Below are 226,213 nucleotides of genomic sequence, written 5' to 3' on the forward strand. Positions count from 1 at the left end.
CGCGGGGTGGAGCAGCCCGGTAGCTCGTCAGGCTCATAACCTGAAGGCCGCAGGTTCAAATCCTGCCCCCGCAACCAAACAATCTTCAATACACTCCCAATTGCACGACACACTTCGAAGCTCCTCCGCGTAAGCCGCCAGGAGCTCTTTGCGTTTCTCCCGCGAGAGAAACAAAGTCCATCGAATACACCTCACCTCCTCTTGCGCTGCTCATCTGAGCGCAAAGACTTTCATGGGCTCATCCACTCCCCGCAGTTCGTATGCCCCAAGGTTCTCCACGAACTGTTCGATATGCGCCATAGAAACGAAGTCTTCCGAGAAAAGAACCGGATGGTGAACGGTCTTTGTCAGGGATTCGAGCCGGGACGCGATGTTGACGGCCGGGCCGATGACGGTGAAATCGAGGCGGCGCTTCGAGCCGATGTTTCCGTACATCACGTCACCGACATGAACGCCCACGCCGCATTCGACCGAAGGTCGTCCGAGGGCGGTATTGCGATCGTTGAGCGAAGAGAGGGCGAAGCGCGCCTCCAACACCGCCTGAAAAGTGTTTGCAAGAGCATCCTTTTTCTCCAGCGGAAAAACGGCAAGCAGCCCGTCTCCCATGAACTTGAGGATCTCGCCACCATTACGGTCGATCGGCTCGGCAATCGCGTCGAAATAGGCATTCAGCAACTCGATCACGTCGTCGCGTGGCCAGGCGTTGGTGATCGCGGTAAAGCCCCGGATGTCGAAGATCAGCACGGCGGCCGACAGCGTCACGCCACTCCCGCGGGTGGTCGCCCCGGCCAGAATTTCTTCACTAGCATGCGGTCCGACATAGGTCTGAAGCAGTGTGCGTGCCAAAGCATTCTTGATACGGACTTCGCTGACGAGGGCGAGGATTGGAACCAGCCCCCGAAGGACTGCGATATCGTGATCGCTAAAGCCGTCCGACTCGGCGGTCGCGAAAGTCACCACATGCCGTTTCTGCAGCGTGTGCTGCAGCGGCCAGGCGACGTAATCGGTCAATCCCTCGTTTCGCAGCTCTTCAAAAAGAGGATAAGGTCGCGCTGGATTGTCCACGAGCAGGTTCTGGCGCACCTCTTCGGCCCCCGCGGTCAGTTCGAACATCGGGCTCGACAGAAAAACGGGAGACTGCTCGGTGCCGTATTCGAATGTCGTGATGCGGGCTTCCCGCAGCCCGGGCAGCCATTCGATCCGGGCGCCGAGCCATTGCGGGTTGTTGATGCGAAAGTGCAAAGTGGCGCGCGCGACTGGCACAGCCGCAAGGTTCAAGCGCTCGCACAGCTCGACGAAAATGTTATCGATGAACCTCTCTTGATAGGTTTCATTGAGCATCCATTCCCGCAATGCCCTTGCCAGGGCCGGCTCGCCGATCGGCGCTTGTTGATCTAACATGACGTAACCATTTACTGAGCGTTTCTAGAAACACGACTCGCCATAGGCGCCGCCATGCAATAGCGTTCACCGGCGATAAGTTGCCGGAACGCCCATGTAGAGTGAGTGACTGTGTCGTCTTCACGGCCTTCACTCAAGCCCCAACCACGCCGAAGTTCCTCGACGCAGTCCTGCCCAGCGTCTTTTGACAATGCACGGTGCCACCTTTAAAATCGAGGTCGCGTTCCTCTCAGGTACAGCTTCTTTATGGAAAAAAGTCTCCCCCGCTACATCTGGAAGCATACCTGGCGCCAGCAAGTCGTTATCCTCGTGATCGTCGCTCTGTCGATGATCCCCTACTTCTTCTCCCTGGATCTGCCAAAACAAATCATCAACGGCCCCATTCAGGGCGATGGCTTCGCCGCGCCGGATGCGGTGCAACCCTTCTTCGAAGTGGGCTTCGATATGCCTCTCGTGGGACGGGTTGAGCTTTACGCTGGTTACCCGCTAAATCGGCTGTCGATGCTGATGGCGCTCAGTCTCGAATTTCTCGCCCTCGTGATCATTAACAATGGCTTCAAATACGTCATCAACACCTACAAGGGGAGGTTGGGAGAGCGCCTGCTGCGCCGTATTCGATTCCAGCTGATTGACCGGGTGCTACGCTTCCCGCCCAATTATTTCAAGCGGACGAAAAGCAGCGAAGTCGCCACGATGATCAAGGACGAGGTGGAGCCGCTCGGGGGCTATGCCGGCGATGCATTCGTCGCGCCTGCCATGCTGGGCGGGCAGATCGTGGCCGCTCTCGGCTTCATTCTCGCCCAAAGTCTTTGGCTCGGCATGATAGCGGTCTTCATGGCGATGCTCCAGCTCGGGATCATTCCGCGTATGCGCCGCCGGCTGATCCGCCTCGGGCGCGAGCGGCAGCTTACGGCACGCCGGCTCGCGGGGCGCGTCGGGGAAATGGTTGAAGGCATCTCCACCATCCACGCCTATGACACCTCGAACTACGAGCGGGCGGACATGGCGCATCGGCTGGGCGAGATCTTCGCCATCCGCTACGATCTCTACCAGTGGAAGTTCATGGTGAAGTTCATCAACAACTTCCTCGCCCAGGTGACACCCTTCCTGTTTTATTCGATCGGCGGTTACCTGACGCTCAAGGGCACGTTGGACGTAGGCCAGCTTGTGGCTGTCATCAACGCCTACAAGGACCTGCCCGGTCCGTTGAAGGACCTGATCGACTGGGATCAGGGGCGCCAAGACGTGCAGGTGAAATTCGAACAGGTTGTCGAGCAGTTCCAGTCCGATGCCATTCTGCCCGAAGAGGTTCAGGCAGTCTATGAAGGTCACCCTCCTGCCCTTCCCGGAACCATTGCCATTACCAATCTCGCGGTGCACGACGACAGTGGCGGACGCCTTGTGCATGACGTTTCGCTGGAGCTCGGTGCCGGTGAGGTGGTGGCCTTTCTCGACGTTAATGGTACGGCGGCAGTCGCCGTCGCCGAGGCACTCGGGCGCGCCGTGCGTCCCGCAGCCGGACGCATATCGGTCGGGGATACTAATCTCCTCGATCTGCCGGAATCGGTCAGCGGCCGGCGCATCAGCTATGTCTCCGCAGAAACCTACTTCTTCCACGGCAGCCTGAGGGACAATCTGCTCTATGGCCTCAAGCACGCACCCCTGCGCCCGTTCGAGCGCGGCGGGAAGGCTGCCACGGTCCGCCGCTGGGAAATCAAGGAAGCGCGACTGGCAGGCAATGTCGACTTCGACATTCACGGAGAATGGATCGGCGGCACTTCGAACGCGGTTGCCGACCGGGAGACTCAAAACGCGTGGATGCTGGAAGCGCTGGATACGGTGCTGCTCACGGATGACGTGTTCGATCTCGGCCTGCGCAGCGTCATCGACCCGCAATGGAACGAGAAGCTTGCGCGCTTCGCCGTCGAAGCCCGACAGACATTGCGGGACCGATTGGACGAGCTGAAACTGCCGCAGCTGGTCGAGCCCTTCGACTTTGACAGCTACAACAGCGAAGCGACGATAGCGGAAAACCTTCTCTTCGGCACCGTGATTGGTGGCGACGATGCCGCGCGCAGGATCGTTTCCAGCGGTTATTTCCGATCGGTCCTCATCGAAAACGGGCTCTCCGAACAGCTGTTCGACGCGGGCCGGAAGATCGTGTCCACCATGGTCGAGTTGTTCGGAGAAGACCAGCAGAGCAATTCGTTGATGCCTGAGCTTCCCTTCATGGAGGGTCGGGAAATCCCGGATCTTAGCCGCGTATCGAAGGAGGTCGAGGGGAAACGCCTGGATCAGACCAACGAGGAACTTCGGCGCATCCTTTTCCTGACGGCATTCGCCTATGTCGAGAGCCGCTACCGCTTCGGCATCCTGAACGACGAGATCAGAGCGAAGATCGTCAAGGCGCGCCATGCCTTCTATGCCAATCTGCCAAGGGAACTGCAGTCGCTCATCGCCCGCTTCAACAGGGATGAGTATCAATCATCCGCTACGCTCCTGGACAACATCGTCTTCGGCAAGATCAGCAGAACCTATGCAGACTCCCACGAGCGGATTAAATCGCAGCTGGTCACTCTGGCAAAGGAACACGGGGCCTATCCGGATGTTCTGGAAGCAGGCTTGAGCTTCGATTTGGGCCCCGGTGGAAAGAGACTGACGATGTTGCAGCGTCAAAAGCTGAATGTCGCCAGAGCAGTTATTCGTCATGCCGATTACTGCATCCTCAATCAGCCGCTACCGGGGCTAAATCCGCGCTTGCAAGCCCAGTTGGTACAAAATGTTATCTCTTTCTTGCGAAAGAATACCGACGGGTGCACAATCGTTTGGGTTCTATCGAACCCGACATTATGTTCTTATTTCGAACGTGTCGTAATATTCGACAATGGCGATGTTATAGCGAACGGAAGCTATGAAGAGATCATTGACGAAGACAGTGTGGTGAAAGAGTTGATCGCTCGGTGAAGTCGAGGCCAGGTGCCTCTATGGAGATGTGAAATGGTCCTTGATGACGAGGTAAGGTGCTTAAGCTCACTGCCTTTCTTTGCATCCGCCAGTCCTTCCAAGTTGAAGCTCTTGGCTTTCAACTCGGATCGAGTGCGCTTCACGCCCGGCCAGGAACTCTTTCATGAGGGTGATCCTGGAGATGCGGCTTATGTGATTTTAAGCGGCTCTGTTGACATAACTGTCGAAACCCCCAGAGGTCTGGTCAGCGTGGCTAAAGCCGAGAAAAATTCGATCGTCGGCGAAATCGCCCTCCTGAGCGACGGATATCGAACGGCAACCGTAAGCGCACTGACGCCCCTTGAGACGCTGCGGATCGACAAGCAGACCTTTCTGAAAATGATGGCGGATTGCCCGAGCTTGATGTTCTCCGTCTTGAAGGTATTGGCGACCCGCCTCACGACAACCACCTCGGAATTGGCAAAGCACAAGGGACGCGCCGAATTTGCCTGATTGCATCAGGTGGTCGAAGCGACTCCAGGGGACGATATGAACGCAGTCGTATCTGGGGGATCGAGCGAGAGGCCGACACCGATCAGTGTCACTGTGTGGGGATCACGTGGATCCACTCCCATGGCCGGCGAGGCATATAATCTCTACGGCGGCAACACAATCTGTATCGAAGTTTGCTGCGGGAGTGACGTGCTTCTGTTTGACGCCGGGACCGGGATAATTCCAGCCGGCGTAGACCTTTTGTCCCGAGCCGTGAAGACTATCAGCCTCTTTCTCACACACAGTCATTACGATCACATTCAGGGGTTGCCCTTCTTCGCTCCTCTGCATAAGCCAGATACGACAGTTGCAATCGCTTCAGCCCATCTAGAGGGAGTGATGACGACGCACGACGTCATCAAAGGTGTCATGCGTCCCCCGTATTTTCCGGTCGGCCCGGATATCTTCAAGGCGAAGGTGCATTACCGCGACTTCCTGCCTGGCGATGTGCTCGAACCCGGAGCCGGAATTACAATGCGAACCGGTCGATTGCAGCATCCGGGTGGATCGACCGGTTACCGGATCGAATATGCCGGCCGAGTCGTGGCGATCGTCACGGACACGGAACACACACCTGGTGAGCTGGACGAGAAGGTTCTCAAGCTGATCGAGGGTGCCGATCTCTTCCTATACGACAGCGCCTACTGTGACGAGGAAATGGCGAAATATCAGGGCTTTGGCCACTCGTCATGGCAACATGCGATCCGGCTCGCGGAGGCGGCCAATGTGAAGGCTATCGGCTTGATGCATCATTCCCCCTTCCATACCGATCAGGATCTTGCACGGATCGCAAGGCTTGCGGCGGAACGATTTTCCGGGGCGCAGGTGGTCAAAGACGGGCAAGTTTTCGGCGTCTGAGACCAGCAGACATTTCTTTGACTTTGGGCGTAGGCTACGACGTGCCCGTCCCTCCAGAAGGTACTTTTAGTGAATCCGAAGCCGCATGGGCGTCCGTTCCTGAGTGAAAAAGCGGCAGTGCGGCTGAGGATCGTGACCGGCCTGATCATGTTCACTTTCGTGACCATGCATTTTCTCAACCACGCTTTGCTGCTGATCTCCGAGGAACTCGCGGAAAAGGCCTTGGTCTATTTCAGAGCAATTTGGCGCAATCCTGCATGTGCAATACTGCTTTACGGGTCGCTTACCCTCCATTTCCTCCTTGCACTTCGAACACTTTACCTCCGCCGATTGATAGGACTGCGGCAAGCCACGATCGTACAGGTCGTTTTCGGTTTGTCTCTGCCGCTTCTGATTGCCCAACACGTGATATGGGCGCGTCTCCCCGTTGTGTTCAACGGAGTTGATCCCGACTATATCGGCGTGGTCAGAGCCATGTGGCAGAATGGCTTGCTTGGCCTGAAAATGGCGGCGGCCGCTATCATGGCTTGGGTGCACGGATGCCTGGGTCTCTACGCGGCGCTCAGCTATCGGGATTGGTTCCGGCGCTACGCCCAGATCCTCTTTGCAGTTGCGATCATTGTCCCGACGCTAGCCTTGGGTGGCGTTCTCGTTACGGGACAAAGGCTTCCACCAGCGAATGCCGTCGGCGTTGAGGAACTGGCGCTTCCTCCAAGTGAGTATCATGGTACCTGGCTTGCGGCTGCGCCAAATGCCGATATCGCAGCCATCGAACGACAGTTCTATCTTGCCTTGGCGGGGGCAGCCGGGTTGGTCCTGCTGCTTCGCGCCGTTCGATATTTCCGGCACCGAGAGTCGCATATCCTGATTACCTATTCGCATGGTGCACTCGTGCATGTTCCCAAAGGAACCAGCGTTCTGGAGGCAAGCCGGATTGGCCATATCGACCATTACTCAGTATGCGGCGGAAAAGGCCGTTGCTCCACATGCCGCGTCAGGGTTCTGGAAAGCCAAGGTCCATTGCCCGCGCCACACGCTCTGGAACTGGCCACGCTGGCGCGGATCAAGGCCTCGCCCGATACCCGGCTGAGCTGCCAGTTGCGGCCGAATTTCGATCTGCATGTGGCGCTGCAACTTGAGCCCCCTGAAGGTGGGGACCAGTTCTCCAGCCTGACCAACCTTGAGGTCGGTCGCGAGAAAGATGTCCTCGTGATGTTTGCAGATCTCCGGAATTTCACCACCATTGCCGAAGGGCGCCTGCCCTACGACATCGTTTTCCTGCTCAATTCCTATTTTTCAATCCTTGTGCCCGCTATTGAGGCCGCCGGCGGGCGAGTCGACAAGTATATAGGGGATGGGGTCATGGCCATCTTCGAAATCGGTGAGAACGGCCTAAGGGATGCGTGCCGCCGGGCTCTGGGTGCTGCAGCCAATATCATCGCAGAGACGCAGAAGCTGAACAGCCAGCTGGTGCAGGAATTTGGCATCGATCTGGAGGTCGCAATCGGCATCCATTACGGTCCCGCAATCCTCGGCATGGTCGGTTATGGCAAGGGTGCCTCGCTCACGGCGATCGGCGACACGGTCAATGTGGCGAGCCGGCTTGAGACAGCCGCCAAGCAATTCAACGTCGCCCTTGCGGTGTCGGAGACTGTAATGCTGTTGGCAGAACTTCCCCGCGAAGGTGTGACGACCCGGCGTTTGCCCTTGAGAGGGCGGCGTCTCGAAATGACCGTGCTTCTCTTCTCCCCGGAACAGGCGCAGCGGTATCTTTGAGAGTGCCGGTGTCCCGTATTTCGGCGGACGGATCATCTGTGAGGCGTTACCGCAGAAGCTCAAGGACGATCTTGGCGCTTATCCAGGCACGCCCGAACGAAGCGGGCTGTATCCGCCGCTCCATCGAGCGAGATCGGCAGATGTTCGGGAACCACAAGTTCCTTGGCTGCAAGGATAGCTTCTGCCATGGCTTTTCCGGTGAGCCCCTCTTCCGATACGACACGTGCGAGACCAAGGGTCTGAAGCTTCTCGGCCCGAACGCCCTGCTCGGTCTCTCCGCCGGCTGCGAACGGCACGAGCAAGGCGCGGCACCGGGCGACGAGCAGGTCGCATACTGTGTTATATCCCGCCTGCGAAATCGAAAGCTTGGCCCCTGGCAGAAGGTTCGGGAAGTCCGGCCGGAAGCGGAAGAGGGAGACGTTTTCTCCCGCGCATGCTTCAAAACGATCATAGTCGGCCTGAGGAAGGTTCGGCCCTGTGATAACGCACCAGGAGGATCCGTCGTCGAGCAGCTTACGGGCCTCAAGCGCTGCACCGATGAGAAGTGAGCCCACGGCGCCGCCGCCTGCCGATATAACGGTGTCGAACCGGTCATGAGAGGGTTCCGGCGCGGGGGGGGCCACGAGACCAGTATAGTGCACCCGATCGGCGATTTCCGGCGTGAGAGCGAAGGTCTCTTCCAGTCGCACGAACTCCGGCGCACCGTGCACTAAGACACCATTGAAGTGCGCCCTGATCAGATCGACAGTCTCGCGGTCACGGCCCGGCTTGCGGTTTTCCTGCAGGATGTCCCTGATGGAGCTGAAGAGCAGCGGACGCGGTTTGGCTGCCTCGATCGCCTCAATGAGGGGTAGAAGTTCGAACCGGACCTGCCGGCGCCCGAATGGAAACGCTTCCAGGATGACCACATCCGGGCGGGCCGCATGAAATGCTTCCAGCAATCTTGCTGTCCGTGCCTGTTCGAACGCGGCATCCACCGGGTAGCCATCGAGATCGGAGAGCGCCGAGAATCCGTTGTTGGAGGCAACTACCGCAGGCAGCTGCACATGCCGGATGCCCTCTCCCGGGAAACCTGCGACAGGTGCACCGCCGGTAGCCAGCGTGACGTCAAAGCCGGCCTCCACAAGGGCGCGGGATATGCGGCTGGCACGGGCGAGGTGACCTATGCCCAGCAGGTGCTGCACGTAGAAAAAGACCTTTCCAGCCGCGCTGCGGTCTGCGTTATGCGATCCAGTCATTCGTCGTTTCTCTGGGCCCAGGATGCTCGGAACAGTCGGCTGAGATCTCGGATGCTGTCATGATAGTCGAAATCGCGCCGGACCCGGTCCTCTGCCGCAGCCCCCAGCCGGTGTCGGAGTGCTGGATCCGTGATCGCCCTATGGAATGAGACCGACAGCGCCTCTGCATTGTCGGGGCCCACAAGCAGCGCATTCTCGTCATCGCGAAACAGTTCTGAAATACCGGATACAGTGGTCGACACCGCCATCAGTCGTTGGCTTGCCGCCTCCACCAGCACATTCGGCAGACCATCTCGGTCACCATCCGCCGTGATGCGGCAGGCCAGTGTGAAGAGATCCGCCTGCCGGTATTGCGTTAGCACGTCGCGCTGATCCATCGAGCCCATCCAAACGATCCTGTCGGCGATGTGAAGTTCTTCTGCGAGTGTCTTTAGGCCGGGCAGTTCCTCGCCGCCCCCGATATGCGTGAAGCGCCAGTTGAGCTCAGACGGCAGCTTGGCGAGCGCTTTGAGGACGGTGTCGTATCCCTTCTTCTTCACCGCCCGTCCTACGCTGAGGATGCGGACAGGATCCGCCGGGTCTTTGCCGTCACGCAGTGATCGCTCACCGTCAAAATGCGGGAAACGCTCCAGATCAAGCCCGTGATAGCTCAGGTTCACGTTCCCGCGTCCACCGGCGAGGCTATTGAGCTTGTCGTAGCCCACCGCCGTGCAGGTGACCGCCCAATCCGCCCGCTCCAGTTTCTCCGCGAGGTCCCAATCTTTCGAGGTCCAGATATCCTTGGCGTGTGCCGAGACCGTCCAGGGAATGCCGCTGATCTGGCTGGCATAGCTCGCTACGGAAGCAGGCGTGTGGATGAAGTGGACGTGAAGCCACTGCGCATCCTGCGGCCACTCGGCCACGAGAACCGCGGCCTGCCCAAAACGACGGACACGGTTACGGGACATGTCCCGCCGGAAGTCCCGCCAGAATTGCTTCAGGGCGGCGCCGAAGCCGGGGAACGTTCGGATTTGCCAGATCGCCTTCAGAACGCGAATTGGCTCCTCGTGCAGATATTCCGGCAGATAGTCGACGCTCGCGCGGATCTCATCATGAACCGGATGGCGCTTCTTGTCGGTCGGCCTGCGCATCGCAACAAGGGCGAGCTCGAACCCTGCTTTCTCAAGTCCGAGAAGTTCCTGGGCGATGAAGGTCTCCGAAAGACGCGGATACCCTTTGAGAAGCACCAGGATTTTTCTGTTCGCGATCATCGATCATCCCTGCGCGGAGAGAAGCGACAGGTTCTTCTTGTCGGTCAGATGCTGGTCCACGATCTTGGAGATCGTCGGCAAACCTTCGAGGTGCAAAGCTGCTGGGCTCGCGGACGGAGGATCGCGCAGCAGCAGTTCCTTGAGCGCATTGGCAAATCGCTGGCTGTCCGCCGCCTCCTGGGGTGGCAGCATGCTGACGAGGCCGAGCTCCGCTGCGCGACGCGCCCGGATCAACTGCTCCAGGCGTGGCTGGGTGCGAGGCACAATCAGGGCCGGCTTGTCGAATGACAAGATCTCGCAATAGGTATTGTAGCCGCCCATCGCAACGACGGCGCGCGCGCCGGCGATCCTGTCTTCCATCCGATTGTCGAACTCGATGATCTCGATGCGCGGATCGTCCGCTGCATGATCCATGAACTGCTGACGCTGCTCGTTGGGCATATAAGGCCCCAGCACGATCATCGCCTTGATCGTCAGCGTCGGATCCGCCTTGTAAGCAGCAATCACGTCTCGAACCAGATCGGAGCCGTCTCCACCGCCACCCGTGGTCACAATAAGGTATTCGCCAGCCTCCGACGAACGTGTGACAGATGCCTTGCGTTGCAGGAAGCCGACAAAATTCATTTTCTCGCGTACACTGTCGGGCACGTCGAGCCCGGTCAGTGGATCATAGAAGTCTGGAGGACCGTAGACCCAGATATCATCATAGAGCATGCCGATCTTGTGCATGGTGTCATTGCGCTTCCACTCGACGTCGAGCAGGTGGGGCGCGTCCATGACTTCTCTCAGACCGAGAACGAGCGTGGTGCCGCGTCCCTTCAGAAAGTGAAGGGTATCTTCCACCTCGCCGCGCAAGCCGAGCGGTTCCTTGTCGATAATGAAAATGTCCGGCTCGAACGTTTCCGCCGTATTGCGAATGATCGATCGGCGCATGGCGATGGTTTCCGCCACGTTGATATGCTGGTCCATAGACGTGTATTCGCCGTTGCGCAGCTTGATGACGCTGGGGATTTTGACGAAATCGACACGCGCGCGGTATTCGAACGCCCCGGCAATCGTTGCGCCGGAGATGATCAGAACCTGCAGGCTGCTATAATCTTCGACCAGAGAATGCGCGATCGTCCGGCATCGACGCAGGTGTCCCAGGCCGAACGTATCGTGGCTGTACATAAGGATGCGAGCTTTACGCGAACGTCCCGTCGTCATCAGATAACCTCACTGCGAAATCGCGGACGTCTTTCGGCGCTGTCGTGCCTCATCCAGGGTGTATTTGGGTCAATTATATGGATCGGCGGCATCTCTCAGGCCATCTCCCAGAAAGTTGAAAGCCAGGATGACAACGATGACCGGGATTACCGGGAAAAGCAGCCACGGGTAAAGGGCAACAACGTTCACAGTTCGTGCTTCCGTCAGCAAAACCCCCCAGCTCGTGATCGGGGGCCTGAGACCGAGACCGAGAAAGCTTAGTGTGGTTTCGCCGAGGATCATGCCCGGAATGGTCAGCGTCGCACTGGCAATCAGGTGCGACATGAAGCCCGGTACCAGGTGGCGTGCAATAATGCGCGGGCTTTTTGCCCCCATCAACTGAGCTGCCAGAACATAGTCTTCTTCCCGCAGAGCGAGCAACTTGGAGCGGACGGCACGGGCAAGGCCGGTCCAATCGAGCAGCCCGAGAATGAAGGTTATTCCCAGATAGACAACAAGCGGAGACCAGTCCGCCGGCATGATCGCCGCCATGGCAAGCCAGAGCGGAATGCTGGGTATCGACTGCAGAACTTCCGTCACGCGTTGGACTGCGAGATCGAACCAGCCTCCCCAATAACCCGCCAATCCGCCGATCACGATGCCGAGAGCAAAACTCGTCATGACCCCTAGCAGACCGATGGTCAGCGAGATCCGGGCGCCATAGAGAATGCGTGAAAGAACGTCCCGTCCAAGCCGGTCTGTTCCGAGCAGGAAGAACTCACCCTTCTCCGCCGGGCAGACAAGATGTACGTTGCCCTCGATCATCCCCCAGAAGCGATAGGCATCGCCGCGGCAGAAAAAGCGCAGCTTCTGCACGTCCGTAACGTCGTCGGTATAAATCCGTCGCAGCGTGTTCATGTCGAGGGTCATGTCGCGTCCATAGACGAAAGGACCAATGAATGCCCCGTCGTGAAAGAAGCGGACCTCTTGAGGAGGCGCATAGATGTTGTCCACGTTTCGGGTGTGGACATTGTAGGGCGCCAGGAACTCCACGATCACGATCATCAGATAGGATGAAAGCAGAAGGATGCCTGAAATCAGAGCAAGTTTGTGTCTGCGGAAGCGCCACCAGGTCAGTCTGAGCTGCGAGGCATGTCCGCTCGCCTGATCGTTGTCCACCTCGACGAGATAGGGATCGAAGGGGGCGCTGGAGACGAAATGCTGCGCGATATTGTCCGATGCCGTCCGCTCGCTCATTTGGTTCGTCCCCCCTGAAGGCGAATGCGCGGATCGAGGATCGCCAGGGCGATGTCGGATACCAGGACGCCGATGACGGTCAGGATGGCGAGGAACATCAGGAAAGAGCCGGCAAGATACATGTCCTGATTCTGCAGGGCGCGAATGAGCATCGGCCCTGTTGTCTCCAGCGACAATACGACCGCGGTAATTTCGGCACCCGAAATAATCGAAGGCAGGATAGAGCCGATGTCGGAGATGAAGAAGTTCAGCGACATGCGGAACGGATATTTCATCAGCGTACGAAACGGATGGAGGCCTTTGGCCCGGGCCGTCATGACATATTGCTTGTGCAGTTCATCCATCAGGTTCGCTCGAACCCGGCGAACCATGCCGGCGGTTCCGGCCGTGCTGATGATGAGCACCGGGATCCAGAGATGCTCAAGGATCGACTTGAACTTCGCAAGGCTCATCGGTTCGTTGATGTAGCTCGGATCCATCAGATGGCCGATGGAAGTCCCGAACCAGATATTGGCGAAATACATCATCACCAGAGCGAGGATAAAATTGGGCACCGCGATGCCCAACAAGCCAAGAAGGGTGAAGCCGTAGTCGCCCCAACTGTATTTATGTGTCGCGGAATAGATCCCGATGGGAAAAGCGATCAGCCAGGTCAGGGTGATGGTGACGGTCGAGACGAGAACTGTCAGCCACACGCGATCGCCGACCACATCGGCGACGGGCATGCGATATTCGAAAGAATACCCGAAGTCGCCCATCGCAAATTTGGTCACCCAGTCGATGTATCGGAGCGGCGCTGGTTTGTCGAAGCCGTAGCGCGCCTTGAGATCTTCGATCTCCTCCATGTCGGCTTTTTCGCCGATGGCGCGCATCTCTTCGATGTGGCTTTCGAAAAAGTCCCCGGGTGGCAATTCGATGATCGTAAAGACAAGGATCGAGATCATGATCAGGGTAGGCACCATCATGGCGATGCGCCAAAGGATGTAGCGCAACATCAGGTGTCTCCTTCGAACCAGAAGGTATCCGGCATGTAGACGCCCAGATAGGAGGTGGGGTCGAAGCCGAAAAGAGCTTGTTCTGGCACATTCCGCAATCGGCGGTTCTTCGCCACCGGCTGCAGAACGGAATTCACAATTCCAATCGTGAAGACCTGCTGCGTGAAGAGCTCAAGCATTTGGTGCCAGATCGCAGTTCGGCCTTCCAGTGTGTCGGCCAAACGCCAGCGGTGGAAGAGATCAAGCAACATCCGTGCCTCATCGGTTTCCGGCGGGCGTCCGTCACCCCCGCCGGAAAGCTCGTGCAAGCCCCAGAGCGGCCATTGGATCTGGTCATTCGAGGTGGGCGCCAATTCGCGCGGCGACATGTCGGCCGTCGGCACACCATTATCCAGTCCCCACCACAGCGCCATGATCGTCTCGCCGTTGACGATCCGCTGGCGGAACAGTTCGCGATGCGCGACATGGGTGAAGATGCGAAAGCCGATGCGCCAGAAGTAGTCCGTGACGAGCTCGAGCACGTCCGTCTCATAACTCGTTTCGGCCGTAGTTTCGATGATCAGGTTGCACAGACGACCGTCGGGCAGGAGGCGCTGCCCCCGTGGGCTTTCCCGCTTCAAACCAACCTCGTCCAGCAGGGCGTTGGCCTGGTCCGGGTCAAATGCCGCCCACGCATCCCGGTAACGTGTCTTGAATAAGGGACTATCGGGAAGCACGGTATTGGCGCTTGGTTGGCCGAGACCAAAGAAGACGGCTTTGTTGATCTCGTCGCGGTTGATCGCGAGCGACAAGGCTCGGCGAACCCGCACGTCGCGGAAAACGTTGCGCCAGACTAGGTCGGTGCAATTGAGATTGGGGATGAGGGCGGTCCGCGAGCCTTGTGTGCGCTTCCACAGGTCAACCTTGATGACCCCGCGCTCCTCCGCACCCTTGAGAAAGGTGTAATCGGAGAAATCGATATTGTTCAGCTGCAGATCGCTTTCCCCTGCGGCGGTCTTGGCCGAGATCAGGTCGCCGGACCCGACACTCAGGGTGACCGTGTCGGCATACGGTAACTGCTGACCATTCTGATCGACGCGGTGGAAATACGGATTTCGTTCAAAGACGAAGTAGCCGGAAGGGGGCGGAGTGGTATTGCGCCAGGGATCAAGCGTCGGCAGATCCGGATTTTCGGGTCGTGCCGAACGCGACATCTTCTGATGCAGCGCGACCCAGTCTTCCACACCCTGTTGCGCGACCAGCTCGGCAAGCTTCTCGGGCGTCTGGTAGCTGGGATGAAACTGCTTCAGATAGGCAGAGGGCTGCATCAGCCGAGTCGCCACGGGCGACGCCAGTTCCGCGAGGAAGTCGGGGTTTGGATCGTCCCAGCTGTAGCGCACTGTGACCGGGTCGAGCACTTCGAATACCGGTTCCTTGTCCGCGACACGCAGCACGTTCGGCATGCCACCTTTGTGGAGTTCCTTGTTGTGGAACATATCGTCCCAGACATAACGGAAATCCTCGGCCGTGAAGGGGCTGCCATCCGACCAACGATGGCCGGGGCGAAGATGCAGCGTGAAGATCCGGTCGCGCTCCACCTCGAAATCTCTAAGGATATCGGGCTGGAAGTTGAAATCCCGGTCGAAGCCAATCAGGCGACAATAGCTGTAGATCGGCATGTAACGGATGTCCCGCTGGTTGCCGACCAGAATGCGGATCTTGCCGCCCGTGCGTCCGGGCGCAAGGTCTGGCCCTTCCAGAGAGATGACGCGCGGGACCTGCGGCAGGCGCTCGCGCATCGGCGGCAGCTTACCCGCACGCACGGCATCGCGCAGTGCTTCGGGTTCATCATTGATCGCGGCTGCGAAAGCGGGGCGGGCGAGCGTCGAGGCCGCCATCAGAGCGAGGATCGAGCGACGGGTGATCATGCCTTGAGCTCCCGTGCATCGGCGGTGCTGCGGGCAAGGACAAAATGTTCGCCCCCAAGGTCTATGTGCGTGAGCACGTTCGGGTCGCCTTCGTCCAGGAACTGTCTGCCCCAGGCTCCCTTTGCTGAAATGGATGTCTCGCCTGCGCGCTCGAAGTCGATTGGCCTATCGAGATCCGGAGAGGGCACGGCTGCAATCAGCTTGCGTGTATAGGGATGGATGGGATTGCGCATGATGATGTCGCAAGGGGCAATCTCGACGATCCGGCCGGCATACATCACCGCCACGCGATCGGCCATGTAGTTCACAACTGCCAGATTGTGCGAGATGAAGATGTAGGTAAGCCCCAGTTCAGCGCGAAGATCCTTCAGGAGATTGAGAACCTGCGCCTGCACGGACACATCGAGAGCGGAAACCGGTTCGTCACAAATCAGCAGGTCGGGGCCAAGCGCAAGTGCCCGCGCAATTCCGATACGCTGCCTTTGCCCACCTGAGAAACTGTGCGGATACCGCCCGAGCGCCGACGTCGGCAGCCCGACAGATTCCACGAGTCGTTTTGACAGGGCGACTCGTTCACGGGAATCGCCATAGCCATGAATCTCCAGAGGTTCCCCGATAATGCTTCGCACCGTCATTCGCGGAGACAGCGACGAGACGGGATCCTGAAAGACCATCTGAATAGCCGACCGCAGATCCTGCAGGGCTTTGCCATCGGCTTTGAGAATGTCGACAGGACCGTCGGCGCTTTCAAAGATCGCCTGCCCATGGTCCGGGGTCACGCCCCGCATAAGAATTTTGCTGAGCGTGGTCTTGCCACACCCGCTTTCGCCGACCAGGCCCAGCGTTTCGCCACGCCGAACATCGAACGATACGTCATGCACCGCCCGTGTCGGCTTGGGCAACTTGCTGAAGAAACCGTTCGAGCCCTTGGGCTGGTAAGTCTTTGTGACGTTGCGCACGGAGAGTAGGATGTCGGACTTGCCTGCGGCGGGACGGGTGCGGGCTCCTAAAAGCCCGCCCGCGTTGACCTTGATCTCCCGCAAGGGCTTTAGTCGCTCGTCACGCGCCATGTCGAAATCGGGCACGGCCGCCATCAGCCCGCGCGTATAAGCATGCTGCGGATTGCGAAAGATCTGCTCGACGCTGCCCGATTCCATCACCTGGCCCCGATACATCACCACGACCTCGTCAGCCATGGACGCAACCACGCCAAGATCATGGGTAATGAGCAGGATCGCCATGCCGAGTTTCGATTGCAGATCCTTGAGCAGCTTGAGGATCTGCGCCTGTATCGTCACGTCCAGTGCCGTGGTTGGTTCGTCGGCGATCAGAAGAGCCGGTCGGCCGATCAGCGCCATGGCGATCATGGCGCGCTGGCGCATCCCCCCTGAGAGCTCGAAAGGATACATGTCGAAGATCCGCGTGGGGTCCTGAAAGCCCACCATCGCCAACATCTCTTCAGAGCGCTCGCGGCGCTCACGAGAGGAGAGCATAGAGTGGATCCGGAGCACTTCTTCGATCTGGTTGCCGATGGTGTGCAGCGGCGAAAACGAGGTCATCGGTTCCTGGAAGATCATGCCGATTCGATCACCGCGAATCTGTCTTATGCGGCGACCGTCGCGCGGCAGGCTGATAAGGTCGACCGGACCGTCGCCGGCGGGGTCGTTGAATACAGCCTTTCCAGAGATCCGTGCATAATCGGATTCGATGCCCAGGATCGCCCGGCCCAGCGCCGATTTGCCCGATCCCGATTCTCCCACGAGTGCGGTAACGCGCCCAGGCGCCACCCGCATGGAAAGCGAGCGTACGGCCTCGACGCTGCCGTTAATCAGTGGAAAGGAAACACTGAGCGTCTCCACGGAAAGCAAGTCAGTGCCGACGACCATGAACCAATTACGCCCCCGGGGATGCCAAAACCGTCCAAGTTTACGATCTTCTTCTCGGCTCGTTCTTGGACAAATCTACCGTATCGACCTCACCGCAGACTGTCCATCGCGAAGATGTGGCCATCAGCAGGCTTTGTAAGACTTGCGAGTGCATTGCTTTTTCCGATAGAAATCGGGCACTTGCCAAAGCGGGAGACAGGATTTGACCGGCACAGACAATCCGCGCGCCCGCGCCCGCGAAATCATCGCGCAGTCCATCGAACAAGCACGAGCCGGTGATCCCGATGGCGCCCGACATGCGCTGGATGCCCTGGCTGCTGACACTGAACTGGTATCTCAAGCGGAACTGGGTCCTCCGACCGTATTGGGACTGCCCCGCAAGTTACACTCTGCCTACCTGAAACTTGCCAAGATTTCAGGCGACCGGCTGCGGGTAACCGGGCTTCAATTTACCCTGGTGCCTGATCCCGCCACGATGGAAGCTGTCGGCACGTATACCGGCGAGCAACGCCGCCTCATTGCTCGTCTTGCTGCAGCGCCGGTGCCGCGCATACTGCACCAGGTGTGGATTGGCGATCTCCCACAGCCGCCGGCAGTCGCCGCATGGCGTGCCCATTGCGCAGCGCATGGCATGGAATATCGTCTCTGGGACACGATGGCGCTTCAACGGCAGGGCTTTGATACCCATCCAAGCTACGCAGACATGCTGGCGCGTCAAGACTATCCCGGAGCAGCCGATGTCGCGCGTTATCTGGTTCTTGAGCGCTTCGGCGGGATTTACATGGATGCTGACTGGTATCCGGCTCGGGACGATGCGGGTTTTGAAGACTTCGTTGCATTGGTAGGTTTCACGGCGCTGGCTTCGGAGATACCGCGGCTGACCAGTGCGGGCGGTCTGCTTCTTGCCAATGCCTTCATAGCGACGCCTGCGGCGCACCCAGTGATCCAGCGCATCATCGAGGCCATGCCGGGGATTATGGAGGCTTTGCCGGGGGCGCCGGCCTGGTGGTCGACCGGACCCCTCATCTTCACCTATGCCAGCCGCGGCGCAGGAGTGACACTCGCCACTGCAGACATGATGGCCGCCGTGCTGCCGCGGCGCGCACCCTTCTCCGACGTTCAGATGGCGCGCCAGACTGCGATGACGAACGATCGCGGTTTCATCATCGACTGGAAGTCCTGGTAGAACTGCGAACGTCGGGCGAGACCCATTCGCAGGCGGGATGCGTCGCAGTAATTGCCAGCAAGGTTTTCAGGAACGTCCATGCCGCCGCGTCGTGCACCAGATGGTGCGTGAGTATGCCGATCATCGGAGGCGCATCCTCACGTCCGATCCAACTCGCCAGTTCGGCAAAAAGCGCATCTGCCGGTCGCCCGCCGCCGGTGCCATGCCAGTCCATGATGTCGACATGAGTGTTGACGAGCGGGATCGGCGACGTGGGTTGCTCCTTCCCGAAAACCGACAACAGCTTGAGCCCCAATGATGGTAATCCCGGCAATAGAGCAGGTGCGATGCGGTTCCACGGCGGCACCAGCATGGGAATGAAACGCGCAGAATAAAGGGCAGCGAGTTTGTCGAATCCTTCCTTCAATTCTGCGAGAACAACGGGCGCCGTTCTGTGCAGGCCGAGTTCCTGCTTCTTTTCGGCAGCGGAAGCGTAATTATGATGCGACCAGCCATGCAGCGCCACGCTCGAATGAGGTGCTTTGTCCAGGCGCCGGATCAGCGGTGTCCCGGTGTCTTTCGGAATGACGGCCAAGGTCACCGGGACCATGTGCTCATGCGTCAATTCCAACAGCCGGTCGAGTGCCTCGGTTGGCTCGACAGCATCGTCGTCGCGCAGCCAGAGCCGGACTTTGCGACCCTGCGCCGCGACTGTGTCGATTGCATTTCTGAGGAGAGCGTCGCTCACAGTGGATACTCCAAAGCCGCCAGGAGAAGAGGAGCGATCTGAGCCGAGGCGATCGGCTCCGAGTGCTCCGTCAGAACGAAGTCCCGCGCCATCTGGCCGAGGGAGCGCCTCAGGTCAGAATCTTGCAACAGCCTGTCGATCGCTCCTGCCAAGGCGTCAGTGTCGCCGGGGGGCGTCAAGATTCCGGTCCGCCCGTCGGCGACGACTTCCGGCACGCCCGCAGTTTCAAACGCGATCACCGGCAGACCGGCAGCCTGGGCCTCCAGATACGCCAGACCATAGGCCTCCCCATGACCCGGCCAGACGAAGACACCGGCGCGGGCCAATTGCTCCATGACCCCCTCGCGCGGCAGCTCGCCAATCAATTCGATCCGCTCCGGAGGCAGCAAGGCAAACAACCGCTTCACCTCATCGCGCTCGGGGCCGTCGCCGATCACGACTAGCCGCCACGCATCCGAGCGAACTCTCTGCAGGGCCTCTGCAAGTGCTGCATAACTTTGCATCTTGTCGCCGGCGCGCATCATTGCCACCGTAACCAGCCGTCCAGCCTCGGGCGCTGCCTTGATATTGGCAAAGGGCTCGGCATCGATGAACGGGGCGATCCGGGCAAGCCTGGCTTGCGGTGCCGCTGCCGCAAGACCGGCTTCGTCGCGCGCGGTCAGACAGATATTCAACGCTGCGCGTTCCACCAGCGATTTCAGTGCCTCTTGATGCCGACCCCAACATCCGATGTTTCGGCGGGCGGAATAAGAAGCCTCTGCCGTCACATAGGGAAGCGAAAACCGTCGGGCGAGGACCGGGCCAATCAGGTCAGGCGCCTTGTAGTAAGGGTGGTAGCAGAACCACAGATCGGGCGGGCCGTCAGCCTCCCAGGCAAGCGTCAGCCGATCGATATCCGCTTTGGCCGCAGCCTCTAGGTCAGGCAACACAGTCTCGGGGGTCGCATGAAAGCTGCGCAGTTGGGAGGCGATCTCGACGGAATGCCCGGCTTCGCCCAGAATACGGACGAACTGACGCGCCATCAGCCGGTCGCCGGACGGCACGGGATGATCGGGCGATTTCAGCGGTGCATAGAACGCGATCTTCATGCTCGCTTTAGACCCTGCCGCCTTTTGCGAGACAAGAGGGAGGCTCTCACAATTACGCGGGGTGGCTCGGCCGCTCGGGGCCGGCCCTTGACATACAGGTTCTGCGCACGCAACTGACAGGGTCAATTGCATCTCTCGGAGCCTGTGCATCATGCCATCCTCTTCCGCAGCGATCGGCCTTGGTGCCGCCATTCAAGCCCGTACGGCAAAAGCTGGAGTGATCGGCCTCGGCTACGTCGGCCTGCCCTTGGCCATGAGCATCGCCCGCGCCGGCTTCACGGTCGTCGGCTTCGACATCGATCCGTCGAAGATCACGGCCGTTGAGGCTGGCGAAAGCTATATTGAGGCGGTACCAAGCGAAGTTCTGCAGGCCGAAACCTCCGCCGGCCGGTTCACGGCGACCTGTGACTTTTCGAGACTTGCCGAATGCGATGTCATCGCCATCTGCGTCCCAACGCCGCTTACGCGCCATCGGGATCCGGATCTGTCCTTTGTCGAGCGAACCTGTAGCAAGATCGCCGAGACACTGCGGCCCGGACAATTGGTCGTCTTGGAATCGACCACCTGGCCAGGAACCACCAACGAGGTGATGAAGCCAATCCTGGAAGCCAAGGGTCTGAGGTCTGGAACTGATTTCTTCCTTGGTTTCTCTCCTGAAAGAGAGGATCCGGGCAACCGCGACTTCTCGACATCGACCATTCCGAAGGTCGTCGCCGGCGACGGGCCGGACGCCAGTGCCCTGATGGAGGCCTTTTATAGCGCCGTCGTGAAAACCGTCGTGCCGGTTTCAACGACGGCGACCGCCGAGGCGGTGAAGCTCACGGAGAACATCTTCCGGGCGGTCAACATCGCGCTCGTCAACGAGTTGAAGCTCGTCTACGACGCGATGGGCATTGATGTCTGGGAAGTGATTGATGCGGCCAAAACCAAGCCGTTTGGCTATATGCCCTTTTATCCCGGCCCCGGCCTTGGCGGTCATTGCATTCCCATCGATCCGTTTTACTTGACCTGGAAGTCTCGCGAGTTCGATCGTCCGACGCGCTTTATCGAGCTTGCCGGCGAAATCAACACCGCCATGCCCCATTACGTGGTCGACAAGGTCGCCGAAGCTCTCGATCGCCATGCCGGCAAGGCCTTGAGCCGCTCGCGTGTTCTGGTCATGGGGCTGGCCTACAAGAAAAACGTGCCCGACATCCGTGAAAGCCCCTCCCTGCGCTTGATGGAGCTTCTCGTTGAGCGTGGCGCCGACGTCGCCTATCACGACCCCTATGTTTCGGAAGTGCCGCGAACGCGCGAATATGCCGATCTCATGGGGCGTCGCAGCGTGGCCTTGGATGAGGAGACCGTTGCCGGCTTCGATATTGTCCTCATCTCTACCGATCATGACGACGTCGATTACGCGGCAATCGCCGCCTGGGCACCGCTGATCGTTGATACGCGTAACGTATTTGCTCGGCACAACATCGCCGCCGGCAACATCTTCAAGGCCTGACCCATGAGCCGTCTCGACAGTTTCATCAATCGCATGACCGCCCAGCGCGATATGCTGAACCTCATTCGCGACCGCGTTGATCTGCCGGACGGACCCATCTTGGAGATCGGGCTCGGCAATGGTCGGACCTTCAGCCACCTGCGCGAGAATTTTCCCGACCGTCGAATCGTGGTCTTCGATCGCCAGCTTCTCGCGCACAAGAGCTCCATCCCCTCGTCGGAAGATCTCGTGCTGGGCGAGATCGCGGAGACGGGGAAGGCCTATATCGGTATCGGCGCAGCTTTCGTTCATGCGGATATCGGCACCGGCGATCCGGAAAAGGATGCCGTGACACTCACATGGCTCCCCACGATGGTGGAGGGCATGCTCGCCACAGGAGCCTATGCGCTGAGCGGACTGCCGCTCGAGAGGCAGGGCCTCGAGCGTCTTCCGGTCGCCGAGCACATCGATCCCGAGCGCTACTACTTCTACCGAAGGGCGTGACAATGCGGGAGGACGCCAGACCGCAATATGCGCTCGCCGTCATTTCCGACGCCCATTTCCACGAAATCGAAGGGGACTACGGGATCGCCGGCATAAAGGCCGGCAATCGCCGACTGACACTGCAAACCTGGGCGCACAGCCGGGAATCGACGCGTGTCTACAATGAAAGTGCGCCTGCCCTGATGGCGGCGCTGGATGAGGTGGCGGCGCGAGGGATCCGCCATGTCGTTCTGCTGGGGGACTATACCGATGACGGCCAGCGAGAGACCACGCATCGTCTCGCGCAGCGGCTCAGCGATTACGAAACCCGCTTCGGCACACGCTTCTACGCGCTGCCCGGCAATCACGACCTTTTCGGACCATCCGGCCGGCACCAGTCGCGCTACTTTCTCCGGCCCGACGGATCCTCTATTCGCGTCACCAGTGACGATCGCGATTCGGCTCCCGATAGCGTCGTCTCGGCGGCTATGTTCTGCGAGGGATATCCGGACGGACTGGCGCCGATGGCGCGGCATGGCTATTTCCGGCGGCCCGATGACCTCTTCTGGGAAACGCCGTTCGGAACAGATGATCGACCTGAGCGGCGAACCTATGAGGTTGTCTCGGAGGACGGGCTAAACCGCTACCGCCTCATGGATGCCTCCTATCTGGTGGAGCCTGAACCCGGCCTCTGGCTCCTGATGCTGGACGCAAACGTCTTCGAGCCGCGCAATGGCACCTTCCGTCCAGGCTCCAAACGCGCCTTCATCGACAGCACTGCTGCCGGCTGGAACGCAGTCTTGCGGTTGAAGCCCTTTCTGCTGGCTTGGATCAGCGATGTCACCGCGCGCGCAAAGGCGAGTGGTAAGACGCTCTTGGCATTCTCCCATTACCCTGCCATCGATCCCCTTGAAGATCAGGAAGGCTTCGAACAGGCCCTGTTTCCGTCCAGTCCTGTTAATGTGCGCCGACCGCGCACCGATGTGGCCGAGGCGCTAATGGCTGCGGGCCTTTCACTGCATTTCAGCGGCCACTGGCACGTCGACGGCATCAGCGAGCACCGGATTGGCGAGCACAGGTTGACCAACATAGCGTTGCCGTCCCCTGTTGCCTTTCCCCCGGCGTTCAAGTTGATCACGGCCGAAGCAGGGCGCGCGACGGTCGCGCCCGTCGAACTTTCTCAACTGCCGCTCGATCAGGAGATCATGGAATTATATCGCCTTGAGGTGCGGGCGAATGGCCTGTCATACGACGAGGCGCTCTCGGCCTCCGATTATGGATCTTTTCTGCACCACCATGTGCGGTCTCTGGTGGTGCATCGCTATTTGCCCCGAGAGTGGCCCAAGGATGTAGTGGAGACCATTTCGTCCATGTCACTTGCCGATCTCTGCAGCGACCCACGCACCGCGAGGCCGATGGAGGCGAAGGCAATTCCGGATGCGTGGCGGCATATTCCAGTCATCGACCTTATTGCCGACTGGTACTGCCTGCGTCAGGCAGGCACTTTAGGAAAACGGCTCATCGGTCCACAGGCACTGGATCGGATGAGAGCGATCGCCACTGTCTTCGTGGATGCGCAACACGGCGCCGAAAGAGGAGCGACCGCTGCGTATCTGAACGTTTTTTTCCGGTCGATGCTCTTCTATGTCAAACGGGCCGAGCGGTTGAGTGAAACAAATTTCTTCGAGTTCTAAATCGCGGACACCAAGCTCCCGAGCGTCTTTACAGAAACCGGTCCGGCTACCGCTTGAATGCAAAGAGCCGGCGCATGACAGCGCCGGCTCTAATTTTGGCCACCCTGCGGCGGTGTGGCACGCCCACCTAGTGGTGTGCGGTCTCTGCCGCCGGCTGTAAGTTCGATACTGGCTCATGCTGCACCAGCGGGCGGTTGCCCGCCAGCCTTCTCAGCAGCACGTAGAAGACCGGGGTCATGAAAATCCCGAAGAAGGTCACGCCGATCATGCCGGAGAACACGGCCAGGCCCATGGCGGCACGCATTTCCGATCCGGCCCCGGTCGAAAGCACCAGCGGGACAACCCCCATGATGAAGGCCATTGAGGTCATCAGAATCGGCCGCAGGCGCAGTCGGCTTGCTTCTATGGCCGCCTGAACCGGCTTTCGCCCCTCGAACTCCAACTCTCGCGCAAATTCGACGATCAAGATGGCATTTTTTGCCGAAAGTCCGACAAGGACAACAAGGCCTATCTGCGTGAAGATGTTGTTGTCCCCGCCCGTCCACCAGACCCCGGCGAGCGCCGCCAACACGCCCATCGGCACGATCATGATGATGGCGATCGGCAGTGTCAGGCTCTCATACTGGGCAGCGAGTACGAGATAGACGAGCAGCAGCGCGAGCGGGAAGACGACGATGCTCGAATTGCCGGCCAGAATCTGCTGATAGGTCAGATCGGTCCACTCGTAGGAAATTCCAGTCGGCAGTGTTTCGGACGCGATCCGATCGATCGCTGCCTGCGCCTGGCCCGATGAGAACCCGGGAGCGGGGCCGCCATTGATATCAGCCGCCAGGAAGCCGTTATAGCGCGTCGTCCGCTCCGGCCCCGTCGTTCCGTCCACCTTCAGCAGGGCGGAGAGCGGGATCATCTCGCCGGTCCGCGAGCGGACCTGCAATTGGCCGATATCCTCAGGCTTGGCGCGGAAGGCGGAATCCGCCTGCACCCGCACGCTGTAGGTCCGCCCGAACGAGTTGAAGTCGTTGACATAGAGCGAGCCCAGATAGATCTGCAACGTTTCGAAGACATCGGTGACGCTGACGCCCAGTTGCTGTGCGCGTGATCTGTCGAGATCGGCATAGAGTTGCGGAACGTTGACCTGGAAGCTCGAAAACAGGCCAGCCAGTTCAGGTGTCTGATATGCCTTGCCGAGGAACGCCTTGGTCGCCTCGTCGAGTGCGGCATAGCCGAGGCCGGCACGGTCCTCAAGCTGAAGCTTGAAACCGCCTGTGGATCCCAGACCGTTGACCGGCGGCGGCGGGAACATGGCGATGAACGCATCCTGGATGCCGGCAAACTTCTGGTTCAACTGCATGGCAATCGCACCGCCGGAAAGGTCCGGCGTCGTCCGCTCCTCGAAATCGTCGAGCACGGCAAAGACGATGCCGGAGTTGGAGCCGATGGTGAAGCCGTTGATGGACAACCCGGGAAAGGCGATGGCATGGGCAACACCGGGTTGCTCCATGGCGATCGCGCTCATCCGCTTGATGACGGATTCCGTGCGGTCGAGTGTGGCGCCATCCGGCAATTGGGCAAAGCCGATCAGATACTGCTTGTCCTGTGCCGGCACGAAGCCGCCGGGCACCGTATTGAAGACCGCATAGGTCGCGCCGACGAGCAGCAGGTACACGCCCATGACCAGTGATTTGCGCGACACGAGCCCACCGACGCTTCGCCCATAGCCGCGCGATGCGGCACCGAAGAAGCGGTTGAAGCCACGAAAGAACCAGCCCAACAGGCCGTCCATGAGACGCGTCAGCCAATCCTTCGGGGTGTCATGACCTTTCAGCAGCAGCGCTGCGAGTGCCGGTGAAAGTGTCAGTGAATTGATCGCCGAGATGACGGTCGAGATCGCAATCGTCAGGGCGAACTGCCGGTAGAACTGGCCGGACAATCCGCTGATGAAGGCGAGCGGCACGAAGACCGCGACAAGCACCAGAGCGATGGCGATGATCGGTCCGGAAACCTCCCGCATCGCCTGATAGGTCGCATCCCGCGGGCTCAGCCCCTTTTCGATGTTCCGTTCGACGTTCTCGACAACGACGATCGCATCATCGACGACAATACCGATTGCGAGAACGAGGCCGAACAGTGTGAGTGCGTTGATGGAAAAGCCGAAGGCGTACATGACCCCGAAGGTGCCGATAATCGAAACCGGCACGGCAAGCAGCGGAATGATCGATGCGCGCCAGGTCTGCAGGAAGATGATCACCACGAGGACGACCAGCGCGATTGCTTCAAGCAAGGTATCAACCACCTTGTCGATCGAGGCGCGCACGAACTTCGTCGTGTCGTAGACGATTTCGTATTTCACGCCTTCCGGCATGGCCAATTGCAACTGATCCATGGTGGCATGGACATTGTCGGCGATTTCGATCGCGTTTGAGCCAGGCGCCTGAAGCACGGCAATCGCGACCGCCGGCTGGCCGTCGAGCAACGAACGAAGCGTATAATCTGCCGCGCCCATCTCGATGCGTGCGACATCCCGAAGACGAGTGATTTCGCCCTGGTCGCCGGTTTTCACGATGATGTTGCCAAATTCCTCAGGCGTGCGAAGCCGGCCTTGAGCATTGACGTTCAACTGTAGGCTGACGTCGCCAGGCGTCGGCGAAGCCCCGATGATGCCGGCGGCGGCCTGCACGTTCTGTTCCCGGATAGCATTAGTGATGTCGCTCGCTGCAAGCGCATGTTGGGCTGCCTTTTGCGGATCGATCCACACCCGCATGGCATAGTCGCCCGCGCCGAAGACCTGAACCTGCCCCACGCCTTCGATCCGGGTCAGCCGATCCTTGATATTGAGCGTCGCGTAATTGCGCAGATAGGTCACATCATAGCGATCGGTGGTCGAGACCAGATTCACCACCATGATGAAGTCCGGTGAACTCTTGACCGTCGTGACCCCAATGGCACGCACTTCCGCTGGCAGGCGTGGCTCTGCCTGCGAGACGCGGTTCTGCACCAACTGCTGCGCCTTGTCCGGGTCTGTCCCCAGCTTGAAGGTTACAGTCAGCGTCAGCACACCGTCTGATGTCGCCTGGCTGTTCATGTAGAGCATGTCTTCGATGCCGTTGATCTGCTCCTCAAGGGGCGTCGCAACGGTCTCCGATATGACCACTGGATTGGCCCCGGGATAGACGGCGCGCACGACGATCGATGGCGGCACCACCTCGGGATATTCGGAAATCGGCAGTGCACGCATGCCGATGAGGCCAGCAACGACGATCAGGATCGACAGCACGGCGGCGAACACCGGACGGTCGACGAAAAAGCGGGAAATATTCATGTCAGCATCCTCTCCGGGATGAAAAACAGGACGAGTGGCTCCTGCGGCGGGCGCAGGCCACCGGGACAGTCGTGAAGGTGAAGGGAATGACGCGGTGCGCCGAAACGCACCGCGCAGGGATGGCTTACTTTGCAGCTGCCACAGTGTCCGCAGGCTTGGGATCGACCAAGGCGCCGGGCGCGATGCGTTGCAGCCCGCTGACGACGACGCGTTCGCCGGCGGCGAGACCGCTTTCGATAATCCGCGATCCGTCAGAGATGCTGCCGACGACAACCGGGCGATAGGCAACCTTGTTGTCGTCTCCGACCACAAAGACGAATTTCTTGTCCTGATCGGTCCCGATGGCGCGTTCGCTCACCAGAATCTTGTTCGCCGCATGCGGTTGACCCAACCGAACCCGAACAAACTGGCCCGGCATGAGGCGCCCGCCCGGATTATCGAATACAGCGCGCACGCCGACGGTGCCGCTGGAAAGTTCGACTTCATTCGAGATCAGCTGTAGCTTTCCTTTGATCGGCGTGCCCTGATCGGCAAGCGTGCCCATCTCGACCGGGATTTCCTCGATCGGCGGCAGGGCATCACCGGAGGTCGGCAATTGCGCCAAAGCCTTGGCTACGGTTTCTTCGCTGACATTGAATGCGGCATAGATGGGATCGACCGAGACCAGTGTCGTCAGCGCCGGCGATGCCGAGCCGGCGGCGACGAGATTGCCCACGGTCATCTCGACCTTGCCAACGCGTCCCGAAACGGGCGCTCTTACATTGGTATAGTCCAGTTCCAGCTCAGCCGCATGCAAGGCGGCTTCCGCCGTTGTGACGGCAGCCTGCGCTTCAGCCAGAGCATTGCCGCGCTGATCGAATTCGCTTTTGGATATGCTGTTGCCAGACGAAAGCTTTTGCCCACGCTCGAATTCCGTCTTTGCGAGCTGCAGGCGCGCCTCTGCCGACGCCAGTTGCCCCTCGGCCTGAGTGACGGCAGTCTTGAAGGGCTCCGGATCGATGGTGAACAGCAGGTCGCCAGCCTTGACCAGTGCACCCTCGCGGAAATGCACACCCTCTATGGCGCCGGAAACTCGTGAGCGAACCTGAACGCGTTCGATCGCTTCAAGCCTGCCGGAAAACTCTTCCCAGGAGCGGATTTCACGGTTTTCCAGGACGGAGACTGTCACCGGAATTGCCGGAGGAGGAGCCGCAGCAGTGTCCGTTTCAGCCGCCGCGATCGTACCGGGCAGTTGATAAACGAGCGCTGCGACGGAAATGGACGCAGCAAGACCTAGGCCAGTGCCCATCAGGGCCCAGCGTTTCCATGTCGATGTCATGGCTGTTCTCCTTGTAGCCCGCTCGGCGGGCTGACGATGTCTTCAAAAAATCATTGAACGCGTATGTCTCGGATGAACTCCGAAAAGTATCGGCAGACGCTGTCTCCGTAGGCGGGCGCTTGGGTCACCGCGCCTCCGTAGACAGATGGCCAGCCCGTCCCCGGATCCAGGACGTGTCTTCTGACCATCACACCCGACCGCTCTAGTCCATCGGCATAGGCCTGTGCCTCGTCGACGAGAGGATCGTCCTTCGACGAAATGATCAGCGCCGGTGCCATTCCAGACAGCCGCGAGCACAGTCGAGGGGCGGCATAAGGATGACACACGCCGCCGCTCAGGTAGTGGTTCCACCCCTCCGACCAGCGTTGACGCATGCCAACCGCATCCGCCATCTGGAAGGAGGCCGTCCCCATGAAGGGATCGAGCAAAGGCGAGAAGAGAACCTGTCCGTCTAGCGCCTCGGCAAAATTGTCACGCGCCTTCAGTGCCACGCCTGCCGCAACGTTCCCGCCCGACTCCTCGCCCCCGATGAGCAGCTGCGATTTCCGGTCTCCCAGCCCTGCGCGCTTCTTGGCAAGATAGGAAAAGATCGAAAATCCGACCTCCAGGGGCTGCGGAAAGACCCCGCCCAAGGGCCCATTGTAGTCCGGGACCACAACAATGGCCCCCGTCTCTGCAATGCACTTCGCCAGCTGGCAGTCTCGTGGGCCCGATTGGAGGAAGGCGCCACCATGGAAATAGAGCATGACGGGCGGCCCTTTGGCGTAGTCTTCACCCTGATAGATACGTGCCGAAACGGGGCCAATGGCCACCTTGTCCAGCGTCATATCTTTGATTTCGACCGCCATCTCACCACCTGAAGCCCTCGGAACAACCGAAGGCGAAGTATAGGTATCATTGATCGACATATCCTGAAAAGTGTGACAAAATGAGCTTCACTGTCCAGAAATTCGGATAATAGCCTTAAACAGGATAAATCGCTATGGACCAGCTGTCAGCCATGCGCGCTTTCGTGCGGGTGGTCGAAACCGGTAGTTTTACACGCGCCTCGGCCGCCCTCGGCACGCCGAAGGCCACCGTCAGTAACCTGATCCAAAATCTTGAAGCCCACCTCCAGACCAAACTGCTGAACCGTACGACGCGGCGTGTCGTGGTGACCACTGACGGCGCGCTCTATTATGAGAGAGCTGTCCAGTTGGTCGCCGAGATTGACGAACTGGATGGCAGCCTGTCGCGATCCCGGACCAATCCCGCTGGCCGGCTCCGTGTCGAAATGGCTGGCGCCTTCGCCGATCTCCTCGTGATTCCGGCTCTTGCGCAGTTTCACGCACAGTTTCCCGATATCCAGATCGATCTCGGGGTGGGAGATCGCACTGTTGACTATCTCGCCGAGAACGTCGACTGCGCCCTGAGGGCAGGAGCACTGCGGGATCAGTCACTGATTGCCCGCAAAGTGGGCGAAATGGCCCTCGTCCCTTGTGCAGCCCCTCGCTATCTGGAGGAGTTTGGTATGCCCGGTCATCCCAGCGACCTCGCCGATCGGCACCACTGCGTCAACTACTTTCTCGCCACAACCAACCGCACAATCCCCTTTGACTTTATCCGGCATGGGGAGAAAATCCAGGTTAATTCCCGCTATATCGTTTCCGTCAATGATGCCCGCACCTACCTCGCGGCAGCCTTGGCGGGCCTGGGTATAGCTCCGCTTGCCCACTTCATGGCGGCCGACGCGCTTCGTCAGGGGCATCTCGTGCGTGTGCTGCAGGAATGGCACATCGAGCCCATTCCCATGTACATCGTCTATCCGCCGAACAGGCATCTGAGCAACAAGGTGCGGATCTTTGTGGACTGGATCGTTCAGCTTTTGGCGAAATCACAGCTCAAGCTGGAGGGATAGGAACCCCCAGTTTGAGATCAGATGTGAGAGCTTCCGCGAAGAGTATCATGTTGTAGCGCGCAAAAATGGCCGGAAAGACCTGGTCTTCCGGCCATTGCTTAGCTGGCTACCATCTCTTATCGAGGCCCAGAAGAAGGACGGCTTTCTTCAGCAAGGGCGTCAGTTCAATGCGCGCCGGACATGTCGCCCAGCACTTCCTTCGAAGCGACGGTCGAATCCGCGTTCAGCTTGTAGACCATTGGAACACCCGTCGCGAGATTGACGCTGAGGATCTGCTCCTTGGTAAGCTTGTCGAGAACCATCACCAGCGAGCGCAGCGAATTGCCATGAGCCGCAACCAATACCTTCTCGCCACGCAGCACGCGCGGCAGGATTTCGGTCAAGTAATAGGGCCAGACGCGAGCGCCGGTGTCACGCAGGCTCTCGCCTCCCGGCGGCGGCACGTCGTAGGAGCGGCGCCAGATATGCACCTGCTCTTCGCCCCACTTGGCGCGGGCATCATCCTTGTTCAACCCAGAGAGATCCCCATAGTCGCGTTCGTTGAGTGCCTGGTCCTTAATCGTCTCAAGGCCAGTCTGGCCGACATTTTCGAGGATGATGTTGCAGGTTTTTTGCGCACGGGTGAGGACGGACGTGAAAGCGATGTCGAACTTGATGCCATAGTCGGCCAGCGCCTTGCCGCCTGCATTGGCTTCCTGGACGCCGAGTTCGGTCAGGTCCGGGTCACGCCAGCCGGTAAACAGGTTCTTCAGGTTCCAGTCGCTCTGGCCATGGCGCACGAGCACGAGGGTACCGGTCATCGACAATTCCTCTCTTGACGATCAGGGGGTGGAGTTGAGCCCGAGCACGTCGAGCATGGTATAACGACCGGGCTTCTTGCCGAAGGCCCAGACGGCAGCCCTTAGGGCGCCGCGTGCAAACAGCGAGCGGTCGGTCGCGCTGTGAGACAAGGTTACCGTTTCGCCTTCACTGGCAAAAAGGACGGTGTGTTCGCCGATCACGGAACCGCCGCGCAAGGTTGCAAAACCGATCGAGCCTTCTTCGCGCGGGCCGGTATGTCCATCGCGTACGCGTACGGAGTGGCTCGTGAGATCGATGCCACGGCCATCCGCTGCCGCCTGGCCCAGCAGAAGGGCTGTGCCGGACGGCGCATCGACCTTGTGCTTGTGGTGCATCTCCAGCACCTCGATGTCCCAGTCGGAAGCGCCCAGCGCTTTTGCAGCCTGCTTGATCAGTACAGACAGAAGATTGACGCCGAGGCTCATATTGCCGGATTTTACCACGCGCGCATGACGGGCTGCTGCATCGATCTTGTCTTCATGTTCGGGAAGGCAGCCTGTGGTGCCGATAATATGGACAATACGTGCCTGAGCCGCGAGTGCGGCAAACTCCACGGTCGAGGCAGGCGACGTGAAGTCGATGACCCCATCGGCATGCAGAAAAGCAGAAAGCGGGTCGTCGGTAACAGCAACGCCAAGTGTGCCGGCTCCCGCAAGCTCGCCGGCATCCCTGCCAAGCGCAGGCGAGCCTGGGCGTTCGACCGCGGCGTGAAGAACCACGCCATCGGTCTGGCAGATCAGGTTGATCAGTGTGCGTCCCATGCGCCCGGCGGCACCGACGACGACGAGCTTCATTGGTGGCATCATGATCAGATTTCCTGAAATACGTCTCGACCGTTGTGAGCAGCCTGGAGATTGTGAAGGCGAGCGTAAAGACCGCTCGGCCGCTGTGCAAGGCTCTGATGCGTGCCTTCCTCCACCACACGGCCCGCCTGCATGACGATGATCTTGTCTGCCTTGATCACGGTGGAGAGGCGATGGGCGATGACGATGACTGTCCGCCCGACCATGGCCGCATCCAGCGCCTGCTGCACGGCCGCCTCGGACTCCGCATCGAGCGCCGAGGTCGCTTCATCGAGAAGCAGGATCGGCGCATTGCGCACGAGAGCCCGCGCGATCGACAGCCGCTGCCGCTGGCCGCCAGAGAGCGTCAGCCCGTTCTCGCCGACGGGGGTGTCGTAACCCATTGGCTGCGCAAGGATGAACTCGTGGGCATTGGCAAGTCTCGCCGCATCCTCGATTTCCGCGTCCGTTGCTTCGGGGCGGCCGTAGCGGATGTTGTCGCGGATCGTCCCCTCGAACAGGTAGGGCTGCTGCGAGACATAGGCGAGGTGATGACGCAGCGACGATTTGGTGACATCGGCAATGTTCTGCCCGTCGATCAGGATCGCACCTTCGGCGGGGTCGTAGAAACGCGGTACGAGCGTGATAACGGTCGATTTGCCTGCACCGGAAGGGCCTACCAGTGCAGTTGTCTTGCCGCCCTCAGCCACGAAATCAAGTCCATGCAGGACGGGGTCGTTGCTCCCATAGGCAAAACGAACGTCACGAAACTCGACTCGAGCCTCTGTGACCTTGAGCTCCCCCGCCCCTGGCTTGTCCCGTTGATGCGTCTGCATGTCGAGGATCTCATAAATCATCTTGGCGTTCACCGCCGCGCGTTCCATCTGTACTTGAAGCTTGGCCAAGCGTTTGGCCGGTTCATAAGCCAGCAGAAGGGCTGTGATGAAGGAGAAGAACGCACCTGGCGGAACACCTCCATAAATGGCCTGGAAGGCCGCATAGGCCATCACACCTGCCACGGAAAGCCCCGCTAGCGATTCGGTCAGCGGACCATTGCGTTCGCTGAGGCGGGCGATCCTGTTGGAGCGGCGCTCGGCGGCATCAATCGTCGATTGGATCTTGCGCTGGAGCTGCTCTTCCATCGTGAAGGCTTTGACGATGGTGATGCCCTGAACGGTTTCCTGCATGGCGCCCAGAACGTGGGAGTTCAGGATGACCGACTCGCGCGTCGCGCTGCGCAGTCGCTTCGCGAGATAACGAAGGCCGATGAGCAGGGGCGGGGCGACGGTGAAAACGAGCAGCGACAGGATGACGTCCTGATAGAACATCACACCGACAAGCGACACGAGCGTGACGAGGTCGCGAGCAAGCGACGTCACCGTCAGGTTGAGCACATCGCGTACGCCGTTGATGTTCTGATTGATCTGCGCAGACAAGCGAGCAGATCGCGATTCATTGAAATAGCCGACCGACAGCGTCATCAAGTGCGCAAATAGGCGGCGCTGGTACCGCGCCACGATATTGTTGCCGATCTTTGCAAGAGTAACGGCTTGTCCGTAACCGGCAAAGCCGCGAATGACGAATGCGGCAAAGATCGAACCGCAGATGGTCCAGATCAGATCTGCCCGGCGGTTGGCGAAGGCCTCGTTGATGACCGATTCCATGATCCACGCCGTAAAGGCCGTCGTCGCCGCTACAGTCAGAAGGCAGACGATGGCGAAGGCATAGGCGCCCAGATGCTCGCGGCCATTTTCGGTGACCACCCGACGCAAGACGGCGGTGATGCTGTCCCTGTCCAGCGTTTCGTTGGATTTGCCCTTGGCGCTCAAAAGAAAAGTCCTGTGCTGTTGCTATAAGCAGATCCCCTTGGGGCCGCCGCTCTATAGCCAGTTGCACCACATTTGACCATAGCGCCTATTCTGCGGCCATATTGCGCCAGTGGCGACCCTCGGTAGCGAGACCAAAATCCGATGGAGCGCTTGCAAATGCTGCAAGGCCGTGAAGGGCCGCTTGAGGATGGGTGACCACGAATGTGGGAATGCCGTGCAGCAGCCCCTGATGCGGTGCCTTGTCTTCGAAAGCAGCGCGAAATTCGCCGCTCTGCAACGCCGGCAGGATCTTCGGAGAAATGCCGCCCGCGAGGAATACGCCACCCTTCGCCATGAATATCAGTGCAAGATCCCCCGCCACACGACCGAGATAGGTGGCAAAAAGGCTCAGCGCCTCGCCAGCCAGCGCGTCCGATCCGGAAATGCCCGCAGCAGAAACCTCTGCCGGCTCGCCATAACGCGGGGTTCTGTTGCCTTCGGCTTTGCAGAGCGCGCGATAGATGTTCATCAGCCCCCGACCCGACAGCAGTTCCTCCGCAGAAATTCGCCCGAGCGCGGCGTTGGCATCGTGCACGGGGGTCAGATGGGGCCAGATGGCGTAGTCACGTTCGGTGCGCGGACCGACATCCACATGTCCACCCTCGCCGGGAACCGGAAACCACGTATCCCGTGCCCGTACGAGTCCGGCAACCCCGAGCCCGGTTCCCGGACCGAGCACAACCCTCGACCCGAGAGGCGCATCGCTCAGCGCGCCGAGCGGCTGCCGGTCGGAAACACCAAGCGTGGCAGCGGCCAGCGCCTGCGCCTCGAAATCATTCAGCAACAGCACTTCGGCAAAGCCAAGTTCGGCCATCAGCACCTTCGGGCGCACGACCCAGGGGCAGTTCGTGAGCGGCACCTCGTCGCCCTTGATGGGCCCGGCAAGGGCGAGGATCAGCGATTTCGGCTTATGCGTCGTCTGGGCGAGCACGGATGTGCGGATTGCCGCATCGATCGTGGCGAAATCCTTGTTGATCACGTTTGGAAAACTGATGGCCTCGCCGCTGTTATCGAGCAGGATCGAGAACCGGGCGTTTGTGCCACCTATGTCGCCAATCAGGATCGGAAAGGGAAGGGTATCGTCACGTTGTGTCTGGGCCATGGTTTGTCCGGTCTTGGCTCCACTGCCTCAGGCAGTCAGGGTCTGCATTAGGATGTCGGCGGTCGCGAGGTTGAGCGCCATCGGGATGTCGTAAACGGTTGCGAGCCGCATAAGTGCCTTCACATCCACATCATGCGGCATCGGAGTCAATGGGTCGACGAGGAAGACCAGCATGTCGACCTCACCCGTGGCAATCAGCGCGCCAATCTGCTGATCACCGCCCAATGGACCACTTTTCAGCCGGGTGACATTGAGGTCGGGGGCGGCATCTTGGATGCGGCCTCCTGTTGTGCCCGTCGCCACGATCCGCCAATGGAGAAGCTTCGAACGATGCCGGCGGGCAAACTCCGCCATGTCGTCTTTCTTCTGATCATGGGCAATCAGGGCGATGCAAGGGACGCTGGTCATGATGGATCGGCAGCTCTTTTAAATCGATTTGATACCCTCTACCGCAGAGGCTTCTGCTTGAAAAGCCACCCCACCTATCCTGCATCAATATCCGCTCGGGCGTGCAGGCGGGACAGGAACCTCCACAGGCAGTTCGAAGGGGGGTGCAAGAGCTTGAGCCGGTGCAACGAAGGCGGATGCGGTGGGAACTAGGACTTGCCCATCTGCCGGACGATAGGTTGCCTCCAATTCGTTTCCAGCGCCGTCCGCACGCAATACTGTGCGGCAAGCTTTCGGCAGGTCTGTCAGTTGCATGGCCCTCGGCTTGGGTGCCGGCTTGGCGTTCGGGTCCTTTTTCGGCGCCGCCCAAGGCTCCTTGGTAAACCACCAGGCAAGCGACTTGTCGCAGCCGTCGCCGGGACCAACTGGCGCCTGTGGTTTGCAGCCGGTCGCACCTTCCGGGCAACGAATGCGAATGTGAAAATGCTCGTCATGGCCATAGATCGGACGGATCTTGCCAAGGACCGCTCGGTCACCAGTCCAGGTCTCGCAGAGCTTCTTCTTGATCGCTGGATTGACGAAGACACGCTCCACCTGCGGATAGCTCGCCGCCTTCACGACCACCTGCGCATGGACATCAGTCCAGCGGCGTTTGTCCACCGTCAGAAACTTGCTCTTGTCGAGCATTGAGGTAAAGGGCATGTCCTCACGCTGCTGCGGCGACAAGGGTTGCGCCGGCTTGGGCGTGAACCACACATCGGCATCGAGGCCCACCTGATGGGACGCGTGCCCTGACAGCATGGGTCCGCCACGTGGCTGCGAGATATCGCCGATCAGGATGCCCGATCCCCACCCCAATCGCGCCGCGTCCTGTGAAAAACGCTCCAGAAGCGCGATCATCTGCGGATGCCCCCACCGGCGGTTACGCGAAAGACGCATCGCCTGCCATGTCGGCCCGTCGGTTGGAATGGCTACGGCTCCGGCAATGCATCCTTTCGCATAGGAGCCATAGGGCGAAGGGGCAGCCCGTGTCGGCAGCGTGACGCCGCCGAACAATTCTTTCGCAGGCGCGTCCTGTGCGAGAACGACGTCGATGGCAGAAGCGGAAACAGCTCCCAGGATCATGAGGGCTGATGCAAGAGTGCGGCACGCTTTGAGTGGCGACATCGACAACATTTCCTAACGGTTTGACGATCCGGGTGGAGGGATGAATCAGATACGAATGCTACCGTGAAATAGGATTCGGGTGAAACTGCGAACGGGGGTGATTTCACTTCTGTGTCAGCATCCCTGTTCTTCTGAGGGTTTTGTCTTATTCTGGCCTAAACCAAATCGCAGGGGATGCAGATGGCTTGGACGAGGCGATTTCTGAACTGGTTCATCGTTGCGGGATCGACGGTCGCGGCCTGCAGCGCAGCTGCTCAGGACCAGCAGCCCACCGACACTTTTCGTCATGCACTGGCTATCGTTGGAGGTATTAAATACCCGCCAGGCTTCGCCCATTTCGACTATGTGAAGCCAGCGGCGCCCAAAGGCGGGGCTATCAACCTCTCGGCGTCCGGCACTTTCGACAGCTTCAATCCTGTTCTCGACAAGGGTGAACTTGCCGCAGGATTGTCTCCGAGACTATCTCTTGTAACGGAAACCCTTCTGAAGCCTTCGATGGACGAAGTGGACGCGGTGTATGGCTTGCTTGCCGAGGCGGTGTCTTATCCGCCCGACTATGCCTATGCGACATTTCGCCTGCGTTCCGAGGCGAGATGGGCAGACGGTATGCCGGTGACACCGGAAGACGTGATCTTCAGCTTTGAAAAGTTCAAGGACCTCAACCCGCTTTACACCACCTACTATGCGCACGTTTTGAAAGCAGAGAAGACCGGCGAACGCGAAATCACGTTCACGTTCGACGAAAAGAACAATCGCGAACTGCCGATCATCGTCGGGGAGTTGGACATCGTTCCAAAGCACTGGTGGACCGCCAACGGACCAGATGGCAAGCCACGCGACATTTCCCGCACCACGCTCGAACCCATTCTCGGATCTGGCCCCTACCGTATAGCTTCGTTCGTACCCGGAGCGAAAGTCGTCTACGAACTGCGGGACGACTACTGGGGCAAGGACCTCAACGTCAACGTCGGCTACAACAACTTCCAAACCCAGACCTACACCTACTATGCAGATCTGGATGTGGAATTCGAAGCGTTTCGCTCCGGCGCGGTGGATTACTGGGTAGAAAACTCGGCCATGCGCTGGGCGCGGTCCTACGATTTCCCGGCAGTTGCCGATGGCCGTGTGAAACGTCAGGTCCTGGACAACGAGTACAAGACCTCCGGCGTGCTCGTCGGGTTCATTCCCAACATGCGCCGTGAAATGTTCAAGGATGTGCGCGTCCGCAAGGCACTGAACTTTGCCTTCGACTTCGAAGAGTTGAACAGGACAATCTTCTTCGACCAGTACAAGCGGATCGACAGCTACTTCTACGGTTCCGAACTGGCATCGCAGGGCGTACCTGAGGGTCAGGAATTGGAGATATTGAAGTCGCTAGGCCCCGAAGTTCCCCCGGACGTTCTGACACAGCGATACGAGAACCCCGTCGGCGGCGACGGCGCCAAGCTGCGAGAGAACCTTCGATCAGCGCTGGCGCTCCTGAAAGAAGCCGGTTACGAACTGCGCGGGGGGAAGATGGTCTCCGCTGCGACGGGCACGCCGCTGCAGTTCGAGATCCTGCTGAACGGGCCGACCATCGAGCGCGTTGCGCTTCCTTTCGCAGACAATCTCAAGAAAATTGGCATTCAGGTTTCTGTCAGAACGGTCGATTCCGCACAGTATGCGAACCGCGTTCGCAGTTTCGACTATGACATGATCTATCTCGGCTGGGCGCAAAGCCTGAACCCCGGGAACGAACAACGAGATTACTGGGGTTCGCGGTCTGTGACCCAGGAAGGGTCGCGCAACTATGCCGGTATTTCCAGTCCCGCGATCGACAAGCTGATAGACCAGATTATCTTCGCCAAGGATCGCCAAACGCTGATCCCCACCGTCAAGGCGCTTGACCGTCTCCTGCTGGCGGGCAGCTATACAGTTCCGAGCTACACCCTCCGTTCGTCCCGCATCGCCTATTGGGACAAGTTCGAACATGCCGAATTGCCGACCTATGCTATCGGGTTCCCATCCATCTGGTGGGCTAAACAGGCGCAAAACTAAACGGGGGGACTTCTGCCGAGAAGCCGGTTATTTAGGAATCACGGGCGAATCGCTTTGCAGGAGGGCCGACGGATTGGCTGACGGTAGGAGACAGTGGTTGACAGTGGAAGGACGTCCGTCATGAGGCGCGTTCTATGACCGCATACATCTTCCGCCGGCTCCTGCTGATGATCCCGACGATCATCGGCATCATGGGCATTTCATTCATCGTCATCCAGTTCGCCCCCGGCGGTCCGGTGGAGCAGGTCATCGCCCAGCTCAGCGGCCAGGGTGACAGTGCCGATGCCCGGCTGTCCGGCGGCGGCGACATGTTGAACCAGCAGGTCGGCGCGGACGAAGGAGGCTCCCGCTATCGCGGTGCCCAGGGTCTTGACCCCGAACTGATCGCCAAACTCGAAAAACAGTTCGGCTTCGACAAGCCCCCGCTCGAGCGCTTCATCGAGATGATGTGGAATTATATCCGCTTTGATTTCGGCGAGAGCTTCTTCCGCAATACCTCGGTCATCGATCTGATCATCGAAAAGATGCCGGTGTCGATCTCGCTTGGAATCTGGGTCCTTTTGATTTCGTACGCCATATCCATCCCGCTCGGCATCAAGAAGGCGGTCTCTGATGGCTCGCGCTTCGATGTCTGGACCTCGGGTGTCATCGTGGTGGGCTATGCCGTGCCGGGCTTCCTCTTCGGCATCCTGCTGATCGTCCTTTTTGCCGGCGGGTCGTTCTTTGACTGGTTCCCTCTGCGGGGCCTCACCTCCGACAATTTCGCCGAGCTCTCCTGGTGGCAGAAGATCCTCGACTACTTCTGGCACCTCACACTGCCGCTGACAGCACTTCTGCTGTCGGCCTTCGCCACGACGACGTTGCTCACCAAGAATTCCTTCATCGACGAAATCAAGAAGCAGTATGTCGTCACCGCCCGCGCCAAAGGATTGGCCGAGCGACAGGTGCTCTACGGCCATGTATTCCGCAATGCCATGCTGATCGTCATCGCTGGCCTGCCGGGCGCTTTTATCTCAGCTTTCTTCACCGGCTCTCTGTTGATCGAGAACATCTTCTCGCTCGATGGCCTCGGCCGCCTCGGCTATCTCGCGGTCGTCAACCGGGACTATCCGATCGTCTTCGCCACGCTCTACATTTTCTCCCTGATGGGCCTTGTTGTCGGTCTCATCTCGGATCTCATCTATACCTGGATCGATCCGCGCATCGACTTCGACCGGAGGGACGTTTGATGTCTGCCGTCGAAACTGTCACCGCTGTGCCGCCGAAAAAGACCTGGCTGAAACCCACGAATCGTCGCCGGCTTGAAAACTTCAAGGCGAACCGTCGGGGCTTTTGGTCCTTCTGGATCTTCATGGTCCTTTTCGCGCTCAGCATGTTTGCCGAGTTCATTGCCAATGACCGGCCGATCATCGCCTCCTATAAGGGCGAGATCCTCTTCCCAGTTGTCGTGGATTACCCGGAAGAAAAGTTCGGCGGCTTCCTCGCCGTTACCGACTACCGCTCGCCCTTCATATCAGACGAGATCAACGCCAACGGCTGGATGATCTGGCCGCCCATCCGCTACTCCTATCGCACGGTCAATTCCGAAGTGCCGCATTCGGCACCGACGGCACCCTTCTGGCTGATGGACACGGATGAACGCTGCGCCGCCTATCCGCTGAAGGCGGAGGATCCGAACTGCGTGCTCGGCAATATGAACTGGCTCGGCACCGACGATCAGGCCCGCGACGTCATGGCTCGTATGATCTACGGTTTCCGAATTTCGATCCTCTTCGGTTTGGCACTCACGCTCGCCTCTGCCGCAATCGGCGTCACAGCCGGAGCCGTCCAAGGCTATTTCGGCGGCTGGACCGACCTTCTGATGCAGCGCTTCATCGAGATCTGGTCTTCGATGCCGGTCCTCTACATTCTGCTGATTATCGCCGCGATCCTGCCGCCCGGCTTCTTCGTCCTGCTCGGCATCATGCTGCTCTTCTCCTGGGTCGGCTTCGTCGGCATCGTGCGGGCCGAATTCCTGCGCGCCCGAAACTTCGAATACGTGAATGCCGCCAGGGCGCTGGGCGTCGGCAACTGGACGATCATGTTCCGCCACCTGCTGCCGAATGCCATGGTGGCGACGCTAACTTTCCTGCCCTTCATCCTGTCGGGCTCGATCACCACGCTCACTTCCCTCGACTTCCTCGGCTTCGGCATGCCGCCCGGTTCTGCCTCGCTCGGCGAACTCATCGCGCAGGGAAAACGCAACCTCCAGGCTCCGTGGCTCGGACTCACCGCCTTCTTCACCATGTCGATCATGCTTTCGCTCCTGATCTTTGTCGGCGAGGCCGTCCGCGACGCCTTCGATCCGAGGAAGACCTTCCGATGAGAGCAGGTTCGTCATGGAGACGCATTTGTGGCATGATGCGAAGAGTCTGATCAGGAGCGCAATGCCATGAACAAGATCGTCAGAGAGCATTATCCGGTTGAGAACTTGCCCGCCGATCTCAGAGAAGGGCTCGGTAACGGTGGAACCGTGCGGGTGGTGATCGAGATCGACGATGCAAAGTCTGAGGCCGCGCCAAAGCAGCGGACGGTCAAAGACACTTTGGCGCGTTTGGAAAAGCTGCGGCAAGCGCGTGCCCCAGACAGCGACATGACAGAAGCAGTGACGCGGATCCGGACATTGCGAGACGAATGGGAAGCGGAATGATTGCCGTTAAGCGTGTCTATCTCGACACAAACGTCTTCATCATGCTCTCGGAAAAGTCGCATCAACTCCAGAGATTGCTTGTAAATGCGATCGCCGCTCAGCCCATGGGAAAGCCCCCGGTCTTCGCGACGAGTGAACTGACACTGTCTGAGCTTCTCGTCAAACCCCACCAGATCGGCGATGACACGCTGATTGAAGGCTACGAATCACTGATCATCAGCAGCGACTGGCTCGACGTACGCCCCGTTGATCGCGGTGTCTTGTACTACGCTGCTGTGATTCGCGCTCAATACGGTCATTTGAAGCTGCCGGATGCCATCCATGTATCGAGCGCGCTGGGGCAGGGCTGCTCTCATCTCCTGACCGATGATCAAGGCATAAAAGACCGCTACGACGTGGTTCACACGCGATACGGCTCCCTCGCTGGCAGCGCCAGTCTGACCATTCTCCGCCCCGACGAACCCACTCTCACCTCCCTGATCGAAAGCCTCTCCGCATGACCGAACCTTTGCTCTCCGTGCGCGATCTCTCCGTCGCCTTCCATCAGGGTGGTCGCGAGAGCCTGGCGGTCGACCGCGTCTCCTTCGACATCGGCCGCGGCGAGATCGTTGCCTTGGTCGGAGAATCCGGCTCCGGCAAGTCGGTCTCCGCCGCTTCGATCCTCAAGCTTCTGCCCTATCCGGCTGCCAGCCATCCCTCAGGACAGATCCTCTTCGACGGCCGCAACCTGATGACGGCAAGCGAGCCGGAGCTCCGCTCTGTGCGCGGCAACGACATCACCATGATCTTCCAGGAGCCGATGACCTCGCTCAATCCGCTGCACACCATTGAGCGGCAGATCGGCGAGATCCTGGCCCTCCATCAGGGCCTTGAAGGCCATGCGGCCCGCGCCCGCGTGCTCGAACTCCTGCATCAGGTTGGTATCCGCGAGCCGGAGAAGCGCCTGACAGCCTTCCCGCATGAACTCTCGGGCGGCCAGCGCCAGCGCGTGATGATCGCTATGGCGCTCGCCAACAGGCCGAAGCTGCTGATCGCTGACGAACCGACCACTGCGCTTGACGTCACTGTTCAGGCCCAGATCCTGGAGCTCCTCGGCCGCCTTAAGTCCGAACACGGCATGTCCATGCTCTTCATCACCCATGACCTCGGCATCGTCCGCAAGTTTGCCGATCGTGTCTGCGTCATGACCAAGGGCAAGATCGTCGAGGCCGGAGCCGTTGAGGATATCTTCGAACGGCCGCAACATGCCTATACGAGGAAGCTGCTTGCCTCCGAGCCGCGTGGTGAACCGCCAGTCCTGGACGAGACGAAGCCTGTTGTCATGCAGGGCGAGGACATTCGCGTCTGGTTCCCGATCAAGGCAGGCTTCCTGCGCCGCACCGTGGACCACGTGAAGGCCGTGGACGGCGTCGACCTCACACTTCGCGCCGGCCAGACGCTCGGCGTCGTCGGCGAGTCAGGCTCCGGCAAGACCACGCTCGGCCTTGCGCTGTCGCGTCTCATTTCGTCCAAGGGCCGCATCAGCTTCATCGGCAAGGACATCCACGCTTTCTCCTATCGCGAGATGCGGCCCTTACGCGATCGTTTGCAGATCGTCTTTCAGGATCCCTTCGGGTCTCTTAGCCCTCGCATGTCGGTCGGCGAGATCATTGCCGAAGGGCTGAAGGTTCATGAGAAACAGCTGACTTCAGAGGAGCGGGACGGTCGCGTCGCCTGGGCGCTGGAAGAAGTCGGCCTTGATCCCGCCACCCGCTGGCGTTACCCGCATGAATTCTCCGGCGGACAGCGGCAACGCATTGCCATCGCCCGCGCCATGGTTCTGAAACCGCGTTTCGTGATGTTGGATGAGCCGACATCCGCGCTGGACATGACCGTCCAGGCCCAGGTCGTTGACCTTCTGCGCGATCTCCAGGTCAGGCACGATCTCGCCTACCTCTTCATCAGCCACGACCTGAAGGTTGTGAAGGCGCTCGCAAACGAATTGATCGTGATGCGCAACGGCAAGGTGGTCGAGCAAGGGCCTGCTGCTGAGGTCTTCGCAGCACCCAAAGCCGATTATACCCGCGCCTTGATGGCCGCCGCTTTTAATCTCGAAGCCGCCGAAATCGGTGGCGTCCGCCAGTAGAGAATTCTAATCATGTCCGATAAAAGCCCCATCCTCATCGATCTTCGCTTCGATCGCGACAGCGTTCTGCGTGCCTTGCCGGAGGCCTTTGCCGGTCGGCAGGTTATCGATCTTGGCGATCCCGCCAATCGCGAGCGGGATCTGTCCGAGGCTACTTATGCGGTGGTCTGGAAGCCGGACCCGGATCTCTTCCGCCGTGCCAACGGGTTGAAGGCCATCTTTTCCGGCGGCGCAGGCGTTGATCACATTCTTTCCAACTACCAGCTTCCCGACCTGCCCATAGTACGCTTCGTAGACCGCAGCCTGACGGATCGGATGAGCGAGTGGGTGGTGTGGCAGTGTCTGCATCATCTTCGTAACGGTTTCACCTATGCCGAACAGCAGCGCATGCGCGTCTGGAACGAGATCGCCGCTCAGCCGGAAGCACGCGATGTCACGGTTGGCATCATGGGTCTCGGCGTGCTCGGAGCCGATGCCGCCGCAAAGCTCAAGATCATGGGCTTCCGTGTTATCGGCTGGTCGCGCAGCAAGAAAGAGATAGACGGCGTCGAGACCTTCAACGCTGGCGGTCTGGATGAGTTTCTCGGCCGCACGGACATCCTCGTCGGCCTTCTGCCGCTCACCGATGATACGCGCGGGATCTATGACAGAGGGCTCTTTTCGAAACTGTCCCGAACCGGGGCACTGGGTGGCCCCATCTTCTTGAATGCCGGACGAGGCGGCAGTCAGAACGAGGGAGATCTCGTAGGCTGCCTGACTGACGGCACCCTGAAGGCCGCCTCTCTCGACGTGTTCGTGAATGAGCCGCTTGGTCCCGACAGCCCCTTGTGGGCCTTGCCCAACGTCGTGGTCACACCCCATGCAGCGGCCTCATCGGAGGTGCGCGCCCTGTTCCGGCATGTGGAACAGCAGATAGAGCGCCTCGAAAGCGGAGAACCCCTGCAATTCGTCGTCGACAGGACCTCTGGATACTGACAGGTCCAAGAGCTTCGGAACATTCGTAGCCTGCTCCCGTTTGCCTCAGGAGAACGCGTCAAAAGACGTCTTCGCCAAGACAGGGAGAGTGCCATGAGCAGTAGAACTGACCTTCCCAATGCCACGGACCGCAGAACCCGCGGTTTGCAGCCCGAACCGATGACTCCCACCGAAGCTCGCCAGGGCTTTCGCGGCAAGCCGGTCTTGATCGTGCTGCTTGCGGGGCTTGTCCTAGCCATGCTCGTTTGGATCCCGGCCGAGTGGTGGGGGAATTCGATCGCGCCGACCAATCCTGCGAATGAGCCGACGACAGAGACGGCCCCTGCGCCGGCACCGAATGCGACCGAATCCGGGACGCAGAACATGCCGCAATCAAACCCGACCCCGGGTCAGTGATCGACTTCAGTCACTGGACAAGGCAGTTTCGATTGCCGATAACATGCATCAGAAGCGGTCGCACCGTGGCGACCGCTGATCACCGGCTAATCAGCAGTGATCGATAAGGCAGCGGCAGATGACCAAGACTGATATCGCAACCAGGGTTTACAATCACGCCTGGAAGCTCGACCCGATCATCCGCAGCCTAATTGACACCGACTTTTACAAGCTTTTGATGCTCCAGATGATCTGGAAGCTCTATCCGGACGTGCACGCAACCTTTACGTTGATCAATCGCACGACCTCTGTCAGGCTCGCCGACGAGATCGATGAGCAGGAATTGCGAGATCAGCTCGATCACGTGCGTGCCCTTCGCCTGAGCAAGAAAGAGATGATTTGGCTGGCCGGTAACACCTTTTACGGCCGTGCCCAGATCTTCGAACCGGAGTTTCTCGCCTGGCTCGGCAACCTTCAGCTTCCGGACTACGAACTGACCAAGCGAGATGGCCAGTATGAGCTGACATTTCACGGTCCCTGGATGGAGACGACGCTGTGGGAAATTCCCGCACTCGCTATCATCAACGAACTGCGTTCCCGGGCGGCTATGCGCTCGCTGGGCTACTTCACCCTCGATGTCCTTTATGCCCGGGCCAAGGCCAAGATGTGGTCGAAGGTCGAGCGATTGAAGGAGTTGCCGGGGCTGCGCATATCGGATTTCGGCACCCGTCGGCGTCACAGCTTCCTGTGGCAGCGCTGGTGCGTTGAAGCGCTCAAGGAGGGGATCGGCCCCGCCTTTACAGGCACCAGCAATGTATTGCTGGCTATGGATTCCGACCTCGAGGCCGTCGGCACGAATGCTCATGAGCTGCCGATGGTCGTTGCCGCCCTGGCGCGCAATGACGAGGAACTTGCGGCAGCTCCTTACCGAGTCCTCAAGGACTGGAACCGTCTTTATGGCGGAAACCTGCTGATCGTACTGCCGGATGCGTTCGGCACATCCGCATTTCTCCGCGACGCACCTGAATGGGTGGCAGACTGGACCGGTTTCCGCCCCGACAGCGCCCCGCCGATCGAAGGCGGCGAGAAGATCATTGACTGGTGGAAGAAGATGGGGCGCGATCCACGAAAGAAGCTGCTCATTTTCTCCGACGGTCTCGATGTCGACGCGATCATCGATACCTATCGCCACTTTGCCGGTCGCGTCCGCATGAGCTTCGGCTGGGGCACCAATTTGACGAACGACTTCGCCGGTTGCGCACCCGTCGAGATCGCTGGACTAAAGCCAATTTCCATCGTCTGTAAAGTGTCCGAGGCGAATGGTCGTCCCGCGGTGAAACTGTCCGATAATCCGCGCAAGGCAACGGGTGAACCAGCTGAGGTCGAGCGCTACCTGCGGTTCTTCGGTTCGCAGGATCGCGTCGAGCAAGCTGTTCTCGTCTAGCCTTGATCTCCGTCTCGGAGACCGCTTGCGTGGAGAGCATGCGCCATGCTCTCTTGGGCAGAGGCGGGAGGGAGCCCGTGTGGCAAGGGAGGAAGTACCATGGACATGCAAGGCAGCGAGCGGATAGAGGCGCCTGTAGACGTCGTCTGGAAGGCACTCAATGACCCGGAAGTCCTGAGACAGGCGATTCCCGGGTGTGAAAGCCTCGAAAAGTCTTCAGAGACATCAATGGTGGCCAGGGTCGTTCTCAAGATCGGCCCGATCAAGGCAAAGTTCGAGGGAGCCGTGGAACTGCAGAACCTGAATCCGCCGCATTCCTATACCATCTCCGGAGAAGGGAAGGGCGGTTTGGCGGGCTTTGCTAAAGGCGGCGCAGATGTCTCTCTGGAGAGTGACGGCCCATCCGTAACGATCCTGACCTATGTCGTAAAGGCAGAGGTCGGCGGTAAGATTGCCCAGCTCGGAAGTCGCCTGATCGAATCGACCTCGAAGAAACTGGCGGCTGAGTTCTTCTCAAATTTCGGGGCCGCCGTCGGCACGGAAAACGCAACAGACTCTGCCTGACCCGGTCGACGGGGAACTCTCGACAGCCTTACGCAAGCCTGTCACCTCAATCTGGCTCCGGCCGAAATGATTCGGCGAGAAGGGGACATGACGATGAATGAGGGACCGGATCAATATTTCGACCAGCAGGACATGGCCGTGAAGCTGATGCTGATCGAGAACAAGTCCGACGAGCTGACCGACATTTTGGTGGAAGCGCTTCAGGATGCGCTCAAGCTGCTCGACGAGGAATTCTCGACCGTCCATTAATCCTGACGACCGGTTGATCAGAGCCGGTCAGACACCTGGATCCCAGCAGGGCCGAGAATGACGGCCACGAGCACGGGCAAGAAAAACAGGATCATCGGTACAGTCAGCTTCGGCGGCAGTGCTGCGGCCTTCTTCTCGGCCTCGTTCATGCGCTCGTCGCGGCCTTCCTGCGCCAGCACGCGCAACGCCTGGGCCACCGGCGTGCCGTAACGATCCGCCTGGATCAGTGCCTGGACAACGTTTTTAACGCTGTCGAGCTGGGTGCGTGTACCCAGATTTTCCAGTGCCTGGCGGCGATCGGGCAGGAATGACAATTCCGCCGTTGTGAGAACCATTTCCTCCGCCAGTTCCGGCGATTGCTCGCCGATTTCGTCGGAGACACGCCGCATGGCGGCTTCGAGAGATATCCCGGATTCCACGCAGATCAGCATCAGATCCAGGGCATCCGGCCATGCGCGGCGGATCGAGTGCTGGCGCTTGGAGATACGGTTGGAAACGTAGATGATCGGCAGATAGAAGCCGATGTAACCACCGACAATCGTTGCAAATATCCGGATCGGAAGAGCCTTTTCGGCCAAATTGCCCAGCACGAAAATCCAGAATGCCGTCAGCAGCAGTGTGCCGAAGGGCAGGAGAAAACGTGCGACGAGGAAGATGTTCAACGCGTTCTGCGAGCGCAGGCCAGCTGCCTTGAGCTTGTCCACCGTCTTGTCGTCGACCAGCGCCTTGCGAAGGTTAAAACGTTCGACGATCTGCCGAACAGACTGGTTGTTGTTGGAGCGCAGCGTGGCGCGGCTTTGGGCCGCCTCTGCATTCAGCTTGGCTCTTTCACGCGCCCGGATCAGGTCGCGCTCCGTCGAAACCGCCCGCATCCGCTTGTTCAGGTCGCCCTTTTCGAAATAAGGCATGACCAGCGTGTAGAAGGTGCCGAAAACGGCAAGCGAAACCAGAACCGCAAGAATGAGCGCGGGATTGGCGATTTGGGCAGCCCAGTCTTCCGTCATGCCGATCCCCTAGATGTCGAAGTTGATCATGTTGCGCATCACGATCAGGCCAATGCTCATCCACACTGCAGACGCGCCAAGGATCAGATGGCCGCGGGCATCGGTGAAGAGAATCATGATGTATTGCGGTGAGGTCATGTAAACGAGGAAGGCCACGATGAAGGGCAGGGCGCCAATGATCGCAGCGGATGCCTTGGCTTCCATGGAAAGCGCCTGGACCTTGGCCTTCATCTTTTTGCGGTCGCGCAGCACCCGTGACAGGTTTGACAGCGCTTCGGAAAGGTTGCCGCCCGCCTGACCTTGGATCGCGACGACGATCGCAAAAAAGCTCACTTCGGAGAGCGGCATGGTCAGATGCATGCGTGCAATCGAGTCAGGTACGCTCAGGCCCAGTTGTTGCGATTCGACGACGCGACGAAACTCGGTTTTCACCGGCTCCTGGCCATCAGATGCGATCATACGAATAGCATCATTGAGCGGCAGGCCCGACCGGATCGACCGAACCATGACGTCAAGGGAATTGGGAAACTCTTCCAGAAACTGCTTCTGACGCCGTCTGACCAGGAAATTGATCACCCAGCGCGGCAGGCCGAGTGCCGCCACGAAGGTAAGCCCCAGCATGACGAGCGGTGGCATGCCTGCCAATAATGTTGCCAACAGTACGAAAAGACCCAGGAATCCGCTGAAAACATAGAATTGCACCGGGGTGATCGAAAGACCCGCTTGCACGATCCTTGATTTGAGACTGGTCTCCTTGGCCTTCTTCGACTTTTCTTGCTGCTTCTTTTCCAGTTCCTTCAGCGAATCCTGCACCGATTTGCGGCGTTTGGAAATTTCCTGAACGCGATCCCGCGCGGCCTTGACCTGGCCCATGTCGGTTTCGGCTGATTTCACGCGGTTGATGCGGTTGGCCGTTTTCTTGTCGGTCTCCATCCGGTTATAGAGGAGGCCATAGGCGACCGCTGCCGTGGATACCGCGACCAGCAAGACGATGCCCAGTATGGTCGGGTCCATGTTTCTCAGAGCCCCTTCGATTTCTGTTCCATGGTGTCGAGTGCAGCCGCGAGGCGGCGGTCTTCGTTATAGTAGCGCGCGCGATCCCAGAAATGCGGTTTCCCGATACCGGTCGACACATGCCGGCCGATGATCTTGCCGGCCGCATCTTCGCCCTCAATCTCGTAGCGCATCAGGTCCTGAGTGATGATCACGTCGCCTTCCATCCCGATCACTTCGGTGATGTGGGTAATGCGACGCGAACCATCGCGCAGACGGGCAGCCTGGATGATGACGTCGATCGAGCCGGAGATGATTTCGCGCACAGTCTTGGCAGGAAGCGAAAAACCGCCCATGGCGATCATCGATTCCATACGGCTCAGGCACTCGCGCGGCGTATTGGCGTGAATCGTGCCCATCGAACCGTCGTGACCGGTGTTCATCGCCTGCAAGAGGTCGAAAACCTCCGGTCCGCGCACTTCACCGACGATGATACGTTCGGGGCGCATACGAAGGCAGTTCTTCACAAGATCGCGCATCGTGATCTCGCCTTCACCTTCGATGTTTGGCGGGCGCGTCTCAAGACGCACCACATGCGGCTGCTGCAGCTGCAGTTCGGCCGTGTCTTCGCATGTGATGATGCGCTCGTCCGAATCGATGAAGCCGGTGAGGCAGTTGAGAAGCGTCGTCTTACCCGAGCCGGTACCGCCGGAGATGACAACGTTACAGCGGACGCGACCGATGATCTGCAGGACCTCGGCACCTTCCGGGGTGATCGCCCCGAACTTGACGAGCTGCGCGAGGTTCAGCTTGTCCTTCTTGAATTTACGGATCGTGAGCGCCGGTCCGTCGATCGCAAGCGGTGGGGCAATAACGTTGACACGTGAGCCGTCGGGAAGACGCGCGTCGCAGATTGGGCTCGATTCGTCGACGCGACGGCCGACCTGGCTGACAATGCGCTGGCAGATCGAGAGAAGCTGAGAGTTATCGCGAAAGCGGATCTCCGACTCGATCGTCTTACCGCCCACTTCGATGAAGGTCTGGCCGGCGCCATTGACCATGATGTCGGCGATGTCGTCGCGGGCGAGCAGCGGTTCGAGCGGACCATAACCCAGAACATCGTTGCAGATGTCTTCAAGCAGTTCTTCCTGCTCAGAGATCGACATCGCAAAGTTCTTGATTGTGATGATGTCATTGACGATATCGCGGATTTCTTCGCGCGCGCTCTCGCCGTCCAGCTTGGCGAGCTGCGACAGGTCGATCGTGTCGATGAGCGCGGAGAAAACCTTGCTCTTCGTGTCGTAGTAGTCGTCGGTTCGCGGCGCCTTCTTGCGAGCTGCCCCCGGCATCGGCGGCGGCGTCACCTGCATGCGGTTGCTGACTTCCGGACTGCCCGGCTCGATGAGGCTCGTGGCTGAGCGCGCAGCAGGCACGGCGGCCGCAGGAGCAGGCACTGTTCCTGCGCCCGCACCTCCCTTGCCGAAACCATCGTTTCCGCGTTTGCCAAACATGAGTTCTACCTGTTCCTGTTCAAGGTCTACTTCTTCCGGAGCTTTTCAAGTAGCGAGCCGAGGCCGGCCTTTTTCGGTTTCTTGATCGCTGCGCGTCCGGTGACGAGATGGGCAAGCTGGCTGAACGTCTCTGCCGTGGGCGACTTGGCATCCATTTCCGGGATCATCCGGCCGCTATTGGCCGCTGTACCAAAGAGCTGCGCGTCGAACGGAATGATGGCCACTGGCTCAAGTTCGAGCGGCTCGAAGAAGTCCTGCGGAGCAATCTCCGGCCGCTTGGGCATTCCGACCTGATTGAGAACCAGATGCGGTGGCTTGTCGTTGGGCCGCAGCTTCTTCAGCGCGTCCAGCATGTTTTTCATGTTGCGCAGATTGGCGAGATCAGGAGCGCAAGTGATCACCACCTCGTCGACATCCGACAGCACAGCTCGCGTCCAGTCGGCCCAGGTGTGGGGGAGGTCGAGCACACTGACCGGCGCACTCCGTTGCAGAAGGTCGAGGATCGGCTGAAAGGCGCCGCGCTCATAATCGTAACCGCGATCGAGCAGTGAAGGAGCTGCCAGCAGCGAGAGGTTCTGGCCGCAATTCGTCAGCAGGCGATCCAGAAACACCTCATCCAGACGCTCGGGCGAAAACACCGCTTCCGCCATGCCTTGAGCCGGATCCTGGTCGAAGTCGATGTTGGCAGTGCCGAAGGGCAGATCCAGATCGGCCAGCACGGTTTCCGTCGAAAACAGGGTGGAGATACCAAATGCGCAGTTGTGTGCGATGGTCGAGGAGCCCACGCCGCCCTTGGCCCCGATGAACGCGATGCTGCGCCCCAGAGGCTCGGCCTCAGGATCAACGAAGATTGAAGCGATGGCACCCATGATCTCGGCCATCGAGAAAGGCGACACGATGTATTCGGAGATGCCGCTGCGGATAAGTTCACGGTAAAGCGAGATGTCGTTATGACGTCCAACGACGATAACGCGCGAAGACGGGTCGCAAACTTCGGCCAGAGGCGCGAGTTCGGCCAGCAGTTCGCGAGGCCCCGCCTCGGTTTCAAGGATGATCAGGTTCGGTGTCGGCGTCGAGGCGAACATAGTCGCGGCCGCCGCGATATTGCCGCGCGTTACCCGCAGGCTCACGCGCGCCATCCGGCGATCTCCGCCACATTGCTGCATGACGTGGTGAACGCCGTCGCTGATGCAGAAGGCGTGAACCGAGATGCGGGGCAGCGGGCGAAGAGCCTCGACATCGCCGGCGACAGATTTGTCGCTGGGGGCCTGGGCGCTCTGGGCTCCGTCCTCGAATTCGTAGTCGATCGCGTTCATACTGCTTTCCTGTCCGTGAGGGACGCGTTGTTCATCACTCGGTCGAAGTATCGGCGCCTTCGCGGTAAAGACCGATGACGGTCGACCGGCGAGTGGCATCGATCGGCGCCATGGCCCGCGGTGTCATCAGATCCATCGGATTGGCGATCTGGGCTGCGAGATTGCTCTGCGCGGCGCAGCCGAAGTTCTCGTAATTCTTGTTGGCGGAGGTGTCGTTGGTCAGATCCTCTGGCCACTCACCGCATGGATTGGTCATTGCCGTCATCGACACATAGCTGAGGCGCAGAGGGGCAGAGTCACCGCTCGCCTGGGCCTGGTAGGTCGTTTCGATGATCCTGTTGGCCTTGACGCCACGCGTCGTGAGCACATCGCGGATCTGTTTGCGCAGGACCGATGCCGCCCCTGAATTGGCCGAGCCCTGCGGCAGCATGATCTGGATCGTCCCAGAGGAGGAAGACAGGTATTCGTTCGCGAACCCGCCGATCGAATCGCGCAGGCCGTTGGTGAGTTTACGGTCACCGCTGGCGATCGGCACATCGAGCGTATGTTCGACTTCGCTCAGCATGATCGGATGGCGCGTGCGGTAGTCATCGGGAATGGCGGAAGTCGACATCCGGTCCTTGTTCATGTTGCCGCAGCCGGCAAGGACGGACGTCGTGCCGAGAATGACAGCCGCCAGAACGAGGCGATGAAGAGGGCTGGTGGTCGAGGGCATGGCTTTCTGGCTTTCCCTGGAATGGAGCGTTTTGGTCTTCATGTCTGTCTTCAAACCTCGCTCACTTGTAGATGAACCCGACGGCGCCATGGTATTGGCCAGCCGGAGCACTGGCCTCGCGGCGGCCATAGACCTTGTTGACCTTGTTCAGGAAAAAGGTCGCGCCATCTCCCTCGGGATTGAAATTGTCGTCGGGCCGCGACAAGGCGCTGCGGGCGACAGGGCGCACCAGATAGGGCGTTGCGATGATGACGAGTTCGGTTTCGTTGCGCTGGAAGTCCCTGCTGCGGAAGAGGGCGCCTAGAATTGGAACCTTGGAGATCCCGGGCAAACCGCTCATCGCCTGGCGAATATTGTCCTGCACGAGACCGGCGATGACGATCGAACCACCCGAAGGCAGTTCGACTGTTGTCGAAGCCTCGCGCTTGCGGATCGACATATAGGTTGAACCTGGAATACTGGGCGCCGTATTGCCGGTCACCGCACTGCCTTCCCAGGTCGGCTCGGAAACATTGGTCTCAATCTTCAGGCTGATGCGGCCAGGCGCCAGAACGACGGGTCGGAAGTTCAACTCGATCCCATAGTCGACCGAATTGGTCGTGCGGCTGAGCGTCGCCTGGCCGTCCTCGACATCGATTTCCTGCTCTGCCGCTAGACGATATTCGCCGCCGACATAGAATTTTGCCGGTTCGCCGGAAATTGCAGTGAGGCTCGGCTCTGCCAGCGTCCGCATGACGCCGGCTTGCTCCATCGCATTGACATAGGCGTTGATGCCGATATTGCCGATCGAACTGGAAATCGAGGCCGTCCCTGTCGGATCGATAGCATTGCCCAGGTTCGAAGGGTTCGCATAGCTGATGCCGCTGGTCCCGTCCGAAATGCTTCCTGAGAAACCGAGCTGCTTCAGGACCTGACGGCTTACCTCTGCCACGGTGACCTTCAGCGTTACCTGATCCTCGCCCTCGATTTGAAGCAGATTGACGATCTGGGACGTCTGGCGCTCTTCCGCGTAGATCGCGACATCGCCGCCATCTTCACTGCTGGATGCCGTTGTGTTGCGAGTGGTTGCTTCGCCGCCCTGCAGGAAGGCTTTGGCAAGGCTCTGAGCGCGCGCGGCATCCTGTGGTGTTCGCACAGTGCCGGTCAGCACGATGTTGTCGGAGACGATCTCCACCTTGATGTCCGACTCGGGTATAAAGCGCCGCAGATTGGCTTCCAGGCCGGCAATATCGCGTTCGATTTCGATGTCCAGGCTGACGATCTCCTGGCCATCATCTCCAAAGATGAAGATATTGGTCTGGCCGACCGTTTTGCCGAACAGGTAGATGCGCCGTGACGACCGGGTAACGGCGTCCGCCATGCTCGGATCCGCAACCAGGATATCGTGGGCGTCTGCAGGCAGGTCGACAACGAGCGCCTTGTTCAGCCCGAGCTTTACGGTACGACGCTTGCCCGGACCGGAATCGGTAATCCGGAGAACGCTCTCTTGAGCGGCCTCGGCCAATGGGGCATCCAAGAGGTGGAAGTTTAGGGGCGCCGGAACGCCCGAGACGGCCATTGCCAAGGCCAATCCGCCGGTCAGGGATACACGAAGTTTATTCGTCAGGTTTCTCACAGTGGGTCCCCACTCACTTCATGGAATTGGCGGCGGTTGAGTCGGATGATTTCACGAGTTCGCCGGATTTGATGACCTGGATCGTCGGCTGGCCATCGCCGCCGCTCAGAAGGTAGTCGGCCGCACTCGTGTCCTCTTCCTGGGCATCAGCGACTGAGCGCAGCGCCAGCGACAGACGATCTGCCATCTGCTGTGCAACCGCGATCACCTTGGTCTGGTCCGGCGTCAACTCAAGCGTAGCCGTGGTGCCAATGACAGACTTTGACCCATCAGGCGCCTCTTCGATTTGCTGGTCGACCGCGAGCACGCGAACATTGGACAACACGGTTTCCGTCAGAAAATTGTTTTCGTCGCCCTTGCGCACCATGATGACGTCGACGCGGTCGTTGGGCAGAATGAAGCCGCCGGCACCGGTTGCGACCGAGATTTCCGTAGAGACAGCGCGTTTTCCGGAGGGCAGCAGGGCGGACAGGATACGGGAGGACGAATCGGCGATCTTCTCGCGGCGCAGCGGCTCGCCTTCGAAAAGCGGCAGGCGCACGACGGCACCCTTCAGCTCGGTCATGGCATCGGCGCGGGTCGATGAGGTAATGAAGCCGTCAACGACGCTATCGGCCGGCCAGGGCATCCAGCGCATGGCGCTGTCATCCAGGCGTGCGCCCACGGGCAGGTTTTTGGCGGAAACGAGGACGTCGACCGTCTGCTGCTTTTCCACGGTCGGGTCTTGCTGCACGACCACGGTCTGGTTGCCAGTCAGGCGCATGGCCAGAAGGCCGGCCATACCGGCTGCCACGACGGCGACTGCAAGTATGATAAGGCGGGCGGGTTTCATGATCGATCCTTGGACGAGGCAGCAGTGCTATCGCCAAGATTGATCAGGAATTGGTGTACTTATGGTTAATAAGCCGCTTACTTTTGTAGTTAACGTAAGGTTTCTTTCGGCGTCAGCGCATACTCGCCATGGCGGAAATCATCAATGGCGACTGGGGATACGCCATGAGGCCGGCAGCGCCGATCGCGATGGCATAAGGGATCTTGTTCGCCACCATCAGGGTCTTGGGAAATTTCACGCCGATAGTGGCGAACACCTCCCAGTTTGCCCGAATTGCAATCACCATGACGGTGAGAATCCCGCCGAGAAAGCCGGTATAGGCGAGAAAATCGAACAGCGAGTGATTGAAGCCGAACCAGACGGCCGCAGCAGACAGCAATTTCGCGTCACCGCCGCCCATTACATTGAACGCGAAGAGACCAAAGCAGACTGCAAAGACCGCAGCGGCAGCCGCCATATGCCAGCCGAACTCGACGATGCCGAGCCCACTGAATGGGGCAATGGCCAGAAATGTGCAGAACAGGATTACCGGGATCCGGTTCGGGATCGTCATTTCAAGAAAATCGGTCAGCGCCGCCAGGACGAGGCAGATCGGCGGAATGATGAAGATGATGGACACATACATGGCTTTATCCTTGATCCGCCACGATCCTAAGGCCGAGAGGTGAATATTTGGCAAAGCCGCCGCCAACTCGGACGTCTAAAAACGGCAAAGCCGCCTCGCAGCGCGAGACGGCTTTGCATATGCATCCAACCAGCGATCAGCCCGAATAGTTGAGCTTGCCTGCCAGGGTGTTGAACTGCGTGTTCAGGGCGCTGCCGAGGGTCGTCGCACCTGTGATGAGAGCCACGGAGATCAAGGCGGCGATCAGGCCATACTCGATGGCGGTAGCCCCGGATTCGTCTCTCACGAAACGAGCAATAATGGATTTCATATCTGTCTCCAAAATTTACGCGATTGATCCGGTCGAGACACCTGGCTAAGCCGACGTGACCGACGAGAACCTCCAGGCTCCCCGGAGATCAACCAGCGTAGTTGAGCTTGCCTGCGAGATTGTTGAACTGGGTGTTGAGCTTGCTGCCGAGCGTGGTTGCGCCGGTGATGAGGGCAACGGAAATCAGGGCGGCGATCAGGCCGTACTCGATTGCGGTTGCACCGGATTCATCCTTGATGAAGCGTGCGAAAAGATTGGTCATGGTAGTCTCCTACTCCGCGAGGTTGATCAGCACTGCCGGCAACTGTTTCCGTTGCTCGGATGACCTCAACCTAAATCCACCCTGTTGCCATCGGCTTAAGAAAGACGGTTACCACGCCGTGAACAGCGCTTTGCGAGAAGCTTGGTAAATGAACCATCGGCCCGATGGTTCAAATGCAGCCTAGTTCGGTCAGACCGCCTTCGATGAAGCCTAAAAAGCTGCAAATTGTCATTTCCAGAGGCGCTCGACGCCCCCGGAAAGCAAGCGCTTGGCAGATTGGGTCTCGGTCCCACTCCAGGAGGAAAGCCTTAGGATGTGTGCCGAATTGAAGCAGAGCCGACGCAGGGCGGTGCGCAGGCTCAAAAGAGCGTCATGCCTCCCGCCCTGGAAGTGCTTGGTGCTTGCGATTAATCCTTCGTTCACCAAGGCATTCCATACTCGAAAGAAGTCCCTCACGCGCGGAATGTAAGGCATGTCCAAGTTCGATCGTCGTTTCACGGCCTTGGCCGCAGTCGTGGCCCTGCTGACAGCTATGGTCGTGTCCGCTCCGGCTGCCGCCGCGGATGATGTTCTGCGCGTCTATATGAATAGCGCGCGCATCCTGAAGCTTGATCGGCCGGTCAGCAAAGTGATCGTCGGAAATTCTGAAGTTGCCGACGCGACCGTTGCGGATTCAAAGACGATCGTTCTCACGGGCCGCGCTTACGGCACGACGAACCTCGTCTTGCTTGATGCAGACGGAAACGCAATCGTCGACGAGCGCATTCTCGTATCGATTGACGAGTCCAATACAGTCCGGGTCTATAAAGCCACGGATAGAACAGTGCTGTCCTGCACACCTAACTGCGAAGAACACGCCAAGACCGGCACGTCTCAATAAAAATCCCTCATCCGACTTTCCGGGGCTGGCGCAAGTCTAAAGAGTTCGGAAACGGAAAATCAATACTTGGCGCTTAGCCTCTGCTCCAACATCCGGAGCGGGCGGGGCTATGAACAGCCGAAGAAACCATCAGCATGATGCGAAATCACCCAAGATGCGGACAGGTCGCATCTGGAAGCGGTTGGCGCGTTCGCGTGAGGGATCTGCTGCGATCGAATTCGCGATCCTCTCGATCCCCTACTTCATGATCATCTTTGCTATTCTTGAAACATTCATCGCGTTTGCCGCCGAGCAACTCGTGACCAACGCGGTAAACACGCTGGGGCGCCAAATCCGGACAGGGCAGATCACCTATGGTCTCAACCGCTCGACGGACAAGACAAAGGAGCAATTCCGGCAGCTCTTCTGCGACGAGGTCAAGATCCTCATCACCTGTTCGGCAACGGAAGTTACAACTGCGGCCAAGCTCTACATTGACGCCCGCACGTTCTCGACCTTCGCCGCGATCCCGACGACAATTCCGCGGATGACGACGGCGACCTATTCCGACATCAACCCTGCGACGTTCGCTTTTACGCCCGGTGGCCCGGAAACGATCAACATGTTGCGCGCCTACTACCGTTGGCAGGTGATTACGGATCTCGTGCGTCCTTACATCACCACCATCCGGCCTGCCGACGGGTCCATGCCGAGCGACTTCCTGATTGTGGCGACGACCGCATTCAAGAACGAGAAATATCCATGATCCAGGTTCCTCTCGAACGTCTGCGGCACAAAGCGTCCAGAGTACCCGATCGATACACCGGTGTCTTCCTCCGTCTGCGAGACATTCTGCTCGACAAGCAGGGCGTCGGTGGCGTCGAATTCGCCCTCGTCGCGCCAATGCTTCTCGTCCTTTATCTGATGTCCTTTGAGCTCACCATGGGCTTCAGTGTGGCGAAGAAGACGTCGATGGCGAGCAGCGCCGTCGCCGATATCGTTGCTCGTGAGGAAAAGGTCACCAAGTCCTTTCTGGTCACCATGCCGGACGTCGCCAAGGCGATCTTCGTGCCCTATCCGACCAACAATCTTCTGATCAAGGTGACCGCCATCAAGATCGACAGCACCAAGGCTCCCAAGGTTGCCTGGTCCTGGTCCTCTACGGGTGTTGTACCCTATGCCGTCGGCACCACGCCACCGGTTCCGGCTGATTTGCTGGTGGCCGATACCTTCCTTATTCGCAGTGAGCTCAGTGTGTCCCACGAACTGATGACCTACCTGCCGGGTCTTGTGAGCGGGGGCAAGAAAAGCCTGACCCTCTACCGCGAGTTCTACTACCGCCAGCGTCTGGGGACGGAAATCACCTGCAGCGACTGCTGATCGGCCACATTTGCCAAGCCAGGGCCCACCGGCTAATGATGCGGATCGAAGCCGGCCATCAAGATCCAGAGCCGGCCCTTGGATAAGGCATGGCACGCGCATTTCTTTTCGTCCTCGATTCCTTCGGTATTGGCGGTGCGTCTGATGCACCCGCCTATGGTGATGACGGCTCCGATACGCTTGGCCATATCGCCGAATTTTGTGCGGCGGGGGCAGGGGACCGCAAAGGATTGCGGCAGGGCCCCCTGGTGCTTCCCAACCTGTCGGCCCTCGGTCTTTTGAGCGCCGCCAAATTGGCGACAGGGCGCATCCCGGCCGGCATGCCGGTGCCGGAGCGTGTTTTTGGCTTGCATGGTGCCGCAAGCGAGGTCTCGCACGGCAAGGACACGCCCTCCGGACACTGGGAAATTGCCGGTACGCCTGTGATGTTTGACTGGGGCTACTTCCCGGAGGGCGACGAAGCCTTTCCGCCCGATCTCGTCGAAGCCATCTGCCACGAGGCAAACCTGCCAGGCATCCTCGGCAACTGCCATGCATCGGGTACGGAGGTCATTGCCCGTTTCGGCGAGGAGCATATCCGCACCGGCAAACCCATCTGCTACACATCGTCGGACTCCGTCTTCCAGATCGCGGCCCACGAAACGCACTTTGGCCTGGAGCGTCTGCTGTCGCTGTGCCAGATCGTCCGCAAGCTGCTGGATCCCTTGAATATTGGCCGGGTCATCGCACGGCCCTTCATCGGCGAGACCGTGCACAGCTTTGAGCGCACCGGCAACCGGCGCGACTATTCCGTTCTACCACCGGAGCCAACGCTGCTCGATCGTCTGGTTGACCGGGGGAGGAAGGTGCATGCGGTCGGCAAGATCGCGGACATTTTTGCGCACCAGGGCATCACCCGCATGATCAAGGCAAATGGCAATGCCGCCCTTATGGACGCGACCCTAAAGGCCATCGATGAGGCGGAAGACGGCGACCTTGTCTTCACCAATTTCGTCGATTTCGACATGCTGTATGGCCATCGTCGTGACGTTCCCGGCTACGCCGCAGCACTGGAAGCTTTCGATCGCCGCCTTCCTGAGGTGCACCGCAAGCTGAAGCCGGGCGACATTGTGCTGATGACAGCCGACCACGGTTGCGATCCGACCTGGCGCGGCACGGACCATACGCGCGAGCGCGTGCCGATCATGTGTTTCGGGCCGAGCATCCGCTCGCGCAACATCGGCCTGCGGAACACCTATGCCGATATCGGCGAAACCATTGCTGCGCATCTGGGCATCGCGCCCGGCCGCCACGGACGGAGCTTCCTGTGACGACACAGCTGAAAAAGGCCGAATTGCACTGTCACCTCGAGGGTGCGGCACCTCCGGCACTCACCCTTAATCAGGCTCGCAAATACGGCGTCGACCCAGCCAGTTTCATGGACGGAGACCGCTACGCCTGGACCGACTTTGCCGAGTTCATCAAGGCCTATGACAAGGTCGCCAGTCTCTTCCGCACAGAAGACGATTATGCCCTCCTCACAGAGACCTATCTGCGGGAATTGGCATCGGTCGGCACCATTTACAGTGAGCTTATCGTTTCGCCAGATCACGGTGATCGCATCGGTCTTGGTGCCGACAACTATTTGGCCGGCATCACGGCCGGTATCGAGAGAGCGAAGGCGATAACCGGCATCGAGGTGCGGATCCTTGTGACAGGCGAGCGCCATTTTGGACCCGAGAGCGTAATCGCCGCTGCCGACTATGCTGCGCGCACCACAAACCCGTTGATCACCGGCTTCAACATGGCCGGCGAAGAGCGCATGGGCCGCGTGGCGGACTATGCCAAGGCCTTCGATATCGCCCGTGAAGCGGGTCTTGGCCTTACCATCCATGCAGGGGAGGTCTGCGGCGCCTTCAGTGTTGCCGATGCGCTAGATCTCGTGAGGCCGGCCCGCATCGGCCACGGCGTGCGCGCCATCGAAGACGCCGATCTCGTTCGCCGCCTCGCTGATCTCGGGACGGTTCTGGAGGTCTGCCCTGGATCCAACATTGCGCTGTCGGTCTATCCCGATTTCCAGAGCCACCCCCTGCGTAAGCTCCGGGATGCCGGAGTCCGCGTCTGCATCAATTCCGACGATCCGCCCTTCTTCCACACTTCGCTGGCCCGGGAATACGAGTTGGCGGGAACGGAGTTTGGATTCTCGAACGCGGAAATCGACGCCATGACCCGTACGGCGATTGAGGCAGCCTTCGTGGACGAGAAGACGCGACAAGCGCTCCTGGCGAAGCTTGGAACGTGAGCGCTGTTGAAGACCGGGCAAAATCCACGCCTGCTCTTGCGGCTCTCCCACAGAACGTGAAAATAGAGTCATTCGAAGACAAAGAAGAAAAGAAGGTTCGATCCATGGACGGCGTAACAGTCATCAACCACCCTCTCGTGCAGCACAAGCTGACGATCATGCGCCGCAAGGAAACCTCGACCTCCAGTTTTCGCCGACTGCTGCGCGAAATTTCGACCCTTCTCTGCTACGAGGTGACGCGCGATCTCGAGCTGACTATGGAGACGATCGAGACGCCGCTGACCGAGATGCAATCCCCGATCCTCGAGGGCAAGAAGCTGGTCTTCGCCTCGATCCTGCGCGCCGGTAACGGCCTGTTGGAAGGCATGCTCGAACTGGTTCCGGCAGCCCGTGTCGCCCATGTCGGCGTCTACCGCGATCACGAAACGCTGCAGGCCGTGGAATACTATTTCAAGGCACCCGAAGCTCTGTCGGAGCGCCTGATCATCGTTGTCGACCCGATGCTTGCCACCGGGAATTCCTCGATTGCCGCCATCGACAAGCTCAAGGAACGCGGCGCAAAGAACATCCGCTTCCTCTGCCTGCTGGCAGCACCTGAAGGCATCAAGAACTTCCACGCTGTCCATCCCGACGTGCCGATCTTCACCGCCTCGATCGACAGTCACCTCAACGAGAAGGGCTACATCATGCCCGGCCTCGGCGATGCAGGCGACCGGATGTACGGAACGAAGTGATTTCTTAACCAGATCGCAAGCTTTGACGGCTCGAAACCCCGGTTTCGGGCCGTTTTCGCACGTCCGCTATCCGATTGGCAAAGCGCAACTGCTAAGCTTTACGCAATCCAATCGAGGAGCGCCGATGTTCGCCCGCACGCTGTTCACCGTCTTGATGCTCGCTTTGTCGGCCAGCCAGTGGCCGACGATTGCGCAAAAGGTCGAAGCCCTGCTGCATAAGGAGGAGCCCTCGGACGAAACGGCAGCCAAACCCGTATCCACGGGCTCGGGCCAGACCGTGCTGACAATGGCGCCGGGCGGGCACTATGCCGGAACTTTCAAGATGAACGGCAAACCGATCCAGGCCATGATCGATACAGGAGCCTCACTGGTTGCGATCAATGTCTCGACTGCAAGGCGGCTTGGTATCAGCCCCGCTGCGCTCGACTTCCGCTACGACGTAAACACGGCCAATGGCTCGATCAAGGCGGCGCATGTCGTCCTCGACCGTATTGAGGTTGGCAGCATTCGGGTGCGCGATGTAGACGCCTTCGTGCTGAAGGACGAGGCGCTGTCCTCGACGCTGATCGGCATGAGCTTCCTGCAAAAGCTCAAGTCCTATTCCGCCGACCAGCGCGTCATGCGGCTTGTGCAATAGGCTTCATTCCGCGCTGATGCGCAGGCCTATGACCGGCGTTACTGCGGGCTTTTCGCTTGTAATCCGATAGCTTGCCAGAACCGTCTTCGCAGCCTCTTGTGCTGCGGTGAGGTCGTTGGCCTGGACGAAGGCGATCGGCTCGCCCTTCACAATGGGGGTGCCAAGCGGCTTGAAGCCGGATAGACCCACGCGGTGATCGATGCTGTCGCTCGGCCGCTGCCGGCCACCACCCAGTGTTACCACGGCAAGCCCCAGTGCGCGCGTGTCGCAGGCGGAAAGATAGCCGTTTTCGGGCGCCTCTACAGCGACCTCGACCTTGGCTCGTGGCAGATAGTGATCTGCCCTCTCCATGAAGTCGGAGGGGCCACCCAGCTCGTGTACCATTTTCCCGAAAATGTCCGCTGCATGGCCGGAGCCGAGAGCTTCGACGCAACGGGCAAGCGCCACCGTCTTGTCCATCTCCACGCCGGCATTGATCAGCATCTCCGCGCCGAAGGCGAGCGTCACCTGTTCCAGCCGCGTGCCGGTCTTGAGACCCTTGAGGAAATCGACCGCGTTCTGCACCTCAATGGCGTTCCCGGCACAATCAGCCAGCGGTTCATTCATGTCGGTCAGCAGCGCGGTTGTTCGGACACCAGCACCATTTGCCACGCGCACAAGCGAGCGGGCGAGCGCTTCGGCATCCTCTGCCTTGGCCATGAACGCGCCATTGCCGAATTTGACGTCGAGCACTAGGCTATCGAGCCCTGCCGCCAGTTTCTTCGACAGGATGGAGGCCGTGATCAGCGGAATGGATTCAACCGTCGCCGTCACGTCGCGGATCGCGTAGAGCCGTTTGTCCGCTGGTGCCAGGTCACCGGTCTGGCCGATGATGGCGCAGCCGGCGCGATCGACCGTCCGGCGGAAGATGGCATTATCAGGCATCACGTCATAGCCCGGGATCGACTGCAGCTTATCCAGCGTACCGCCGGTATGGCCAAGACCCCGACCCGATATCATCGGGACAGCAAGCCCGCAGGCGGCCACGATCGGGGCCAGCATCAGTGAGACGTTGTCGCCGACGCCGCCGGTCGAATGTTTGTCCGCAATCGGCCTGCCGACACCAGACCAAGACAGGACGTCACCAGAATCGCGCATCGCAAGGGTCAGCGCCACGATCTCCTCAGGCGTCATGCCCTGAAAGAAAACCGCCATGGCGAATGCCGCCACTTGTCCTTCGGAAATCGTTTCGTTGGAGAGCCCCTCGATAAAGCCGGAAATTTCGGCGGCCGACAGCACTCCACCATCCCGCTTTCGTCGAATGATCTCCTGCGGCAACATGATCAGTATCCTGAGGCTGCGGCGGTCGACCGCTCGCCTGAAAGAACGGCCAAGATGTCGTCCAGCAGCCCCGAAGCTCCAAAACGAAAGGTGGACGGGATCACCCAGTCCTCGCCCATGATCGTATCGGCAAGCCGCAGGTAAAGTCCGGCGTCGGCGACCGTCGAGATACCCCCGGCGGGCTTGAAGCCGACCCTCTTGCGGCTGTCACGGATCGATTGCAGCATGATGTCTGCCGCCTCCAGCGTGGCATTGACGCCGACCTTGCCGGTCGAAGTCTTGACGAAATCCGCACCGGCCGCGATGGCAAGGTCGGATGCCTTCCGGATAAGAGCCACATCCTTGAGTTCGCCGGTTTCCAGGATCGTCTTCAGGATAGCATTGCCGCAGGCTGCCTTCACGGCAGTTACCATGTCCGTCACAGCCTTCTCATCACCGGAAGCCAAGGCACGGTACGGAATGACAAGGTCGATATCGTCGGCGCCGTCGGCAACAGCGTCGCGCGTCTCCGCCAGCACATCCTCGATCTTCATTGCGCCAGAGGGAAAGTTGACCACGGTCGCGATGCGGATCGGACTGTCCGGCCCAAGCAGCGTGCGCGCCTGCATCACGAAGCGTGGCCAGATGCAGATCGCGGCCGTGGGGCCATAAGCGGTCTGGGCCTTGCCGCAGAGCGAAACGATCTGCTCCGGCGTGCAATCATCCTTCAGGTTGGTGAGGTCGAGAAGCGACAGCGCCTTGGTCGCAACCGCGCGCAGTTCCTGGTTATCCAATATCGTTACCTCCGCCGATCATCCGCTTGAGGATGCGGGCCAGACGTTCGCCGCCGATCGGCGCCATGTCTTTGGTTTCTTCGTGGCTCAGTTCGCCACCGGTCATGCCGGCTCCATAATTGGTGATCACGGAGGCTGCCGCAACCCTCAGGCCGAAAAAGCGGGCGAGAATGACTTCCGGTACGGTCGACATGCCGACAGCATCCGCCCCCAGCACCCGCGCCATGCGGATCTCTGCCGGTGTCTCGAAGCTCGGGCCGGAGAACCACATATAGACACCGTGAGAGAGCGGGACTTCTTCTGCGGCTGCGGCTTCGCGCATGGCAGCCTGCAGCTGCGCGTCATAGGCCGAAGTCATGCCGACGAAGCGTGCGTCGCTTGGCTCGCCGATCAGCGGGTTCTTGCCGGAGAAATTGATGTGGTCGGTGATCTGCATGACCGAACCCGGCGGCATATCCTCGCGCAGAGACCCCGCCGCATTGGTCAGTATCAGCGTCGTGACCCCCAGCCCCATCAGCACTTCGATGGGAATCCGCATCGCCGTCGGATCGCCGTGCTCGTAATAATGCACGCGACCGGCGAGCATGATGACCGGCGTTTTCCCCAGCATGCCGGCGACAAGCTCGCCAGCATGACCCGATACGGCACTCAAGGGAAAGCCGGGCAGCTCGGAATAGGGGACACGAACCGCATCTCGAACCTCGTTCACCAGTGAACCCAATCCCGAACCCAGGACGATGCCGTGACGGGGAACGAGACCGTTCAGCCGCTCGACGAGAAGATCGACGGCGGGCTTCATCCAATCACGTCCGTCTTGAAACTCAGCGGCAGAAGTTCGTCCATGGTCATGGTCTTCTGCACGCCCACCTCGTCGCAGAGGTAGATCTTCGTGTCTGCGGATGCGAATTCGGAGATCTTCTGGCGGCAGCCGCCGCAAGGCGGGCAGAGCGCGAGCTTCTCGGCAATGACGGCCATCTCGACGATCTTCTTGCCGCCGCCCATGATCATGCAACCGATCGCCGTGGGCTCGGCACACCATCCCTGCGGGAAGGAGAGGTTCTCGATGTTGGCGCCCGTATAGATCTTGCCGTCATCGGCCCGGATCGCAGCTCCCACGGGGAACTTGGAATAGGGCGCGTGGGCGAATGCCATCGCGCCGCGTGCGGCCTCGAACAGATCGTGAGCCATGGATCAACGCTCCTTGGTATAGGGTACGCCACCGGCCTTCGGCGGGTTGGCAGCACCGATGAATCCCGCCAGCAGAATACAAGTCAGGATATAGGGCAGAGCCTGGAAAATCTGTACCGGCACCTCGCCGATCCCGGGTACGGCCTTGCCCTGCATGAAGTTCGCGAGCGCGTCGAGGAAACCGAACAGCAGGCAGGCGAACATCACCGGCACCGGCTTCCATTTGGCGAAGATGAGCGCCGCAAGCGCGATATAGCCCTTGCCCGCCGACATGTCCTTGATGAAGGCCGCCGACTGCGCGATCGCCAAATAGGTGCCGGAGAAACCGCAGAGGAAGCCGGCTACCAGAACGGCACGGTAACGCAGAAAGGTCACCGAGATGCCCGCCGTATCGACGGCGCCCGGATTTTCGCCGACGGCGCGCAGCCGCAGACCGAAACGCGTCCGGTAGAGCACCCACCAGGACAGCGGCACGGCGAGGAAAGCGATATAGGTGAGGATGTTGTTGCCGGAAATCACATTTGCATAGATCGGCCCGATGAAGGGTACGTCACGCATCGCGTCGGCTCCCGGCAGGATGATCGGCGCAAAGCGCCCGTCATTGGTCACCTGGGGCGTGCGGCCGCCCTGGCCGAACCACGCTTGGCCGAGCACGACTGTCAGGCCGGCGGCCACGAAATTGAGCGCCACCCCCGAAATGATCTGGTTGCCGCGATTGGTGATCGAGGCAAAACCGTGGATCAGCGAGAAGAAGAGCGAAATCCCGAGACCGGCGCAGAGACCGGCCCAGGCAGAGCCGGTCAGATGCGCCGTGCAGGCAGCCGCGAATGCGGCAGCTAACATCTTACCCTCAAGCCCGATATCGAAAATGCCGGCGCGTTCCGAAAAGAGACCTGCCAGTGCCGTGAAAATCAGCGGGATCGACAGGCGGATGGTCGATCCAAGAATGCTGATGAGGATGTCGAAGCTATCCATGTTTGATCCTCAACCCTTCACGAAAGTTTGGTAGGCGCGGACAATCATCGGCCGGCACATAAATTCGAGCGCGCCGGCAAACAGGATGACGAGACCCTGGATGACGACGATCATGTCGCGGGTGATGTTCGGCATGTCGAAGGAAAGCTCCGCCCCGCCCTGATAAAGCACCCCGAACAGGATGGCGGCAATGATGATGCCGAGCGGATGGTTGCGCCCCATCAGAGAGACGGCGATGCCGACAAAGCCAGCGCCACCGACGAATTCCACCTGCAGACGTGCAGAAGCGCCAAGCACCGGGTTGAGCGCCATCATGCCGGCGAGACCGCCGGAGATCAGCATCGTGATAACAACGATTCTCGTATAGGAAATGCCGGCATAATCGGCGGCCGAGCGGCTGAGACCCATGGTCCGCATCTCAAAGCCGAGTTTTGTCCGCCAGATCAACACCCACACCACCACGCACATCACGAGTGCAATGAGGAATGACACGTTGAACGGGGCAGGGCCGAGTTTGCCGCCGAACATGGCAATCAGCCAGTCGAGCTTCGGCAGTTGACCGCCTTCAAGGAAGGTGCGGGTTTCAGGCGCCATCTTGCCTGGAACGATGAAAACGTTGACCAGCAGGTAAACCATCAGCGCCGCGCCGATGAAGTTGAACATGATTGTGGTGATGACGATATGGCTGCCGCGCTTTGCCTGTAGAAGCGCCGGAATCAGCGCCCAGGCCGCGCCGAAGAGAGCAGCGCCGAGGACCGCGAACGGCATCGTCACATACCAGGGTACGTAGTGGTCCAACGCCAGAGCGGCAAGTGCAGCACCCAGGCCGCCCACATAGGCTTGGCCCTCGGAGCCGATGTTGAACAGCCCGGCATGATAGGCGACCGCCACCGAAAGCCCGGTGAAGATGAAGTTCGTCGCGTAGAACAGCGTAAAGCCGATGCCTTCGCCGCGCCCGAGCGCGCCCTGCAGCATCAGTTGCAGCGCCTCCCACGGGTTTTCCCCGATGATCCAGACCACGAGGCCCGAGACCAGGAAGGCGAGCGTGAGGTTGATCAGCGGCAGCAGCGCATAATTGATCCAGTTGGGAAGGGGTACGGATGCAGTGCTCATCGAATCCTCAAGCGGCAATACCGGCCATCATCAGGCCGAGTGTCTGTTCACCGGCGTCCGGTGTCTTCTCGCCAACCACCTTGCCGGCGAACATCACCAGGATCCGGTCGGACAGCGAACGGATCTCGTCGAGCTCGACGGAAACCAGCAGCACGGCCTTGCCGGCGTCCCGCGTTTCGACGATCCGCTTGTGAATGAATTCGATGGCGCCGATGTCGACGCCGCGGGTAGGCTGGCCGACGATCAGAAGCTTCGGATCCCGCTCGATTTCGCGCGCGACCACGATCTTTTGCTGGTTGCCGCCTGAGAAGTTCGCAGTCTTGAGCCGTGGGTTTGGTGGGCGAATGTCGTATTTCTCGATCTCCGCCACGGCCGCCTTGCGAATTGCCTCGGGGTCGAGGAAGAAGCCCTTCCCGTAGCGCTCGTCACGATGATAGCCCAGTATTGCGTTCTGACTTTCCTCGAAGGCGAGCACAAGGCCCATGTGGTGTCGGTCTTCCGGAATATGAGCAACGCCTACGCCGCGCAATTCTGCCGGATCGAGCCCCGCGACGTTGCGCCCGCCGATCCAGATCTCGCCGGATGTGGGTTTGCGGATGCCGGTAATTGCCTCCAGCAATTCGCTCTGGCCATTGCCCGCAACGCCAGCGATACCGACAATTTCCCCGGACCTTACGTCGAACGAGACGTTGTCGACCATGGTGACGCCACGGCTGTCCTTGACGGTCAGGTTGCGCACAGAGAGATAGACGTCACCTGGATTGGCTGGCTTCTTGTCGACATGAAGCAGCACGCGGCGGCCAACCATCAGCTCGGCCAGTTCTTCGACCGTTGTCTCAGCTGTCTTGCGTGTCGCAACGATCTCGCCACGCCGCATCACCGAGACTGTGTCGGTGATCGCCATGATCTCGCGCAGCTTGTGCGTGATCAGAATGACGGTTTTGCCCTGGTCGCGCAGCACGCCGAGGATCTTGAACAGGTGATCCGCTTCAGCCGGCGTCAAAACGCCAGTCGGCTCGTCAAGAATCAGGATTTCTGCGCCGCGATAAAGCGCCTTCAGAATCTCCACGCGCTGCTGCAGACCCACGGGAAGTTCCTCGACCACCGCGTCGGGATCGACTTCCAGCTCGTAATCCTCTTCCAGCTTCTTGAGCGCGGCACGAGCAGTGTCGACGCCCTTGGCCAATGTCGCGCCGCCTTCGGCACCGAGCATCAGGTTTTCCAGCACCGTGAAATTTTCGACCAGCATGAAATGCTGGTGCACCATTCCGATGCCGGCGCTAATCGCTGCCTGGCTGTCGCGGATGGTGATCGGCTTGCCCGCGATCTGGATGGATCCCTGGTCGGCCTGGTAGAATCCGTAGAGGATCGACATCAGCGTCGATTTGCCAGCGCCATTTTCACCGATGATACCGTGAATGGAGCCTTTGGCGACCGTGAGGTTGATGTTCTTGTTGGCATGCACCGCACCGAACTTCTTGTCGATGCCGATCAGTTCGATCGCCGGTACCTGGCTTTTAGCAGTCATTCCGGTCCCCCAGACATACAAAAAGGGCGCAGGACGACTTGATCGCCGTCCTGCGCCCGGATTTTAAATCACTTCGGGCATGAATTGTCCGACATGTAGTCGTGCACCTTAACGGTGCCTGCGATGATGTCGGCCTTCGCCTTTTCAACGGCGGCCTTCATGTCGTCGGTGATCAGCTTGGCGTTGTTGTCGTCGAGCGCGTAGCCGACGCCGTCTTCCTTGACGCCAAGAGCGAGAAGGCCCGGCGTGAACTTGTCGTTCTTGGAGTCGGAATATGCGTTGTAAACAGCGAGGTCGACGCGCTTGACCATCGAGGTCAGGACGGAACCCGGTTGCAGGTGGTTCTGGTTGGAATCCACGCCGATCGAGAACTTCTTGTTGTCTGCTGCCGTCTGGAGGACGCCGAGGCCTGAAGCGCCGGCTGCGGCGTAGATGACGTCCGCGCCCTGGTCGATCTGGTTCTTGGCGAGTTCACCGCCGCGGACAGGGTCGTTCCAGGCAGCACCGGTGGTGCCGATCATGTTCTGCAGAACTTCGATGTCGGCCTTGGCGGCGCGCGCGCCCTGCTCGTAGCCGCATTCGAACTTGCGGATCAGCGGGATATCCATGCCGCCGACGAAACCAACCTTGCCGGTGGTCGATGCCATGCCGGCAAGCAGGCCGACGAGGTAAGAACCTTCTTCTTCTTTATAGACAACCGAGCGGACATTCGGCTTGTCGACAACGGAATCGACGATCACGAACTGAGTGTCGGGGAATTCGGCGGCAACCTTCTCGATGGCAGAGGTCCAGGCGAAGGAAACGGCCACGACCGGGTTGAAGCCCTTGGACGCGAAGTTGCGGATCGCCTGCTCGCCCTGCGTATCGCTGGTCGGTTCGAAATCACGATAGTCGATGCCGGTTTCGGCCTTGAACTTCTCGGCGCCACCATAAGCGGCTTCGTTGAACGACTTGTCGAATTTGCCGCCCGTACCATACACCAGCGCCGGCTTGACGTCGGCCGCAAGCGCGGTTGCCGACATCGCGGCCAAGGCAAAGAGACTGAGGAGGGTTTTCTTCATAGTGCAGCCCTGTTTGTTGCTATTGATCTTGTTGGGTCCTCCCGCAAGCCTTCCCATACGGAAAGACATGTCTGCGGAACCGCCGCTCCCCTTTTCCAGAGGTCCTGGCTGGGCTGCATCCTTGCATGGCTCGTCTGAAAATTCACCAGATTTTTTTCATCTGGTAAAGATTCACACCCGTGCCGAAATTTCGGCGCCGAGTGTGAAAATCTAGTCAGATCAAAGGGATTTGTGCTGCCGCTTTGGGCAGAACGTCTCATGCTGCCGGCGAGATCGGGCAAGAGACCCCTGTACCTTGCAGACCGCAATAGCCGTTCGGATTCTTTGCGAGATATTGCTGATGATACTCTTCCGCATAGTAGAAGGGGCCGGCATGGGCGATTTCGGTCGTCACCCGACTGTTGTGCCCTGCCTGCACCAAGGCGTTCTGGAACGCGTCGCGCACCCGGATCGCCAGTGCCATATCTTCCTCTGTCTCCACATAGATGGCCGACCTGTAGGTCGTGCCGATATCGTTCCCCTGGCGCATGCCCTGGGTCGGATCATGCGCCTCAAAGAAGATCTTGAGCAGCGCTTCCAGGCTGATCTTGGCGGGATCATAGACGACCTTGACCACTTCCGTGTGGCCGGTGAGCCCGGTCACGGTTTCCTGATAGGTCGGATTGGGGGTGATGCCGCCCTGATAGCCGGCCGCGGTCACATAGACGCCCGGCGTCTGCCAGAGAAGCCGCTCGGCCCCCCAGAAACATCCGAGGCCCAGATAGATCGTCTGCATCTGCTCCGGATACGGGCCCTTGAGCGGCAGGCCGGATATGAAATGTGTCTCGGCCGTGGGCAGAGGCTCTGTGCGACCGGGAAGAGCGTTTTCCGCCGTCGGCATCACGGTCTTCTTGTTGAACATGTCGATCAGGAACATCTCGATACTCCTTGTGTGAGGTAAAACGCGCCGCCGTACGTCCTGGCAGGCAAAGGTCACGGCATCCGCCATTGGCTGATGCAGACCCGTTAGATAAAAGCGACTGGTGACTGCCGATGCGCTCAGGCGGCGAAACGTCCGGCCAGCGAGGGCTTCTTGTATCCGACCATCCAGAAAACCAACGACAGTGCGAACAGCACGACGAAACCCGGTTGTGGCAACAGCAGATCCTGAACCGTCGACCAGGCCGCGGGCCCGAAACGCATCTCCAGCATGCTCTGCAGCTTCAGCAGCGAGGCCGGGCTGACATCATTCCAGATCGACGCGAGCGGCGTCAGGATCACACGGGAGGCTGAAACTGACGCGATCGCATCAACCGCCGCAGCGATGGTCCCGACGCAGAGAAACAGCAAACTCATTATTCTGAACGCAAGCCGCACCATACACATCCCCGGCTGAACACGACGGCCAGTCTCCAACCCCACTGCCGTCTGGGCATATAGATAGGGATTTGAGAGCCGATGTCAAAATAATGCGAGATTTAGGTTGATCCGCCAGATTTCATGGGTATATATCGCGCCCGACCAACCGCGGTGGTTTGCCCCGCGATCCCCCTGGACAGGTGGCCGAGTGGTTTAAGGCGCACGCCTGGAACGCGTGTGTGCGTGAAAGCGTACCGTGGGTTCGAATCCCACCCTGTCCGCCATTTGCTTGTATATCTTTGTCTTACGATCCCGGCGCCAGCCGGTCTGTCTTTTGACGCCCAGGATCTATGTGTGGCGTGTGAGCGTCTCGACAAGCGGCAGCTGCACCTTAAGCCGCATGAGAAGCAGTGCCATGCCGCCGATTTTGCGCTGAACGAACAGCATTTCCGCTGGGGGAAGAGTAAGGCTCTGTCGGTCCGCGGCGATCAGCGCCGCAAAGGCGCGCAGCATCGGCACTAGACTGCGATCGGCAAAATCGAACATCCCGTCGGGCCTCGCATGCAAATGTTTGAGACCGATCTGAGCCATGATCCTCAGCGTGCTGCCATGACGCTCCATCTGCGCAGCCGACAGGAAGCCCATTGAGAACAGGGCATTCACAACAGCGTTGACATCTTGCGAAAGAGCAGCGCGCAACAGCGTGCGATAGGCATCGGATGTTGTGGTAGAGACGGGTCTGGCCGCTCCGAAGTCGAGCAAAACGAGACGGACGGTATCGGGTTGCCAGCGATAGTTCGCAAAGTTCGGGTCTGTCTGCATCAGGCCCATTTCGAACAGTTCCCGCAACACCAGGTCAAGCAGCTCTTGTCCTATGCTTCCGCTATCGGCTTAGTGTCAAAGCGGACATAATGTCGGCGCCAGTCTGCGCCCCATGCGTTTGTCAGGGCGCCTCCAGCTGCTGCGGCGGCATGACATGGGCGCCATCGCGCAGTTGCGCGAGAATGGTGGTGAGTTCGGCGGGAAGCATGTCGCCAGCGTCGAGGGAGATCATCTGGCCCAGCTTCATGGCAGCACCCCTGAGCCGCAACAGCTGGTCCGTCACCCGCAAGGCGTTGGACGGCGTCAGGAGCAGATCGGCAAGCTGCGGTCTATCCCCTTGCGCCAGCCGCCTGAGCCCTTCGCCAACCACGCCGGTTGCGACGCTCCCAGCAATTTGACCGAAGGCTGCGAGACGGGCGAGACGGCCCTGGGGCACCGGGCGAAAGCGGTCGCTCATCGCTACCACCGTTGAAGCCGGGGCCGAAATCGCAAGAACGCCTGATAGGCTCGTTCGAACAGCGGGGTTGCCGGCGGCCAGCCGGCAAGCAGACCGAGCGGCCGCAAGATCGGGATCGCCCGCCACATGGCGGCGAAAGCTGCGGCTCCTGAAAGCAACCTGCCGCCCTCCATGGCGTGGAAGCGGGACAGAATATCTGCGCGATCGATCGGGCAGTCGGTGTTCGGATTGCAGGCGTCGACGAAGCGGATGGCGCCCCGCCGGTCGAGCCGTCGCATCAGCGCAATCTCGCCTCTGCACAGCGGACATCCGCTATCGAACCAGATTGTCACGCGCTCGTTCATCTCTGGTCTCCACTGAGAGACATCAGCATCGGGATCTTCTCCTTGAGAGTAAAGAAACCTTTCCGGCAGTACGGCCAAGCCTCAACGTCCCAGACGCGTTGATGTTCGGTGAGGGGGAGACCTTCCCGCTCTGCGTCTACCCGGAGCGCGATCAGCCTGTCCGCTATGGGTCCGACCGGCGCAAAGCCCGTCACGATCTGGCGGCATCGGAGATCCCGTGCCGAACGAAGTTCGTGCGCACCAAACGCCCCGAGTACCTGTGCATCCGGCCATTTCTGTCTGGCACGGGCCAGTGCGTCGGCCAAGGCAATCCCGTCTGCCTCGCTGTCACCTGGGAGCAGGGCGATCGCGTCGATCGACAAGGAGTCAATCTGCGGCAAGGTTTCCAGCGATAGATCCTCCGCCGTCAATAGCAGCAGGCTCGACACGCCTTTCTTCGGAAGTGCAGCCGGGCGTGGTGTTGATGGGGCGGGAATGTCGATACTCTCCGCGGGCAGAAGGGCCCGCCTTGCAAGCCCCTGCGGTGAAAAGCGGCCCTGCGTCATGGCGCGAATGCGCTCGCCGTCAGCAAGATAGGCCTTGCCCTTGGTGTGAAGGCCCGCAACCCAGCGCCAGGACAGGGTGTTGGCCGCAGGATCTGCATCGACGAGGTGCGCAAACATGTGGGCGGCGCCCAGCTCCCACGGCAGGCCAAGGGTGAAGATCCATATTGATGAGAACTGCATCCGGGCCCAGTTGTGCAGGTAGCCGGTTTCCTGCAACTCCGTCGCCCAGGCATCGAAGCAGTCGATGCCGCTACGCCCGTTAGCGGCCTGCGAAAATCTCGTCATCCGCCCGCTGTCATGGTTGAGCCGTTGTTTCTCATGCGCCAGGGCCTTCAGATATCCAGTCCAGACGGAAGGCCGCTGCTCGAGCCACCCCTTCCAGTAGGTACGCCAGAAGACCTCGCTGATGAATTTGTCGCTGGCGCCTGGCCCATGCTCGCTGACAACGGCTGAAACAACCTCGCGCTCGCTGATCAACCGCCTCCGCAGCGCAGGCGACAGGCTCGACACATGTTTGTGTCGGCCGGGGCCCATATCCAGATTTCGGAGGCGCGCATATTCCATACCCGCTCTGGGCGCGAAGTCCTGAAGCCGCGCCAGGGCTGCCGCCCGGGTGAGGGGAGGGGAGGTGTGGCCGGAGCCGAGTGTCGCATTATCCACGGAGGCTCCTGTCGTACGGCTGGACATCATAGGACAGGCTACGACATCACCCGAGGCGCGGATCAGATAATCCGTTGAACCAAAGATGTGACATCACGACGCCCCCTGAGCTAAGCCCGTCAGCCATCTGGAGGGTCTGAAACCTTCCCTATCCAGCCAAGCCCGTCCTTCGTGCCTCTGCGCGGCCGGTACTCGCATCCGACATAGCCCTGATAGCCGATCGCGTCGATCTCAGTGAAGATCCGCAAATCATCGAGTTCGCCGGTCAGCGGCTCGTGCCTGTCCGGCACCGAGGCGACCTGAATGTGCCCGATCAGCGGGGCGAAGCGTCTCAGCGCCATGATCACGTCGCCGTGTAGGATCTGCCGGTGGTAGATGTCGAACTGTAGCTGCACATGCGGCAGATTGATCTCCGCGATGAAACTGACTGCGCGATCAAAATTGTCGAGGAAGTAACCCGGCATGTCGCGGCTATTGATCGGTTCTATGACGAGACCGATACCGGCCTCGCCCGTCAGCTCTGCCGCCCGCTTCAGGTTCTTGCGGTAAGCGTCGGTGGCGACCGGGTTACGCGCCGAGACAATGCCCGCCATCATGTGCAGACGCGGCGTACCGATCACCCGTGCATAGGAGATCGCCGTCTCGACAGACTGCGCGAACTCGCTCTCCCGCCCCGGCAAAGCGGCAAGTCCGCGCTCTCCCCCATCCCAGTTCCCGGGCGACATGTTGAACAATGCCTGAACCAGCCCCGCCTCGGACAGCTTGTCAGCAATCAACTCCGCGGCGTGCTCATAGGGAAAAAGGAATTCGACGGCTGTAAATCCGCAATCCGCCGCCGCCCGGAACCGGTCGAGGAACGGGAATTCTGTAAACATCATCGACAGATTGGCGGCAAACTTCGGCAATGCTGGCTCCCTGGCAAGTCTTCACGCGAGACGGTCTCGCTTCCGAACTCCGAGATTTTTGGCTCGATAAACTGCCACATAGGCGTCCGGCCCCCTGAGTCCTGGGCGATTCCCCTCATTGATCGGCGATTCTGCCCAATTCATAATCATGCCGTCTTGCATCCGATGCATAGCTGCAGTGCAGCATTGGCGATTGGAATCGACGGCCATCGGAGTATGTTCATACCTATCGAAGCAATGCACCTCCTCCCGCAGAGCTTCGAGGCGGAACGGCCACTCCTCCTCCCAAGGCCGTTCTACTGAACACTGGCACTCCTCCTCCCAGTCGGTGTTCATATATTTCGAAAAGCCTGCCGCACCTCCTCCCGCGGCAGGCTTTTTCGTTTTCGACCTTTCCTCAGGCCATTTATTGCCACCGGACCGACGTCCGATGGCCCTTCAGGTTCAGGTGAGACAGCGCCTCACGCCTGACGCATGAAACGCTGGATCAGTTCAGCGAGCGCTTCCGGTTGCTCGATTGAGGGAATGTGAGCGCATTCTTCGATGATCTCGAAGCGGGCGCCGGGGATGGATTCTGCCGCAGCCTGTACCGTCTCAGGCGGCGTCGAACCATCTTGGTCGCCGACCACCACAAGCGTCGGAACGGTGATCGTGGGCAGCACATTGGCGAAATCGGTGTCACGAAGGGCAGCGCAAGTCGAGAGATAACCCGCAACCGGCTGCCGGGTCATCATCAGGCGGTAGCCCGCGAGCTCATCGGCGCGGCCTTCATGAAAGGCGGGCGTGAACCATCTCGCCATCGCATTTTCGGCAGCACTGTCCAGTCCACCCTCTTCGATCCCGGCCATCCGCTCGCTCCAGATCGTGGCACTGCCAATGCGCGGAGCCGTGTCGCACAAAACCAGCTTCCGGAAGAGGTCCGGTCGCGCCTTCCAGAGGCCTTGGCAAACCAGGCCACCGACCGAGAGGCCGCAGAAAGTCGCCTTGCGAATACCCAGCTCGTCGCACAGACCGGCAAGATCGCCCACCAGTTCATCCATGCCGAAGGGCGCGTCGGCGCCACCGGAAAGCCCGTGGCCGCGGCTGTCATAGAGAAGCACGGACACGTCATCGCCGAGTTCGTCGAAGAGCGGCAGCCAGATGCGAAAATCCGTGCCTAGGCCGTTCGAGAACACGATCAGGTTTTTGGCCTTCGCCTCCCCGATCAATTCGTAATGCATCACATGGCCGTTGATCGTCTTGAATGCCAAGGGTTATTCCTCCGTTGGGCTGGCATCTCCGGTTCGCCGGTAAGCGGCGTTGTCCAGGGAGATGCCATGAAAGGGATGGGTGCGTGCAGGCTTCAAATCCTGCACGGCTGATCGATCAGTGTGCTTCGTCCCAGTTATTGGCAGCGCGTGCATCGACCTTCAGCGGCACCCGCATCGAGACAGCTGGCATCGCGGCATTCTCCATGACGTCGACGATCACGGGCATGGCCGCATCGACGGCTTCGTCCTCAACTTCGAAGATCAGCTCGTCATGCACCTGCAGCAGCATGCGGCAGCGCTCAGCAAGGCCCGATGCGGCAAGAGCGGGTTCTATCTGGATCATCGCGCGACGGATGATGTCTGCCGCCGATCCCTGGATCGGCGCGTTGATTGCAGCCCGCTCGTTGAACGCACGCATGGAGGGATTGGAAGACTTGATTTCCGGGTAATGCGCGCGCCGGCCGAAGATGGTCTCGACATAACCCTTTTCGCGGGCGAAGGCCTTCGTGGCCTCCATGTAGTCCTTGATCCCGGGGAAGCGCTCGAAATACTTCTTGATGTAATCGCCCGCTTCGGAGCGTTCGATGCTCAGCTGATTGGCGAGGCCGAACGCGGATATCCCGTAGATGATGCCGAAATTGATGGCTTTCGCCCGGCGCCTGACCTCGGACGGCATGCCCTCGACCGGCACACCGAACATCTCCGAGGCGGTCATCGCGTGAATGTCGATACCGTCAGCAAAGGCCTGACGCAGTTGCGGGATATCGGCGACATGGGCGAGAACGCGCAGTTCGATCTGGCTATAGTCGGCCGAAAGGAGCTTGTGGCCGGGCGTCGAGATGAAGGCCGTGCGGATCTTGCGGCCTTCCGCCGTCCGCACCGGAATGTTTTGTAGGTTGGGTTCGGAGGAGGAGAGCCGCCCGGTGGTGGTCGAGGCGAGCGAATAACCCGTATGCACGCGCTTGGTCTGCGGATGCACATAACCCGGAAGCGCATCGGTATAGGTGGACTTGAGCTTGGTGAGCTGCCGCCAGTCAACGATCTTGCGTGGCAGCGGGGCCCCTTCCGCCGCCAGGTCTTCGAGTACCTGGGCAGAGGTCGACCATTGGCCGGTCTTGGTTTTCGAGCCGCCCGGCAAGCCCATGCGGCCGAACAGGATGTCCCCCAGCTGCTTGGGCGAGCCGATATTGAAGCGTTCGCCAGCAAGGGCATAGACTTCGTCTTCCGCAGCCGCTGCCTTCTGTGCCAATTCCCCGGACAGACGCGAGAGAATCTGGCGGTCTACGGTGATGCCGCGCTCTTCCATATGTGCCAGCACCGGCACCAGCGGCCGCTCCAGCCGCTCATAAATCCGCGTGAGGCCCTCGGCGGCAAGCCGGGGCTTCAGCACCAGCCACAGCCGCAGCGTCACATCGGCATCCTCGGCGGCATAGGTCGTGGCGCGGTCGATATCGACCAGATCGAAGGTGACGGAAGACTTTCCCGAGCCGGTCACATCCTTGAAGGCGATCGGCGTATGGCCGAGCCAACGTTGCGACAGCGTGTCCATGCCATGATTGCCCTTGCCGGCATCCAGCACATAGGACATCAGCATCGTGTCGTCGAAGGACTGGAGCACGATTCCGTAGCGCTTCATGATCAGGTAGTCGTATTTCAGGTTCTGGACCACCTTGAGCACGGCAGGATCTTCGAGCAGACCCTTCATGGCGGCAAGCGCTGCGGCCATCGGAATCTGTCCCTCGGCATGCCCGCCGCCCAAGAGGTCGCCGACGCCGGAGCGATGGCCGAGCGGCACGTAGGCCGCGCGGATATCGGTGGAGCCCGGCGACAATACATTATCCTGAATGGCGAAGGACACGCCGACCAGATCCGCCTGCATCGGGTCGAGCGAGGTGCTTTCCGTGTCGAAGGCGACGACGCCCGTTTCGCGGGCCGCAGCGAGCCAGAGCTCCAGGGTCTCAATGTCGCGAATGGTCACGTAGCGTGATCGGTCGATCGGTTTTCCGGCAAGACTTTCGGCCCGCTGGCGGGCGAGATCTGCGGGCGCCTTGCCGCTTGCAGTGTTTGATGTCGTGGCACCGGGGGCGCTCTGCGCCATCGTCGGCTGGTCGGCCGAAACGGATCTTAAATCGAGGTCGGGCCCGTGGGCCGCGTCGCCCCATTCCACCGGAACCACCGCTGCCTCGATGGCCCCCGCATCGCAGTCACAGGTCTCGGCGACCCGACGCGTCAGCGTGGTGAATTCCATCGCTTTCAGGAATCCGATCAGCTTGGGCCCGTCCTGCGGTTCGAGGACAAGATCCTCAAGTTTCATCTCAAGCGGCACATCAGTGCGCAACTCCACAAGCTGCCGCGAAACCCGCGCCAGCTCGGCATTGGCCACGATGTTTTCACGGCGCTTGACCTGCTTGATCTCGCCGGCCCTCTCGAGCAGTGTCTCCAGGTCCCCGAACTCTTCCAACAGTTGGGCAGCCGTCTTCGGGCCGATGCCCGGAATGCCCGGTACATTATCCGTAGAATCCCCAGTCAGAGCCTGCAGATCGATCATCTTTTCCGGCGGCACGCCCCATTTCTCGATGACGTCGGGTATGCTGATCTGCTTGTCCTTCATCGCGTCGTACATATGCACATTCGCGCTGACGAGCTGCATCAGGTCCTTGTCGGATGACACGATGGTCACGTCGGCACCCACAGCCTCGGCCTGGCGGGCATAGGTCGCAATGATATCGTCGGCCTCGAAACCCTCGGTCTCGATGCAGGGCAGGTTGAAAGCGCGAGTGGCATGTCGGATCAGGCCGAACTGCGGAATGAGATCTTCCGGCGGCGCCGAACGGTTGGCCTTGTAGAGCGGATAGATTTCCTTGCGGAACGTCGTCGACGAATAGTCGAAGATGACCGCAAGATGGGTCGGCGTCACCCCGACATCGGTGTTACGGGCATCCCGCAGCAGCTTCCACAGCATGTTGCAGAAGCCGGAGACCGCGTTGACGGGGAGGCCGTCCGACTTGCGGTTGAGGGCAGGGATGGCGTGGAAGGCGCGGAAGATGAAGCCCGAGCCGTCGACGAGGAAAAGATGATCGCCTTTGTTCATGAGCGCATGGATAACGCGAGGCGACAGAAACGTCTATGACGGTTTGGATCGGGCAATCGGAAAAGACCGGGAGAGACTGTCTTTCATCCTTGTCGGCCAGAAGAAACATTCACGAAAAGCTTACCGATTTGTAATCCCGGCTTCCCTTGAAAAACCACATTTGGAACCTCAGATCTTAGTCATCGACGTCTGATCACGTCGTAGTCTGAATGAGGCTCGTCCCCCGCCGCGTCAGACTCGGGCAAAGGCCTTATCCCCCTCTCCGGGCCTTTGTCCCCATATTCCGGAGCCGTCGTGGCAGTCCCCGCCTCAAGCCACGGCGGCTTCCGAATTCCAGACGGCATCCGAATGTATGGTCAGCCACAGGAATGCATCGTCTGCGATGCTTTTCCTCGCTACAGTCAGCGACACATTTGCCGAAACCTCTCTTGCGACATTGTTGAGCCATGGCCAATGACCGCCCGGAATCTGCCACGCAACTGGCGACGCAGTTCGCCCGCAGCCTGACGCGTGTGCTGCAGACCCGGGCTGCGCAGCTCGGTTTCTCTCCTGGACAATTCCCCGTTCTCATCGAATTGTGGGAGGAGGAGGGGCTGACCCAGCGACAATTGCTCGATCGGGTCGATGTGGAGCAGGCCACAATGGCCAACACGCTCGCCCGCATGGAGCGCGACGGCTTGATCGAACGGCGCGTTCATCCCCGCGACAGGCGCGCCCAGCAGACATTCTTGACCGAGAAGGCGCGCGCGATGCGCACGGAGGCGCTCACTTTAGCAGGGGAAGCGGAAGAGGCAGTCTTCTCAGGCTTTCGGCGCTTCGAAAAGGAGCTGCTCAAGGAGTATATGCGCTGGGCTATCGCCAATGCCCGCAAGCTCTGAGCCGCGCCCGAAGCACTGCCGGTAAAAAACCGCCGTCCTATGCCTCGAAACATCCAAGGCTTTGCTCTATCGTCCGCCGCGATTTCAATCCTGCAGGACATGCCCCATGACTGACCTATCTCCCATCCTCGCCAAGGCCGACGAGACACTCCCTGAGAGCCTCGACCGGCTTTTTGATCTGGTCCGGATTCCCTCCATCTCGACCGATCCCACCTACAAGGCCGAATGCCGCAAGGGCGGCGAATGGCTGGTGAAGGAACTGGCCGAGCTTGGCTTTGATACCTCGCTGCGCGAAACGCCAGGCCATCCGATGGTCGTTGCCCATCACGCCGCCGACCGGGCGGATGCGCCGCATGTTTTGTTTTACGGTCACTACGATGTTCAGCCCGTCGATCCGCTCGACCTCTGGGAAGACGATCCCTTCGCCCCGGCGATCAAGGAAAAGGACGGTCGTAAGATCATCACGGGCCGCGGCACCTCGGACGACAAGGGGCAGTTGCTGACCTTCGTCGAAGCCTGCCGCGCCTACAAGACGGTCAAGGGCTCCCTGCCGGTTCGAATCACCATCCTGTTCGAAGGTGAGGAGGAATCCGGGTCGCCATCGCTCAAACCTTTCCTGGAAGCCAATGCCGCCGAGCTGAAGGCCGATTTCGCCCTGGTCTGCGACACGAGCATGTGGGATCGCGAGACTCCTGCCATTGCCGCTGCCCTGCGCGGCCTCGTTGGCGAAGAGGTGACTATCACCGCCGCTGACCGCGATCTGCATTCCGGCCTGTTCGGAGGTGCCGCTGCGAACCCGGTCCACATCCTGACGAAGATCCTCGCAGATCTGCATGATGAAACTGGCAAGGTCACCCTGCCGGGCTTCTATGACGGCGTTGAGGAAACCCCCTCCAACATCAAGGCTTCCTGGGAGAGCCTCGGCCGCACCGCAGAAAGCTTCCTCGGCGAAGTTGGCCTGTCGATTCCCTCGGGCGAAAAGGGTCGTTCAGTTTTGGAGCTGACCTGGGCCCGTCCGACGGCGGAGGTGAACGGCATCATCGGCGGTTATACCGGCGAAGGTTTCAAGACCGTCATCGCCGCCAAGGCTTCCGCTAAGATCTCGTTCCGCCTCGTCGGCACCCAGGATCCCGCAAAGATCCGCGAGAGCTTCCGAAGCTTCGTGAAGGCGCGGATTCCGGCCGACTGCTCGGCGGATTTCCACGAACATGGGGGCTCGCCTGCAATCCAGCTTTCCTATGATTCGCCGGAGCTGACCAAGGCGAAGAATGCGCTTTCGGATGAGTGGCCGAAGCCGGCGGTGATCATCGGCATGGGCGGTTCGATCCCGATTGTGGGCGATTTCCAGAAGATGCTCGGTATGGATTCGCTGCTGGTGGGCTTCGGCCTCACCGATGACCGCATCCATTCGCCCAACGAGAAGTATGACCTGAACTCGTTCCACAAGGGCATCCGCTCTTGGATTCGTATCCTCGACGCACTTGCCAACAAGTGAGCTTGAGCCAGAAAAGCAAAAAGGCCGGTCAAAAACCGGCCTTTCCTTTACGCTTCAACGCTGTCCTGCCAGTACATCCGTGGTCAGGGGCGGAAACGTGCCATGCGATGCTTCGGATGTCTGCTTGCCTTGGCAAGCTCATCCCTGATCCACAGGATCGCGCGGGATGATGAACAATTCCTTAAGAGCCTGACGCTTCGTGCAATCTCTGCGCTGAAACGATGCGCTCGTCGCTTGGTAGCCTGGAGATAAGGAGGGCTTCGTCCCGTTTCAAGGCTATGCACTTGCAGAGTTGAAGATTGCCGCCAAACCCGACTAGGATGACCCCATGAGCCTCGAAACCGTCCGCCAGTTCTTCCTCACCAACGCTCCAGATATCTCCGTCATTGTGACGGAAGCGAGTTCTGCGACCGTGGCATTGGCGGCGGAAGCTCACGGGGTCGAACCGGACCAGATTGCGAAGACCATCTGCCTGAGAATCGGCGAAGACGTGGTCCTCGTCGTCACCGCCGGCACAAAACGTCTCGACAACAGAAAATTCAAGGACCGCTTCGGTGTGAAGCCGCGTATGCTCGATGCGGAGGCAGTGGTCGAGAAGACGAGTCACCCAGTGGGGGGTGTCTGCCCTTTTGGTCTTCCAACACCGCTCAAAGTCTATTGCGACATCTCACTAAAGAACTGGACCGAAGTCGTGCCCGCCGGCGGCGCGACAAATGCTGCAGTCAGGATCGAGCCGCAGCGCATGGCAACGCTGGTTAACGCCGAATGGGCGGATCTCTGTCAGTGACATTAGGTGTGGCTCTGGCTGTTTACCGCGTCTTAACCACCCCTTAAATCGCCGCAATTACTGTGCAATCGGAGGAAAGCCGCACAGGCCCGGAAGCGGATTTCAAGGCATATCAAGACGGCGGCGTGCGAGCTTCTCGGTTTGCATGGCTGCCTGACACACGAGCATCTGGAGCAAGACCGCCGGAATGGTGAGCCGAGGCAAATCCCGCGACCGTATTGAACCGAGCTTCGAGGAAGATCGCGAGGACGAGGACCTGCGGCTCGATGCGGACGATCGCATAGCCGGCGGTCGAAAAACCCGCTCCTCTGGTAAGCGGTCGGTCGCTTCATCCCGCTCTGGCAAGGCCAAGAAATCTAAGCCCCGCAAGCGACAATCCTCCGGCGGCTTTGGCCTTGGACGCCTGGTCTACTGGTGCTTCGTCCTGTCGATCTGGGGTGCCATCGGCCTTGGCGGCCTCGTCGCCTATTATGGCTCCCAGATGCCGAGCGCCAGCAGCTGGTCTATCCCCGAACGCCCGCCCAACATGAAGATTGTTTCCGTCGAGGGGACGGGGATCGCCAATCGCGGCGCGACCGGAGGTGAAGCGCTTCCTTTGGAAGAAATGTCGCCCTTCATCCCTCAGGCGGTCATGGCGATCGAAGACCGCCGCTTCTATTCGCATTTTGGTGTCGACCCCTTGGGCCTCGCCCGCGCCATCGTAACCAATGTGGTGAGTGGCCGCGCGGTGCAGGGCGGCTCGACGCTGACCCAGCAACTGGCCAAGAACCTCTTCCTGTCCCCGGAACGCACCGTCGAGCGCAAGGTGCAGGAAGTCCTGCTCGCCTTCTGGCTGGAGCAGAAATACACCAAGGATCAGATCCTCGCGATGTATCTGAACCGGGTGTATTTCGGCTCCAACGCCTATGGCGTGGAAGCCGCGGCACGCCGCTACTTTAACAAGTCCGCCCGTGACGTGAACCTGGGGGAGGCCGCACTTCTCGCCGGTCTCCTGAAGGCGCCTTCCAGATTGTCCCCCGCCCGCGATCCGGAAGCGGCCGAGGCCCGCGCCCAGGTCGTGCTTCAGGCCATGCTGGAAGAGGGTTATATCACCGACGACGAGGTGAAGACGGCGATGTCGCAGTCTCCCACCAAGGCAAAGCGCTACTGGAGCGGAGCCGGGCAGTACGTTGCCGACATGGTGCGTGATGACGTGACGGCCCTCATTGGCAAGGTCACCGAAGACATCGTGGTCGAAACCACCATCGACATGACGCTCGAAAAGAAGGCCGAAGCAGCCCTGACGGAATCGCTGGCGGCCGAAGGTGCGAAGGTCAACGCGTCCCAGGCCGCCCTTGTGTCGATCGACGGTACCGGAGCAATCCGCGCACTTGTCGGCGGACGCGATTATGCCGAAAGCCAGTTTAATCGCGCCGTCAAGGCGAAACGCCAGCCCGGCTCCGCCTTCAAACCCTTCGTCTATGCCGCCGCGATGGAGATCGGCTTGCGACCGGGCTCCACCCGCAATGATGCTCCGATCCGCATCGGGTCGTGGACACCTCAGAACTATGACGAGAAGTATCGCGGTCCGGTGACGCTGGCCCATGCTCTGGCCGAATCACTCAACACCATCGCCGCCCAGCTGGTCATGGAAGTCGGCCCCGATCAGGTGATCAAGCTTGCCCATCGCATGGGCATTGATTCCGACCTTCAGAATAATGCCTCGATCGCCCTCGGTACCTCTGAAGTCTCACTGCTCGAACTGACGGCGGCCTACGCTCCCTTTATGAACGGTGGCTACAAGGCGACACCCCATATTGTTCAGCGCATCCTCAAATCCGACGGCACGGTCATCTACGAGAACAACTATCTCGAACCGCCCCGCGTCCTCAGCGATCAGGTCGTCAGCGAGATGAACCAGATGCTGATGGGGGTCATCAACGAGGGGACTGGTAAGAAGGCACGGCTCAAGGGCTGGGAAGCGGCTGGCAAGACAGGTACAACACAGTCTTTCCGCGACGCGCTGTTTGTCGGTTACACCAGCAACCTCACCACCGGGGTCTGGTTCGGCAATGACAACGGCGATTCGATGAAGAAGGTCACAGGCGGCGGTCTGCCCGCCCGCGCCTGGCACGATTTCATGACGGCAGCCCACCAGGGTCTGGCGCCGGCACCCTTGCCGGGTGGCGACTATCAGGAGCCGGCCCCGGCCGATCAGGATCCCTCCATTGGGACGATCATTTCCGACGTGCTGACAGGGGGTGGCGAAGAGCGTTATCCGGCCCAGCCACAGGCGAACGGCGAGCCGCCTGTGCAGCCGGGCGAGCAGGGCAATTGGCCTATTCTGGAGGGACCCGTGCCGCCCGGTGACGTGGGACAGGGTTCGCAAGGCGGCTCGCCGCGGCGCACGACGCTGCTCGATCTCATTCTGGGGCAGTAATTGTTTTCATCGACCAAGAAGGCGATGGCCAGAGGCAAGCCTTGAGTGCTAAAGGCGTCATCTAACAAGAGGAATAAGCAGTACGGAAAGCCGGCTGAGAACGGCTGTCCAATCTGTTCTCTTTACTGATTTTCAGCGGAATTCCAGCCTTGCAGTCGGAAATTCCGCTTCTTATATACGCGACATAACCGCAGCGGCGCTGCAGTGTATCCCAGACCATCCACGTCGAGGGGCTGTCAGGAATGCCTGATTGGGGTTCCGACGGCCTGCTTCAAGGAGAGAATGACATGGCAAAAGTAATCGGTATCGACCTTGGAACGACCAATTCCTGCGTCGCCGTCATGGACGGCAAGGATGCAAAGGTCATTGAGAATTCCGAAGGCGCACGCACCACGCCTTCCATGGTGGCTTTTTCTGACGACGGCGAACGCCTCGTCGGGCAGCCGGCCAAGCGTCAGGCCGTCACCAACCCCACCAACACGCTCTTCGCCGTGAAGCGCCTGATCGGCCGCCGCTACGAAGATCCGACCGTCGAGAAGGACAAGGGCCTCGTTCCTTTCCCGATCGTCAAGGGTGACAACGGCGACGCTTGGGTCGAAGCTCAGGGTAAGGGCTATTCGCCCTCGCAGATCTCGGCCATGATCCTCCAGAAGATGAAGGAAACGGCTGAAGCCTATCTCGGCGAAAAGGTCGAAAAGGCCGTCATCACCGTTCCCGCCTACTTCAACGACGCGCAGCGCCAGGCAACCAAGGATGCCGGCCGCATCGCCGGTCTTGAAGTTCTCCGCATCATCAACGAGCCGACGGCTGCCGCACTCGCCTACGGCCTCGACAAGAAGGACGGCAAGACGATCGCCGTTTACGACCTTGGTGGTGGTACTTTCGATATCTCGGTTCTGGAAATCGGCGATGGCGTCTTCGAAGTGAAGTCGACCAACGGCGACACATTCCTCGGCGGTGAAGACTTCGACATGCGTCTCGTCGAATATCTCGCAGCCGAGTTCAAGAAGGACCAGGGCATCGACCTGAAGGGCGACAAGCTGGCTCTCCAGCGCCTGAAGGAAGCCGCTGAAAAGGCCAAGATCGAGCTGTCGTCCTCGCAGCAGACCGAAATCAACCTGCCCTTCATCACGGCAGATGCCTCCGGTCCGAAGCACCTGACGATGAAGCTGACCCGCGCCAAGTTCGAAAGCCTGGTCGACGATCTCGTCCAGCGCACGATCGCACCCTGCAAGGCAGCCCTCAAGGACGCCGGTGTTACCGCAGCTGAAATCGACGAAGTCGTTCTCGTCGGCGGCATGAGCCGCATGCCGAAGGTCCAGGAAGTCGTGAAGCAGCTGTTCGGCAAGGAGCCGCACAAGGGCGTCAATCCGGATGAAGTCGTGGCACTCGGTGCAGCGATCCAGGCCGGCGTTCTGCAGGGCGACGTCAAGGACGTTCTGCTGCTCGACGTGACCCCGCTGTCGCTCGGCATCGAAACGCTGGGTGGCGTCTTCACCCGTCTGATCGATCGCAACACGACGATCCCGACGAAGAAGAGCCAGACCTTCTCGACCGCAGAAGACAACCAGCAGGCCGTGACCATCCGCGTTTCGCAGGGCGAGCGCGAAATGGCTGCCGACAACAAGTTGCTCGGTCAGTTCGACCTCGTCGGCCTGCCGCCGGCACCGCGTGGCGTTCCGCAGATCGAAGTCACCTTCGACATCGACGCGAACGGCATCGTCCAGGTTTCGGCCAAGGACAAGGGCACCGGCAAGGAACAGCAGATCCGCATCCAGGCCTCCGGTGGTCTCTCTGACGCCGACATCGAGAAGATGGTCAAGGACGCCGAAGCCAATGCCGAAGCAGACAAGAAGCGTCGTGCGGTGGTTGAAGCCAAGAACAGCGCCGAAAGCCTCGTCCACTCGACCGAAAAGTCGCTGAAGGACTATGGCGATAAGGTCTCCGAGACCGACCGCAAGGCGATCGAGGATGCGATCGCCGCACTCAAGGGCGCTCTCGAAGCCTCCGATCCGTCGCCGGAAGATATCGGCACGAAGACCCAGGCCCTCATGGAAGTCTCCATGAAGCTCGGTCAGGCCATCTACGAGGCCCAGCAGGCCGAGGGTGGCAATGCCGAAGGCGGAGACGACAATGTCGTCGATGCCGACTACGAAGAAGTGAAGGACGAAGACGCGAAGAAGTCGGCCTGATGCCGGCTCGCTTCAATCGCATCGTTTCGAGCGGGCTGGCCTTCGGGCCAGCCTGCATCGCGTTGATGCTGGCGACGGCCGTTCTTGCGCGGAACGCCGAGGTCGAATCCGTTTATCGACAAGTCGCGAGCGCCGAGGCGAAGGTCGCCAAGGCCCTGTCCGCCAAGGACTCCAAGGGACTTTCCCGGATCGGCAGTGAACTTGGAAAGATCATCGAGGCGGCCCTGCAGCGGCGCGAGAATGGGGGTTCTGTGTCGGCCTGTGACATGGCAGCCCATTCGCTGGCCTTTGTTGCCGTGTCTGCGGCCGATGGTTTGATCAGCAAGGGCGAGGCGCGCAAGCTCCTGATGGACGATGCGATGGCGGCGGCTTCCGACTTCCAGAAAGACATGCAGGCCTGTGACAAGCTCGCCGGCAAAGCGTCGGGCGGTCACACGAGCGTTGGGAAAGCTTTGAGGGCTTTGTAAGACGATGGCAAAGGCAGATTTCTACGAGACCCTGGGGGTTGGCCGGACGGCAGACGAGAAGGAGCTGAAGAGCGCCTTCCGTAAGCTCGCCATGAAGTTCCACCCTGACAAGAATCCGGGCGACAGCGAAGCCGAAAAGAAGTTCAAGGAGATCAACGAGGCTTACGAGACCTTGAAGGATCCCCAGAAGCGCGCGGCCTATGATCGCTTCGGCCATGCCGCCTTCGAACAGGGCGGTGGCGGCTTCGGCGGTGGCGGCGGCGGTTTTGCCGGCGGCGGTGGCTTCTCCGATATTTTTGAAGACATCTTCGGCGAAATGATGGGGGGTGGCCGTGGCGGCCGGGCGCGCTCGACGGGCGGTCGCGAACGCGGCGCCGACCTACGCTACAATATGGAAATCAGCCTCGAAGAGGCCTTTACCGGCAAGACGGCGCAGATCAGGGTTCCGACCTCGATCACCTGCGACCTCTGCACGGGCACCGGCGCCAAGCCCGGCACCAAGCCGACCACGTGTTCGACCTGTCAGGGCTCGGGGCGCGTGCGGGCTGCCCAGGGCTTCTTCTCGATCGAGCGCACTTGCCCGACCTGTCATGGCCGGGGCCAGACCATTTCCGACCCCTGCACGAAGTGCCATGGTCACGGCCGTGTCACGGAAGAGCGTTCGCTCTCGGTCAACATCCCCTCGGGCATCGAGGACGGCACGCGCATTCGCCTGCAGGGCGAAGGGGAGGCGGGCCTCCGTGGCGGTCCGGCGGGCGATCTCTACATCTTTCTGTCTGTGAAGCCGCACGAATTCTTCCAGCGTGACGGTGCGGATCTCTATTGCTCCGTGCCGATCTCGATGACCACGGCTGCCCTCGGCGGCACTTTCGATGTGGTGACGCTCGACGGCACCAAGTCGCGTGTCACGGTCCCGGAAGGCACTCAGGCGGGCAAGCAGTTCCGCCTGAAGGCGAAGGGCATGCCGGTCCTGCGATCGACACAGACGGGCGATCTCTACATCCAGATCCAGATCGAGACCCCGCAGAAACTCACCAAGCGCCAGCGGGAACTGCTGCAGGAATTCGAGCAGTTGTCGTCGAAGGAGAACAACCCGGAATCGACGGGCTTCTTTGCCCGCATGAAGGATTTCTTCGATACGCTCAGCGACTGACCGTTTGATGAGGATGGAAATTGAAAAAAGGGGCGAACCGCGAGGTTCGCCCCTTTTCTGTTCTCTTCTATCTGCCCCAGCGCATAACTCGCCTGGCTCCGGGCGCCATGGTCGGGACGCGCTCAGTCCTCCGTCAGAATCCGTACCGGTCGATCCCATTGGATGAGGACGACGCATCCCGTGTCGCTCCACACAGAATGTTCGCTGCCGATCGCATTGATCACACAACACCCAACGCCGTAATCACCGCTTTCGTCAGACTGCGTGCCTTGCAACACCAGTATCGTCTCCAGCCCTTCATGCCGATGGCGAGGCACGGAGGCACCCGCCTCGTATTTCAGCAGTGCCACGCCCGGCTGGTCGTCAATGAAGCGCTTGATCCAGTGGATGGTCACGCCATCGCGAAAGGGCTCGAAATCCAGCGTCTTCCAGCCGCCCTGAGTCAGGCTTTCCCGGGTCGTTTCAGGCATCAATCGCCTCCAATACATCGTCGAGATGCGCCGTCCAGCCGACGATGCCCCCTTGCGCCCTGATCATGTCAAGTGCAGCCTGTTTGAACTCTGGGAAGTAGCTCGCCGTCGCTTCCTCGACCAGAAGGCATTCGTAACCGCGGTCATTGGCCTCGCGCATCGTCGTCTGCACGCAGACCTCCGTGGTGACGCCGGCAAAGACAAGTTGCTCGATGCCGCGCGCCTTCAACGTCTCGCCGAGCGGCGTCGCGTAAAACGCGCCCTTGCCAGGCTTCTCGATCACGATCTCCCCGTCGATCGGCGCCAGTTCCGGCAGGATTGCGGTCCCCGGCTCGCCTGAGATCAGGATGCGCCCCATCGGGCCGACATCGCCGATCCGAAGTGTCGGTGTGCCGCGATTGCGCTTGGCCGGCGGAAGGTCGGAGAGGTCGGGCCGGTGGCATTCCTGCGTATGGATGACAGGCAGGCCAACGGCACGGAAACCCTCGATCAGGCGTTTGACGTCGGAAACGATGGCGGTGACGTAGCTCACGTCATTACCGAGGCTCTCGCCAAAACCACCGGGCTCGGCAAAGTCTCGCTGCATGTCAATGACGATGAGCGCGACGCTCTCGCGACGGAGCGGAAAAGAGAAGGGAAGGGCCTTGATGTCAGCCATCAGTGATGTCCCGCCATATGCGCGCCAATGACGGAAATGTCGGCCATATGGGCCGGTGTCTCGAACACTAGCTTGCCTTCTGACATCACGAGAATACGGTCCGACATCTCCAGCAACTCATCCAGATCCTCCGAGATCAGCAGCACGGCGGTGCCGCTGTTGCGCGCCTTCATGATCCGCGAGCGAATTTCTGCAACCGCCGAGAAGTCGAGCCCGAAACAAGGATTTGACACGACCAGCAGATCGACATCTCCCGTCAGTTCGCGGGCAAGCACCGCGCGCTGCACATTGCCGCCGGAGAGCGAGGCGATCGGCGAGGCGGAAGAGGCCGTCTTCACCTTGAAGTCTGCGATCAGCTCGCCTGCGCGCTTCTTCATGCCGCGCAGATCGAGCCAGCGGGTCTCCCGGCCTTCCCCATCGAGGTCGAAGGTGCGGAATGCTAGGTTCTCGCTGACGCTCATCTTGGGCGCACAGGCATTCTGCAGCGGCTCCTCTGGAATGAAGCGCACGCTGCTGCTGCGGGTTTCCGCCCGGGTTGCGCCATAGGCCGTACCTTTCACCTGGACGCGGCCGGCTTCGGTCGGACGCTGTCCCGCCAGGATCTCGGAGAGTTCCTTCTGACCATTCCCCGAAATGCCCGCGATACCGACGATCTCGCCTGATTTGACAGCAAGCTGGTCGATCTCGATGGTCTTCAGGCCTGTCCTGTCGAGTGCCTTCACGCCATCGAGTTCCAGGATTGGCTTGGCATCCACCTGTACCGGTAGCCGGCTATCGAGCTCCGCCAGTCTGATGTCGCCGATCATCATCGCGGCCATGTCTTTCGTCGGAAGGGCGCTGGTCTTGCCACCCCCGGTAAACTTGCCCTTGCGCAGAACGGAAACCGCATCTGCAAACTTCGTCACCTCGTGAAACTTGTGGCTGATCATCAGCACGGTCAATTCGCCGCGCTCCGTCATGCCGCGCACCAGGCCCAGCATGTCGTCGGCCTCGCCGGGTGTCAGCACCGAGGTCGGCTCGTCGAGCACGAGAAAACGTCGGCCGAGATAAAGCTGCTTGATGATCTCGAGCTTCTGTTTCTCGCCGGCGGCGAGCTCCGCCACGGGGCGGTCGAGCGGGATCTCGAAGGGCATGGTCTGCATGAAGGCGGAGAGATCATGCTTTTCCCGCGCCCAGTTGATGACAGCCGGCACTTCGTTCCGGCTGATGACCAGGTTCTCCGCGCCGGTCAGTGACGGGACCAGTGTGAAATGCTGGTAGACCATGCCGAGTCCGAGGGCGGCGGCATCGCGGGGTGAGCCGATCGTCACCTCCCGGTCGTCGACCATCAGCTGTCCCGACGTCTGGCGGTAAAAGCCCATGATGCATTTCACGAGCGTCGATTTGCCGGCGCCATTTTCACCGAGAAGTGCATGAAACGAGCCGGGCTCGACCTTGATCGAGACGGTGTCCAAAGCAGTGAAACTGCCAAAGCGCATGGTCATGTCGACCGTCTCGATACCGACTGCCGGGATGGCTTTTGCGGGTGGAATCTCGCCGATGATCATGGCAACTGCTCCACCAGCGCCTTGGAATTCGAGACCGAGCCGAAGACGCCGCCCTGCATCTTCACCATTTTGATTGCGGCGAGATGGTTGCCATAGTCGGTCGCGCCGCAGCAGTCCTCCAGCAGCAGGCATTCGAAGCCGCGGTCATTGGCCTCGCGCATGGTGGTGGACACGCAGACATCGGTGGTGATTCCGGTGAGGATGATGTTCTCGATCCGCTTCTGATTGAGGATCAGTTCGAGATCGGTGGCGCAGAACGAGCCCTTGCCCGGCTTGTCGATTATGGATTCGCCCTCAATCGGATAAAGCTCGGGAATGATGTCCCAGCCAGGCTCGCCCCGCACCAGAATGCGACCGCATGGGCCGGCGTCGCCAATGCCCGCCCCGATCCGCTGCGATCGCCAGCGCTTGTTGGCCGGCAGATCGGCCAGATCAGGACGATGACCCTCGCGCGTATGGATGATGTGATAACCCTTGGCCCGCATGGCGGACAGCACCGCCTTGATCGGTTCGATCGGTGCCTGCACCAGCGCCAGATCATAGCCCATATGGTCGACATAACCGCCCTTGCCACAGAAATCGGTCTGCATGTCGATGATGATCAGCGCGGTATTATCAGGACGAAGCTTGCCGTTATAGGGCCAGTTGTACGGATCGCCGACAATGTAGCTCGTCTTGGTCTCGGTCATCGCGTCCATGGTTGTGCCTCCTATTCGCCAGCCAGCTTGTAGTTCTCGCCGAAGCGTCGCTTCGGCTTCTCGAAGCCGCAGCTGGTCCCGTCGGTTATCTTCACCTGGTCTTCCCAGGGCAGCCGGTAGCGTCCTGCGACGAGGTCATGCATGTAGCTGTAGGGCGCATCCTGTGCGCCGCCGGCGACCGCGACATAACCGCGATGGCCGAACTGGTAGATGTTGTTCTCGACACCCCAGCCGAGCCGCGCTTCGCGCACCAGATCCGGACGAACTTCGGCAGTGATGATCTCGTTCACCCGACCACTTGTGCCATGCGCAATGATCGAGCCGTCGAAATTGCAGATCATGCCTTCGCCCATGCTGTCGAAGGTCCCGTCCGATCCGCACATGCAGACATTGGCCGTGACCATCAGGTTGCAGAAGGCATTGGACTGATTGGTGAACTTCCAGCTCTCGCGGATAGGCGCGGTATAACCAGCCGTCCGGATCATGATCTCCGCGCCCTTGTAGGCGCATTCCCGCGCCATTTCCGGGAACATGCCGTCATGGCAGATGATCAGCGCGATCTTGGCGCCCTTCGGCCCTTCGATGACGGGAATGCCCTGGTCGCCCGGCTCCCAGGGCTCGACGGGCACCCAAGGGTGCATCTTGCGATAATAGAGCTTCAGTTCGCCCTGGTCATCAATGATGATCCCGGAATTATAGGGCATGCCGCCGGGGTTCAGCTCCATGATCGAGAAGCAGCCCCAGATCTTGTTCGCCTTGCAGGCGCCTTTGAAGGCAGCGACCTCGGGACCATCCAGCGTGCACATGATGTCAGGATTGATGTCCATCGAAAGCCCGTGCAGGGCATATTCGGGGAACACCACCAGATCCATATTAGCCTGATTGCGCCGCGCCTTGCCGACCAGATCGACGATCACCTGCGTCTGCTTTGCCAGATCCGCCTTAGTCACGGTGTTTGGAAGCTGCAGCTGCACCAGGCCGATGCCCACTCCGTGCTCCGATTTGTTCAGTCCACCCAGGCCATTCATGGAAAATCTCCTTTTTGGATGGTTACTTTGTCAGCGAGAGTGCTGCCGGCGCGCCCGTCAGCGAGCGGGTTGGCGAGGACGTCGCAATCATGATGATGAGCGTCAGCACGTAAGGGGCTGCGTAGAAGAGGTAGTAGCCGGAGGTGACGCCGACCGATTGCAGCGCCGGTCCGAGCGCGCCGGCACCGCCGAACAGCAGCGAAGCGAGCAGGCAGCCGAGCGGGTTCCAGCGGGCGAAGATGACCAGCGCCACCGCCATCAGGCCCTGACCCGAGGAAATGCCCTCGTTCCACGATCCTGGATAAAACAGCGACAGATAGGCGCCGCCAACAGCCGCCAATGCGCCACCGACAGCGGTTGCCAGCAGCCGGATCGTATCGGGATTGAGCCCCATGGCGCGTGCCGCATCCGAACTGTCGCCGGCCACGCGCAGGATCAGCCCGATCCGCGTGTTGCGCAGCGCCCAAGACAGGGCAAAGGCCAGCAGAATGCCGATCAGGAACAGAACGTTGATATTGAGCGCCGCCTGGATCTGCGGGTAGCTGGACCATCCGCCGAACGGGATAGACGGCAGTTTCGGTGCAGCTGGCTGGATGAAGGGTTTGCCGAGGAAGAAGGCAAGCCCCAGGCCGAACTGCATCATGGCAATGCCAATTGCGATGTCGTTCACCTTGGGAAACTTGCAGATGAAGCCGTGAATGAGCCCGAAGCCGGCGCCAGCGCCCATGGCCGCGAGCACGCCGAGCCATGGCGAACCGGTCATAACAGCCGTGCCATAGGCCGCCATGGCACCGAACACGAGTGTGCCCTCGAGGCCGAGATTGATCCGCCCCGAGCGCTCGGTGATCATTTCGCCGAGGCTCACGAAGATGAACGGGGTCGACACACGGATCGCCCCGGCAAGGATCGCCAGCGGCACACCCCAGAGCCCGATATCGGTTCCGTCCATCAGGAAGCTCCCTTGGCAGAGTGCGGCGCGGCCCAGAGATCCGGATTGAAGATCTTGAAGCGCCCGTAAAGGGTTTCGGAAAACAGCACCGCGATGAACAGCGTGCCCTGAAGCACCAGCACGGTCGCATCCGGCAGCGCCATGCGCCGCTGGATCAAGCCACCCGAGGCGTCGATGCCGCCGAGCAGGATGGCGACCGGGATGATGGCGAGCGGATTATGCCTTGCAAGGAAGGCGACGAGGATGCCGGTATAGCCGTATCCCGCTGCCAGCGATCCGTTGGCGCTGCCCTGAACCGCGGCGACCTCGATCATTCCTGCCAGTCCGGCAAAGGCGCCGGCCAGCGTGGTAAAGCCGACGATCAGCCGGCCGACGGGCAGACCCTGGATTTGCGCCGCCCGCATGTTGCCGCCGGCGATGCGCGCGGCAAAACCAGCCGTCGTCCACTCGATGATCACATAGGAGATCACACAGGCGACGATGCCGATCACGAAGCCCCAATGCACATCCATCCCGGGCATATTGCCCAGCATGAACTCTGCCGGCAGCGGCGCGGTTGACGGTTTGTTGAGGCTTGCGGGATCGCGTAGCGGCCCCTCGATCAACTGGTTCATCAAGGCAATCGCGATATAGGCAAGAAGCAGCGATGCGATTGTTTCATTGACCCCGCGATAGTGCCTGAGAAACCCCGACAACCCGATCCACAACCCGCCAATGGCCATGGAGGCAAGCCCCATCAGCACCCAGACCGGAAGGGGCGAGAGCGTTGATGTCAGCGGCAGCGCGATGGCTGCTCCGGCAAGCCCACCGAGCACCACGGCTCCCTCCGCGCCGATGACGGTTAGTCCCAGACGCGCCGGCAAGGCGACGCAGAGGGCCGTCAGCAACAGGGGTGCGGCTCGGCTCAGTGTGTTCTGGATCGAGAACCAGCTTCCGAAACCGCCCTGATACATGAGCTGGAACAACTGCAGCGGCGACTTGCCGAGCGCTGCGATGAACACACTGAACACGCCAAGCCCCACGACGACCGCAAGAAATGCGATTGCCACGGGTTCGGCCCGGCGTGCGAGCCATTCGAGAACGGGTCGGAGATCCTCCGACCACGCTGCTGTGGGTGTCAGGCTCTGGCTGTTGGGATCTGCCGTCATGGCATCAACTCCCGGCTCAAGAGGTCGAGCCGATGACGCCCTCGACGAGATATCCCATGCTCTCCAACTCGATCGCGTCTTCGACGAGATCCGCCGTCACCACCACCGCGCCCTTGTTGTCCTTCAGGCCCGCCTTGAAGACGGAGAAGCCGCCCTTCAGCATCTCGGCCTGCGTCGCCTCGAACTTGGCACGCGCCTCGGCAGAAACGGCAGGTCCGAGCGGGCTCATCTTGACGAAGCCGTCCTTCAGGCCGCCGCGGACAAAATTGCCGAGCTTCTCGCCGGCCTGCGCCTTCTTGACGAAGTCGGTATAGACATTGCCCCAGGCCCATTCGGCGCCGGTCAGGTATTTCTCAGGCGCGAGCGGGCTCTGGTTGGCGTGGTAGCCGCAGACGAATGCGCCACGGCCGGCTGCCGTCTCGACCACAACCTTCGGGCTGTCGACATGGCAGGTGATGACATCAGCGCCCTGGTCGATCAACGCGTTGGTGGCTTCGGCTTCCTTGACCGCCAGCGACCATTCGCCGGTGAAGATCACCTGGCAGGTAATCGACGGATCGACCGAGCGTGCGCCAAGCAGGAAGGAGTTGATGTTCTGTACGACCTGCGGGATCGGCTTGGCGGCAACGAAGCCGATCTTCTTGCTCTTCGAGGCATAACCGGCGGTGATCCCGTTCAGGTACTGACCCTGGCCGATATAGCCGAAATAGGAGCCGGTATTCATGGGGTTCTTGCCCTCCTGCCAGAGGCCGCCGCAATGGCGGAACTGGATGTCAGGATATTTCTCGGCCATGGCCAGCATATGGGGGTCGAAGTAACCGAAGGACGTCGGGAACAGCAGCGTCGCCCCGTCGAGGTTGATCATCGATTCCATCGTCTTCTGCACGTCGACCGTCTCAGGCACATTTTCTTCTTCGACGACGGTCACGCCCGGCAGCGCCTTGATGATCGCGGCACCTTCGGCATGGGCCTGGTTGTAGCCATAGTCATCCTTCGGGCCGACATAGATGAAGCCGACCGTCAGGGCGGTCTGGGCAGCCGCAGGGCCGAAACTCATCGGCAGCGCTGCGGTGCCGGCAAGGGCTGCTGACGTCTTCAGGAAGGAGCGGCGGGTCACGGGCATGAATCTGTTCATTTGATTGGTTCCCCTTGTTGGCTTTTGCCATTCGTATTCTCGTGAAAGTGTATGCAACCTGCGTGCCAGAACTATAAAGTACTGAAATTTCATGATGAAATTCCGCAAGCCGTTTCGCGCTCAAAACTGCATGCAGTTTTAATCGGCCGTCTGGCTAGGTTTTAGGCAGGCCGCCGCAGCTGAAAATTCCAGCAACCAACGCCCATTCATCGCCTTAGGTTGCGGAAAAGCCGCAGAACGCAACTCTCGCAATTTGACACCGTCATGAGGCCTTGGCATGTGTATGCAGTCATTGAGATCGAGAGCGTGTTGGAACGAGCCGAAAAGAGAACCCTGACCCGCACCGGGACAACGGTCGAGCATATGGTGCGCGCTATCGCGGACCTGATCATCACCGGTGCCTTGAAGCCGGGGGAAAAAATGGATGAGGGCTCTCTTGCCGTGCGTTTCGAAGTGTCGCGAACACCCGTTCGCGAGGCCCTGCGCCAACTCTGCGCAATGGGCCTGGTTGATCGCCAGCCGAACAAGCGGGCTGTCGTCACCAATGTCAGCGGCAGCGCTCTCAATTCGATGTTCGAGGCCATGGCCGAACTGGAAGCGATCTGCGCCCGACTGTCTGCCGAGCGTATGACCACTGCCGAGCGTCGGCGATTGCAGAAGATGCACGAGGATTCGGCGGCTTTTGTCGGCGCGCTGGCCGGAGAGGACTACGAAGCCTTCAACACTGAATTTCATACGCAGCTGTATCGCGGTACGCACAACGAACACATTTTTGAGCTCGCCACCCAGACCCGTGCGCGGCTGTCGCCTTTTCGCCGCGCCCAGTTCCGCCTTGAGGGGCGCCTGTCGAAATCCTGGGGCGAACATGATCAGATCGTCGCCTCGATCCTGCGCGGTGAGGCCGTCGCAGCGGGTATCGCCGCCTATGAGCATGTGTCGATCGTTCGCGATGCGAGCGCCACCTTTGCCCGGATCGGTCGCGGCTGATCGCCAGACTGCGGTGCGATCAGGGATTTGCGCCGGCAACACCAGTTCCCTGCCGTCAATTCCTTCTTATCGCAGGGCCGCCAACTCGTCCCGGTGACGCATCATCGCAAGCAGCAAGGCGTGATCACGCGCCAGAGCCTTCTGCCGCGCAGGATCCGGTTGCACCGCCCGCAGCGGAAAACGCATCGCGGTTCCGCCCGCTTCCGTGGTCGCAAGGACGCCTGCACAGACGCCGGCATGCAGCGCCGAACCCAGGAGCACCGCGTCACAGCCGTCGGGGACATGCATCACCCGACCAGTCGCATCGGCATAGAGTTGCGACAGCAACGGGTGATCGGCGAGTCCACCGGCCAGGAACAGGTTTTGCAGGTTTCCGGCCTTGCTGGGCAGGTGATCGATGATGTTGCGGATGCTGCAGGCCAGCGCCACGCAGCTGCGCCAATAGAGCCGCAACAATCCGTCCAGACTGCGGTCGAGATCGAGTCCGGCAATCGTGCCCGTCAGCAGTGGGTCCGAGAGGGGTGACCGGGTGCCGTGAAAATCCGGTAGCACGCTGATCGGCATACCAAAATCGGGCCCTTCCTCGGCCAGTCGCACGCTGATCCGATCGAGGATGTCGCGATGGCGATCTTTCGTCGGCGTTCCACCGGCCGGATGATCCTTGAGGATGTGGTCGAGGAAAGCACCGGAAGCGGATTGCCCCGCTTCCGTCAACCAGAGGCCCGGCAGTGCGGCATCGCGAAAACCGCCCCAGCAGCCGGGCCCGGAGATCGGCTCGTCCGAGAGCATGACGATGCAGCTTGACGTCCCGGCGATCAACGCCGCTCGGCTGCCGGGGAGGCGCTCATGCGTAAGGTCCGTCCCGAACAGGGCCACCGCCCCGGCATAGGCATCCACAAGCGCCGGCGCCACAAGGCATTCGCTGCTGAGGCCGAGCGCCTCTGCTGCCGTCGGCGATAAAGACCCGACCGGCACATGAATGGGATGAGACGTTTCAGGAAGTCCCGCTTTTTCAATCAGGTCAGCGAGCCCAATCCGGGCGTAAAATTCGTTCGGGCGTGCTCCGGGGGGCTGTGGTGCATAGCCCCACTTGGATGCCAGGGGGGAGTGACTTCGCCGGTCGATGCCCGTTCCCCGCCATGTCAGGTAGTCGCACAGGTCGAAGATCAGCCCCGCCTTCGCCCAGGTTTCCGGCTTGTGCCGCTTCAACCACAGGAGCTTCGGCAGCTGCATTTCGACCGAGAGCCGCCCGCCGAAGCGCTCAAGCAGCGGATCGTCGAACCCATTGCATTCGCTTGTTTCGGCGATGGCGCGATGGTCCATCCACAAGATGGTGTCGTGATTGCGCTTGTCCGTGGTGGAAACCGAAAGCGGTGCCCCGTCGCTGGTCCGCACCACGAGAGAACAGGTCGCGTCGAAACCGATCGCGGCGACGGTGCCGCCCGCGATGCCCGCTTCGTCAAGGGCTGCCCGGGACGCTGAGCAGACAGCATCCCAGATCTCCTCGCTGTCCTGTTCCATGTGGTTGTGCAGCGGTCTGTGCACGGAAATCGGCACGACACAACGGGCGAGCTGCCGGCCCGCGAGATCAAAGACACCGGCTCGCGCGCTGCCCGTGCCAACATCCACGGCCATGAGGTGCTCACGCATCAGAATTGTCTTCCAGTCTCCCCGCTCCGCCGACAAAGTGGAGCAAATCCTCCATCGCGTCAAACCGTGCGTCGGGCTTGAGAGCGGCAAGTGCCGCCTGATAGGAGGCGTGGTTCGTGTGCGATCCGCCGGTAAAGGCGCAAACCCTCATGCCGGCGGCCTGGGCGGCCACGATCCCTGCCGGGCTGTCCTCGATGACCATGCAGGCCGATGGATCGGCACCCATGGCGGCAGCGGCATGCAGAAAGAGATCTGGTGCCGGCTTTCCGTGTTCGACCATGGTCGCACTGAAAATTGACGGTGTGAAAAGGTCGAGCAGTCCGGTCGCTGCCAGCGACAACTCGATGCGCTCACGCTGGCTGGATGAGGCGACGCACCAGGAAATGCCCTGCTCTTTTAGCGCGGCGACAACGCGGTCGACCCCTGCAATCGGCTGCAGTTCCTGCCGAAAGCGCGCATAGAGCGCTTCGCGCATGTGAGTCAGAAAAACCTGATCGATCTCGACCTGAAACTCCTGGCGCACGGCCTCGGCCATGGAAGCGATGCTGCGTCCGAGAAACCGTTCGGCGGCACCATCCGCATCGATCGCGATCCCCTTCACCGCCAGAGCCTCTACCAGCACCTCCAGCGCGATCGGTTCGCTGTCGACCAGCACGCCGTCACAATCGAAGATTACCAGTTGGGTCGGCTTGATTGCGATCATGGGTCAGACAGGGTTCCATCCAGGTAGCGCTGGAGGGTAGCCGCCGTTCCATGGACCCGCAAGCTGTCGAGTGCGGTAAGGAAGCGCTTGCGGAACAGAGGGTGGCTGCCCGTGGCTCCGAAGATGTCGCTGAGGCCGAGGAAGGCATCTGCGTTCGTGCGCGATGCCAGCGCAGCTGTCTGCAGCCGCTCGGCGCTCGCATCATTGAACATCAGGGCCTTGCCGCTGTCTGATACTCCCTCGAAATAGCGACACCACAGCGCCGAAACCAGCGCCAGCCCCTGCACGTCGAGCCCCTTGGCCAGCCGGTCGGCAGTGGAGGGCAGAATAAATTTTGGCTGGCGGTTCGATCCATCCTGCGCCAGCCGCGGGATCGTGTCGCCGATCTTCGGATTGAGGAAGCGCCGTTCGATCAGGTCGACATAATCCGACAGGCTTGTGTCCGGCACCGGCGGCACGACCGGAACGATTTCCTCGTGCTCTAGCTTCGACAGGAAGGCGCGGATCAACGGATGTTCCATGGCCTCATGCACGAAGTGGATGTCGAGAAGCGCTGCCGGATAGGCGATCGCCGCATGGCCACCGTTCAGGATCCGAAGCTTCATCAGTTCATAAGGCGCGACATCGGGCACGAAGGTGACCCCGACCGCCTCCAGCCCCGGGCGCCCGAGCGGAAACTTGTCCTCCAGCACCCACTGCTTGAACTCTTCGCAAAACACCGGCCAGCCGTCTTCGATTCCGTAGACATCTCGTGTCAGATCGATCTCCCGTTGGCCGGTCGCAGGCGTGATACGGTCAACCATGGCATTCGGAAAAGCCACGTTTTCATGGATCCAGTGCGCAAAATCCGGATCGGAGAGGTTAGCCAGCCCGCAGAGCGTCGCTTCGGTGACCTCGCCATTGCCGGGAATGTTGTCGCAGCACATCACGGTGAAGGGCGGATGTCCTGCCGCACGCCGGACCTTCAATCCGGCGATGATCAGGCCAAACACGGTCTTCGGCGCATCAGGGGTTTGCGCGTCGGCAACAATGGCCGGATGGGCGGGATCGAATTTGCCCGTCGCCGGATCGATGAAATATCCACCTTCCGTAATCGTCATCGAGACGATCCGGATGGCAGGGTCCGCCAGCGTCGTGATGATGCGGTCAAAGTCCGGCGCCGTGATCACGTCCAGCATTGGTCCGGTCACCGTCGCGGCCGACCGCGTTGTGTCCTGCTCGACCACCGTCGTCAGGAAATCCTGTGCCTTCAGTGTGTCCCGCATCTTCTGGTCCGACGGCATGACGCCGGCGCCGATGATGCCCCAGTCGAGATCGCGACCCTGGTTGAACAGCTCGTGCAGATAAACCGCCATATGGGCCCGGTGGAAATTCCCGACACCGAAATGCAGGATGCCGGGTTTGATGTCCCCGCGCTTATAGGCGGGCACCGAGGCTTTGGCCGAGATGTCGGCGAGATGGTCGAGGGAAAGTTTGGTCGTCATGATCTCATTCCTTGGCTCGGAGCGCGGCCTTTCGGCCGTCAGCTCATCCAGTTGCCGCCATCGACATTGTAGGTCTGTGCCACGATGTAGTCGGCCTCGGCCGAGGCGAGGAAGATCGCCATGCCGGTCAGGTCTTCGGCCCGGCCCATGCGGCCAAGGGGAACCGCTTCCCCGACAAGTCTCTTCTTCTCACCGATCGGGCGGTTCTCGTATTTGGCAAAGAGGGCATCGACCTCGTCCCACATCTCGGTGCCGACAACGCCAGGTGCAATCCCATTGACGTGGATGCCGTGTTTGATCAGGTCTAGACCGGCCGATTGCGTAATCGAAATGACGGCGGCCTTTGATGCGCAATAAACGCCAACCAAGGCTTCGCCCCGGCGTCCGGCCTGACTTGCCATATTGATGATCTTGCCGCCACGCCCTTGCGCGATCATCTGCTTGGCGACCGCCTGAAGCGTGAACAGGCACCCCCCGACATTGATGTCGAAGACCCGCTGATAGCTCTTGCGGGTAATCTCGACGATCGGTGCCAGATCGAATATCGCTGCATTGTTGACAAGGATGTCGATGCCGCCGACGCGCTCGACGCAGGCTGCCACAGCCGCATCGATGGAATCCTGGCTGGAAACGTCGATCCGCACCGCATAGGCTGCAGGGCCAATTTCCGCAGCCGTTGCCAAGGCGCGTTCGAAATCGATATCGGCGATGGCAACGGCTGTTGCGCCCTCACGCACATAGGCCTCGGCGAAGGCGCGGCCGACGCCGCGCGCCGATCCCGTGATGATCGCCGATTTTCCGTTCAGTCTGCCAGTCATTGGGCCAGTCCTTTGTCATTAAATTTGTGCAAGCGGGCGGGGTCAGGCGTAAGGAACACCTTGTCGCCATGGGAAACGGGTACATCACCGCTGGTCCTCACGGTCACCATGCCGATCTTGTCGACATTTACATGCAGAAAGGTGTCGGAGCCGAGATGCTCGGCGACGCCGACCACGCCCCGCCATGTCCCACTCTCGGCGGAGAGTTTCAAATGCTCCGGACGGAAACCAATCGTGTGGGCATCGTAAGCCGCTGCCACTTCGCCCGAAGCGAAGTTCATGCGCGGCGAACCGATGAAACCGGCGACGAAGATGTTGTCCGGCTTATTGTAGAGCTCCAGCGGCGACCCGACCTGCTCGATGTGACCGGCATTCAACACCACGATCTTGTCGGCCATCGTCATGGCCTCGACCTGATCATGGGTGACGTAGATCATCGTAGTCTTCAACTGCTGGTGCAATTCGCTGATTTCCAGCCGCATGGTGCCGCGCAGCGACGCATCGAGATTGGACAATGGCTCGTCGAACAGGAAGGCGGAAGGTTCCCGCACAATCGCCCGGCCAATAGCCACGCGCTGGCGCTGGCCGCCGGAAAGCTGGCCCGGCCGACGGTCGAGATAATTGGTGAGGTTCAGCACACGGGCTGCATCCATCACCTTCTTATCAATGGCCGCAGGGTCGAGCTTGGCCATCTTCAGCGGGAAGGCGATGTTGTTGCGCACGCTCATATGCGGATAGAGCGCGTAAGACTGGAAGACCATTGCCAGGCCGCGCTTGGCAGGCGCCTCGTCTGTGACATCCCGGCCGTCGATGACGATGTGGCCGGTCGTGGTGTCTTCCAGTCCGGCGATCAGGCGCAGGAGCGTAGACTTGCCGCAGCCGGAGGGACCGACGAAGACGACGAATTCGCCTTCCTTTATCTCCAGGTCGATACCGGGAATGACCGTGGTCGCTCCGAAGGATTTCGTCACCTTGTTGAGGACGATATTACCCATCTTCTTTTCTCCCGTAGCCATTTCGACTTATTGGCCCGCATAGCGGAATGCCGATTTGTTTATTTCACAGCGCCGAATGTCAGACCGCGCACGAGTTGCTTTTGGCTGAACCAGCCCATGATCAGGATCGGGGCGATGGCGAGCGTCGAGGCGGCGGAAAGCTTGGCCCAGAACAATCCTTGCGGACTGGAGAACGAGCTGATGAAGGCCGTCAGCGGCGCCGCATTCGTGGCCGTCAGCCGGATCGTCCAGAAGGCTTCGTTCCAGGCGAGAATGATGTTCAACAGCATGGTCGAGGCGATGCCGGGAACAGCCATCGGCGTCAGGACATAGACGATCTCGTTCCACAGTGACGCCCCGTCCATGCGCGCGGCTTCCAGGATCTCCGACGGGATCTCCCGGAAATAGGTGTAGAGCATCCACACAACGATCGGCAGGTTGATCATTGTCAGCATGACGGTGAGACCGATGCGGCTGTCCAGCAGTCCGAGATTGCGGAAGATTAGATACATCGGAAAGAGCACGGCAACGGCTGGCATCATCTTGGTGGAGAGCATCCACATCAGGATGTCCTTGGTCCGTTTGCCGGGCGAAAAGGCCATGGACCACGCGGCGGGAATGGCGATCAGCAGCGCCAGAAGCGTCGAGCCCACCGACAGGATCACCGAATTCATGAAGGGCTTGAAGTAATTGTACTGGCCCTGAACCTCCGCATAGCTCTCCAGCGTACCCGACGGGATCAGGTTGAAGCCGGCAATCGCCTCGGTTTCCGATTTGAACGAAGTGATGATCGTGTAGAGGATCGGAAAGAAGATGATCAGCGCCACGATCCAGGCCGCGACCGTGAAGACTGCCTTGCGTTTCGTGCTGATAGCGCGTGCCATTGACGTGTCCTCTTAGTTCCGCTCAGCGGTCCAGGTTCTTGCCGACCGCGCGCATGGCGAAGAAGGCGACGATATTGGCAAGGATGACGGCAATAATGCCTCCGGCCGATGCCTGGCCGATTTTGAACTCGAGCGAGGCCTTCTGGTAAACCAGGAAGGGCAGGTTCGTGGAGGCATAGCCCGGGCCGCCATTGGTGGTCACTAGGATTTCTGCATAGACGGCCAGAAGGAAGATCGTCTGGATCAGGATGACGACGGTGATCGCCCGCGACATATGCGGGAGCGTCAGGTGCCAGAAACGCGCAAGGAAGTTGGCTCCGTCCATTTCGGCCGCTTCCATCTGTTCGCGATCGAGTGATTGCAGGGCGGTCAGCAGGATCAGTGTCGCAAAGGGCAGCCATTGCCAGGCGACGATGATGATGACTGAGAAAAGCGGATATTGCGCGAACCAGTCCACGGGCTGCACACCCAGAAAGCGCGCTATGTCGGCAAAAACACCGTAGCTCGGATGCATGATCATGTTCTTCCAGACCAGTGCCGCAACCGGTGGCATGACGAAGAACGGCGAGATCACCAGGATGCGCACGATACCCTGGCCGAAGATCGGCTGGTCGAGCAGCAGGGACAAAAGGATGCCGCCGATGACCGTGATCAGGAGAACGCTGCCGACGATCAGCAGCGTATTAATGATCGAAGAGAGGAAGGCGGGATTCGAGTAGAACAGCGCGTAGTTGGCAAAACCCACAAAGCCGTCACGCATCGGGTTCAGCGGATTGTACTGCTGAAACGAAAACCACAGGGTGACGATAAGCGGTACGATCATCCAGATGAACAGCAAAACCACGGACGGCGCCATCATCAGCCGGGCAAGCGTTTGGGTCTGTCGCGTAGCCATGGTTCCCTCCCGTTTATCTGGACCGTTTGGTCTCTTGCTGCTCTTGAACCGCCATGCCGATCCGCCTCAAAACGTCGACACGGCTGGCATCAATCGTCACTTGGTGCGTTTCAGGATTTGAAAAGACCGAGCCCGTCCTGGCCGGTCGGAGCAGGGCCGGTCTTGTCGAATGCGGCCCTGCCCTCACTTCGGGAGAATTACTTGATGTAGCCGCCTTCCGTCATCGTCGCGGTCGATGCGTCCTGTGCCTGCTTCAGCGCGTCGTCAACGCTCATCTGGCCGGCAAGAGCCGCCGAGAAGAGCTGGCCGACGGTCGTGCCAAGGCCCTGGAATTCAGGAATGGCGACGAACTGGACACCAACATAAGGCACCGGCTTGACGGTCGGCTTGGTTGGGTCGGCAGCGTTGATCGAGTCGAGCGTCATCTTCGCAAACGGAGCGGCCTTCTGGTACTCTGGGTTAGCGTAGAGCGATGAACGCGTGCCCGGAGGAACGTTGGCCCAGCCTTCCTTGGAAGCAACGAGCTCGAGATATGCCTTGCTGGTTGCCCAGGAAACAAACTTCTGAGCGGCTTCTGCCTTCTGCGTGCCGGCCGGAACAGCCAGTGACCATGCCCAGAGCCAGTTGCCGCGCTTGCCGAGACCGGTGTCGGGAGCGAGTGCATAGCTCACCTTGTCAGCGACGGTGGAGTCCTTCGGGTTGGACACGAAGGAAGCCGCAACGGTCGCGTCGATCCACATGCCGCACTTGCCCTGCTGGAACAGAGCCAGGTTTTCGTTGAAGCCGTTGGAGGAAGCGCCGACCGGGCCTGCGTCCTTCATCAGGTTGACGTAGAAGTCGAGCGTGTTCTTCCATTCGGGCTGGTCGAACTGGGGCTTCCAGTTTTCGTCAAACCAGCGGGCGCCAAACGAGTTGGACATGGCGGTGAGGAAGGCCATGTTCTCGCCCCAGCCGGCCTTGCCGCGAAGGCAGATGCCGTTCACGCCGGTGGCGCGGTCGGTCATCTTGCGGGCGGCGTCTGCAACAAAGTCCCAGGTCGGCGCATCAGGCATGGTGAGCCCCGCCTTTTCCATCAAATCCTTGCGGTACATGATGAACGAGCTTTCGCCGTAGAACGGAGCTGCATAAAGCTTGCCGTCAACGGTCAGACCACCTGAAATCGCCGGGATGATATCGGCTGCATCATAGTCTGCGCCGAGATTGTCGAGCGGAAGAAGCCAGTTCTGCTTGGCCCAGATCGGAACTTCGTAGGTGCCGATCGTCATCACGTCGTACTGGCCACCCTTGGTGGCAATATCGGTCGTGACGCGTTCACGCAGAACGTTTTCTTCCAGCGTCACCCATTCGACCTGAATGTCGGGGTTGGCCGCAGTGAATTCGCTCGTCAGCCCCTGCATGCGGATCATGTCGCCGTTGTTTACGGTCGCAATGGTGAGTGTTTCGGCCGAGGCCATGCCGGCAAGTGCCAGCGCTGAGCAGGCGCCCAGCAGAATCGTCTTCAATGTCATGTCTTCCTCCCAGAAGAAAAATGAGCATTCGCTTTGCTCATGGGCAATTACTCATTTACGGCGCGCACAAAGTCAAGCGGGATTCATTGCTGCAATGCCGCATTACAGGAGGAAGCTATTGAAGAAGATGGATAAAAACTTCGCCGCCTCAGCGCTTCAGCAGCAATCGAGCTGTATCTTCGTCTGTGATCAGGCCATTGACGTGACCACCCCGGACTGCCGCATGGACGGCAGCGTGCTTGCGTTTGCCGCGCGCAATGGCGATCACGGTCGAACTTTCGCGGGAGGGAATATTCAGACTGGCGACCCGCTCGTTGACCGGATGGTCGAGCAGCTTTCCGTCCCCGCCGAAGATCCAGCCGCAGATTTCGCCAACCGCCCCGGCTTTGAGCAGGTCCTCCATTTCGTCGCGCTTCAGGAAGCCATCGACCAGAAGGGGAGCATTCAGCGCCATGTCGCCCACGCCGACAAAGGTCACATTCGATTTCTGCCCCAGCGCAATCGTCGGTGCGACCAGTGGCTGCGCATGCAGCAGCAGTTTCTCCTCCGGTGAGGAGACAATGACCGGCAGCGGCATGGGATAGTGCGGCGCCTTGATCGCATCAGCCATGGAGAAGATGACGTTGAAATAGGCCGCAGATCCATCGGGGCTGATGTTCCCCGTCAAAGAGACGATCTTGTGCTGCGGACATTCCATTGGCGACAATTGGTGGATCATCGCGCGCAGTGTGCGCCCTGTTCCCATGGCAACGACGAGCGGATCGGACTGCTTCAGCCAGCGCTCCAGTTCCGCTGCCCCGGCTTCGGCAAGGCCCACCGTGGCAGACTCCGATTCGGGATCGGAAGGCACGATCTCCACCTGCCGCAAACCATACCGGTTCTTCAGCGCTTCGGCGAGTTCCAGGCATGCGGCAATCGGGTGGTCGAGACGAACCTTGATCAGGCGCTCCGCGATGGAAAGTGAGACGAGACGCTGGGCGCTTTGCCGGGAAATACCCATTAGTGCCGCGATTTCGTCCTGCGTCCGACCTGAGACATAGTAGAGCCAGCCCGCGCGTGCCGCATCGTCCAGTCTCGTCTGTCCTTCACTGCGCCGCGCCATGCCGTCTCCTCCCTTTGGAACAGTGCTGCCAATTTTGCCGCCTGCTGTCAAATCGGCACCGACCCGGACCAGAAGAACGGTTCATGAGGGCGAACCGGTCAACATCGTGAACCGCAGAAAAAAAGTCCCGCCGAAGCGGGACCGAGGTGGGAGCCCTGAGGCTGCCGGGGGAGGTTGGGGGGAAGAATGTCCACCTTATAACGGGCGGTTCTTGCGAATGTTCCAATGTCTGGAACAAAATTCGGCCGTTGTCAGAAACTCAAGCGGCTGCGCTTCCAGTGCCTAGCTGCCGGAGTTGCCTGGTTTCTTGCTGTCGCTCGTCTTCATCGCATCGCCCAGATCCTGTTTGACGGGATCTTGAAGGTTCTCGCCCTGCGCGTCGCGGTCGGTATCCGGATCGTCCGCTGCCGGCAGATAGCCGCGAGGCCGGTTTTCCTGCGGCCCTTCCCAGCGGGGTGACTGGTCCGTTGTGCCCGCTTTTCCGTCTTTCGGTGCGTTCATGCCCATGATGTTCTCCTTTGCGCCTGTTCGTTCCCAACCGGACACCTCCCGACCTGTTCCCAGGAACATTCGCCCTCCGCCTCTGTTTGTCGAATGCACTGTGAACCTCAAGCGATCTGGAAAGGCATGGGATGACGAAGCCACAAATTGTCATCATCGGGGCGGGCTTCGGCGGTTTGGCCTGCGCAAAAGCGCTCGGAAACAGCGATATCGGCGTGACTGTCGTTGACCGTCGAAACCACAATCTGTTCCAACCGCTCCTCTACCAAGTCGCAACAGCCGCCCTGTCACCCGCGGACGTTTCGGAGCCGATCCGCCGTACCCTGGCCCGCTACGGCAACATCCGGGTTCTGATGGGTGAGGTGAACGGGATCGACAGCGAGGGGAGGGAGATCCTGCTGTCGGATGGTGCCCGCCTTCCCTATGACAGCCTGATCATCGCCACCGGGTCGGAATACAATTATTTCGGCCATGACGAGTGGCATCACCATGCCCCCGGTCTGAAGTCGGTGCACGAGGCCCGCCAGATCCGCCACCGCCTTCTGCTTGCCTTCGAACAGGCTGAGCGCAGCACGGACGACGCCGAAAAGCGCAGGCTTCTAACCAGCGTGATCGTCGGCGGTGGACCGACCGGGGTAGAGATGGCCGGCGCCATTTCCGAACTCGGCTCCTTCATGATCGCCAAGGATTTCGACAGCCTTTCGCGCGATCAGTTTCGCGTGCTTCTCGTCGAGGCCGGGCCGAGGATCCTCGCCACCTTCCCGCAGGACCTCTCCGACTACGCCGCCAATTATCTCACTCGCATCGGTGTGGAGATCCACCTGAACACCGCCGTCCAGGACATCGAACCGGACCGTATTCGAATGGCCGGCGAATGGCTGCCGGCCGGCTGCATCGTCTGGGGCGCGGGCGTCAAGGCGTCGCCGGCGGCGCGTTGGTTGGGCGTTGAGCCCGGTCCCGCCGGGCGCCTCCCGGTCGATCCCCGTCTTGCCGTGATCGGGCGGCCCAATATCTACGCCCTGGGTGACACTGCCCTTGCACTCGATGCAGACGGCAAACCCTTGCCGGCTTTGGCTCAAGTCGCAAAGCAGCAGGGGCTCTATCTGGGAAATGCGCTGAAGGCAGAACTGCTAACCGGCGCAAAATCCCCGCCCTTTGTCTTCCAGAATCGCGGCAACACCGCCGTCATCGGTCGCAACGCGGCCGTCTTCGACTTCGGCCGATGGCATCTGAAGGGCAGGCTAGCATGGTTCCTGTGGGCCATTGTCCATGTCTGGCTACTGGTCAATTTTGAAAAGCGTCTTCTCGTCAGCATCCAGTGGCTGTGGCGCTATGCCACCCGGCAAAGAGGTGCCCGGCTGATCGATGAGGATGCGGTCGGGCACATCATGCCGCCACCTGCTGCAGATCCTCAGCGCCCTCATTGACCCGCCGTATCCGACAGAAAACGGCTTGACGAACGTAATGTTATTACATATCAGAAGGGCCGACGCAGGATGTGCTTGACCAGTCTATGGCGGAGGTTCTATTCATGGGGAGACGGTTCCCCCACCGGATGACTCCGAGGGGATTAATAGGGAACACGGTGCGGAAGACCCAGAAGGGACCAAGACCGTGGCTGCCCCCGCAACTGTAAGCGGATTGCCGTCCATTCTCGCGGCGCGAAAGCGCCGGGCCACTGCGAGCGATCGTGGGAAGGCAGATGGACGACAGATATTCGCAAGCCAGGAGACCTGCCGTCAAATGAGTGAGACACGTAGCGGACGGGGTGTTCCGATGGATACGAACTGGCTTGCAGACCGCGCCTCAGGCGTAGGTTCATGGGCGCCATTTTGCCTCCGGAGAAGTCCTGCGGAGGAAAGACTTGCCGGACATCATCATCGATAGTTTCAGCGCGGCTGCTGAAATTTACGACGCCACGGCTGCCTTCCACTTGGGGAGGGTTGGACGTGAGTTGTGATACCAGGGGCATATCCGTCAGGGCAGTCGACCTGGGTTGGGGACCAAAGCCCTCGCAGTTTCTTGTGCGCGACGTCTCCTTTTCGATCGGGGGCGGGGATCGCCTCGCGATTGTCGGCCCGAACGGCGCTGGCAAGACGACCCTGCTGCGCTGCCTCTATCGCGGTGTCGCGCCGCTTGAGGGCAGGGTGGAAATCGACGGTCATGATATCACAGATCTGACCCCGCGTCAGGTTGCCCGCCGCGTAGCCGTCGTTCTGCAGGAAATGCCGGCGGATTTTCCGTTCACTGTCCGGGACGTTGTCTTGATGGGCCGCGTGCCATGGCGCGAGGGGCTAACCGGCTGGACGGACCAGGACCGTGACGAAGCCCGTCATGCGCTCGAACATCTTGATCTGCTGTCTCTTGCAAACCGGCAATTCTCGACTTTGTCCGGCGGCGAAAAACAGCGCGTCCTCGTGGCACGCGCTTTGGCGCAGAATCCGGAGATCCTCATCCTGGACGAGCCGACCAATCACCTCGACATCCGCCACCAATTGGAGATCCTGGCTCTGCTCGCCACGCTGCGGCTGACCATCGTCACCACGTTGCACGACATCAATCTGGCCGCCGATTTCGCCACCCATGTTGCACTGATGCAGTCTGGCCGAATGATCGCCTTCGGCCATCCGGACGAGGTCCTGACTGATCACGCCATCTCCGGCACCTTCGGCGTCCTCGCCGAGCGTCAGCGGATGGCGGGTGCCGGTCTCTCTCGCTTTTCATTCTCCCTTGGCAGTTCCTGATTTGAAAGAGCCACCCATGTTCACGCCCCGTTTGCTCTCCGCCGCCACTCTTTTCGTTGCTGTTCTGGCCGCTTCGACAGCCGCAGCCTTTCCCGTCACGGTGAAAAGCTGCAACCGTGATGTCACCTTCGATGAGGCACCGAAGCGCGCGATCTCCAATGACGTGAACCTGACCGAGATGATGCTGGCCCTTAAGCTGCAGGACCACATGGTTGGCTACACTGGCATTTCCGGCTGGAAGACGCTCGATGCGAGCCTGCGCGAAGGCGTGAAGGAACTGCCCGAGCTCTCGCCGAAATATCCCAGCAAGGAGGTCCTGCTGGAGGCAGATGCCGACTTCTATTTCGCCGGCTGGAACTACGGCATGAAGGTCGGCGGCGAAGTCACGCCCGAGACGCTGAGCCCCTTCGGCATCAAGGTCTATGAACTGACGGAATCCTGCAGCCACATCATGGCCAAGGCCAAGCCCAGCATGGATGACATGTTCGTCGATCTCCTCAATCTCGGCCGCATCTTCGACGTCGAGGACCGGGCGGAAGCGCTCGTCGCCGGCTACAAGAGTGGGCTTGCCGAAATTCAGGAGCGGATCGGCACCGTCAAGGAACCCGTCCGCGTCTTCGTCTATGATTCCGGCACGGAAAAGCCCTTCACCGCAGGCCGCTTCGGCATCCCGACGGCCATGATTGAAGCCGCCGGCGGCATAAACATCATGGATGACGTCGAGAAAAGCTGGACCGAGGTCTCTTGGGAGCCGGTCATCGACCGGAATCCTGAGGTCATTGTCATCGTTGACTACGGTGATGTCACGGCCGAACAGAAGATCGCCTTCATGAAGGAAAATCCGGCCTTCAAGAACATCGACGCCGTCAAGAATGATCGTTTCGTGGTGCTCGCCTATGTCGAAGCGACGCCAGGACCTCGCAACGTCGCGGCGATCGAACGCCTCGCCGACGCCTTCCATCCGCGCAACATGTAAGGCCCGAAGGCGGCCCCCGGTTAAAGCCGGGCTGCTTGCTGTTGGGAATTCAGGGATATGAAATAGCATGCGCGGCAGTAGGATCTTGCTCTGGACGGTGGGCGCGCTCGGCCTGCTGTTCCTCTGCGTCACACTTGGCGTCTCGCTGGGCTCGGCGCGCATCCCGGTGGTTACGGTGTGGTCGATCCTCGGTCACCACGCGGCACCAGATCTTTTCCAGCAGACCTGGTCGGCCGGCCGCGACAGCATCGTCTGGGAGGTGCGCTTGCCACGCGTCCTGTTGGCCGCTCTGGTCGGCGCTGGTTTGGCTGTCGTTGGCGCCGCCCTCCAGTCGATTACCCGCAATCCACTCGCCGACCCGCACCTGCTCGGCGTATCCTCTGGCGGCGCCCTTGGTGCGATCATCGCACTTCTGCACACCGGCCTGATCTTCGGCGTGATCACCGTGCCCCTGTTCGCCTTCGCAGGCGGGCTCTGCGCCACAATGGCCGTGGTCGCCGTCACCCGCATGACCGGAGCCGCGCCGGACCGGCTGGTGCTGTCGGGCGTGGCAGTCGCTTTCATCGCCACCTCGCTCGGCAATCTCGCGATTTTCCTCGGCGATCCTCGCGCCGCGCATACGGTGATCTTCTGGATGCTCGGCGGCCTCGGCCTCGCCGAATGGAGCCATCTCGTCTATCCGGCCGTCACGCTTGCCGCCTCCCTCGTCTTCCTTGTCCTGCGTGCCCGCGAAATCAATGCGCTCGCCATGGGCGATGAAACGGCAGCCACCTTGGGGGTGCCCGTTGCCCGCTTTCGCGCGGAACTCTTTGTGGTGACGGCCCTGCTGACGGGCGTGATGGTCGCTTTTTCCGGCGCCATCGGTTTCGTCGGACTATTGGTTCCGCATTTCGTGCGCCTGACCGGCGGCAGCGACAACGTTCGCGTCATCCCGCTGTCAGCCTTGGCCGGCGCGGTGGTTCTGATCCTCGCCGACGTCGTCTCCCGCACGATCATGGCCCCGGAGGACGTGCCGATCGGCGTGATCACCGGTCTCGTCGGGGGACTGTCCTTCATTCTTCTTCTGAGGCGTCGATAAGCATTGTTCAAATTTCTGTTGCCCTTGGTTCGTTTTGACTTAGGTTGAAGAAAAACGAAAGAGTAGGGGATGGAGATGCTGCTTTCGGCCCGACAGACGGAAATCATGGCGCTTGCCAAGGAATATGGCCGCGTTCTCGTGGATGAACTGGCAGCCCGGTTCGCCGTGACACCCCAGACGATTCGCAAGGATCTCAACGATCTCTGCGATATCAGGGCGCTGAACCGCATTCATGGCGGCGCCGTATTCCCGACCGGAAATGAAAACGTCAAATACGAAGCGCGCCGCTCTATGGCAGCAACCGAGAAGCAGGCGATCGGCCGGGCCGCAGCCGATCTCATTCCCGACAACTCCTCGCTCTTCATCAACATTGGCACCACCACCGAAGCGGTCGGCGACGCGCTGGTCGACCACAAGGAATTGATGGTCATTACCAATAATATCAACGTCGCCAATCGCTTGCGTGTCTTTCCCTCGATCGAGGTGGTCATCGCGGGCGGCGTGGTGCGCGGGTCGGATGGCGGTATCGTCGGCGAAGCAGCCGTCGATTTCATCCGTCAGTTCAAGGTTGATTTCGCCGTCATCGGTGTATCCGCTATTGATGAAGATGGCGCGCTGCTCGATTTCGATTTTCGCGAAGTGAAAGTCGCCCAAGCCATCATTGCCAACGCGCGACACGTCATTCTGGTCACGGACGCCTCCAAGTTTGAACGCACCGCACCCGTTCGCATCGGCCATATATCGCAGGTGCAGACCTTCATAACCGATCACTGTCCCTCCGACAGCATCCGCTCGATTTGCCTCGACAATGATGTCCGCATGATCGAAACATCCGTCGCTACAGCCGCGATCGAAGCCGAATAACTTTCGTTTGACATTCGTTTAAATTGCGTTTTAGATATCCAGACTTTCGCTATCGCAGCAAATGCTGCAGTGCGAAAACAGGGGGGAACGATGTCGGGGCAGCCTATCTACGATCTGTTTGTGATCGGTGGCGGGATAAACGGGTGTGGGATCGCGCGTGACGCGGCTGGCCGTGGCTATTCCGTCGCCCTGGCGGAAATGAATGATTTCGCCTCCGGCACGTCGTCAGGCGCCACCAAGCTGATCCATGGCGGCCTGCGCTACCTCGAACATTACGAATTCCGACTGGTCCGCGAAGCGCTGATGGAGCGAGAAGTGCTCTGGGCGATGGCGCCGCATGTCATCTGGCCCCTGCGTTTCGTCCTGCCGTTCCAGAAGGGCGGCATCCGGCCGGCTTGGCTCATCCGCCTCGGCCTGTTCCTGTATGACCACCTCGGCGGCCGCAAGCTCTTGCCCGCAACGCGCACGCTTGATCTCCGCCGCGATCCGGCAGGCAAGCCGCTGAAGCCGATCTTCTCCAAGGCCTTCGAATATTCCGACGGTTGGGTCGATGACGCCCGCATGGTGGTATTGAACGCCCGCGATGCCGAAATCCGCGGTGCCACCATCCTCAGCCGCTCGCGTGTGACATCGGCGAAGCGCGAAGATGGCGTCTGGGCCATCACCACCCGCAAGCGCGATGGAACGGTCTCCACCCACCGTGCCCGCATGCTGGTCAATGCCGCCGGTCCCTGGGTCGATCAGGTGCTCGCTGGCGCCTTCGGCCGCAACAACGTGCACAATGTCCGGCTCGTCCAGGGCAGCCACATCATCGTGAAGAAGAAGTTCAACGATCCGCGCGCCTATTTCTTCCAGAACCCGGACAATCGCATCATCTTCGCCATCCCCTATGAGCGCGACTTTACCCTCATCGGCACGACGGACCGCGACTATACCGAGGATCCGAAGGATGTTCGCATCAGCCCCGAAGAGGTGAACTATCTCTGTGGCGCGGCAAGCGAGTATTTCCAGGAGCCGGTCGTTCCTGATGACATCGTCTGGAGCTATTCGGCGGTGCGCCCGCTCTTCGATGATGGCGCCTCGAAGGCCCAGGAAGCGACCCGTGACTACGTGCTGAAGGTCGAAGGCAGGGAAGGCGAGGCGCCGCTGCTCAACGTCTTCGGCGGCAAGCTAACCACCTATCGCCGATTGGCCGAGCATGCGTTGGAAAAGATCGGCGAGACGATCGGTTCGAAGGGCACATCCTGGACGGCCGGCAGCCAGCTCCCGGGCGGTGATTTCGGCGTCAACGCCTACGAGGCGACGGTAGAGAAGCTGCTGACAGCCTATCCCTTCCTTGAGCGGGCCCATGCCGAGCGGCTGATCCGCTGCTACGGCACGGATGCCCGTGCCATCCTTGGTGCCGCACGGACGCTCGAGGATCTGGGTCGTTATTTCGGCGGCACGCTATACGAGGCGGAAGTTCGCTGGTTGATCGAACGCGAATGGGCTGTCACGGCCGAAGATGTGCTGTGGCGCCGGACGAAGCAGGGACTGTTCCTGACGCCAGAGGAGGCAGAGGGGCTGGACGGATATATGGGGTTGATGGCTGCGGCCTGAGGCCGGAGCGAAGATACCGACGGTTTGGAGGAGGCCCGAGGAAACATGTTGGAACTGCGTAAAGTCTCGAAAATGGTGGGGGTGGATTATCACATTCACCCGACCGACCTGACGTTGCAGCGGGGTACGCTGAACGTCCTGCTCGGCCCCACGCTTTCGGGCAAGACCTCGCTGATGCGGTTGATGGCGGGCCTCGACAAGCCCACCTCCGGCAGCGTCTTCTTCGATGGGGTCGATGTGACGGGTGTTCCGGTGCAGAAGCGCCAGGTCGCTATGGTTTACCAGCAGTTCATCAATTATCCCGCCCTGACGGTTTACGAGAACATCGCCTCGCCGATGCGGGTCAAGGGCGTCGATCAGGCAACGATCGACCGCGAAGTCCGCAAGGCCGCCGATCTCCTGCGGCTCACCCCCTATCTCGATCGCACGCCGCTCAGTCTCTCCGGCGGCCAGCAACAGCGCACGGCGCTCGCCCGTGCCATCGTCAAGAAGGCAAATCTCGTCCTGCTCGACGAACCGCTTGCCAATCTTGACTACAAGCTGCGTGAAGAACTGCGCGAAGAACTGCCCAAGATCTTTGCCGAATCGGGCGCCATCTTCGTCTACGCCACCACCGAACCCTCGGAAGCCCTTCTGCTCGGCGGCAATACGGCAACCCTCAGCGAAGGCCGCATCACCCAGTTCGGCAGCACCATCTCGGTCTATCGTAAGCCTGCCGATCTCGCCTCGGCCCGCATCTTCGCCGATCCGCCGCTCAATACCCTGGACGTGGTGAAGGTGTCGAACCAGTTCCAGCGTGATGGACGGATGGTTCTTCCGGTCCCGGCTCATCTGGCCGCGATCCCGGACGGGCCTGTCACGATTGCCTTCCATCCGCATCATCTCTCCCTGTCCGCATCGGATGGCTCCGCCGGTCTCACGGCCCGCACGCTGGTATCGGAGATCGCCGGGTCGGAAAGCTTCATCCACGTCGAGTACGGCAATGCCCGCTGGGTCAGCCTTGAGCACGGCATTCACGACATCGAACCCGACCGGGACATCGACGTCTTCATCGACACCCGACACCTGATGGCCTTCGGTGCCGAGGGCCGCGCCCTTGGTGCTTCGCCCGAACTGGCCGCGTGAGGGAGGACCGACATGGCGCGCATCAATCTCGACCATATCCGCCACGCCTACACACCGGCCGCTCGCGCAGCCGGAGACTATGCCCTGAAGGAAGTCCATCACGAATGGGATGACGGCGGTGCCTACGCGCTTCTAGGCCCGTCGGGCTGTGGCAAGACCACCCTTCTCAACATCATTTCGGGTCTCTTGCACCCCTCCGATGGCCGCATCGAATTCGATGGCGTCGACGTGACCACGCTGCCGACCCAGGCGCGCAACATCGCCCAGGTCTTCCAGTTCCCGGTCGTCTACGACACCATGACTGTCTACGACAACCTCGCTTTCCCGCTGCGCAACCGCCATGTGCCGGAAGATCAAGTCAATAAGCGGGTCAACGAGATCCTCGACATGATCGACCTCCAGCCCATGGCGAAAAAGCGCGCCCAAGGTCTGACCGCCGACCAGAAGCAGAAGATTTCGCTCGGCCGTGGCCTGGTGCGTTCCGACGTCAACGCCATCCTCTTCGATGAGCCGCTGACCGTCATCGATCCGCACATGAAATGGGTGCTGCGTTCGCAGCTGAAGCGCCTGCACCGCCAGTCCGGCTTCACCATGGTCTATGTCACCCACGACCAGACCGAAGCCCTCACCTTCGCCGACAAGGTCGTCGTCATGTATGACGGCCAGATCGTTCAGATCGGAACGCCGGCCGAACTTTTCGAACGCCCGAGCCACACCTTCGTCGGCTATTTCATCGGCTCGCCGGGCATGAACGTCATGCCGGCCAAAATCAGCGGCACGACCGCCACCGTCGGCGACCAGTCGATCGCGCTTCCCGGCGCACCCAAGCTCGCTTCTCAGTCGAAGCTCGAACTCGGCATTCGTCCCGAGTTCGTTCGCTTGGGACGCGAAGGCATGCCGGTCACGATCTCCAAGGTCGAAGACATCGGCCGCCAGAAGATCGTCCGGGCCCGCTTCTGCGACCAGCCCTTGTCGATCGTGGTTTCGGAAGACGCCGACATTCCGACCGATCCAAAAATCACGTTCGACCCGGCGGGCATCGGCATCTTCGCCGATTCTTGGCGCGTAGGTCTGGAGGGCTGACGATGGAAAAGACCTGGAACAACAAGGCCTGGTTCATGGTCATTCCGGTCCTGCTGCTGGTGGCCTTCTCGGCCGTCATCCCGCTGATGACCGTGGTCAACTATTCCGTTCAGGACACCTTCGGCAACAACGAATTCTTCTGGGCAGGCACCGACTGGTTCGCCGAAATCCTGTCGTCGGACCGCTTCTGGGATGCCCTGGTCCGCAACCTGATCTTCTCGATGATCATCCTGGCGATCGAGGTGCCGCTCGGCATCCTGATCGCGCTCAACATGCCGAAGAAGGGTCTGGGCGTGCCGGTCTGCCTGGTGCTCATGGCCCTGCCGCTTCTCATTCCGTGGAACGTCGTCGGCACCATCTGGCAGGTCTTCGGCCGCGTCGACATCGGTCTTCTCGGCTATGTCCTGAACGCCATCGGCATCGACTACAACCTTACCCAGGATCCCGTCGATGCCTGGATCACGGTCATCGCCATGGACGTCTGGCACTGGACCAGCCTCGTCGTGCTGCTCTGCTACGCCGGCCTCGTCTCGATCCCGGATGCCTATTACCAGGCTGCCAAGATCGATGGTGCCTCCCGCTTCTCCGTCTTCCGCTACATCCAGCTGCCGAAGATGAAGCGCGTGCTCCTGATCGCCGTGCTGCTCCGCTTCATGGACAGCTTCATGATCTACACCGAGCCCTTCGTCGTCACCGGCGGTGGCCCCGGCAATTCGACCACTTTCCTGTCGATCGACCTGGTCAAGATGGCCGTCGGGCAGTTCGACCTCGGTCCGGCGGCAGCCATGTCCATTATCTACTTCCTGATCATCCTGCTGATGTCATGGGTCTTCTACACCGTGATGACCGTCAGCGACGCAAAGAGCCAGTAAGGAGGCGCACTCGATGAGCAGTTCCGACGATCGTTCGCGCTTCGGGTTCTTGATCCCGACGGTCTACATCATCTTCCTGTTGCTGCCGATCTATTGGCTGGTCAACATGAGCTTCAAAACCAATTCGGAGATCACGGGCGCGCTGTCGCTTTGGCCGGTCAATCCGACGCTTCACAACTATGCCGTGATCTTCACCGATCCGTCCTGGTACAAGGGCTATATCAATTCGATCATCTATGTCTGCCTGAACACGGTGATCTCAGTCGCTGCGGCACTTCCGGCAGCCTACGCTTTCTCGCGCTATCGCTTCCTCGGCGACAAGCACCTGTTCTTCTGGTTGCTCACCAACCGCATGGCGCCGCCGGCCGTCTTCGCGTTGCCCTTCTTCCAGCTCTATTCGGCCTTCGGGCTCATCGACACGCACATTGCAGTCGCCCTGGCCCACTGCCTCTTCAACGTGCCGCTGGCGGTCTGGATCCTCGAAGGTTTCATGTCCGGCGTGCCAAAGGAAATCGACGAAACCGCCTATATTGACGGTTACTCTTTCCCGCGCTTCTTCGTGAAAATCTTCATCCCGCTGATCGCGTCCGGCATCGGTGTCGCCGCCTTCTTCTGCTTCATGTTCTCCTGGGTCGAGCTCCTGATCGCCCGCACGCTGACCACGACCGATGCCAAGCCGATCGCCGCCATCATGACCCGCACGGTCTCGGCCTCGGGCATGGACTGGGGCGTGCTCGCCGCCGCCGGCGTGCTGACCATCATCCCGGGCGCGCTCGTGATCTATTTCGTTCGCAACTACATCGCCAAGGGCTTTGCCCTGGGCCGCGTCTGAGGAGGCGTCGATGAACTTCACATGGATGGCCTGGACGCTGCCGACAGCGCTCTTCTTCATCGCGATCCTGACGCTGATCGTCTCGATGGCGGTGTGGGAATATTTCTCGCCCGGCGGCAATCCCCGGGTTGGCATACTCAGGTTCGAGACAACCCGTGGCGACCGGCTCTTCGTGTCGCTGCTCGGCTCGGCCTTCATTCATCTTGCTTGGCTCGGCCTTGTTGGGCCGAACCTGTGGTGGGCTCTCGCTCTGTCCGTGGTCTACGCCATCGGCGTATTCCGCTACGTATAGGGCCGGACAACGGCGGATGGCGGCGGGAGGCTGCCATTCTGATGACTTCAACTCTGCAATCGCAACCTTAGGGAGGACGAAAATGCGAAAGCACCTTTTGACAACGACGGCGGCCATGCTGCTCGCCATGACCGGCGTGGCATTCGCCGACATGGAAGCGGCGAAGAAGTTCCTGGATACCGAGATCGGCGACATGTCGACGCTCGACCGCGCCGCCCAGGAAGCCGAACTGCAGTGGTTCATCGATGCGGCGAAGCCCTTTGCCGGCATGGAGATCAAGGTCGTCTCCGAAACCATTGCCACCCATGAATACGAATCCAAGGTCCTGGCCCCGGCATTCACCGCGATCACCGGCATCAAGATCACGCACGACCTGATCGGCGAAGGCGACGTCGTCGAAAAGCTGCAGACCCAGATGCAGTCGGGCGAAAACATCTACGACGCCTATGTCAACGACTCGGACCTGATCGGCACCCATTGGCGCTACCAGCAGGCCCGCTCGCTGACCAAGTGGATGGCCAACGAAGGCAAGGACGTTACCAACCCCAACCTTGACCTTGCCGACTTCATCGGCACCAAGTTCACGACCGCTCCGGACGGCGATCTCTATCAGTTGCCTGACCAGCAGTTCGCGAACCTCTACTGGTTCCGCTATGACTGGTTCAACGACGAGAAGAACAAGGCCGACTTCAAGGCCAAGTACGGCTACGACCTCGGCGTCCCGGTCAACTGGTCCGCTTACGAAGACATCGCCGAATTCTTCACCGGCCGCGAAATCGACGGCAAGAAGGTCTTCGGCCACATGGACTACGGCAAGAAGGACCCGTCGCTCGGCTGGCGCTTCACCGATGCCTGGCTCTCCATGGCCGGCAACGGCGACAAGGGCCTGCCGAATGGTCTGCCTGTCGACGAATGGGGCATCAAGGTCAACGAAAAGTCCCAGCCGGTCGGCTCCTGCGTCGCCCGCGGCGGTGACACCAACGGCCCGGCCTCCGTCTACGCCATCCAGAAGTATCTCGACTGGCTGAAGGCCTATGCACCGCCGGAAGCCCAGGGCATGACCTTCGGTGAAGCCGGTCCGGTACCTGCTCAGGGCAACGTCGCCCAGCAGATGTTCACCTACACGGCGTTTACTGCCGACTTCGTCAAGAAGGGCCTGCCGGTCGTCAACGAGGACGGCACCCCGAAATGGCGTTTTGCTCCGAGCCCGCACGGCGTCTACTGGAAGGACGGCATGAAGCTCGGTTATCAGGACGTCGGCTCCTGGACCCTGATGAAGTCGACCCCTGACGACCGCGCCAAGGCCGCCTGGCTCTATGCACAGTTCGTCACCTCGAAGACCGTGGACGTGAAGAAAAGCCATGTTGGCCTGACGCTCATCCGCGAATCGACGATCCAGCACAAGTCCTTCACCGACCGTGCACCGAACCTCGGTGGCCTGATCGAGTTCTATCGTTCGCCGGCCCGCGTTCAGTGGTCGCCGACCGGTACGAACATCCCTGATTATCCGAAGCTGGCTCAGCTGTGGTGGCAGGCGATCGGTGACGCATCCTCGGGTGCGAAGACCGCGCAGGAAGCCATGGACTCGCTCTGCGCCGAGCAGGAAAAGGTCCTGCAGCGTCTTGAGCGTGCGGGCGTCCAGGGTGACATCGGTCCGGCACTCGCCGAAGAACACGATCTCGAATACTGGAACAAGGATGCAGTCGCCAAGGGTAACCTGGCTCCGCAGCTGAAGATCGAGAACGAAAAAGAAAAGCCGATCACGGTCAACTACGACGAACTGGTCAAGAGCTGGCAGAAGTGAGCCGGATCAGACCCTGATCATTGACAACTGCCGGGGCGAAATCTACGCCCCGGCTTCTTCACATAAGGAGTTTGCGCCTGATGAGCGGTTACATTCTGGCCATCGACCAAGGCACCACCTCGACCCGGTCGATGATCTTCGATCACGAGATGCACATCGTCGGTGTCGCCCAGCAGGAGTTCACCCAGCATTTCCCCGATTCCGGCTGGGTCGAACATGATGCGGACGAGATCTGGCAGAGCGTACTCGCTACGATCGAAAAGGCGCTATCGGCCGCAAAAATCAAGATTACCGACATCACCGCCATCGGCATCACCAACCAGCGCGAAACCGTCGTCGTCTGGGACCGCAATACCGGCAAGCCCGTTCACCGTGCCATCGTCTGGCAGGACCGCCGCACAGCCCGCTTCTGCGACGAGCTGAAGCACAAGGGTCTGGAACCGCTCTTCACGCAGAAGACCGGCCTGCTGCTCGATCCCTATTTCTCCGGAACCAAGCTTTCCTGGCTGCTGAAGAACGTCGATGGACTGAAAGCCCGCGCCGAAAACGGCGAGATCTGCTTCGGCACGGTCGACAGCTGGCTCATCTACAAGCTGACCGGTCGCAAGGTCCACGCCACGGATGCGACCAACGCCTCGCGCACGCTGATCTATGACATCGGCGAAAACCGCTTCGACGACGAACTGCTCTCGATTCTCGACATTCCGCGCGCCATGCTGCCCGAGGTCAAGGATTGCGCCGACGACTTCGGCATCACCGACAAGTCTGTGCTCGGCGCGGAAATTCCGATCCTCGGCGTCGCCGGCGATCAGCAGGCCGCCGTCATCGGCAATGCCTGCTTCGAGCCCGGCATGATGAAGTCCACCTACGGCACAGGCTGCTTCGCGCTGCTGAACACCGGCACCGACCGCGTCACCTCCTCCAACCGTCTCCTGAGCACCATCGCCTACCGCCTGAACGGCAAGACGACCTATGCGCTCGAAGGCTCGATTTTCATCGCCGGTGCCGCCGTGCAATGGCTGCGTGACCAGATGGGCTTCGTCAAGGTCGCCTCGGAAACCGATGCGCTGGCCAGCAAGGCCGACCCGAACCAGCGCGTTTATCTCGTCCCCGCCTTTACCGGCCTCGGCGCGCCCCATTGGGATGCCGATGCACGCGGCGCCATCTTCGGCCTGACCCGTGGCACCGGCCCCGCCGAATTCGCCCGCGCCGTGCTCGAAAGCGTCGCCTACCAGACGCATGATCTTCTCGAAGCAATGAAGAAGGACTGGACGGGCGCGAGCTCGCAGACGGTCCTGCGTGTCGATGGCGGTATGGTCGCCTCCGATTGGACCATGCAGCGTCTCGCCGACATCCTGGCGGCCCCGGTCGATCGTCCCGTCTTGCTCGAAACCACCGTTCTGGGTGCCGCATGGCTCGCCGGCTCCCGCGCCGGCCTCTGGCCCGATCAGGCCGGTTTCGCCGCCACCTGGAAGCGCGACCGTCGCTTCGAACCGACGATGGAAACGGGTGAACGGGAGGCCGCCATTGCCGGTTGGCAGGATAGCGTCTCCCGCTGCCTCACCACACGCTGACGCTTGAAAACACACTGGTCGTCAGAGCATGGCGACCAGTGTCTCCAGCCGGTCGGCGTCCTTCGGCAGCTTGTCTTGCCTCAGCCGCGCGATGCGGGGAAACCGCATGGCAATCCCCGACTTGTGCCGGGTCGAACGCGCCAGCCCTTCGAATGCCACCTCGACCACGAAGCCGTGCTCCGGCTCGGCTCTAAGGCTCCTCACTGGCCCGAACCGTTCAACGGTATTGTTGCGCACAAAGCGGTCGAGCACCTCCAGCTCATCGTCGGTAAAGCCGAAATAGGCCTTGCCCACCGGCACCAGGACGTCGCCTTCGCCCGGAATGGCCGTCCAGACCCCAAACGTGAAGTCGGAGTAGTAGCTGGATCGCTTCCCATGCCCACGCTGTGCATACATCAGCACGGCATCGGCATTCATCGGATCGCGCTTCCACTTGAACCACGGCCCTTTGGCACGGCCCGCCTGATAGACGCTGTCATAGCGCTTCAGCATGACCCCTTCGATCACCGGATCGGGTGGGTCTGCCCTGAGCCGCTCCAGCTCGTCCCAGGTCGAAAACGGCACCAGTGGTGAGATGTCGAAACGGTTGGGCGCCTGCTGCTCGATCAGCGTCGTCAGCCGGTCCCGTCGGTCGAGGAATCGTTCCGGGCGAACATCCTCGGCACCATCAAAGAGAATGTCATAGGCCCGGATGAAGACCGGATAGTCCTCCAGCATCTTCGCCGTCACGGTCTTGCGGTTCAATCGCTGCTGCAGGTCGGAGAAGGTCCGGGTCGGCGCATTGGTGCGCGATGTGCCGCCCACCAGCAGCTCCCCGTCGATGACCCCCTCGAACCGCGCCGCCTCGACGATATCCGGGAAGGCGCCCGAAATATCATCGCCCGAACGCGAATAGAGTCGGTTGCGCCCGCCCGCGCAGGAAAGCTGCACCCGGATCCCGTCCCACTTCCATTCCGCCGCAAAATCCGCCGGATCGAGCGTCGCAATGTCGCGATCCTCCACCGGCGTCGACAGCATGACCGAATGAAAGATCGCGGGTGTCGCCAGAACCGGCTTTTCCGTCCGGTCTTCCAGCCAGGCGAAAAGGTCGAGATAGGGCGGCTTCAGGCCGTGCCACAGGCTTTCGATCTCGGTCACGTCCTTGTTGCCGAAGATCGACAGCGCCTGCTTCGTCAGCCGCGCGGACACACCGATCCGGAGTCCCCCCGTGACGAGCTTGATCAGCGCGAACCGTTCCGACGTATCAAGCCGGTCCAGCAGCGAACGCATCACTCCGCGCGTCTCGCTGCGACCCAGCCGCTGCAGCCGCTCGACGATCGCCGACAGCCGATCGTCCTCTTCAGAGGCGGCTTCGATATCCGAGGGTTCCCACACCAGCGAAATCGTCTCGGCGAGATCCCCGACATAGTCGTAGGAATACTGGAACAACACCGGGTCCATCCGCTCCAGCACCAGTTCCTTGAGCAGGGCTGGCTTTACGCCCTTGATGTCGAGCCCCTCAGTCAGCGCCGCCAGCGCATAACCCCGGTCGGGGTCCGGCGTTGCCTTGAAGTAATCGACGAGCAGCGTCAGCTTGCCGTTGCGGCTCGGCGTCAGGACCAGGCGGTCGAGAAGATTGGCGAAGTCTTTCATCGGCTCAATCCCCCTCGTCTTCGTAACCGACGAGGTGCAGTGGGCGGGCAGCGATGCCCGAAAGCTCGCACCAGCGCACCAGCGCCTCCTCGCGCCCATGCGTCACCCAAACCTCCTGCGGTTTTACCTCGCGGATCGTGTCCAGGAGTTCCGGCCAGTCGCAATGGTCGGAAATGACGAGCGGCAGCTCCACCCCCCGCTGCTTGGCGCGCTGCCGCACCATCATCCAGCCGGAAGCGAAGATCGGCAGTGGGTCCTCAAAACGCCGCGCCCAGCGATCGTTGAAAGCTGACGGCGGGCCGATCACAACGGCACCCTTCAGGCTTCCCGATTTCTTGTCCTCGGTCGTCGCCGGCCGCAATTCGCCGAGATCGATTCCCTCGCTCTCATAGTAGTCGCAAAGCTTGGCAAGCGACCCGTGGATATAGATCGGCTGGTCGTAACCGCCGCGCCGGATCAGCGAGATCACCCGCTGTGCTTTGCCCAAGGCATAGGCGCCGATCAGATGGCTGCGCTCGGGAAACTGCCGAAGCGAAGTCAGAAGCTTCTCGATCTCGCCGGCCGGTGGCGGGTGATGGAAGACCGGCAGGCCGAAGGTCGCCTCCGTGATGAACACGTCGCAGGGAACCGGCTCGAAGCTCGCACAAGTCGGATCGACACCGCGCTTATAGTCGCCGGAAACGACGATGCGCGTCCCGTCCTTCTCGATCTCGATTTGTGCCGATCCCAGCACATGCCCCGCCGGATGAAAGCGCACGGACACGCCGTTCACGTTGATCGTCTCGCCGAAGCCGGCCGCCTGCGAGGACGCGGCAAAATCCTCGCCGTAACGGATCGCCATGATATCCAGCGTCTGGCGGGTTGCCAGCACGTGGGCATGCCCGGAGCGCGCATGGTCGGAATGGCCATGGGTGATGAGCGCCCGGCCCACCGGCCGCACCGGATCGACATAAAAGTCACCAATCGGGCAATAGAGCCCGCCGGGGGTCGGATGCAGAAGAAGGTCCGGTTTGATCATAAAAGGAAGATAGGGCGTGCGAATGCCGCCCGCCAGATGTCACCCCTTGCCGCTCAGGCCGCGTAACGCGACACGACGAGATAGCCGACTGCAGCAGCCGTTGCCGAAAGCACCGCACCCCAGGCCATGTCGACGAGGCTGACGGAGAGCGACCAGCCCTTGAGCGTGGCAAGATTGGTCATGTCGTAGGTACCATAGGCGAGCAGCCCGAGCATGGCGCCATGAAGCAGCGCCGTCACGACGCTGTTTGCAGTAAGCGCCGGCATGACCGCGAAATAGACGAGGCCAATCACGTAGAACAGATAGAAGATCCCGGCCGGCGGGAAATTCGGGGTGGCGAGCAGCAACTCGCCGATGTTCTGTCGATAAAACCCGATCGCCACGCGCGTCAGCCACAGATAGTCAAGTGCGAAAAAGACGACAGCCGTCGACACATAGGCGATCAGATAGGTCATGCGTCGTCTCCATCAGGCGGGCCGTTCGCCCGCCGGCCTTAAATTCCCAGGACGGGCTGAACGAGTCTGACGAGCAGGCTCTTGAACTTCAGCGGTGCGTCGGTCACGGCGAGACAGATGCAGTCTTCGTCCGGCGTCGCAACCGGTTGATGCGTCAGCGTCTCGTCCGCCTCTTCCAGGTCGCCGCGCCGAAATACCGTCGAGCCATCCGTAAAGGCGCCCTTCAGTACCAGCGTCAGTTCGCGACCCCCATGGGAATGCTCCGGCACGGGCTTGCCCGCCGGGATCTTCAGGAGCCGAACCTGGCTTTCCCTGTCGCCGGTCTTGATCGGAATGTGATAGGCGCCGCGCCCGAGGGCCCGCCACTTCAAACCCTCCACGTCGGTGCCCAGATAGGACCGCAGAGGTTCCGGGATGACGACATCACCTGTTTCCACGATGCGCGCCGGTGCTTTGGCGGCGGGCCTCCTGTTATCCGCAGCGATCTTGTTCATCATCGAAGTCCAGCTTTCGCTTGCGCTCGCGCTATCCTCGACCTCTACCGCTTCCAGCAGTTCGCCGCCGGCATGTTCCATGAAAGAGAGGCGGTCGCGGCAGCTTGGGCAGAGCGCCAGATGCGTGGCGACTGCAATGCTCCAACCTTCGGCCAAGGTACCGCTTGCGTAATCGAGCAACAATTCGTCGCTGATATGATGTTGAACGTGAGCGTTCATGCGCGCTCCTCCAAGGCTGCTCGCAATTTGGCGAAAGCCAATCGGATGCGGGATTTCACGGTACCCATCGGCAGGCCGAGCTCGGCGGCGATGGTGCTGTGTGAGGCTTCTCTGTAGAATGACATCTTTAGAAGTTCGAGTTGTTCGGGTGGTAGAGTTTCCATGGCGCGCCGGAGCCGATCGGCTTCCTGGCGCCCTTCGAATTCGACATCCGCCGGGGGAACGTCATCGGGAACGAACGCCGGATCCGACGGATCGAAGACTGGTCGCTTGGCGCGACGAAAGGCGTCGATACGCTGGTTGCGCGCAATGGTGAAAATCCAGCTGGACACGTTTCCGCGTGCCGGATCGAACTGCGCCGCCTTGTTCCAGACCGCCAGCATCGTCTCTTGCATCAGTTCTTCAGCGGCCTGCCCATCACGGGCCAGCTTCGCCATATAGGCGCGCACCTTCGGGCCATAATGCTTGAAGATCGCCTCGAATGCCTCGACATCACGATCACGCCCGACAGACGCCAAAAGTTGCGCAAAATTCTGCGGCTCTAATTCATCAACCGATCCGGTCATCGAAACGCTATTTATCCCTCGCTGGGTCGCCGCCACGACTGTTTGCCGCGCATTTCGCCCGGGGTGACTTTGGCACGCATCGGCCCGTATGGGAATCATGTTGATCATGCAGGTCACTACGCCGGCTGCCGAAAAGCAGATCACTGCGCATGAATTTAATGGCTCCTGTCGATCCACTCGCAAAAGCCTTGCGTAATAAGAAGCAAAACTGATTATTCGCATTGAGGGAAATGGGCGGGTCTATGGATATTGGCGTCACGAAGGCCGCATTCGGGGGAAAGCGGAAGATTGCGGTCGTGGGCTCCGGTATCTCCGGCCTCTCATGCGCCTGGCTTCTGTCTCGCAGTGCCGAGGTCGTCCTCTACGAGACAGAGGGGAGGCCGGGCGGCCATTCTAACACCGTGGTGGCCCCGGGCGGTGATCGGGGCACCCCGGTCGATACCGGTTTCATCGTTTACAACGATCGCAATTATCCCAACCTCGTCAAGCTCTTCGAACACCTCGATGTCCCGACGCTTGCCTCTGACATGTCCTTTGCCGCCTCGCTCGTCGATGGCGACTTCGAATATTCAGGCTCTGGCCTGAGCGGCCTTCTAGGCCAGAAGACCAACCTGCTCCGGCCGCGCTTCTGGCGCATGGTCAAGGATATCCTGCGCTTCTACCGCGAAGCGCCGGCACTTCTGGATCGCCCCGAGCTAGATGGCGTTTCGCTCGGCGATTATCTCGCCTCGGCAAATTATGCGGATAGCTTCGTCGAAGACCACCTTCTGCCCATGGGCGCCGCCATCTGGTCTACCACGGCATCGGAAATGCGGCTTTATCCGCTCCACGCTTTTATCCGCTTCTTCGTCAACCATGGCCTGCTCACGCTCACCGACCGTCCCCGGTGGCGCACGGTGAAGGGCGGCAGCCGCGAATACGTCGCCCGCATCCTTGCCGATTTCCGCGGAACCGTCCGCCTTTCGACGGCGGTGGCTCATGTCCGGCGACTGGCAGTGGGAGTGGAAGTGATCGATATCCACGGCCATGCCGAGACCTTTGACGACGTTGTGCTCGCAACCCATGCGAACCAGAGCCTCGACCTGCTGCAGGACGCCGATGCGCGCGAGCGCGCTCTCCTCGAAGCTTTCCAGTACACGCCCAATGTCGCCGTGCTGCATTCCGATCAAGCATTGATGCCGAAGCGGAAGTCCGTGTGGTCAAGCTGGAACTATGTAGCCGGACGCCAGGACGGGGTAGGCGATATGCTCTGCGTGACCTATTGGATGAACAAGCTGCAGTCGCTCGATCCGAAGAACCCGCTCTTCGTCACCCTCAATCCCTGCCGCCCGATTGATCCGGCTAAGGTGATCCAGACCTTCCATTATGAACACCCCCTGTTTGATGCTGCCGCCATTCGCGCGCAGCGCCAGATCTGGCAGCTCCAAGGTCACCGCAACACCTGGTATTGCGGCGCCTATTTCGGTAGTGGTTTCCACGAGGACGGCTTGCAGTCTGGTCTCGCCGTTGCGGAAGCGCTGGGTGGTGTCCGCCGCCCCTGGTCGGTCAAGGACGAGTCAGGCCGTATCGTCATCACCCGACAGCTTGAGGCCGCCGAATGAGCCGGCAATCCGCCATATATGCCGGCCATGTCGTGCATGTCCGCAGCCGACCTAAGCAGCACAAGCTGCGCTACAGCGTCTTTTCACTGCTCGTCGACCTTGATGAGATTGCTGATCTAGACCGCAGCCTCCGCTTCTTCGGCCACAATCGCCGGGCGCTTTATGCGGTCTACGATGCCGATCATGGCGATGGCGAGATTGGTCACTTGCGACAATGGGTGGAAGGCCGCTTGCATGCAGCCGGGCTTGATGCCAGTGGCTCGAAGATCCGCATGCTCTGCTATCCCCGCATCTTCGGCTACGTCTTCAATCCGCTTACCGTCTACTTCTGCCACCACCGCGACGGCCGTCTGCAGGCCGTGCTCTACGAAGTCTGCAACACCTTCAACGAGCGCCACACCTACGTCATTCCGGTGGAAGAAGGGCAGCAGGTCCTGAGGCACCAATGCCCCAAGGAGATGTATGTCTCGCCCTTCATGCCGATGGATTGCCTCTACGATTTCCGCATCAATCCCCCGGGCGAAAAAGTTGGCGTTCACATTGGTGAAAGCGATGGCGAAGGGCCAATCTTGGTGGCTCTCTTTTCCGGCAAGAGAGCCCCCTTGTCGGATGCGAGCTTATTGCGCATGCTGATGACCTATCCACTGATGACCTTGAAAGTGATGGGGGGAATCCATTGGGAAGCGCTGCGGCTCTGGCTGAAGGGGGTTCCGGTCTATCGCCATGCGCCTGCAGCAAAACCGGTCGCTTCGACGATCGTTCTGCAGAGTGGGATGAACAAGTCATGAGTCATGCTGAACAAGAAATGCCATCTGTAGTGTCTTCCCTTCCGTTCTGGCAGCGGGTGCTGTGCCGCTGGGCCGATCGTGTCGCAGCCGGCCGGTTGACGCTGCAGTTCGAAGGTTACGGTGAGCATGTTGCCGTTGGCAGGCTGCCGGGTCCGCATGCCACGCTGTGTGTTCGCAATGCGAAGCCGGTGTTTCGAATCCTCACCGGCGGTACCCTGGGCTTCGCCCAGTCCTTCATCGATGGCGACCTCGACAGCCCCGATATTGGTAGCGTTGTCGAATTCGCCTTGGCGAACGAAGCCGAGCTCGGCAAGATCCTTTCATCTTCCGTAGTTTTCGAAGGGATCGCGCGCCTGCGTCACAAGCTGCGCCGCAATTCCAAGAAAGGTAGCCGACGAAACATCGCCTTCCACTATGACCTGGGCAATGCGTTCTACAGCCAGTGGCTCGACCGTACGATGACCTATTCCTCGGCTCTCTACGAAACGCCGGGCCAGTCGCTCGCCGAAGCTCAGGAGGCCAAATATGCCCGGATCGTTCGAGAACTGAAGATCGGCCCCGACGACCATGTGCTGGAGATCGGCTGCGGCTGGGGCGGTTTTGCCGAGCACGCCATCCGCACCACCGGCTGCCGGGTCACCGGCCTGACGCTGTCCGTCGAACAGGCGAAATTCGCCCGCGAAAGGCTGGAAAAGGCAGGTCTTGCCGATCGCGCCGATATCCGTCTGGAAGATTATCGCGACTGCCAGGGCCGGTTCGACAAGATCGTCTCGATCGAGATGTTCGAAGCGGTCGGCGAAGAGAACTGGCCCGTCTATTTCAAAGCTGTCCAGGAGCGCCTCGTGCCCGGCGGCAAGGCGATGATCCAGACGATCACCATTGATGAAAGCCGCTTCGAGCAGTACCGTCGCAGCGCAGACTTCATCCAGACTTACATCTTTCCGGGCGGCATGCTGCCGTCCGCGACGACCTTCGAACGCGACGCCAGCCGCACCGGACTGCAAGTTGGCGATCGCTTCCGTTTCGGTCGCGATTATGATCGCACCCTGATTGCCTGGGATAACGCCTTCACAAATAGCTGGCCGTCAATCGAGCCGCTCGGATTCGATCGCCGCTTCTACCGGATGTGGCGTCTCTACCTGCACTACTGCGCCGTCGGCTTCCGCGTTGGCCGCATAGATGTGGTTCAGTTCCGGTTGGACAAGCCGGCCTGATCTTCCGGCGGGGCAAGTGCCCCGCCACCTCCGTTAGGAGCGCAGCATCTTGCGCGTGAGCGCAAAGCGCAGCCTGTGCGGCAGGGCGTGCAAGAGGCGGATCGCAATCGCCATCTTCCAGGGAAAAATGATCTCGAATTTGCCCCCGGCGAGGGCCTTGGCAATGATCTCGGCGGCCTCTTCCGATGACACCAGAAAAGGCATCGGAAAGTCGTTCTTTGCGGTCAGAGGCGTGGCGACGAATCCGGGATTGATGACTGAAAGAGTAACGCCATGGCTAGCAAGCTCCGGATGCAGTGCTTCACAAAGGTTGTTGAGCGCAGCCTTCGTGGCTCCGTAACTGGCGGCCCCCGGCAGGCCCACATAGGCGGTGACCGACGCGACCACCGCGATGTGCCCACCTTTCCGCGCGATCATCCCTGGCATCACTGCCTCCAGGCAATGGGCCGTACCAAGGACGTTCAGGTCGAACATCTGGCGGGTGCGCTCAGCACTGAAATCGACGGCATAATCGCGCGTATAGGAGCCGGCAGCAAAGACCGCGAGATCGATCGGCCCCATCGCGGCCACAACAGCATTTGCCACCTTTCGAACGGCTTCGCCATCAGTAACGTCCAGCGGAAAAGCGGCGATCCGGCCGGGGTGTTCGGCGGCAAGTGCGGCGAGCGATTCGGCGTTGCGGGCGCTGACGGCCACCTTGTAACCGTTCTCCACGAGCCGTTTGGCGAGTGCTCGGCCGATGCCGGAGCTAGAACCGGTGATCCAGGCGGTCTTGGTCATCACATCCTCTTCGTTTGTATCATGACCAATACGCCGGGCATCCCCTCTCGGTTTAACCGCCCCAGCCGCGCAGGAGCTCGAGCCCGCTTTTTAGGAGCGCCTCTGCGTCTGCATGGCTTTTCGCTTCGACATAGCAACGCATTTCGGGCGCATTGCCGGACGGACGGAAATGGATGACCCTTCCATCGTCAAGGGTAGCTCTGACACCGTCGATATCGCTGACCTCTGCCACGCTGCCAATGGGGGAAAGGAAACTGGACAGGTTTTCTGGCGACTGGCGAATATGCGCCATCAGGCTGGCGCTCCGTTCCGTCGCGAAGTTCTCCAGCCGGTCGCTAAGTGCCACCGGCAGGCTGAAGGCCTTGACGAGGCCGGACAGCGACTGACCGGTCTGTGCGGCCACGCCGAGTGCGGCAAGGGCTGGCAGGAAACTGTCGCGTGTCGGAAGCGCCTTCAGGATCTTCGCCCCGACGGTGAAGTCCGACCCCAGCATCAGTCCGCCATTCGCTTCGAAACCCAGCACGCTCTCCTTGCCGTCAGCAAGGGCTGTCTCCATGGCCGCAATCACATAGGGCGAGCCGACGCGCGTGCGGATGACCGAAAAGCCGCCGTCGTCTTCGAGGCCCGAATTGGACGTCACGGGCGTTGCAACGGTCTTTGCCTTTAGGAAGCGCGCGGCAACCAGGCCGAGCAGATCGCCGCGTAGCGGCTGTCCGTGTTCGTCGGCCACCAGCGGACGGTCCCCGTCGCCATCGGTCGACAGAATGGCGTCCAGTGCCAGTTCGTCGCTCCATCTTGCAAGCTGCATCACCGTGTCGGTCGACACTGCTTCGGTGTCGACAGGAATGAATATATCCGAGCGCCCGAGGGGAAACACAGTTGCACCGTAGTGCTGGAACACGCTGACCAGCATATCGCGGGCAACGGTACTGTGCTGATAGACCCCAATGCGCTTTCCATTCAGGCAGGCGGCGGGCAGAACGCCGAGATTGCGCTCGAGGAAGAGCGTGCTGGCCGCTTCTTCATGATCGTCGCCCGTGCCGCTATCGACCTGGTTTGCGTTGGGATCTGCGGCGAGCTCCGCCGCAAGGCGGGTGATTGCCTGCTCATCCTGCTTGTTGATCTCGCCATCCGGCCGATAGAACTTGATGCCGTTTCTATCTGCCGGGATATGAGAACCCGTAACCATGATTCCGGCCGCCCCCAATGAGGCACCGTAAAGCGCAAGCGCCGGGGTCGGGATCGTTCCGCAATCGATCGGCACAAGATCGACGCGTCGGAGCGCCGCCATGATCGTTGATGCAATCTCTGGGCTGGATGGGCGAAAATCGCGTGCGATGACAACGGGCGATCCGGCCTGCGCCAGCCCTTGCGACAGAAGATGGCGGGCAAAGGCAGTCGAATAGAGAGCCGAGACGGCGCCCACCAGGTCCGAAGACAGCCCCCGGAGGCCGCTGGTACCGAATTTTGCCGTCATGCGTCTCTCCTCGTGTTCCATCGGAGCCCTTTATATGGGCTGACGGGTCGGAGCATCAAGCAGAATACCGGAAGGCGTGATCGTTGAGGCGGCGGAAGGAAGGGCGGCCTGAAATGAAAAGAGCCTGGCGCGGGAGGAGGTGCGCCAGGCTCTTAAACTCGATCGGCAATTGGGAGGAGGAGGAGTATTGCCGATCCTACCGAGCGGCGCTGGGAGGAGGAGTGCGCCGCTTCGATGCTTGTTTTCTACCCAAAAGGCTCCTTGCTGCCAATCCTCGTTGTTGCAACGCAGCAGTGCGTCAGATGCATGGCTACCTTCAAGCGTTGGTCATCGGTTTGGTTTTTAAAGCGTAGCGTGCTTTCGAGTCTTTCGAATCTACGCTGTTCCAACGAAACCGAACCTTCGTTTTGCTGCTGCCACCATTTTGCTCACCACTCTTACAATTGCTCATGCACGATAGGCATGGCTGCTTGTCGTTGTATCATCGCCGAACAAATTGTCGCGGCGATGATCCATGGCGCACTCCGATAAGCCATGGGATGGCCCCGCCTGCCACTTTCCGTTATAGCGGGCCGGAAAGAACCAATGTCTGGAGACTTCAATGGCGACGATCCGCACCCACGAAGGCGATATTTCCGCAGAGAGCGCCGCCCGCTACACTGACGCGATCGCCATCGATACGGAAACCCTGGGTCTTGTGCCGCGTCGTGACCGCCTGTGCGTCGTGCAACTGTCCCCGGGCGATGGAACGGCTGACGTCATCCGCATCGCGGCCGGACAAAAGGAAGCGCCAAACCTCGTCGCCCTACTCGCCGATCCGGCGCGTCAGAAGATTTTCCATTACGGACGCTTCGATATTGCGGTGCTCTTCCATACCTTCGGCGTGACCACGGCCTACGTCTTCTGCACAAAGATTGCCTCGCGCCTCTGCCGCACCTATACGGACCGTCACGGCCTCAAGGACAATCTCAAGGAACTGCTCGAGGTTGACATTTCCAAGGCGCAACAGTCTTCCGATTGGGCGGCCCAGAAGCTCAGCCAGGCGCAGCTCGAATATGCCGCCTCGGATGTTCTGTATCTGCATGCCTTGCGAGACAAACTGACCGAGCGTCTTGTCCGCGATGGCCGCATGGAGCACGCGAAAGCCTGTTTTGAATTCCTGCCGACCCGCTCTAAGCTCGACCTGTTGGGCTGGGAAGAGACCGATATCTTCGCCCACAGCTGATCACGCAGTAACGTGAGATAGGATCCACCGTCAGGTCTTACGGGAGATCCCGACGCGTGCCATGACGTCTCGGGGGATGTCGTAGTGCCGGATCATGGCCGCCTGATTGCGCAAGCCGCATAATTCCCGTTGAACCGATAGCGCAAAGACCGCCTGCGCGGCCTCGTCGAGGGCCTCGGTTAATCGTTCCGGCGCTCCGGCCCGGGCCTCGGCACATCGGTGCAACGCGAGTTCCACCTTCCGTCCCGCGCGCCCCAGAACGTCCGCCATCTCGCCGGCCAACTCCTGTTCGAGAGCCGAAAGCAAGTCTCCTGAGGTCGATGCGAGCAGAGATGCGGGCGGTCGGAAGCTCATGTCTAGCGGTTCTTGTAGACGAGAATTGACATGCAATGTAGCGATTGTGCCAAGCTTTCATTAACTCAGAATTCGCATCATCACCGCAGTGAAATCGGCAGCAAGGCCTCGGGATTCAAGGGGCCTCGTGAGAGCAAAGCGTAGAATCAAGCGACCATGACGGAAGCAGCCCACAGCCTTCTCGACAGCCTATCCCGCTCGACCATCACGTATGATACCGACCGAGCAGGCAGCAACGAAAACAATCCCGAGGATCCAGGCTCGGGAACTGACTATGCTCCGGCCACCTGGCTGGATGCCTTGATGGTTGACGAGCGCAGCCGTCCCGACCAGCCGCTCGGCAAACGCATTCCCGCACCTTCCGATGATGCAGGGCTCTATCCGATGTTTCTGCGCCTGGTAGACTGACGTTTCAGGCGGAAACGCTTGCGGCGCTCGCGCGCGCGCGGATCTCGTCGAAGCTCCAGTCTTTGAGCAAGCGACCGTTTTCCCATACGGGCTGAAGCAGATTTTGCCGCGTCCCAAGCTCAGATAGCGGAATTGCCACGATGTCGGCCCCATCGGCAATCGCTGCGACGCGTCCGGTCATGGCTGGCTTTTCCTGCGGATTGGTGGACCGACGACCGATCTCGCGCCATGCCCCCGCCCCAGTCTGTACCGCGCTGGCGCGCATGGTGAAGGAAAGCGTGTCGCGGTTAATCTTGTGCAAGAGCCCTGAGCCCATGCCGAAAGAGATGTTCTCGGCCGAAAAGCCCATGCCCTCCAGCCGTCCCAGGATCATCTGGATATCTTGGATAGAGACGCCGTCGGACTGGATCACCCTCACATTGGCGTCGAGCACCTTGAAGCCCTTGCCATTTAGCCGGGTACCGTAGGCGTAGGCCAGTTGCGCGACCACCTGCACGGGTGTGTCGATCGGATCGCCGCTGTCGGGTCGCACCACAAGCGTCGCGCCTGCAGCACGCACCTTCGTCTGTAGTTTCTTGCCCCAGATTTCTGTGACGGCATTGTGCAGATCATAGCTGTCGGAGACGACCGAATAGGCGCCGAACTTGCTGAACTTGTCGATCAGGTGAGAATAGGCGTCCACCTCCTGTTCCTGCCCCCAGGCCGTGATCGTGCCGTGTTCTGCCGCCGGGATTGAGAATGCGGGCATGCTCCCCCCATAGGCGCGTCGCGCCTGCAGGATGCCGGGAAGCGAATCAGACGAGTGAAAGTGCACGAGATGGGCGGCCCCGCCGATGGCCGACTGCTCGACGCTCGACGTGCTGCGGCACCCGTAATCGCTGATCCGGCTCGGCAGCAGCGCCTGCGGATCGTCGGTGGTGCGCTCAAGAAAGGGCAGAATCGCCATGCGCAGCCGCCAGGCCGTTGTGGTAACCGTCGAGGGATACCAGATGGCCCGCAGCAGCGATGTCTCGATATGAGAGGTGAGCCAAGGAAGGGCAGGGTCGGTGTTGACCACCTGCACGATCGGCACGCCTCGTCGCAGTGCCGTGCCTTCCGGCAGCGCCTCGATCTTGAGCGGCAACAGACCCCCATGGGCCTCGACGATATGCAACCACCCCTCCTTGTCGAAAGGTTGGCCATGGGCCGCAGCCACCTCTTCGGCCTCCGCGACATCCAAGCGCGTTACCGGTTTGGACAGGTAGTCCTTGAGAAACATCTGCAGCCCGAAGAACATCACCTCTGGCCGGAACGAGCCACCGCGTGTCGTGACGAAGGCGCTGACGGCCCGCGTATCCTGAGGATACTGAAGATAGGTCCCGAGTTTGTAGCTGTCCGTGTTCAGGATGAGATTGGATGTCATGCTGGCGCCCATCAAAAGTTGTGCGGCACAGGGCCGCCGGTGGGCAGTTTGCCATTCCAGGTATGCGCGAAACTTGAGCGTCGAGGGCAGCGTCGATGGAATTAGCTTTTCGTTAACCATGTTTTGCGACACTCGCCCTTGAAGCAGGAAGATGCGCCGCCGCTTTGAGCTCCTTTTAGCCGTTTTCACTAGGCAAAGGAGCCCGCGCAGCGACTGGCGCCCTGAACGCGAGAGGTCGCCATGCTTGGTCCCGTCAGCGCCCAGACGAACCTGTATCAGCCTATTTCGGAGAATCGCAGCGCCGTAGAAGGCCGCAACGCGGATCGCGTGGCCGCGCCGGTGACGGAAGAGCCCTATTCAGCGAGTGCGGCAACGGCCATTGCCGGCAATCTCAACATCATGCTGCTTAGCGCGCCTGAGCGCATGTCGCAGAACCTCCTCATCCTTACGGAGGTTCTCGCCTCTGTGCTCAAGATGAAGCAGGAACCCAACGAGCCTCTCACAGCCTTTGCTGCGCGACTCATCGATGCCATCGCGACATTGGCTCCGGCAGAACAGCAGAGACTGAGGGCCCTCTTGTCCGAGGCCTTCGCCGGCCTGCAATTGCGGACCCTGCTCCAGGCGCTGCGAAACCCGCAGGGTCCGGAAGCAGCGACGCTCGCGATCTATCTGGAGCTCTATCGCCAGAAAGAGCGTGATCCCGGCGCCCGCGCGGTGATTTCCTCCTATCGACAGAATGGCGATCTGGCCGGGGCGCCGACTCCTGCCGAGCCCGCCACCACCACCCGCACGCCGAAATCGTCTGCGTCCCTCCCGACGGGTCAGATGACATCGCCCGTATTCGCAACGGCCGGACCTTCCAGACCGGCAACAACGCTCATCTCCGCCGCGCCCACGGTCACTGGACAGGCGGAAGAAGATGACCGGGCCACAGTTATGGGGGCTGCGTCACCCGGTGATGCCCATGTCGCGGGCGAAAGCGCTGATTCGGAATCGCTTTCCCGTCTACGCCAGATGCGCGCCAGCATGGCTGAGTCCGCCGAAATGTTGCCGACTGCGACCATTTCCCCCTCGGTGACGGAACGCGCCAGTCCGTTGGTTGCGGCCCTGGCAGAAAGAGAGCCAGACGCCGAAGCTGGAGCCGATCCTGCAAATCCCTCCGTTCTGCCCGCCACGCAAGGTACCGAGGAAGGACCCGACGGCAGGAACGATGTCGCCCACCCGCTGCCAGCGCCGGTTGCCGGTACGTCCTCGTCACCGCACCCGTCGCTCCCGCCGCATCTGCTTGAGGAAGTCGCAGAGACGAAGCTTATCCGCACCCTCCTGGCCCTCTATGCTGCTGAGGATCAACCGGACATGGCGAACCTCGCCTTCGAAGCTCTGATGGCCGATAAACCGGATGTGCCGGAGTCAACGATCAAGCCATCCGCGACCACCGCGTTACCGGAGAGCGCGATGGATGAGGCTGATCTCCCGTCAGCGGACCGTCCTGTCCACCTGGAGGAGCGCCTCGCTCTCACGACCTCTGTCCCGCCATCGGACCGTCAGGAGCCTGACCGGGGTGGGATCCATGGCAATGGTCTGCCGCTCGCTTTCGTCAATTACGTGATTGAGACGGATAATGACCCCGTTCCCGTCAAGGCGGTCCGCAAGGACGCCGAGGATGACGCCGAGCCTGAACAGTCCGCTGAAGACGACAGAAACGAGGCATCCGGCGACGAGCCTTCTGGCCAGGACCCGCAAGAATTCCTTGAGACGTCAGGCGCAGAAATTCAAGGCGACGAGACGGACGGTCAGCCCAATCTCGACCCCGCTACCTCTTCCCTTGATGCGGCGAATGTCGTCGCAACCTTGCCCTCTCCCGAGCCGGACCCGGCCCAGGCGCTCTATCTGCGTCTCTCCGATTTCGCATGAACATTAGCCGATGGCGCAACAAAAAAACCCGCCGGGATTGCTCCCGGCGGGTTCGTCTAAGCTCAGTCAACAGCGAGGATTAGTCGTTGTTGCGGTTCTTCAGGGCTGCACCCAGGATGTCTCCGAGCGATGCGCCAGAGTCGGACGAACCGAACTGTGCCACAGCTTCCTTCTCTTCTGCGATCTCGAGAGCCTTGATCGACAGCATGACCTTGCGGTCCTTCTTGGAGAAGTTGGTGACGCGGGCGTCGACAACCTGACCGACCGAGAAACGCTCCGGACGCTGATCGTCACGATCGCGGGCCAGATCGGCGCGGCGGATGAAGGACGTGATGTCCTCGTGGTTGACCAGCTTCACTTCGATGCCGCCATCGTTGATGCCGATGACTTCGCACGAAACGACGGCGTTCTTGCGCAGGTCGCCGGAAGCGGCGGCATCGCCAACCGAGTCCTTGCCGAGCTGCTTGATGCCGAGCGAGATGCGTTCCTTCTCGACGTCGACGTCGAGAACGACGGCCTTGACCACGTCACCCTTGTTGTACTCTTCGATGACCTGTTCGCCCGGACGGTTCCAGTCGAGATCCGAGAGGTGAACCATGCCGTCGACGTCGCCTTCGAGGCCGATGAACAGGCCGAATTCGGTCTTGTTCTTGACTTCGCCTTCGACTTCAGTGCCAGCCGGGTGGCTGTAGGCGAATGCCTGCCACGGGTTCTCGAGCGTCTGCTTGAGACCGAGCGAGATACGGCGCTTCGACGGATCGACTTCGAGAACGACGACGTCGACGTCCTGCGTGGTCGAAAGGATCTTGCCGGGATGAACGTTCTTCTTCGTCCAGGACATTTCCGAGATGTGGATCAGGCCTTCGATGCCGGGCTCCAGCTCGACGAATGCACCGTAGTCGGTGATGTTCGTGACGGTACCGGAGATCTTCTTGCCAACCGGGTACTTGGCAGCGATGCCATCCCACGGATCCGACTCGAGCTGCTTCATGCCGAGCGAGATGCGGTGGGTTTCCTGGTTGATACGGATGATCTGAACCTTGACCGACTGGCCGATGGACAGGATTTCCGAAGGATGGTTGACGCGGCGCCATGCCATGTCGGTGACGTGCAGCAGGCCGTCGATGCCGCCGAGGTCAACGAACGCACCGTAATCGGTGATGTTCTTGACGACGCCGTCAACAACCTGGCCTTCTTCGAGGTTCTGAACGATTTCAGAACGCTGCTCAGCGCGGCTTTCTTCGAGAACCGTACGACGCGAAACAACGATGTTGCCGCGACGCTTGTCCATCTTGAGGATTTCGAAGGGCTGCGGGTTGTGCATCAGCGGGGTCACGTCGCGGATCGGACGGATGTCAACCTGCGAACGCGGAAGGAAGGCAACGGCGCCGTCGAGGTCAACCGTGAAGCCGCCCTTGACCTGGTTGAAGATAACGCCTTCAACGCGCTCGCCAGCTTCGAACTTGGCTTCGAGCTTGATCCAGCTTTCTTCGCGACGCGCCTTTTCGCGCGACAGAACAGCTTCGCCGAGAGCGTTTTCGATGCGCTCGACGTAGACTTCGACTTCGTCGCCGACCTTGAGCGTGCCGTCCTTGGCGCGTGCACCGAATTCCTTCAGCGCGATGCGGCCTTCGACCTTGAGGCCGACGTCAACGATTGCGACGTCCTTCTCGATGGCGGTGATGATGCCCTTGGCAACATAGCCTTCGGCCAAGTCGGTCTTGGCAAAGGATTCCTCGAGGAGGGCTGCAAAGTCCTCGCGCGACGGGGTAGAAACAGACATGAAATCTCCTAGTCGCATCCATTGGGATGCGTGAGCGCCGGTGGTTCGTGTTGGTCGGGACCAAATCCTCCATCCGCTCTCATTGGAGAGCTGTCCGGCGCGGGGACGGGGAAGTGGCCAGCTGAAACGAAAAGCGGCTCGGCCGGTTCCGGATCAGCGCAGTTTCGTCAGGGCAGCGTCGATGAGTTCCTTCGCCGCCGAGAATGCGGCCTCTATACTCATTTCGGACGTGTCTAGCAAGTGCGCATCATCCGCTGGTTTCAAGGGGCTGTCGGCCCGTCCCATATCGCGTTCGTCGCGCTTCTTCACATCCGCGAAGATTGCCTCGAAATCGGCGCTCGCGCCCTTGGCGATGATCTCTTCATACCGTCGACGCGCCCGCACCTCCGGAGAGGCCGTGACATAGAGCTTCACTGGCGCCTGTGGGCAGACCACGGTGCCGATGTCGCGCCCGTCGAGCACGGTGCCGGGCAGGCGTGTGGAAAACGCCCGCTGCGCCTCGACCAGCGCCCGGCGCACCGCCGGCATCACGGCGATCTTCGACGCAGCTTCGCCGATGTCGTGCGCTGATAGCACGTCCCGGTCCAGACCGCCGAGGTCGAGCGCGAGGGCAACCCGTTCCGCAATCGCCTCGTCGTCGAGCGGCAGGCCGGCATCGATCAGTGCCTTTGCGGTCGCCCGATAGGTGAGCCCTGTATCCAGATGGTGAAAGCCGTAGGTCTCGGCGATCCTGCGCGACAGCGTCCCTTTGCCGGCCGCCGCCGGCCCGTCGATGGCGATGATCATGCCGGTCCTTTCGATCCACGCTTGCCTCTGATGCCTGATACAAAGCTTGGCGCGGCTTGCCAAGCGAAGCGGTGACACGAGCAGTGATGACGCATGGCGCAGGCCGATCCCCGACGCTCCTGCCTTTCACCCGCAGATTGCCTTTGACAGGACGAACGTCAGCGATTAAGGGGACCGACTACAGTTTGGCCGGCCTCGTGCCGGGCGCTAGGCGCATGCCCCTATTCTTCACGACTTCATGAGGCTTTGACAGTGGCGAAGGCAGAACTTGGAACGAAACGCACTTGCCCCGACACCGGCAAGAAATTCTACGACCTGAACAAGGACCCGATCGTGTCGCCGTACACGGGCAAGTCCTGGCCGCTTTCCTATTTCGAGGAAACCTCGGTCGCAGCCATCATGGAAAAGGCTGAGGAAGAGGACGTCGCAGAAGTCGATACCGAAAACACCGACGTCGAACTCGTCTCCCTCGAAGATGCAGACGAGGCATCGGGCGACGACATCCCCGATATGGGCGATGATGACGTCGAGATCGACGGCGATGACGACGACACCTTCCTCGAAGCCGATGAAGATGACGACGACGACGACATGTCCGGCCTGATCGGCGTCCCCGGCGACGACGACGAAGTCTGATTTTTCAAGGATTTCGGGCCCGGGCACAAAAAAATGCCCGGGCTTTCATTTTTCGGCTTGCCATCTCCGATCACCGGAAGTATCAAGCCGCCACCCCGACGGAAGCGGTGCTTTCCACGGGGTTCCCGGAGCCGGAAATACCCGGTACCCTGATGGGGCTATAGCTCAGCTGGGAGAGCGCTTGCATGGCATGCAAGAGGTCAGCGGTTCGATCCCGCTTAGCTCCACCAAAATTTCCAGAACTCCGAATTTACGTTTAAAATCAAAGCGGTGAAGACGTCCCTTGGAGAATTGAGTACCCAAGAAGGTACCCACGCATGGCCCCAGCGTGCAGGCATCAGTTTCGGGTAACGCAAAGTGTGTAGCTTTTCGATTCACACCAGGCGAGACTTCTAAGCCGGGCATCGGAGAGATGAGCATTATGTCATGAGCCGGGGATACGACCCACGGGCTGTAGCGAATTTGATGCTGGACGAAGCAGATCGTCTAGACATTGGTGTTTCTCATATCATCCTCCAGAAACTTCTCTACTTTGCGCACGGAATCTATCTTGTGCGGACCAAAACCCCGCTTGTGTCCGGTTACTTCGAGGCTTGGCAATATGGGCCGGTTCATCCCGCAGCATATAAGGCATTCAAGCAAGCGGGCAGGGGACCGATAGATTTCAGGGCGGTTGCCCAGGATCCTTTGACAGGCGAGCGGCGGCAGATCGTAACGCCTGAAGACTGCCACGTCGTGGACCTGTTGAGGCAGGTGTTGCTGACCTACGGCAAAATGCCCGCAGGCCGCTTGGTGGACCTTGCACACGCCAAAGACTCGCCATGGGAGTACGTTGTGGCAAAGGCACGCACGGAAGTTGCGTTCGGCTTGCGAATCCAGGATACTGTGATTGTAGATCGATTCCGATTCCATAAGGTATCGGTAGGTTTAGAACCAGTATCGGGAGAGCCGTTTGACGATACCCCTCTTGCCTGACACCGACTTGGCGCGGCTTGGTCCTCTTTCGGACGACATGAAGCGCTCGGCACTCAGACAGATGAAGAGCGGCTTCTCAACGTTCTCATACAAGCCCGTTCGGTTGGCGTTCAGTGACATTTTCAATGTGCAGCTCGGTATGTTCGGGCCCGTATCTCCTACACCGTGGGCTGCGCTCGAATCTCAACTCACGAAGGCCTGTAAAGCCGGTGCGGAGCTTCGAAATAACCTCCAGATCGGCAAGGCACTTTACGACTACGCAACGTCCAGGAGCATCAAGGGCAGGCATCATGATTTCTTTCCGATGCCGATGGGCGTGGGGAAGAAGGTGACATTCTGGCTTCCTATGGTGCTGGCACTGGATTCCAAGCCTTATGCCATCTTCATTGACCCCCGCAGGTCGAAGGGCCTTACGCAACTGGGGCGGCGCTTCGCATTCTCCATGATGCATGAACGCATCCGGGCGGCTGATGAAGACTTCGCAGACATCAACCTTGGGATCATCCGCTTCGAAGATGACGAGGGTGGTCGCTCAGTTCGGTTCTTCAGTGATGAGGGTATAAGCCTCTACTCGCTGGACGAACTGGAAAGTATGGTGGCCTCTACTTATCGCATATGGCAGGAGGTGTATGAAGAGCGTACAGCCGAGGCCCGGAGTAAGCGCACTGGCACGGGAGGTTTCCTGTAGGGGCAGCCGGCGGACCATCACGCAAGTCTATTGTGACGCGGACAGCATGCAGCGTGGGTAGTGAGCGGTCTCTGCCCCGCCTGCGCTATAGTTTTTATCGAGACTATCTTTGCTTTCACTAAGGGCGCGCGACGGAGAGTAAGCAGGACGGCGGCATATGTTCTTGAAGAGCGTAGACCCAGAAGCGGTGCACGCACTATGCAGCGAACGGAAGACGACGCTCGCGCGGTTCCCACTCGCAAGCACGCAGGTGTCTTTTGCAACCCTAGGGGCTTGCAATTTGAAGCCCGTATCTCCTACATATACTCACGATCCGCAAATGGTTCGCATCTGGCGCGATGGTCTTCGGACTGGAGGCGGCAGAGTTTTAGTTGAAACTGTCAAGGTTTCCGAGAATATTTATAATGATGTCCATTAGGATTTCCTTATGATGACGACGATGCCATATGCTTGTTAGCATACTGACAATATAGACGATTACATCGAAGAAGTGCCTTACACACCAAACGGTGCGGAGCAAGGTTATGACTATAAAGGCACATGGTCACCTTGCTCCCTCTCGCTCGTCTGATTCAGGCGAATGGGCTTTCAAGCCAAAAATGTATCCCCACTTCGACTCTTTTATCGCTGAGACAGAGGCTCGGGCTCTCGCCTCAGATCCCGTGAGGGTGGCGGCTCACACCTTCTATCCGTTCATCTTGTACCACCAAAGGTGGACTAAATTCGCCGCAAAAGGCACGAAGGGTAAAGTCAAGGAGCGCCCTATTCGCTTCGCAGCTCGGGCCGACGCTTATATCTTCAGCTATTACCGCCACCTGCTTTCAGTTCCCTTTGAGGCTAAGCTAAAGGAGCTCAACCTCGAGGACTGTGTTCTCGCTTACCGCCGCATTGTTAACCCAGGTGGTGGTGGCAAGTGCAATATTCACTTCGCGCTAGATGCAGTGAACGCAATCAGAAAACTCGGTAACTGTAGCGCAATCGCCCTTGATGTCAGCAGCTTCTTCGAAAGTATCGATCATGGGATGCTCCGAGCTCGGTGGTGCGACTTACTGAAAGTCGATCGCCTGCCACCCGATCACTATGCGGTCTTCAAGGCAATGACTCAGTATTCGGTGATAGATCGAGAGATGCTTTACGAGCGCCTTGGATTTTGGGGCGAAAAGCACGTCTCCAGAGATGGCACCCCTATCAAAGGGTTCTTAGTGGAGGAGGCTGAAATTCCACTACAGCTGTGTAACGGGACCGAATTCCGCCAGAAAATTGCGGGGGGCAATGGTCATCGTTCCCTCATTCAAGTTCACCGCAAACCTTATGGCATTCCCCAGGGCTCTCCTATCTCGGATCTTCTCGCAAATTTCTACCTCATGGAGTTTGACAGCGCTGTAGCCAGTAAGGTCAGAGAGCTTGGGGGGACCTACTTCCGATATTCGGACGACATTCTCATTATTGCGCCAATCGAGGCAGATGCCGCGACTGACCTTGAGGCTTGGGTCCGTCAAGAAATCGTCCGCCACGGTCCGAAACTTCAAATCAAGGCCGAAAAGTCAGCGGTGTTTCAATATTGGGGAACTGGCGGAAACCAAACCTGGACCCGAGTTATGGGCGAGCAAGGCAAGAATGGGATTGAGTATTTAGGTTTCCGATACGATGGAGAAAGCATTTTCCTTAGAGACAGCACACTCAGCGGCCTCCAGAGAAAAGCTTCATTAAGCGCAAAACGGCTAGCGCATGCGCTGGTCCATCGCTACCCCACCAAATCTTCAAGCGACATTCTTGCCGATATCAACTTAAGTAGCTTTCTTCAACGATACGGCCGTGTCCACGACTTCGAGTCTAAGGCTGACAACGTCAAGAATTGGACTTTCTGGACGTATGCCACAAAGGCAGCAAGCATCACGGCACCCCTCGGACTCCCGATTTTCAAGCAGCTCCGCAACTATCGGCGAAATATGAGGAACCATGTGAAAAGAGCCTTGGAAAAGAAGGCGTAGATGGTGGGGCCCATGGCGGCTTCTAGTTCTCCGCATTCCCTTGAGTACACCAGGGGTCACGTATATGAGAGGTGACCTAGGAGGAGGTGAAGCGACCGTTCCCCCCGTGCCCACCGCTGTGCCTACCGCAAGCAACAGGTGCAGGCGCCCCCAAGCAAGCTATCGTTCCTCAGGCTCAACGACACTCGCCGTTTCCTCCCTTGAGATAATGCCCTCAATTTCAAGTAAGATCGACAACGAGGAAAGCTCGTGGGTTGGTGCTGGAACGACTACTGTCTCCATAGAACCCGAAACCAGTTGCACTAGGCCTGTCCGGAGCAGGGCATGGGCCATTGCGGTTGCCACGTTGCTTTCGATCCCGTAATCGCTCTGGAGGACTGCAGTGCAGTTTAGCCAGTATAGAAGTGTTGGTGCCATGCCGGCGGTTACTAGCGGTGGCTCCTGGTCTGCCAGCCTCTGCATTACGCCCAAAGTAATGACCTCCTCGCGCTTCAGGCCTGCCAATATGTCTGCCCACCGCAAAAACTCGTCAGCATAGAGTCCGGGTCCCTTTGCGCTGCCCACGATGACAGCCGCCAAAAGCCGCAGGTTCAGCCGTGCGGCCCCCTCTTCGGCAGCTCGCATGTATCGATAGATAATCGCGGCAGCCTCGTCTGCATCATGAAAATCAATTGATCTATGACCAAGGCGGATTTCAGCGAGGAGGGTGTCTCTGGCCCTGCGGGTACGTTTCTCTAGCAAAGCACGAAGAGTCAGAGCGCCAGCGGCGGGCACTGTCGAGGTAAGCGGTAAACCGGTACCTGCCATGTAGTCACCAGCCAACGCGCCGAAAAGCTCTAACATCCCATCCTCACCGTCCCGCGAGCACCATTGACCAAGTGCCACGCGTGCGCAAGCGATCCGGCAACGTCTCAAAAAGTTTAGGCAGTGAGCCTGTCTCTTAATGCCTACTTGACGTGTCTCATTTCATGTCTCATATAGTGAGAATTGAAACGTCTTAGAGGTATTGAGACATGGCGATGGTTGCTTACATCCGCGTATCATCTGTGGGGCAGAGCCTTGAGGTCCAGCGCGATGCAGTGCTCAGAGCGGGCGTACAGGCAGATCACGTGTTTGAGGAAAAGCGCTCTGGACTCGACAGCGCAAGACCAGCACTGCGGGAGGCTATGCGCTTTGTCCGTAAGGGCGACCTCTTCATAATCACCAAGATTGACCGCCTTGCTCGATCTGCCGTTGATCTACTCACCATCGTGAATGAGCTGAAAGCTAAGGAGGTTGCTCTCCGGGTGCTAGACCAAAGCATCGACACCGCGACACCTGAAGGCCGGGCTCTCTTGCAGATGCTGGCGGTGTTCGCTGAGTTCGAGACCGAGCTGCGCAGAGAGCGGCAGATGGATGGCATTGCGAAAGCTAAGGCTGATGGCACCCGGTTCGGCAGAAAGCCTCAAGCCACCGATGATGTGGTCTCTGAAATCCGACGCATGCGGGCCGAAGGCAAGCTCATCAAGGACATCATGAAGGCCACCGGGCTGAGCAAGGCTACCGTGTATAGGGCATTGGGCGGGGCTCAGGGGGAGGCCGCTGAGGCGCGCTAGACCAAATAACCTCCATATTGAAAGACGCATTAGCTCCCAACGAGGCCAGCCCTAGCTAGTGGGCTTCGGCGGCCATCGGGCCATCTCGCTTTCGAGGAATATCTGCCGCGCTTGATCAACCGTCGGGGCGATGAACTCAATCGCCATCACCTTCAGTTCGGGCATCTGCGGGATAATGCCAGGGGCAACATCCACAAAGACCCTCGCGCTACAGCCTGGGAGAGAGTCGGAGTAGGCGAGCATGGAGCAGATGTCCTCGGCATCCTCGAAATCATGCGGACCGATGCCTGAAATATCGAGCGTCCAAAAGTCATCCGAGGTATCTTTGCGAAGCCCGTTTACCTGCCATTCGCTGCGGACAACGCCATCCTGTTCGGCTGGGGGATCGAAGGTTACGTGCTCCAGAGAGACGACGAAGTGGGGCGGCATCTTATTTCCGTCCGTTACCGCCGGGAGTTGGGAAACTTCAGAGGCAAGCTCGGGGTATTCGGTGCGGTTAATTCTCGTTGCTGAGGCTGTAGTCCGCCGCACGGTCTCAACCAAAATGGGATAGGCATTTTCCGTCACCCTAGCTACGAGCTTGAGCGCTGCGGCCCTAAAGGTCTGCTGTTCGGTGATGCAGCGATCCAGATCCTCCTGTGCGAGGACCTCCAGTTTAACATATTCAGCGCACGCACCCTTCCGGCTCGCTTGTTCATCGCTGGAGCATGAGGCCAGCGCAAATAGGCAGAGCCCCGCAAGTAACGGTAAGTTTGGGGTCTTCACTGGCCATCTCCCCGTTGACTTGCCTGCGAAGGTGGGTCCGTCTTGAACGGTCGCGTGCTATGGGCCCATGGAAGACATTGCGGCGATTTCGGACCAAACCCGAAGCAGGCCGAAAGTTCACCGGTTGTTGTGTCCATACGTACGACCATCTGGCCCGAGCTTGAGCCCACAAACTGATATCGACCAATCGACCCAAAACGGGTGGAATTAAGGATTAGGGCCAAGCCGATAAACGTCCCGAGGCAGCTCAAAGCGACTATCGCAAACGGGGATAATGTCATCCGGGCTTTGTCCCAACTAGGCGCGACTTCGGCGCCTGTGTCTGGTCCGTTTGACGTTGAACTGTCTTCCACCGGTGGCTCCCCCTGGGGCTCTGGCCTGCGGTACGCTTCCCGCAAGCATAGCCTCCATGACCCCTTGATCGGGGAGTTGGAAAACCGACTCGGTCGGTCCCTGAAGCCTTTAGTTCGGTGAACCTGGACATACGCCACAGGCTCCCCGACCTAGAGAAGGTCAAGGATCGATCTCCCTTCCGGTGGGGACCATACCGCCGAGTTCAGGGTTTCCACGCCCCGGAGTGCCGCGTCTGCGCTCATGACATGACTATCTTGGGCCGAGAGAGGCCGCAAGTTCCATCCGAATCTAAAAAGCGAATTGACAGAGGAAAAAAATTCTACGGCTAACCTCATGATTCCGAATGGATTAAAATGTCCTCGCCCTAAGGACATTGGAAATAGTGTGAAAAACCATACCCTTGACCGTAGTTGGCTTCAATCTCATCTGTTCTTAAGTTTAACGGAGAACAAAGTCACAAATGGAAGCTTATCGGATTTTTATTTCGGCCACGGCGTCGGGTTCTCACGGAGGCGACAGCAAGGTCAATGCCAGCTACGCGCTTCGCATTGTCGGCAAAGGAGTTGAGAAATTCCTTCAATCAACCAGTCGAGAGGCCGAGGTCCAGGCGATGTATGCCAAAGGGCTGGACGATGCTTGTAACTACCTATGGGCGGAAGTTTCAGATGCCGTTGCCAACACAAGGCCACCGGTCGAGGTAATTGTCCGCAAGCCCAATATGCAGGTTCGATTCGGTAATGCCGAAAACAGCCTGTTTGAGAAGGCCATGACGGGCGAAACGAAAGCGCAGGACAACATTGAGACGTGGCTGGTAGACGCCGTTTGGGCGACGCATTTTCACGTGACCTTTCGCGAGCCGGATGGGGATTTCGAGAAAACGGCGCTGAGAGATGTTGAACGTTTAGCTAAGGCTGCTCTCCATGCTCCGGCTAGCACCACGAGTTCCAGTCATGGATGAGGGGCCCCCAATGAGCATCGTTACAGCCGCAAACTGCGCGATACCGGGATGTGTGCGGGCGGTAGTGAAGATCCCTAATAGCGGATCGGGGCTAAATCATTGTCGCTATCACGCTCAATTCAAAGCGAGGCACGGCTCGCACTGGCACGGCACCTATAGGGCTTCTGAGCTCCAGCCGTACATCAAGAGCGCCGAACGCTGGATGGACCATAATCGAGAGGACGCGACCTATCGCGGCGCGTATTGGGAACTTGAGCATTTCATGGCTGGAGCGGGGCGGGTGGCCCCTGCGATGAATCTGCGAGGTCAGTCGGCGGAGTACCGCGCTCGCGTCGCTTTTGCGCGCATAAGGGCGGCGGATATTCCCACGCGGCGGCTCATCGCCATCTATTTGGGTGTCGCCACTCTCATCGAGGATGATTTTGGTAGTCACCGCAGCCGAGAATTCCGCATCGTTCAAGCTGCGAAGGCCGTTCACAGGCTCGCCAGCGGCACTCACCGCAAGTGGGATGCTTGGGACCCGTACTCGGGCGCGGTTCGGCGGACTGAGCTTCACGCCTACCCTCGCTCTTCCGGGCATGTCCTGAGGAAAATCGGGAAGACGCTGGAAAAGGCATGCGACGAGCTAGCCCGTGCAGCAGTGCCCGAGGTGATAGCAATCCGTACTGAGCGCTTCGGTCCCCACCCATCTCACCCGCCTCTTGCTAAGGCGTCCTAGTCAACAACAAAGTCCTCACCGCCGTTTGATCTCCTAGCGGGGGTGGGGACGCACATGTTGGAGCTTGTCTTGCGTCTTAAAGGAAAAGAAGCGCACCAAAAGGCCCTGCCGTATGTCCTGTATTATGACCCATGGATTGTCGCCCGTGGCGATGACTTCAGGGCATTGGCTGACCTCATGTTTGAACAGCTTCCGCCCCCGATCATTACACAAGGAAGAAAGCCCCGAATTGACGCAGTTGAGCGGCGCAAGCTCTGCTTGAGGACGGTCGTAGCTAACCTTGTGAAGGCTGCACTCAGTCCATCTCAGTACGTCGGCTTGGCCGTACCGCTTGGAAACGGAAAGCTCACGCGATACGACCGGAGAGATTTCAACGCTGACGTCTTGAGGATAATCATTGAGGAGTTGGAGCAGGCGGGCCTCGTCGCGGTCGAGCAGGCAATCTTCAGGGAGCGGCGGACAGTAGTCGCCCCGACCCCGTCTTTCCTGCAAATAGTTACTAAGCATGGCGTGTCGATTGCCGATCTCCATCACCTCAAGGGCCGTGAGACAATCGAACTGTGGGCGGGAAGCAGAAGAAGCGGGGACAAGACGGCGGTTGACTATGCGGATTGCCGCGAAGCCGATGGGCTGAGGGCCGAAATGGAGCAGATTGACGCGGTCCTCAACGCTGCCGACATCCGCCTTGGCGGTCACCCAACCGGCCCTATTCAACTCGTGCGAAAGTTCCGCATTGATAGCCCTCAAGCGCCTGTCAGATTCGACCGCCACGGAAGGCTTTACGGCGGCTTCTGGGAAGACCTTCCGAAAGACCAACGCTATCGGCTTACGATCGGTGGGGAGCAGGTGGTGGATCTGGACTTCGCATCCATGTTCATTCACCTCGCTTATTGCCGCCAAGGAGCCGAGCCGCCAAGCGGCGACCTGTACGCAATCCCCGGCCTGGAGGCGCATCGCAAAGTCGTCAAATCCCTGATGGTCTCTCTATTCTTCCGAAACGTTGAGGCGCGACGGCTGCCTTCTGGCAGTAAGGGGGCTTTGCCCGAGGGATGGACCATGGAGCGCTTTAAGGGTGCTGCGACGTCTCTCCACCCAGCTATCGCCACGCTCTTCAATACCAATGTCGGCTTTGAGTTGATGGCGCTCGAAAGCGAAATACTTGTCGGCATCCTCTTGGGACTGGCCGCGAAGGGCGTGGCCGCGTTGCCGATGCACGATGGGATCATGGTGGCAGCCAGTCAAAAGGAATTGGCCATCGAAATCATGGCGAATGTTAGCGCACGAAAGGTTGGCCGACCGCTTCCTATAGCCGAAAAGCCAATTGAACTGCCCTCACAAATAACTCCCCACTATGGCGCTCTGGGGCTGGCCCATAGAGACAATCGCCACTGAAGTAGGCCCTATCATCACCGTCAGCTTAGGGGCGGGCCCCAAGCCGCATGAAGGTTACTTGAGGGTTGAATCCAAGTAACCAACTTGAAGCCGTCTGAGTGAGTGGTCCTCAGGAGCCTACTCTTGGGGAACAGATGAGTGATAGGTGATCCAACATCATTATATGCCACCCGAGCCATTCCTTGCATCTGCCGACAGTGGCCCTAAAGTCTGGCCTAATGACTGCCAGCGAGCGTGGAGAGGAGGGAGTATGGGGCCTAACATTCGCAAGAAGGTGCTATTTGGACTTGCGTTGCTGACCCTTGCCGGTGCACCAAATACCTATGCCTGCGATCAGCCCATTGTGTTCTCCAACTGGAAGTCATGCGCGATAGGGCCGCTAAGCGAAACTGGCGGCGAAGCCGATTGGAAGGCCGTCCCGAAGTGGACCAGAAGCAAAGACCTCAGGCGGTGGTTCATGGATGATCCGCGCCTGCTCGCCAATCATGGCTTGTGTAACGCGAAGTTCCGCAGGGTCGTCCTCTGTGCGCCGGGGTGGCAGGAGAGCGAGGATACGGGCGCTTGCTGGTACGCGATTTGCAGCGGCCCCCAGGCTTCGAAGCGACCGTAAGGATATTTTTGTTTACTTCCGTTCTGCCACTAGATCCTCTTGCTGCTTACGGGATCAACCCTAGTATGTCGCGCATCAAAAAGGAACAAACCTCATCACGATGGTCGCAAGTTGATTGATCCCAGTTTCTCTCTCGAAGAAATCCATGAGATGTTGGACGGTGTTGAGCGAAGCCTCAGCAGGCTGAAGGCCGCAAATCTTCACGACAAGCTTATGCCCATGACGTACATCCCTGAGGCGTATTCGGTTTACGTGGATTTGGATCTGAATGGAGTGCTCCACAGCATTGGGATCAACCAGTCTGTAGTGAACAAACTTAAAAACATTGACGCTAAGCTTAGGGCTCCCGTGATGATAGCCGCTCTATCGAGGACTCGGAGCTATCTTCGAACGTTGGAGAGCGAGTTTGGCGGTGACCAATTGCCAGCTGAGCATCAGGACCTAGATCGCCTAATTCAACAGGCAATAGACGCACATCCTCCCCAACCAATTCAGGTTTGGACCGAGCAATGGGTCTATGTGAAGCAAGGATCACGTGCGAAGCAAATCATCAGCGATGTATCTGAACTGCTTGACGAGGCGGTCCTGCTCGCCAGAACCACGAACTTGCCCCAGGATCAGGCGGCGCTGACTGACATCGAGCGCGCGCAGCTTATCGCAATCCTGGAGACTGCTCTTGCTGTGCTTAGAGCTCCTATGGTCGAACCCGGACTTTTGAAGAAGACCGCCCGTGTCGCCAAAGAGATTGCCGTGCGCACAGCTAAGAAGAAGACTGAAGAGGCACTTGGCACCGGCCTTGAGCATATCGCCAAGAGAATTTTGGAACTAATTGCTAGCCTGGTATAGTCCAGGCGTTGTAGCTAGACAGCCAGCGAAATTGCTGCTCAACCTTGCGTAATGTCTGACCAATTGATTCTCGTCACTGATGATGGCGCGCACCTCAATGCTAAAGTTGAGTTGCATGACCTTGGGATTATTCTGCACAGCCGTAGTGGGACCGACCGCAACCGAGATTACCGCGCAGCACTCGAATTGTTAATGAGCCGACTCGACCACGGCCAAGTTGCCTACCGAATTTACCTCGATAGTCGCCCGGTTCAGAGGGTTGATCTAGCTGAGCGCGAACTTGCCTTTGATCGCTTGTCGCCCGTCGGCTCGCGATTTGACGAACTTGTTCGAGCAATGAATGCGGGCAGTTCCAGCCATGGCGCGTGGAGGCGGCTTTTTATTGAAACCCCAGGCACGTCACAGATAAGGTTACGTGAAATCATTGTCAGCAAACCCACCATCAGTCGCCTGCCTGCCAGCGAATTGAGAAAGATTACCACCACCCACATCCATAATGCCGTTCAAAAGCTTCTTGGCGGGGGTGACGCTCCCAATTTCGCGGCCTCGCGTGACTATGACGCTTTGACCGGCAATGGCACTCCCCTCGCTCCCAAGAAGGTTTTCGGTCTGGCCATTGAGGAAGCGCTGGGAATAGAAGCCTTCCCTGGGCACTTTAGCGCTGGATGGGGGCAGGTGTGTTTCGAGCTATTGGAGGAAGCCGGTCTTTGGATCGTGCCCAAAAAGGAGGGAGTCAGCAGACCGAAGCCCGATGCAGACCTAGTTAAGGCACAGCTTGTCGATTTCGTGCCGACCCAAGAGGAGCGCGTTTGGATTGAAGGCAATCCGAGGATCGTCACTCACTTGCTGCGTGAAAGGGCTTCTGGGTTGGCAAAAGAAAAGCGAGATGCATTCATTGCTGAGCACGGACGGCTCTTTTGTGAGGACTGCACTCTTGATCCTGTCGAACGTTACGGCCCAGAAGCTGGGTCCGCATGCATCGAAGTTCATCACCATCGCACACACGTGGAGAATATGGCGCCCGGCCACAAAACCAGCTTGGATGACCTCAAATGCATCTGCGCGAATTGCCACCGCGTTCTTCATCGAAAACTTGCGCTCGGCCTTTCCGCATCATTATAATGAATAACTAATCGGACGGCATTATGTTTTACATTACTTCAGAACCCACCAGCGGATATGTCAACAAATCGAATTCCTCCGATTGGCAGCGATGGATCCGAAGGTCTTTGCCTGAAGGTTTGGATGACGAAGTCCAGCAGCGGCTAGTTTCCAATCTCAAGCATGTCCTTGTCGGGTTGGAGTTAAAGGCGGCTTTGATTATCCCACATGCGCGACGTGGAATGGGCCCATCCGTGCTATTTGAGCCTTACCTCCACATAATGAACTTCGAGTTCTGTGTGGGCGTTTTCTCGGTACTTGAAGGCATAGGTTCCGCGCTCTGGCTTCGTGAGAACGGACTGGATGGCTCGGAAGGGAACCGTGTAGCACCTTTCCAGTGGAAACCTTCTCTGGTTTCAAAGTTCGACCCTAGCGGAGAGGATTCGCTCGACACTCTTGTTGATTGCGTCAAGAGCGTGAGAGACAAGTTGCACCAAGATCAAATTGGCGCTCGCTCAAGCATTGACTGGCATTCTTTTTCCTTTGATGACGCCTTCGTCCCCGCTTTCCGCGCGCTTCGATGCTTGCTGCTTCGCGAAGAGCAACGCCTTCCTGAAAGCACCAATCTTAGATCCCTGTGATAGAATTTCCACTTGGGTCTCATGCAGATCTAATGTACGCGGCACTGCGCACCTATGGGTTAGGAAGCACCACAGCCTCTACGCACTGGCGTGCCTGCTCAAGTAGTGGTCCTCCTGAGTAAACCCCAAATGTCATCCCTTGCCGCTTGTGTCCTACCACAACGGCGATGGTGCTTTCCGGCTGTCCCGCCTGCTCAGCTTTGGTGATAAACCAGCGGCGGAAGCTGTGAAAGTTGACAAGCCCCCTGCGTTTGCCCTCTCGCCTATCGTCCACGCCAACGCTGCGGCGATATGCGGTAAAATCGTTCGACGTCTTGAACGAGCGCTCACGCAGCGAGGTGGACTTCTTGACGCCGGGCCATTCAGGGAAGATATCGTCTTCGGGTGCCTTGCCCTTTTTCCTCCGCTCGATGATGGCGGTTAGGTCAGGGTGAATGGGGCAGAGACGGGGACCGGGCTCTTTCTTTTGGGGCTTAAATACGAATACCCCGTCATCGCGGCAGTCTTTCACCTTAAGGCACACAATGGCATCCAAGCGGGCTCCGGAAAGGGCGGCGATCCTCATGAGGTCATCCATTTCGGGCTCAGCGGGGCCGCCAAGCAATACCTTGACCTCATCGTCGGTGAACGGCCGCTCTCGTTGGTCGGTGGTCTGCTGAGGCTCACGCAGACGCCGTCCTTGCCAGATGTTGGACTCGACTTCGTGCCGGTTCTCCAGCCAGGTCCAATAGACAGAAAGGCGACTGACGTATTTGTTGAGAGTGACGGGTGTCAGATTGGCGGCAACCTTTGGAAGCTCATCGCAAAACCGAACGGCCTCCTTCTTGGTCAGCGCCTGAAGATGCGGCGGAACACCTGCTTTGCTGCACCAATCCTTCAGTAGCTTTATTGCTCGCTTGTCGTCTGCCAGCGTGCGAGCCTTGACATGCGACATCCCCAGGAACTTCTCATGATAGAGGTCGATCGGTGTTCTGTCCCCACGCGCTAGCTGAGAGAAATCCTTAGCTAGGCGCAAGCGTTCCGGGTCGAAAACTTCATGGTCGTCCTCGTCGGTGGCGATGGGCCGGCCTGCGAGAGACTCTGCCTGCCAATCGATCTCCTCATCAATCTGGTCCCGCTGCCCCGGATCGAACACACTCTTGCGCTGCTCGGCAAATCGAATAGCCCGCTGCATAGCCTGCTCTCGGCTCATCAATCGAGCACTCTCTAGAGAGAGCGATGGATTTTCCGCCTGCGAGATGGTCGCTTTGAGTTCGGCTATGACATCCCACTTGAGCCGGTTCGCTTCTTTGAGGCTGTCTGTCCCGAGTGATTTTTTCAGTTTGGTGCCCAGTTCCGCACGCAGCTTTTTCGGTACGTTCACTACAACGCGCCACTGGTTGCCATGGAGCTCCAAAAACATGCGATCAGATGTGAGGGCCAAAAACGCCTCCGAGTACCCAACAAAGTACCCAAATCTAGTCCCGGGGGAGCCTGAATTTCAACAATAATTTGACTTACAAGCAAAATTTCTTAGGGAGGGTTGTCCCCCGCTTAGCTCCACCAAAATTTTCTAGAACATCTGCTGGTAAGACCGGTGCGGGTCTTAAGTTATTGGTTGCCGGAGTTTAATCCGTTCTGTCGCCAATCGCGGGTCCACCGACCCGCCTGCCTCTCACCGGGGAAACAACTCCACCTTTTCCCCGTTCTCGCTCCGGTCGATCTGGAACCAGTCGATGATCTTGCGGATCTCGAGCTTCACTTCGCCTTCGCGCAGTTTAAGGCGCAGCGCGTTTTCGGTGATGCCGATCGGCGTACCGATATAGATGCGGTCATTGCCGGAATCGTCCACGGTGTCGATGGCGAAGCGCAAGGTCCCCTCCTCAAGAAATTCGAACTCATATGATGACAGTGGGAGGAGGGTTTAGTAACGCCTGCTTGAGCGAAGCTGACGTTGCGGAAGTCGGGCGAGGCTGAGCCGGTATCGGTCTGCCCACCGTAAGGGGAAGGATGAATTCATGTTCGTGCTGTCGAAACTTGTCTGGATGGCGGCCCAGCCCCTGTCGCTGGTCTTCTTCCTTGCCCTTTTCGCGCTCCTGCTGCTTCTCCTGCGTTGGCGCCGCGCTGCGGTCATCCTGCTTTCGGCAGCCCTGCTGATGCTTTTCGCCACGCTGTACACCACCACAGGCTCCTATCTCCTGCAGGCACTCGAAGCCCGCTTTCCCCGCTCGGCTCAGGATCCTCCCAATGTCGCCTGCATCATCGTGCTGGGCGGTGCTTTCGAAACCGAGGTGACGACGGCGAGGGGGGGAATCGAGCTCAACCAGTCGGCCGACCGCTTCGTCGAGGCGCTGCGGCTGGCCTTCCGTTATCCGCAGGCAAAGATCCTCGTTTCCGGCGGCGACGGGTCTCTGAGCGGTGTCTATGAGGGTGACGCTGCAGCCTCACTGCGCTTCTTTGCGGCCTTCGGTCTGCCACGCGAGCGTCTGGTCGCCGAGGCGACCTCGCGCAATACGGATGAAAATGCGCAAAACAGTCGCCCGATCCTCTCCGACGCCGGCCTTTCCGATTGTCTGCTGATCACCTCGGCCTTCCACATGCCGCGCTCGGTCGGCCTGTTCCGCAAGGCGGCACTCGCCGTGACCCCGTGGCCGACGGATTTCCGCACCTCAGGCAAGGTGACACTGGCGCTCGATTTCACCCAGCCGACGCTGAACGCCCAGCAGATGGCAACCGCCACCCGCGAATGGCTGGGCTTGGCTTCCTATTGGGCGCTCGGCCGCATAGACGCGGTCTTTCCCGCGCCCTGAGGCGTGTCACTTTTTAGAGATCGTGAGAAATTTCGTGCCGCGCACGCGCACGGTCATTTCGCAAGGGGCCGCTCCTTCGTCGCGCTCGCAATAGCGCGGATGCATCTTCAACACGAAGACCATGTTGCCGAAGCGCTTGATGAAGTCATAGGAATACATTTGCGCCGTGGCGATCATGAAATACCCACCCTCCTTGACCTGAAGGTAGAAGTTGAACGGGCAGCCCTCGGCGGTGCAGTCGGGGCCGCGCACGCCATCGCACATGATTTCGCTGCTGTTGGTCACCGCGTCGGGAATGCCGTCATTGTTGATGTCGATCCGGTCGATGAAGCCCGCACCGTATTTCACCTCGCTGCAGCGCTTGGCGTAATGCGTCTTCTCGTACATTTCCGGATCTTTCAGCAATTCCTGCTCTGCCGCCGCATGAAAAGCGAACAGCGCGACGGTCAGAGCAATGAACAGGTGCTTGAGGAACGACACGGTCGGTGCTCCGAATCAAATGGCCGCTGGAAGTGCTGAAACTCTAGCCCCTGCGGCTTGCCTCGGCGTTAACGGCGTGATTCAAATCTAGCCCTGCAGTCCGGCAGGGATGCGAGGGGAGGGGTCTATGTCGCTGTTGTCTTATCTCGATTATGCCGGCGTCGCCCTGTTTGCCGCCACGGGCGCGCTTGCGGCCTCCCGCAAGCAGCTCGACATGATCGGCTTTCTTTTCTTTGCCGTTGCAACCGGCGTCGGCGGTGGCACCGTTCGCGATATCGTTCTGGGGCGTACGCCAGTTTTCTGGGTGCTTAATCCCAATTACATTCTCGTCTGCTGTGCTGTCGGCGCCCTGGTTTTCTTTACCGCCCATCTGGTCGAATCGCGGTATCGCCTTCTCATCTGGCTCGATGCGATCGGCCTTTCGGCCTATTGCGTCATGGGTGCGGTCAAGGGGCTGGCGGCCACAGGCTCGCCGACGATTGCCATCGTCACAGGAACGCTGACGGCGAGTTTCGGCGGCGTGCTCCGCGATCTGCTGGCCAACGAACCCTCCGTCCTGCTGCGCCCGGAAATCTACATCACGGCCGCACTATCCGGAGCAGCTGTCTTTACGCTAGCGAATGAACTGGGCGCACCGCTGTATCTCGCCTCGCTCGCTGGCGTGCTCGCAGCCTTCATCATCCGCGGCGGTGCACTTTATTTCGGCTGGACGTTCCCGACCTACAAGCGCAGGCCCGGTCGCCACCCGGATGAAGTGATGTAAGGATCAGGCCCGTTTGGGGCGAAGACGGATTACCACGTCCACATGCGCAATTTCCATGCCCTCCGGCGGTGCCGGTAGGTTCTCGATGGAAATATTATTCACGGGGATGTCGAGAACTGTGTTTTCACCCTCGACGAAGAAGTGGTGATGGTCCGAGACGTTCGTATCGAAATAGGTCTTGGCGCTTTCGACCGCGAGCACCCGGATCAGCCCGGCCTCGGTGAACTGGTGGAGCGTGTTGTAAACGGTCGCCAGTGATACCGGGAAGTCTGCGGCAATCGCTTCCTCATGCAGTTCTTCCACCGTCAGATGGCGGTCGCCCTTTGCAAACAGAAGCCCGGCCAGCGCAATGCGCTGCCGCGTTGGGCGCAGGCCCGAACGACGCAATTTCAGCTCGATGCCGGTTTGGCAGGGTGCCATCGTCAAAGACGAACTCCAGTTTGTGCGGCCGTGTTGCCGCCTTTCGTCCGATATAGCCTCAAAAACCGGCCGTTTCAATAGTTTGGGTGGGGACAAGCCCCGGCGGCCATGGTGCGACCCGCTTTTTCGGCTCCTTGGGTCTGGTGATGGCCTTTTCGTTCCTGTATGCGACGGGAACGAAAACCGGCGGTGCCGGCGGAAGGCACGAATGCGCGTCTGCGACCTGCCAGCGGGAAAGGCTTCATTTTAGCGCCATCTTGGTCTATTGGGTCCGGACACCAGAAGCAGAGGGGGGAAGAAGAAGAACGATGGTTACGAGACAGTCCAGCTACAATTACGAAGAAATCCTCTCCTGCGGCCGCGGCGAACTCTTCGGTCCCGGCAACGCCCAGCTCCCCCTGCCGCCCATGTTGATGGTCCACCGGATCACCGATATCTCGGAAACTGGCGGCGCTTTCGACAAGGGCTACATCCGCGCCGAATACGACGTGCGCCCGGACGACTGGTATTTCCCCTGCCACTTCCAGGGCAACCCGATCATGCCTGGCTGCCTCGGCCTGGACGGCATGTGGCAGCTGACCGGCTTCTTCCTCGGCTGGCTCGGCGAGCCGGGCCGCGGCATGGCGCTCTCCACGGGCGAAGTAAAGTTCAAAGGCATGGTCCGCCCGGACACGAAACTCCTCGAATACGGCATCGACTTCAAGCGCGTCATGCGCGGTCGTCTCGTTCTTGGAACGGCCGATGGCTGGTTAAAGGCCGACGGCGAAACTATCTATCAGGCAACCGACCTGCGCGTCGGTCTGTCGAAGGACAAGGCGGCCTGATCCGGCCCCGTCCACACCTGAGTTTATGAAGAAGGTCTGAGAGATGAGACGGGTTGTAGTAACGGGTCTTGGCATTGTGTCCTCCATCGGTGCCGATGCCGCTGAAGTCACGGCGTCGCTGCGCGATGCCAAGTCGGGCATCACCTTTTCTCCCGATTTCGCCGAGAACGGTTTCAAGTGCCAGGTCTGGGGCAAGCCGACGCTCGATCCGACCGAACTGGTCGATCGCCGTGCCATGCGGTTCCTGTCCCAGGGCGGCGCCTGGAATCACGTTGCCATGAAGCAGGCGATTGCTGACGCCGGTCTCGAAGACGCTGATTACCAGCAGAACGAGCGCGTCGGCATCATCATGGGCTCCGGCGGTCCATCGACCCGGCAGATCGTCGAAGCGGCCGATATCGTTCGCCAGAACAAGAGCCCGAAGCGCATCGGCCCGTTTGCCGTGCCGAAGGCCATGTCGTCGACCGCCTCTGCCACGCTTGCCACCTGGTTCAAGCTGCATGGCGTCAACTACTCGATCTCGTCCGCCTGCTCGACCTCCGCCCATTGCATCGGCAATGCCTATGAGATGATCCAGTGGGGCAAGCAGGACATGGTTTTTGCCGGCGGCCACGAGGATCTCGACTGGTCGATGTCGAGCCTGTTCGACGCCATGGGTGCCATGTCGTCCAAGTACAACGACACGCCCGCAACGGCCTCGCGCGCCTATGACGTCTCGCGTGACGGTTTCGTCATCGCTGGCGGCGCAGGCGTTCTGGTTCTGGAAGAGCTGGAGCATGCCAAGGCCCGCGGCGCCAAGATTTATGCCGAAGTCGTCGGCTACGGCGCGACCTCCGACGGCTACGACATGGTCGCTCCCTCGGGCGAAGGTGCGATCCGCTGCATGCGCCAGGCACTTTCCACCGTGACGGGCGAAGTCGACTACATCAACACGCACGGCACCTCGACGCCGGTGGGTGACTCGAAGGAAATCGGCGCAATCCGCGAAGTCTTCGGGAACAAGATCCCGCACATCCAGTCGACCAAGTCGCTGACCGGCCACTCGCTGGGTGCTGCCGGCGTGCAGGAATCGATTTACGGCCTGCTGATGATGCAGGAGAAGTTCATCGGCGAGAGCGCCCACATCACCGAACTCGATCCGGAATTCGAAGGCGTGCCGGTCGTGCGCAAGCGCATCGACAACGCCAAGATCGACACAGTCCTGTCGAACTCCTTCGGCTTCGGCGGCACCAATGCGACGCTCGTCTTCCAGCGCCACAACGGCTGAGGGAAGCGGGCACTTGCTGACGTTTGAATGGGGTGGCTTCGGCTACCCCATTGTCGTTGGGGCAAACGTTCTTAATCAATAACGGAAAAGGCCCGGCACGTTTCCGCGCCAGGCCATCGCCATCCGAAGTGGTCCGCCAGCCGTGCGAACACGGCTTACTTCGGTTGAAAAGGATCGGTGTGCTTTACCACGCCCATCAGCATGGCAATGCTGACAGCATGAAATAGATTGCGCGCCTCGAGCTTGATCTGCGCGGATGCGAGGGCATTGCTCACATCGTCCTGTGACAGCACGAGGATATTACCTGCATCCTCCAGCCGCTTGCCTTCGGCGACGAGTTGCAGGCAACGAATTTCCCTGTCGGTCAGCAAGGAGAAACCGGGCTCGTGCCCGAGCGCCTTGTGGGGATCGGTCATCATCATTGTCATTGCTGGGAGTACCATGGGAGGATGCCATGCAAGCCATGGCGTCAGCGCGGTTATATGGAGACCGAGGAGAATGTCGTTTACCCGGAGCGCCAAAAAATTATCGGCGCGCGCTAATAAAGCTCGACATGGATAACCTTACTTCTCAGGCTGTCCCAATGACACTGCATACCGCCACGCATGTCAAGCCGTGAGCATCTAGGCCGACTTTCGCTCCCGCACTTCGCTCGGTGTCGAGCCAAACCAGCGCGTAACCGAGCGGGTAAACGCACTCGGGGCAGAATAGCCCAGCCGGTAGCAGATCTCAGAAATGGGCAATTCGCTTTCGGTGAGGAGATTGTAACTCACGTCCCGCCGGATGCCGTCGCGAAGTTCGTTCAGGCTCGTGCCGTGCTCTGCCAGCCGCCGCTGGAACGTTCGCTCCGACAGGCCGAAATAGGGAGCGATCTCGGAGAGCGGATAGTCGTCCTGCGAGACATGCACCAGAAGATGTCGTCGAACCTGATCGACGAAGTCGCTTGGCAATTCAGCCGTGGGGGGCCTCAGGCTCCGGCATTGCAGGTCCATCAACTCGAACAACCGCCGGTCACCTGTCGGATTGTGGGTCTCCAGAAAGGCCTGCGGAAAATGCACGCAGTTCATCCCTGCACCAAAGTTGACACGTTTCGACAGATAATGCCGGAAGGGCTGGAGATTGCGCGGTCGCGGCCGTTCGAGTTCCACTTCAACCAGATCTGCCGTGGCGCCCGCCAGATCCCGCACCCGCTGCATCACCAGCCCAACGGACATGTCGACATACTGGTCGCGTTTGACAATGATCGGCGCAAACGTCCATGACAGATGGGCACCCTGCACATCGATCACCAGCCGCGAATAGCTGGTATGGGTGACATATTGGATGTGCTGGTCGAGGAAGCGCACGAGATCCAGCCCCGTCGGCGCCGACATCAGGCCATAGCCGAAAGGGCCGGTCGATCCCGCCTCATAGGCCTTCACGCTGGTGACACCAAAAGCCTCGTCGTTGGAGAGCAGCGCGCAGGCCTCCAGCAGCCTGCACAGGCGGTCGAGACTGATACGCGCCGTCATGTCCTGGAAACAGGCCGGATCGATCTCCAGCGCCTTGCAGATGGGGTTTATGTCAATGCCGTAGGATTGCGCATGGACGACCACGGCGGAGGCAAGGCCGGCCACGGTTGTCAGTTCATCGGTGAGGCTCCGCCCGGACATGCCATTCCCTGTCGCGCAAAGGGAAGATCTTGGCATCAAATGGTAAGGCAAGGTTCATTGCGAGTCGAGCGCGCCACCATGCTTCGGCCATCACTCCGGCGTGAGATTCCCGCTGCTCAGCGCTTCGCCCACAGCACCTTGAAGCGCGCGTTGCGGCAGACTTCGCCGTGCTGCTTGAAATGCGCCGCCAGCACCGGCTCGTAAGGCAGGCCGCGATTGGCGACCATCAGCAGGTTGCCGCCATTCCGCAGCGCCTCGTAAGCCGCCTTGATCATCGCCGCACCGATCGACGGCTCGGCCGCATGCCCTTCGTGGAAGGGCGGGTTCATGATCACCAGGTCGTACTTCTCCTTGGTCGGCTCGGCCGCGAGATCCTGCCAGAAGAAGCGGGTGGTGAGATCGGGATGGTTGCGCGCCAGGTTGCGCTTGGCATGTTCGAGGGCCGTATGGCTCGCCTCGAACAGGTCGATGCGGTTGGTCCGCGGCGAGGCCTCCGCCAGCATCACCGAGAGATAGCCCCAGCCGGCCCCGAAATCGGCGGCATTGCCGTCGAAGTCCGTCGGCAGACGGCTCGCCAGCAGTTCCGATCCCTCGTCGACATGCGCATGCGAGAACAGCCCAGCCCTGGTTTCGAAGCGCCCCTCGACCGTCACGGTCTTGGCAGCGAGCGTCGCGATTGCAGCAGACGTATCGGCAGGAACGGAGAACCACACGGCGACGCCGTGGTATTTCGGCGTCGATTCTGGCGCGAGCCCCAGCCGGTCAAGCTGCTTGCGCAGCGGCAGAATGCCTTCTTCCTTGGCCCCGGCGATCATCACCAGGCCGCCGGCCTTCACCCGCCGCAGCGCCTCGGCAACATGGTCCTCGTTCAGGCCCTTGTGCTTCGAGCACAGCACGAGCGCGCCGTCGAAATCCTCGCCGTCGACAACCGCAACCGGTTTCTGATGGCTCGCCTCCAGCCGGCGGAATTCCGGCCGGAAATCCTGCACCACGGTGAGTTCCGCCAAAAAGCCCTCCGGCTTGGCGAAGCCGGCCTCGGCGCCGAGAAAGAGAAAGCGCTGATCCGCGCCGGGTAGCGGAACGGCCTCGGTCGCAAAGGGATGAAACAGGGTCTTCAGCGTGTCGTGGCTCATGGCTTGGTCTTCTCTTCGGGCGGACGTGCAGGGTTGTGGGGCGTACGAAAAAGGCGCGGGATGTCTCCCGCGCCTCGGATTGGATCGAACGAAAGCGCGCTTATTCAGCGGCGGCTTCGCCGTCCTTCTTCTCGGCAACGATTTCCTTGCCGGTGGCCTGGTCGACGGCCTTCATCGACAGGCGAACCTTGCCGCGCTCGTCGAAGCCCATCAGCTTGACCCAGACCTTGTCGCCTTCCTTGACGACGTCGGAGGTCTTGGCAACACGCTCGGAAGCCAGCTGCGAGATGTGCACGAGGCCGTCACGCGAACCGAAGAAGTTGACGAAGGCGCCGAAGTCGGCGGTCTTTACGACCGTACCTTCGTAGATCACGCCGACTTCCGGCTCGGCAACGATCGAGTGGATCCACTTGCGGGCCGCTTCGATTTCCTTGCCGGAGGACGAAGCGATCTTGATCGTGCCGTCGTCTTCGATGTTGATCTTGGCGCCGGTCTTCTCGACGATTTCGCGGATGACCTTGCCGCCCGAACCGATGACTTCGCGGATCTTGTCGACCGGGATGTTCATCACTTCGATGCGCGGAGCGAATTCGCCGAGCTGACCACGGCTTTCCGACAGGGCGTTCGCCATTTCGCCGAGGATGTGCTTGCGACCGCCCTGAGCCTGGCCGAGAGCGACCTTCATGATCTCTTCGGTGATGCCGGCGATCTTGATGTCCATCTGCAGCGAGGTGATGCCGTCAGCGGTACCGGCAACCTTGAAGTCCATGTCGCCGAGGTGGTCTTCGTCACCCAGGATGTCGGAGAGAACCGCAAAGCGGTCGCCTTCCAGGATCAGGCCCATGGCGATACCGGCAACCGGCTTTGCCAGCGGAACGCCGGCGTCCATGAGAGCGAGCGAGGTGCCGCAGACGGTTGCCATCGAGGACGAGCCGTTCGACTCGGTGATCTCGGAAACGACGCGCAGCGTGTAGGGGAACTGTTCCGGCGACGGCAGCATCGGACGAATGGCGCGCCAGGCGAGCTTGCCGTGGCCGATTTCGCGACGGCCCGGGGAGCCCATGCGACCGGTTTCACCGACCGAGTAGGGCGGGAAGTTGTAATGCAGAAGGAAGCGTTCCTTGTACATGCCGGTCAGGCTGTCGACATACTGTTCGTCTTCGCCGGTACCGAGCGTCGCAACGACGATCGCCTGGGTTTCGCCGCGGGTGAACAGCGCCGAACCATGCGTGCGCGGCAGGATGCCGACTTCCGAGACGATCGGACGAACGGTCGACAGGTCACGGCCGTCGATACGGCTCTTGGTGTCGAGGATGTTCCAGCGAACGATCTTGGCCTGCAGGTGCTTGAAGACGGCACCGACGACTTCGTTGGTGTACTTCGGCTCTTCGCCTTCCGGGAAGAAGTGCGCCTTCACCTTGGCCTTGACGGCGTCGACGGCGGCGTAGCGATCGGCCTTCTGGGTGATCTTGTAGGCAGCGCGCAGCTCGGTCTCGGCGATCGAGAGCATTTCCGCTTCGAGAGCGGAATGATCTTCCGGTTCGAATTCGCGCGGCTCCTTGGCAGCGACTTCGGCGAGCTTGATGATCGCGTCGATGACCGGCTGGAAGCCGCGATGACCGAACATGACGGCGCCGAGCATGACGTCTTCGTTCAGTTCCTTGGCTTCGGATTCGACCATCAGAACGGCGTCTGACGTGCCGGCGACGACGAGGTCGAGAACCGATTCATCCATCTCGTCGAGATGCGGGTTGAGAACATATTCGCCGTTGATATAGCCGACGCGGGCGCCGCCGACCGGGCCCATGAACGGAACGCCCGACAGGGTGAGCGCTGCCGAGGTGGCGACCATCGAAAGGATGTCCGGGTTGTTTTCCAGGTCATGCTGGATGACGGTGACGACGACCTGCGTGTCGTTCTTGTAGCCTTCCGGGAAGAGCGGGCGGATCGGACGGTCGATCAGGCGCGAAACCAGCGTTTCGTTTTCCGACGGACGACCTTCGCGCTTGAAATAGCCACCCGGGATCTTGCCGGCGGCATAGGTCTTTTCCTGGTAGTTGACGGTGAGCGGGAAGAAGTCCTGGCCCGGCTTCGGCGCCTTGGCCGAAACGACGGTTGCGAGAACGACGGTTTCGCCATAGGTGGCGAGAACGGCGCCATCGGCCTGGCGGGCGATCTTGCCCGTTTCCAGCTTCAGCGGGCGCCCTGCCCACTCGATTTCAACGCTGTGAACATCAAACATATCTTGTCCTTCATATGCAGCTCCGGGCCGCCGGTTAAGGGGGCTCGCAGGATCTGCAATGTGCTGACGCGATCACGGGCAAGACAGTGGGAGGCTTCGGATCCGGCGGGTCATCCCGCAAACGCTCTTGGCGCGGAAGCATCCAACAATCCTGCCCCATGACAGGTCATCGGTTGGTATCGACAGGACCGGCCCATCCGGCCTGTCAGTCGTCCCGGGCAAATCCATGCGCGGAACGGGGTACGGGTTCATTGGCCTCACCCGGAAAGGCAACCGGCGGATCTTCGTGACAGAAGACCCGCCGGGAACTGTTTAGCGGCGGATGCCGAGACGGGTGATCAGGCTGGTGTAACGAGCCTCGTCCTGCTTCTTGACGTAGTCGAGAAGCGAACGGCGGGTCGAAACCATGGTCAGAAGGCCACGACGCGAGTGGTTGTCCTTCTTGTGACCCTTGAAGTGTTCCGTCAGGTTGGTGATACGCTCGGTCAGGATCGCGACCTGAACTTCCGGAGAACCGGTGTCGCCTTCCTTGATTGCGTATTCCTTGATGAGGGCGGCCTTGCGCTCTGCAGTGATCGACATCGTGGATCCTTTCTGAATTAAGGAGAAACAGGTCGCCAAACGCCGGGATGTCGTCCAGCATTGGCCGTGAATGCATGCGCCATGGGCACAAGCTGGTGCCGCCTATACTCCATTCCCGGGCATAAGGAAAGATGCCAAAGAAAAGAGCAGGCGGCGGCAGTTTTCAGTTGAAGACGCGGCGTGGATGAAACTCGCCACCGGCAATCTCGCCGATCGCAACGAGCTTGCTGCCCGAAAGCGCCACCGCCTCGGGTTCGGAAACCGGCGCATCCCGCCCGCGCACGATGATCGGATTGCCCATGCGCAGCCGATGCGCCTGGTCCTCGGTGATCCGAAGTTGGGGCAGAGCCGACAGGGCTTCTGCCGTATCGACCAGGAAGGCATCCAGCGCTGCCAGACGCTCGTCCTTGTCCTCGATCGCTTCAAGGGCGACGAGATCGGCCAGCGGCACCATCATCTCCTCGGCAAACGGCGCGACATAGCTGCGGCGCAGCTCTGAAATATGGCCGTAGCAGCCGAGTTCGCGACCGAAGTCGCGTGCCAGCGAACGCACATAAGTGCCCTTGCCGCATTCGACTTCAAAGTATGCCCGGTCGGCCTCGCATTTCAGCAGCGTCAGTCGATGAACCTCGACTTCGCGTGAGGGAATCTCGACGGTTTCACCTTCGCGTGCCAGATCATAGGCCCGCTCGCCGGCGATCTTGATCGCGGAAAACTGCGGTGGGATCTGGTTGATCACGCCGGTATAGCTCGGCAGCAGTGCACGGATCGCCTCTTCGCTCGGGCGCTGGTCGGAACTCTCAGTCACTTCGCCTTCGAGGTCGTCGGTCGAACGCTCTTCACCCCAGGTCACGGTGAATTCGTAGATCTTGCGCCCATCCATCACGTAAGGCACGGTCTTGGTCGCATCGCCAAGCGCGATCGGCAGCATGCCCGAGGCAAGTGGATCGAGCGTCCCGGCGTGTCCCGCCTTCTGGGCGTTGAACAGCCATTTGATCTTGCCGACTGCCTCGGTGGAACCGAAATCGACAGGCTTGTCGAGGATGAGCCAGCCCGAAATCGGACGGCCCTTGGGCTTTCTGGGTTTGGACATTGATGTCTTTTCTTAGTCTTGTTCGTCGTCGGAGCCGAGGTCGCGCTGGACTTCGGGCGAGCGCAGCAGAGCGTCGATCTTCTGGTAATTGTCGAAGCTGGTATCGTCGCGGAAGCGCACTTCCGGCATGTATTTCATCTGCCTAAGCTGGCCGCCGATCCGCCCGCGAATGAATTTCGCATGTTTGTTGAGCGCTGCGATGACCGCATCATGGTCTGAAACCCCGAGCGGCGCCACATAGGCCGTTGCCATCTTAAGATCCGGCGACATGCGCACTTCCGAGACCGAAATCACGGTCTTCTCGATGACGTCGTCGTTCACTTCCCCGCGCTGAAGAACCTGGGTGATCGCGGCACGCACCTGCTCGCCGACGCGCAGCATGCGCTGCGAAGGTGCCGAAGAGGTTGGTTTTGTCATGGTCGTCTTGCCTTTCGCATCGGTCGTGCAGTCCACAAAGCGGTTGCGTCCGGATGCATCGGATGAAGTCGTCTGGAGCCGGCCTGCAGAACAGGCGGCATCCTCTCGAAATACAGCGAGCGCCGGAATATCCGGCGCCCGAAGTAGATCGTGTCGAAGCGGCCGCGCTTAGAGCGTACGCGTGATGTGCTCCACGCGGAAGCACTCGATCGTGTCGCCGGCGCGGATGTCTTCGTAGTTCTCGAAGGCCATACCGCATTCCTGACCCATCGGCACTTCGGAGACTTCGTCCTTGAAGCGCTTGAGCGTCTTGAGCTTGCCTTCGTGGATGACGACGTTGTCGCGCACCAGGCGCACGCCAGCACCACGTTCCACCTTGCCCTCGATGACCCGGCAACCCGCGACCTTGCCGGTCTTGGTGATGTTGAACACTTCGAGGATCTCGGCATTGCCGAGGAAGGTTTCGCGACGCTCCGGAGAGAGTAGGCCCGACATCGCTGCCTTCACGTCATCCACCAGATCGTAGATGATGTTATAGTAGCGGATCTCGATACCGCCACGCTCGGCAGCCGTGCGCGCCTGTGCATTGGCACGAACGTTGAAGCCAATGATCGCGGCGTCCGAGGACTCAGCCAGTGCGATATCCGATTCCGTGATGGCGCCGGCGCCCGAATGGACGATCCGGGCCCGCACTTCGTCGGTGCCGAGCTTGTCGAGGGCAGCCACGATCGCTTCGACGGAACCCTGCACGTCACCCTTGATGACCAGCGGGAACTCCTTGAAGCCGGTGTTCTGCAATTTGCTCATCATCTGTTCGAGCGAGCCGCGCTGGCCGGACTGGCGGGCAGCCGCCTTGTCGCGCGCCAGGCGCTGGCGATACTCGGAGATTTCACGAGCGCGTGCCTCGTTTTCAACAACCGCAAAACGGTCGCCGGCAGCAGGCGTACCCGACAGGCCGAGGATTTCGACCGGCATGGCCGGACCGGCTTCCTTGACGTGCGTACCCTGGTCGGTGACGAGCGCGCGAACGCGGCCCCACTGATCGCCGGCAACGATGATCTGGCCTGGCTTGAGCGTACCTTTCTGGACCAGAACGGTCGCAACCGCACCGCGGCCACGATCGAGCTGGGCTTCGATGACAACGCCCTCGGCAGTGCGCGTCGGGTCGGCCTTCAGATCGAGGATTTCGGCCTGCAGCAGAACCGCTTCGAGCAGCTTGTCGAGGTTCAGCTTGTTCTTCGCCGAAACCTCGACGTCGAGCACTTCACCGCCCATGGATTCGACGAAAACTTCATGCTGCAGAAGCTGCTGGCGAACCTTGTCCGGGTTTGCCTCATGCTTGTCGATCTTGTTGATCGCCACGATGATCGGCACGTTGGCCGCCTTGGCGTGGTTGATCGATTCGATCGTCTGCGGCATCACGCTGTCGTCGGCCGCGACCACGAGGATCGCGATGTCGGTCGCCTGGGCGCCACGGGCACGCATCGCGGTGAACGCGGCGTGGCCGGGGGTGTCGATGAAGGTGATCTTCTGGCCGTTCTGCTCGACCTGGTAGGCCCCGATATGCTGCGTGATGCCACCGGCTTCGCCAGAGACGACCGAAGTCTTGCGGATGGCGTCGAGCAGCGAGGTCTTGCCGTGGTCGACGTGACCCATGATGGTGACAACAGGCGGACGCGACACCAGCTCGCCTTCATCGTCCTTCACGTTGAAGATGCCTTCTTCAACGTCGGATTCCGAAACGCGCTTCACAGTATGGCCGAATTCGGTGGCAATCAGTTCTGCAAGGTCGGCGTCGATGACGTCGCCCGGCTTCATCATCTGGCCTTCCTTCATCAGGTACTTGATGACGTCGACGGCGCGCTCGGACATGCGCTGCGACAGTTCCTGGATCGTGATGGTCTCAGGCAGGATCACTTCGCGCATGACCTTTTCGCGGGTTTCCTGCATCTGCGAACGGCGGAATTTCTCCTGCCGGCGGCGCATGGCAGAGAGCGAACGGCCACGAGCGGTGCCGTCATCATCGACATTGGCAGTAGTGACGGTCAGCTTGCCGCGGCGACGATCTTCTTCGACCTTCGGACGAGCAGGGACCTTGGCGACCACAGGCATGGCAACCTTGCCACGACCGGGGATCGTGCGCGGCGAAGCACGGCTCTCATCTTCGTCATTGGTCTTGCGCGAACGCACGAAACCGGGAGCGCCGGGTTGCGGAATTGCCGTGCGGTTCACCGGAGCGGGCGCAGCAGCCACCGGCTCTGCAACCGGCTCGGCGGCAACTTCGGGTTCAGGCTGAGGCTCCGGCTGCGGTTCAGCCGCCCGGCGTGCGGCTTCTTCGGCAGCCAGGCGTGCAGCTTCCTCGGCTTCGGCCTTGCGGCGAGCCTCTTCGATCAAACGCTGCTTGGCTTCCTCGACTTCGCGAACCTGGGCCTCTGCCAGCGCGCGGCGACGGGCTTCCATCTCGCCGGCCGACAGGTCGTGCAGGACGGCACCACGAGGACGCTCCTGCTGACGAGGCGGCTGCGAAGGTTGCGGGCGCTGCGGCTGCGAGGACTGAGGACGCTGCGGCTGCTGGGGACGCTGCGGCTGCGGTGTCGGCTGATGGACGCGGGTCGGCGTCGGGGTGGGTGTAGCGGCCGGGCGGGCAGTGACAGGTGCCGGCGCCTGCGCGGCGACGGGCGCCTGGGGCGCAGGTGTCGTGATAGGTGTAATCGGCTTTTCGTCCAGCGGGCGGGTCGGGCGGCGCTTCACCGTCTCGACGACGACCGACTTCGTACGGCCGCGCCCCATGTCCTGGCGCACGGTACCCTGGCTCATCCCCGAGGGCTTCAGGGTGAGTGTCTTCTTCACGCCGATAGTCTTGTCGTCTTTGTTGTCGGTCATTCCGTTCCCGTTCCTTCGAGCGAGGCCGGATGCCGAGCATCAGACCACGCCGTTCACATACTGTCCTAAACCACGGAGGCCGGCTTTCGCCGGTGACCGCGTCATTGTGGTTTCGGGCCAGCGCTCGAGACCTGCAGCACCGGGCTGCGATAGGTTTCGAGCAGAGTTGCGCGTTTCACTACACCCTCACCCGCCTGCCCTGCAAGCGCGCAAGCATGCATAAACGCATTCTGACCCATCAGTTCGTCCAATTCCGCCCCGCTCAGAAGATGGAATGCGGGAATTTCCGCATCCGCTCCTGTCCCGAGGTGCCAGGCTTTTCGGGCCTGGTCGATCTTTCGTATGCCGTCCGCCGCAGCGTCCGTCGAATGGAACACTGCGATGGCCTCGCCGCTTCGCACGGCTGCCTCCACCTTGGCGGCGCCGTTGATGAACTGGCCGGCCTTGCGCGCCATGTTCATCATGCCCGTCAGCTGTGCAACCAGCAGACGGTCGACGGCGGCCCCGAGTTCCGGATCCGCCTTCACGTCCCGTTTCAGGGCGCGGGCGAAGAGCTTCTTCGCCACGGCCCTGTCCACCGCCTCGCGGCGGGGGCTCACCCAGCATCCCCGGCCCGGAAGCACTCGCTTCAGGTCGGGAACGACAGTTCCGTCAGGTGCCGCCACGAACCGCAACAGCGTCTCGGGAGATCCGCTGTCACGCGTGACGATGCACATCCGTCCGTTCGCTTCGGAGAGGTCGAAGTCGTCCTCGTTCTCCGGCGCCTCGGGCGTCAGCGCGGTCATCACGCCTCTTGCTCGACGTCGGCTTCGCCTTCCGCTTCAGCCTCTGCCGTTTCGGCAGCCAGGTCTTCCTCGGTGATCCAGCCGGCAGCGAGACGCGCCTGCACGATCATGGCTTCCGCTTCGGCGCGCGAAATGTCGAACTTCGAGAACAGGCCCTCGAACTTCTTCGTCTCGCCATCCTTGCGCTCGCTCCAGCCGATCAGGTCGTCGGCGGCGCAGCCGGCGAAGTCCTCGATCGTCTTGATGCCGTCTTCGCCGAGCGCGACCATCATGGCCGAGGTCATGCCGTCGATCTGGCGCAACTCGTCGGCAACGCCGAGTTCGCGTCGCTTGGCGTCCATTTCCGCCTCGATCTTGTCGAGGTATTCGCGGGCGCGGGTCTGAATTTCCTGCGCCGTGTCCTCGTCGAAACCGTCGATCGAGGCGATTTCGTTCAGGTCCACATAGGCGACTTCCTCGACCTGGGCGAAGCCTTCCGAGGCAAGAACCTGGCCAACCATTTCGTCGACGTCGAGCGCATCCATGAACAGGTTGGTGCGTTCGTTGAATTCCTTCTGACGGCGCTCCGACTCTTCGGCCTCCGTCATGATGTCGATGTCCCAGCCGGTCAGCTGCGAGGCGAGACGCACGTTCTGACCGCGACGGCCGATGGCGAGCGACAGCTGCTCGTCCGGAACCACGACTTCGATCCGCTCTGCGTCTTCGTCGAGAACGACCTTGGCGACTTCCGCCGGCTGCAGGGCGTTGACGATGAAGGAGGCCGGATCCTGGCTCCACGGAATGATGTCGATCTTCTCACCCTGCAATTCGCCGACGACGGCCTGGACGCGGCTACCGCGCATACCGACGCAGGCGCCGACGGGATCGATCGACGAATCGTTCGAGATGACGGCGATCTTGGCGCGCGAACCCGGGTCACGGGCAACCGACTTGATCTGAATGATGCCGTCGTAGATTTCCGGAACTTCCATGGTGAACAGCTTCACCATGAACTGCGGATGGGTACGCGACAGGAAGATCTGCGGGCCGCGCTGCTCGCGACGAACATCATATACGTATGCACGGACGCGATCGCCATAGCGGAAGGCTTCGCGCGGGATCATTTCGTCGCGACGGATGATGCCTTCGCCACGGCCGAGGTCAACGATCACGTTGCCGTATTCGACGCGCTTGACGGTGCCGTTGATGATTTCGCCGACGCGGTCCTTGAACTCGTCATACTGGCGGTCACGCTCGGCTTCGCGTACCTTCTGCACGATCACCTGCTTGGCCGACTGCGCCGCGATACGGCCGAAATCCATCGGCGGCAGCGGATCGGCGATGAAGTCGCCGAGCTTGGCGTCGACATTGCGGTCGCGGGCCAGTTCCAGCGCGATCTGGGTCGAGTAGTCCTCGACCTTCTCGACAACCTCGAGAAGACGCTGCAGGCGGATTTCGCCGGTCTTCGAGTTGATGTCGGCGCGGATGTTGGTCTCGGTGCCGTAACGCGAACGGGCAGCCTTCTGGATCGCGTCGGCCATGGCGGCGAGCACGATTTCGCGGTCGATCACCTTTTCACGGGCAACGGCATCTGCGATCTGCAAGAGCTCGAGCCGGTTAGCACTGACTGCCATGTGTAGGTCTCCGTCTTCACCCCCGGGCGCCTTGCCGCGAGGTTTTGGGTCAAACGTTATTCTTCGCTGTCGTCTTCGTCGTTCTGGTTCGCGGCTTGCGCCTTGGCGAGCTTGTCGGCCCGCAGCGCGTCACGGATCAGATCGTCCGTCAGGATGAGCTTGGCTTCCGCCAGTGTATTGAACGGGATCATCACCCGCGGCTCTTCGCCATAAGCAACCTGGTCACGCTCGAGCGTGAAGCCATCCTCGTTGACCGCGGTGATCTTGCCGCGAAAACGCTTGCGGTTGTCCACCAGGATCGAGGTTTCGCACTTGACCAGATGGCCGGTCCAGCGCGTGAAATCGGACTTGCGCACCATCGGCCGGTCGATCCCCGGCGACGAAACCTCGAGGTGATAGGCCTTGTCGACCGGATCCTCGACGTCGAGCACCGGCGATACCACCATCGATACGGCTTCGCAGTCTTCGACGGTCATCGTGCCGTCGGTGCGTTCCGCCATGATCTGCAGCGTCAGGCCGTTCTGGTTCATCATGCGCACACGAACCAGCTTGAAATCCATCGCCACGAGCACGGGCTCGATGATGTCTGCGATGCGACGGTCGAGCCCCGTCTCGGTGATGATCCGTGCTTCGCCGAGTTGCGGCTGCGGCATGTCTTCGGACAATCGTTTTACTCCCGATTGGATACGATCGCCAATAAAAAAGAGCGGGTCCTTCCGGGCCCACCCTTCATCTGTCGATCAAGAATTTGAACGTCATATACGCCAGCGCCCCGCCGATTGCAAGCTTTTCGAGGGGCCGAAAACATTCTTGCCTCTGATGCGTTGCATGTTGCAAGTTCATCCCGGCTGCTTGCCAGCTCTCCCCCGACCAAAGGACGAGCCACCCCGTGCCCGACAGACGTTCCCCCCTTTCCCCTTTGCGCAACGAGTTCTACCGGCGGATCTGGCTCGCCAGCATCTCCTCCAATCTCGGCGGGCTGATCCAGGGAGTCGGGGCCGCCTGGATGATGGCCTCGATCTCGACCTCGGAAAACATGGTGGCCCTCGTCCAGGCCTCCAACACCGGGCCGATCATGCTGCTCTCGCTGGTCGCCGGCGCGATCGCCGACAGTTTCGACCGCCGCCGCGTGATGATCGCCGCCCAGCTCTTCATGATCACGGTTTCGGCGCTGCTCACGCTCTTTGCCTTCCTCGGGCTGATCACCCCTTGGGTGCTCCTCGGCTTCACCTTCCTGATCGGCTGCGGCACGGCGCTGAACAATCCGGCCTGGCAGGCCTCGGTCGGTGACATCGTCCCGCGGCAGGATCTTGCCGCCGCCGTCTCGCTGAACAGCATGGGCTTCAATATCACCCGCAGCGTCGGCCCGGCCATCGGTGGCATGATCGTCGCCTTCGCCGGCGCGGCCGCCGCCTTTGCCGCCAACACCGTCTCCTATTTCGCTATCGTCTACGCGCTCTTTCGCTGGAAGCCGGATTATCCCAAGAACCCTCTGCCGCGCGAACAACTGGGCCAGGCCATCTGGGCCGGTCTGCGTTATGTCTCCATGTCGCCCAATCTCGGCAAGGTGCTCTTTCGTGGCTTCGTCTTCGGCCTCACCGCCACCGCCATCCTCTCGCTGCTCCCGATCGTCGCCCGGGACCAGCTGTCGGGTGGAGCCCTGTCCTATGGTGGCCTGCTCGGCGCCTTCGGCTTCGGCGCCATTCTCGGTGCCCTCGGCAATCAGCGCCTGCGCGAAATCCTGTCGAGCGAGGATATCGTCCGCGCCTCCTTCGCCGGCTTTGCGGTCGCTGCTGCGGTCACCGGCATCAGCACGTCGATCTGGCTGACGGCGTTGGCCCTCGTGCTCGCCGGCGCCTGCTGGGTGCTGGCTCTGTCGCTCTTCAACACCGTCGTGCAATTGTCGACCCCGCGCTGGGTCGTCGGCCGCGCGCTCTCGCTCTACCAGACCGCCACCTTCGGCGGCATGGCCACGGGCAGCTGGCTCTGGGGCAGCGTCGCTGAAAATTCCGGCTCGTCGGAGGCTCTGGTCGCCTCCAGCATCCTGATGATGGTGGGCGTCGCCATCGGCTTCGTCCTGCCCATGCCGGCCTTTGCCACACTCGATCTCGACCCGCTGAACCGCTTCAACGAACCGTCGCTCCGGCTGGATATCCGCCCGCGCAGCGGCCCGATCGTCATCCAGATCGATTTCGAAATCGCCGATGCGGACATGCCGGAGTTTCTGGCAGTCATGGTCGAGCGTCGCCGCATCCGTCTGCGCGACGGTGCCCGCAACTGGACCTTGATGCGCGATCTGGAAAACCCCGATATCTGGACCGAAACCTATCACGTCCCGACCTGGGTGGATTACGTCCGCCACAACCACCGGCGCACAAAGGCCGATGCGGAGATCACCGACCGTCTGCTGGAACTCCATCGCGGCGCCTCACCGCCGCATGTCCATCGCATGATCGAACGGCAGGCCATTCCTCCCTCGGATGACGTGTTCCACCAGCACCCGATTGATCACCCCTAAGTCAGGGCAACCCCTTGGGAATAAACCCCATCCCTTGGGCCCCTCGCTCGCTTGGAAGGAAGGAGGGCCAGCTTCCACAAAAGAGAGAAGAAGAAGTCCCTCACACCGCTCATTTCAAACGCGCGACGGCGCGGCCGGGTTAAGCCCTCCCCCTTGTGGGGAGGGTGGGGAGGGGTCTTCTCTTCACTTGTTGGCTCCCTCGACTCATGAAGGGAGAGCGGCTCACCGCAGCTTCGACTTCAGCCCCTCGTTCGGATAGCAGGTCGGCCGCATGCCCTGCCGCGCCTGCCATTCGCCGAGCGATCGCCGCGTCTTGTAACCCGGCAGCCCGTCCACCTTGCCGACGTCATAACCCTGCGCCACCAGCGCCTTCTGCATGGCGAGCACGTCGGAGCGCAGCATCTTGCCGACATCGCCCCAGGCACCCTTGAAGGCGCCGCCGCCGGAACCAATCCGGTCGGCCAGGTTGCCGATGAACAGCGCATAGAGGTCGGAATTGTTGTATTCCTTGATCACATAGAAATTCGGCGTGACCAGGAATTCCGGCCCGTTCGTGCCCGCCGGCACCAGCATCATTGCCGATTGTTTCGCCTCGCTGGCGGGAAAGCCCTTGCCCGAAACCCGGCGAATGCCTTCCCCGGTCCAGACGGAAACGAGCTTCGCCCGATCGGGTCCCTCCTGCGCGCAGGACACATCGTCCGGGATCACCACCTCGAAACCCCAGTCACGGCCCCGCTGCCAACCGCTCTTCACCAGATAGTTGGCCATTGACGCGAGCGCATCCGGTACCGAATTCCAGATGTCGCGTTTCCCGTCCCCGTCGAAGTCGACGGCGTATTTCAGATAGCTGCCCGGCATGAATTGCGGCTGGCCGAGCGCTCCGGCCCAGGACCCCATCATCCGCTCGGCCGGCACGTCGCCGCTCTCGATGATATGCAGCGCGGAAATCAGCTCCTGCTGGAACAGCGGCTTGCGGGTCGACATGAAGGCCTTGGTCGCCAGAACGTCGATCGCGCGATAGGGCAGTTTGGCCTTGCCGAAGCCCGACTCGCGCCCCCAGATCGCCACGAGAACGGAACCCGGCACGCCATAGGTCGCCTCGATCTTGCGCAGGGTGGAACCATATTGCGCGGCAAGCGACCGTCCGGTGGCCGCCAGTCCCTGCAGCCGCTTTTCGGAAAAGTAGCTGGCCGGCGAGGAGAATTCCGCTTGGGTCTGCGCCTGTTCCTTTGGCGGGGTGGTGCCCGGCGGCACCAGATCCGGCAGATCCCATTTCAGGGTCACGCCTTGCATGGTCCTGTCGAAGACCGACTTTTCGATGCCCCCGACTTTCGCCGCCGGCCAGAGATCGGTCGCGATCCAGCGCTGGAACTGCGCCTCCACTTGGCTTTTCGACGGTGCGGACAAGGCGCCGCTGGCAGAGCCGAGCAGGAGGCCGGCAACAGTCAACAGACGGCTTGGCAGAGAAATCAGTCGCAGCATTGTAGCCTCCTCAAAGGAGCGGTCAGATTGCCGTCCGGGCGCGAAGGGCAGCAGACAAGGTGCCTTCGTCGAGATAGTCGAGCTCGCCGCCAACGGGCACGCCATGCGCCAGCCGCGTGATCTTCACGTCGAGCCCGGCAAGGTGATCGGTGATGTAATGCGCCGTGGTCTGCCCCTCGACGGTGGCGTTGACAGCGATGATGATCTCACGGATTCCACCCTTGGAGACACGGTCGATCAGCCCCTTGATGTTGAGATCATCGGGTCCGACCCCGTCGAGCGGCGACAGTGTTCCTCCCAGCACGTGATAAGCGGCATTCATCGCGCCGGCCCGTTCCAGCGCCCAGAGATCGGAAACATCCTCGACGACGATGATCACCGACTGGTCGCGCTGCACGTCGGTGCATACGGTGCAGGGATCGATCGTATCGACATTGCCGCAGCACGAGCAGATCTTCACCTTGTCATAGGCTTCGCCAAGCGCATGGCCGAGCGGCCCCATGAGCTGGTCACGCTTCTTGATCAGGTGCAGCGCCGCGCGGCGGGCAGAGCGGGGACCAAGCCCCGGCACTTTCGCCAGCAGCTGGATCAGTTTCTCGATTTCGGGGCCGGTGACTCGTTTTGCCATGGCGGCGTTTCTAGCCCATATAAGAAAAGAACGGAATCGCAGAACAGGATGTCTCCGATGAAAATCCTCGCCGTCTGCCTCGGCCGGCCGGAAACCCTTCCCGGCAAGAAGTACAAGACCGGCATCAACAAGCTCGCCATTCAGGGTCCGGTCATGGTCGATGCCGAAGGCCTCGTCGGCGACGCGATCCTCAACCGCAAGCACCATGGCGGGGTCGATCAGGCGGTCTATATCCAGGGCAGCCTCGATATCGACTGGTGGAGCCGCGAGCTCGGCCGGGAATTGCACTACGGCATGTTCGGCGAAAACCTCGTGATCGAGGGCCTGGAAAGCCAGGCGCTCGCGGCAGGTGACCGCTTTGCGATCGGCGAGGTCCTCCTCGAAATCACCTCGCCCCGCATGCCCTGCGCCACCTTTGCCGCGCACATGCAAGACCCGAAGATCGTCAAGCGCTATACTGAGGCCGCTCGTCCCGGCGCCTATGCCCGTGTCCTGAATGGCGGCATGGTCGAGGCCGGCCAATCGGTCACCTACACACCCTATGAAGGCGAGCGCGTCACGATGCAGGACATGATGGCGACCTATGGTCGGAAGCTGAGCGAGACGGATCGCGCCCGCTATCTCTCCGCGCCCGTGCATTACAAGACCCGGGACGCCATTCTCGCCGGAGAGATATGAGCCTTCGGTTCAGGTCGCGGCCGTCGCCGGACCCACGATGGCAGCGCCGACAAGCGCTCGCGCCGCAAGCCCGGCTTCGCGAAAATAGCCCGGGTCGCGATAGAGCATGGCCTGGCTGAAGGCGCCGTCGATCAGCAGGCAAACCTGTCTGGCGAGGCGCGTCGGCTCCTGCACGCCATTCTCGGCAAGGATCTCCGCAAACCAGGCTTCGACCCTCTTCTTGTGCTCGACGCCGATCTTGAGGGCCGGATGCCCCGGCTGGTTGACCAGCTCCGCCGCCGTGCGCAGGAAGCCGCAGCCCTTCCATCCAGGCTTGCCCGCCTCGGTCGCAAGATGCTCGAAGATCGCCCCGATCCGCTCGGCAACCCCGCCTTCTGCCTCCCCATACCACGCCGCATAGCGCTGCAGGTTCGGATGGTCCCGCAGCCGCAGGTAATCGGCAATCAGCTCGTCCTTGCTCTTGAAGTGATAGTAGAGCGACCGCTTGGTCAGTCCTGCAGCCTCCGCCACGGCATCGACGCTCACCGCCCGGATACCCTCGCGGTAGAACAGCCGGTTGGCCGCATCGATGATCGTATCGCGGGTCGAACGTTCGCTCGTCATGCGACGAATGTATACTGACCAGTGAGTATACACAACGCGAAAGAAAGGCGATGCTGCAGGGGCGTCGAGGAGGCCGGTATGGACGGACAAGAGATCAGGATCGATTGCGCCGACGGGATCAGCCTGGTCGGCCACCTCTGGCCGTCCGCCGAGCCGGCGACAGCGGTCGTCATCGTCAATGCCGCCACCGGTGTCGCCGCACGCTTCTACCATGCCTATGCCCGCTTCCTCGCCGCGCACGGCTTCCACGCCATCACCTATGATTATCGCGGTATCGGCCAGTCACGGCCGGAGGTGCTGAAAGGCGTCGTCTTCCGCTGGCGCGACTGGGGCGAGAAGGATTTCGATGCCGTCCTGCATTTCGCCGCCGAGCATTTCCCGCACAGCCCAGTCTTCGTGGTCGGCCATTCGATCGGTGGTTTCCTGCCGGGCTACGCGGCGCGTGCGCCGCGCATCCGCCGCATGCTCACCATCGGCGCGCAATACGCCTTCTGGCCCGATTATCGACCTGCCATGCGGCTGCGCTACCTCTGGAAATGGCACCTGGTGATGCCGGCTCTCACCATGACGCTGGGTTATTTCCCGGGCCGCAGGCTCGGCTGGCTCGAAGACCTGCCCAAGGGTGTCGCCCTCGAATGGGCCTTCCGCGGCCGCCTAATCGAACGGGGCTACACCCCGCAGGAGGCAGCAGACCTGCGCTCGCGTTTCTCGTCCGTTGCCGCCGAAATCCTCGCGGTCAGCGTGACGGATGACGATTTCGCCACCCCGTCCGCCATGCGCCGCGCCGCGTCCTATTATGACGGCGCGACCATCGATAAGGTTATGCTGGAGCCGAAAGATGCCGGAAGACCGGAAATCGGTCATTTCGACCTCTTCCGCTCGCGTCATGAAAACGGCTTCTGGCTCGACACGCTTCTATGGCTGCGTGAAGGTGTCAACCCCTGGCCGCATCGCCGTTTCGATTAAAAAGGCAGCTTCATGCCGGGCGGCAGCGGAATGCCGGCGGTCACGGATGCCATCTTTTCCTGGGTCTGCGCTTCGACCTTGTCCTTGGCGTCCTTGTGAGCCGCCACAACAAGGTCTTCCAGGATCTCGACATCGTCTTCCTTGAACAGCGACGGATCGATCTTGACGCTGCGCAGCTCGCCCTTGCCGGTGAGCACGACGGTCACGAGGCCGCCACCGGACTTGCCTTCGATTTCGAGAGCGGCGATTTCCGCCTGCATCTTCTCCATCTTGCCCTGCATTTCCTTGACCTTGCCCATCATGCCCATGATGTCGCGCATCGTCGTCTCCTTGGTCTCTTGTCGATTGGTTTGGCGCCCGGCGCCCTTAGAATTCGATGTCGTCGCCCGGAAGAATGTCGCCTTCCGCCGATTCCGCCACGGCTGGCGGGGCTACGACCGACTCGTCGTCTTCGACGGCGCCGGCCTTGATTCGCACGTCGGTAATTTTTGCGCCCGGAAAGCGGGACAGAATCGCCGCCACGTCGGGGTCTTGTCGCGCATCCAGCAACCGGGCGGCCCGCTTCGAATTCTCCACCTCGACCAGCGTCTGCGAACCGGTCTCGTTCGACAGCGTCACCCACCAGTTGATCCCGGTCCATTCGGTCAGCCGCAGCTTCAACTCGTTGACGATCGTCGGCGGGCACTGCGATTCCAGCCGCACCTCCAGCCGCCCCGGCTCGATCTTCACCAGATGCACGAACTGGCGAAGCTGCGCGCGCAGCACCGGGCTCCTGTTCTTGGTGCAGAGGTCGGCAATGTCGTCGAGCGAATTGACCTGAACGAGCAGCGCCGGTGCCTCCTGCACCCGAGGCTGAGCCGTCTCCATCGTGCGCGGCAGGGCATCGCCCGCCGGCACACTCTGCAGATGCGCCACGGGCTGGCTCATCGCCGGGCGGGGGGCGCTATCCGGCGATGGCTGTCCCACCGCCTGCACCCGCATCGCCATGGAAGCACCGCCGCCACCACCGCCGCCATTCGGGCGCGGTGCCTGAGGCGCGCTGTCAGTGCCATCGCCATTCGACATCTCGAGCAGGCGCCGCGCCGCATCCTCGGGCGACGGCAAATGCGCCGCATGCGCCAGCCGGATCAGCACCATTTCTGCAGCCCCCGCCGGCCGCGACGAAGCCTCGACCTCGGGAATTCCCTTCAGCAGCATCTGCCACATGCGCGACAGCGTGGTTACGGCCACGCTGTCGGCCAATTCGCCACCGCGCACCCGCTCGGCTTCGGAGAGCGACGGGTCCTGCGAGGCCGATGGAATATATTTGAGCCGCGTCACCAGATGGGTGAAATCGGCGAGATCGGTGAGAACGACCGACGGGCTGGCGCCTGCCTCATACTGGCTGCCGAATTCCGAAAGTGCGGTCGCCACGTCGCCCCGCACCACATGCTCGAAGAGATCGACGATGCGCGCCCGGTCGGCAAGCCCCAGCATGGAACGCACGGCATCGGCATGGACCACGCCGCCGCCATGGGCGATCGCCTGATCGAGCAGCGACAGTCCGTCGCGGGCCGAGCCTTCGGCAGCGCGTGCGATCATCGCCAGCGCCTCTTCCTCGGCCTCAATGCCTTCCTTCGATGCAATGGTCGAAAACAGCCCGACAAGATCGCCCGCACTGATCCGCCGCAGGTCGAAGCGCTGGCAGCGGGAGAGAACGGTGATCGGAACCTTGCGGATTTCGGTCGTCGCGAAGATGAACTTCACATGCTCCGGCGGCTCTTCCAGCGTCTTCAACAGCCCGTTGAAGGCCGCCGTCGACAGCATGTGCACTTCGTCGATAATATAGACCTTGTAGCGCGCCGAAACCGGGCGGTAGCGAACCTGCTCGATGATCTCTCGGATATCATCGATACCCGTATGCGAGGCCGCATCCATCTCGATCACGTCGACATGCCGGCCTTCCATGATCGCCTGGCAATGTTCGCCGGGGATACGCAGGTCGATCGTCGGCTTGTCGATCTCAGGCGTCTTGTAATTCAGCGCCCGCGCCAGAATGCGCGCTGTCGTCGTCTTGCCCACGCCGCGCACGCCGGTCAGCATATAGGCCTGCGCAATGCGCCCCGTCTCGAACGCATTGGTCAGCGTGCGAACCATCGGCTCCTGGCCGACCATCAGATCGGTAAAATCCTTGGGCCGATATTTGCGAGCGAGAACGCGGTATCCGCCGGGGGCGGCCTTGGCCTCTGCAGTGGGCTCCAAATCGCTCATCGCGCTGCCAGCTTCCCCTTGCCGCCCGAAGCCGGGCATGGCACGGCCCATGTGAAAAACAGAGGCCGGAAATGAAGATGAGGTGGGAGGCTGGCACGATGACCCGTGCCGCGCTCGTTGGGGCTGCTTCCTTCCGGACCTGACCCGGTTGGCGAGTGGCTCGTCCACCACCAACCTCCCGAGGAGACATATCGGCAATAACGCTGCCAAATGCAAGCCAAGCCAAAAAAAAACTGGTAGGCTCGCAAAAAACGAAAGGGAGAAACGCCTTGCAGCCATTCGTCCTCGACGCGCGTCTTGCTGAAGACAGCGTGTCGATCCTGAAACTCGGCCTCTGTGACCTCCGGCTGGCCAAGGACAGCCGCTGGCCCTGGCTGATCCTCGTGCCCCAGCGCGCCGATATCTCGGAGGTCTTCGATCTCACCCCGCTCGACCAGGCCATGCTGACCTTCGAGCAGGTGACCGTCGGCGCCGCCCTGAAGGCCGTGACGGGCGCCGACAAGATCAACATCGCCGCCATTGGCAATATCGTCCGGCAACTCCATGTTCATGTCGTCGCCCGCAGCGAGGACGACCCCAACTGGCCGAAACCGATCTGGGGCTATGGGACATCCGTCCCCTATGATCAGTCTGCCTTCGACGCGATGAAAACCCGGATCCTTGAAGCCCTCCAATGAGAAATTCCATTTTTTCCAGCCGCGCACCCCATCTGGAACCCAGCGAACTCACCGCCTTCTCGGGCAACCGACTGGACCGCGACAGCGAGCATCGCGACGAGACCTCGCTGGAAACGGCACTGAAGGTCGAGGGCACCCATATCCTCGCCTTTTCCGACACCCAGCTGGTGCTGAAACATGACGGCCAGATCCTTGATCCGCTGTTCGCGCCCTATGAGCTGGCAGCCCTCCAGCCGAATTTTGATGACGCCATCCTGCTCGGCCACCAGGCGAGCGGCGAGCCGCGTCTCGCCGTGCCCGTCGGCCTGAAGCCGGAGGAGTTGTCGGTCGAATTCAAGCCCGCCGATCCGCGCGCCCTCTTTCGCGATGCCCTGGTCGGCGAGGATCTGCTCGGCGAAGTCGCTCAGGCGCTCAGCCTCCTGCGCTGGAATGCCGACAACAAGTTTTGCGGTCGCTGCAGTGCCCCCATGGAAGGCCGCATCGGCGGCTACAAGCGGGTCTGCACGGGCTGCGCCCACGAGATTTTCCCACGCACCGATCCGGTGGCCATCATGCTGGTGGTCGATGAAAAGCAGGACCGTTGCCTGCTCGGCCGCAGCCATCGTTTTCCGCAAGGCATGTATTCGTCGCTCGCCGGTTTCGTTGAGCCGGGCGAGACCATCGAAAACGCCGTACGCCGCGAGACGAAGGAAGAATCCGGCATCACCGTCGGCCGCGTCCGCTATCACGCCTCGCAACCCTGGCCGATGCCGCACCAGTTGATGCTCGGCTGCTACGGCGAGGCGACGACGACGGAGATCGCCTTTGATTCCGTCGAGCTTGAGGATTGTCGCTGGTTCACCCGTGGCGAAATCACCACCATGCTGCAGGAAGGCTCGCATGAGGGGCGCACCCTCCCCATCGAGGGCACGATAGCCCGCCGTCTGATCACCGACTGGTACGAGTGGCGGCATTAGGCCGCCATAGCGCGCCGGATTTCAGAGCTTCCCCCGCATCGCATGCGCCTTGTACACGCCGAGAATATGCACCTTCTCTGAGAAGAACCGCAGCTCCTCGATGGCCCGCTTCACCGGCGCATCGTCCGGATGCCCCTCGATATCGGCATAGAACTGGGTGGCGATGAACTTGCCGCCGATCTGGTAGCTCTCCAGTTTCGTCATGTTGACGCCGTTCGTGGCAAACCCGCCCATGGCCTTGTAGAGGGCGGCTGGAATGTTGCGCACATTGAAGACGAAGGTCGTGATGAAACGTTCGTCCGGGCTTGTCCGCTTCGGTTCGGCCTCGTCACGGGAGAGGACCACAAAGCGCGTCACATTGTTCTCCGAATCCTCGACATTCTCGGCGAGGATATCGAGGCCATAAAGCGAGGACGCGAGCCGGGGCGCAAGTGCGGCCATGCTGCGATCGCCCTTCTCCGCCACCTGCTTGGCCGCCCCCGCCGTATCACCTGCCACCACGGCCTTCCAGCCATGGCTGCGGATGATCTTCCGGCATTGGCCGAGCGCATGGATATGGCTGTGCACGGTGCGGATCTCATCGAGCCCGACGCCCGGCAGGACCATCAGTTGGAAGCGGATCGGCATGAAATATTCGCCGACGATATGCAGGCGCGACAGCGGCAGCAGATAGTGGATATCGGCGACGCGGCCGGCGAGCGTATTCTCGATCGGGATCATTGCCAGATCGACTTCGCCGGTCTCCAGCGCCACGAAGGCGTCCTCGAAGGTGGCGCAGGGCAGCGGCTCCATGTTCGGGAACATGTCCCGGCACGCCATGTCGGAATTGGCGCCGAAGTCGCCCTGGAAGGAAATCTTGTTGGTGGGGGCCAAGGGAATGAGGTCCTTAATTGGAGGAGGCCGAAAGGATCAGCCGAGCCTTGTCGAGATCGGCAGGCGTATCGACGCCAAGCGGCACGGTCTTCACCACCTCGACATCGATGCGCATGCCGGCTTCCAGCGCGCGCAACTGTTCAAGCGACTCCCGTTTTTCCAGGGTCGAGGGCGAAAGGGTAACGAATCGTTCGAGGGCTTCCCGTCGATAGGCATAGAGGCCGATATGGTGGTAGAGTGGGCCGGCACCATGCGGTGCCGTCGCGCGGGTAAAATAAAGCGCCCTGAGGCGGCTGTCCGAAACCGGCGATCCGACCACCTTTACGACATTCGGATTGGTCTTTTCATGCTCGTCGACAATCTCGACCGTCAGCGTCGCGATATCGACGGACGGATCCTCAAGCGGTCGCAATGCTGCGCGAATGGTCTGCGGATCGATGGTCGGTAGGTCCCCCTGCACATTGATGACGATCTTCGCCCGCCCTTCCGGGTCGACCTTGGTCAAAGCCTCGAAGATACGGTCTGAGCCCGACTGGTGGTCGACTCGCGTCATCACCACCTCGAAACCGGCAGCCGCGACGGCGTCATAGGTCCGCGGGTCGTCAACGGCAACAATGATTCGCCCGACATCGGCTTCCTGCGCGCGTTTTGCCACCTGCACGATCATCGGCAGGCCGGCGATATCGGCCAGCGGCTTGCCCGGCAAACGGGTGGATGCCATGCGGGCGGGGATGAGGACCAGCGTTTCGCCGCCTTTGCCGTTATTCATCGTCCTAACCCCTTCAAATCACCGCAGAGAAGTGTCAAAAAGTCCCAGTTGCGGGACCATAATCGTGTTGCATGTGTTATGCAAAAGACATAGGTTCCGCGCGATTTCAAGATCGTCCGGTTGCTGATCGGCTGGCTGCATGGGGAGCTTTGCAGATGAACTCTAATATGAACATGGCCGTTGGTGCCTTCCTCGGCACCGTTTTCGTGCTGATGTCTGTGTCCATCGCCTCGGAAGGTATCTTCCATTCGGAAGTGCCGGAGAAGGAAGGCTTCGCTATCGTGGCAGAAGCCACCGAAGCACCGGCTGCAGAAGAAGCCGCGGCTGCAACGCCGATCGCCGTCCTGCTGGCCAGCGCCGATCCCAAGGCCGGTGAGGGCGTTTTCAAGAAGTGTGCGAGCTGTCATAGCGTCGAGAAGGGCGGACCGAACAAGGTCGGCCCGGATCTGTGGGGCGTTGTCGGCCGTCCGATCGCCAGCCACGAAGGCTTCAGCTATTCGGCCGCCATCACCGAATTCTCCAAGGGTAACTCCGAACACTGGACATTCGACCACCTCAACGCCTTCCTGACCGCGCCGAAGAAGCATATCCCCGGCACTGCCATGGGCTTCGCGGGACTCAAGAAGGATGACGAGCGCGCCAACCTGATCAGCTATCTGAACACGCAGTCCGATAGCCCACTGCCGCTGCCGGCTCCTGACGCTGCGGCGGCACCTGCCGCCGATGCTGCACCGGCCGATGCCGCTGCGGCACCTGCCGAGGCCCCCGCAGAAGCCGCTCCTGCTGCACCTGCGGAAGCTCCGGCTGACGCTCCTGCTGCTCCGGCGGAACCTGCTCCGGCTCAGCCTGCAACGCCGTAATCGGCGCGGACGGATCGGTCCTGATCCTGTGCAATCATTCGCCCGGCCCTCGTGGTCGGGCGTTTTCGTTTTGACACATCAGAGCAGGAACAGTGCCCAGAGGGAGACGGTGAGCACCCCGACGGCGGTGGAGAGCGTAATGACGGATGCAGCCAGCCCCTGACCGACGCCGAAGCGGTTGGCGATCAGCCAGGCATTGATCCCCGTCGGCACCGAGGATGTCAGCACCAGCGCTGCCGTCCATTGCGGCGAAAGTCCAAGCAGATGTGACGTCAGCCAGACCGATGCCGGCATCACCACCAGCTTTACCGCTGAAATCGTGCTGGCGATCCGGACATTGCCGAGCATCCCGTATTTGTTGAGCGTCATGCCGAGCGATATCAGGGCAAGCGGTGCCGCGGTGCCCGCCACCTGACCCACCAGTCCGTCGATCATCTTCGGCAGCGGCCCGCCGATGATCTGCACCACCATGCCGGCAACAAGGCCGATCACCAACGGATTGCGCAGGAGGTTGAGGCCAACCTGTCGCGAAACCGCGAGGATGCCCTGTGACGGCTGGCCGCTCGTTTTCTGCTCGGCCCGCTCCATCAGCACCGTCCCGATGATCATCATCAGCGGCAGATGGATGGCGAGCAGGATCGACATCGCGACGATCCCCTCCGGCCCCACCGTTCGTTCCACCAGCGGGAGGCCGATGAAGACGTTGTTGGCGAAAGCCGCGGACACGCCTGCCAGCACGCCCTCCCTCCGATCTCGTCCGAAAAGTCGGGTTGCGATCAGATGGCCGATGGTCCAGGCGATGAGCACGCCGGCAAAATAGGAGACCCACAACCTGAACGGCGAAGCGCCGTGAAAATCGGCATTGGCAATGGTCCGGAACAACAACATCGGCACGGCGACGTTGAAGACGAAGGCACCCAGCCCGTCGCCCACCGCTGTCGATAGGATCTTGAACCTCACCAGCATCCAGCCAAACAGAATGAGGATGAAGATTGGCAGGACGTCTTGGGCAATGGCAGTCATGAAAGGTCGATTCGGTTGAGAAACATCCTGTATTGATAGGGTGAGGGCGCCGCAGCGCCAACCGCAAACCTGTCCTCGTGACAGGTCCGGTGAACCGATAAATCCGTCTTCGATACCCTCAGAACGTCAAAAAGCAGGCCATGCCTGCTTTTTCGCCCGGTTGATCCGGAATCTGGGTCGCCGCCAGTACATCCGTGGTCGGCACCCGAAAGAAAAGCCGTCATGGCTTTCGCCAACAGCGGGGGAGCGCCATCAGCAAGCCCTCGATAGCGTGGATGAATGACATCGAAATGACAGTCTTGCCGGCCGCGTCTTTTCGCTTTCCTAACCCATAAAAACGACTATGACCGTCGAGCGACAAATTCGGAGCCCCTTCCATGAGCCAGTTCGATGTTCTGACCGTCGGTAATGCGATCGTCGACATTATCTCCCGCTGCCAGGACCAGTTCCTGATCGACAACGGGATCACCAAGAGCGCGATGAACCTGATCGACGCCGAGCGTGCAGAACGGCTTTATTCCCTGATGGGTCCGGCCGTGGAAGCCTCCGGCGGCAGCGCTGGCAATACCGCCGCTGGCATCGCCAGTTTCGGCGGCAAGGCGGCCTATTTCGGCAAGGTCGCCGAAGACCAGCTCGGCCACATCTTCACCCACGACATCCGCGCGCAGGGCGTCCATTTCGAGACCGCCCCCGGCACGACCCAGCCGCCGACCGCCCGCAGCATGATCTTCGTGACCGAAGACGGCGAGCGCTCGATGAACACCTATCTCGGCGCCTGCGTCGAATTTGGCCCGGAGGATGTCGAGCCCGAAGTGGTCGCCCAGTCGAAGGTGACCTATTTCGAAGGCTATCTCTGGGATCCGCCGCGCGCCAAGCAGGCCATCCTCGATTGCGCCCGCATCGCCCACGAGAACGGCCGCGAAATGTCGATGACACTGTCCGACAGTTTCTGTGTCGGCCGTTATCGGGAAGAGTTCCTCGAACTGATGCGCTCAGGCACCGTCGACATCGTTTTCGCCAACGAGCAGGAAGCGCTTTCGCTCTACGAGACCGATGATTTCGCCAAGGCCCTCACCCGCTTGTCGGCAGATTGCAAACTGGCAGCCGTCACCATGGGTGATCAGGGCGCCGTCGTGGTCAGGGGCGAGGAGCGCATCCGTGTGCCCGCAACCGAGATTGCGAGCCTCGTCGACACCACCGGTGCGGGCGACCTCTTCGCCGCTGGTTTCCTCTTCGGCTATACGCAGGATCGCACCCTGGAAGACTGTGCCCGCCTGGGCTGCTATGCCGCCGGCATTGTCATTCAGCAGATCGGCCCGCGCCCGATGATGTCTCTGAAGAAGGGCGCTGTCGAGATCGGTCTTATTTGAAGGCCTCGCCCGGATAGGCGCCCCAGATCTCTTCCTGCGAGACCCAGCCGGTGACGCCTTGCGTTTCGGCCTTGCACCAATTGCCGTTACACTCTTCGATCTTCACGACCACGCCCGGCTCCAACTTGGCGATCACGGCGGCGGAAGAGGTCGAGTCGCGCCGCATCATCACATAGACATTGTTGCCCTTGCCGCGCATCCAGGGTGCGGCCACCGCCGTGCGCTGGCCCGACAGCAAAGTCTGGCTTACCCAGCCTTCGGTCCCGTCGGCATCGCGGATCTGCCGCCAGTTCTCGTATTCGCGGATGATCTCGACCGGCAGGCCGGACTTCAGGTAGCGCCAGGAAACGGCATAGTCCGTGCTCGGCCCAACCCGAAGGTTGACCTTCTCGGCCTTGAGGCTGACGAAACGCGGTAGCGGCAGCCCGCTCGATCCCTTCGTCGATGACTGGGCGAAAGTGACTGACGGCCCTGCGAGTAGCGACAGCGCGAGGACACCGGATGCAAGGCTCACTCGGGACAGGTTCACAAACATGATCGTTCCGGACTAAACGATGGAAACAAAGGACTTATCGGTCCTTCGGGGGGGTGAGCCCGCAACGGGCTCGGACAAATCAGCGAAGCCGCGACGAGTTTTGTTTGTCTTCCCCGACGGGTTTGGTAGAAATTGCCCTTCAAGGGGGAGAGTATCCTCTGCGTTGGTTAACGAGTTCTGAACAAGGCATCGAACCATCCCATGACGAACAGGAAAAGACCCTCGGTCTATATAACCCGGAAACTGCCTGACGCCGTGGAAACGCGCATGCGCGAGCTCTTCGAGGCCGAGCTCAACATCGACGACAAACCGCGCACGCGCGAAGAGTTGATCGCCGCCGTGAAGTCCTGCGACGTGCTGGTCCCGACCGTCACTGACCGCATCGATTCGGCCCTGATCGATGAAGCCGGCCCGCAGCTCAAGCTGATCGCCAGCTTCTCCAACGGCACAGACCACATCGACATCGACGCAGCCGCCCGCAAGGGCATTACGGTCACCAATACGCCGAATGTACTGACCGAAGACACCGCCGACATGACCATGGCGCTGATCCTCGCCGTGCCTCGCCGCCTCGTCCAGGGTGCCCGCGTGCTGATGGACCGTCCGGGCGAATGGGAAGGTTGGTCGCCGACCTGGATGCTCGGACGCCGCATCTGGGGAAAACGCATCGGCATCATCGGCATGGGCCGCATCGGCACCGCCGTTGCCCGCCGCGCCAAGGCCTTCGGTCTGTCGATCCATTATCACAACCGCAAAAGGGTCAATCCGGCAACCGAAAACGAGCTGGAAGCGACCTATTGGGACAGCCTCGACCAGATGCTGGCGAGGGTCGACATCGTCTCGGTCAATTGTCCCTCGACGCCCGCGACCTTCCATCTTCTGTCCGCCCGCCGGCTCGCCCTGCTGCAACCGACCAGCTACATCGTCAACACCGCCCGCGGCGACATCATCGACGAGGACGCCCTGATCCAGTGCCTGCGCAACGGCCGGATCGCCGGCGCCGGCCTCGACGTCTTCGAGAAGGAACCGGCGGTCAACCCGAAGCTCGTCAAGCTCGCCAACGAGGGCAAGGTCGTGCTCCTGCCGCACACGGGATCGGCCACCATCGAGGGCCGCATCGACATGGGCGACAAGGTGATCATCAACATCCGCACCTATTTCGACGGCCACCGCCCGCCGAACCGTGTCCTGCCCAGCCGGACTTGAGAGCCGGACCCGGGCGGCCTTATCGCAAAGGCTTCCTCATCTCGATGAAGGTCACGCGGTCATAGCCCGGATGAGCCTTTTCCGCCGTTTTGCCAAAACCCCAGGCGCCAAAGCGGCTGTGGTTGCCGGTAAGCTCGATCCGCGTTTCCAGCCTGAGTGCCGGCAGCGATAGCGCGTCGGCCAGCGCCTCCGCCACGTCCATCAACCGTCGCCCGATGCCGCGCCCCTGCGCGGAAGGCTCGACCGCGAGCTTGCCAACATAAAGGCAATCCGCCTCCGGCCGCAGATAGATGCAGCCGACCGGCACGCCCCCGTCCAGCGCCACATGACCAATCTCGTCGCGCGCCTTCTGCTTGAGGCTCTCCGCCGTCAGCCGATGCGCGGAGGAGGGCGGGTCGATCACCCCGTCCATATAGGCGAAGGACCGCAGGATAAGTCCCAGCAGGGCCTCATGATCCTCGTATCCGTCAGTGCCTATCCGCTGCAAAATCACCATCTCGAACTCAACCTCGTCTCTTGTAACGCACCGTCTCGAAGCGCGCCGAAAGCCCGTCATACATCAACAGCTTGCCGACAAGCGGCTCGCCGATCCCGGTGATCAGCTTGATCGCCTCCATCGCCATCAGCGTGCCGATCACCCCCGTCAGCGCCCCGATCACCCCCACTTCGGCGCAGGAGGGAATAAGGCCTTCTGGCGGAGGTTCGGGAAACAGATCGCGGTAGCGCGGATAGAGCGCGCCATCCGGCCCCGCCTCGTAAGGCTTCAGCACGGTCACCGTCCCGTCGAACCGCCCGACGGCCCCGGTCACCAGCGGCACCTTCGCCGCCTCCGCCGCATCGGCTGCCGCATAGCGCGTCTCGAAATTGTCGGAGCCGTCGATGAGCAGCGTCTGGCCAGCCAGATGATCCCTCGCGAAATGTGCGTCGAACCGCTCCTCGAAGCGGATCACCCGGCAATGCGGGTTGAGCCGCGCGATCGCGCGGGCCGCACTCTCCGTCTTCTGCTCTCCCAGCGTCCCGGTATCGTGGATCACCTGCCGCTGCAGGTTGGAGAGCGACACCCCGTCATCATCGACGATCGACAGCGTGCCGACGCCGGCCGCCGCCAGATATTGCAGCACCGGCGATCCGAGCCCGCCGGCGCCGATCACCATGACACGCGCCGCCTTCAGCAATTGCTGTCCGTGCCCGCCCACTTCCGGCAACAGGATATGGCGGTGATAGCGGGAAATCTCGTCGGGAAGCAGCGGGTCCATGGCCGCCATCATGCCACCGCTTCGTGTGGGTTCAAAGTCGTCTCAGACATCGAGGCTGCCATCCTCCACGGTGACGATCTGCGCCCTGTCCCCGAGCGCCGAAAACATCGCGACATCTGTCCCGGTCATGAAGGCCTGGCCCCCCAGCGCATCGATCCGGTCAAAGAGTGCTGCCCGCCGCCCTTCGTCGAGATGGGCTGCGATCTCGTCCAACAGCAGGATCGGTGCAAAACCCGTCATCGTCGCCACCAGCCGCGCATGGGCAAGGATCAGCCCGATCAGCAGCGCCTTCTGCTCGCCCGTCGAGCAGCGCTCCGCATCCATGTTCTTCTCGATATGCCGCACGGTCAGGTCCGCCCGGTGCGGCCCCTCCAGCGTCCGGCCGGCCGCCGCATCCCGGTGCCGCGATTGCGCCAGCACCTCGATGTAACGCTCTTCCAGCTCGAAGGCCGGCAACTCGCCGAGTTCGTCGAGAAATCCAGTCAGCGAAAGCTCTGCCGAGGGAAAGGGCGAGGTCTGCCGGTCGGCCTCGATCAGCCCGGCCAAAAGCCCCAGCATCTCGCGCCGAGCCGCCGCCATCGCAACCCCCAGCGCTGCCATCTGCTGCTCGATGCCGGACAGCCAGGAGGGGTCGAACCGCCCTTCCGAGAGCAGCCGGTTGCGGCTGCGCATCGCCCGCTCGAAATCATTCGCCCGCCGGCCATGCGCCGGGTCCAGCGACAGCACCAGCCGGTCGAGAAACCGCCGCCGCTCGGCTGAGGGCCCGGTGAACAGCCCGTCCATCGCCGGCGTCAGCCAGAGGATGCGCAGATGGTCGGTGAGATCGTCGACGGATTTTGCCGGTGAGCCGTTGATCCTGAGCCTCCGAACCAGATTGCCGTCCTCGGTCGTCTCCGTGCCTGTCCCGATATCGGCCTCGCCATTCATACCCTCGACAGCAGCGAAAATGGTGAAGCTGTCAGTGGCCCCGATCCGCGGCATGTCGGACAATACGGCGCGCCGCAGCCCCCGTCCGGGCGACAAAAGCGAGATCGCCTCCATGAAATTCGTCTTGCCCGCGCCGTTCTTGCCCACGAGCACCACATGCCGGCCATCGAGGACGAGCCCCGCTTGGGTGTAGTTGCGGAAATCGGTGAGCTTCAGCCGCTGGATAAAGGTTTTCTGGGTCATCGGTCGCATCAGTTGCAGCACCCTGAGCTAGGCCGATTGGCCGCCCAAGGCAAGGCGCACCGCATTTTTACGGCTGAGATAAACAGTTCCTCTGCGACATCGGGCGCTCTGGAACAGCCGGCACCTGTCGTTAGTTTGATGCGATCCCAAGCCAGGAGGCGTGCCATGCATCGTTTGTCCGATGAGCAGACCCCGGAAGAGGCCCGCCAGGATCACTGGCAGATGCTGGGCTTCCTCGCCGTGAATGCCGCCATGGGCGCCAGTCTCGGACTATGCGTCGCAGTCTCGATCTTCTGGCTCGATCTTGGCGGCGTTGGCTCGCTTCTGTCCCGGTCGAGCAGTCCCATTTTGCCCGCCCTGATGATGGCAATCCCCCTGGCGCTCACCTTCGCCGCTGCCGTCACCGCCTCGGCGGTCATGCTGATGCCCTACCGCAAGAAGAAGCAGCGCTGACGAGCATAGCGCAGCGAGCCGCATTTGACGACCGCTCCGTCTTCCGGCATGGAAAGCGCGCAACCGAACCCGACGGAGAGACGAAGATGGATGACGCGCAAAACGACCGCATCACGCGCCTCGAAGAAACGGTCGCCCATCAGACCCGTGTGATCGAAGAACTGTCGGACCAACTGGCCGAGCAGTGGAAGGTCGTCGAACAGACCCGCGCCAAGCTTGATCGCCTGACGGAACGCTTCCTCACGCTCGAGGAGCAGTCCCTTGACACGCCCGCGATAACCCGCCCGCCCCATTACTGACCCCGGTCGACCGGCCACACTGCGACGCGACGAGCCGCCCCACATGCGACAGTTTCGCCCGCTTGCAGAGCGAAAATCCCGGTGCTATCCACGAAACACCTATCGGGGGATAGAATGGCATTGCCGAACGTCAAGATTGAGTGTGATCGCGCGATACGCATCTTCTGCGTCGTCGCGCTCGTTCTGCTCGGCCTCGCGCACCGTCCGCCCGTGCCCGCCGTCCCAGCGCTGAGCTCCGCCGAAGTTGCGCTTCTCACTCTGCCCGACGGCACACTTCCGGAACTTTGCCTGCCCGGCACGGATCAGGACGGCAAGTCCAAGCCCCACACCGCCGCCTCCGATTGCGAAGCCTGCCGTATCACCGCCTCCATTGTTCTGCCGCCGCCTGCCGATCTCGTCGGCATCCGTTTGCCGGTTGCCATCGCCGCCGTGCTGCCGCAGCCGGCAGAGGCGCATTATCGCCAGCTCTTCCCGCCTAACCGCGCCCCTCGCGCGCCACCTGTCCTGACCTGATCGATCAACGGCCTCGCGCCTCCTGCGCAAGGCTTTTCGTATCATCAGGCCGGGGATCATGCATTTTGACGCATGTCCGGTCGCAATCCGGATGTCAGTCATGCTGTCAATGCTTGCCGATGGTGAGGCGCACAAGGCGTCGTCACCCGCCGTGGTGAGGAATGCGCTGCAAAGGGTAAGGTCGGAGGACCATGCCCTCCTGCCGCCCCGCACCACGGTTTTCCTCGAAGGCTTCTCCCGCTCCCCGCAATATCGCGTCGTCGATGGCTGTGTTGCCACCTCCCAGACCCTGTCGGACGGCCGGCGCCAGATCATCGATCTGGTCGGCCCCGGCCGCCTCGTCGGTTTGGGGCTGGGTGACCGCAACCGCTATTCGGCCGAAACCCTGGGTCTCACGCGCCTCGAACCGATCGCCGAACCCTTGTCCCATGGCGATCTTGAAACAGCGCTGAACGAAATGCTTGCGCGCTCGCAGGCGCTCACCATGCTGCTCGGCCGCAAGACCGCACCCGAGCGGGTCGCCTCGGCCCTGCTTGACCTAGCCGGCCAGTTCGGCCGTCCCGCCCGCCAGCAGAAGCGCGGCGCCGTCACCTTTCATCTCTTTCCCACCCGCACGGATCTCGCCGATTGGCTCGGGCTTACCGTCGAGACCGTCAGCCGCTGTTTCACCCGGCTCAAGAAGGCGGGCCTCATCGATTTCCAGCACAGCGACCGCGTGACCCTGCTTGAGCCGCTGCATCTGGCCCGCGTCGCCTCTGGGGATCGCCCTCTGTCCTGACCTTTCACCACCTCTTCTGTTTTGTAGGATTTACATCATGACCATCGTTTCCGATGTCTCTGTGCCCCCGGCACGATCCGCCGGCCTTTCCCGCCGCTTCTACATCACCGCCTGGCGCTGGCACTTTTATGCCGGCCTCTATGTCGCGCCCTTCCTGATCATGCTGGCCGTCACCGGTCTCGTCATGCTCTGGACCGCCGCCATTTATGGCCGCGATGGTGAGAAGATCTACACCGTCGAGCCCCACGCCACCGTCGCACCCGTCTCTGCCCAGGCCCAGGCGGCCTTTGGCGAGGTCGCCGGCCAGATCGTCCAGTATATCGCCCCCCGCTCGCCCGATCAGGCGTCCCTCTTCAGGGTCAGCCAGGGCGAATCGTCGTTCATGGTCGCGGTCGATCCCTATACGGCCACAGCTCTCGGCCACTGGGACCGCCGCAACGGTCTCTACGATCTCGCCGAAACCATCCACGGCACGCTTTTGATCGGTGACCTCGGCGACCGTCTGATCGAGATCGCCTCCGGTTTCGGGATCATGCTGGTGGTCACGGGCCTCTATCTCTGGTGGCCACGCGACGGTCAGGGCTTTGGCTCCCTGCTGGTCCCGCAACTGTCGGCCAAAGGCCGTCAGCTGTGGAAGTCGCTGCATCTCTCGGTCGGCTTCTATGCCTCGCTCTTCCTGGTCGTCTTCCTGCTGTCGGGCCTCACCTGGGCCGGCGTCTGGGGTGAGAAATTCACCCAGGCCTGGAGCACCTTCCCGGCCGAAAAATGGGACAATGTGCCCCTGTCGGATGTCACCCATGCCAGCATGAACCACGACGGCATCAAGGAAGTCCCCTGGGCACTCGAGCAAACCCCGATGCCGGCCTCCGGATCTGAGGCGGGCATCGTAGGTACGCCCGAAGGCCAGCCCGTCACACTCGATGCCATCGTCACGCTCGCCCGTGCCCTCGGCTTCGATCAGCGCTTCCAGCTCGCCTTCCCCGGCGATGAAACCGGTGTCTGGAGCATCTCGCGCGACACCATGAGCAACGACAGCGCCAACCCGCTCGATGATCGCATCGTCCATGTCGACCAGTATACCGGCCGCATCCTCGCCGATGTCGGCTTTGCCGATTACGGTGTCGCCGGCAAGTCGATGGCGGCCGGCGTGGCCTTCCACGAGGGCGCCATGGGTCTGTGGAACCTGCTCCTCGTCACCGTCTTCTGTCTGGCAATCGTCTTCCTCTCCGTCAGCGGCTTCGTCATGTGGTGGAAACGCCGTCCGAAGGGCGCTTCGCGCCTCGTCGCCCCGACGGTCGCAGAACCCGGCCCCCTTTGGAAAACCGGCGCGATCGTCATGCTGGCCGTCTCGCTGCTCTTCCCGTTGAGCGGCGCCGTGCTGGTCTGCGTTCTCCTGCTCGACCTGCTCGTCATCCGCCACATCGCTCCGCTGAAGAAGGCGCTGAGCTGATCCCTGCCGGCCGGCGGTGAACCGGGCCGGCCCGCTTCACCCGCCATGCTCTCGGCACGGGCCGGCCGCAGAAAAGTTGGAACAATGCGCCGCTCCGACCATTTGCAAACCATGTGCCGATGCGCCGGGGATCAAATCCCGGCCATCGGCACCCTTGGTTTTGTCTGTCAACGGAGGTTCCAGCCAGGCTCATGTGCGGCATTTGTGGAGAAGTAAGGTTCGACGGCGGCTCGCCGTCGGTAGAGGCAGTCTCGATCATGGCCGATGTACTCGCCCCGCGCGGTCCAGATTCCGCCGGGGTCGTGGTGCGCGGCAATGTCGGCCTCGGCCATCGGCGATTGCGCATTCTGGACCTCTCCGACAAGTCGCAGCAGCCGATGGTCGATCCCGATCTCGGCCTCTCGCTGGTCTTCAACGGCTGCATCTACAATTTCCGCGAATTGCGTCATGAACTGGAGCGGCAGGGCTATCGCTTCTTCTCTGGCGGCGACACCGAAGTCATCCTGAAGGCCTGGCATGCCTGGGGCGAGGCCTGTGTCTCGCGCTTTCACGGCATGTTCGCCTTCGTCATCCACGAGCGCGACAGCGGCCGGGTCATCATGGCGCGCGACCGGTTCGGCATCAAACCGCTCTATTTGGCCGAAGTGTCCGGCGGCCTGCGCTTCGCTTCCTCGCTTCCCGCCCTCGTTAAGACCGGCGGCATCGACACGAGCCTCGATGTCGAGGCCCTGCACAATTACATGACCTTCCACGCCGTGGTGCCGCCGCCGCGCACCATCCTCCAAGGCGTGCGCAAACTGCCGCCGGCAACGCTGCGCGTGTACAATCGCGACGGCAGCTTCGAAGACCGCCGCTATTGGAATCCGCCTTACCAGCGCCGCGCCGAAGATGCGTCGGTCACCCGCGAGGAATGGCAGGAACGCCTGCTTGATGCGCTGCGTTTGGCCGTCAAGCGCCGCATGATTGCTGACGTCCCCGTCGGCGTCCTCCTCTCCGGCGGTGTCGATTCCAGCCTCATCGTCGGCCTTCTCGCCGAAGCCGGCCAGACCGGCCTGATGAGCTTCTCCGTCGGCTTCGAGGAAGCCAATGGCGAAAAGGGCGACGAATTCGTCTATTCCGACCTGATCGCCCGCGAATTCGCAACCGACCACCACAAGATCTTCGTCCCCTCGGCCGATCTGATGGGCGCCTTGCCTGGCACCATCGCCGCCATGTCGGAACCGATGGTCTCCTACGACAATGTCGGCTTCTACCTCCTCTCCAAGGAGGTCTCGAAACACATCAAGGTCGTGCAGTCTGGCCAGGGTGCCGACGAGGTTTTCGGCGGCTATCACTGGTATCCCCCGCTCGTCGGCTCCGACGATGTCGTGGCTGATTACGGCCGTGCCTTCCGCGATCGTTCGCACGAAACCCTGCAGACGCAACTCCAGGTCCGCTGGCTCGCCGACCGCGACGTCAGCGGCGACCTCATCCGCGAGCATCTTCTGGCCGAGGGCGCCGATACGCCGGTCGACCGCGCGCTTCGCCTCGACAGCAACGTCATGCTGGTCGACGACCCGGTGAAGCGCGTCGACAACATGACCATGGCCTTCGGTCTGGAAGCCCGCGTCCCCTTCCTCGACCATGAGCTGGTCGAACTCGCCGCCCGCATTCCGCCGGAAGAGAAACTGCGCGACGGCGGCAAGGGCATCCTCAAGGACGTCGCCCGCAAGGTCATCCCGAGCGAAGTCATCGACCGCAAGAAGGGTTACTTCCCGGTACCCCAGCTGAAATACATCGCCGGCCCCTATCTCGATATGTTGCGCGACACGCTCTCCTCCCAGGCCGCCCGCGACCGCGGCCTGTTCCGCAAGGATTATGTCGATCGCCTGCTCGCTGCCCCCTCCGATCACATCACCCCGCTGCAGGGCTCGGAACTCTGGCAGGTCGGCCTGCTCGAAATGTGGCTCCAGGCACACGAGGTCTGACATGAAGAAGCTCGATAAACCCGCAGTCGCAAACCTCCAGGCCACCCACAAGCCCCGCAGCAGCAAGGCGCTTTCCCATCGCCTCAGCCGTCTGCGCCAGCCAGGCACGGCCGGCGTATCGGCGCAGCACCGCTCCGGCGATATGCCCGAGCCGGGACGCGACGTAGTCCTCGATTGCGGCTGGGGCCGGCTCCTCTTCGCCCGCACGTTCGAGGACGATGCGACACTTCTCGCCGCCCTCAAGGACGAGGCCCCGCGTAGCCGCGACATCGCCTTTTATGTCGCCGAACCGCACGTCCTCCTCTCCCGTGCCCCGCAGGAAATCTTCCTCGATCCATCCCACACCTTCCGGCTCGACCTCTCCACCTATCGCCCCGGCGGCCGCCGTCCGCGCGGTGTCACCATCCGCCGCCTCGGTGCAGACGGAGATGCCGCCGGCATCAACGCCGTCTATGCCGCCTGCGGCATGGTCCAGGTGCGCGAGGATTTCTTTGCCGGCGAACGCGACAACCGCCCCGTCACCTATTTCGTCGCCCAGGATGACGTGACTGGCGAGATCGTCGGCACGGTCACCGGCATAGATCACAAACGCCTCTTCGAGGATCCGGAACAAGGCGCCTCCCTCTGGTGCCTCGCCGTTCATCCCCAGGCCCGCCAGCCGGGCATCGGCGAGGGCCTCGTGCGCACGCTCGCCGAGCATTTCCAGGCGAGGGGCCTGGCGTACGTCGATCTGTCCGTTCTGCACGACAATCAGAAAGCCATCGGCCTTTACGAAAAGCTCGGCTTCCGCCGCGTGCCGCTTTTTTCGGTCAAGCGCAAGAATGCCATCAATGAGAAGTTCTTTGCCCAGCCGGTTGAATCGTATGAAGCGCTTAACCCCTATGCGCGCCTGATCATCGACGAGGCGCTCCGCCGTGGCATCCATGTAGAGGTGACCGACGCCGAAGGCGGATTCTTCCGCCTCGCCCATGGCGGTCGCACCATCCATTGCCGTGAGAGTTTGTCGGATCTGACCTCCTCGGTCGCCATGTCGATCTGCGACGACAAGGCCGTCACCCGCCGCTTTGCCGAAGCGGCCGGCCTTAAGGTACCCGAACAGATCTCCGCCGATGCCCCCGATGGCGAGCGCCAGGCCTTCCTCGAGAAACACGGCAAACTCGTTGTCAAACCGGCGCGCGGCGAACAGGGTCGCGGCATCTCCGTCGGCGTCTCCACGCCGGACGCACTTGCAACGGCGATCAAACAGGCCCGCCAGATCTGCGACCGCGTCCTGCTCGAAGCCTGCTTCGAGGGCGAGGACCTGCGCCTCGTCGTCATCGATTACCGCCTCGTTGCCGCCGCTGTCCGGCGCCCGCCGCGCGTCGTGGGTGACGGCCAGACCCCGATCCGCAAGCTCATCGACCGGCAGTCCCGCCGCCGTGCCGCCGCCACCGGTGGCGAAAGCCGCATTCCGGTCGATGCCGAAACGAAACGCTGCCTTTCCGAACAGGGCCTCGACCTTGATTCCGTCTTGGAGGAAGGCCGCGAGATCACCGTTCGCAAGGCCGCCAATCTCCACACCGGCGGCACCATCCACGACGTCACCGACACCGTCCATCCCGATCTCGTCGACGCCGCCTGCCGGATTGCGAAAGCGATCAAGATCCCCGTCGTCGGCATAGATTTCATGGTTCGCAACCCGAGCGAGCCCGATTATATCTTCATCGAAGCCAATGAGCGACCGGGCCTCGCTAATCACGAGCCCCAGCCAACGGCCGAGCGCTTTGTCGAATTGCTCTTCCCCGGTAGCCGCCAGGTGAGCGCCGCACGGTCCGACTGAGCGCCGCGGCTACCCCTGCGTCTCGCCCAGCGTATCGGCCATGGTGGCCCCCCGCTCGCCCATGGGCATGCTCGGGCCGGTCGTTGAATCGCGCACCGTCTGGTGCTCCAGTTCGGCATTGATGATCGCGCCGACGATCAGGATCACCACAGAGATCCAGGTCCACAGCATGAACCCGATAAACGTGCCGAGCGTCCCATAGGTCGCATTGAGATCGGCGAAATTCTCGATGTAATAGGAAAAACCGAGCGATGTGACGAGCCAGGCTGCCGTGCTGAACACGGTGCCGAAGTTCAGCCACCGCAGCTTCGCGTCCTCCCGGCTTGGGCCAAAGCGATAGATCAACACCGTCCCCAGCCAGATCACCGCCAGCATGATCGGCCACCGCACGGCCTTCATCAGCAGTTCGACCCGATCGGGAATGAACACCACGGCCATGATCACCGGCAAGACGGCGAGCGCCGTCGTCAGAACCGCGGTGACCAGCAATCCGCCCAGCGTGAACAGGATGCTAAACAGCGTAATTGACAGAAAGCCGCGCTTTTCCTCCTCCGCATAAGCAAGGTTCATCGCCTCAAACAAGGCCGCCACTCCGTTGCGCGCACTCCAGAGCGAAATCCCAAGCCCGACGAAAAATCCGATGCTGAGGGTGCTGTCATTCTGCTGAGAGAGCGCCTTCAACTGTCCCAGCACGAGGTCCAGCGCGTCGGCCGGAAAGAGGTCGGACAAAAATGCCATCTGCGCCCCGATGGTGGAAGGATCGGAAATCAGTCCATAGAGCGAGACAAGGGCGGCAAGCCCCGGAAACAGCGACAGCAGCAGATAGAACGCGACGCCTGCAGCCGTAAGCGTCACCCGTTCCTGCAAAAGCCGGTGATAGACGCGCAGCGCCACATCTTTCCAGCCCTTGAGCGGGATATCGCCCGGCTTAGACGCATCGCGTCCTCTCTCGACATCCTCTGGGCTCAGCGTTTCGGTGTCCGGGTTCTGTGGGGAATGGGTGTCCATTGCGGCTCCTCAAAACGGGGAACCCGCCGGGCGCCGCCTTGTTCCTCACCGCTCAGACAGCGCGGAACTTGCCGCCTCGGGGATCGTTGGAAGAGCACCAGAGAGGAGACCCGAAATGGATCGAGATACAAATGACATTGGGGCCTTATGGCGCCCAGCCAATGAGGAACTGACTGCGCGGCCTGTCGAAATGGAGGCGCGACAGCGCGATTCCGCGGCCCTTGGCGGCAATGCCGCCTCCCGCCCGAAGGAAATCCTGAACGTCTATCGCCTCGTTCCGATTGCCGAAGCCGACGACCCGCGTTGGGGCAACTCCCCCTTCCAGGGCGTAGTGGTGGTGGCGGCCCGCTCAACGGGGGACGCCCGGGTGGTCGCCGCATCGCGAGAGCTTGACTACATGGATATCGACGCCAAGCCGGCCGAGGATGTCACTACGAACATCGCAAGCGCCTTTCGCTCGGACAAGCTCTACACCGTCATTGAGGTGGATCGCGACAGGGCAGATCTCATCCGCGGTGTGCTCGAAGGCGGCGTTTCAGTCGATACCATCAAACCCGTTCAGATGTGATCGATCGGCGTGGCGGCGCGAGGCGCCGCCGCTCAGCCGGCATAGGCTGCCGCCAGTAGGCCGGCCCCGCCAATGACAAGGAGCAGGACCAACAGGGCAATGAGCCACAGGCCTTTGCCGGAGCGCCGCTGGTTGCCTGAGAATAAGGGACGCATCGCCGACCCGTCATCGCCCGATATCTCCTGGCGTTTTCCCGCTCGCTGCCCTTCAACGGCCGTGGTGATCTGGTCGGGCGAAAGCGGGAAACCACCCGCTTCCGCATCCGTTTCAAGCGGAGCCATCGCCGGATCGAAGCCTGGCTGCTTCTCGCCCGTCAACCCCGCCTGAATGTCCCCGCGCACTTGCGCGGGGTTTGGGTCGCTAGACGAGGGTTCGCTGACCATGGGTCCATCCTTCGCGAACTAGACCTTTGCGCTTTCGCCGGCTTCCCGCCGGGCGACGAATTCGGTCGTCACCTCGCGCAGGTTGTCCTGAAGCCAGGCCGCCATGTCTTCTTCTTCGGAGAGGTTCTGTTGCAATCCTGCAACGGCACCCTGGAAGCCGCCCAGTTCCGCCATGACGATCAGCGAGTTGTAGGCTGCGATCTCGAAATTCTCGAAGGCGAAGTTGGCGAAAGAATTTTTCAGGATCTCGTCGTCCGCCATGGAGTGACCGATGGCCGCCATGCTGCCGCTCGCAGACAGCATCCAGTCCTTGAGGGTCGAATTGTCTTCGTCCAGGCTCGCCAGGATGTCTTCTAGCCGGGTGATCTGTGCTTCAGTCTCGCGCAGATGGGTTTCCAGGCGAGCGGCAACTTGCGGATAGTTTTCGATCCGCTTCAACTGCGGCTTGATGATTGAAAGCGCCTGGTTTTCCATCGCATGGGCGTTCTTGAGCCCCGTGATGAACAGCGAACGTCTGTCTTCTACCATGTTGTGATTCTCCCTTGTCGGTTACCGTGTTCGAACCGCAGGAAGCCCAAAGGGTTCCGTAGGGAGCTCGTCCCGAAATCGCATCGGCGCGAGCCGAGGCCCGTGATCCAAACCCGGTACTGTCAGAATGCGTGCAAAGGACAGACGCTCATGAGGACCATCATTATCACCGGCGCGTCCGAAGGTATCGGCCGCGAACTGGCCCGCCAGATCGCCGCCCGGGACAAGGGCGGTGCCGCGCTCGTTCTCGCGGCCCGCAATGCCGAGCGTCTTGAAGAACTTGCGATCGAGTTGCGCGCCGGTGGCACCCGCACCGACGTCATCCCGACCGACGTCACGGACAAAGACGCCTGCCGTCGCTTGATCGCCGAAGCCGTCAACCGGCTCGGCCGTATCGACGTGCTCGTCAACAACGCCGGCATGTCCGCCCACGCCAATTTCGAGGGCTTTACCGATGCCGATCTCGACTGGTCCGAAAGGCTCATGGTGATGAACTACTGGTCCGTCGTCTGGCTCACCCAGGCCGCCCTGCCACATCTCTTGGCGTCCAAGGGCCTCGTGGTTGGTGTCAGTTCCGTGGCCGGCCTCGTCGGCGTGCCCGGCCGCACCGCCTATTGCGCCACCAAATTTGCCATGAACGGTTTTCTGGAGGCCCTGCGTGCCGAACTCGCTCCCAAGGGGCTGCGGGTGATGATCGCCTATCCCGGTACGATCGACACCGATCTGCGTAAGCGCGGCTTTGGTCCGGGTGGTGCGCCGGCCGGCGTCTCCATGATTCGGGATGACCGCGCCATGCCGGTCGAAACCTGTGCCCGGCTCATCCGCGAAGGCATGCAAAAGGGGCGCCGTGAGGTTCTCATGACGCCCCGGATGAAGCTCGGACGCTGGCTACGGCTCCTGGCGCCGCAGATCGTCGATCGCTTGGCGATGAAGGAGGTCAAGGCCGAGTATCGGCCGTGACTTTGTTTGAAAACCTCAGCCCTCGAAATCGCCCTCGGCGCTGACCTCGCGGCCGCCGACGATGATCGCTCGCTTGCCGACATGATTGGCAGCGCCGACGATGCCTTCCTGCTCCATCCGCTCCACCAGCGAAGCGGCCTTGTTGTAGCCGATCGAAAGGCGCCGCTGGATATAGGAGGTCGAGCACTTTTTGTCGCGCAGCACCACCTTGACTGCCTTGTCATAGAGGTCGTTGCCGTCCTCTTCGCCCATCGCGCTCTTGTCGAACACCGCGACGTCCTCTTCCGGCTCGTCCTCCACCTCGTCGGCATCCTCGGTCACGGTGCCCAGATAATCCGGCCGCGCCTGCATCTTCAGATGCGCCACCACCTTCTCCACTTCCTCATCCGAAACAAAGGGTCCGTGGACGCGGGCAATCCGTCCGCCGCCGACCATATGCAGCATGTCGCCCTGGCCGAGCAGGTGTTCGGCACCCGGTTCCCCTAGGATCGTGCGGCTGTCGATCTTCGAGGTCACCTGGAAGGAAACGCGCGTCGGGAAGTTGGCCTTGATCGTGCCGGTAATGACGTCGACGGAAGGACGCTGCGTCGCCATGATCAGGTGGATGCCCGCCGCCCGCGCCATCTGCGCCAGCCGCTGGATCGCGCCCTCGATCTCCTTGCCGGCCACCATCATCAGGTCGGCCATCTCGTCGACCACGACGACGATGTAAGGCATCGGCGAGAGATCGAGCTCCTGATCCTCGTAGACGATCTCGCCGCTCTGCCGGTCGAAGCCGGTCTGCACCGATACAGTGATCGTCTCGCCCTTTTCGCGGGCCTGGGCGGCGCGGGCATTGTAGCCATCGATATTGCGCACGCCGAGGCGGCTCATCTTGCGATAGCGATCCTCCATCTCGCGCACCGCCCATTTCAAAGCCATCACGGCCTTCTTCGGATCGGTGACGACGGGGGTAAGCAGATGCGGGATGCCGTCATAAACGGAAAGCTCCAGCATCTTCGGATCGACCATGATCAACCGGCATTCATCCGGGCGGAATCGGTAGAGCAGCGACAGGATCATCGTGTTGATCGCCACCGACTTGCCCGAACCGGTGGTGCCGGCGACCAGCAGATGCGGCATCTTCGCAAGCTCGGCAATCACAGGCTCGCCACCGATGGTCTTGCCCAGGCACACCGGCAGCTTGTAGCGCGTCTCGGCATAATCGGGCGTCTCGATCAGTTCGCGCAGATAGACCGTCTCGCGCACCGGGTTGGGCAGCTCGATGCCGATCACATTGCGGCCGGGCACGACGGCGACGCGGGCAGACAGCGCCGACATCGACCGGGCGATATCGTCGGAGAGACCGATGACGCGCGAGGATTTCACCCCCGGTGCCGGCTCGAATTCGTAAAGCGTGACGACAGGGCCCGGCCGCACGTCGATCACCTCGCCCTTGATGCCGAAGTCTTCGAGCACGCTTTCCAGAAGCCCGGCGCTCTGCTCCAGCGCTTCGGCCGTCATCGTCACGCCCGTCTGGACCGGCGGCTGCTGCAGGAAGTCGAGATAAGGAAGCTCGTATTCGCCTTCGCCCATCGCTTCCTGTGCGCGGAACAGCGGCTGGCGCGCCGAAACCGTGGATGCCGTCGGGACGACGGAGCGGGCAGGGGCGACGGCATTCGTGTCCTGAACCGCGGCACCACCTTCGGGAGCACCGCCAGCCGGAATGATAGCCGCGACTTGATCGGTAACGACGTCGCGCCGCGCCACCTCGCGATAGAGCGCCACGACAGACCCGGCCGGTGCGTCGAACCGGGGCTTGGGAAGCGGCGCCAGGGGCGGGCTCACCGCAACAGCGGTCGCCGGCGCATCCGGCCGATAGCGCACCACTTCGGCACGGATCGCCGGGTTGCGGGCGGGGATCGCCACCGGGGCCGCATGCACCACCGGTGCCGGCGTCGGCGCAGCCGGCCACGGCTGCCGGCTTGTCGGCACCGCGCGGGCCATCTCGGTCTCGAAGGGTGCATCGACCGGGTCGATCATCGCCTCGAAGAAAATATGGTCGGACAGGAGCGCGCTGATCGGCAGGCGCGGAGCCGCAGCCGAGCCGGTTTCCACCGGCGTCGCAGCGGCCTGAAGCGCCACAGGAGCCTGCGGCTGTGCGGGGCTGTGCGTGGCACGCGACTGTGGCTGTGCCGTGCCCGGCTGGCTCACCGAAGGCGCAAAGCCATTGGATGGCGCGGGCGGCATGGCTTGCGCGGCGGGGACCGTGGCGGCTGGCTGCGTCTGGGCGATCGGCGCGGCCTGCACGGGAGGCCGCAGGAAGGCGTTGCGCGCCATCGTCGGTCGCGCGACCGGGGCAGCGGCCGGCGCCGGGCCAGTCGCCGCAACCGGCCCAGAAGGCGCGGGAGGCGCGACTGCCGTATGCCCGACCGTCGCCGATGTCGTCGTCGCCATCACGGTCCGCATGCCCTGCACCAGCGGTGCCGGCTGTGGGGCAACCGGCGGCGGTGCGACGGGCCGTGTCGGGTCTTCGGCCATCGACGCCTCCCAGGCCGCTTGTTCCGCCTGCTGGCGCGCCAGTTCGCGGCGCAGCTTGTAGGTCAGCGCCCGCGCACCCACGGCGTCCGGTGGCTGCGGCAGCGTGACGGAGGCCGGCATGCGCGGTTGTTGCTGCTGCTGCTGCAGTGGCTGCGTCGGGATCGGAGCCCGGGCGGGCGTCGCAGCCGGCTGATGCGGAGCGCCGGTGCGCGGCAGGCCATAGGGCGATGCCGGGCGTTGATCGGCCTGCGGGTTGAGACGCGGAGCCGGGGCCATCTGAGCCTGAGCCGGAGCCTGCGGCTGAGCGACCTGGGCGCGCGAAACCTGAGCTGCCGCCGGTGCATTCATCGGCTCGATCGTCTCGGGCTTGGCCGTCACGCGGTCAGGCGTGCGCGTGAAGCGGACATTCGGCCCCAGCACGAAGGCACTCTGCCACACGGGCTGCTCTTCGCGTCCCTCGATCTGGTTCGCGGCCGTCTGGTCGGCACTGGCTGGACGGGAGGCCTGTTGGCCTTGCGGCACCTGGGCCTTGTCCCCGTTCTGATCCCCGAATTGATTGGCCTGATAAGCGGAATTGGAACGGGGAGGATGCATCGAAAACCTGAACGCTGACGAGATACGGGAACGCGGATGACGAGCCTTTTCAGTAGAAAATAAAGGTTAACGACTGCTTGTCGTCCATTCGGCTTTTCTCATGCAAGCGGCGCCGAAAAAGCCTTGTGAAGGGTGCCGATCCCACTGTGGCGGTTGATGATTTCCCGCCGCCGACAGAAGCGTCCAAGGCCAGAGTTTTTTTCTCGCACCTGTCGTCCGGGCACGTTATGGACGGGGAGGAACTGAAAGCCCGCCATGTCGAAGAAAACCAAGCCAACCCCGCTGACGAAACTCTTGAAAGCCTGGACCGGCGCCTCGCCCGAGGAGCGCCAAGCCTTCCTCGATCTCGTCACCGCCGAGGTCCGCGCCAAGGGGGAGACGGTGCAATCCGTGGCGCCAAAGACCGCAGAATCGCTGATCCCCGATCCGGCCCCTGCTGACCACGAAACCCTGATCGCCAACGGCCGCTACCTGTTGCCGTCGACCATCGCACGCGTCGAGGCGGTGATGCGCACCCGCAATCTGAGCCCCACCGCCGTCATGGCCGAACTCGGTTTTTCCGCGCGTGACACCTCGCTCACCCGCGCCCTTGCCATGAAGGCGGCGCTCAGGCTTTCGGTGATTGCGGAACTTGCCCTCTGGCTGCGCGCCAACGAGGCCGTGACCACGCGGGAAGGGTGAGGGCAAGCCCATGCCGTTCACGCTGAACGCCCCCGTCGAACATGAGCAGGACATCAAGAAGAGCCGCTTCATCGCCCATGCGGCACCGATCGCTTCGGAAGAAGAGGCCAAAGCCTTCCTCGCCGAAAAATCCGATCCAACCGCCACCCACAATTGCTGGGCCTGGCGGCTCGGCCAGGCCTATCGCTTTTCCGACGACGGCGAGCCGTCCGGCACGGCGGGCAAACCGATCCTGCAGGCGATCGACGGTCAGGAGCTCGATGGCGTTGTGGTGCTGGTCATCCGCTTCTTCGGCGGCATCCTGCTGGGCAGCGGCGGCCTGATGCGCGCCTATGGCGGCACCACTGCGCAGGCACTGCGGCTCGGGACGAAAGCCGAAATCATCCCGCTCGTGACCGGTGAACTCGCCTGCAGCTTTTCGGATCTCGCGCTCCTGAAAGCCCGCCTTCAGGCCATTCCGCATCTGTCGCTGGTCGAGCATTTCGAGGCCGACGGCGTGCGCTTCGACGTCACGCTGAAACGCGGCGATGAAGCCATGACGCAACGCCTCGTCCAGGATCTGACCAGCGGCCGCTCCCGTCTGCGCTTCCCCGATCCCGCCACCAACGATTGATCTGGCAGGGGAGGGCTCCGCTCAGCCCTTCTTCTTCAGTTTGTCCTGCGACGCGAGCTGCTGCCAGGAATTCTGCTGCGAGAGCATGCCCCGGAGATATTGCAGGTTCGCCGCCGCCTGTTGCGGATTGAGCTCCTGTGCCGCGATCTGCTCGGCCTCCTGGAACCGCCCCTGCAACCCGATCACCAGCGCCAGGTTCTGCCGCACACGGCTGTCGGCACCAGGCTGCTGCGAGGCCTGCCGGAGATACGTCTCCGCCGTCTTCAGGTCGCCGGTCAGCACATAGGACATGCCGAGATTGGAAAGCACGCTCGGGTCGTTCGGCTGGATCTGCAGCGCCATGCGGTAGCGTCCGCGCGCCTCGTCGGAACGGCCGAGCTGGTCGAGCACGGCCCCTTCCGCCGAGTAGAGCCGCCAGTCAGGGCGATCAGGCGTCTGCGCCCGGTTGATCGTGCCGAGCGCCTTTTCCAGCTGTCCGGCCGCCGCCTGCGCCTTGCCGAGAGCTGCCAGCACCTCGCGATCGGTCGGGTTGGCAATCGCCACCTGCTGCATCACGGCGAGCGCCTGTGCGTTGCGCCCCTGCATCATCAGCACATTGGCGTAGGAAAGCCCGATATTGCGGTCCTTCGGATTGCGGTCGTAAGCCTGACCCATGCTCTCTGCCGCGCGTGCCAGTTCCGGCTCGCTCATGCTGTCGACGGCCTTGTTCATCTTCGGGATGGAGCCGGTCGTCATCTTGTCGCGTGTGGTTGAACATCCTGAGGTTGCCAGCACCGCCAGCACCAGGCCGGCCGTCGCCAGGATCTGAACAGGTCTGCGCTTCAAAATATGCCTGGTGAGCATGGCCGTTGGCTCCGAATGTCGTGTCATCGCCGGCGTCGAAGCACGGCGTAATCTCCGCTCAAGCAATAATCTGTTAACCCTAACGGAGTGTTAATCGAGCCACCGCGATTCCCCTCCAGAAAGCCCCAGCCATGCCCCCGTTCCAGTATATCGAAAGACCGACCCCCTTCAGCACCAAGGGGGGCAAGACCTTGCCCGTCTTCGCGGTCACGCCCGCCCATGTCGAGACGGGCACGCTCGAACCCTTGGCGCTAGACTGGGCGAAAAAGGCAGGCTTCAAGGCCGAAGCCGGGTCCCTGCTGCTCATTCCGACGGCAGACGGTCATCTCGGTGGCGCCCTGCTCGGCCTGGGCTCCAACCCGTCGGAAAACCCGTTCCTGACCGGCAAGCTCGCGCGTCTGCTTCCGGCCGGCGAATGGCATATCGAAACCGCGCCGCTCACCGCCAACCGCCTCCTCCTAGGCTATGGTCTCGGCGCCTACAGCTTCGATCGTTACCGTTCGGAACGCATCACCGAACCGCGCCTGCTGATCCCGCAGGATGCCGATGCTGCCGATATCAAACGCCAGATCGCCGGCGTCTATCTCGCCCGCGACCTGATCAATACCCCGGCCAACGACATGAGCCCGGCCGATATCGAAGATGCCGTCCGCCGTCTTGCCGCCCATTACAAGGCCGAGGTCACGACGGTGGTCGGCGACGAACTGCTTGAGAAGAATTTTCCGCTCGTCCATGCCGTCGGCCGTGCCTCCACCGTGGCCCCGCGCCTGATCGAGATGCGCTGGGGCAAGAAGGGCAATCCCAAGCTGACACTCGTCGGCAAGGGTGTGAGCTTCGATACCGGCGGTCTCGACATCAAGCCCTCCGCCTCCATGCTGCTGATGAAGAAGGATATGGGCGGCGCGGCCAATGTGCTGGGCCTCGCGCTGATGATCATGGACGCCAAGCTCAAGATCGATCTCCATGTCGTCATCCCTGCTGTTGAAAATTCCATAGCTGGCAATGCTTTCCGTCCGGGTGACGTATACAAGAGCCGCAAGGGCCTGACGGTTCAGATCGACAACACCGATGCCGAGGGCCGGCTGATCCTCGCCGATGCGCTCGCCTATGCCGATGCCGAGGCGCCCGATCTCCTGATCGACATGGCAACGCTCACCGGTGCGGCCCGCGTGGCACTCGGCCCGGATCTGCCGCCCTTCTTCACCGATGACGAAGACCTCGCCCACGACATCGCCGATGCCGGCCTCGAGGTCGATGATCCGATCTGGCGTCTGCCGCTGCACAAGGGTTACGAGCGTTTGCTCAAAGCCCAGATCGCCGATCTCACCAATGCGCCGTCGGGCGGCATGGCCGGCGCGATCACGGCGGCTCTCTTCCTCAAGCGCTTCGTCTCGCCGGGTCGCGCCTGGGCACATTTCGACATCTTCGGCTGGGCACAGAGCGAACGCGCCCACGGTCCGGTCGGTGGCGAGGCTCAGGCCATCCGCGCCCTCTACCGCCTGTTGCAGCGCCGCTGGGCTTGAGCCCTCTTGCACAATCATTCCTTTGCCGGAATGATAGCATCCGAGGCCGAGGGCACTCACAGCCCCGGCCATGATGCGGGATCCTCGATGGCCCTTGAACTGACGGCAACCCAGGCGCTCGGCCTCTGGCACGGGGTGACCCTCGAACAGGTCCAGAATGACGGACCTGATCTCACCATGCGCCAGCTGGCGGTCCTGCTCGAGATCTACCTCGTGCCCCCGCCGCACACCGTGCGCGGGCTTGCCGCGACGCTCAAGGTCACCAAGCCGGTCATCACCCGAGCCCTCGATACACTGGGCGAAATGGCCCTGGTCGATCGTGTCCGAGACCCGCTCGACCGCCGCAGCGTCATCGTCAAGCGCACCGTCGGCGGTGCGCTTTTCCTCGAAAAATTCGGCGATCGCATCATTGCCAGGGGCCGCTCGCTCGGCTGACGGAGACTGTTCATGACCACCCTCGACCGCCGCCTCCACGCTTTTCGCCCCGATCTCGCCGATGCCGCCCTGCAGGGACAGGTCGAGGCGACCCGCTTCGTGACACCGGCGCCGGCGCGCATCGTCCTGCCGGTCGTCGACCTGCACCCGACGCCCGACATGGCCGGTGGCATCGACACCCAGCTCCTGCTCGGCGAGGATATCAGCGTCTTCGAGCGGGCAGGGGGCATCGCCTGGGTCCAGGCCGTGGCAGACGGTTATGTCGGTTACCTTCCCGAAGCAGCACTCGGCGAGCCCGAAGCCACCACCCACGTCGTCTGCGTCCCCCGCACCTTCCTCTATCCCGGTCCGGATCTGCGTTTTCCCCGTCGCGACACGCTCTCCATGGGAAGCCGCGTCACCGTTGTCGGCGAGGCGGAAACCCGCGGCACGCGTTATGGCTTGCTCGCCGATGGCAGCGCCCTGATCCTGCGCCATCTGCGGTCACTCTCTGCGCCGCCGGCAGAGGATTACGTTTCGGTCGCAGCACTCTTTCTGGAAACCCCCTATCTCTGGGGCGGCAAGTCAGGCCTCGGCATCGATTGCTCCGGCCTCGTCCAGCTGTCCATGGCCATGGCGGGCCTGAAGGCGCCCCGCGACAGCGACATGCAGGCGTCCGGGCTTGGCCGGCCCATCACGCGGGAAGAGCTCCGCCGTGGCGATCTCGTCTTCTGGAAGGGCCACGCCGCGATCATGGAAGATGCGGAAATGATGATCCATGCCAATGGACACACCATGACCGTGGCCCGCGAGACGCTTGCCGATGCCATCGAGCGTATCGGCTGGCTCTACGGCACCCCGACCGGGTATCGCCGTCCCGTCGCTGAAACGTGAAGCACGGCATCTTGGGTCCGGGATGAAAAATCCCTACATCTGCCTCAAGCCAGATTTCATAAGCGAAACCCACCCATGCCGATACCAGCCCTCTTGCAGCGCTCCCTTTCACGCATTGCGCGGTCGTCGGCCGTGGCGGCTCTGGCCTCGTCCCTCGCTCTGGCAGCCGCGCTGCCTGTCCAGGCCGCCGAAAGAGGCATCGCCTGGGGCAAGGCCGGCTCCGAAAGCTTTCAGGATCTGCCGGGCGTGAAGCCCCTGCCGGCGGATCCTCTCGCGGAAGACGGCTACACCTGCGAAACCGGGCTTGCCGCGCCACGCCACTTCAACGGAAGCACGCTGCGCGACACCTTGCCCTACACCGTCTACCGGTGCGAAAAGGACGGCATCGTCTATCAGGGAACGGAGCCGCCGTCGCGCGGCCGTATGTGGTATCCGGGCGTCAATCCCCGCAACATCGATTGATGGAGCCGACGGGCGGTCAGCCTTGGTCGCCCAGCAAGCCGTCGAACACTTCCAGAAGCGCGTCGCTGATCGCCGCACCCAGCTTGTGACCGGCCTCGCGCAGGTTCTCCTCGTCCATGTCACGCGCTGCCAATGCCAGCGCGGTACCTTCCTGGGCGACGATTTCCTTGGCTCGTTCGATGGCCCACAGGGCAAATTCGCTGCGCGACTCGATGGCGACCGTATCTTCCATGAAGCGTCCTTTGCTGGGATGTTCGGCCACCTGCGGCAGACAGGACCTATGGTGCCGGGGGATGAGTGGGCGGATTTGCCCGGATCCTGAAAAAGGCAACAAAAAAGCCCGGCGAGCCGGGCTTTTTATGATGCTTCCAAATCAAGGCAAAGCCTTGTTCTGAAAGGAAATTGGTGCCCAGAAGAGGACTCGAACCTCCACACCCTTTCGAGTACCAGCACCTGAAGCTGGCGCGTCTACCAATTCCGCCATCTGGGCGACGAGGAGCCGTGTAAAGCGACTGCTCTGGCCTGTCAACCGGCATTTTAAAGTTTTCATGTCGGTCCCGACAAGCCGCAGCACGGCGACAAGGTGCCAACGGCCCGCAACCCCTGCCTGACAGGGGATGTCGCACAAAATGGCGCTGACATCGTCGTGAAAAAGCCGTGATCAAACGGCTCAGTGGTTTGGTCGATGCGGCGGCTGGACGGTCGCTGCGTAAGGAATCGAATTAGGATGTCGCTATGAAAACAAGGCTTGCCGTCATGGCATTCGCGCTAATGAGCGCCCAGGCCGTTACACCCGTCGCCGAGGCCGCGATGCCGGCGCCGATTGCGCCGCTGGTTTCCAGCCAGACACAGACCGGCATGGCGGGCATCGAGAAGGTCGATCTCGTCTGCGATTTTTCCGGCTGCTACGAGACCTGGAACCGCCCGCGCCCGCCGCGCTATCCCCCGCCGCCACCGCCTGGCTATTATCCGCCTTCGGTCTATGATGAGCCGGGTTACCGACCGCCACCGGTCTACCGTCCACCACCGGTCTACCGCCCGCGTCCGCGTCCACCTGTCTACGTCGAGCCGGGCTATCGTCCGCCCCGCAATGTCTGGGCCCGCCACGTCGAGTGGTGCCTCAATCGTTACCGGTCCTATAATCCGCGTACCAACGAGTTCCTCTCGTCCAGCGGTTATTACAAGACCTGCCGCTCGCCCTTCTATTGAGCGGAGCGGAAACCTGAGGACGGGCGGCCCTATCTGCCGCCCGTATCTCCTTGTCTCGGCGAGGACCAACTCAGGTGTCGAGCCCCTCGGATTTTTTCGCCCGGTCGACATGACCCAGGTCCCGCTCAGGATCGATCACATCCCGCACCCGCTGCTTCAGCTCTTTCGGCCCCGGGAACCCGCCGTCTTTACTGCGCTCCCAGATCAGCTGATCGCCCAGGCGGATCTCGAAGATCCCGCCCGTGCCGGGGATAAGCGCCACTTCCCCCAGATCGGTGCCGAAGGTCTGCAACAGCTCCTGCGCCATCCAGCCGGAGCGCAAAAGCCAGTTGCACTGGGTACAATAGGTGATCGAAATCCGCGGCTTGTCCATCAGGGCTCCTCTGCTTCACGATGAAGTCAACTGGAAATATCAACTTTTGATCTGTCGCGTCTTGCCATGCTCCGCGTGTGTCGGCAATTGGCCAACATCCATTGTCCGCACAGGAGCATCTATGTCCATCCGTAACGAACGCCTCGTCATCCCAGCCCTTGCACCGCTCTACCGCTCGACCCACGATCTCGCCGAAACGCTGCTGCGCGTCGTCGCCGGTGGCTTCCTCGTCATCCATGGCGCGGGCAAGATCGTCGATCCCTTCGGCGCGGTCCAGATGGTCGAAGGTCTGGGCTTCTATCCTGGCGTTTTCTGGTCGCCGCTGCTCGCCGCGACTGAATTCTTCGGCGGCCTCCTGCTCGCGATCGGCCTTCTCACCCGCCCTGCCGCCTTCGCCGCCACCATCGTGCTGCTGGTCACGGTTTACTTCCACTGGATCCAGATGGGCCAGGGCTTTTCCGGCGCCGAAAAGTCCCTGCTCTGGGCGGCCATGGTCTTCTATTTCGTCATTCGTGGCGGCAACGCCCAGTCGGTCGATGCCCGCCTGCCGAAGACCGTCTGATTCTCCATTGAATGACGCGAAGCGCCCGGCAAATGCCGCCGGGCGCCCTTGCGATACGGCGCATCCAATGCTCTTTCTGTCTCAACAGCCCAAAAATGCCATTGAGCCCCCATGCGCGTCGCCATCGTCGAAAATTCTAAGATTACCCATTCCGGCCAGGTCGGCATAGCCTTGGCAGAGGCCGGAGCCGAAACCGTCACCATCCGCGCCTATGCTGGCGAAGCGCTGCCGCAACTCGAGGACTTTGACGCCCTCGTCGTCTTCGGCGGCGAACAGAATGCGCGCGACGACGAAAAGCATCCATATTTGCCGCATCTCGCTGATCTGATGCGTCGCTTTGGGGATTCGGAGAAATCCCTGCTCGGCATCTGTCTCGGTAGCCAGTTGCTCGCCCGTGCCTATGGCGCTGAAAATCTGATCGGCGCTGCCCCCGAATTCGGCTGGTGCGGCATCGAAAAAACTATCCCCGGCAAGGCCGATCCCGTGCTCGCCGCTGTGCCGAACAAGTTCCTTTCCTTCCAATGGCACGACGATACATTCACCCTGCCGCCGGGCGCTCTCCACCTTGCCGAAAACGAAAGCGCCCGCCATCAGGCCTTCCGCATGGGACGCGCGGCCTATGGTTTCCAGTTCCATTTTGAAGCTAACCGCACGGTGGTCCGCGATTGGCTCACCCAGTTTCCGGAGGTCGTTGATCGCAAGGAGCCCGGCTGGGCGGCGCGGCACGACGAACTGGCGGAGCGTTTCGGGGGCCTGTCGGATGAAGCAGGCCTCGCGCTCGCCCGCGCCTGGGTCGCAACGATCCGAGGCTAAGGCGCAGAAGAACGACCCGCTTGACGCATATCAAGCCACTCGCTTTGGAGCGCTGCTAGGAAGGATGCATCGCTTCTGGAGAATGCCCCCGTGTCTCTGCCTGCCTTTGCCCTTGCCGTGCTGCTCCTCCTCCTCACCCCCGGCCCGACCAACACGCTGCTGGCGGTCGCAGGCGCCGCGCGAGGTCTGAAAGACGCCCTGCCGCTGGTCGGTGCCGAACTTGCCGGCTATCTTATTACGATCTCGACGCTGGTCTTCCTCGCGGCCCCCATCCTCGCCGGCCAGCCGATGGCCGCCCTCATCGTCAAGCTCGCCTCCACAGTCTGGGTTCTCTTGCTAGCCATCCGGCTTTGGAGCAACCCGCCGACAGTCGATGATCCGGGTGCCATAGGTGCGCTCGGTGTCTTCGTGACCACCTTCCTCAATCCCAAGGGCCTGGTTATCGGCCTCGCTTTGATGCCGCCGGCTCTCACCGGCATCCCGGGTGGCTTTGCCGCTCCGCTCCCCTATCTCGCTCTCTTCTCCGCTCTGGTGGTGCTGGTCGCCCTCTCTTGGCTCACTTTCGGCGCCAAGGTTCTCAGCAGTGTCGCGGTCGCTAACCCGCTGCTCATCGGTCGGGTCGCCGCGAGTTTCCTCGTGCTTTTCGCCGCAAGCCTCGCGGGACGGGCGATCGGCTGGATCTGAAGCCCCAGTTCCACGCCCCTTGCGGGCAGTCAAAACCCGTGCTTAATCGCATCTAATCGTTTTGAATAAGCTTCAGGGACCTCGGGGAGGGGGCAAATGAACGCAGGATTGCAACGCCTCGGCGCGCTTATATTTTTCATTCTATCCATTTGTCTTGCCGCACCCGCGTCCGCAGCGCCTGTCGGCGCCGACAAGGTGATCCGCGACTGGTATCACCTGATGCTCGAACTGGTGCGCCACACGCCCACTTATTCGCCCCCCGTCGCCAGCCGCGCCTTCGCCTATCTCGGCGTCACCGGTTATGAGTCGCTCGCGTCGGGCGATACGACCATGGTCAGCCTGGCCGGCCAGCTGAACGGCCTCACGCCCGTTCCCACCCGGATCGCCGGCGAAAGTTATGACGAGGCGGTCGTCGTCAATGCAGCACTCGGTTCTGCGGCCAAGGCACTGTTCAGCAACACCGGCCCGACCGGCCAGCGCGCGCTCAAACGCTTCGGCGAGAAAATGGCGGCAAACCTCGATGACGGCCTGTCTCCCGAACTTGTCGCCCGCAGCACCGCCTATGGCGAAAGCGTCACGGCCCACATCCTTGCCTGGTCTGAAGGCGATGGCGGCGCGAAGATTGAAAACATGGGCTTTCCCCTCGAATTCGCCCTGACGAAGGGGCCGTCGCACTGGGTGCCTACCAGCCAGATCAACCAGCAGCAGATGCCGCTCCTGCCGAAATGGGGTGAAAACCGCCCCTTCGCCATGCCGGAAGGCGGCACCTGTGGCCTGCCCGCCCCACCCGCCTATAGCGAGGAAAAGGGCTCCGTCTTCTATCAGGAGGCGTTGGAAGTCTACGACACGGTCAAGAACCTGACGCCCGAGCAGCGCGCCATCGCCCGCTTCTGGTCCGACGATCCCATGCTCTCGCCCACCCCGCCAGGTCACTGGATGGCGATCGCCCTGAAGCAACTGGACGAGCGCAAGGCAAGTGCTGCGGATCACGCCGATCTGCTCGCCCGGCTCGGCGTGACGCTCGCCGATGCCTTCATCGGCTGCTGGCACACGAAATTCGAGTACGATCTCTTGCGCCCGGTCACCTATATCAAGCGGGTGATCGATCCGAAGTGGGAGCCGATCCTGATCACGCCGCCTTTCCCGGAATATCCAAGCGGTCATTCCACCCAGTCGGGTGCGGCGGCGACCGTCCTCACCGCCTTCTTCGGCGAGAATTACGCCTTCACCGACAGCACGCATGAGAAGGACAGCCTGCCGAACCGGCCGTTCAAGAGTTTCTGGGCGGCTGCGGAGGAAGCCGGCATCTCGCGCCTGTACGGCGGCATCCATTTCCGCTCCGCAGTGGAGCGCGGCCTCGAGCAGGGCCGCTGCATCGGCGCCCGCGCCGTCGCCCTGAGGACCCGCTCATGACCGGCGCCCGGCTCTTCATCCGTCTCGCAGCGACGATCCTCGCCTTGCCGCTCGTTGTGTCGTCAGGCCGGGCAGCAGACGGCCCGCTCGTTCCCAGCTTTGCCGATGAAACCGGAACCAGCGGCATCGCCAGCACCTATCGCGGCGATTGGGAATTCATGGTCGGCGGCGGCGCGGGCAGCTTCGACTGCAATAAGGACGGCTTTCCCGATCTGGTGCTATCGGGCGGCGAGGACAAGGCAAAGTTCTACCTCAATCGCAGCGAGCCCGGCGGCGCGCTGAAATTCGAGGAACGGGCCTCCGGCCTCGAACTCGACAAGGTGATCGGCGCCTACCCGCTCGATGTCGACGGCGACGGCCATCAGGATGTCGTGCTGCTGCGATCCGGCGAGAACGTCGTCATGCGGGGCCTGGGCGAATGCCGTTTCGAGCGTGCGAACGAGGCCTGGGGTTTCGACGGCGGTGATGCCTGGTCCACCGCCTTTTCCGCCACCTGGGAAAAGGGCGCGACCTGGCCGACGATTGCCATCGGCAATTATATCGACCGCTTCGAGGACATCGAGCCCTGGGGTTCCTGTACCGACAACTGGCTTCAACGTCCCGCAACCAACGGCAAGCCCGGCTTTGCCCCGCCCCTGCCGCTTAACCCCTCCTTCTGCCCGCTCTCGATCCTATTCACCGACTGGGATCGCTCCGGCACGCCGTCGCTGCGCGTCTCCAACGACCGCGAATATTACAAGGGCGGACAGGAGCAGATGTGGCACATGCCGGCAGGCCAGCCGCCGGTGCTCTATACCCAGGCCGAAGGCTGGAAATACCTGCGCATCTGGGGCATGGGCATCGCCACCCGCGATCTCGATTTTGACGGTTATCCCGAATATTTCCTGACCAGCATGGCCGACAACAAGCTGCAGAAGCTCGGGGAAATCCCGGCCGACGGCAAGCCCAAGCCATCCTACGCCGACGTCGCCTTCGCCAAGGGCGCCACCGCCCACCGGCCCTATACCGGCGGTGAAATCCGCCCCTCGACGGCCTGGCACACCGATTTCGAAGACGTCAACAATGACGGCCGCGCCGATCTCTTCATCGCCAAGGGTAACGTCGCCAAGATGCCGGACTTTGCCGAAAGGGACCCGAACAACCTGCTTATCCAGAGCGCTGACGGCAAGTTCACCGAGATGGGCGACCAGGCCGGTGTGGCCAGCATGGCCACAGGCCGTGGCGGTGCGCTTTCCGATTTCAACCTCGATGGCAAGGTCGACCTTCTCGTCGTCAACCAGAGCTCACCCGTCGAGATCTGGCGCAACGCCACCGAAGGGGCCAACCATTTCCTGCAGATCGCGCTCCGTCAGGACGGTCCGAATCGCGATGCCATTGGTGCCTGGATCGAGGTGAAGACCGGCGACGTGATCCAGCGCCGCGAGATCACCATCGGCGGCGGCCATGCCAGCGGTAAGCTTGGCTGGTGGCACTTTGGGTTGGGCCAGCAGGCGGAGACGGAGATCCGGGTGCTGTGGCCGGATGGTGAGGCTGGGGAGTGGGCGAAGGTGTCGACCGACGGGTTCTATGTGGTCGAGCATGGGGTGGCGCCGAGGGCCTGGAAGCCGGGCGAGGGGCTGTGAGAGCTGTATCTCCCCCCTTGCGGGGGAGAACGTAAAATCGAAGGCTTAGGCGAGCGCAAGCCGCCTAAGCTTCTGATTTTCCAAGAGAGGGGCAACGTTTCTTCGGCACTCACCTCACCGAGCCCCCCTCTTGCGAAATCTGAGGTTTGGCCCTGATCGGGCCAATTCCTCTCATCGCCTTCGCGCGGCGTCGCGCTCAGGCCTCCGTTCGCTGAAATCGATTCACTGGATCGATTTCTGGCCTTCGGCCATCGCTCCGAAGTCTCCCCCGCAAGGGGGGAGATAGGCCGCCGCATGCGCATCGTGTTCCCTCAGAGCGGTGCGTGAATCAAACTGTCAAAAACCCCAAGCTCCGCCGCCGGTCGGGATCTCTCCCTCCGGGTCGGTGAAACTTGTCTCGGACGAGGCGCCAGAAGCAACCTGTCTAAGTAATTTATGTGGCTCCTTCCGGCGCCCCGTTCGGCGTCTATTCCCGCTGGATGCGTCTCTCTGGCAAGGCGGCGACGGGCGTCGTGACCGAAGTCCGACGTTCGACCGGGCGTAGGGTCCGGCTTGGCAGTCAGCTCCGAAGAGTGTTCTGCCAGAGCCTGGCCGGTGGCCCGGGAGGTTCCCGCCGGATGGTGCACCATACCGACCGGGACCCTCGCCCGGGGGATGAGGCCTTGGTCATTTCCGACCTCGGCCATCATCCCCGCCGTTTGTTTCGCCCCGCTGTCTGGATGTTCGCGACAGCATTGGCGCCTTGTCTGTGTGCCTCTGAGGCACGTCCTTCCGATCGGGGTATCCGGGTTTGGTGGCACCCGACCGCCAAACCCTCGTTCCAGCCCCACGTCCGGAGGGAGACCGTTGCAGCGGGCCGGGACTTCAGATCTGCGACAACCCTCCATCCCGGCGCCGGCCCCGCCTCGCCTGACATCGCATCGTCAGGTGTATCCGAGGGCGGGACGGAGTTGAGTCTACGAGGGTGAAAATGGGCGGGGATGAAAAAATATGTCGGGCTTTGATTTTGTTGAATAATCGCTGGAGTTCATCCCCCCTTTTCGGGAAATGACGCGTTCTGGCGTAACGTATGGTCGCTGAAGACTTGTGTCTGGATCCTCGGGTCAAGCCTGAGGATGACGAGCTTCTTAGAGTGGACGAGGGTATTCTCCTCTGGCGTTGTACGATGGGAACGGTTGAGGAGGATATCAGCTGCTCCCCACACTCCGTCATCCTCGTCCTCGGGTTAAACCCGAGGATGACCCGAGGATCCAAACACAAGCACTGAGGAGGAAGCGATCAGGGCCAAACCTCAGATTTCGTAAGAGGAGGGCTCGGTGGGGTTCTCGCCAGGGAACAGTGCCCCTCTCCGGGAAAATCTGAAGTTTAGGCGGCTTACGCTCGCCTAAGCCTTCGATTTTCCGCCCTCCCCCGGTGGAGGGAGGTAGGGCGTCGGCTGACCTTCGTTTGATTCAGCTACTCCGCCTCTTCGACGGCAGCCTCTGCCACGCGCTTCTGGATCGACTCGATGCAGTTCTTGGCGCTCGACTTCGACTTATACGTCTCGGAGCGGACCATGATCTCGCCATTGGCGGCGCGGAAGCGGAGGAAGGTTTCGCCGTTCTTGGCTTCGTCGATCTCGAAGCGATAGCCGCTGCCGGTCTCTTGTTTGGTCAGGTCGACGACCGGGGCGGCGGGTGCGTTTTTCTTCAGCGACTCGACGCAGTTCTTCGCGCTCGCCTTCGAAGCGTAATTCTCCGACCAGACCATGACCTCGGCATTGTAGACGAACTGGACGCGGAACTCGCCCTTTTCGGTCTTCAGGATCTTGAACTTGTGCATGCCCGTCTCCCCTTATCCGTTCATCGGCTTATGATTGCATTCGAATGCTAGCGCGATGGCGACGGGCGGGCAAGAAGCGGTCAAAATCCCTGGAAGAGGAAGTCGGTGGCGGCGGTGATCTCGTCGGCGCGGGCGGAAAGGTCGGCGACCGAGGGGCCGATCGCGGAGACGGGGACCGTCGTGATGAACTGGGTGAGCATTGCAAAGGTTTCGCCATCGATGGCAAGGCGCGGATTGAGACGCGGAACGAGGGTCGCAACGTCGCCGACTGGTGCGAGTGGCACGACCACGCGGGTCGTCAGGGCATCCAGCAGATTGGATTGCACGTTCAGGGCGATGCTTCCGTCGTTCCCGATGCGGTGAACGTGGAAGCGGGTCATGGTCAGAACATCCGGTACTTCGCGAGTGGCAACCCGTGCTTGGCGACATAGTCGTTGGACGCCTTGATCGCCTCGGCGTTGTCGATCTTCCAGCGCCGTTCTTTTTCCGCCTTGATGGCGCGGGCAATGCCCTGTTCGGCAGCGCCTGTGATGTCGAGGCCGAGCGCTTCCGCCTCGGCGACGAGGGTTTCACTGACGGTCAGGTCATGGGCTTTGCGGGCTTCGATCGACATGGATGGCGCAACTCCGAGGATACGCCAGTATAGCGCGTAATTCTCCTGTGAGAAAGTCGGTGCCGGGGGCGGGGAACCGCCATCACGCCCCGGGCCGGTTCCCTTCGACGCGGTCAATATCGAGTAGGGTTATATCGATTACGGCCGCTTACTGATGCCGGTGCTTGACGCCATGGAAGGCGGGGGTATCAAGCATGCGGGGTACTCAGACTGATCAGAGATTGAAATCATATCGGATCGCTGTGTGCGCCGAGCGCCAAAATGAAAGACGCCGGCTTTCGCCGGCGCCAGTCTTCTTATTCGTCGCTCATCTTCAGCGCCGCGATAAACGCTTCCTGCGGGATCTCGACCTTGCCGAACTGGCGCATGCGCTTCTTGCCGGCCTTCTGCTTGTCGAGGAGCTTGCGCTTGCGGCTGGCGTCGCCGCCGTAGCACTTGGCGGTCACGTCCTTGCGCAGGGCCGAGATGGTTTCGCGCGCGATCACGTTGCCGCCGATGGCGGCCTGGATCGGGATCTTGAACATGTGCTTCGGGATCAGGTCCTTGAGCTTTTCGCACATGTCGCGGCCGCGCTTTTCGGCTGCCATGCGGTGCACCATCATCGACAGCGCATCGACCGGCTCGCCATTGACGAGGATCGACATTTTTACGAGGTTGCCCTCGCGATGGCCGTCGAGATGGTAGTCGAAGGAGGCGTAGCCCTTGGAGATCGACTTCAGACGGTCGTAGAAATCGAAGACCACTTCGTTGAGCGGCAGCTCATAGGTGATCATCGCGCGCTTGCCGACATAAGTGAGTTCGGTCTGGATGCCGCGCCGGTCCTGGCAGAGTTTGAGGATGCCGCCGAGATAATCGTCGGGGGTGAGGATCGTCGCCTTGATCCACGGCTCGTGGATTTCGGAGATCTTGACCACGTCGGGCATGTCGGCCGGGTTGTGCAGCTCGCGCTCGGTGCCGTCGGTCATGAACAGCTTGTAGACGACGGACGGGGCGGTCGCGATCAGGTCGAGATCAAACTCGCGCTCGAGGCGCTCCTGGATGATTTCGAGGTGAAGCAAGCCGAGGAAGCCGCAGCGGAAGCCGAAGCCGAGGGCTGCGGACGATTCCATTTCGAAGGAGAAGGAGGCGTCGTTGAGGCGCAGCTTGCCCATGGCAGCGCGCAGGTCTTCGAAATCGGCGGCATCGACCGGGAACAGGCCGCAGAAGACGACCGGCTGGGCCGGCTTGAAGCCCGGCAGCATCTTGGCGGTCGGGCGCTTATCTTCGGTGATGGTGTCGCCGACGCGGGTGTCGGCCACTTCCTTGATCGAACCGGTGAAGAAGCCGATTTCGCCGGGGCCGAGAGAATCGACGGTGACCATTTTCGGGGTCAGAACGCCGACGCGTTCGACCGCGTATTTCGCGTCCGTGCCCATCATCCGGATCGTCTGGCCTTTGGCCAGCACGCCGTCGAGCACGCGCACGAGGACCATGACGCCGAGATAGGTGTCGTACCAGCTGTCGACGAGCAGCGCCTTGAGCGGGGCCTTCTCGCCGCCCTCGCTCTTCGGCGCCGGCAGCTTGTGCACGATGGCTTCCAGCACGTCGGGGATGCCGAGACCGGTCTTCGCCGAGATCAGCACGGCCTCGGAGGCATCGATGCCGATGACTTCCTCGATCTGTTCCTTGATGCGCTCGGGCTCGGCGGCGGGAAGGTCGACCTTGTTGAGGACGGTGACCAGCTCGTGATTATTGTCGATCGCCTGATAGACATTGGCGAGCGTCTGGGCTTCGACGCCCTGGGAGGCGTCGACGACGAGCAGCGAACCTTCGCAGGCCGAGAGCGAGCGCGAGACTTCATAGGCGAAGTCGACATGGCCGGGCGTGTCGATCAGGTTGAGCACATAGGTTTCGCCATTGTTGGCCTTGTAGTGCAGACGCACCGTCTGGGCCTTGATGGTGATGCCGCGTTCCTTCTCGATATCCATCGAGTCCAACACCTGTTCGGACATCTCGCGCTCGGCAAGGCCGCCCGTTGTCTGGATCAGACGGTCGGCGAGGGTGGACTTGCCATGGTCGATATGGGCGACGATGGAAAAGTTGCGGATGTGGCTCAGGGGCGTGCGATCGGTGCTCATGGTTCGCGCATATAGCAGTGAGCCCAGTTCTCGCAAAGCGGAAAGATCGGGATTTTCAGGCCCTCGCGGCGGTTTTGGCGCCGCAGGGGGGCGCTTCGTCACCGGGCTTGGCCGTTGCCATGGGCGTTCCACTCGCCGATAGTCTGCGGGCGAAATTTTTTTGGAGGCTTTGTCGAATCCGCCCCGGGTGTCGCGTCTTTGTCTCGACGGCACCGATGGGCGGAGCCGCTGCGGCCCGAAGGAGGGGCGACGACGATGCAATACCTGCTGCTGATCTATGAAAACGAGGAAATCTTCGGCGGACCCGACAAGACCGGGCCGATCATGGCCGATCTCGGGCCGCGCCATTTCGCCTTCAGCCATGAGCTGGGCGAGAAAATGCGCGCGGGCGCCGGGCTGAAGGGCACGGAGGCGGCGACCACGGTGCGCACCACCGCCGGCAAGCAGACCATCCATGACGGCCCCTTCGCCGAGACGCGCGAACAGCTGGGCGGCTTTTATCTCGTCGAAGCCGAGGATCTCGATGCGGCGATCGCCATCGCCAGAAAGGTGCCGCTCGGCAAGGATGGCGCCATCGAGGTTCGGCCGGTCCTGCCGATGCCGCCCGGTCTGGCGGCGAAGCGCTGAGGGACGATGCGGGACGGGCTTCTCGAAGAGACGTTTCGGGCGGCGGGCGGGCGCATTCGTGCGGCGCTGGCCGCCCGTTATCGCGATCTCGACATCGCGGAAGAGGCCTTCGCCGAAAGCTGCCTGAAGGCGGTGAAGGCCTGGGGTGAAGAGGGACATGACCTGCCGCGCGATCCGGCGGCCTGGCTCTACCGCGTGGCCGAACGTGCGGCGCTCGATATCCTGAGGCGAAGGCGGGTACGGGCAGAAAACCGTCCCGAGGAACCCGAGCCGGAGCCGACTGCCGAGGATCGGCTGGCCAGCGACGACGCTGTCATTCCAGACGAGCGGCTGAAGCTGATCTTCGTCTGCTGCCATCCGGCGGTGGCGGCGGACAGCCGGGCGGCGCTGACGCTGAAACTGGTTTGTGGCCTGTCGACGGACGAGGTGGCGCGGGCCTTCCTGGTGTCGGAAACGACGCTGGCGCAGCGGCTGGTGCGGGCCAAACGCAAGATTGCCGAAGCCGGCGTCAGTTTTGAGGTGCCGGGGCCGGAACACTGGGCCGAGCGGCTGGCGGCCGTGCTGTCGACGCTGGAGGTGGCCTATGCCAAGGCGCATGAGGATGCGGCGGGGTCCAGCCGCCATGCGGGTTTTGCCCGCGAGATGCTGGACGTGACGGCGCTCCTGACAGAGATGTTGCCAGAGGAGGGTGAGGTGCTGGCGCTCGCCGCCACGATCCGCTTTGCCGAAGCGCGCCGGCCGGCAAGGATGGACGCCGACGGGATCATGGTGCCGCTGGCCGAGCAGGACCCGACGCTCTGGTCAAGGCCGCTGATCGAGGAGGCAAGGCGTTATTGCGGGCGGGCGCTCGGTCTGTCCGGGCCGGGGCCGCGCATCCTGCAGATGATGATCCATGCGCTCTGGTGCGGCAGGAAGAGCCTCGCCGATCCGCCGCCATGGAAGGCGGTTCTTGCGGCCTATGACATTCTCGTCGAACTGCGTGACGACGCAATCATCCGCATCAACCGGGCGGTGGCACTGGCGGAGGTAAGGGGGGCGGAGGAGGCGCTGGCGGAACTCGATGGGTTGGATGCCGAAGCGCTCTCGGAATATCTGCCGTTTCATGCCGCACGGGCGGATCTGCTGACGCGGCAGGGGAGGGTTGTTGAGGCGTTGAAGGCCTATGATCGCTCCCTGGCGCTCTCGCCCGGGGAGGCGGAGCGGCGATTTCTGCAGAGGCGGCGGGACGCGCTGGCGGCGTCCTGAGCGATCACACCCCGAACTGTTCCGGCCAATCTCGCCGCGTGGCGACCTGACCTTCGGTTCTGAGGCGCCGCACCGTGTCGAGATCGATCTCGGTGATCAGCCAGTGGCTTTCCTCGACCTCGTCGCTCTCGCTTTCGGCATAGATGCCATTGGGCGGCATGCCGTAGTCGGAGGGAACGTAGAGGGCGGCGCGGCCGCGGTTTTCGTCGAGCGCGGGGGACCAGGGGGCGGTGCCCGCGGTAGGGGAGGCGAGCACGGCAATCTGGTTTTCCAGCGCCCGGGCCTGGGCGCCGATGCGCACGCGAAAGGCCCCGGCCAGCGTGTCGGTGCAGGAGGGGGCGAGGATCAGGTCGACACCTTGTTCGGCAAGCTTATGCGCCAGCATCGGGAATTCGTTGTCGTAGCAGATCAGGATGCCGAGCTTGCCGACCGGCGTGTCGAAGGCGGTGAGGCCGTCGCGTCCGGCGGCGATGCCCCATTGCTCGCGCTCGAAACGGGTCATGATGATCTTGTCCTGATGACCGATCAGCCCGTCAGGACCGAACAGGAAGGCGCGGTTGCGGTACTGGCCATCGGGATCGCGCACGGGCGCGGAGCCGGGCTGCAAGACGATCTCATGGGTGCGGGCAAGTTCCTCGCAGAGCTCGACCCAGGCCGGGATCAGCGGCTGGATGCCGGCGATCGAGCCATGCAGATCGGAGCGGGTTTGAGGATCGAGCTGGCCCGCGAGCACCAGGCCGGCATATTCCGGCAGGAGCACGAGTTTTGCGTCCCGCTCGACGGCCTGATGCACGAGCCGCGTCAGGTGGAGGACGTAATCCT

The 226,213-nt window shown here is 60.9% G+C and carries 216 protein-coding genes, 4 tRNA genes, 1 other RNA gene and 1 riboswitch (1 of these 222 cut by a window edge); of the genes, 103 read left to right on the forward strand and 118 right to left on the reverse strand.

The window, feature by feature from the left end; genetic code table 11:
- Positions 1–77: transfer RNA gene (locus tag FJQ55_RS00005), tRNA-Met, on the forward strand.
- Between the two features lie 133 nt (positions 78–210).
- Here the strand turns inward: FJQ55_RS00005 and FJQ55_RS00010 are convergent.
- Positions 211–1,401, reverse strand: coding sequence for an adenylate/guanylate cyclase domain-containing protein (locus tag FJQ55_RS00010; RefSeq protein ID WP_140825713.1), 1,191 nt, complete (start codon positions 1,399–1,401; stop codon positions 211–213).
- A gap of 246 nt (positions 1,402–1,647) precedes the next feature.
- On the opposite strand from FJQ55_RS00010, the gene FJQ55_RS00015 reads away from it, so the two are divergent.
- From FJQ55_RS00015 to FJQ55_RS00030, 4 genes are all read left to right on the forward strand, one after another.
- Positions 1,648–4,365: an ABC transporter transmembrane domain-containing protein gene (locus FJQ55_RS00015; RefSeq protein WP_140825714.1), complete on the forward strand. Its 2,718-nt coding sequence runs from the start codon at positions 1,648–1,650 to the stop codon at positions 4,363–4,365.
- Positions 4,366–4,398: 33 nt separating this feature from the next.
- Positions 4,399–4,857 (forward strand): cyclic nucleotide-binding domain-containing protein, encoded by a 459-nt coding sequence (locus tag FJQ55_RS00020; protein WP_140825715.1) that lies wholly within the window; start codon positions 4,399–4,401, stop codon positions 4,855–4,857.
- 120 nt (positions 4,858–4,977) lie between these two features.
- Positions 4,978–5,754 carry an MBL fold metallo-hydrolase gene (locus FJQ55_RS00025; RefSeq protein WP_246085105.1) on the forward strand — a complete coding sequence of 259 codons (777 nt, stop codon included), beginning with the start codon at positions 4,978–4,980 and terminating at the stop codon, positions 5,752–5,754.
- 117 nt (positions 5,755–5,871) lie between these two features.
- Complete coding sequence (locus FJQ55_RS00030; protein WP_161596928.1) at positions 5,872–7,530, forward strand: adenylate/guanylate cyclase domain-containing protein; 1,659 nt, start codon at positions 5,872–5,874, stop codon at positions 7,528–7,530.
- A 59-nt stretch (positions 7,531–7,589) separates the two neighbouring features.
- Here FJQ55_RS00030 and FJQ55_RS00035 read toward each other — a convergent pair whose 3' ends face one another.
- The 7 genes from FJQ55_RS00035 to FJQ55_RS00065 all read right to left on the reverse strand — a co-directional run bounded on the left by FJQ55_RS00035 (position 7,590) and on the right by FJQ55_RS00065 (position 17,248).
- On the reverse strand, positions 7,590–8,768 hold the full coding sequence (locus tag FJQ55_RS00035) for a glycosyltransferase family protein (RefSeq protein WP_140825717.1): 1,179 nt from the start codon (positions 8,766–8,768) through the stop codon (positions 7,590–7,592).
- Entirely contained in the window at positions 8,765–10,018 is a 1,254-nt protein-coding gene (locus FJQ55_RS00040; RefSeq protein ID WP_140825718.1) for a glycosyltransferase, read from the reverse strand. The genes FJQ55_RS00035 and FJQ55_RS00040 overlap by 4 nt, the downstream gene beginning before the upstream one ends.
- 3 nt (positions 10,019–10,021) lie before the next feature.
- Positions 10,022–11,224, reverse strand: a complete 1,203-nt coding sequence (locus FJQ55_RS00045; RefSeq protein WP_140825719.1) for a glycosyltransferase family protein — start codon at positions 11,222–11,224, stop codon at positions 10,022–10,024.
- 69 nt (positions 11,225–11,293) lie between these two features.
- Entirely contained in the window at positions 11,294–12,460 is a 1,167-nt protein-coding gene (locus tag FJQ55_RS00050) for an ABC transporter permease (protein WP_140825720.1), read from the reverse strand.
- The gene (locus FJQ55_RS00055; protein WP_062277742.1) at positions 12,457–13,455 is read right to left on the reverse strand and encodes an ABC transporter permease; all 999 of its coding nucleotides are present in this window, start codon (positions 13,453–13,455) and stop codon (positions 12,457–12,459) included. Before FJQ55_RS00055 ends, FJQ55_RS00050 begins: the two co-directional genes overlap by 4 nt.
- A complete protein-coding gene (locus FJQ55_RS00060; protein ID WP_140825721.1) occupies positions 13,455–15,362 on the reverse strand; it encodes an ABC transporter substrate-binding protein in 1,908 nt (635 codons plus the stop codon). Before FJQ55_RS00060 ends, FJQ55_RS00055 begins: the two co-directional genes overlap by 1 nt.
- Positions 15,359–17,248: an ABC transporter ATP-binding protein gene (locus FJQ55_RS00065; RefSeq protein WP_140825722.1), complete on the reverse strand. Its 1,890-nt coding sequence runs from the start codon at positions 17,246–17,248 to the stop codon at positions 15,359–15,361. Before FJQ55_RS00065 ends, FJQ55_RS00060 begins: the two co-directional genes overlap by 4 nt.
- Before the next feature lie 202 nt (positions 17,249–17,450).
- Here FJQ55_RS00065 and FJQ55_RS00070 point away from each other — a divergent pair, with 202 nt between their 5' ends.
- Positions 17,451–18,434 (forward strand): glycosyltransferase family 32 protein, encoded by a 984-nt coding sequence (locus FJQ55_RS00070; RefSeq protein ID WP_246084981.1) that lies wholly within the window; start codon positions 17,451–17,453, stop codon positions 18,432–18,434.
- Here FJQ55_RS00070 and FJQ55_RS00075 read toward each other — a convergent pair.
- Together FJQ55_RS00075 and FJQ55_RS00080 are read right to left on the reverse strand one after the other, a co-directional pair.
- Positions 18,412–19,161 carry a polysaccharide deacetylase family protein gene (locus tag FJQ55_RS00075; RefSeq protein ID WP_140825723.1) on the reverse strand — a complete coding sequence of 250 codons (750 nt, stop codon included), beginning with the start codon at positions 19,159–19,161 and terminating at the stop codon, positions 18,412–18,414. The genes FJQ55_RS00070 and FJQ55_RS00075 overlap by 23 nt on opposite strands.
- Positions 19,158–20,249, reverse strand: a complete 1,092-nt coding sequence (locus FJQ55_RS00080) for a glycosyltransferase family 4 protein (RefSeq protein WP_140825724.1) — start codon at positions 20,247–20,249, stop codon at positions 19,158–19,160. The genes FJQ55_RS00075 and FJQ55_RS00080 overlap by 4 nt, the downstream gene beginning before the upstream one ends.
- 151 nt (positions 20,250–20,400) lie before the next feature.
- On the opposite strand from FJQ55_RS00080, the gene FJQ55_RS00085 reads away from it, so the two are divergent.
- Genes FJQ55_RS00085 through FJQ55_RS00095 form a run of 3 tightly spaced genes read left to right on the forward strand, consistent with a single transcriptional unit; the run spans position 20,401 to position 23,897 of the window.
- Complete coding sequence (locus tag FJQ55_RS00085; RefSeq protein ID WP_167507678.1) at positions 20,401–21,741, forward strand: nucleotide sugar dehydrogenase; 1,341 nt, start codon at positions 20,401–20,403, stop codon at positions 21,739–21,741.
- A 3-nt stretch (positions 21,742–21,744) separates the two neighbouring features.
- Positions 21,745–22,224 carry a class I SAM-dependent methyltransferase gene (locus FJQ55_RS00090; protein WP_140825725.1) on the forward strand — a complete coding sequence of 160 codons (480 nt, stop codon included), beginning with the start codon at positions 21,745–21,747 and terminating at the stop codon, positions 22,222–22,224.
- A gap of 2 nt (positions 22,225–22,226) precedes the next feature.
- On the forward strand, positions 22,227–23,897 hold the full coding sequence (locus FJQ55_RS00095; RefSeq protein WP_140825726.1) for a metallophosphoesterase family protein: 1,671 nt from the start codon (positions 22,227–22,229) through the stop codon (positions 23,895–23,897).
- Between the two features lie 127 nt (positions 23,898–24,024).
- Here the strand turns inward: FJQ55_RS00095 and FJQ55_RS00100 are convergent, their stop codons facing one another.
- The 3 genes from FJQ55_RS00100 to FJQ55_RS00110 form a co-directional block, all read right to left on the reverse strand.
- Positions 24,025–27,216 carry an efflux RND transporter permease subunit gene (locus FJQ55_RS00100; protein ID WP_140825727.1) on the reverse strand — a complete coding sequence of 1,064 codons (3,192 nt, stop codon included), beginning with the start codon at positions 27,214–27,216 and terminating at the stop codon, positions 24,025–24,027.
- A 124-nt stretch (positions 27,217–27,340) separates the two neighbouring features.
- The gene (locus FJQ55_RS00105; protein ID WP_140825728.1) at positions 27,341–28,534 is read right to left on the reverse strand and encodes an efflux RND transporter periplasmic adaptor subunit; all 1,194 of its coding nucleotides are present in this window, start codon (positions 28,532–28,534) and stop codon (positions 27,341–27,343) included.
- A 50-nt stretch (positions 28,535–28,584) separates the two neighbouring features.
- On the reverse strand, positions 28,585–29,382 hold the full coding sequence (locus FJQ55_RS00110; RefSeq protein WP_140825729.1) for an alpha/beta hydrolase fold domain-containing protein: 798 nt from the start codon (positions 29,380–29,382) through the stop codon (positions 28,585–28,587).
- A gap of 134 nt (positions 29,383–29,516) precedes the next feature.
- On the opposite strand from FJQ55_RS00110, the gene FJQ55_RS00115 reads away from it, so the two are divergent.
- Positions 29,517–30,431: a LysR family transcriptional regulator gene (locus FJQ55_RS00115; RefSeq protein WP_140825730.1), complete on the forward strand. Its 915-nt coding sequence runs from the start codon at positions 29,517–29,519 to the stop codon at positions 30,429–30,431.
- Between the two features lie 164 nt (positions 30,432–30,595).
- Here FJQ55_RS00115 and FJQ55_RS00120 read toward each other — a convergent pair whose 3' ends face one another.
- The 6 genes from FJQ55_RS00120 to mepA all read right to left on the reverse strand — a co-directional run bounded on the left by FJQ55_RS00120 (position 30,596) and on the right by mepA (position 36,577).
- Positions 30,596–31,231: a 2,3-bisphosphoglycerate-dependent phosphoglycerate mutase gene (locus FJQ55_RS00120; RefSeq protein ID WP_140825731.1), complete on the reverse strand. Its 636-nt coding sequence runs from the start codon at positions 31,229–31,231 to the stop codon at positions 30,596–30,598.
- 21 nt (positions 31,232–31,252) lie between these two features.
- The gene (gene dapB / locus FJQ55_RS00125; protein ID WP_140828997.1) at positions 31,253–32,065 is read right to left on the reverse strand and encodes a 4-hydroxy-tetrahydrodipicolinate reductase; all 813 of its coding nucleotides are present in this window, start codon (positions 32,063–32,065) and stop codon (positions 31,253–31,255) included.
- A 14-nt stretch (positions 32,066–32,079) separates the two neighbouring features.
- Positions 32,080–33,882 (reverse strand): ABC transporter ATP-binding protein, encoded by a 1,803-nt coding sequence (locus FJQ55_RS00130; protein WP_140825732.1) that lies wholly within the window; start codon positions 33,880–33,882, stop codon positions 32,080–32,082.
- Positions 33,883–33,967: 85 nt separating this feature from the next.
- Positions 33,968–35,023, reverse strand: coding sequence for a glucokinase (locus FJQ55_RS00135; protein ID WP_140825733.1), 1,056 nt, complete (start codon positions 35,021–35,023; stop codon positions 33,968–33,970).
- A gap of 27 nt (positions 35,024–35,050) precedes the next feature.
- Positions 35,051–35,431 carry a methylglyoxal synthase gene (locus tag FJQ55_RS00140; protein WP_140825734.1) on the reverse strand — a complete coding sequence of 127 codons (381 nt, stop codon included), beginning with the start codon at positions 35,429–35,431 and terminating at the stop codon, positions 35,051–35,053.
- 84 nt (positions 35,432–35,515) lie between these two features.
- Positions 35,516–36,577 (reverse strand): penicillin-insensitive murein endopeptidase, encoded by a 1,062-nt coding sequence (mepA, locus tag FJQ55_RS00145; RefSeq protein WP_425467478.1) that lies wholly within the window; start codon positions 36,575–36,577, stop codon positions 35,516–35,518.
- A gap of 174 nt (positions 36,578–36,751) precedes the next feature.
- Between mepA and FJQ55_RS00150 the strand changes: the two genes are divergently transcribed.
- From FJQ55_RS00150 to FJQ55_RS23295, 11 genes are all read left to right on the forward strand, one after another.
- The gene (locus FJQ55_RS00150; protein WP_425467479.1) at positions 36,752–38,614 is read left to right on the forward strand and encodes an extracellular solute-binding protein; all 1,863 of its coding nucleotides are present in this window, start codon (positions 36,752–36,754) and stop codon (positions 38,612–38,614) included.
- A gap of 134 nt (positions 38,615–38,748) precedes the next feature.
- Entirely contained in the window at positions 38,749–39,843 is a 1,095-nt protein-coding gene (locus FJQ55_RS00155; protein ID WP_140825737.1) for a microcin C ABC transporter permease YejB, read from the forward strand.
- Positions 39,843–40,979 carry an ABC transporter permease gene (locus FJQ55_RS00160; RefSeq protein ID WP_140825738.1) on the forward strand — a complete coding sequence of 379 codons (1,137 nt, stop codon included), beginning with the start codon at positions 39,843–39,845 and terminating at the stop codon, positions 40,977–40,979. Before FJQ55_RS00155 ends, FJQ55_RS00160 begins: the two co-directional genes overlap by 1 nt.
- Before the next feature lie 66 nt (positions 40,980–41,045).
- Complete coding sequence (locus FJQ55_RS00165; RefSeq protein ID WP_140825739.1) at positions 41,046–41,303, forward strand: hypothetical protein; 258 nt, start codon at positions 41,046–41,048, stop codon at positions 41,301–41,303.
- Positions 41,300–41,803: a type II toxin-antitoxin system VapC family toxin gene (locus FJQ55_RS00170; protein WP_140825740.1), complete on the forward strand. Its 504-nt coding sequence runs from the start codon at positions 41,300–41,302 to the stop codon at positions 41,801–41,803. The genes FJQ55_RS00165 and FJQ55_RS00170 overlap by 4 nt, the downstream gene beginning before the upstream one ends.
- On the forward strand, positions 41,800–43,428 hold the full coding sequence (locus FJQ55_RS00175; protein WP_140825741.1) for an ABC transporter ATP-binding protein: 1,629 nt from the start codon (positions 41,800–41,802) through the stop codon (positions 43,426–43,428). Before FJQ55_RS00170 ends, FJQ55_RS00175 begins: the two co-directional genes overlap by 4 nt.
- 12 nt (positions 43,429–43,440) lie before the next feature.
- On the forward strand, positions 43,441–44,403 hold the full coding sequence (locus tag FJQ55_RS00180) for a 2-hydroxyacid dehydrogenase (RefSeq protein ID WP_140825742.1): 963 nt from the start codon (positions 43,441–43,443) through the stop codon (positions 44,401–44,403).
- A gap of 93 nt (positions 44,404–44,496) precedes the next feature.
- Entirely contained in the window at positions 44,497–44,799 is a 303-nt protein-coding gene (locus FJQ55_RS00185) for a hypothetical protein (RefSeq protein WP_140825743.1), read from the forward strand.
- Positions 44,800–44,917: 118 nt separating this feature from the next.
- Positions 44,918–46,222 (forward strand): nicotinate phosphoribosyltransferase, encoded by a 1,305-nt coding sequence (gene pncB, locus FJQ55_RS00190; protein WP_140825744.1) that lies wholly within the window; start codon positions 44,918–44,920, stop codon positions 46,220–46,222.
- A gap of 99 nt (positions 46,223–46,321) precedes the next feature.
- Positions 46,322–46,786, forward strand: a complete 465-nt coding sequence (locus FJQ55_RS00195) for an SRPBCC family protein (RefSeq protein WP_140825745.1) — start codon at positions 46,322–46,324, stop codon at positions 46,784–46,786.
- Between the two features lie 87 nt (positions 46,787–46,873).
- Positions 46,874–47,035 (forward strand): hypothetical protein, encoded by a 162-nt coding sequence (locus FJQ55_RS23295; RefSeq protein WP_156378587.1) that lies wholly within the window; start codon positions 46,874–46,876, stop codon positions 47,033–47,035.
- Between the two features lie 17 nt (positions 47,036–47,052).
- Here FJQ55_RS23295 and FJQ55_RS00200 read toward each other — a convergent pair whose 3' ends face one another.
- The 10 genes from FJQ55_RS00200 to FJQ55_RS00245 all read right to left on the reverse strand — a co-directional run bounded on the left by FJQ55_RS00200 (position 47,053) and on the right by FJQ55_RS00245 (position 56,218).
- On the reverse strand, positions 47,053–48,039 hold the full coding sequence (locus tag FJQ55_RS00200; protein ID WP_062277657.1) for a type II secretion system F family protein: 987 nt from the start codon (positions 48,037–48,039) through the stop codon (positions 47,053–47,055).
- A 9-nt stretch (positions 48,040–48,048) separates the two neighbouring features.
- Entirely contained in the window at positions 48,049–49,062 is a 1,014-nt protein-coding gene (locus tag FJQ55_RS00205) for a type II secretion system F family protein (RefSeq protein ID WP_140825746.1), read from the reverse strand.
- Complete coding sequence (locus tag FJQ55_RS00210) at positions 49,059–50,543, reverse strand: TadA family conjugal transfer-associated ATPase (protein ID WP_140825747.1); 1,485 nt, start codon at positions 50,541–50,543, stop codon at positions 49,059–49,061. Before FJQ55_RS00210 ends, FJQ55_RS00205 begins: the two co-directional genes overlap by 4 nt.
- A 26-nt stretch (positions 50,544–50,569) precedes the next feature.
- Positions 50,570–51,859, reverse strand: a complete 1,290-nt coding sequence (locus tag FJQ55_RS00215; RefSeq protein ID WP_140825748.1) for a CpaE/TadZ family protein — start codon at positions 51,857–51,859, stop codon at positions 50,570–50,572.
- 34 nt (positions 51,860–51,893) lie between these two features.
- Complete coding sequence (locus FJQ55_RS00220) at positions 51,894–52,616, reverse strand: CpaD family pilus assembly protein (protein ID WP_140825749.1); 723 nt, start codon at positions 52,614–52,616, stop codon at positions 51,894–51,896.
- 19 nt (positions 52,617–52,635) lie between these two features.
- A complete protein-coding gene (locus tag FJQ55_RS00225; RefSeq protein WP_140825750.1) occupies positions 52,636–54,189 on the reverse strand; it encodes a type II and III secretion system protein family protein in 1,554 nt (517 codons plus the stop codon).
- Between the two features lie 13 nt (positions 54,190–54,202).
- Positions 54,203–55,021, reverse strand: coding sequence for a Flp pilus assembly protein CpaB (gene cpaB / locus FJQ55_RS00230; protein ID WP_062277638.1), 819 nt, complete (start codon positions 55,019–55,021; stop codon positions 54,203–54,205).
- A 112-nt stretch (positions 55,022–55,133) separates the two neighbouring features.
- The gene (locus FJQ55_RS00235; protein WP_140828999.1) at positions 55,134–55,646 is read right to left on the reverse strand and encodes an A24 family peptidase; all 513 of its coding nucleotides are present in this window, start codon (positions 55,644–55,646) and stop codon (positions 55,134–55,136) included.
- Positions 55,647–55,782: 136 nt separating this feature from the next.
- Positions 55,783–55,956 (reverse strand): Flp family type IVb pilin, encoded by a 174-nt coding sequence (locus FJQ55_RS00240; protein ID WP_140825751.1) that lies wholly within the window; start codon positions 55,954–55,956, stop codon positions 55,783–55,785.
- A gap of 88 nt (positions 55,957–56,044) precedes the next feature.
- Complete coding sequence (locus FJQ55_RS00245) at positions 56,045–56,218, reverse strand: Flp family type IVb pilin (RefSeq protein ID WP_140825752.1); 174 nt, start codon at positions 56,216–56,218, stop codon at positions 56,045–56,047.
- A gap of 532 nt (positions 56,219–56,750) precedes the next feature.
- Between FJQ55_RS00245 and FJQ55_RS00250 the strand changes: the two genes are divergently transcribed.
- From FJQ55_RS00250 to FJQ55_RS00280, 7 genes are all read left to right on the forward strand, one after another.
- The gene (locus tag FJQ55_RS00250; protein ID WP_246085106.1) at positions 56,751–57,098 is read left to right on the forward strand and encodes a pilus assembly protein N-terminal domain-containing protein; all 348 of its coding nucleotides are present in this window, start codon (positions 56,751–56,753) and stop codon (positions 57,096–57,098) included.
- Between the two features lie 154 nt (positions 57,099–57,252).
- Positions 57,253–57,843 (forward strand): TadE/TadG family type IV pilus assembly protein, encoded by a 591-nt coding sequence (locus FJQ55_RS00255; protein WP_246085107.1) that lies wholly within the window; start codon positions 57,253–57,255, stop codon positions 57,841–57,843.
- Positions 57,840–58,457: a TadE/TadG family type IV pilus assembly protein gene (locus FJQ55_RS00260; protein ID WP_140825755.1), complete on the forward strand. Its 618-nt coding sequence runs from the start codon at positions 57,840–57,842 to the stop codon at positions 58,455–58,457. The genes FJQ55_RS00255 and FJQ55_RS00260 overlap by 4 nt, the downstream gene beginning before the upstream one ends.
- A gap of 89 nt (positions 58,458–58,546) precedes the next feature.
- The gene (locus FJQ55_RS00265) at positions 58,547–59,767 is read left to right on the forward strand and encodes a phosphopentomutase (protein WP_140825756.1); all 1,221 of its coding nucleotides are present in this window, start codon (positions 58,547–58,549) and stop codon (positions 59,765–59,767) included.
- Complete coding sequence (locus FJQ55_RS00270) at positions 59,764–60,738, forward strand: adenosine deaminase (protein WP_140825757.1); 975 nt, start codon at positions 59,764–59,766, stop codon at positions 60,736–60,738. The genes FJQ55_RS00265 and FJQ55_RS00270 overlap by 4 nt, the downstream gene beginning before the upstream one ends.
- A gap of 104 nt (positions 60,739–60,842) precedes the next feature.
- The gene (upp, locus tag FJQ55_RS00275; RefSeq protein WP_062277615.1) at positions 60,843–61,472 is read left to right on the forward strand and encodes a uracil phosphoribosyltransferase; all 630 of its coding nucleotides are present in this window, start codon (positions 60,843–60,845) and stop codon (positions 61,470–61,472) included.
- Between the two features lie 124 nt (positions 61,473–61,596).
- On the forward strand, positions 61,597–62,109 hold the full coding sequence (locus tag FJQ55_RS00280) for a TIGR02281 family clan AA aspartic protease (RefSeq protein WP_140825758.1): 513 nt from the start codon (positions 61,597–61,599) through the stop codon (positions 62,107–62,109).
- Positions 62,110–62,112: 3 nt separating this feature from the next.
- Here FJQ55_RS00280 and deoA read toward each other — a convergent pair whose 3' ends face one another.
- The 10 genes from deoA to FJQ55_RS00330 form a co-directional block, all read right to left on the reverse strand.
- Entirely contained in the window at positions 62,113–63,429 is a 1,317-nt protein-coding gene (deoA, locus tag FJQ55_RS00285; protein ID WP_140825759.1) for a thymidine phosphorylase, read from the reverse strand.
- 2 nt (positions 63,430–63,431) lie between these two features.
- Positions 63,432–64,202, reverse strand: a complete 771-nt coding sequence (gene deoC / locus FJQ55_RS00290) for a deoxyribose-phosphate aldolase (RefSeq protein ID WP_140825760.1) — start codon at positions 64,200–64,202, stop codon at positions 63,432–63,434.
- Entirely contained in the window at positions 64,195–65,001 is an 807-nt protein-coding gene (locus FJQ55_RS00295; RefSeq protein ID WP_140825761.1) for a purine-nucleoside phosphorylase, read from the reverse strand. The genes deoC and FJQ55_RS00295 overlap by 8 nt, the downstream gene beginning before the upstream one ends.
- The gene (locus tag FJQ55_RS00300; RefSeq protein WP_140825762.1) at positions 64,998–65,390 is read right to left on the reverse strand and encodes a cytidine deaminase; all 393 of its coding nucleotides are present in this window, start codon (positions 65,388–65,390) and stop codon (positions 64,998–65,000) included. Before FJQ55_RS00300 ends, FJQ55_RS00295 begins: the two co-directional genes overlap by 4 nt.
- 3 nt (positions 65,391–65,393) lie before the next feature.
- Positions 65,394–66,365 (reverse strand): ABC transporter permease, encoded by a 972-nt coding sequence (locus FJQ55_RS00305; RefSeq protein ID WP_140825763.1) that lies wholly within the window; start codon positions 66,363–66,365, stop codon positions 65,394–65,396.
- A 9-nt stretch (positions 66,366–66,374) separates the two neighbouring features.
- The gene (locus FJQ55_RS00310) at positions 66,375–67,478 is read right to left on the reverse strand and encodes an ABC transporter permease (RefSeq protein ID WP_140825764.1); all 1,104 of its coding nucleotides are present in this window, start codon (positions 67,476–67,478) and stop codon (positions 66,375–66,377) included.
- A 7-nt stretch (positions 67,479–67,485) separates the two neighbouring features.
- Positions 67,486–69,006, reverse strand: coding sequence for an ABC transporter ATP-binding protein (locus tag FJQ55_RS00315; RefSeq protein ID WP_140825765.1), 1,521 nt, complete (start codon positions 69,004–69,006; stop codon positions 67,486–67,488).
- Positions 69,007–69,074: 68 nt separating this feature from the next.
- Positions 69,075–70,067, reverse strand: coding sequence for a BMP family lipoprotein (locus FJQ55_RS00320; protein ID WP_140825766.1), 993 nt, complete (start codon positions 70,065–70,067; stop codon positions 69,075–69,077).
- A gap of 256 nt (positions 70,068–70,323) precedes the next feature.
- Entirely contained in the window at positions 70,324–70,983 is a 660-nt protein-coding gene (gene msrA, locus FJQ55_RS00325; RefSeq protein ID WP_140825767.1) for a peptide-methionine (S)-S-oxide reductase MsrA, read from the reverse strand.
- A 122-nt stretch (positions 70,984–71,105) separates the two neighbouring features.
- Positions 71,106–71,426, reverse strand: coding sequence for a hypothetical protein (locus FJQ55_RS00330; protein ID WP_167507679.1), 321 nt, complete (start codon positions 71,424–71,426; stop codon positions 71,106–71,108).
- A gap of 173 nt (positions 71,427–71,599) precedes the next feature.
- On the opposite strand from FJQ55_RS00330, the gene FJQ55_RS00335 reads away from it, so the two are divergent.
- Positions 71,600–71,689 (forward strand) — tRNA-Ser (locus FJQ55_RS00335).
- 64 nt (positions 71,690–71,753) lie between these two features.
- Here FJQ55_RS00335 and FJQ55_RS23585 read toward each other — a convergent pair.
- From FJQ55_RS23585 to polA, 7 genes are all read right to left on the reverse strand, one after another.
- Positions 71,754–72,227: an AarF/UbiB family protein gene (locus FJQ55_RS23585; protein ID WP_246084982.1), complete on the reverse strand. Its 474-nt coding sequence runs from the start codon at positions 72,225–72,227 to the stop codon at positions 71,754–71,756.
- Between the two features lie 121 nt (positions 72,228–72,348).
- On the reverse strand, positions 72,349–72,684 hold the full coding sequence (locus FJQ55_RS23590; protein WP_246084983.1) for an AarF/ABC1/UbiB kinase family protein: 336 nt from the start codon (positions 72,682–72,684) through the stop codon (positions 72,349–72,351).
- Positions 72,685–72,686: 2 nt separating this feature from the next.
- Positions 72,687–73,028 carry a thiol-disulfide oxidoreductase DCC family protein gene (locus FJQ55_RS00345; protein ID WP_140825768.1) on the reverse strand — a complete coding sequence of 114 codons (342 nt, stop codon included), beginning with the start codon at positions 73,026–73,028 and terminating at the stop codon, positions 72,687–72,689.
- On the reverse strand, positions 73,025–74,233 hold the full coding sequence (locus FJQ55_RS00350) for an FAD-binding domain-containing protein (protein WP_246084984.1): 1,209 nt from the start codon (positions 74,231–74,233) through the stop codon (positions 73,025–73,027). Before FJQ55_RS00350 ends, FJQ55_RS00345 begins: the two co-directional genes overlap by 4 nt.
- 119 nt (positions 74,234–74,352) lie before the next feature.
- Positions 74,353–75,138 carry a 2-oxo-tetronate isomerase gene (gene otnI / locus FJQ55_RS00355; protein WP_140825770.1) on the reverse strand — a complete coding sequence of 262 codons (786 nt, stop codon included), beginning with the start codon at positions 75,136–75,138 and terminating at the stop codon, positions 74,353–74,355.
- A gap of 461 nt (positions 75,139–75,599) precedes the next feature.
- Entirely contained in the window at positions 75,600–76,388 is a 789-nt protein-coding gene (gene pcaD, locus FJQ55_RS00360; RefSeq protein WP_246084985.1) for a 3-oxoadipate enol-lactonase, read from the reverse strand.
- 115 nt (positions 76,389–76,503) lie between these two features.
- Positions 76,504–79,479 (reverse strand): DNA polymerase I, encoded by a 2,976-nt coding sequence (gene polA, locus FJQ55_RS00365; protein WP_140825771.1) that lies wholly within the window; start codon positions 79,477–79,479, stop codon positions 76,504–76,506.
- Between the two features lie 446 nt (positions 79,480–79,925).
- Between polA and FJQ55_RS00370 the strand changes: the two genes are divergently transcribed.
- The 7 genes from FJQ55_RS00370 (at position 79,926) to dnaJ (ending at position 88,870) form a co-directional block, all read left to right on the forward strand.
- Positions 79,926–80,357, forward strand: coding sequence for a MarR family winged helix-turn-helix transcriptional regulator (locus FJQ55_RS00370; protein WP_140825772.1), 432 nt, complete (start codon positions 79,926–79,928; stop codon positions 80,355–80,357).
- Positions 80,358–80,463: 106 nt separating this feature from the next.
- Positions 80,464–81,852 carry a M20/M25/M40 family metallo-hydrolase gene (locus FJQ55_RS00375; protein ID WP_140825773.1) on the forward strand — a complete coding sequence of 463 codons (1,389 nt, stop codon included), beginning with the start codon at positions 80,464–80,466 and terminating at the stop codon, positions 81,850–81,852.
- A 328-nt stretch (positions 81,853–82,180) separates the two neighbouring features.
- The gene (locus tag FJQ55_RS00380) at positions 82,181–82,639 is read left to right on the forward strand and encodes a YbaK/EbsC family protein (protein WP_140825774.1); all 459 of its coding nucleotides are present in this window, start codon (positions 82,181–82,183) and stop codon (positions 82,637–82,639) included.
- Between the two features lie 187 nt (positions 82,640–82,826).
- Positions 82,827–85,058, forward strand: coding sequence for a transglycosylase domain-containing protein (locus FJQ55_RS00385; RefSeq protein WP_140825775.1), 2,232 nt, complete (start codon positions 82,827–82,829; stop codon positions 85,056–85,058).
- Between the two features lie 287 nt (positions 85,059–85,345).
- Complete coding sequence (gene dnaK, locus FJQ55_RS00390; RefSeq protein ID WP_140825776.1) at positions 85,346–87,250, forward strand: molecular chaperone DnaK; 1,905 nt, start codon at positions 85,346–85,348, stop codon at positions 87,248–87,250.
- Positions 87,250–87,717 carry a hypothetical protein gene (locus FJQ55_RS00395; RefSeq protein WP_140825777.1) on the forward strand — a complete coding sequence of 156 codons (468 nt, stop codon included), beginning with the start codon at positions 87,250–87,252 and terminating at the stop codon, positions 87,715–87,717. Before dnaK ends, FJQ55_RS00395 begins: the two co-directional genes overlap by 1 nt.
- A 4-nt stretch (positions 87,718–87,721) precedes the next feature.
- The gene (dnaJ, locus tag FJQ55_RS00400) at positions 87,722–88,870 is read left to right on the forward strand and encodes a molecular chaperone DnaJ (protein WP_140825778.1); all 1,149 of its coding nucleotides are present in this window, start codon (positions 87,722–87,724) and stop codon (positions 88,868–88,870) included.
- A 122-nt stretch (positions 88,871–88,992) separates the two neighbouring features.
- Here dnaJ and FJQ55_RS00405 read toward each other — a convergent pair whose 3' ends face one another.
- The 8 genes from FJQ55_RS00405 to FJQ55_RS00440 are packed head-to-tail and all read right to left on the reverse strand — an operon-like array spanning position 88,993 to position 96,503.
- Positions 88,993–89,340 carry a cupin domain-containing protein gene (locus FJQ55_RS00405; RefSeq protein ID WP_140825779.1) on the reverse strand — a complete coding sequence of 116 codons (348 nt, stop codon included), beginning with the start codon at positions 89,338–89,340 and terminating at the stop codon, positions 88,993–88,995.
- Positions 89,333–89,998, reverse strand: coding sequence for a cysteine hydrolase family protein (locus FJQ55_RS00410; protein WP_140825780.1), 666 nt, complete (start codon positions 89,996–89,998; stop codon positions 89,333–89,335). The genes FJQ55_RS00405 and FJQ55_RS00410 overlap by 8 nt, the downstream gene beginning before the upstream one ends.
- Positions 89,998–91,545, reverse strand: coding sequence for an ABC transporter ATP-binding protein (locus tag FJQ55_RS00415; protein WP_140825781.1), 1,548 nt, complete (start codon positions 91,543–91,545; stop codon positions 89,998–90,000). Before FJQ55_RS00415 ends, FJQ55_RS00410 begins: the two co-directional genes overlap by 1 nt.
- Positions 91,542–92,243, reverse strand: a complete 702-nt coding sequence (biuH, locus tag FJQ55_RS00420) for a biuret amidohydrolase (protein ID WP_140825782.1) — start codon at positions 92,241–92,243, stop codon at positions 91,542–91,544. The genes FJQ55_RS00415 and biuH overlap by 4 nt, the downstream gene beginning before the upstream one ends.
- An 11-nt stretch (positions 92,244–92,254) precedes the next feature.
- Entirely contained in the window at positions 92,255–93,271 is a 1,017-nt protein-coding gene (locus FJQ55_RS00425; RefSeq protein WP_140825783.1) for a formamidase, read from the reverse strand.
- Between the two features lie 22 nt (positions 93,272–93,293).
- Entirely contained in the window at positions 93,294–94,220 is a 927-nt protein-coding gene (locus tag FJQ55_RS00430) for an ABC transporter permease (RefSeq protein ID WP_140825784.1), read from the reverse strand.
- Complete coding sequence (locus tag FJQ55_RS00435) at positions 94,220–95,368, reverse strand: ABC transporter permease (protein WP_140825785.1); 1,149 nt, start codon at positions 95,366–95,368, stop codon at positions 94,220–94,222. The genes FJQ55_RS00430 and FJQ55_RS00435 overlap by 1 nt, the downstream gene beginning before the upstream one ends.
- Before the next feature lie 16 nt (positions 95,369–95,384).
- The gene (locus FJQ55_RS00440) at positions 95,385–96,503 is read right to left on the reverse strand and encodes a BMP family ABC transporter substrate-binding protein (protein WP_140825786.1); all 1,119 of its coding nucleotides are present in this window, start codon (positions 96,501–96,503) and stop codon (positions 95,385–95,387) included.
- 363 nt (positions 96,504–96,866) lie between these two features.
- Between FJQ55_RS00440 and FJQ55_RS00445 the strand changes: the two genes are divergently transcribed.
- Complete coding sequence (locus FJQ55_RS00445) at positions 96,867–97,490, forward strand: GntR family transcriptional regulator (protein ID WP_425467520.1); 624 nt, start codon at positions 96,867–96,869, stop codon at positions 97,488–97,490.
- 66 nt (positions 97,491–97,556) lie between these two features.
- Here FJQ55_RS00445 and FJQ55_RS00450 read toward each other — a convergent pair whose 3' ends face one another.
- The 10 genes from FJQ55_RS00450 to FJQ55_RS00495 form a co-directional block, all read right to left on the reverse strand.
- Entirely contained in the window at positions 97,557–99,140 is a 1,584-nt protein-coding gene (locus tag FJQ55_RS00450; protein ID WP_140825787.1) for an FGGY family pentulose kinase, read from the reverse strand.
- Positions 99,133–99,843: an HAD family hydrolase gene (locus FJQ55_RS00455; RefSeq protein WP_425467480.1), complete on the reverse strand. Its 711-nt coding sequence runs from the start codon at positions 99,841–99,843 to the stop codon at positions 99,133–99,135. Before FJQ55_RS00455 ends, FJQ55_RS00450 begins: the two co-directional genes overlap by 8 nt.
- Complete coding sequence (locus tag FJQ55_RS00460; protein ID WP_140825788.1) at positions 99,840–101,327, reverse strand: mannitol dehydrogenase family protein; 1,488 nt, start codon at positions 101,325–101,327, stop codon at positions 99,840–99,842. Before FJQ55_RS00460 ends, FJQ55_RS00455 begins: the two co-directional genes overlap by 4 nt.
- Positions 101,328–101,365: 38 nt before the next feature.
- Complete coding sequence (locus tag FJQ55_RS00465; RefSeq protein ID WP_140825789.1) at positions 101,366–102,145, reverse strand: L-iditol 2-dehydrogenase; 780 nt, start codon at positions 102,143–102,145, stop codon at positions 101,366–101,368.
- Positions 102,142–103,140, reverse strand: a complete 999-nt coding sequence (locus FJQ55_RS00470; RefSeq protein ID WP_140825790.1) for an ABC transporter ATP-binding protein — start codon at positions 103,138–103,140, stop codon at positions 102,142–102,144. Before FJQ55_RS00470 ends, FJQ55_RS00465 begins: the two co-directional genes overlap by 4 nt.
- Before the next feature lie 59 nt (positions 103,141–103,199).
- A complete protein-coding gene (locus tag FJQ55_RS00475; RefSeq protein WP_062277504.1) occupies positions 103,200–104,024 on the reverse strand; it encodes a carbohydrate ABC transporter permease in 825 nt (274 codons plus the stop codon).
- 22 nt (positions 104,025–104,046) lie between these two features.
- A complete protein-coding gene (locus FJQ55_RS00480) occupies positions 104,047–104,919 on the reverse strand; it encodes a carbohydrate ABC transporter permease (RefSeq protein ID WP_140825791.1) in 873 nt (290 codons plus the stop codon).
- A 197-nt stretch (positions 104,920–105,116) separates the two neighbouring features.
- Complete coding sequence (locus FJQ55_RS00485) at positions 105,117–106,427, reverse strand: ABC transporter substrate-binding protein (RefSeq protein WP_140825792.1); 1,311 nt, start codon at positions 106,425–106,427, stop codon at positions 105,117–105,119.
- Between the two features lie 148 nt (positions 106,428–106,575).
- Positions 106,576–107,529 (reverse strand): sugar-binding transcriptional regulator, encoded by a 954-nt coding sequence (locus FJQ55_RS00490; protein WP_140825793.1) that lies wholly within the window; start codon positions 107,527–107,529, stop codon positions 106,576–106,578.
- 282 nt (positions 107,530–107,811) lie between these two features.
- Positions 107,812–108,036, reverse strand: coding sequence for a hypothetical protein (locus FJQ55_RS00495; protein WP_140825794.1), 225 nt, complete (start codon positions 108,034–108,036; stop codon positions 107,812–107,814).
- Between the two features lie 125 nt (positions 108,037–108,161).
- Here FJQ55_RS00495 and FJQ55_RS00500 point away from each other — a divergent pair, with 125 nt between their 5' ends.
- The 13 genes from FJQ55_RS00500 to glpK all read left to right on the forward strand — a co-directional run bounded on the left by FJQ55_RS00500 (position 108,162) and on the right by glpK (position 122,873).
- The gene (locus FJQ55_RS00500; protein WP_140825795.1) at positions 108,162–109,457 is read left to right on the forward strand and encodes an NAD(P)/FAD-dependent oxidoreductase; all 1,296 of its coding nucleotides are present in this window, start codon (positions 108,162–108,164) and stop codon (positions 109,455–109,457) included.
- A gap of 96 nt (positions 109,458–109,553) precedes the next feature.
- A riboswitch (cobalamin riboswitch) is annotated at positions 109,554–109,785 on the forward strand.
- Between the two features lie 194 nt (positions 109,786–109,979).
- Positions 109,980–110,774, forward strand: a complete 795-nt coding sequence (locus FJQ55_RS00505; protein WP_246084986.1) for an ABC transporter ATP-binding protein — start codon at positions 109,980–109,982, stop codon at positions 110,772–110,774.
- Positions 110,775–110,790: 16 nt separating this feature from the next.
- Positions 110,791–111,750 carry an ABC transporter substrate-binding protein gene (locus FJQ55_RS00510; RefSeq protein WP_140825797.1) on the forward strand — a complete coding sequence of 320 codons (960 nt, stop codon included), beginning with the start codon at positions 110,791–110,793 and terminating at the stop codon, positions 111,748–111,750.
- A gap of 67 nt (positions 111,751–111,817) precedes the next feature.
- Positions 111,818–112,828, forward strand: coding sequence for a FecCD family ABC transporter permease (locus FJQ55_RS00515; RefSeq protein WP_140825798.1), 1,011 nt, complete (start codon positions 111,818–111,820; stop codon positions 112,826–112,828).
- Positions 112,829–112,903: 75 nt separating this feature from the next.
- Positions 112,904–113,692, forward strand: a complete 789-nt coding sequence (locus tag FJQ55_RS00520; protein ID WP_140829009.1) for a DeoR/GlpR family DNA-binding transcription regulator — start codon at positions 112,904–112,906, stop codon at positions 113,690–113,692.
- A gap of 90 nt (positions 113,693–113,782) precedes the next feature.
- Complete coding sequence (glpD, locus tag FJQ55_RS00525) at positions 113,783–115,291, forward strand: glycerol-3-phosphate dehydrogenase (RefSeq protein WP_140825799.1); 1,509 nt, start codon at positions 113,783–113,785, stop codon at positions 115,289–115,291.
- A 45-nt stretch (positions 115,292–115,336) separates the two neighbouring features.
- The gene (locus tag FJQ55_RS00530) at positions 115,337–116,416 is read left to right on the forward strand and encodes an ABC transporter ATP-binding protein (protein WP_140825800.1); all 1,080 of its coding nucleotides are present in this window, start codon (positions 115,337–115,339) and stop codon (positions 116,414–116,416) included.
- 12 nt (positions 116,417–116,428) lie between these two features.
- Positions 116,429–117,499: an ABC transporter ATP-binding protein gene (locus tag FJQ55_RS00535; RefSeq protein ID WP_140825801.1), complete on the forward strand. Its 1,071-nt coding sequence runs from the start codon at positions 116,429–116,431 to the stop codon at positions 117,497–117,499.
- Positions 117,500–117,501: 2 nt separating this feature from the next.
- Positions 117,502–118,371, forward strand: a complete 870-nt coding sequence (locus tag FJQ55_RS00540; RefSeq protein WP_113378354.1) for a carbohydrate ABC transporter permease — start codon at positions 117,502–117,504, stop codon at positions 118,369–118,371.
- Between the two features lie 13 nt (positions 118,372–118,384).
- Complete coding sequence (locus FJQ55_RS00545; protein ID WP_140825802.1) at positions 118,385–119,203, forward strand: carbohydrate ABC transporter permease; 819 nt, start codon at positions 118,385–118,387, stop codon at positions 119,201–119,203.
- A 10-nt stretch (positions 119,204–119,213) separates the two neighbouring features.
- Entirely contained in the window at positions 119,214–119,495 is a 282-nt protein-coding gene (locus FJQ55_RS00550) for a DUF2160 domain-containing protein (protein WP_113378352.1), read from the forward strand.
- Positions 119,496–119,577: 82 nt separating this feature from the next.
- Positions 119,578–121,299 carry an ABC transporter substrate-binding protein gene (locus FJQ55_RS00555; RefSeq protein WP_140825803.1) on the forward strand — a complete coding sequence of 574 codons (1,722 nt, stop codon included), beginning with the start codon at positions 119,578–119,580 and terminating at the stop codon, positions 121,297–121,299.
- A gap of 80 nt (positions 121,300–121,379) precedes the next feature.
- Positions 121,380–122,873: a glycerol kinase GlpK gene (glpK, locus tag FJQ55_RS00560; protein WP_140825804.1), complete on the forward strand. Its 1,494-nt coding sequence runs from the start codon at positions 121,380–121,382 to the stop codon at positions 122,871–122,873.
- Between the two features lie 21 nt (positions 122,874–122,894).
- Here the strand turns inward: glpK and FJQ55_RS00565 are convergent, their stop codons facing one another.
- The 5 genes from FJQ55_RS00565 to FJQ55_RS00585 are packed head-to-tail and all read right to left on the reverse strand — an operon-like array spanning position 122,895 to position 127,257.
- A complete protein-coding gene (locus tag FJQ55_RS00565; protein WP_140825805.1) occupies positions 122,895–124,505 on the reverse strand; it encodes a cisplatin damage response ATP-dependent DNA ligase in 1,611 nt (536 codons plus the stop codon).
- 4 nt (positions 124,506–124,509) lie between these two features.
- Complete coding sequence (locus FJQ55_RS00570; RefSeq protein ID WP_140825806.1) at positions 124,510–125,523, reverse strand: ligase-associated DNA damage response exonuclease; 1,014 nt, start codon at positions 125,521–125,523, stop codon at positions 124,510–124,512.
- A 53-nt stretch (positions 125,524–125,576) separates the two neighbouring features.
- Positions 125,577–125,978, reverse strand: a complete 402-nt coding sequence (locus FJQ55_RS00575) for a DUF2177 family protein (RefSeq protein ID WP_140825807.1) — start codon at positions 125,976–125,978, stop codon at positions 125,577–125,579.
- 38 nt (positions 125,979–126,016) lie between these two features.
- Positions 126,017–126,691, reverse strand: a complete 675-nt coding sequence (locus tag FJQ55_RS00580) for a ChrR family anti-sigma-E factor (RefSeq protein WP_140825808.1) — start codon at positions 126,689–126,691, stop codon at positions 126,017–126,019.
- Positions 126,688–127,257 (reverse strand): sigma-70 family RNA polymerase sigma factor, encoded by a 570-nt coding sequence (locus FJQ55_RS00585; RefSeq protein ID WP_140829012.1) that lies wholly within the window; start codon positions 127,255–127,257, stop codon positions 126,688–126,690. The genes FJQ55_RS00580 and FJQ55_RS00585 overlap by 4 nt, the downstream gene beginning before the upstream one ends.
- 242 nt (positions 127,258–127,499) lie before the next feature.
- Here FJQ55_RS00585 and FJQ55_RS00590 point away from each other — a divergent pair, with 242 nt between their 5' ends.
- From FJQ55_RS00590 to FJQ55_RS00600, 3 genes are read left to right on the forward strand one after another with little or no spacing between them, the layout of a single operon-like run.
- Positions 127,500–128,858 (forward strand): NAD(P)/FAD-dependent oxidoreductase, encoded by a 1,359-nt coding sequence (locus FJQ55_RS00590; protein WP_208758174.1) that lies wholly within the window; start codon positions 127,500–127,502, stop codon positions 128,856–128,858.
- Entirely contained in the window at positions 128,855–129,646 is a 792-nt protein-coding gene (locus tag FJQ55_RS00595; RefSeq protein WP_140825810.1) for a DUF1365 domain-containing protein, read from the forward strand. Before FJQ55_RS00590 ends, FJQ55_RS00595 begins: the two co-directional genes overlap by 4 nt.
- Entirely contained in the window at positions 129,643–130,860 is a 1,218-nt protein-coding gene (locus FJQ55_RS00600) for an SAM-dependent methyltransferase (RefSeq protein WP_140825811.1), read from the forward strand. Before FJQ55_RS00595 ends, FJQ55_RS00600 begins: the two co-directional genes overlap by 4 nt.
- Before the next feature lie 33 nt (positions 130,861–130,893).
- Here FJQ55_RS00600 and FJQ55_RS00605 read toward each other — a convergent pair whose 3' ends face one another.
- On the reverse strand, positions 130,894–131,640 hold the full coding sequence (locus tag FJQ55_RS00605; protein WP_140825812.1) for an SDR family NAD(P)-dependent oxidoreductase: 747 nt from the start codon (positions 131,638–131,640) through the stop codon (positions 130,894–130,896).
- A gap of 52 nt (positions 131,641–131,692) precedes the next feature.
- The gene (locus FJQ55_RS00610; RefSeq protein WP_140825813.1) at positions 131,693–133,117 is read right to left on the reverse strand and encodes a phosphomannomutase; all 1,425 of its coding nucleotides are present in this window, start codon (positions 133,115–133,117) and stop codon (positions 131,693–131,695) included.
- Positions 133,118–133,718: 601 nt separating this feature from the next.
- Between FJQ55_RS00610 and FJQ55_RS00620 the strand changes: the two genes are divergently transcribed.
- Complete coding sequence (locus FJQ55_RS00620; protein WP_140825814.1) at positions 133,719–134,342, forward strand: ribonuclease D; 624 nt, start codon at positions 133,719–133,721, stop codon at positions 134,340–134,342.
- Positions 134,343–134,372: 30 nt separating this feature from the next.
- Here the strand turns inward: FJQ55_RS00620 and FJQ55_RS00625 are convergent, their stop codons facing one another.
- Complete coding sequence (locus FJQ55_RS00625) at positions 134,373–134,696, reverse strand: DUF6665 family protein (protein ID WP_140825815.1); 324 nt, start codon at positions 134,694–134,696, stop codon at positions 134,373–134,375.
- A 156-nt stretch (positions 134,697–134,852) separates the two neighbouring features.
- Here FJQ55_RS00625 and FJQ55_RS00630 point away from each other — a divergent pair, with 156 nt between their 5' ends.
- Positions 134,853–135,104, forward strand: a complete 252-nt coding sequence (locus FJQ55_RS00630) for a hypothetical protein (protein ID WP_140825816.1) — start codon at positions 134,853–134,855, stop codon at positions 135,102–135,104.
- Positions 135,105–135,108: 4 nt separating this feature from the next.
- Here the strand turns inward: FJQ55_RS00630 and FJQ55_RS00635 are convergent, their stop codons facing one another.
- On the reverse strand, positions 135,109–136,506 hold the full coding sequence (locus FJQ55_RS00635) for a nicotinate phosphoribosyltransferase (protein WP_140825817.1): 1,398 nt from the start codon (positions 136,504–136,506) through the stop codon (positions 135,109–135,111).
- A 240-nt stretch (positions 136,507–136,746) separates the two neighbouring features.
- On the opposite strand from FJQ55_RS00635, the gene FJQ55_RS00640 reads away from it, so the two are divergent.
- A complete protein-coding gene (locus FJQ55_RS00640) occupies positions 136,747–138,420 on the forward strand; it encodes a hypothetical protein (RefSeq protein WP_140825818.1) in 1,674 nt (557 codons plus the stop codon).
- Between the two features lie 79 nt (positions 138,421–138,499).
- On the opposite strand, the gene rpsA is transcribed toward FJQ55_RS00640, so the two are convergent.
- Together rpsA and cmk are read right to left on the reverse strand one after the other, a co-directional pair.
- Positions 138,500–140,203: a 30S ribosomal protein S1 gene (gene rpsA, locus FJQ55_RS00645; RefSeq protein WP_062277411.1), complete on the reverse strand. Its 1,704-nt coding sequence runs from the start codon at positions 140,201–140,203 to the stop codon at positions 138,500–138,502.
- A gap of 153 nt (positions 140,204–140,356) precedes the next feature.
- Positions 140,357–140,989, reverse strand: a complete 633-nt coding sequence (cmk, locus tag FJQ55_RS00650; protein ID WP_140825819.1) for a (d)CMP kinase — start codon at positions 140,987–140,989, stop codon at positions 140,357–140,359.
- A gap of 252 nt (positions 140,990–141,241) precedes the next feature.
- Here cmk and FJQ55_RS00655 point away from each other — a divergent pair, with 252 nt between their 5' ends.
- The 5 genes from FJQ55_RS00655 to FJQ55_RS00675 all read left to right on the forward strand — a co-directional run bounded on the left by FJQ55_RS00655 (position 141,242) and on the right by FJQ55_RS00675 (position 145,279).
- Positions 141,242–141,625: a TIGR02300 family protein gene (locus FJQ55_RS00655; protein ID WP_113378333.1), complete on the forward strand. Its 384-nt coding sequence runs from the start codon at positions 141,242–141,244 to the stop codon at positions 141,623–141,625.
- Positions 141,626–141,779: 154 nt separating this feature from the next.
- Positions 141,780–141,855 (forward strand) — tRNA-Ala (locus tag FJQ55_RS00660).
- 196 nt (positions 141,856–142,051) lie between these two features.
- Positions 142,052–142,600, forward strand: a complete 549-nt coding sequence (gene socA, locus FJQ55_RS00665) for a type VI toxin-antitoxin system SocA family antitoxin (RefSeq protein ID WP_140825820.1) — start codon at positions 142,052–142,054, stop codon at positions 142,598–142,600.
- Complete coding sequence (socB, locus tag FJQ55_RS00670; protein WP_140825821.1) at positions 142,578–143,288, forward strand: type VI toxin-antitoxin system SocB family DNA replication inhibitor toxin; 711 nt, start codon at positions 142,578–142,580, stop codon at positions 143,286–143,288. Before socA ends, socB begins: the two co-directional genes overlap by 23 nt.
- Positions 143,289–143,812: 524 nt before the next feature.
- On the forward strand, positions 143,813–145,279 hold the full coding sequence (locus FJQ55_RS00675) for a reverse transcriptase domain-containing protein (RefSeq protein WP_140825822.1): 1,467 nt from the start codon (positions 143,813–143,815) through the stop codon (positions 145,277–145,279).
- Positions 145,280–145,438: 159 nt separating this feature from the next.
- On the opposite strand, the gene FJQ55_RS00680 is transcribed toward FJQ55_RS00675, so the two are convergent.
- Positions 145,439–146,122 (reverse strand): hypothetical protein, encoded by a 684-nt coding sequence (locus tag FJQ55_RS00680; protein WP_246084987.1) that lies wholly within the window; start codon positions 146,120–146,122, stop codon positions 145,439–145,441.
- 170 nt (positions 146,123–146,292) lie between these two features.
- Between FJQ55_RS00680 and FJQ55_RS00685 the strand changes: the two genes are divergently transcribed.
- On the forward strand, positions 146,293–146,874 hold the full coding sequence (locus tag FJQ55_RS00685; protein ID WP_140825824.1) for a recombinase family protein: 582 nt from the start codon (positions 146,293–146,295) through the stop codon (positions 146,872–146,874).
- A 51-nt stretch (positions 146,875–146,925) separates the two neighbouring features.
- Here FJQ55_RS00685 and FJQ55_RS00690 read toward each other — a convergent pair whose 3' ends face one another.
- Positions 146,926–147,639, reverse strand: a complete 714-nt coding sequence (locus FJQ55_RS00690) for a hypothetical protein (protein ID WP_140825825.1) — start codon at positions 147,637–147,639, stop codon at positions 146,926–146,928.
- An 814-nt stretch (positions 147,640–148,453) separates the two neighbouring features.
- Between FJQ55_RS00690 and FJQ55_RS00695 the strand changes: the two genes are divergently transcribed.
- The 6 genes from FJQ55_RS00695 to FJQ55_RS00720 all read left to right on the forward strand — a co-directional run bounded on the left by FJQ55_RS00695 (position 148,454) and on the right by FJQ55_RS00720 (position 154,259).
- Positions 148,454–148,951 (forward strand): hypothetical protein, encoded by a 498-nt coding sequence (locus FJQ55_RS00695; protein WP_140825826.1) that lies wholly within the window; start codon positions 148,454–148,456, stop codon positions 148,949–148,951.
- A gap of 10 nt (positions 148,952–148,961) precedes the next feature.
- A complete protein-coding gene (locus FJQ55_RS00700) occupies positions 148,962–149,669 on the forward strand; it encodes a hypothetical protein (RefSeq protein WP_246084988.1) in 708 nt (235 codons plus the stop codon).
- A gap of 54 nt (positions 149,670–149,723) precedes the next feature.
- Positions 149,724–151,061, forward strand: coding sequence for a hypothetical protein (locus FJQ55_RS00705; RefSeq protein ID WP_246084989.1), 1,338 nt, complete (start codon positions 149,724–149,726; stop codon positions 151,059–151,061).
- 721 nt (positions 151,062–151,782) lie between these two features.
- Complete coding sequence (locus FJQ55_RS00710) at positions 151,783–152,517, forward strand: DUF1380 domain-containing protein (protein WP_246084991.1); 735 nt, start codon at positions 151,783–151,785, stop codon at positions 152,515–152,517.
- A gap of 51 nt (positions 152,518–152,568) precedes the next feature.
- On the forward strand, positions 152,569–153,639 hold the full coding sequence (locus tag FJQ55_RS00715; RefSeq protein ID WP_140825827.1) for an HNH endonuclease: 1,071 nt from the start codon (positions 152,569–152,571) through the stop codon (positions 153,637–153,639).
- A gap of 23 nt (positions 153,640–153,662) precedes the next feature.
- Positions 153,663–154,259, forward strand: a complete 597-nt coding sequence (locus FJQ55_RS00720) for a hypothetical protein (RefSeq protein ID WP_140825828.1) — start codon at positions 153,663–153,665, stop codon at positions 154,257–154,259.
- 52 nt (positions 154,260–154,311) lie between these two features.
- On the opposite strand, the gene FJQ55_RS00725 is transcribed toward FJQ55_RS00720, so the two are convergent.
- Complete coding sequence (locus FJQ55_RS00725; protein ID WP_246084992.1) at positions 154,312–155,682, reverse strand: DUF6538 domain-containing protein; 1,371 nt, start codon at positions 155,680–155,682, stop codon at positions 154,312–154,314.
- Positions 155,683–155,913: 231 nt separating this feature from the next.
- Entirely contained in the window at positions 155,914–156,111 is a 198-nt protein-coding gene (locus tag FJQ55_RS00730; protein ID WP_140825829.1) for a hypothetical protein, read from the reverse strand.
- Positions 156,112–156,256: 145 nt separating this feature from the next.
- Here FJQ55_RS00730 and FJQ55_RS00735 point away from each other — a divergent pair, with 145 nt between their 5' ends.
- Entirely contained in the window at positions 156,257–157,048 is a 792-nt protein-coding gene (locus FJQ55_RS00735; protein WP_140825830.1) for a YdcF family protein, read from the forward strand.
- 6 nt (positions 157,049–157,054) lie between these two features.
- Here the strand turns inward: FJQ55_RS00735 and FJQ55_RS00740 are convergent, their stop codons facing one another.
- A complete protein-coding gene (locus FJQ55_RS00740) occupies positions 157,055–157,528 on the reverse strand; it encodes a hypothetical protein (RefSeq protein ID WP_140825831.1) in 474 nt (157 codons plus the stop codon).
- Positions 157,529–157,655: 127 nt separating this feature from the next.
- Here FJQ55_RS00740 and FJQ55_RS00745 point away from each other — a divergent pair, with 127 nt between their 5' ends.
- A complete protein-coding gene (locus tag FJQ55_RS00745; RefSeq protein ID WP_140825832.1) occupies positions 157,656–158,291 on the forward strand; it encodes a trimeric intracellular cation channel family protein in 636 nt (211 codons plus the stop codon).
- 3 nt (positions 158,292–158,294) lie between these two features.
- Here the strand turns inward: FJQ55_RS00745 and irrA are convergent, their stop codons facing one another.
- Positions 158,295–158,711 (reverse strand): iron response transcriptional regulator IrrA, encoded by a 417-nt coding sequence (gene irrA / locus FJQ55_RS00750; protein ID WP_140829019.1) that lies wholly within the window; start codon positions 158,709–158,711, stop codon positions 158,295–158,297.
- 308 nt (positions 158,712–159,019) lie between these two features.
- Here irrA and fabA point away from each other — a divergent pair, with 308 nt between their 5' ends.
- Both fabA and fabB read left to right on the forward strand, forming a co-directional pair.
- A complete protein-coding gene (gene fabA / locus FJQ55_RS00755) occupies positions 159,020–159,535 on the forward strand; it encodes a 3-hydroxyacyl-[acyl-carrier-protein] dehydratase FabA (RefSeq protein ID WP_113378327.1) in 516 nt (171 codons plus the stop codon).
- Between the two features lie 43 nt (positions 159,536–159,578).
- A complete protein-coding gene (gene fabB / locus FJQ55_RS00760; RefSeq protein ID WP_140825833.1) occupies positions 159,579–160,802 on the forward strand; it encodes a beta-ketoacyl-ACP synthase I in 1,224 nt (407 codons plus the stop codon).
- 155 nt (positions 160,803–160,957) lie between these two features.
- On the opposite strand, the gene FJQ55_RS00765 is transcribed toward fabB, so the two are convergent.
- From FJQ55_RS00765 to rimP, 11 genes are all read right to left on the reverse strand, one after another.
- A complete protein-coding gene (locus FJQ55_RS00765) occupies positions 160,958–161,224 on the reverse strand; it encodes a helix-turn-helix domain-containing protein (RefSeq protein ID WP_246084993.1) in 267 nt (88 codons plus the stop codon).
- Between the two features lie 201 nt (positions 161,225–161,425).
- Positions 161,426–162,454 carry an AraC family transcriptional regulator gene (locus tag FJQ55_RS00770; RefSeq protein ID WP_140825834.1) on the reverse strand — a complete coding sequence of 343 codons (1,029 nt, stop codon included), beginning with the start codon at positions 162,452–162,454 and terminating at the stop codon, positions 161,426–161,428.
- A 116-nt stretch (positions 162,455–162,570) separates the two neighbouring features.
- Entirely contained in the window at positions 162,571–163,587 is a 1,017-nt protein-coding gene (locus FJQ55_RS00775; protein ID WP_140825835.1) for a class I SAM-dependent methyltransferase, read from the reverse strand.
- Between the two features lie 100 nt (positions 163,588–163,687).
- The gene (gene pnp / locus FJQ55_RS00780) at positions 163,688–165,829 is read right to left on the reverse strand and encodes a polyribonucleotide nucleotidyltransferase (protein ID WP_140825836.1); all 2,142 of its coding nucleotides are present in this window, start codon (positions 165,827–165,829) and stop codon (positions 163,688–163,690) included.
- A 312-nt stretch (positions 165,830–166,141) separates the two neighbouring features.
- Positions 166,142–166,411 (reverse strand): 30S ribosomal protein S15, encoded by a 270-nt coding sequence (rpsO, locus tag FJQ55_RS00785; protein ID WP_062277372.1) that lies wholly within the window; start codon positions 166,409–166,411, stop codon positions 166,142–166,144.
- A 163-nt stretch (positions 166,412–166,574) separates the two neighbouring features.
- Positions 166,575–167,504 carry a tRNA pseudouridine(55) synthase TruB gene (gene truB, locus FJQ55_RS00790; RefSeq protein WP_140825837.1) on the reverse strand — a complete coding sequence of 310 codons (930 nt, stop codon included), beginning with the start codon at positions 167,502–167,504 and terminating at the stop codon, positions 166,575–166,577.
- 12 nt (positions 167,505–167,516) lie between these two features.
- Positions 167,517–167,921 (reverse strand): 30S ribosome-binding factor RbfA, encoded by a 405-nt coding sequence (gene rbfA / locus FJQ55_RS00795; protein WP_062278205.1) that lies wholly within the window; start codon positions 167,919–167,921, stop codon positions 167,517–167,519.
- Between the two features lie 168 nt (positions 167,922–168,089).
- Positions 168,090–170,804: a translation initiation factor IF-2 gene (gene infB / locus FJQ55_RS00800; protein WP_140825838.1), complete on the reverse strand. Its 2,715-nt coding sequence runs from the start codon at positions 170,802–170,804 to the stop codon at positions 168,090–168,092.
- 101 nt (positions 170,805–170,905) lie between these two features.
- The gene (locus tag FJQ55_RS00805; protein ID WP_425467482.1) at positions 170,906–171,592 is read right to left on the reverse strand and encodes an RNA-binding protein; all 687 of its coding nucleotides are present in this window, start codon (positions 171,590–171,592) and stop codon (positions 170,906–170,908) included.
- Positions 171,589–173,202, reverse strand: a complete 1,614-nt coding sequence (nusA, locus tag FJQ55_RS00810; protein WP_140825840.1) for a transcription termination factor NusA — start codon at positions 173,200–173,202, stop codon at positions 171,589–171,591. The genes FJQ55_RS00805 and nusA overlap by 4 nt, the downstream gene beginning before the upstream one ends.
- A 56-nt stretch (positions 173,203–173,258) precedes the next feature.
- Complete coding sequence (gene rimP / locus FJQ55_RS00815) at positions 173,259–173,855, reverse strand: ribosome maturation factor RimP (RefSeq protein WP_140829023.1); 597 nt, start codon at positions 173,853–173,855, stop codon at positions 173,259–173,261.
- Between the two features lie 236 nt (positions 173,856–174,091).
- Here rimP and FJQ55_RS00820 point away from each other — a divergent pair, with 236 nt between their 5' ends.
- Entirely contained in the window at positions 174,092–175,720 is a 1,629-nt protein-coding gene (locus tag FJQ55_RS00820; RefSeq protein WP_140825841.1) for an MFS transporter, read from the forward strand.
- A gap of 222 nt (positions 175,721–175,942) precedes the next feature.
- Here FJQ55_RS00820 and FJQ55_RS00825 read toward each other — a convergent pair whose 3' ends face one another.
- Positions 175,943–177,202 carry a lytic murein transglycosylase gene (locus FJQ55_RS00825; protein ID WP_140825842.1) on the reverse strand — a complete coding sequence of 420 codons (1,260 nt, stop codon included), beginning with the start codon at positions 177,200–177,202 and terminating at the stop codon, positions 175,943–175,945.
- A 22-nt stretch (positions 177,203–177,224) separates the two neighbouring features.
- Entirely contained in the window at positions 177,225–177,830 is a 606-nt protein-coding gene (gene recR / locus FJQ55_RS00830) for a recombination mediator RecR (RefSeq protein WP_140825843.1), read from the reverse strand.
- A gap of 57 nt (positions 177,831–177,887) precedes the next feature.
- Here recR and FJQ55_RS00835 point away from each other — a divergent pair, with 57 nt between their 5' ends.
- Positions 177,888–178,508, forward strand: a complete 621-nt coding sequence (locus tag FJQ55_RS00835; protein WP_140825844.1) for an MOSC domain-containing protein — start codon at positions 177,888–177,890, stop codon at positions 178,506–178,508.
- 9 nt (positions 178,509–178,517) lie between these two features.
- On the opposite strand, the gene FJQ55_RS00840 is transcribed toward FJQ55_RS00835, so the two are convergent.
- Positions 178,518–179,111 carry a TetR/AcrR family transcriptional regulator gene (locus FJQ55_RS00840; protein ID WP_140825845.1) on the reverse strand — a complete coding sequence of 198 codons (594 nt, stop codon included), beginning with the start codon at positions 179,109–179,111 and terminating at the stop codon, positions 178,518–178,520.
- A 78-nt stretch (positions 179,112–179,189) separates the two neighbouring features.
- Here FJQ55_RS00840 and FJQ55_RS00845 point away from each other — a divergent pair, with 78 nt between their 5' ends.
- Positions 179,190–180,077, forward strand: a complete 888-nt coding sequence (locus FJQ55_RS00845) for an alpha/beta hydrolase family protein (protein WP_140825846.1) — start codon at positions 179,190–179,192, stop codon at positions 180,075–180,077.
- Here FJQ55_RS00845 and FJQ55_RS00850 read toward each other — a convergent pair.
- The 3 genes from FJQ55_RS00850 to ffs form a co-directional block, all read right to left on the reverse strand.
- Positions 180,074–180,397 (reverse strand): YbaB/EbfC family nucleoid-associated protein, encoded by a 324-nt coding sequence (locus tag FJQ55_RS00850; protein WP_140825847.1) that lies wholly within the window; start codon positions 180,395–180,397, stop codon positions 180,074–180,076. The genes FJQ55_RS00845 and FJQ55_RS00850 overlap by 4 nt on opposite strands.
- A gap of 46 nt (positions 180,398–180,443) precedes the next feature.
- Positions 180,444–182,327, reverse strand: a complete 1,884-nt coding sequence (locus tag FJQ55_RS00855) for a DNA polymerase III subunit gamma/tau (protein ID WP_140825848.1) — start codon at positions 182,325–182,327, stop codon at positions 180,444–180,446.
- Between the two features lie 82 nt (positions 182,328–182,409).
- Positions 182,410–182,506, reverse strand: an RNA gene (gene ffs, locus FJQ55_RS00860) — signal recognition particle sRNA small type.
- A 90-nt stretch (positions 182,507–182,596) separates the two neighbouring features.
- Here ffs and FJQ55_RS00865 point away from each other — a divergent pair.
- Complete coding sequence (locus tag FJQ55_RS00865; protein ID WP_140825849.1) at positions 182,597–183,004, forward strand: HIT domain-containing protein; 408 nt, start codon at positions 182,597–182,599, stop codon at positions 183,002–183,004.
- Positions 183,001–183,960 carry an NAD(+) diphosphatase gene (gene nudC, locus FJQ55_RS00870; RefSeq protein ID WP_140825850.1) on the forward strand — a complete coding sequence of 320 codons (960 nt, stop codon included), beginning with the start codon at positions 183,001–183,003 and terminating at the stop codon, positions 183,958–183,960. Before FJQ55_RS00865 ends, nudC begins: the two co-directional genes overlap by 4 nt.
- Before the next feature lie 21 nt (positions 183,961–183,981).
- On the opposite strand, the gene FJQ55_RS00875 is transcribed toward nudC, so the two are convergent.
- Positions 183,982–184,833 carry a prephenate dehydratase gene (locus tag FJQ55_RS00875; protein ID WP_140825851.1) on the reverse strand — a complete coding sequence of 284 codons (852 nt, stop codon included), beginning with the start codon at positions 184,831–184,833 and terminating at the stop codon, positions 183,982–183,984.
- A 13-nt stretch (positions 184,834–184,846) separates the two neighbouring features.
- The gene (locus tag FJQ55_RS00880) at positions 184,847–185,602 is read right to left on the reverse strand and encodes a 3-deoxy-manno-octulosonate cytidylyltransferase (RefSeq protein WP_140825852.1); all 756 of its coding nucleotides are present in this window, start codon (positions 185,600–185,602) and stop codon (positions 184,847–184,849) included.
- A gap of 155 nt (positions 185,603–185,757) precedes the next feature.
- On the opposite strand from FJQ55_RS00880, the gene FJQ55_RS00885 reads away from it, so the two are divergent.
- Positions 185,758–186,462, forward strand: a complete 705-nt coding sequence (locus tag FJQ55_RS00885) for a c-type cytochrome (protein ID WP_140825853.1) — start codon at positions 185,758–185,760, stop codon at positions 186,460–186,462.
- Positions 186,463–186,540: 78 nt separating this feature from the next.
- On the opposite strand, the gene FJQ55_RS00890 is transcribed toward FJQ55_RS00885, so the two are convergent.
- On the reverse strand, positions 186,541–187,485 hold the full coding sequence (locus tag FJQ55_RS00890) for an AEC family transporter (protein ID WP_140825854.1): 945 nt from the start codon (positions 187,483–187,485) through the stop codon (positions 186,541–186,543).
- A 377-nt stretch (positions 187,486–187,862) separates the two neighbouring features.
- Here FJQ55_RS00890 and FJQ55_RS00895 point away from each other — a divergent pair, with 377 nt between their 5' ends.
- Entirely contained in the window at positions 187,863–188,855 is a 993-nt protein-coding gene (locus FJQ55_RS00895) for an adenosine kinase (protein WP_140825855.1), read from the forward strand.
- Here the strand turns inward: FJQ55_RS00895 and FJQ55_RS00900 are convergent.
- A complete protein-coding gene (locus FJQ55_RS00900; RefSeq protein ID WP_140825856.1) occupies positions 188,848–189,390 on the reverse strand; it encodes an SH3 domain-containing protein in 543 nt (180 codons plus the stop codon). The genes FJQ55_RS00895 and FJQ55_RS00900 overlap by 8 nt on opposite strands.
- 201 nt (positions 189,391–189,591) lie before the next feature.
- On the opposite strand from FJQ55_RS00900, the gene FJQ55_RS00905 reads away from it, so the two are divergent.
- The gene (locus FJQ55_RS00905) at positions 189,592–190,596 is read left to right on the forward strand and encodes a 2-hydroxyacid dehydrogenase (protein ID WP_140825857.1); all 1,005 of its coding nucleotides are present in this window, start codon (positions 189,592–189,594) and stop codon (positions 190,594–190,596) included.
- A 19-nt stretch (positions 190,597–190,615) separates the two neighbouring features.
- On the opposite strand, the gene FJQ55_RS00910 is transcribed toward FJQ55_RS00905, so the two are convergent.
- From FJQ55_RS00910 to recF, 3 genes are read right to left on the reverse strand one after another with little or no spacing between them, the layout of a single operon-like run.
- Positions 190,616–191,092, reverse strand: coding sequence for a GNAT family N-acetyltransferase (locus FJQ55_RS00910; RefSeq protein WP_140825858.1), 477 nt, complete (start codon positions 191,090–191,092; stop codon positions 190,616–190,618).
- 7 nt (positions 191,093–191,099) lie between these two features.
- Positions 191,100–191,852: a molybdopterin-synthase adenylyltransferase MoeB gene (locus FJQ55_RS00915; RefSeq protein ID WP_140825859.1), complete on the reverse strand. Its 753-nt coding sequence runs from the start codon at positions 191,850–191,852 to the stop codon at positions 191,100–191,102.
- Between the two features lie 42 nt (positions 191,853–191,894).
- A complete protein-coding gene (gene recF, locus FJQ55_RS00920) occupies positions 191,895–193,022 on the reverse strand; it encodes a DNA replication/repair protein RecF (RefSeq protein WP_140825860.1) in 1,128 nt (375 codons plus the stop codon).
- 165 nt (positions 193,023–193,187) lie between these two features.
- On the opposite strand from recF, the gene FJQ55_RS00925 reads away from it, so the two are divergent.
- The 7 genes from FJQ55_RS00925 to ngg all read left to right on the forward strand — a co-directional run bounded on the left by FJQ55_RS00925 (position 193,188) and on the right by ngg (position 200,301).
- Positions 193,188–193,475, forward strand: a complete 288-nt coding sequence (locus tag FJQ55_RS00925; protein WP_140825861.1) for a hypothetical protein — start codon at positions 193,188–193,190, stop codon at positions 193,473–193,475.
- Between the two features lie 86 nt (positions 193,476–193,561).
- A complete protein-coding gene (locus FJQ55_RS00930) occupies positions 193,562–193,774 on the forward strand; it encodes a SlyX family protein (RefSeq protein WP_140825862.1) in 213 nt (70 codons plus the stop codon).
- Between the two features lie 114 nt (positions 193,775–193,888).
- The gene (locus FJQ55_RS00935) at positions 193,889–194,287 is read left to right on the forward strand and encodes a hypothetical protein (protein ID WP_140825863.1); all 399 of its coding nucleotides are present in this window, start codon (positions 193,889–193,891) and stop codon (positions 194,285–194,287) included.
- A gap of 100 nt (positions 194,288–194,387) precedes the next feature.
- Positions 194,388–195,065 (forward strand): helix-turn-helix domain-containing protein, encoded by a 678-nt coding sequence (locus FJQ55_RS00940; protein ID WP_161596929.1) that lies wholly within the window; start codon positions 194,388–194,390, stop codon positions 195,063–195,065.
- A 37-nt stretch (positions 195,066–195,102) separates the two neighbouring features.
- Positions 195,103–196,515, forward strand: a complete 1,413-nt coding sequence (locus FJQ55_RS00945) for a PepSY-associated TM helix domain-containing protein (RefSeq protein ID WP_140825865.1) — start codon at positions 195,103–195,105, stop codon at positions 196,513–196,515.
- Positions 196,516–196,706: 191 nt separating this feature from the next.
- Positions 196,707–198,482: an N-acetylglutaminylglutamine amidotransferase gene (locus FJQ55_RS00950; protein WP_140825866.1), complete on the forward strand. Its 1,776-nt coding sequence runs from the start codon at positions 196,707–196,709 to the stop codon at positions 198,480–198,482.
- Between the two features lies 1 nt (position 198,483).
- Positions 198,484–200,301: an N-acetylglutaminylglutamine synthetase gene (gene ngg, locus FJQ55_RS00955; protein ID WP_140825867.1), complete on the forward strand. Its 1,818-nt coding sequence runs from the start codon at positions 198,484–198,486 to the stop codon at positions 200,299–200,301.
- 9 nt (positions 200,302–200,310) lie between these two features.
- On the opposite strand, the gene FJQ55_RS00960 is transcribed toward ngg, so the two are convergent.
- Positions 200,311–201,309 carry a YihY/virulence factor BrkB family protein gene (locus FJQ55_RS00960; protein WP_140825868.1) on the reverse strand — a complete coding sequence of 333 codons (999 nt, stop codon included), beginning with the start codon at positions 201,307–201,309 and terminating at the stop codon, positions 200,311–200,313.
- A gap of 115 nt (positions 201,310–201,424) precedes the next feature.
- On the opposite strand from FJQ55_RS00960, the gene FJQ55_RS00965 reads away from it, so the two are divergent.
- The gene (locus FJQ55_RS00965) at positions 201,425–201,877 is read left to right on the forward strand and encodes a hypothetical protein (protein ID WP_246084994.1); all 453 of its coding nucleotides are present in this window, start codon (positions 201,425–201,427) and stop codon (positions 201,875–201,877) included.
- A 32-nt stretch (positions 201,878–201,909) separates the two neighbouring features.
- On the opposite strand, the gene FJQ55_RS00970 is transcribed toward FJQ55_RS00965, so the two are convergent.
- Positions 201,910–202,260 carry a hypothetical protein gene (locus FJQ55_RS00970; RefSeq protein ID WP_140825869.1) on the reverse strand — a complete coding sequence of 117 codons (351 nt, stop codon included), beginning with the start codon at positions 202,258–202,260 and terminating at the stop codon, positions 201,910–201,912.
- An 18-nt stretch (positions 202,261–202,278) separates the two neighbouring features.
- The gene (locus FJQ55_RS00975) at positions 202,279–202,788 is read right to left on the reverse strand and encodes a ferritin-like domain-containing protein (protein WP_140825870.1); all 510 of its coding nucleotides are present in this window, start codon (positions 202,786–202,788) and stop codon (positions 202,279–202,281) included.
- A gap of 150 nt (positions 202,789–202,938) precedes the next feature.
- Here FJQ55_RS00975 and FJQ55_RS00980 point away from each other — a divergent pair, with 150 nt between their 5' ends.
- Complete coding sequence (locus FJQ55_RS00980) at positions 202,939–203,748, forward strand: SDR family oxidoreductase (protein ID WP_140825871.1); 810 nt, start codon at positions 202,939–202,941, stop codon at positions 203,746–203,748.
- 15 nt (positions 203,749–203,763) lie between these two features.
- On the opposite strand, the gene FJQ55_RS00985 is transcribed toward FJQ55_RS00980, so the two are convergent.
- Entirely contained in the window at positions 203,764–206,862 is a 3,099-nt protein-coding gene (locus FJQ55_RS00985) for a DNA translocase FtsK (RefSeq protein WP_140825872.1), read from the reverse strand.
- A 255-nt stretch (positions 206,863–207,117) separates the two neighbouring features.
- Here FJQ55_RS00985 and FJQ55_RS00990 point away from each other — a divergent pair, with 255 nt between their 5' ends.
- Positions 207,118–207,543, forward strand: a complete 426-nt coding sequence (locus FJQ55_RS00990) for a hypothetical protein (protein WP_140825873.1) — start codon at positions 207,118–207,120, stop codon at positions 207,541–207,543.
- Between the two features lie 10 nt (positions 207,544–207,553).
- Positions 207,554–208,156 (forward strand): IMPACT family protein, encoded by a 603-nt coding sequence (locus tag FJQ55_RS00995; RefSeq protein ID WP_140825874.1) that lies wholly within the window; start codon positions 207,554–207,556, stop codon positions 208,154–208,156.
- Between the two features lie 21 nt (positions 208,157–208,177).
- Here the strand turns inward: FJQ55_RS00995 and FJQ55_RS01000 are convergent, their stop codons facing one another.
- The gene (locus tag FJQ55_RS01000) at positions 208,178–208,999 is read right to left on the reverse strand and encodes a tetratricopeptide repeat protein (RefSeq protein ID WP_140825875.1); all 822 of its coding nucleotides are present in this window, start codon (positions 208,997–208,999) and stop codon (positions 208,178–208,180) included.
- A gap of 131 nt (positions 209,000–209,130) precedes the next feature.
- Between FJQ55_RS01000 and FJQ55_RS01005 the strand changes: the two genes are divergently transcribed.
- From FJQ55_RS01005 to FJQ55_RS01020, 4 genes are all read left to right on the forward strand, one after another.
- Positions 209,131–210,522 (forward strand): leucyl aminopeptidase family protein, encoded by a 1,392-nt coding sequence (locus tag FJQ55_RS01005; protein WP_140825876.1) that lies wholly within the window; start codon positions 209,131–209,133, stop codon positions 210,520–210,522.
- A gap of 87 nt (positions 210,523–210,609) precedes the next feature.
- Entirely contained in the window at positions 210,610–210,957 is a 348-nt protein-coding gene (locus tag FJQ55_RS01010) for a MarR family transcriptional regulator (protein WP_140825877.1), read from the forward strand.
- A gap of 12 nt (positions 210,958–210,969) precedes the next feature.
- Positions 210,970–211,830 (forward strand): C40 family peptidase, encoded by an 861-nt coding sequence (locus FJQ55_RS01015; RefSeq protein ID WP_140825878.1) that lies wholly within the window; start codon positions 210,970–210,972, stop codon positions 211,828–211,830.
- Between the two features lie 75 nt (positions 211,831–211,905).
- Positions 211,906–212,292 carry a hypothetical protein gene (locus FJQ55_RS01020; RefSeq protein ID WP_246084995.1) on the forward strand — a complete coding sequence of 129 codons (387 nt, stop codon included), beginning with the start codon at positions 211,906–211,908 and terminating at the stop codon, positions 212,290–212,292.
- A gap of 16 nt (positions 212,293–212,308) precedes the next feature.
- Here FJQ55_RS01020 and FJQ55_RS01025 read toward each other — a convergent pair whose 3' ends face one another.
- Together FJQ55_RS01025 and FJQ55_RS01030 are read right to left on the reverse strand one after the other, a co-directional pair.
- Positions 212,309–212,524 (reverse strand): hypothetical protein, encoded by a 216-nt coding sequence (locus FJQ55_RS01025; RefSeq protein WP_140825879.1) that lies wholly within the window; start codon positions 212,522–212,524, stop codon positions 212,309–212,311.
- Positions 212,525–212,695: 171 nt separating this feature from the next.
- A tRNA-Leu gene (locus tag FJQ55_RS01030) sits at positions 212,696–212,782 on the reverse strand.
- Between the two features lie 245 nt (positions 212,783–213,027).
- Between FJQ55_RS01030 and FJQ55_RS01035 the strand changes: the two genes are divergently transcribed.
- A complete protein-coding gene (locus FJQ55_RS01035; RefSeq protein WP_140825880.1) occupies positions 213,028–213,501 on the forward strand; it encodes a BA14K family protein in 474 nt (157 codons plus the stop codon).
- Positions 213,502–213,571: 70 nt separating this feature from the next.
- Here FJQ55_RS01035 and FJQ55_RS01040 read toward each other — a convergent pair whose 3' ends face one another.
- Entirely contained in the window at positions 213,572–213,874 is a 303-nt protein-coding gene (locus tag FJQ55_RS01040) for an Rdx family protein (protein WP_140825881.1), read from the reverse strand.
- Between the two features lie 121 nt (positions 213,875–213,995).
- On the opposite strand from FJQ55_RS01040, the gene FJQ55_RS01045 reads away from it, so the two are divergent.
- The 5 genes from FJQ55_RS01045 to FJQ55_RS01065 all read left to right on the forward strand — a co-directional run bounded on the left by FJQ55_RS01045 (position 213,996) and on the right by FJQ55_RS01065 (position 218,968).
- Entirely contained in the window at positions 213,996–214,436 is a 441-nt protein-coding gene (locus FJQ55_RS01045) for a DoxX family protein (protein WP_140825882.1), read from the forward strand.
- 111 nt (positions 214,437–214,547) lie between these two features.
- A complete protein-coding gene (locus tag FJQ55_RS01050; RefSeq protein WP_140825883.1) occupies positions 214,548–215,249 on the forward strand; it encodes a type 1 glutamine amidotransferase in 702 nt (233 codons plus the stop codon).
- Positions 215,250–215,339: 90 nt separating this feature from the next.
- The gene (locus FJQ55_RS01055; RefSeq protein ID WP_140825884.1) at positions 215,340–215,933 is read left to right on the forward strand and encodes a hypothetical protein; all 594 of its coding nucleotides are present in this window, start codon (positions 215,340–215,342) and stop codon (positions 215,931–215,933) included.
- A 96-nt stretch (positions 215,934–216,029) separates the two neighbouring features.
- A complete protein-coding gene (locus FJQ55_RS01060; protein ID WP_140825885.1) occupies positions 216,030–217,346 on the forward strand; it encodes a vanadium-dependent haloperoxidase in 1,317 nt (438 codons plus the stop codon).
- On the forward strand, positions 217,343–218,968 hold the full coding sequence (locus FJQ55_RS01065) for a CRTAC1 family protein (RefSeq protein WP_140825886.1): 1,626 nt from the start codon (positions 217,343–217,345) through the stop codon (positions 218,966–218,968). The genes FJQ55_RS01060 and FJQ55_RS01065 overlap by 4 nt, the downstream gene beginning before the upstream one ends.
- A gap of 1,455 nt (positions 218,969–220,423) precedes the next feature.
- On the opposite strand, the gene FJQ55_RS23925 is transcribed toward FJQ55_RS01065, so the two are convergent.
- From FJQ55_RS23925 to lepA, 4 genes are all read right to left on the reverse strand, one after another.
- Positions 220,424–220,789 (reverse strand): YegP family protein, encoded by a 366-nt coding sequence (locus tag FJQ55_RS23925; RefSeq protein ID WP_140825887.1) that lies wholly within the window; start codon positions 220,787–220,789, stop codon positions 220,424–220,426.
- A gap of 80 nt (positions 220,790–220,869) precedes the next feature.
- Complete coding sequence (locus FJQ55_RS01075; RefSeq protein WP_140825888.1) at positions 220,870–221,169, reverse strand: CcdB family protein; 300 nt, start codon at positions 221,167–221,169, stop codon at positions 220,870–220,872.
- Positions 221,170–221,171: 2 nt separating this feature from the next.
- Complete coding sequence (locus FJQ55_RS01080; RefSeq protein WP_140825889.1) at positions 221,172–221,402, reverse strand: type II toxin-antitoxin system CcdA family antitoxin; 231 nt, start codon at positions 221,400–221,402, stop codon at positions 221,172–221,174.
- 296 nt (positions 221,403–221,698) lie between these two features.
- A complete protein-coding gene (gene lepA, locus FJQ55_RS01085) occupies positions 221,699–223,519 on the reverse strand; it encodes a translation elongation factor 4 (RefSeq protein ID WP_140825890.1) in 1,821 nt (606 codons plus the stop codon).
- Positions 223,520–223,774: 255 nt separating this feature from the next.
- On the opposite strand from lepA, the gene FJQ55_RS01090 reads away from it, so the two are divergent.
- Positions 223,775–224,146 (forward strand): YciI family protein, encoded by a 372-nt coding sequence (locus FJQ55_RS01090; RefSeq protein ID WP_140825891.1) that lies wholly within the window; start codon positions 223,775–223,777, stop codon positions 224,144–224,146.
- Between the two features lie 6 nt (positions 224,147–224,152).
- Entirely contained in the window at positions 224,153–225,391 is a 1,239-nt protein-coding gene (locus FJQ55_RS01095) for an RNA polymerase sigma factor (RefSeq protein WP_140825892.1), read from the forward strand.
- 4 nt (positions 225,392–225,395) lie between these two features.
- Here FJQ55_RS01095 and FJQ55_RS01100 read toward each other — a convergent pair whose 3' ends face one another.
- Positions 225,396–226,213 carry the 3' portion of a carbon-nitrogen hydrolase family protein gene (locus FJQ55_RS01100; protein WP_140825893.1) on the reverse strand. Its footprint extends 58 nt past the window's final position, so only the last 818 of its 876 coding nucleotides appear in the window; its start codon lies beyond the right edge, outside the window — the gene reads right to left on this strand; its stop codon occupies positions 225,396–225,398.

Source organism: Rhizobium glycinendophyticum, from assembly GCF_006443685.1.
In the GTDB taxonomy this organism is placed as follows: Bacteria; Pseudomonadota; Alphaproteobacteria; order Rhizobiales; family Rhizobiaceae; genus Allorhizobium; species Allorhizobium glycinendophyticum.

Bases quoted from the DNA above. Each gene is read 5' to 3' on its own strand.
- FJQ55_RS00010 (WP_140825713.1), bottom strand. From the start codon at position 1,401: ATGTTAGATCAACAAGCGCCGATCGGCGAGCCGGCCCTGGCAAGGGCA.
- FJQ55_RS00015 (WP_140825714.1), top strand. From the start codon at position 1,648: ATGGAAAAAAGTCTCCCCCGCTACATCTGGAAGCATACCTGGCGCCAG.
- FJQ55_RS00020 (WP_140825715.1), top strand. From the start codon at position 4,399: ATGGTCCTTGATGACGAGGTAAGGTGCTTAAGCTCACTGCCTTTCTTT.
- FJQ55_RS00025 (WP_246085105.1), top strand. From the start codon at position 4,978: ATGGCCGGCGAGGCATATAATCTCTACGGCGGCAACACAATCTGTATC.
- FJQ55_RS00035 (WP_140825717.1), bottom strand. From the start codon at position 8,768: ATGACTGGATCGCATAACGCAGACCGCAGCGCGGCTGGAAAGGTCTTT.
- FJQ55_RS00040 (WP_140825718.1), bottom strand. From the start codon at position 10,018: ATGATCGCGAACAGAAAAATCCTGGTGCTTCTCAAAGGGTATCCGCGT.
- FJQ55_RS00045 (WP_140825719.1), bottom strand. From the start codon at position 11,224: ATGACGACGGGACGTTCGCGTAAAGCTCGCATCCTTATGTACAGCCAC.
- FJQ55_RS00050 (WP_140825720.1), bottom strand. From the start codon at position 12,460: ATGAGCGAGCGGACGGCATCGGACAATATCGCGCAGCATTTCGTCTCC.
- FJQ55_RS00055 (WP_062277742.1), bottom strand. From the start codon at position 13,455: ATGTTGCGCTACATCCTTTGGCGCATCGCCATGATGGTGCCTACCCTG.
- FJQ55_RS00060 (WP_140825721.1), bottom strand. From the start codon at position 15,362: ATGATCACCCGTCGCTCGATCCTCGCTCTGATGGCGGCCTCGACGCTC.
- FJQ55_RS00065 (WP_140825722.1), bottom strand. From the start codon at position 17,248: ATGGTCGTCGGCACTGACTTGCTTTCCGTGGAGACGCTCAGTGTTTCC.
- FJQ55_RS00080 (WP_140825724.1), bottom strand. From the start codon at position 20,249: ATGAAGATCGCGTTCTATGCACCGCTGAAATCGCCCGATCATCCCGTG.
- FJQ55_RS00085 (WP_167507678.1), top strand. From the start codon at position 20,401: ATGCCATCCTCTTCCGCAGCGATCGGCCTTGGTGCCGCCATTCAAGCC.
- FJQ55_RS00090 (WP_140825725.1), top strand. From the start codon at position 21,745: ATGAGCCGTCTCGACAGTTTCATCAATCGCATGACCGCCCAGCGCGAT.
- FJQ55_RS00095 (WP_140825726.1), top strand. From the start codon at position 22,227: ATGCGGGAGGACGCCAGACCGCAATATGCGCTCGCCGTCATTTCCGAC.
- FJQ55_RS00100 (WP_140825727.1), bottom strand. From the start codon at position 27,216: ATGAATATTTCCCGCTTTTTCGTCGACCGTCCGGTGTTCGCCGCCGTG.
- FJQ55_RS00105 (WP_140825728.1), bottom strand. From the start codon at position 28,534: ATGACATCGACATGGAAACGCTGGGCCCTGATGGGCACTGGCCTAGGT.
- FJQ55_RS00110 (WP_140825729.1), bottom strand. From the start codon at position 29,382: ATGGCGGTCGAAATCAAAGATATGACGCTGGACAAGGTGGCCATTGGC.
- FJQ55_RS00115 (WP_140825730.1), top strand. From the start codon at position 29,517: ATGGACCAGCTGTCAGCCATGCGCGCTTTCGTGCGGGTGGTCGAAACC.
- FJQ55_RS00120 (WP_140825731.1), bottom strand. From the start codon at position 31,231: ATGACCGGTACCCTCGTGCTCGTGCGCCATGGCCAGAGCGACTGGAAC.
- dapB (WP_140828997.1), bottom strand. From the start codon at position 32,065: ATGAAGCTCGTCGTCGTCGGTGCCGCCGGGCGCATGGGACGCACACTG.
- FJQ55_RS00135 (WP_140825733.1), bottom strand. From the start codon at position 35,023: ATGGCCCAGACACAACGTGACGATACCCTTCCCTTTCCGATCCTGATT.
- FJQ55_RS00140 (WP_140825734.1), bottom strand. From the start codon at position 35,431: ATGACCAGCGTCCCTTGCATCGCCCTGATTGCCCATGATCAGAAGAAA.
- mepA (WP_425467478.1), bottom strand. From the start codon at position 36,577: ATGTCGCCACTCAAAGCGTGCCGCACTCTTGCATCAGCCCTCATGATC.
- FJQ55_RS00150 (WP_425467479.1), top strand. From the start codon at position 36,752: ATGCAGATGGCTTGGACGAGGCGATTTCTGAACTGGTTCATCGTTGCG.
- FJQ55_RS00155 (WP_140825737.1), top strand. From the start codon at position 38,749: ATGACCGCATACATCTTCCGCCGGCTCCTGCTGATGATCCCGACGATC.
- FJQ55_RS00160 (WP_140825738.1), top strand. From the start codon at position 39,843: ATGTCTGCCGTCGAAACTGTCACCGCTGTGCCGCCGAAAAAGACCTGG.
- FJQ55_RS00165 (WP_140825739.1), top strand. From the start codon at position 41,046: ATGAACAAGATCGTCAGAGAGCATTATCCGGTTGAGAACTTGCCCGCC.
- FJQ55_RS00170 (WP_140825740.1), top strand. From the start codon at position 41,300: ATGATTGCCGTTAAGCGTGTCTATCTCGACACAAACGTCTTCATCATG.
- FJQ55_RS00175 (WP_140825741.1), top strand. From the start codon at position 41,800: ATGACCGAACCTTTGCTCTCCGTGCGCGATCTCTCCGTCGCCTTCCAT.
- FJQ55_RS00180 (WP_140825742.1), top strand. From the start codon at position 43,441: ATGTCCGATAAAAGCCCCATCCTCATCGATCTTCGCTTCGATCGCGAC.
- FJQ55_RS00185 (WP_140825743.1), top strand. From the start codon at position 44,497: ATGAGCAGTAGAACTGACCTTCCCAATGCCACGGACCGCAGAACCCGC.
- pncB (WP_140825744.1), top strand. From the start codon at position 44,918: ATGACCAAGACTGATATCGCAACCAGGGTTTACAATCACGCCTGGAAG.
- FJQ55_RS00195 (WP_140825745.1), top strand. From the start codon at position 46,322: ATGGACATGCAAGGCAGCGAGCGGATAGAGGCGCCTGTAGACGTCGTC.
- FJQ55_RS23295 (WP_156378587.1), top strand. From the start codon at position 46,874: ATGACGATGAATGAGGGACCGGATCAATATTTCGACCAGCAGGACATG.
- FJQ55_RS00200 (WP_062277657.1), bottom strand. From the start codon at position 48,039: ATGACGGAAGACTGGGCTGCCCAAATCGCCAATCCCGCGCTCATTCTT.
- FJQ55_RS00210 (WP_140825747.1), bottom strand. From the start codon at position 50,543: ATGTTTGGCAAACGCGGAAACGATGGTTTCGGCAAGGGAGGTGCGGGC.
- FJQ55_RS00215 (WP_140825748.1), bottom strand. From the start codon at position 51,859: ATGAACGCGATCGACTACGAATTCGAGGACGGAGCCCAGAGCGCCCAG.
- FJQ55_RS00220 (WP_140825749.1), bottom strand. From the start codon at position 52,616: ATGAAGACCAAAACGCTCCATTCCAGGGAAAGCCAGAAAGCCATGCCC.
- cpaB (WP_062277638.1), bottom strand. From the start codon at position 55,021: ATGAAACCCGCCCGCCTTATCATACTTGCAGTCGCCGTCGTGGCAGCC.
- FJQ55_RS00235 (WP_140828999.1), bottom strand. From the start codon at position 55,646: ATGTATGTGTCCATCATCTTCATCATTCCGCCGATCTGCCTCGTCCTG.
- FJQ55_RS00240 (WP_140825751.1), bottom strand. From the start codon at position 55,956: ATGAAATCCATTATTGCTCGTTTCGTGAGAGACGAATCCGGGGCTACC.
- FJQ55_RS00245 (WP_140825752.1), bottom strand. From the start codon at position 56,218: ATGACCAATCTTTTCGCACGCTTCATCAAGGATGAATCCGGTGCAACC.
- FJQ55_RS00250 (WP_246085106.1), top strand. From the start codon at position 56,751: ATGGTCGTGTCCGCTCCGGCTGCCGCCGCGGATGATGTTCTGCGCGTC.
- FJQ55_RS00255 (WP_246085107.1), top strand. From the start codon at position 57,253: ATGCGGACAGGTCGCATCTGGAAGCGGTTGGCGCGTTCGCGTGAGGGA.
- FJQ55_RS00260 (WP_140825755.1), top strand. From the start codon at position 57,840: ATGATCCAGGTTCCTCTCGAACGTCTGCGGCACAAAGCGTCCAGAGTA.
- FJQ55_RS00265 (WP_140825756.1), top strand. From the start codon at position 58,547: ATGGCACGCGCATTTCTTTTCGTCCTCGATTCCTTCGGTATTGGCGGT.
- upp (WP_062277615.1), top strand. From the start codon at position 60,843: ATGGACGGCGTAACAGTCATCAACCACCCTCTCGTGCAGCACAAGCTG.
- FJQ55_RS00280 (WP_140825758.1), top strand. From the start codon at position 61,597: ATGTTCGCCCGCACGCTGTTCACCGTCTTGATGCTCGCTTTGTCGGCC.
- deoA (WP_140825759.1), bottom strand. From the start codon at position 63,429: ATGTTGCCGCAGGAGATCATTCGACGAAAGCGGGATGGTGGAGTGCTG.
- FJQ55_RS00295 (WP_140825761.1), bottom strand. From the start codon at position 65,001: ATGAAGCCCGCCGTCGATCTTCTCGTCGAGCGGCTGAACGGTCTCGTT.
- FJQ55_RS00300 (WP_140825762.1), bottom strand. From the start codon at position 65,390: ATGGCTCACGATCTGTTCGAGGCCGCACGCGGCGCGATGGCATTCGCC.
- FJQ55_RS00305 (WP_140825763.1), bottom strand. From the start codon at position 66,365: ATGGATAGCTTCGACATCCTCATCAGCATTCTTGGATCGACCATCCGC.
- FJQ55_RS00310 (WP_140825764.1), bottom strand. From the start codon at position 67,478: ATGAGCACTGCATCCGTACCCCTTCCCAACTGGATCAATTATGCGCTG.
- FJQ55_RS00315 (WP_140825765.1), bottom strand. From the start codon at position 69,006: ATGACTGCTAAAAGCCAGGTACCGGCGATCGAACTGATCGGCATCGAC.
- FJQ55_RS00320 (WP_140825766.1), bottom strand. From the start codon at position 70,067: ATGAAGAAAACCCTCCTCAGTCTCTTTGCCTTGGCCGCGATGTCGGCA.
- msrA (WP_140825767.1), bottom strand. From the start codon at position 70,983: ATGTTCCTGATCGACATGTTCAACAAGAAGACCGTGATGCCGACGGCG.
- FJQ55_RS00330 (WP_167507679.1), bottom strand. From the start codon at position 71,426: ATGGTGCGGCTTGCGTTCAGAATAATGAGTTTGCTGTTTCTCTGCGTC.
- FJQ55_RS23585 (WP_246084982.1), bottom strand. From the start codon at position 72,227: ATGCAGACAGACCCGAACTTTGCGAACTATCGCTGGCAACCCGATACC.
- FJQ55_RS23590 (WP_246084983.1), bottom strand. From the start codon at position 72,684: ATGAGCGACCGCTTTCGCCCGGTGCCCCAGGGCCGTCTCGCCCGTCTC.
- FJQ55_RS00345 (WP_140825768.1), bottom strand. From the start codon at position 73,028: ATGAACGAGCGCGTGACAATCTGGTTCGATAGCGGATGTCCGCTGTGC.
- polA (WP_140825771.1), bottom strand. From the start codon at position 79,479: ATGAACAAAGGCGATCATCTTTTCCTCGTCGACGGCTCGGGCTTCATC.
- FJQ55_RS00370 (WP_140825772.1), top strand. From the start codon at position 79,926: ATGGCCAATGACCGCCCGGAATCTGCCACGCAACTGGCGACGCAGTTC.
- FJQ55_RS00375 (WP_140825773.1), top strand. From the start codon at position 80,464: ATGACTGACCTATCTCCCATCCTCGCCAAGGCCGACGAGACACTCCCT.
- FJQ55_RS00380 (WP_140825774.1), top strand. From the start codon at position 82,181: ATGAGCCTCGAAACCGTCCGCCAGTTCTTCCTCACCAACGCTCCAGAT.
- FJQ55_RS00385 (WP_140825775.1), top strand. From the start codon at position 82,827: ATGGTGAGCCGAGGCAAATCCCGCGACCGTATTGAACCGAGCTTCGAG.
- dnaK (WP_140825776.1), top strand. From the start codon at position 85,346: ATGGCAAAAGTAATCGGTATCGACCTTGGAACGACCAATTCCTGCGTC.
- FJQ55_RS00395 (WP_140825777.1), top strand. From the start codon at position 87,250: ATGCCGGCTCGCTTCAATCGCATCGTTTCGAGCGGGCTGGCCTTCGGG.
- dnaJ (WP_140825778.1), top strand. From the start codon at position 87,722: ATGGCAAAGGCAGATTTCTACGAGACCCTGGGGGTTGGCCGGACGGCA.
- FJQ55_RS00405 (WP_140825779.1), bottom strand. From the start codon at position 89,340: ATGCCTGAAACGACCCGGGAAAGCCTGACTCAGGGCGGCTGGAAGACG.
- FJQ55_RS00410 (WP_140825780.1), bottom strand. From the start codon at position 89,998: ATGGCTGACATCAAGGCCCTTCCCTTCTCTTTTCCGCTCCGTCGCGAG.
- FJQ55_RS00415 (WP_140825781.1), bottom strand. From the start codon at position 91,545: ATGATCATCGGCGAGATTCCACCCGCAAAAGCCATCCCGGCAGTCGGT.
- biuH (WP_140825782.1), bottom strand. From the start codon at position 92,243: ATGGACGCGATGACCGAGACCAAGACGAGCTACATTGTCGGCGATCCG.
- FJQ55_RS00425 (WP_140825783.1), bottom strand. From the start codon at position 93,271: ATGAATGGCCTGGGTGGACTGAACAAATCGGAGCACGGAGTGGGCATC.
- FJQ55_RS00430 (WP_140825784.1), bottom strand. From the start codon at position 94,220: ATGGACGGAACCGATATCGGGCTCTGGGGTGTGCCGCTGGCGATCCTT.
- FJQ55_RS00435 (WP_140825785.1), bottom strand. From the start codon at position 95,368: ATGACGGCAGATCCCAACAGCCAGAGCCTGACACCCACAGCAGCGTGG.
- FJQ55_RS00440 (WP_140825786.1), bottom strand. From the start codon at position 96,503: ATGAACAGATTCATGCCCGTGACCCGCCGCTCCTTCCTGAAGACGTCA.
- FJQ55_RS00445 (WP_425467520.1), top strand. From the start codon at position 96,867: ATGGTGCGCGCTATCGCGGACCTGATCATCACCGGTGCCTTGAAGCCG.
- FJQ55_RS00450 (WP_140825787.1), bottom strand. From the start codon at position 99,140: ATGCGTGAGCACCTCATGGCCGTGGATGTTGGCACGGGCAGCGCGCGA.
- FJQ55_RS00455 (WP_425467480.1), bottom strand. From the start codon at position 99,843: ATGATCGCAATCAAGCCGACCCAACTGGTAATCTTCGATTGTGACGGC.
- FJQ55_RS00460 (WP_140825788.1), bottom strand. From the start codon at position 101,327: ATGACGACCAAACTTTCCCTCGACCATCTCGCCGACATCTCGGCCAAA.
- FJQ55_RS00465 (WP_140825789.1), bottom strand. From the start codon at position 102,145: ATGACTGGCAGACTGAACGGAAAATCGGCGATCATCACGGGATCGGCG.
- FJQ55_RS00470 (WP_140825790.1), bottom strand. From the start codon at position 103,140: ATGGGTAATATCGTCCTCAACAAGGTGACGAAATCCTTCGGAGCGACC.
- FJQ55_RS00475 (WP_062277504.1), bottom strand. From the start codon at position 104,024: ATGGCACGCGCTATCAGCACGAAACGCAAGGCAGTCTTCACGGTCGCG.
- FJQ55_RS00480 (WP_140825791.1), bottom strand. From the start codon at position 104,919: ATGGCTACGCGACAGACCCAAACGCTTGCCCGGCTGATGATGGCGCCG.
- FJQ55_RS00485 (WP_140825792.1), bottom strand. From the start codon at position 106,427: ATGACATTGAAGACGATTCTGCTGGGCGCCTGCTCAGCGCTGGCACTT.
- FJQ55_RS00490 (WP_140825793.1), bottom strand. From the start codon at position 107,529: ATGGCGCGGCGCAGTGAAGGACAGACGAGACTGGACGATGCGGCACGC.
- FJQ55_RS00495 (WP_140825794.1), bottom strand. From the start codon at position 108,036: ATGGGCATGAACGCACCGAAAGACGGAAAAGCGGGCACAACGGACCAG.
- FJQ55_RS00500 (WP_140825795.1), top strand. From the start codon at position 108,162: ATGACGAAGCCACAAATTGTCATCATCGGGGCGGGCTTCGGCGGTTTG.
- FJQ55_RS00510 (WP_140825797.1), top strand. From the start codon at position 110,791: ATGTTCACGCCCCGTTTGCTCTCCGCCGCCACTCTTTTCGTTGCTGTT.
- FJQ55_RS00515 (WP_140825798.1), top strand. From the start codon at position 111,818: ATGCGCGGCAGTAGGATCTTGCTCTGGACGGTGGGCGCGCTCGGCCTG.
- FJQ55_RS00520 (WP_140829009.1), top strand. From the start codon at position 112,904: ATGCTGCTTTCGGCCCGACAGACGGAAATCATGGCGCTTGCCAAGGAA.
- glpD (WP_140825799.1), top strand. From the start codon at position 113,783: ATGTCGGGGCAGCCTATCTACGATCTGTTTGTGATCGGTGGCGGGATA.
- FJQ55_RS00530 (WP_140825800.1), top strand. From the start codon at position 115,337: ATGTTGGAACTGCGTAAAGTCTCGAAAATGGTGGGGGTGGATTATCAC.
- FJQ55_RS00535 (WP_140825801.1), top strand. From the start codon at position 116,429: ATGGCGCGCATCAATCTCGACCATATCCGCCACGCCTACACACCGGCC.
- FJQ55_RS00540 (WP_113378354.1), top strand. From the start codon at position 117,502: ATGGAAAAGACCTGGAACAACAAGGCCTGGTTCATGGTCATTCCGGTC.
- FJQ55_RS00545 (WP_140825802.1), top strand. From the start codon at position 118,385: ATGAGCAGTTCCGACGATCGTTCGCGCTTCGGGTTCTTGATCCCGACG.
- FJQ55_RS00550 (WP_113378352.1), top strand. From the start codon at position 119,214: ATGAACTTCACATGGATGGCCTGGACGCTGCCGACAGCGCTCTTCTTC.
- FJQ55_RS00555 (WP_140825803.1), top strand. From the start codon at position 119,578: ATGCGAAAGCACCTTTTGACAACGACGGCGGCCATGCTGCTCGCCATG.
- glpK (WP_140825804.1), top strand. From the start codon at position 121,380: ATGAGCGGTTACATTCTGGCCATCGACCAAGGCACCACCTCGACCCGG.
- FJQ55_RS00565 (WP_140825805.1), bottom strand. From the start codon at position 124,505: ATGAAAGACTTCGCCAATCTTCTCGACCGCCTGGTCCTGACGCCGAGC.
- FJQ55_RS00570 (WP_140825806.1), bottom strand. From the start codon at position 125,523: ATGATCAAACCGGACCTTCTTCTGCATCCGACCCCCGGCGGGCTCTAT.
- FJQ55_RS00575 (WP_140825807.1), bottom strand. From the start codon at position 125,978: ATGACCTATCTGATCGCCTATGTGTCGACGGCTGTCGTCTTTTTCGCA.
- FJQ55_RS00580 (WP_140825808.1), bottom strand. From the start codon at position 126,691: ATGAACGCTCACGTTCAACATCATATCAGCGACGAATTGTTGCTCGAT.
- FJQ55_RS00585 (WP_140829012.1), bottom strand. From the start codon at position 127,257: ATGACCGGATCGGTTGATGAATTAGAGCCGCAGAATTTTGCGCAACTT.
- FJQ55_RS00590 (WP_208758174.1), top strand. From the start codon at position 127,500: ATGGATATTGGCGTCACGAAGGCCGCATTCGGGGGAAAGCGGAAGATT.
- FJQ55_RS00595 (WP_140825810.1), top strand. From the start codon at position 128,855: ATGAGCCGGCAATCCGCCATATATGCCGGCCATGTCGTGCATGTCCGC.
- FJQ55_RS00600 (WP_140825811.1), top strand. From the start codon at position 129,643: ATGAGTCATGCTGAACAAGAAATGCCATCTGTAGTGTCTTCCCTTCCG.
- FJQ55_RS00605 (WP_140825812.1), bottom strand. From the start codon at position 131,640: ATGACCAAGACCGCCTGGATCACCGGTTCTAGCTCCGGCATCGGCCGA.
- FJQ55_RS00610 (WP_140825813.1), bottom strand. From the start codon at position 133,117: ATGACGGCAAAATTCGGTACCAGCGGCCTCCGGGGGCTGTCTTCGGAC.
- FJQ55_RS00620 (WP_140825814.1), top strand. From the start codon at position 133,719: ATGGCGACGATCCGCACCCACGAAGGCGATATTTCCGCAGAGAGCGCC.
- FJQ55_RS00625 (WP_140825815.1), bottom strand. From the start codon at position 134,696: ATGAGCTTCCGACCGCCCGCATCTCTGCTCGCATCGACCTCAGGAGAC.
- FJQ55_RS00630 (WP_140825816.1), top strand. From the start codon at position 134,853: ATGACGGAAGCAGCCCACAGCCTTCTCGACAGCCTATCCCGCTCGACC.
- FJQ55_RS00635 (WP_140825817.1), bottom strand. From the start codon at position 136,506: ATGACATCCAATCTCATCCTGAACACGGACAGCTACAAACTCGGGACC.
- FJQ55_RS00640 (WP_140825818.1), top strand. From the start codon at position 136,747: ATGCTTGGTCCCGTCAGCGCCCAGACGAACCTGTATCAGCCTATTTCG.
- rpsA (WP_062277411.1), bottom strand. From the start codon at position 140,203: ATGTCTGTTTCTACCCCGTCGCGCGAGGACTTTGCAGCCCTCCTCGAG.
- cmk (WP_140825819.1), bottom strand. From the start codon at position 140,989: ATGATCATCGCCATCGACGGGCCGGCGGCGGCCGGCAAAGGGACGCTG.
- socA (WP_140825820.1), top strand. From the start codon at position 142,052: ATGAGCCGGGGATACGACCCACGGGCTGTAGCGAATTTGATGCTGGAC.
- FJQ55_RS00675 (WP_140825822.1), top strand. From the start codon at position 143,813: ATGACTATAAAGGCACATGGTCACCTTGCTCCCTCTCGCTCGTCTGAT.
- FJQ55_RS00680 (WP_246084987.1), bottom strand. From the start codon at position 146,122: ATGTTAGAGCTTTTCGGCGCGTTGGCTGGTGACTACATGGCAGGTACC.
- FJQ55_RS00685 (WP_140825824.1), top strand. From the start codon at position 146,293: ATGGCGATGGTTGCTTACATCCGCGTATCATCTGTGGGGCAGAGCCTT.
- FJQ55_RS00695 (WP_140825826.1), top strand. From the start codon at position 148,454: ATGGAAGCTTATCGGATTTTTATTTCGGCCACGGCGTCGGGTTCTCAC.
- FJQ55_RS00700 (WP_246084988.1), top strand. From the start codon at position 148,962: ATGAGCATCGTTACAGCCGCAAACTGCGCGATACCGGGATGTGTGCGG.
- FJQ55_RS00705 (WP_246084989.1), top strand. From the start codon at position 149,724: ATGTTGGAGCTTGTCTTGCGTCTTAAAGGAAAAGAAGCGCACCAAAAG.
- FJQ55_RS00715 (WP_140825827.1), top strand. From the start codon at position 152,569: ATGTCTGACCAATTGATTCTCGTCACTGATGATGGCGCGCACCTCAAT.
- FJQ55_RS00720 (WP_140825828.1), top strand. From the start codon at position 153,663: ATGTTTTACATTACTTCAGAACCCACCAGCGGATATGTCAACAAATCG.
- FJQ55_RS00735 (WP_140825830.1), top strand. From the start codon at position 156,257: ATGTTCGTGCTGTCGAAACTTGTCTGGATGGCGGCCCAGCCCCTGTCG.
- FJQ55_RS00745 (WP_140825832.1), top strand. From the start codon at position 157,656: ATGTCGCTGTTGTCTTATCTCGATTATGCCGGCGTCGCCCTGTTTGCC.
- irrA (WP_140829019.1), bottom strand. From the start codon at position 158,711: ATGGCACCCTGCCAAACCGGCATCGAGCTGAAATTGCGTCGTTCGGGC.
- fabA (WP_113378327.1), top strand. From the start codon at position 159,020: ATGGTTACGAGACAGTCCAGCTACAATTACGAAGAAATCCTCTCCTGC.
- fabB (WP_140825833.1), top strand. From the start codon at position 159,579: ATGAGACGGGTTGTAGTAACGGGTCTTGGCATTGTGTCCTCCATCGGT.
- FJQ55_RS00765 (WP_246084993.1), bottom strand. From the start codon at position 161,224: ATGATGATGACCGATCCCCACAAGGCGCTCGGGCACGAGCCCGGTTTC.
- FJQ55_RS00770 (WP_140825834.1), bottom strand. From the start codon at position 162,454: ATGTCCGGGCGGAGCCTCACCGATGAACTGACAACCGTGGCCGGCCTT.
- FJQ55_RS00775 (WP_140825835.1), bottom strand. From the start codon at position 163,587: ATGAGCCACGACACGCTGAAGACCCTGTTTCATCCCTTTGCGACCGAG.
- pnp (WP_140825836.1), bottom strand. From the start codon at position 165,829: ATGTTTGATGTTCACAGCGTTGAAATCGAGTGGGCAGGGCGCCCGCTG.
- rpsO (WP_062277372.1), bottom strand. From the start codon at position 166,411: ATGTCGATCACTGCAGAGCGCAAGGCCGCCCTCATCAAGGAATACGCA.
- truB (WP_140825837.1), bottom strand. From the start codon at position 167,504: ATGTCCAAACCCAGAAAGCCCAAGGGCCGTCCGATTTCGGGCTGGCTC.
- rbfA (WP_062278205.1), bottom strand. From the start codon at position 167,921: ATGACAAAACCAACCTCTTCGGCACCTTCGCAGCGCATGCTGCGCGTC.
- infB (WP_140825838.1), bottom strand. From the start codon at position 170,804: ATGACCGACAACAAAGACGACAAGACTATCGGCGTGAAGAAGACACTC.
- nusA (WP_140825840.1), bottom strand. From the start codon at position 173,202: ATGGCAGTCAGTGCTAACCGGCTCGAGCTCTTGCAGATCGCAGATGCC.
- rimP (WP_140829023.1), bottom strand. From the start codon at position 173,855: ATGCCGCAGCCGCAACTCGGCGAAGCACGGATCATCACCGAGACGGGG.
- FJQ55_RS00825 (WP_140825842.1), bottom strand. From the start codon at position 177,202: ATGCTGCGACTGATTTCTCTGCCAAGCCGTCTGTTGACTGTTGCCGGC.
- recR (WP_140825843.1), bottom strand. From the start codon at position 177,830: ATGGCAAAACGAGTCACCGGCCCCGAAATCGAGAAACTGATCCAGCTG.
- FJQ55_RS00835 (WP_140825844.1), top strand. From the start codon at position 177,888: ATGAAAATCCTCGCCGTCTGCCTCGGCCGGCCGGAAACCCTTCCCGGC.
- FJQ55_RS00840 (WP_140825845.1), bottom strand. From the start codon at position 179,111: ATGACGAGCGAACGTTCGACCCGCGATACGATCATCGATGCGGCCAAC.
- FJQ55_RS00845 (WP_140825846.1), top strand. From the start codon at position 179,190: ATGGACGGACAAGAGATCAGGATCGATTGCGCCGACGGGATCAGCCTG.
- FJQ55_RS00850 (WP_140825847.1), bottom strand. From the start codon at position 180,397: ATGCGCGACATCATGGGCATGATGGGCAAGGTCAAGGAAATGCAGGGC.
- FJQ55_RS00855 (WP_140825848.1), bottom strand. From the start codon at position 182,327: ATGAGCGATTTGGAGCCCACTGCAGAGGCCAAGGCCGCCCCCGGCGGA.
- nudC (WP_140825850.1), top strand. From the start codon at position 183,001: ATGAGAAATTCCATTTTTTCCAGCCGCGCACCCCATCTGGAACCCAGC.
- FJQ55_RS00880 (WP_140825852.1), bottom strand. From the start codon at position 185,602: ATGAATAACGGCAAAGGCGGCGAAACGCTGGTCCTCATCCCCGCCCGC.
- FJQ55_RS00885 (WP_140825853.1), top strand. From the start codon at position 185,758: ATGAACTCTAATATGAACATGGCCGTTGGTGCCTTCCTCGGCACCGTT.
- FJQ55_RS00890 (WP_140825854.1), bottom strand. From the start codon at position 187,485: ATGACTGCCATTGCCCAAGACGTCCTGCCAATCTTCATCCTCATTCTG.
- FJQ55_RS00895 (WP_140825855.1), top strand. From the start codon at position 187,863: ATGAGCCAGTTCGATGTTCTGACCGTCGGTAATGCGATCGTCGACATT.
- FJQ55_RS00900 (WP_140825856.1), bottom strand. From the start codon at position 189,390: ATGTTTGTGAACCTGTCCCGAGTGAGCCTTGCATCCGGTGTCCTCGCG.
- FJQ55_RS00905 (WP_140825857.1), top strand. From the start codon at position 189,592: ATGACGAACAGGAAAAGACCCTCGGTCTATATAACCCGGAAACTGCCT.
- FJQ55_RS00910 (WP_140825858.1), bottom strand. From the start codon at position 191,092: ATGGTGATTTTGCAGCGGATAGGCACTGACGGATACGAGGATCATGAG.
- FJQ55_RS00915 (WP_140825859.1), bottom strand. From the start codon at position 191,852: ATGGACCCGCTGCTTCCCGACGAGATTTCCCGCTATCACCGCCATATC.
- recF (WP_140825860.1), bottom strand. From the start codon at position 193,022: ATGACCCAGAAAACCTTTATCCAGCGGCTGAAGCTCACCGATTTCCGC.
- FJQ55_RS00925 (WP_140825861.1), top strand. From the start codon at position 193,188: ATGCATCGTTTGTCCGATGAGCAGACCCCGGAAGAGGCCCGCCAGGAT.
- FJQ55_RS00930 (WP_140825862.1), top strand. From the start codon at position 193,562: ATGGATGACGCGCAAAACGACCGCATCACGCGCCTCGAAGAAACGGTC.
- FJQ55_RS00935 (WP_140825863.1), top strand. From the start codon at position 193,889: ATGGCATTGCCGAACGTCAAGATTGAGTGTGATCGCGCGATACGCATC.
- FJQ55_RS00940 (WP_161596929.1), top strand. From the start codon at position 194,388: ATGCTGTCAATGCTTGCCGATGGTGAGGCGCACAAGGCGTCGTCACCC.
- FJQ55_RS00945 (WP_140825865.1), top strand. From the start codon at position 195,103: ATGACCATCGTTTCCGATGTCTCTGTGCCCCCGGCACGATCCGCCGGC.
- FJQ55_RS00950 (WP_140825866.1), top strand. From the start codon at position 196,707: ATGTGCGGCATTTGTGGAGAAGTAAGGTTCGACGGCGGCTCGCCGTCG.
- ngg (WP_140825867.1), top strand. From the start codon at position 198,484: ATGAAGAAGCTCGATAAACCCGCAGTCGCAAACCTCCAGGCCACCCAC.
- FJQ55_RS00960 (WP_140825868.1), bottom strand. From the start codon at position 201,309: ATGGACACCCATTCCCCACAGAACCCGGACACCGAAACGCTGAGCCCA.
- FJQ55_RS00965 (WP_246084994.1), top strand. From the start codon at position 201,425: ATGGATCGAGATACAAATGACATTGGGGCCTTATGGCGCCCAGCCAAT.
- FJQ55_RS00970 (WP_140825869.1), bottom strand. From the start codon at position 202,260: ATGGTCAGCGAACCCTCGTCTAGCGACCCAAACCCCGCGCAAGTGCGC.
- FJQ55_RS00975 (WP_140825870.1), bottom strand. From the start codon at position 202,788: ATGGTAGAAGACAGACGTTCGCTGTTCATCACGGGGCTCAAGAACGCC.
- FJQ55_RS00980 (WP_140825871.1), top strand. From the start codon at position 202,939: ATGAGGACCATCATTATCACCGGCGCGTCCGAAGGTATCGGCCGCGAA.
- FJQ55_RS00985 (WP_140825872.1), bottom strand. From the start codon at position 206,862: ATGCATCCTCCCCGTTCCAATTCCGCTTATCAGGCCAATCAATTCGGG.
- FJQ55_RS00990 (WP_140825873.1), top strand. From the start codon at position 207,118: ATGTCGAAGAAAACCAAGCCAACCCCGCTGACGAAACTCTTGAAAGCC.
- FJQ55_RS00995 (WP_140825874.1), top strand. From the start codon at position 207,554: ATGCCGTTCACGCTGAACGCCCCCGTCGAACATGAGCAGGACATCAAG.
- FJQ55_RS01000 (WP_140825875.1), bottom strand. From the start codon at position 208,999: ATGCTCACCAGGCATATTTTGAAGCGCAGACCTGTTCAGATCCTGGCG.
- FJQ55_RS01005 (WP_140825876.1), top strand. From the start codon at position 209,131: ATGCCCCCGTTCCAGTATATCGAAAGACCGACCCCCTTCAGCACCAAG.
- FJQ55_RS01010 (WP_140825877.1), top strand. From the start codon at position 210,610: ATGGCCCTTGAACTGACGGCAACCCAGGCGCTCGGCCTCTGGCACGGG.
- FJQ55_RS01015 (WP_140825878.1), top strand. From the start codon at position 210,970: ATGACCACCCTCGACCGCCGCCTCCACGCTTTTCGCCCCGATCTCGCC.
- FJQ55_RS01020 (WP_246084995.1), top strand. From the start codon at position 211,906: ATGCCGATACCAGCCCTCTTGCAGCGCTCCCTTTCACGCATTGCGCGG.
- FJQ55_RS01025 (WP_140825879.1), bottom strand. From the start codon at position 212,524: ATGGAAGATACGGTCGCCATCGAGTCGCGCAGCGAATTTGCCCTGTGG.
- FJQ55_RS01035 (WP_140825880.1), top strand. From the start codon at position 213,028: ATGAAAACAAGGCTTGCCGTCATGGCATTCGCGCTAATGAGCGCCCAG.
- FJQ55_RS01040 (WP_140825881.1), bottom strand. From the start codon at position 213,874: ATGGACAAGCCGCGGATTTCGATCACCTATTGTACCCAGTGCAACTGG.
- FJQ55_RS01045 (WP_140825882.1), top strand. From the start codon at position 213,996: ATGTCCATCCGTAACGAACGCCTCGTCATCCCAGCCCTTGCACCGCTC.
- FJQ55_RS01050 (WP_140825883.1), top strand. From the start codon at position 214,548: ATGCGCGTCGCCATCGTCGAAAATTCTAAGATTACCCATTCCGGCCAG.
- FJQ55_RS01060 (WP_140825885.1), top strand. From the start codon at position 216,030: ATGAACGCAGGATTGCAACGCCTCGGCGCGCTTATATTTTTCATTCTA.
- FJQ55_RS01065 (WP_140825886.1), top strand. From the start codon at position 217,343: ATGACCGGCGCCCGGCTCTTCATCCGTCTCGCAGCGACGATCCTCGCC.
- FJQ55_RS23925 (WP_140825887.1), bottom strand. From the start codon at position 220,789: ATGCACAAGTTCAAGATCCTGAAGACCGAAAAGGGCGAGTTCCGCGTC.
- FJQ55_RS01075 (WP_140825888.1), bottom strand. From the start codon at position 221,169: ATGACCCGCTTCCACGTTCACCGCATCGGGAACGACGGAAGCATCGCC.
- FJQ55_RS01080 (WP_140825889.1), bottom strand. From the start codon at position 221,402: ATGTCGATCGAAGCCCGCAAAGCCCATGACCTGACCGTCAGTGAAACC.
- lepA (WP_140825890.1), bottom strand. From the start codon at position 223,519: ATGAGCACCGATCGCACGCCCCTGAGCCACATCCGCAACTTTTCCATC.
- FJQ55_RS01090 (WP_140825891.1), top strand. From the start codon at position 223,775: ATGCAATACCTGCTGCTGATCTATGAAAACGAGGAAATCTTCGGCGGA.
- FJQ55_RS01095 (WP_140825892.1), top strand. From the start codon at position 224,153: ATGCGGGACGGGCTTCTCGAAGAGACGTTTCGGGCGGCGGGCGGGCGC.